This window comes from Rhodospirillales bacterium, assembly GCA_016699855.1.
Lineage (GTDB): Bacteria > Pseudomonadota > Alphaproteobacteria > Reyranellales > Reyranellaceae.
Map to the genome: position 1 here is coordinate 2528236 of CP064988.1, position 227080 is coordinate 2755315.

Genomic DNA, 227080 nt, shown 5'->3' on the forward strand with positions numbered 1-227080 from the left:
CCGGTCAGGCCGATGAAGCGCGGCCCGAAATTGCCGACATAGTCCTTCAGGACCGCCGGGGTGTCGCGCTCCGGATCGACCGTCACGAGGACGACGTTGACCTTCTCGTCGGCCCCCTTGCCCAGCTGCTCCAGCGCCGTCTGCATCAGGAGCAGCGAGGTCGGGCAGACATCTGGACAGTAGGTGAATCCGAAATAGATCAGGGTCGGCTTGCCCTTGAAATCCGCCTCGGTGACGCGTTTGCCGTCGTGGTCGGTCAGGGTGAACGGACCGCCGATGGCGACCTTGGCGCCGTCCGAGCGCGTCACGTCGACCACGATCCAGGCCGTGAAGGCGACGATCAGGACGACCCACAGTCCGAGGATGATTTTGGCGCCGCGCGACATGGCGGCGAACATGGCGAAGCCGCCGCCGGCGGGCAAGGGCGTCGGCGCCGCACATTCGCGCGAGCGGCGAGCTACGCGCGGCGCCGTCCACGACGCACCCACGCGTCATACTCCCGCCGCCACGACACGACGCTGCTGGGAAACGTCCGCGTCGCGTCGTCGTCGACGGTGTAGATCTTGCCCCATGGGCGGAACATGAAACCGCCGTAGAGGACGATGAATCCCGTCAGGTCGGCGATCTGGATCGTCGCCTGCATGCCGCGTTGCGCGACGCCGGCGGCGCTCCAGTCGCCCGGGGTCGGCGGCACGCTGCCGAGGATCAGCATCTGCGCCGTGCTGGTTCGTTCCATCGACCGCCAGACGCTGGGCGACGCGTCACCCCGGAGATAGCCGACGATCGTGTCGCGCGCCCCGCCGGGATAGAAGTCGGGAACCGCCGTCTTAAGGTCATCGAACCACGCCATCGACGCCTCCATTGGGACCGGCGAACCACGCCCGACCGGAAACGGAGCGCGCCGCCGCCCGCGAAGGCTAGGGAGGGGTGTCTGGAAACGCGAGCGCAAATGGATGGGCCGCACGGCCGCCCCGGCGCGGAGGCGCGAGACGGCGGCGCGCCGACGCGGTATTCAGGCGGGCCCGCCCAATCCGCGCCCCGGAGCCGCCCGATGTTCTACGATCCCGCCAAACGCGACCATGGGTTCCAGGTCGATCCGCTGAAGGCGCTGATCGTGCCGCGGCCGATCGGCTGGATCTCGACCGTCGACGCCAAGGGCAACGTCAATCTGGCGCCGTACAGCTTCTACAACGGCGTCAGCGAGTTCCCGCCGATGGTCTATTTCTCGGTCACCGGCACCTACGGCGACACCCCGACCAAGCATTCGCGCATGAACGCCGAGGCGACCGGCGAGTTCGTGGTCAACATCGTGACCGAGAAGCTCAAGGACGAGATGAACGTCACGACGACGATGTTCCCCTACGGCGTCGACGAGCTCGCCAAGGCCGGACTGACGCCGGCGCCATGCCGCTTCGTGAAGCCGCCGCGCGTCGCCGAATCGCCGGTGGCGCTGGAATGCAAGTACTGGCGCACCATCGAGCTGCCGCCGGAGCCGGGCCACGAGAGCAAGCGCGCGTCGATGGCGCTGGGCACGGTCGTCGGCATCCACATCGACGACTCGATCGTCAAGGCCGGCCGCATCGACGTCGCCTCGTTCCGGCCGATCGCCCGGCTGGGCTACAGCGAATATTCGACCACGGACAACGTCTGGCGCCTGGCGCGGCCGGACGATTCGCGGCACCAGTAGGCGCGCGGCGATGGCGGACGCGGCCACCACCGCGCCGGCGCGGAAGGCGCCGCGCTTCGCGATCATCGGCGCGGGCATGTCCGGCATCCTGGCGGCGATCAAGCTGCGCGAGCGCGGACTGACGGACTTCACCATCCACGAGAAGGCCGACCGGCTGGGCGGCACCTGGCGCGACAACACCTACCCCGGCCTGAGCTGCGACGTGCCCTCGCACGTCTATGCCTACGCCTTCGCGCTCAATCCGGACTGGAGCCACCGCTTCTCGCCCGGCGCCGAGATCCAGGCGTATTTCGAGGCCATGGCGCGGCGCCACGACGTCGTCCGGCACATGCGGTTCGACAGCGAGATCGTCTCGGCCGAATGGCGCGAGGGCCGCTGGCACCTCGAGGCCAAGGACGGCCACCGCGACGTGGTCGATTTCGTGATCTGCGCGACGGGCGTGCTGCACCATCCCGTCCATCCCGACATCGACGGACTCGCCAATTTCGCCGGCCCGCGCTTCCACAGCGCGCGCTGGGACCATTCGGCGACGCTGAAAGGCAGGCGCGTCGGGATCATCGGCACCGGCTCGACGGCGACGCAGATCGTGCCGGCGATCGTCGACGAGGTATCCAAGCTGGTCCTGTTCCAGCGCACGCCGCAATGGATCATGCCGATGGCCAACCCGGCCTACAGCGACGGCGAGCGCGCGATGTTCCGCGAGCGGCCGGACCTGCTGCGGCAATCCTACGAGCACTGGGCGCGCCGCTTCGTCGACACCTTCGCCAACGCCGTGATCGGCGACCGCGAGGAGCTGGCGAAGATCGAGGACCTCTGCCGCGCCAACCTCGAGGAGAACGTCGCCGATCCCGATCTGCGCCGCCGGCTGACGCCGGACTACACGGCGGCGTGCAAGCGGCTGATCATGTCCGACGCGTTCTATCCGGCGATGTGCCGCCCGAACGCGTCGCTGGTGACGGAGCGGATCGCGCGCGTCGAGTCCGAGGGCGTGCGCACGGCCGACGGCGTCCTGCACGGGCTCGACGTGCTGGTGACGGCGACCGGCTACGACGGCCACGCCTTCCTTCGGCCGATGCGCGTGACCGGCGAGGGCGGCCGCACCATCGAGCGGGCGTGGGCGCGGGCCAACGAGGCCTACCGCTCGGTGGCGGTGCCCGGCTTCCCCAATTTCTTCATGCTGGTCGGACCGAACAGCCCGATCGGCAATTTCTCCGTGATCATGATCTCGGAGGCCCAGATCGACTACGCGCTGCAGCTCGTCGATCTGGTGCGCGACGGGAAGTGCCGCGCCGTGGCGCCGAAGGCCGAAGCGGCGGCGCGCTTCAACGCCGCTATCCGCGAGGCGATGAAGGGCACGGTGTGGGTCACCGGATGCCGCAGCTGGTACCTCGACAAGAACGGCAATCCGGCGCTGTGGCCGTGGAGCTTCGACCGCTTCCGCGAGGAAATGAGGGCGCCGGACCTCCGCGACTTCGACCTGGTGCCGTGAGGCCGCCGCTCAATAGTGGTAGCGGCATTGGACGATCTCGATCACCAGGTCGGGCCTTTGCCCGGTGGCGCGATAGACGAGTCGATGCTCGCCGGTGATCCGCCGCGACCACCAGCCCGCGAGCCTTCCCCCCCAGGGGCTCGGGCTTGCCGATTCCCGCGAACGGCGACCGTGCCGCGTCCTTGATCAGCTCGTTGATCCGCGCGGCGATCCTCGGATCCGTGGTCTGCCGGTGGAGATAGTCGGACCAGGCGTCGGCGCTCCATAGGAGCTTCATCCGCGCCGGGCGCGTTTCGACCGGGCCGGCTTCGCTCCCGGCAGCGGCCGCGCGACGAGAGCGCCGCGATCCGCGGCGGCGACGCTTTTCAGAAGGCGGCGCGCGTTAGCGGGGCTACGGAGCAGATGCGCCGTCTCCGACATGCCCTCGTACTCCTCCAGCGACAGCATGGCCACGGAGCCACCTGAGCTCCGCGTCACGATCAGCGGCGCGCGCTGGTTGCTGACCTGGTCCATCATCCGCGCGAGGTTCTGCCGCAGGCGGCTGTAGGTTACGACGGACAGGGGACGACCTTTCGACTTGTACTGTGAATTGTACAAGCGTCGCCGGCAAGGCGCGCGAGGTCACTCCGCCTTGAGCCAGAGCGGGTCCTTGAGCTTGCCGAGGAACGCGGCATGCGCGGCGAGCTCGGCGGCGGACGCGACGTGCGGGCGCGGCGCGCGCGTGGCGGCGGACGCTGCGCCGGCGCCCGCGGGGTCCGACGCGGCCGGCGCGCCGGCGAGGTCGAAGCCGCGCTGCCGTCCGCCGGTGAGCTCGATGTAGACCTCGGCGAGGAGCTCGGCGTCGAGCAGCGCGCCGTGGCGGGTGCGGTGCGCGTTGTCGATGCCCAGCCGCTCGCACAGCGCGTCGAGGCTGGCGCGCTGGCCGGGGAATTTGCGCCGCGCCAGCGTCACCGTGTCGACGACATCGTTGCGCAGCGGCGGCCGGCCCAGCCGGTCGAGCTCGGCGTTGATGAAGCCCATGTCGAACTGGGCGTTGTGGATCACGAAGCGCGCGTCGGCCACGAACTCGAGGAACGCCTCGACCTTGTCGGCGAACAGCGGCTGGCCGAACAGGAACTCCTCCGACAGCCCGTGCACCTGGAACGCCTCGACCGGCATGTCGCGTTCGGGGTTGAGGTAGGTGTGGAACGTGGCGCCGCTCGGCGCGCCGTTCAGCATCTCGACGCAGCCGATCTCGACCAGCCGGTGCCCGGCGCGGGGGTCGAGACCGGTGGTCTCGGTGTCGAAGACGATCTCGCGCATGCCCGCTCCTCAACGCTTGCCGGCGCGCGCCAGCGCGGCCGTCCAGCGGTCGCGCCACGGCCGCGGCGGCCACGAATTGGCGCGCCGCGTCGACAGCGCCCGCAGCGCCGCGTCGATGGCGCGCGCCGTCACGGCGACGCCGCCGTTGCTCGGGAGCACGACGTCGGCCAGGCGGCGCTTGCGGGTGTCGTGGACCTGGCGTTTCCAGATGTCGATGAACTTGGCCTCGGTCATGCCGGGCCGGGCCAGCACGCGGCGCTTCTGCAGGAAGAACGGCGCGCTGACGACCATGGTGGCGTCGACCCGGCGGTGGCCGTTGCCCTCGAACAGCAGCGGAATGTCCAGCACCACCAGCTTGGTGCCGCGCGCCACGTGCCGTTTGATGAAGGCGCGCTGGCGGGCGTTGACCAGGGGATGCACGATCGCCTCGAGCCGGCGCAGCGCGGCGGGGTCGGCGAAGACCTTGGCGCCGAGCGCGGCGCGGTCGAGCGCGCCGTTCTTCACCGAGCCGGGGAACGCCGCCTCGATCGCCGGCAGCGCGACGCCGCCGGGACCCTGCACCGCGTGCACGGCGGCGTCGGCGTCGTAGACGGGGATGCGGCGGCGGCGCAGCAGTTTGGTCGCCATCGACTTGCCCATCCCGATGGAGCCCGTCAGTCCGACGATCAGCATGCCTATTCGTCCTCGCCCAGCGCCGCCCGCAGCGCCCGGCGCACGGCCTTGGCGTCCTTCTTCGCGAGGCTGCCCAATCGCGCGGCCGGCACGGCGTTGTCCAGCGTGAACAGCTTGAGGCGCACGACCGAGGCGGCCGGCAGGCCGGCGCTGACCAGGTCGCCAAGAGGGATGTCGCCCGGCCAAGGGGTCGTGGCGGCGCTGGTGATCATGGCGAACACGGTATGGCCCTGGCTCTGGTTGAGGCCGCGGACGGTCAGCGCCAAGGCCGGCCGGCGGCCGGTGGGCGCGGAGATGGGATGCGGGATCGCCACCACGTCGAAGCGGTCACAGATCACGGTAGGCCTCCGCGTCGGCGCCGCCGCCCCATTCGGCGAGCTGGGCGTCGAGCGCCTCGACATCGCCCGACACCGGTCGGGTCTGGACCCGTCGCATGGTGGCGGCGTTGTCGCCCAGCTCGAACGCCACGATGTCACCCTCGGCCAAGCGCAGGGCGGCGCGCACCGCTTTCGGTATCGTGATCTGGCCTTTGGTGGTCAGCCGGCTGATCGTCCGCATTCCTTACTTGTAGCTCATAAAAGTAAGGAAGTCTTTCCAGAGTTATTCGGCTCGGTGGATGGAATACATTCGCGCATCATTCCTCGCTGCAATGCACCAATGTTGATGCTGCAATCCAAACAACCCATAGAACTAGGCCGATGGCTGTACGATCGTTAGGATCATCGTCTGCTCGGACCAATAATAGCGATGTGACCGGATTGAATTTCTTAGATTGGCTTGACCTTGTTGCACTCGCCCTGAATATCGGGAGAGAATACCTGAGAAGATGATCAACCAGCAGGAATCAGGTGAACAAGGTCATAGAGCCCCGCCTCGATATCACCGTGAAGAGCATCGCGGATGCGATGCGGCTCGCGCGGCGAGACCCAAGCCAACTGGGTCGAACAGTATTCTTCATCGGCGCCGGTTGTTCGGTGACCGCAGGCATCCCAGGTGCCGCTGAAATTGCCAAACGAATGTGCCGTGATATGGCACAGGTTTTTGGTGCAACTCCTGGTCAGTATGGAAGTTCGACCGAAGCGTATTCGTTTCTCGTTGGGCGAAGGAATTTGCCACCGATGCTCATCGGGTCGACTCTAGGAGACGCAATTCCGACGGATGCCAATATCGACTGGTACCGCGTCTATGACGAGATGTTCAGAACATACTATCAAGCGCCAGATGCGGTTCGGGAGCTATTCGGGTCCATAGTTGACGAAGCCAATGGAAGTATAAACTGGGCGCATCTTTGTTTAGGTGAGTGCGTGGCGCGGAAGTATGTCGGAACTGTTTTGACAACCAATTTTGATCAACTCGTCCTCTCCGGACTTGTCCGTGCCGGTGTTCTTCCGGTTGTCAGCGACGGCATAGAGTCACTCAATCGAATCTCGACGCTTCCAAAACATCCACAACTCGTGGAACTCCATGGCTCGCGCCACACCTACCTACTGAGAAATCATCCGGAGGACGTTGCTGCAGTCGCGAGCAATCAATCCGCAATCGCAGCAATACAAGGTCTGATGCGCGAGGCGCGCGTATTTGTGGCCATAGGCTATGGCGGGCGCGAGGACGGCGTCATGGACCTGCTAGTCAACGCGGCGGAAAGCTTGCGCGACAAGCCATTGTTCTGGGTTGCGCACTCTACAGACCCAGCCCAGCTCTCAGGGAAAACGAGAGCGCTTCTGTCGGCGACGCGGATTGGGGGCGCACTCCTCGGTCAAGATGCGGATGCATTCTTCTTGAAGTTGTGCGCTGAACTGGAAATCGGATCGCCATCCGCTATCCGAGATCCATTGGCGCTGAGCACACGCCTGCTAGGTGACATTAAGCGTGCCGGGCATAAGTTAGAGGACATCAATCATGAGATTGGTCGAGCAGAGAGGCGCCTTGAAGCTCTCTTGAGGTGCGCAGGCGACTTTGAAGCAACTGTGTCTGTTGAGAGTACTGCGGCGTCAATCCGCGAAGCGCGGTTAGCGGGCCTCTACGGTGACGCGTCGTCCTTGGCCGATCGTGCAGTCCCTTCGTTGGAGCAACTGCAATCGACCGACACAACCGTGCTTCGTGAGGTCGCTTTGAGTTGGCTCGGAAGTGGCAGCACTAGTACAAGCAGGTTGGCGCTAGAACGAAGCATCGCGGCAATGGCCGAATTGGCCCGACGTATCTCCAAGGGCGACAACGCTCTCGAATGGGCCGAGACCCAGAACGATCTCGGCGCGGCGCTCTTGGCACTCGGATCGCGCGAAAGCGGGACGGAACGCCTAGAGGAGGCCGCCACTGCCCACCGCGCCGCACTCGAGGTGTATACACGCGAGCGCTTGCCGTTGGAATGGGCGGCGACCCAAAACCACCTCGCCAATGTGCTTTCAACTCTGGGCGAGCGCGAGAGCGGAACGCGGCGCCTCGAGGAAGCCGTCGCCGCCTACCGAGCCGCACTAGAAGAACGCACGCGCGAACGAGTGCCGCTGGGCTGGGCGGCTACTCAAAACAACCTGGCAACCGCTTTGTCTCGACTCGGAGGGCGCGAAAGTGACACCGCCCGTTTGGAGGAGGCCGTCACCGCCTACCGCGCCGCGCTTGAAGAGTATACGCGCGAGCGCGTGCCACTGGAATGGGCGATGACCCAGAGCAACCTCGCCAATTCCCTTTCGAAGCTCGGAGAGCGCGAGGGTGGCACGGAGCGCCTAGAGGAGGCGATCGCCGCGTACCGCGCCGCGCTTGAGGAACGGACGCGCGAACGCGTGCCACTGAACTGGGCAACAACGCAGAACAACATCGCAAATGCCCTTTCCACCCTTGGTGAGCGCGAGAGCGGTACCGGGCGCCTCGAAGAGGCCGTCGCTGCCTACCGCGCCGCGCTTGAGGAGCGCACGCGCGAACGTGTGCCGCTAGAGTGGGCAGCGACCCAGAACAACCTTGCCAACGCCCTTTCGACCCTCGGAGAACGGGAAGGCAGTACTGAGCGCCTAGAGGAGGCCGTCGCTGCCTACCGTTCCGCACTTGAAGAGTATACCCGCGAGCGCGTGCCGCTGGACTGGGCAATGACAAAGAACAACCTCGCCAATACGCTGTCCACTCTTGGCGAGCGCGAGAGTGGCATGGGGCGTCTGAAGGAAGCCGTCGCCGCATACCGCGCTGCGCTTGAGGAGCGCACGCGCGAACGTGTGCCGCTGGACTGGGCAACGACCCAGAGCAACCTCGCCACTGCGCTTTCGAAGCTCGGAGAGCGCGAGGGTGGCACGGAGCGCTTCGAGGAGGCAGTCGCCGCCTACCGCAACGCGTTGAAGATACTCACCCGAAAACGTGCGCCGCTTCTCTGGGAAATTGCACAAACTGGGTATCGCAACGCATCCGCTGAGCTCGCGGCGCATCGTCGAAAACAGAAACCGCTCCGTGCTCTCGCACGTCGGTAGTTGGTGGAGTAGCGTGAACGAGCAGTCTAGAGGAGGCTTCTCAGTCCGCGCTACTCCCTCCAACTAGGGCACAAGAACGGTCTGGCCAGTCGTCTTTCTGCTCTCCAGATCACGGTGCGCCTGCGCGGCGTTCTTGAGGTCGTAGCGCTGGTCGATCCGGATCTTCACCTTCTTGCTCTTGACCATGGCGAACAACGCTTTGGCGCTGCTCTCCAGATCGGCGCGCGTCGACGTGTAGGCGCCGAGCGACGGCCGCGTCAGGAACAGCGAGGCGTTGCCGCCGAGCACGGCCGGGGAGACCGGCGGCACCGGGCCCGAAGCGTTGCCGAAGCTGACCATCAGGCCGCGCGGCGCCAGACAGGCCAGCGAGGTGTCCCACGTGTCCTTGCCGACGCCGTCATAGACCACCGGCACGCCCTTACCCTTGGTCAGTTTCATGATCGTATCGACCACGGTCTTCTTGTCGTAGCCAACGATGACGTGGGCGTAGCCGTTCTTCTTGGCCAACGCCGCCTTGTCGGCGGTCGAGACCGTGCCGACCGCCTTGACGCCCAGCGCCTTGGCCCATTGACCGAACAGCAGCCCCACACCGCCGGCGGCGGCGTGGAACAGCACCACGTCGCCCTTCTTGCACTTGAAGGTGCGGCGGATCAGGTACTCCGTGGTCATGCCCTTGAGCATCATCGCCGCCGCCTCGGCGTCGCTGATGCCGGCCGGCACCTTGACCAGGATCGCGGCGGGCAGCACGCGCTCCTCGGCGTAGGCGCCCGGCGGGCTGCCGCAATAGGCGACGCGGTCGCCTTTCTTCAGGCCCTTCACGCCCTTGCCCACCGACACGACGACGCCGGCGCCCTCGCGGCCGATGGCGTTCGGCAGCGGCGTCGGATACAGGCCGCTGCGGGTGTACACGTCGATATAGTTGAGGCCGATGGCGGTGTGGCGGATGCGCGCCTCGCCCGGACCGGGATCGCCCACCTCGACGTCCTCGAAGACCATTTTCTCGGGCCCGCCGGCCTCGTGGATGCGTACGGCTTTGACCATGAATCCCCCTCTCGCGACGTTCCCGCCGACGGACGCGGCGCTCCCCATCGCGCGCGCCAGACTAATGCGCCGCGCGGAACGCCGCCACAGGCAAGCGGCCATCGGCGCGGCCTTGCCGCCGTCCGGCGGGTCCGCTACGCCATCACCATGACCGCGACGGGATGGCGAACCACCGGACCGACGCCGCGCGCAGCGCGGCCGGCGGCGCGGCTGCACGTCGTCGGATTGGTCCTGCTGGCGTTCGCCCTTCAGGCGCTGGCGCCGGCGCTGCATGCCCGCATCCTGGCGGCGCACGCCACGTCTTCCGGCACGCCGCTCGCGTCGCTGGCGTTCTGCCTGCCGAGCCAATCGGGCGTCGGGGCCGCGACGCCGGACGACGCACCGCGATCGCCGCGCGCCATCGATTGCGTCTGCTGCGCCGGCGCCATGGCGAGCGCCGCCGAACCGCCCGCGGCGCCCTCCGTCGCCGCGCCGGCCGACGGCGTCGCGGCACGGACAGTCTCGTCCAAGGCCTTGCCGACGCGCGTCGCGCCCCGGCACCGCCCGCAACAATCGCGCGCGCCGCCATCCCTCGTCTGAGCCTCCGATCTCCGCCGCGCCGACACCGGCGCGGCACCGACGCTCCACGACGTTGAGGATTCCGACATGATCACCCGTAGGACTATGGCGGCCACCGCCGCCGCGCTCGCCTTCATCGCCTCGACCGCGACCGCGCACGACTTCAAGCTCGGCGATCTCAAGATCGACCATCCGTGGGCGCGTGAGACCGCCAGCATGGCGCGCGCCGGCGCCGCCTTCATGGTCATCGAGAACGCCGGCGGCGGCGCCGACCGTCTGGTCAAGGCGTCCTCGCCGGTCGCCGCGCGCACCGAGATCCACACCATGATCAAGGACGGCGACGTCATGCGCATGCGCGAGGTGCCGGCCATCGACCTGGCGCCGCGCGCCAAGGTCGAGCTCAAGCCCGGCGGCTTCCACGTCATGCTGATGGAACTGAAGGCGCCGCTGAAGGCCGGCGACAAGGTGCCGGTGACGCTGACCTTCGAGAAGGCCGGCGCGATCACCATCGAGGTGCTGGTCGAGAAGATGTCGGGCCCGCCGGCGGTGCACAAGCACTGAGGGCACGGCGCGACCCGCCACGCGTTATACTGGCGGTCGGACCACGGCCGGGAGGCGGCGATGCGGCGGCGCGGCGTGATTGCGGGAGCCATGGCGGGTGTCGCGGCGCCGGTCGTCGCGCGGGCGCAGACGCGCGACTTCCGCGGCGCGCGCGCCGCCTACCGCCTCGTAAAGCTGCCGGGCGAGCTCGAGCAACCCTGGGGCATGGCCTTCCTGCCCGACGGACGGCTGCTGATCACCGAGCGGCCGGGGCGACTGCGGGTGTTCGCGAACGGCCGGCTGGACCCAAAACCATTGGACGGCGTGCCCAAGGTCCACGCCACCGGCCAGGGCGGCCTGCTCGACGTGGCGCTGCATCCCGACTTCACGCGCAACCGGCTGATCTATCTGTCGCTGGCCGCGCCGGCGGCGGGCGGCGCCGTCACCCGCGTGGTACGCGCCCGGCTCGAGGACGGCCGCATCGCCGACGTCACCACGATCCTCGACGCGACGCCGCCGACCGGCGGCGGCCTGCATTTCGGGTCACGCCTGGCGTTCGACCGCGCCGGCCTGCTGTTCGTCACCACCGGCGAGCGATACCAGATGCACCGCGCGCAGCGGCTGGACGATCTCGGCGGCAAGGTGATCCGGCTGCGCGACGACGGCACGGTGCCGCCGGACAATCCCTTCGTCGGCCGCGCCGGCGCGCGTCCGGAGATCTTCTCCTACGGCCACCGCAATCCGCAGGGACTGGCGACGCATCCCGGCACCGGGCGGATGTGGTCGGTCGAGCATGGTCCGCGCGGCGGCGACGAGTTGAACCTGCTGAAGGCCGGCGCCAACTACGGCTGGCCGCTGGCGACCCACGGCATCGACTACGGCGGCGGCAAGATCAGCGACCACAAGACGCTGCCCGGCATGGAGGACCCCGTGAGGTTCTGGGTGCCGTCGATCTCGCCCTGCGGGCTGATGTTCTACACCGGCGACGCCTTCCCCGGCTGGAAGGGCTCGCTGTTCACCGGCGCGTTGTCGGCCTTCGCGCTGTTCCGGATCGAGCTCGACGGCGAGCGTTTCGCGCGCGAGGAGCGGCTGCTGCCGGACGCGCTGCGCGCCTATGTCCGCGACGTGCGGCAGGGGCCGGACGGGACGATCTACCTCTGCACCCACGCCGACGACGGCGGCCTCTACCGGCTGGAACCGGCCTGACGCCCGCAATGCCGCCATTCGCCGGCGCAAGCCGCGGCGCGCTAGGCGGGCGGGCCGCCGCCCGATAAGGTCGACGCCGGAAACGAACCAAGCGGCGAGGGCGGAACCATGGACGCGATCACCACCGAAGACACCACGCAGACCGGCGCCGACAGCCTGGTCCGCACCCTCGTGAAGGGCGGCGTCTCCGTCTCCTTCGCCAACCCCGGCACGTCGGAGATGCACTACGTCGCCGCGCTCGACCGGGTGCAGGGCATGCGCTGCGTGCTCGGCCTGTTCGAGGGCGTGTGCTCCGGCGCCGCCGACGGCTACTACCGCATGGCCGACAAACCGGCCGCCACGCTGCTGCATCTCGGTCCCGGCCTCGCCAACGCGGCGGCCAATCTCCACAACGCGAAGAAGGCCGGCTCCGGCATCGTCAACATCGTCGGCGAGCACGCGCTGCACCACATCAAGTACGACACGCCGCTGACCGCCGACATCGAGGGCATCGCGAAGCCGTTCTCGCACTGGATCAAGACCTCGACCAGCGCCGCCGAGGTCGGCCGCGACGGCGGTCTCGCGATCCAGGCGGCGCGGCGCGCGCCCGGCCAGATCGCGACCTTGATCCTGCCGGCCGACACGGCGTGGAGCACCGGCGGCGTGGTCGGCGACGTGCCGGCGGCCGCGCCGCGCGCCAAGGTCTCGGCCGAGGCGGTGACGGCGGCGGCCAAGGCGCTGAGCAACGGCGAACTGGGCATGCTGCTGCTGGGCGGCGTGGCGCTGCGCGAGCGCGGGCTGGAGCTGGCCGGGAAGATCGCCGCCAAGACCGGCTGCAAGGTGCAGGGCTCGGGCGCCACGGCGCGTCTGCAGCGCGGCGCCGGCCGCGTGCAGATCACGCGCCTGCACTTCGTCATCGAGATGGCGCAGGCCGCGTTGAAGGGCGTCAAACAGATGGTGCTGGTCGGCACCAAGCCGCCGGCGGCGTTCTTCGCCTATCCCGGCAAGCCCAGCATCCTGACGCCGGACGACTGCACGGTGACGACGCTGGCCAACGTCGAGGACGATTGCGAGGCCGCGCTCGAGGCGCTGGCCGCCGAGCTCGGCGCCATCGCGCTGAAGCCCGCCGGCGTCGCGGAGGCGAAGCGGCCGGACCGGCCGACCGGCAAGTTCACGCTCGACACGCTGGGCATGGCGCTGGGCTACACGATGCCGGAGGGCGCGATCGTGGTCGACGAGTCGGTGACCACCGGCCGCGGCTTCTTCCCGTTCAGCGCCGGCGCGCCGCACCACGACTGGCTCAACAACATGGGCGGCTCGATCGGCTTCGGCACGCCGGTGGCGATCGGCGCCGCCGTCGCCTGCCCCGACCGCAAGGTCATCTGCATGGTCGGCGACGGCAGCTCGATGTACACGATCCAGTCGCTGTGGACGATGGCGCGCGAGAAGCTCGACATCTGCGTCATGATCTTCTCGAACCGCTCCTACCAGATCCTCTACAGCCAGCTGTCGGGCGTCGGCGCGCCGAACCCCGGCCCGCGCGCCATCGACATGCTCACGTTGGACCGGCCGACGCTGGATTTCGTCAAGCTGGCCAACGGCATGGGGGTCGAGGGCGCGCAGGCCACCGACGTCGACCAGCTCGTCAAGCAGCTGCAATACGCCATGGGCCGCAAGGGTCCGTACCTGATCGACGTGATCATGTAGCGGTCGACTCGACCGGGTCCGGGGGCGGTGTTAGAAGTCCGCCGATCCCAGCGCGGAGCGCCCGGCCGACGGCGCGCGCCGCGCCACCCCGCCGATCCGACGAGACGATGACCGACACCGCCGACCGGGCGCGCAAGACGCTGTTCATCCGCACCTACGGGTGCCAGATGAACGTCTACGATTCGGAGCGCATGGCCGACGTCCTGCGGCCGCTGGGCTACGCGCCGGCGGCGGCGCCGGACGACGCCGACATGGTGATCGTCAACACCTGCCACATCCGCGAGAAGGCCTCGGAGAAGGTGTTCTCCGAGCTCGGCCGGCTGCGCGAGGCCAAGCTGGCGCGGCGCGAGGCCGGCGGCGACATGGTGATCGCGGTCGCCGGCTGCGTCGCCCAGGCCGAGGGCGCCGAGATCCTGCGCCGCCAGCCCGCCGTCGACATCGTGGTCGGACCGCAGGCCTACCACCGTCTGCCGGAGCTCGTCGCGCGCGCCGCCCGGGCGTCCGGCCGCAAGGCCGGATCGACCAAGGGCGCGGGCGTGCTCGACACGGAGTTCCCGGTCGAGCCGAAATTCGACCATCTGCCGGCACCCGCCACGGTCACGGCCGGGTCGGCCTTCCTGTCGATCCAGGAAGGCTGCGACAAGTTCTGCACGTTCTGCGTCGTGCCCTACACGCGCGGCGCGGAGTACTCGCGCCCCGCCGCCGCGATCCTCGCGGAGGCGCGCGGCCTGGCCGCCGCCGGCGCGGTCGAGATCACGCTGCTGGGCCAGAACGTCAACGCCTGGCACGGCGAGGGCACGGACGGCGCGGCGTAGACGCTGCCGCGGCTGCTGCGCGCGCTGGCGGAGATCGAGGGTCTGGCGCGGCTGCGCTACACCACCTCGCATCCGCGCGACATGGACGACGCGCTGATCGCCGCGCACGCGGAGATCCCGGCGCTGATGCCCTACCTGCATCTGCCGGTGCAGTCCGGCTCGGACCGCGTGCTCGAGGCGATGAACCGCCAGCATGGCCGCGACCTCTATCTACGGCTGGTCGACAAGCTGCGCGCGGCGCGGCCCGATCTGGCGCTGTCGACCGATCTGATCGTCGGCTTCCCCGGCGAGACCGATTCCGATTTCGACGACACGATGCTGTTGGTGGGCGAAGCCGGCTTCGCCTCGGCGTTCTCGTTCAAGTACAGCGCCCGTCCCGGTACGCCGGCGGCGGCGATGCCGGGACAGGTTCCCGAGGCCGTGAAGGACGCGCGCCTGCACGCGTTGCAGGCGCTGCTGGCCGAGCGGCAGCGCGCGTTCAACGAAGCGACGGTGGGCAAGGTGGTGCCGGTGCTGTTCCAGCAGGCCGGCCGCAAGCCAGGCCAGGTGCTCGGCAAATCGCCGTGGCTGCAATCGGTGCACGCCGACGGCCCGGCGCGGCTGATCGGCCGGATCGTCGAGACGCGGATCACCGCCGGACACGGCGTGAGCCTGTCCGGCGCGGTCGTCGCGGCGGACGGCGCCGCGATCCAGGGAGTGGCGGCGTGACCGACGCCGGCCGCGCCATCGACGTCCGTCGCCTGACCTTCGACGACAACGCGCTGCTGCCGGCGCTGTACGGCGAGCACGACCGCCATCTCGTGCGCATCGAGCAGCTGATGGGCGTGCGCCTGACCTCGCGCGGCAACCAGGTCGCGATCAGCGGCGGCGCCGAGGACACCGCTCTGGCGCGCGCCGCGCTGCAGGCGCTGTACGAGCGGCTCAAGCGCGGCCAGATCGTCGACCAGGCCGAGGTCGACGCCGCCGTGCGCTTCGCCCGGGTCGGCGCCGACGTCAACACCGTCGACGCCTCGTCCATCCGCACGCGCAAGCGCGCCATCCAGCCGCGCTCGCCGACCCAGCGCGAGTACGTCGAGGCGATCCGCGAGCGCGATCTGGTGTTCGGGCTCGGTCCCGCCGGCACCGGCAAGACCTATCTCGCCGTCGCCATGGCGGTGTCGATGCTGACCAGCGGCGCCGTCGAGCGGATCATCCTGTCGCGGCCGGCGGTCGAGGCCGGCGAGCGGCTGGGCTTCCTGCCGGGCGATCTCAAGGAGAAGGTCGACCCCTACCTGCGGCCGCTCTATGACGCGCTGCACGACATGATGCCGGCCGACCAGGTGGCCGGCCGCATCGCCGGCGGGGAGATCGAGATCGCACCGCTGGCGTTCATGCGCGGCCGCACGCTGGCGCACGCGTTCGTCATCCTCGACGAGGCGCAGAACACCACCGCGATGCAGATGAAGATGTTCCTGACGCGGCTGGGCGAGGGATCGCGCATGGTCGTGACCGGCGACCTCACGCAGATCGACCTGCCGAACGGCGTGACGTCCGGTCTGCGCGACGCGATCGAGACGTTGAACGGCGTCGACGGCGTGCGCTTCGTGCATTTCGGCGACCGCGACGTCGTGCGTCACGACCTCGTCGCCCGCATCGTGCGCGCCTACGACGCGCGCGACACCCGGCGCGATCCGTCGAAGCCGCGCGCGTGAGCGCCCCGCGGCGTCCGCGGGCTGCGCGCGTCGAGATCGTCGTCGACATCCGCGACCGCCGCTGGCTGGCGGCGTCGCGCACCGTCAGAGCGCTGTGCCGCCGCGCCGCCACGGCCGCGCTGGACGGCTCCGGCCGCAAGCCGCGCGGCGCCGTGGCGCTGACCATCGCGCTGACCAGCGACGCCGCGGTGCGCCGGCTGAACCGCGACTTCCGCGGCAAGGACAGGCCGACCAACGTGCTGTCCTTCCCCGCCGATTCGTTCGCGTCGGCGCCGGGCGCGCCGCGGCATCTCGGCGACATCGCGCTGGCGCTGGAGACGGTCCGTCGCGAGGCGCGCGCGCAGGACAAGCGGGTGGCCGACCATCTCGCGCATCTCGTGGTCCACGGGACGCTGCATCTGCTGGGCCACGACCACGAGGACGATTCCGGCGCCGCCGTCATGGAGCGCCGCGAGATCCGCGTCCTCGCCGGCCTGGGCATCGCCGACCCCTACGCCTGAGCGGGCGGCGGCGGCCTTCGATGCGTCATCGCTTCTCCCTCGTCTTCGGGGGGGGGGGGGAGAAGGGAAGATCGAGTCGCCGCGATGCGCTCCGGCTGGATCAGGACATCGCCAGCGGCTGCTTGCGCCTGGGCGGCGGGAAGGCGTCGTCGAGCTCGGCGCGGTCGGCTTCGGTCAGCTTCACGTCGAGGGCGCCGAGATTCTCGGCGACGCGGGCGCGGTTCGACGATTTCGGGATCACGACGACGCCCGGCAGGCCGAGCAGCCACGCCAACGCGACCTGCGCCGGCGTCGCGCCGTGGCGGTCGGCGACGGCCTTCAGCGCGCGGTGCCGTAGCAACGGGCCCTGGTCGAGCGGCGAGTAGGCCATCACCGGCACGCCGCGCTCGCGCATCCACGGCAGCAGGTCGAACTCCACGCCGCGGCGCGCGAGGTTGAACATCACCTGGTTGGCGCCGCAGCGGCCGCCGTCGGCCCGCCACCACGCCGCCATGTCGTCGCGGTCGAAATTGCTGACGCCCCAGTCCGCGATCTTGCCGTCGCGCTTGAGCCGCTCGAACGCCGCGATGGTGTCCTCGAACGGCGTGCCGCCGATCCAGTGCAGCAGGTAGAGGTCGAGGCGCTCGACCCGCAGCCGCTTCAGGCTGCGCTCGCACGCCGCGACCGCGCCGGCGCGCGTGGCGTTGTGGGGATAGACCTTGCTGACGAGGTAGACCTTGTCGCGCCGGCCGGCCAGCGCGTCGGCGACCGCCTCCTCGGCGCCGCCCTCGCCGTACATCTCGGCGGTGTCGAGCAGCGGATAGCCGAGATCGAGCGCATGGCGGATCGCGTCGGTCTCCTCGGCGCGGCGGCGGCGGTCCTCGCCCATGCGCCAGGTGCCGAGGCCGAAGGCCGGCATCCTCGCGCCGGAGGGCAGGGAGAGCTCGGGAATCACGGGCATGGCTGGTCGACCTCGCCGGGCGGCGCGCCGGTCAGATATGGAACTCGAGGGTGTGCGTGATCTGCGGTTTGACGCCGCGGGCGCGCGCGTCGCGCACGAGATCGTCGATGCTGACGGCGTCGAGGCGCCCCATCATCTCGTCGCGCAACGCCGTCCAGGTCGGCCACACGACGAGGTGCGCGAGCGGCGAGCCGACCGATTCGTCGCTCGGTTCCGTCTCGGCCTCGAGCTGGCGCACGACGCGCACGATGTCGCCGAGGCTGATGCGCCGGCGCTCGCGGCCCAGCGTGTAGCCGCCGCGCGGGCCGCGCTTGCCGGCGAGGATGCCGTCGCGCACGAGCCGCTGCAGCACCTGCTCGAGGTAGCGCTTGGGGATGTTCTGTCGGCGCGTGATGTCGCCGCTGCGCACCGGCTGGTCGCCGGCGTTGAAGGCGACGTCGAGCACCGCCTCGATCGCGAACATGGTCTTCTTGCTGAGCCGGGGCATGGCGCGCCTCAGCCCTTCACGCCGGTCGAGCCGAAGCCGCCGGCGCCGCGCGCCGTGTCGGACAGGCTGGCGGCCTCGCGCCATTCCGCGCGCTCGTGGCGCGCCACCACCATCTGCGCGATGCGCATGCCGCGGCTGATGGTGAACGGCTCGGCGCCGAGATTGACCAGGATGACGCCGACCTCGCCGCGGTAGTCGGCGTCGATGGTGCCCGGCGCGTTGGCGACGGTGACGCCGTTCTTCGCCGCGAGCCCCGAACGCGGCCGCACCTGCGCCTCGTAGCCGGCGGGCAGCGCGATCGCCAGGCCGGTCGGCACGATGGCGCGCGCCAGCGGCGCCAGCACGAGATCGTCGGCGACCGCCGCGAGCAGATCCATGCCCGCCGCCTGGCCGGTGGCGTAGGCCGGCAGCGGCAGATCGGCCGCGTGCGGCAGGCGCTTGACCTCGATCGCGACGGTGGACACGGCGTGGCACCCGGTTGGATGGCGGGACTGGGGGAGACGCGGCGCATCCTCGCATCCGGCGCGCCGGGCCGCAAATGCCGCGGGCGGCGCCGCTAGAGCGACGCCGCCAGCTCCTCGAGCTGGCCGATCACCGCGCCCCAGCCGTCGAAGAACCCCATCTCCTCGTGCCGTCGGCGGTCGGCATCGTCGCGGTGCAGGCAGCGCGCGGTGTAGCGCGTACCCGCGCCCTCGTCGGCCATCGTGAAGATTCCCGTCATCGCGAGCCAAGGTTGGGCGGGCCGCCAGCCGGCCACCAGCATCGACGTCCACACGATCCGCTCCATCGGCGCGATCTCGAGGAACAGGCCGGGATTGTCGCTCTCGCCGCCGTCGGGACCGCTCATGTGGGTGTGGAAGCCGCCGCCCGGGCGGAAGTCGAAGGCGCGCACCTCGGTCGTCCACGGCCGCGGGCACCACCAGCGCTTGAGCAGCTCCGGCTCGCTCCACGCCCGCCACACCTTGGCGCGCGGCGCCGCCACGAAGCGCGTGATCTCCAGATCCCCGGGGGCGTCAGCCATCGTCGAGCTCCATCACCACGGCGTCCATGCGGTCGAGGCGCGCCGCGACGACGGCCGTCGCGCGTCACCCTCCGATCAGGCGCCGGCGAGCCGCGCGGCGATCCGCTCCGCCAGCCGCGCCGCGACCTCCTCCTTGGTCATGGTCGGCCAATCCTCGACGCCCTTGGCCATGACGAGATGCACGGTGTTGCGGTCGCCGCCGAAGGTGCCGCTGGCGGGCGACACGTCGTTGGCGACGATCCAGTCGCAGCCTTTGCGCGCGCGCTTGGCGACGGCGTTGGCGGCGACGTTCTCGGTCTCGGCGGCGAAGCCGACGACGAGGCGCGGGCGGTCCGGTCCGGCGGCCGACAGCGTCGCCAGGATGTCCGGATTGGGCGTGAGCTCGAGCGCCGGCGGCGGCGCGCCGGGGCTCTTCTTGAGCTTGGCCGGCGCCGCGGCGCGCACCTTCCAGTCGGCGACGGCGGCGGCGCAGACCGCGACGTCGAGCGGCAGCGCCGCGCGGCAGGCGTCCATCATCTGGTCGGCAGAGTCGACGCGCACGACACGCGCGCCCGGCGGATCGGGCACGGTCACGGGCCCGGTGACGAGCGTGACGTCGGCGCCGAGCGCCGCCAGCGCGGCGGCGATGGCGTGGCCCTGCTTGCCGGAGGAATGGTTCGAGATGTAGCGCACCGGATCGATCGCCTCTCGCGTCGGCCCGCTGGTGACCAATGCGCGCTTGCCGATCAACGGCCGGTTCGAGAGCGGAATCGCCGGCGATTCGCGCGGGAACGTCCCCATCGCCTGCGGCGCCGGCAGCACGGGCCGCGATTCCGGCGCTTCCAGGCGCTGGCGGAAAATCGCCTCGATCGCCTCGACGATCTCCATCGGCTCGGACATGCGGCCGGGCCCGAACTCGTTGCACGCCATGGCGCCCTCGTTGGGGCCGACGAACAGCGCGCCGCGCGCGCGCAGCGTGGCGACGTTCGCCTGCGTGGCGGCGTGGGTCCACATGCGGACGTTCATCGCCGGCGCCGCCAGCACCGGCTTGTCGGTGGCCAGCAGCACGGTCGAGGCGAGATCGTCGGCCAGGCCGGCCGCCATCTTGGCCAGCAGATCGGCCGTGGCCGGAGCGACGACCAGCAGGTCGGCGTCGCGCGACAGCTGGATGTGGCCCATCTCGCTCTCGTCGGTGAGCGAGAACATGTCGGCGTAGACCTTGTCCTCGGTCAGCGCCTGCAGCGACAGCGGCGTCACGAATTTGGCGCCGGCCCCGGTCAGCACGCAGCGCACGGCGGCGCCGCGCTCGCGCAGGCGGCGGATCAGGTCATGGCATTTGAAGGCGGCGATGCCGCCGGCGACGATCAACAGGACGCGCTTGCCCGACAGCATCTTCCCCCCGATTCCGCCCGCCCGCACCGGGGCCTCGCGGAGCCGCCGGAATGATGGCGGATCGCGCCCCGGCGGCGCAAGCGCCGCGGGGATCAGCCCAGCCGGTTGCGATGGAAGGCGCCGGCCTTCATCACCACCAGGATATGGGCGCCCTGGTCCTGGAACAGCTCCAGCCGCGCCAGCGGATCGCCGTCGACCACGATCAGATCGGCGAAGGCGCCGGGTTCGACGACGCCCAGCTTCCCGTCCATCCGCAGGATGCGGGCGCCGACCAGCGTCGCCTGGCGCACGATCTCGATCGGCCGCAGCGCCTCGGCGCGGAGCAGGAATTCGCGGCTCTGCTCGATCTGCAGCGGCCCCAGCAGGTCGCTGCCGAAGCCGACCTTCACCCCGGCGCGCTTGCAGATCTCCAGCGAACGTAGCGCGCCGTCGAGCACGATGTCGTTCTTGGCCAGCATGTCGGCGGTCATGCCGAACTGGGCGGCGCGCTCCTTCATCGTGGAATAGGTGACGAGGTTGGCCACCATGAAGCCGCCCTTGGACGCGAGCAGCGCCGCCGACGCGTCGTCGATCAGATTGCCGTGCTCGATCGTGCGCACGCCGTTGGACACGGCCCGGGTGATCGCGTCGGGCGTGTAGGCGTGCGCCATGACGTAGCGTCCGAAATTGGCGGCCTCGTCGGTCGCCGCCGCGATCTCGGCCGGCGAGTACTGGAGCGAGTCGAGCGGATCGTAGGGCGAGGCGACGCCGCCCGAGCACATGATCTTCACCTGGTCGGCGCCCTGGCGCATCTGCTCGCGCACGGCGCCGCGCACCGCGTCGGCGCCGTCGGCGACGGCCATGCTGTAGACCAGCGCGTTGCAGCAGCCGCAGGGCGCGCCGCCGTCGGTGCGCCGGCGCGAATCGCTGTGGCCGCCGGTCGGGCCGATGGCGCGGCCGGAGATGAACAGACGCGGTCCCGGCAGCAGACCGGTGTCGACCGCCATCTTGATCCCCCAGTCGGCGCCGCCGGTGTCCCGCACGGTGGTGAAGCCGCGATCGATCATGCCGCGCATCAGGTCGGCGGCGCGCGCCGTCATCAGGGTCAGCGGAATCGCTTCCAGCGCGCGGATGTTCACTTCGCTGAGGAACACGTGGACGTGGCAGTCGATCAGGCCGGGCATCAGCGTGCGGCCGCCGCAATCGACGACGCGCGCGCCGGCGGCGCGGATCGGACGGTCGGAGACCTCCCGGATCATCCCGCCCTCGACCAGCACCTCGTGGCCGCCGCGCGCCTCGTCCCAGCGCGGATCGAGCAGCTCGAGGTTCCGGAACAGGATGGCGGACACGGACGGCCTCCGGGCGGTGGATCGCGGGCGGATCTCAGGCTATCGCGCGCCGGCGCGCGCGACCACCGCCGGGAACGCGGTCTGCCGCCGCCGCCGGCGATGGTCTAGTCTGGCGCGATGACGCGACGTCCCCGGAGAACCCCATGACCGCCGACGCCCTTCCCATCGCGGTGATCGGCGCCGGCGTCGTCGGCATGGCGACCGCGCGCGCCATCCAACGCTCCGGCCGGCCGGTGGTCGTGTTCGACGGCATCGATCCCGGCCGCAAGACGTCGTTCGGCAACGCCGGCTTCATCGCCATCGACCACGTGCTGCCGCTGGCGCGCCCGTCGGTGCTGAAGGGCGTGCCGCGGATGTTGTTCGACCGCGACGGCCCGCTGACCGTCCACCTGCCCCGCCTCCCGCGGCTGCTCCCGTGGATGGTGCGCTTCGCCAGGCCGCGGCGCGCGAGAGCGAGGTGCGCAAGGGCGTCGACGCGTTCGGCGCGCTGATGGCGGTGGCCAACGAGGCGTGGAAGAGCGAGATCCAGGCGTCGGGGCTCGGCGACCTGTTCCGCGGCAAGGGCGCGCTCTACGTCTACGAGACCGAGGCGGGCTTCGCCGGCGGCGCGCGCGAGCGCGAGCTGCAGACCGCCAAGGGCACCGTCATGGAGATCGTCGACGGCGACCGCGCGCGCGAGATCGCGCCCGGCCTGTCGCCGCACATCGTGAGGGGCGTCTACTACCCGCACGGCATGCACACGGTCAGCCCGTACCACGTCGTCACCGGCCTGGCCGACCGCTTCACGGCCGAGGGCGGGCGGATCGAGGAATCGCCCGTCACCGGCTTCGAAAGCGACGGCGACCGCGTCACGGCGGTGCGCACGCCGTCGGGCGCGACGGCGGTGGCCGGGGTCGCGATCTGCGCCGGCCGCGCCTCGGGCGATCTGACGCGCCATCTCGGCTTCCGCGCGCCGCTGGTCGCGGAGCGCGGCTACCACGTGATGCTGGAGCCGACCAACGTGCGCTTCGATCTGCCCGTGAGTCCGGCCGAGCGCGGCTTCTTCGTCACGCCCATGCGCGAGGGGCTACGCGTCGCCGGCACGGTCGAACTGGGCGCGCCGGACCGGCCGGAATCATGGCACCGCGCCGACCTGCTGGTGAAGCATCTCGAGGCGATCTTCCCCGGTATCGGCGGCGCCGAGACCAGCCGATGGATGGGCGAACGCCCGTCGCTGCCGGATTTCCGGCCGGCGATCGGCCCGGCGCCGCGCCACCGCAACGTCTGGTGCGGCTACGGCCATCAACATGTCGGACTGACGCTGGCGACGGCCACCGGCCGGCTGATCGTGCGGATGCTCGACGGCGAGGCGCTGCCGCCGGCGCTGGCGGGCTGCGATCCCGGCCGCTTCGGCTGAGGCGCGGCCCGGCGGACGAACCGGTTTCATCGCGACCGCGGCGGTCTATACTCCGCCCGATGGCCGCCGCCGAGGCGGCCCCGCAGGAGACCGCGATGGACGACCCCGCCGAGGAAGGCTTGGGATTCGCCGCCGACCACGACCGGCCGATCCCGTACATGCAACGGATCCGCGACTACTACGTGACGCTCGGCTACGGCAAGCCCTACCGCTGGGCCCACTACGCCGACGTCCCGTTCGAGCCGCTACGCAAGAAGCTGGCCGACAGCACGGTGGCGTTGATCACCACTGCCGCGCCGTACGATCCGGCCAAGGGCGACCAGGGGCCGGGCGCCGCCTACAACTCCGCCGCCAAGTTCTACAAGGTCTACTCGGGCGACACGGCGCAGGACCACGATCTGCGCATCTCGCACATCGGCTACGACCGGCTGCACACGACGGCGGCCGACAGCGGCACGTGGTTCCCGCTGCCGGCGATGCGCCGCGCCGCGGCGGCCGGGCGGATCGGCACGCTCGCCCGGCGCTTCCACGGCGCGCCGACCAACCGCAGCCACCGCACGACGATCGACGTCGACTGCGCGGAGCTGCTCAAGCGATGTCGCGAGGACGGGGTCGACGCGGCGGTCATCGTCGCGAATTGACCCGTCTGCCACCAGACCGTGAGTCTGGCCGCCCGCCACCTGGAACAGAACGGCATTCCGACCGTCGTGTTGGGATGCGCCAAGGATATCGTCGAGTACGTCGGCGTGCCGCGCTTCCTGTTCAGCGATTTTCCGCTGGGCAACGCGGCGGGCCGCCCGCACGATGTCGAATCGCAGGACCTGACGCTGGAGCTGGCGCTGCGCGTGCTGGAGACGGCGCCGGGCCCGCGCACGACCATGCAGTCGCCGCTGAAATGGCCCAAGGATCCGGCGTGGAAGCTCGATTTCTCCAACGTCGAGACCATGTCGGCGGAGGAGATCGCGCGCCGCCGCGCCGAGTTCGACCGCCAAAAGGAGATCGCCAAGGGCCTCCGCGTCGGCGCGCCGGCGCAATAGGATAGGACACGACCGACGGGTAGAGGAGTTCGGGGGACCGTAGCTTCGCGCTCACCGACAGTATGCTTGGATCGTTGGACACACGACCACCGAACTGGAAGGCAAATGAAATCTCGCTCCAACAAGTATTGCAATTACAATGACCTCAACAATGAGGCCGCCGTTGAAGGTCTGTTCGTTGAACGCCTCATACGCGATCTTGGATATGCAGATCATCAGATTAAGAGAAAAACGTCGATTGACGAACTTGTTACTGCGGCTGGCACGACCAAACGCGCCTACAAGCCCGACTACGTTCTATTTTTTGACGGCAAGCCAAGGATCGTAGTCGACGCAAAGTCTCCAACAACTGCAATCGATGATCACATTATGCAAGCCGCCTCGTATGCATTTATGTTGAATCAAAAATATCCCGGTGGGAATCCCGTCGTATTCTATGTGCTCACCAACGCCACACGGACAAAAGTATATCCTTGGGATCAACGCGAACCAATTTTAGATTTGTCGTTCGATGATTTCATAGATAATAACACGAAATTTGCACAGCTTAGAGAAGCTCTTTCAATTTCAGCTGTCGGCAGATCAAGCAGCGAGGATCCTCCGCCAGCTGCTCACGAATTCTTCCGCCGCTCAATTGACGAAGTGAATAGCGTGTTCGCATGGTGCCATCAGCACATCTACAAGAAGGGAAACATCTCCCAAGCGGCCGGATTCGAGGAGTTTGTCAAGGTAGTGTTTCTGAAGCTTCTGTCTGATCGCCGTGTCCGGGAGAAGTATCCATCCTTGATAGAAAAGGACAAATTCTCGATTCCGACATCCGACGTTCGTTTCTCAAGTGAGTGGATTCGTGAGCGATCTGAAGATCATCCCAATCCGCTCAGCGCGACGCAGTTTCGTGACCTTTTGAACACTATCGAGACCGAGATTCAAACCGGGAAACGAAAGAGAATCTTCCGGAAGGATGATGAAATCAATCTCAATCCGGAGATCATAAAGGGCGTCGTTGAGAAGTTAGAGCACATCTATCTTTTTGGAGTCGACGCAGATCTGAATGGCCGACTCTTCGAGACATTCCTGTCGGCGACGATGCGCGGCAAAGATCTTGGACAGTTCTTTACCCCCAGGAGTATCGTCAAGCTTGGAACAAAGCTGGCTGATATCCAAGTTTCTCGGGCTCGCACAGAGGTGGTGATCGACGGATGCTGTGGAACTGGCGGATTCTTAATCGATGCCCTAGCTGACATGTGGGCGAAAGTGGACGCCAACGGAACTTTATCTCAGGCGGACAAGCATGCGCTAAAACAAGAAATAGCAGTTCAGAAAATTTATGGGGTCGATATTGGTCGGGAACCAAATATGGCACGGTTGACGCGGATGAACATGTATCTTCACGGTGACGGTGGAAGCAGTATTTTCGAAGCAGATATACTCGATAAAGCGCTTGAAACACTGCCGAACGATTCTCCGGAAGTTCGGGCAGAGAAGTTGCAACTATCCAATAAGATCGCACAAGGTCCGTTTGTGGATGTTGTTCTCACTAACCCTCCTTTCGCAAAAGCGTACGGCCGCAGCACCGAGTCCGAACGGAGAATCTTGGACGCCTATGACATGGCGTCGGATTCCTCAAAGGGATCGCAGAAACCCCGGAATAGCCTTCGATCTGCGCTAATGTTCTTCGAGCGCTACTCCGAGATCCTGCGGGGGGGGGGGCGTCTCGTCACTGTTGTCGATGACGGAGTCCTGAGCGGAAGCGACTATGTATGGTTCAGAGATTTCATCCGAGCGCGCTTTTTAGTGAAGGGTATAGTTTCCCTGCCTGGAGATGCATTTCAGAGATCTCAAGCAAGAGTAAAGACATCAATTCTCATTCTTGAACGAAGGATACTGAACGCTCCCACTCAGCAGCAAGGTCCAGTTTTTGTTTACGCGTGCCGACACGTAGGCGTCGACGATCCTCAGCGTCGTCGCTCATTGCCGATCGATGCAGAGAATCGTCAGCTAGCCGCAGAGGAGATAAGGCGTGTCGCGGACTTGTTCTCGAGCTTCTCTGCGGGAAGGAGCGTACCACAGGAATTCGTGATTCCCGCCGAGAAGATTACGGATAGAATGGATGCGAAGTATTGCTGGAAGCGGCCTGGCCGCCGAGTATCGGAGTGGATCTCTGCTGGCATCCATACATCGCCTGTTTCTGAGATAGTCGAGCCAGTTCAGTTTGCCCCAGAGGATATAATCGAGACCTCCGAATCCGACGAGATTGTCAGATACCTAGTTGTCGAATACAGTGGTTTTGCGCGTGGTGGCGCTGAGATGGCAGCAAGCGCAACACAGTACCCGCAACTTTTCCGCGTTCACGCTGGCAATATTGTCGTGAGCCATATTAGTGCCCACTACGGCGCTGTAGCAGTCGTCCCGAATGAGCTCGATGGATGCGTCGTAACTAAAGAGGTGAGCGTTCTGCGTGCGCTCGGTGATTTAGATCCGCGTATAGCGTGGATTGTTTTGCGCTCTCCCGAAGTTCGAGCTGACATGTTGCTATCAGCATCTGGAGCCAATCGAACGCGCATCAACTGGCCAGAAATGAAGGACCTTCGCGTTCCGCTCCCGTCTCCGGCGCTTCGCACTAGTATTGTTTCTCAGCTGCTGGCAGCTGAAGAGCGAGAGAGAACCGCCGCGGCGGACCGACAAGCAGTAACCGAGCTGGTGTATCGAGAACTCACCTTGGAGTCCGCAGAGGCAAGCGAGATTCTAGACGCGTTCAAGCCGCCTAAGTAGAGCCGCGCGCGGCGCGGCGCAGTATGCCCGCGTTCCCGACAGACGCGCCATGCCGCGCCGGCGTGGCCGCCATCCCCCGCGCGGTTGACGGCGCCGGCACGCGGCCGGAACATCGCCGCGGAAAAAATGCGGGGGAGGAAGCGATGTCCGCTCTGCTGTGCGTCGGCACGGCCGGCATGTCGGTGTGGTTCAGCCGCGATCTCGGCGAGACGTGGACGCGGCCCTACATCGAGTCCGGCCTCTATCTCGAGGCCCGCGTCTGGGCGCTGTCGGCGCATCCCCAAAGGCCGGGCGAGGTGCTGGCCGGCACCGACAGCGGCGTCTACCGCTGGCGCGAGCGCGACAAGCGCTGGACCCATCTGCCCTCGCCGCTCGACGACCTCGACGTCTGGGCGCTGGTCCAGGCGCCGGACGATCCCGACCTGCTGATCGCCGGCACCCAGCCGGCCGGCTTCTACCGCTCGACCGACGGCGGCGCGACCTGGACCAAGGCGCTGTCGACGACGGCCGAGAGCTGCATCTTCGTCGGCAAGCCGCGGGTGACGCAGATCCTGTTCGATCCGGTCGACCGCGACACGCTCTGGGCCGGCGTCGAGATCGACGGCGTCCACCGCTCCACCGACCGCGGCAAGACCTGGACCAAGGTCGGCAAGGGGCTGACCTCGGACGACATCCATGGCGTGGCCGTGGTGCGCGACGGCGGCAAGCTGGTCTACGCCACCACCAACAAGGGGCTCCACGTCAGCGCCGACAACGGCGCCAACTGGGAGTTCCAGCCGCTCGACTCGCCCTGGCAGTACACGCGCACCGTCGTGCCGCGCGCCGACGACGACGCCACCGTGTTCCTGACCAACGGCAACGGACCGCCGGGCTCGACCGGCCGCCTGCTGCGCAGCCGCGACCACGGAAAGCACTGGGACGACGCGGGGCTGCCGGGCGAGCTGAACTCGACGCCGTGGACCATCGCCACCCATCCCTCCGATCCGAAGCTAATGTTCGTGTGCAGCAATCTCGGACAGATCTTCCGCTCGACCGACGGCGGCGAGTCATGGACGCGGCTGAAGCGCGAGTTCGGCGAGGTGCGCTCGACCGTGTGGCAGCCGCTGGCATGAACGACGTATCCATCCCTCCCGCGCCCGAGCTACGGGTCGCCGCCGACACCGTCGGCGTCGACCGCGCCCGTCTCGCCGACGCGATCGACTTCGCGCTGGCGCACGGCTCGCGCTGGCCGACCGCGCTGATCATGCCCGACGGGCGCTTCGCGCTGCCCTACGACGCCGGCGAGCGACCGCCGGACGACGCCGTGCTGGGGCCCGTCACGCCGCGCGGCGGGCCCGCCGGAGTGATCCTGAAGGGCGGCCGCGAGATCGCGTGCTGGGGCGATCCCGACCGGCCCGACATGACCTTCAGCATCGCCAAGAGCTATCTGGCGCTGCTCGCGGGACTTGCCATCGGTGACGGTCTGATCCGCTCGCTCGACGACCGCGCCGGCGACTACGCGCTGGACGACGGATTCACCGCGCCGCAGAACCGCGACATCACGTGGCGCCATCTGCTGCAGCAGACCAGCGAGTGGGAAGGCACGCTGTTCGACAAGGCCGACATGGTCGACCGCCACCGCAAGGTCGGCCTCACGGATCCCGACACGCCGAAGGGAAGCTTCCGCGCGCTGCGGCCTCCGGGCACGTTCTGGGAATACAACGACGTGCGCGTGAACCGCCTGTCGTTGTCGCTGATGCAGGTGTTCCGCGAACCGCTGCCGGCGGTGCTCAAGCGCCGGATCATGGATCCGATCGGCGCGTCGTCGAACTGGCGTTGGGACGGCTACCGCAACTCCACCGTGACCGTCGACGGCAGGCCGATGCTGTCGGTGCCCGGCGGCGGACACTGGGGCGGCGGCATCGTCATCGGCGCGCGCGACCACGCGCGGATCGGCCTGCTGGTGGCGCGCGACGGCACGCATGACGGCCGGCGCATCCTGCCGGACGGCTGGTGCGCGGAGCTGCGCAAGCCGTGCGCCATCGCGCCGTTCTACGGTCTGATGTGGTGGCTGAACACCAACCGCGGGCAGTTCAAGGCGGCGCCGGAGAGCAGCTTCTTCGCGCTGGGCTGGGGCTCGCACATCCTCTGGATCGACCCGGAGCACGATCTCGTCGTCGTCACCCGCTGGATCGACAAGGCCTCGGCCGGTGGCTTCATCGAGCGCGTCGTCGCCAGCGTCGCGGCCTGAGCCGCGCGGCGGCCGCACCGGAGTCCCCATGCCCTTGTCCGCGTACCGCGTCGTCGAGATCGGCGATCTTCCGGCGGCGTCCTACGCCGCGCGCCTGTTCGCCGATTTCGGCGCCGAGGTGGTCCGCGTCGAACCGCCCGAGGGCGCCGCCACGCGGTCGTTCCCACCGATGATCGACACCGGCGGCGGGCGGCGCGCCAGCGGCTGGTTCGCGTGGCTGAACTACGGCAAGAAGAGCGTCGCGCTGGACGCGTCGTCGCCGGACGGCGTGGCCGGTCTACGCGCTCTGGTCGCCGGCGCCGACGTGTTCATCGACTCGCGCCCGCCGGCGGCGCGCGGCGACATCGCCGACGATCCCGCGCTGGTCCGCGTCGATCTCGACTGGTTCGGCGCTTCCGGCCCCTACAAGGATTTCCACGCCACCGATTCGGTGTGCCGCGCGCTGGCCGGCTTCGTGCAGCTGATCGGCCCCGTCGAGGGCCCGCCGCTGACCTTGCCGGACTACCAGTCGGCGGTGACCGGCGGCCTGTCGGCGTTCATCCCCGCGATGGCGGCGCTGCATCGGCGCGCCGCCGGCGGCGCCGGGGCGCGCATCGCCACCAGCGTGCACGAGGCCACCATCGCGCTGGCCGAGTACCAGGCGACGGAGGCGTGGGCTCTGGGCGCGGCGCAGAAGCGCTGGGGCTTCAACCGCTTCACGCCGACCTATCCGATGGGCGTGTACCGCTGCAAGGAAGGCTGGATCGGCATCACCATCGTGACGCCGGCGCAGTGGAAGGCGTTCTGCGAGCTGATGGGCATGGAGGATCTGGCGCGGCATCCCGATCTGGTGATGGGGCCGGAGCGGCTGGCGCGCGCCGACATGCTGGAGGCGCGGTTCGTGCCGCGCTTCCTCGACCGCACGGCGGCGGCGTGGTTCGCCAGCGCGCTCGAGCTGCGTCTGCCCTTCGCGATCGTGCCGGACATGGGCGAGATGCTGGAACTGCCGGTTTTCCGCGAGCGCGACGCCATCGTGCCGATCACGGTCGGCGGCCGCGTGGTCGAGGCGCCGGGATCGCCGCTCCACCTCACCGCGACGCCACCGCGCTTCGGCGGCGCCGTGCCGGAGATCGGCGCGCACACCGGCGCCATTGTGCCGCGCATGCGGGCCGCCCCCCTGTCGACGACGGCCGTGCCGGACGGCGCCGGCCCGCTGCATGGATTGCGGATCGTCGATCTGTCGATGGGCTGGGCCGGCCCGATCTGCACCCGCAACCTCGCCGACCTCGGCGCCGACGTGATCAAGGTCGAGGCCTGCGGCTATCCCGACTGGTGGCGCGGCGTCGACAACCGGCCGGCCGTGGTCGAGCAACGGCTCTACGAGAAGAGCGCGCGCTTCAACGTCATGAACCGCGGCAAGCGCGCGATCACGCTCGATCTCACGGTGCCGGAGGGCGCGCGCCTGCTGAAGGCGCTCGTGGCCGGCGCCGACGCGGTGATCGAGAACTATTCCAGCGAGGTCCTGCCGAAGATGGGCCTCGACTACGCGAGGCTGCGCGAGGTCAATCCCTCCGTCGTCATGGTGTCGATGGCGGCGTTCGGCGCGTCCGGCGCGTGGCGGGAGTGCCGCGCCTACGGCTCGACCTTGGAGCAGGGTTCGGGCCTGCCCAGCGTCGGCGGCCGCGACGGCGATCCGCCGATGATGAACCATCTCGCCTACGGCGACGCGGTCGGCGGGCTGAACGCGGCCTCGGCCATGCTGGTGGCGCTGATGCACCGCCGCCGGACTGGAATCGGCCAGCACATCGACCTGTCGCAGGTGCAGTGCATGCTGCCCTACACGGCGGCCTGGGCGATCGAGCGGTCCGCGAACGGCCGCCTGCCGCCGCGCCGCGGCAACCGCCACCCCGCCTTCGCGCCGCACGGCGTGTTCGCCTGCGCCGGCGACGACGAATGGGTGCTGGCGACGGCGGTCGACGACGCGATGTGGACGCGGCTCTGCGCCGTCATCGGCCGCACCGATCTCGCCGGCGATCCGGCGCTGCGCACCGCCGAGGGAAGGCGCGCGCAGGAGGATCGCATCGAGCGGGCCGTCGGCGAGTGGACGCGGACGCGCGCGCCCGACGAGGCGATGGACGCGTTGCAGCGCGGCGGCGTGGCGGCCGGCGCGGTGCGGACGCCGCTCGATCTGATCGACGATCCGCATCTGCGGGCGCGCGGCTTCTGGCAGTGGATCGACCGTGCCTATGTCGGCTCGCATCCTCAGCCGTCGGCGCCCTACCGCTTCGACGCCGGGCCCGTGCCCGTGCGCGCGCCGGCCGCGACCTTGGGGCAGCACAACGCCGAGATTCTCGGCGGCATCCTCGGCCTGTCGGCGGCGGAGCTCGAGCGGCTGGAGCGCGACGGCGTCATCGGCACGGCGGCGCTGCCGCCGGCCCAGCGCAAGGCGCGCGCGGCGGCGGTCTGAGCGGACGCCGCGTCCCTACTTCAGCGGAAAACCGAGGCGGTTGATGGTGCCGCGCAGCCGGTCGCGGCCGTTCAGCGCCTTGATCGGCCCGAGGCGGCCGAGCACGCGGCCGCTCCAGTCGCTGGCCGCCATCTCGTTGCGCCGCGAGAACGCGGTCAGCGTCGCGTCGTAGCCCGCGCGCATGGCGCGCTCGCCGTCGGTGGTGTAGCGGCCGCGGTGCAGGATCGCGGCCTGCGGCAGGCGCGGCTTGACCTCGCCCCTTGCCTTGGGATCGGCGTAGCCGACGCACAGCCCGAACACCGCGAACACGCCCGGCGGCAGGCCGAGCAGCTTGGCGACGCGCTCCGGATCGTTGCGCATGGCGCCGATATAGACGGTCGACAGTCCCAGCGACTCGGCCGCCGCGACCGCGTTCTGCGCCGCCAGCGTGGCGTCGACGGCGGCGACGAGGAACGTCTCGAAATAGTCGACGCCCTCCAACGTGGCGCCCTCCTGGCCGGCGATGCGGGCGGCGCGCGACAGGTCGGCGAGCCACACCAGATAGATCGGGCATTGCTCGATGTGCTTCTGGCCGCCGGCGATCTCGGCGAGGATCTTGCGGTCGGCCGGATCCTCGACCAGCACCGCCGACCACGCTTGGAGGTTGGCGCTGGTGGCGGCCGACTGCGCCGCCGCCATCATCGTCTCGACCGTTCCGGCCGGCGGCGCGTCGGGCAGATAGCCGCGCACGGAGCGGTGCGACAGCAGCGAGGCGATGGTTTCGTTCCACGGCCCCGCCGCCGGCAGGGCGTCGGCGCCGTAGCGCGCGGCGAGCGAGTCGGTCTTGGCCGGCGTGCGGTCGGCGATCGAGTCCATGCGGGCGTCTCCGGCGGAGGGGGCGTTCGGGGCGGCGCAGACTACGGGCGCGCCGCGGTCGTGTTCAAGAGGCCGTCAGACGGTCGATGGCGGCCGCCAGCTCGTCGACGGTCGCCACCTCGACGTCCGGCAGCTCGCTCCAGCCGCGCGGGTCCTGCATCGCGTGGCGGCCGCAGCGGAAACGGATCGTGCGCATGCCGAGGTGGCGCGCCGGCACGATGTCGGCGTCGACGCGGTCGCCGACCATCACGCAGTCTGCGGGCGCCACGCCCAGCCGCCCGCACACCGCGAGCAACAGCCGCGTGTCGGGCTTGCGCGCGCCCAGCGCCGTGGTGCCGAGATCGCAGTCGAACAAGCCGGACATGCCCAGCCGTTCGAGCTTGCCGGTCAACGGGCCGGGCTGGTCGGGGACGGCGCCTAGACGCAGCCCGGTGGCGCGCAGCGAGCCGAGCAGCGCCGCCATGCCGGGCCGCGGATCGGCGAAGGCGTATTTGGACATCGCCTCGGTGAACAACGCCCAGGCGCGGTGCGCCGCGAATCGATCGCCGTTGCAGAGCTGCCAGACGACGGATTCATGGAGATCCGGAGCGTAGATCTCGATCGCGTGGGCGCAGGCCGCGATGTAGTCGCCGGGGGTGAACTCGTAGCCGGCGTGGCGCGCGGCCTCCGGCAGCAGACGGTCGACCGCGTTCTCGTGGGATTCCTCGGTGTCCAGCGGCCCGCCGACGTCGAACAGGATCGCGGCGACGGGCATCGACGGGAAGGCGCTCCGGGCGCGCCCTACTCCGCCGCCTTGGCGACGGTCGCGGGCGTGAACGCCGCCTTCTTGGCGAACAGCGCGTCGATCTCGGCCGGCGCGTAGCCGAACTGCTTGAGAATCTCGGCGCCGTGCTCGCCGATATGCGGCGCGTGGTTGAGATGGGCCGGCAGGTCGCGGGTCGGCGGCAAGCCGGGGATGTTGGCGACGGGCAGCCGCTTGCCGGTGCCCGACGGCTCGATCCAGTCGACCGCGCCGACCGCCGCGACGTGCGGATGCTTGAGGTAGTCGGCGTAGTTGTTGACGCGCTCGCAGAACACCTCCTTGGGCTGGAGGATCGCGATCCACTCCTCGGTGGTCTTGGCCGGCATCGCCTCGTTGAGCGCCTTGGTGATGACGGCGCCGTTGCGGATGCGGCCCTCGTGCGTCTGCAGCCGGGGATCGGCGCTGATATCCGGCCGTCCCACGAGGTCGAACAGCGCCTTGAAATGGTGCGGACGCATGGCGCTGAGCACGATGTGGCCGTCGGCTGTCTTGAACGTGCCGGCCGGCATATAGAGGGCGGGCGGCGCGCCGTCGCTCCACACGTACTCCATCAGCTTGGCGCCCTGGTAGGCGGCGGCGGCGGCCATGAGCGAAAGATCCAGCCGGCAGCCCTCGCCGAAGCGGAACTGGCGCATGATCGCGGTGCTCAGCGCGTTGAAGACGTAGAGGCCGGTGGTGACGTCGACAGCGATCATGCCCTGGCGGTGCGGCCAGCCCTCGGCCGTGCGGTTCATCACCATCATGCCGCTGAAGGCCTGGATCAGGCCGTCGACGGTCGGACGCTTGGCGTTGGGGCCGCTCTGGCCGAAGCCCGACACCGAGCCGTAGATCACCTTCGGATTGACCGCCTTGACGGCGTCGTAGCCCAGCCCGAGGCGCTCGATCACGCCCGGCCGGAAGCTCTCCATCACGACGTTGGCGGTGGCCGCGATCTTGCGGACCACGGCCAGACCGTCCGGCGACTTCAGGTCGATGGCGATCGAGCGCTTGCCGCGGTTGAAGGCGATGGAGTGGGCGCAATGATCGCCGACCGTCTCACCGAGCCCGCGGCCCCAGTCACCCTCGGGCGGCTCGATCTTGATGACGTCGGCGCCGTGCTGCGCCAGCAGCATGGTCGAATGCGGGCCGGCGACGCCCTGCGTCAGGTCGAGGACCGTGACGCCCGAAAAAGCCTGGTTGCCGCTCATGTTCCGTCCGTCGTTGCCGCGGTGCGTTTCCCGGGCGGACGATTGGCGATCGGACGGCCGCGCGCAAGCGGAACGTGGCAGGCCACCGGCATGGCGGCCATGCCGGGCGCGGCGCGTGCGGGCGTTACTTGCGGGTGGCGACGACCCGCAGCGTGTCGACGCGGCAACGCGAGAAAATCGCCTCGGAGACGCCGGTCTCGGTGCGCTGCGACACGTAGAGCTGGCCGCTCAGCACCTTGACCGCGAGCGACGCGTTGGCCGAGCCGCCCGTCTTGTCGGTGCAGCTGATGTAGAGTTCCATCACCCCGCCGCCGCGGTCGTTACGGTTGACGACGGCGCAGGTGGCCTCCGGCGTCCGCACGTCGCTCGACGACAGACTCAGCAATCCCGCCCCACCTTTGGCGCAGCCCGTCGCTGTGTCGCGCGTCCACGCCCCGGCCCATTCCTGGGCGAAACCGGAGGGAGGAAGCAGCGCGACCGTGAGCAAAGCGACGGCGCCCGTACCAGCGGAGCGGAAATTCACGCGAATAATCCTCGCAAAATAATGAGGTGACAATAACACGCGTCTTTTCAATGAGCAAGCTGAGAGTTCTACACTTTGACATTAATATGACGCGCGCTTGGCGGATATGCGGCTTCGACGCCTTCGGATTAGTGGCGGAATCGCGCTTTCGCGGCCATTTTTTGACGCTCTGGAGGGCTAGGACGCCGGATGCGCCCTCTTCGCCTCCCCTTCCGTAGCCGCGATGGTGGTGTCATTCTTTGGTCGCCCCCCTCTGGTTGGACCCGGATGAAGAATTTGCTTCTCGTCATGGCGCAGGCCGGCGCCGCGTTGTTCGCCTTGGTCGGCGCGCTCTCCATCCTCAACTACGCCTTCGGATGGCGAATCGGATTCAAGGGGTCGGTGGTGCCGCCGGATCCGGCGATCGCCGCCGTCTTCTTCGTGATCGCCGCCGCGCTGGGTTTCATCGTCTATCGCGCCGGGCGATCGCGGCCCGGCTGACGGCGCGGCCCTAGACCCGGTCGAGCGCCGCGATCACCGCGTCGCCCATGCCCGACGTCGCCAGGCGCGGCGCGCCGGGCGCCGCGATGTCGGCGGTGCGCCCGCCGTCCGCCAGCACCCGGTCGACGGCCCGCTCCAGCCGGGCCGCCTCCTCCGGCATCTCCAGCGTCTCGCGCAGGCACATCGCGAAGCTCAGGACCGCCGCCAGCGGGTTCGCGAGGCCTTTGCCGGCGATGTCGGGGGCGCTGCCGTGGATCGGCTCGTAGAGCGCGCGGCGGCGGCCGTCGGCGCCGCGGGCCGACAGCGAGGCCGACGGCAGCATGCCCAGCGAGCCGGTGATCATGGCGCCGCAATCGCTCAGCAGGTCGCCGAACAGATTGTCGGTCACGATCACGTCGAACTGCTTCGGCCAGCGGATCAACTGCATGGCGCAGTTGTCGGCCAGCATGTGGCGCAGCTCGACGTCGGCGAACTCCGCGTCGTGGACGCGCTGCACCACGCGGCGCCACATCGCGCCGGCCTCCATGACGTTGCCCTTGTCGACGGAATGCACGAGTCCGCGACGCCGCCGCGCCAGCTCGAAGGCGAAGCGCGCCACGCGCTCGACCTCGCGCGAGGTGTAGACGTGCGTGTTCACGCCGCGCTCGGTGCCGTCGGGCAGGGTCTCGACGCCGCGCGGCTCGCCGAAATAGACGCCGCCGGTCAGCTCGCGCACGAACACCAGGTCGACGCCCTCGACCACCTCGCGCTTCAGCGTCGAGGCGTCGAGCAGCCCGGGGTTGGCTTTCACCGGCCGCAGATTGGCGAACACGTCCAGCGTCTTGCGCATGCGCAGCAGGCCGCCCTTGCGCCGCTCCTCGGCCGGCACCTTGGTCTGCTGGTCGAGCGTGTCCATGGCGCCGAACAGAACCGCGTCGGCGGCCTCGATCTCGGCCGCCGTCTCGTCCGGCAGCATCGAGCCGTAGTGCTCCCACGACGCCAGTCCGTAGTGTCGCTGGCGCAGCTCGATCGGCAGGCCGCGCTTGTCGCGAAACCACTCCGCGACCCGGCGCGTCTCGGCCATCACCTCCGGCCCGATCCCGTCGCCCGGAAGGATCAGCAGGCGGAAGCTGTTGGTCGCGCGGCCCATGGTCGAGATCCCTCCGGTTCGAAACGGCGCGGATGATGCACCGCGCCCCGGCCGCGGGCCAACCGGATTCCCGATCCTATGCGTCCGCGACCGCGATGGCGCCGACACCGAACTCCCTCTCCGCCGCGCCGCCGGGGAGAGGGCATTCACGCCGCCATCGTAGATGTGTGACTCCGTTAGCGCGCGGCCGGGACGGAGAAGGCGCCGCCAGCGATCACAGAGGCATCGTCTCTCCGACCTTGGGCGTCCAGACGTCCTCGTCGGCGTAGCCCGCCGACAGCGCGGCGGCGCGGAACCGCACCGGCGGCTCGAACGGCGGCTCGGCCGACAGCACGATGGCGCCGTAGTGCATGCCCAGCACGCGGCGCGCGCCGATCATGCGGCCGATCCGGACCGCCTCCTCGGGCGTGGCGTGGGCGGCGGCGAACAGGTCGCGCGGCTCGTACGCGCCGATGCCGAGCAGCGCCAGATCGATCGGCGCGTGGCGCCCGCCGATCTCCTCGAACACCGGCCCCAGCGCGCTGTCGCCGCCGAAGAACACGGAGCGCTCCGGCGTCTTCAGCACGGCGCCGCACCACAGCGACTGGTTGGCGTCGAACAAGCCGCGGCCGGAGAAATGCACGACCGGCTCGGCGATGACGCGCAGCGGCGCCTTGGAGCCGTCGCCGACGCGGACCTCATGCCGCCAATCGACCTCGACCACGTCGGTGAAGCCCATCTCGTGCATGGCGCGGCCCAGCCCCAGCGGCACGATCGCCTTGATCGAGGCGCGGTCGCGCAGCGCCAGCAGCGCCCGCGTGTCGAGGTGGTCGTAGTGGTTGTGCGACAGGACCAGCGCGTCGATCGGCGGCAGCTCGTCGGCGCGCAGCGCCGGCGGCGTGAAGCGCCGCGGCCCGAAGCCGTCGACCGGCGAGGCGTGGTCCGACAGGAACGGATCGGTCAGCACGGTCCGTCCGCCCAGGCGCAGCAGGAACGCGGCGTGGCCCAGCCAGGTGACGGAATCGCGATGGGCGTGGCGGTTGAGCCCGGCGCGGACCACGCTCCTGGACAGCACGAAGCCTTCGGGCGCGGGCGGGCGGCGGTCGACGTGGCGGGTGCGCCAGAGGTACCGCAGCACCAGACCGAAATGGCCGGGCTTGCGCGGGCTGCCCGGCGGATTGCGGAAGCCCTTGGCCGTGTGGTGGGCGGGACGATCGGGCGGCGGCCCGTCCGGCGGCGACATGACGCTGGATATGGGGTGCGCGGCGGCACGGCGCCAGCCACAATGCGGTCATCCCACGACATCGAGACGCCGGAGCCCCCCCCGAATGCCCACGCTGGAAGACGCCGTCGCGCTGGCGGCGCAGGCCCATCGCGGCCAGGTCGACAAGGCCGGACAGCCGTACATCCTGCATCCCCTGCGGGTGATGCTGCGGGTCGCGGGCGACGACGCCCGCATGGCGGCGGTGCTGCACGACGTGGTCGAGGACACCGAATGGACGCCCGCCAGGCTGCGCGCCGCCGGCTACCCCGAGGCCGTGGTGCGCGCCGTCGAGCACCTCACCCGCGGCGCCGGCGAGACCTATCCCGAGTTCATCGCGCGGGCCGCCACCGACGCGGTGGCGCGCGAGGTCAAGCTCGCCGACCTCGCCGACAACATGGACGTCCGCCGGCTGGGCGAGGTGACCGCCAAGGACGAGGAGCGTCTCGCCCGCTACCGCGCGGCCTGGCGGCAGCTCACCGACGCGCCGCTGCCGTGCACAAGGTAGCGCCGTGCGCTATTGCGTGCGCGGCAGCTTGGCGCGCAGGGCGTAGAGCAGGTCGAGCGCGTCGCGCGGCGTGAGCTCGTCGGGGTTGGCGGCGGCCAGCGTCTTCTCGATCTCCGACTCCGCCGCCGGCCCGTGGCCGCGGCCGGCCGGACGCGGCGGCGCGGCGGCGAATAGCGGCAGATCGTCGGCCAGCCGCGCGGCGGCGCCGGATTGTTCGCCGGTCTCCAGCGCCGACAGCACCTCCTCGGCGCGCGCCACCACGGCGGACGGCAGGCCCGCCAGCTTGGCGACGTGGATGCCGTAGGACCGGTCGGCGGCGCCGGCGGCGACCTCGTGCAGGAACACCACCTCGCCCTGCCATTCCTTGACGCGCATCGTGTAGGGCTTGAGCGCGGCGAGGCGGCCGGCGAGCGCGCCCAGCTCGTGGTAGTGCGTCGCGAACAGCGCGCGGCAGCCATTGACCTCGTGCAGGTGTTCCAGCGTCGCCCAGGCGATCGAGAGACCATCGAAGGTCGAGGTGCCGCGGCCGATCTCGTCGAGGATCACGAGGCTGCGCGACGTCGCCTGGTTGAGGATCGCCGCCGTCTCGACCATCTCGACCATGAAGGTCGATCGTCCGCGCGCCAGATCGTCGGCGGCGCCGACCCGGCTGAACAGCCGGTCGACCGCGCCGATGCGCGCGGAGTCGGCCGGCACGTAGGCGCCGCTCTGCGCCAGGATCGCGATCAGCGCGTTCTGGCGCAGGAAGGTCGATTTGCCGGCCATGTTGGGGCCGGTCAGCAGCCACACGCGGCGGTCGGCGCCGAGGTCGCAATCGTTGGCGACGAAGCCCGACGCGCCGGCCCGGCGCAGCGCCGCCTCGACCACGGGATGGCGGCCGCCCTTGATGTCGAGATCGACGTCGTCGACCACCACCGGCCGCGTCCAGCGCTCGGCCACGGCGAGCTCGGCCAGCGCCGCGGCGACGTCGAGCTCGGCCAGCGCGCGGGCGGCCTCGGCGATGCGCGCGGCCGCGTCGAGCGCCACCTTGGCGAGATCGTCGAACAGCTTCAGCTCGAGCCGCAGCGCGGCGTCGGCGGCGCGGCCGATGCGGCCCTCCAGCTCGCCCAGCTCGACGGTGGCGTAGCGCGTCGCGCCGGCCATCGCCTGCCGGTGGGTGAAGCCGTGCGCCGCCGGATCGAAACGCGCGAGGTTCGCCTGCGAGATCTCGATGTGGTAGCCGACCACGTTGTTGTGGCGGATCTTCAAGGTCGCGATGCCGGTGGCGGCGCGGTACTTCGCCTCCAGCCCGGCGATCGTCTTGCGGCTGTCGTCGCGCAGCCCGCGCAGCTCGTCGAGCTCCGCCAGATGGCCCGGCCGGATGAAGCCGCCGTCGCGCGTCAGAAGCGGCAGCTCGTCCGACAGCGCCGCCGCCAGACGCTCGACCACCGCCTCGTGGCCGGACATCGCCGCGATCAGCGCCGGCAGCCGCGACGGCGGCGCCAGTCGGGCGCGCCGCGCGCCAGCGCCGCGGCGATCGCGCCGGCCTGCGCCAGCCCGTCGCGCAGCCCCGCGAGATCGCGCGGGCCCCCGCGTCCGACCGACAGGCGTTGCAGCGCGCGTTCGAGGTCGGGCACGCGCCGCAGGCCGTCGCGCAGCGCCTCGCGCAACGCCGGCGCCTCGGCCGCGAAGCGCAGCAGGTCGAGCCGCGCGTCGATCGCGGCGGGATCGGTCAGCGGCGCCGCCAACCGTTCCGCCAGCAGCCGCGCGCCGGGACCGGTCAGCGTCCGGTCGATGGTCGCCAGCAGGCTGCCGTCGCGCCGCCCGTCGAGCGATCGTGTCAGCTCCAGATTGCGCCGCGTCGCGGGGTCGATCTCCATCACGCCGCGCGCGCTCTCGCGGCGTGGCGGCGACAGCGCCGGCAGGCGGCCGGCCTGGGTCAGCGCCACGTAGTCGACCAGCGCGCCGCAGGCCGCGATCTCCGCCCGGCCGAAGCTGCCGAAGCCATCCAGCGCGGCGACGCCGAAGGCGTCCTGCAGCCGCTTGCGGGCGTTGTCGCTGTCGAAGCGGGCCGAGGGCAGCGGCGTGAGCGCGGCCTTCCAGTCCGCCACCGCTTCGCCGATCCCGTCGCGCGCCAGCAGCCGGTCGGGCAGCAGGATCTCGCCCGGCTCCAGCCGCGCCAGCGCCGCCGCCAGGGCGCCAGGCTCGACCGGCTGCGCCGAGAAGGCGCCGGTCGACAGGTCGAGCCACGCCAGCCCCAGGGCGCCCTGCGCCTCCGACACCGCCACCAGATAGTTGTGGGTGCGCGCGTCGAGCAGCGAATCCTCGGTCAGCGTGCCGGGCGTGATCACCCGCACCACGTCGCGGTTGACCACGGCCTTGCCGCCGGCGCGCCTGCGGGCCTCGGCCGGATCCTCGGTCTGCTCGCAGATCGCGACCTTGAAGCCCTTGCGGATCAGGCGCGACAGGTACGCTTCGTGGCTATGCGCCGGCACGCCGCACATCGGGATGTCGGCGCCGGCGTGCTGGCCGCGCTTAGTGAGCGCGATGTCGAGCGCCGCCGACGCCTTGACCGCGTCGTCGAAGAACATCTCGAAGAAATCGCCCATCCGGTAGAACAGCAGATGGTCGGGATGCCGCCGCTTGATCGCCAGGTACTGCGTCATCATCGGCGTCGACGCGACGCCGTCGCCGGCCGGGCGGAGATCGTCGCGCGGCGCGCTGGCGTGGGCGGGAGGGGTCACGTCGGGCACCGCCGACATCTAGCACGGACGCCCAAGGGCGGCCGCCACGCGCGGTGGCGACCTATCCCCAAGCGACGGGCGAGCGGCGGTGGCGCCGCCCCGTCAGGGCTTCTTCGCCGCGTAGGCGCCGCCGCTGGAGGCGGCGCGGACCTCGGCGGCGGTGCGCGCCTTGCGCAGGGCGGCCAGACGCAACGCCTCGTCGTCGAGCATGGCGCGGGCGTTCTTGAGCACCGCCGGCGCGTGCTGGACGGGGAATTTGACGGCGCCGTTCTCGTCCATGTGGATCAGCTCGCCCGGCGCCACGTCCATGCCGCCGACCGAGACCGGCACGTTGACGGCCTGCACCGCCATCTCGCCATGGCCCGCCGTGACACCGCCGAGCAGCATCTGGAAGTCCAGCCGGCGGATGGCGTCGACGTCGCGCGACGGGCCGTTCGACAGCATGCCGACGCAGCCCACCGCCTGCATCGAGGTCACCATGATCTCGCCCGCGAGACCCGCCTTGGCCATCAGCTCGGGCGGCCATTTCTGCTGGATCACGAGGATCGTCGGCTTGCGCATGGCGTCGAGCGCGTCGATCACGTCCATGAACGTCAGCCGGCCCTGGTAGTTGGGATCCGGCAGGCCGTAGACGCAGGTCACGGCGTAGCCGATGCGCGGTCCCATCTCGGGATAGACGCAGCGGATCGAGGTGTCGGTGTACCAGTTCTCGGTCCACGGGTTGTAGAGCCCGAGGCAGAGCGGGTTCTTCGGATAGGTCGCGACCACGTTGGTGATGGTCGGGGTGTCGATCTTGCGGAGTTCCGCGAAAAGCGTGTCGTCGGTCATCGGCGTTCCGTCTCCCGCGCGCCCCTCGCGCGCCCGGCCCGACCCTAGCCGGTGGCGCGGCGGCGGGCCAGCGCGGCTCGCGACGGCGAGGTGTTGTTCCGGCGCGGGTGTTCCCCCGCGCGGCGCGCTCGGCTAGAACCGGTGCGCGGGCCGGCGGGGCGCAATCCGCCGGCCGAGGGAGAGACACCATGGCGGGCACGCGCGGCGGCGACGATTCGAAACTCAGCGAGATGAGCGATCTGGACGCCGACTCGCTGCGGATGCACGCCTCGGGACGGCCGGGCAAGCTCGAGATCGTCCCCAGCAAGCCGCTGGTCACCCAGCGCGACCTGTCGCTGGCCTATTCGCCCGGCGTCGCCGCGCCCTGCCTCGAGATCCAGCGCGACCCGTCGACCGCCTACGACTACACCTCGAAGGGCAACATCGTCGCCATCATCTCCAATGGCACGGCCGTGCTCGGCCTCGGCGACCTCGGGGCGCTGGCCAGCAAGCCGGTGATGGAGGGCAAGGCGGTCCTGTTCAAACGCTTCGCCGACGTCGACGGCATCGACCTCGAGGTCGACACCAAGGACGCCGACGCCTTCATCAACTGCGTCAAGCTGCTGGGCCCGAGCTTCGGCGGCATCAACCTCGAGGATATCAAGGCGCCGGAGTGCTTCATCATCGAGCAGCGCCTGCGCGAGCTGATGGACATCCCGGTCTTCCACGACGACCAGCACGGCACCGCCATCGTCTCGGCCGCCGGCCTGATCAACGCGCTGCACCTGACCGGCCGCGACCTCAAGGACGTGAAGATGGTGGTCAACGGCGCCGGCGCCGCCTCGATCGCCTGCATCGAGCTGGTCAAGGCGATGGGGCTGCCGCACGAGAACGCCATCCTGTGCGACACCAAGGGCGTCATCTACCAGGGCCGCCTCGAGGGCATGAACCAGTGGAAGTCGGCCCACGCGGTGCGCACCAAGGCGCGCACGCTGGAGGAGGCGATGAAGGGCGCCGACGTTTTCTTCGGCCTCTCGGCCAAGGGCGCCGTCACCGCCGACATGGTGCGCTCGATGGCGGCCAAGCCGATCATCTTCGCGATGGCCAACCCCGATCCCGAGATCACGCCGGAGGAGGTCAAGGCCACGCGCGGCGACGCCATCATCGCCACCGGCCGCAGCGACTACGCCAACCAGATCAACAACGTGCTGGGCTTCCCCTACATCTTCCGCGGCGCGCTCGACGTGCGCGCGCACCATCAACGAGCAGATGAAGATCGCCGCCGCCGAGGCGCTGGCCAAGCTGGCGCGCGAGGACGTGCCCGACGAGGTCGACCGCGCGTACTCCGGCCGCCGGCTGCGCTACGGGCCGGAGTACATCGTGCCGGTTCCGTTCGACCCGCGGCTGATCGTCGAGGTGTCGTCGGCGGTGGCCCAGGCGGCGATGGATTCCGGCGTCGCGCAGCGCCCGATCATCGACATGGCGGAGTACCACCGCCAGCTCTCGGGCCGGCTCGATCCGACCACCGGCTGGCTGCAGAGCCTGTTCGACGAGGTCATCGCCCATCCGCGGCGGATCGTGTTCGCCGAGGGCGAGGAGGAGCGCACCATCCGCGCCGCCATCGCGTTCCGCGACGCCGGCTACGGCACGCCGATCCTGATCGGCCGCGACGAGCTGGTGCAGGAGACGATGGCGTCGCTCGGCGTCACCGACACCTCGGGCCTCGAGATCCACAACGCCCGGCGCTCGACCAAGAACCAGCAGTACACCGACATGGTCTACGAGCGCCTGCAGCGGCAGGGCTTCCTGCGCCGCGACGTCCAGCGCATGGTCAACCAGGGCCGCAACGTGTTCGGCGCCTGCATGGTCGCGGCCGGCGACGCCGACGGCATGGTGACGGGCATCACGCGCCGCTTCCCGGAGTGCTACGCCGACGTCACCTGCGTGGTCGACGCCGAGCCGGACAAGGTGCCGATCGGCTACTCGATCGTGGTGTCGCGCGGCGGCACGGTGTTCCTCGCCGACACCTCGGTCAACGAGACCCCGACCTCGGCGCAGCTCGCGACGATCGCGCGCCAGATGGCGGCCAACGCCCGCAAGATGGGCCACGAGCCGCGCGTGGCGTTCCTGTCGTTCTCCAATTTCGGGTCGCGCGAGATCGACCGCACGGCGCGCATCCGCGAGGCCATCCACATCCTCGAGGGCCAGGCCGTCGATTTCGAGTTCGAGGGCGAGATGCAGGCCGACGTGGCGCTCGACTACGGGCTGATGAAGGGCACCTATCCGTTCAGCCGCCTGACCGGGCCGGCCAACATCCTGATCATGCCCGGCCTGCACTCGGCCCACATCTCCTCGCGCCTGATGCAGCGGCTGGGCGGCGTCACCGTGATCGGGCCGGTGATCGACGGGCTGCGCAAGCCGGTGCAGATCGTGCAGATGAGCGCCACGTCGAGCGATCTCGTCAGCCACGCGGCGCTGGCCGCGTACCATTCGCTGGGGCGCTGACGCGGGCCGGCGCCGGAAACCGGGAGCGGCGACACGCCGGCGTCGTGATCGCCCGGCATGGTGGGGTCCATGGCCGAACCGTCCTCGCTGCCGCTGCGCCGCCACCTCGTCGCCAACGCGATCGCGATCGCGCCGGCGATGGGCGCGCTCGTGGTCCTGGTCTGGACCGGCGCGCTGGCGCCGCGCCCGGCCATCATCGCCGGCGCGGCCATCGCCTTCGTCACCGCCGTCGTCGTGCGCCGCTACCTCCAGTCGTTCGTGCGTTTCGCGCGCTTCGTGGACGCGCTGGCCCGCGGCGACGCGCCGGATACACCGCGCTTCACGTTGTCGCCGGCGGCCGACGAGCTGGCGCGCGGCGTCGTCAGCCTCGACGCGATGTGGACCCGCCAGCGCGGCGCCATGGAATCGCTGTCGGCCTCGGCCCAGGCGATCATCGACGGCCTGCCCGATCCGCTGATCGGGGTCGACGGCCAGCGCCGCGTGGTGCGCGTCAACCGCGCCGCCGCCGACGTGCTGGGGCCGGTCGCGATCGACCGCGATCTGGCGGCGACCCTGCGCCAGCCGGCGCTGCTGGCGGCGGTCGACGCCGCGCGGACGGGATTGCCGGTCGACGGCGCGGTCGAGTTCGAGCTGCCGGGCCCGCCGGAGCGGTCGGTCGCCGCCCATGTCGCCCGGTTGGCGCGGCCGACGGCCGACGGCTCGCTGGTGCTCGTCGTGCTGCACGACATCACGGCGCTGCGCCGCGCCGAGCGCATGCGCGCGGATTTCGTCGCCAACGCCAGCCACGAGCTGCGCACACCGCTGGCCAGCCTGACGGGATTCATCGAGACGCTGCAGGGGCCGGCGCGCGGCGACGCCGACGCCCACGAGCGCTTCCTCGCCATCATGGCCGAGCAGGCAGGGCGCATGCGGCGGCTGGTCGAGGATCTGCTGTCGCTGTCGCGCATCGAGCAGCGCGAGCACCAGCCGCCGACCGGCCGGGTCGAGATCGGCCCGCTGCTGCGCGGGCTGGCGACGGCGCTGGAGATGCGCGCGACGGGCCGAGGTGTGGCCTTGGCGGTCGAGGTGGCCGACGATCTGCCCGCCGTCCCCGGAGACCGCGACGAATTGGCGATGGCGATCCAGAACTTGATCGACAACGCGGTCAAGTACGCCCGCGCCGGTACGACGGTGCGGATCGAGGCGCGACCGGCGGCCGGCGGTACACTGGCCGTGTCGGTGCGCGACGAAGGCGAGGGCATCGCGCCGGAGCACCTGTCGCGGTTGACGGAGCGGTTCTACCGGGTCGACTCGGCGCGGTCGCGCGAGATGGGCGGCACCGGTCTCGGCCTGGCGATCGTCAAACACATCGTCAGCAGGCACCGCGGCGCCTTGACGGTGGCGAGCGAGCCGGGTGAGGGCTCGGTTTTTACCATCACGCTGCCGATGACGCCATCCACCGGGCGCGCCGCGATCGTAACCTAATCGTAACTTTTCCGTCATAGACGAGTCTCGGCTGGAACCTACGAGTCGCGCCGCCGGCGGTCCCGAGGCCGCCGTCCGATCCCGAGCGGATCGCGATTTCCCTGGAGGTGACCATGTTGCTGACAAGACTCGTTTCCATCGCCGCGCTGGCGACGGCGGGGTCGGGCGCGGCGTTCGCGCAGACCACCATCAAGATCGACGGGTCGAGCACCGTCTTCCCGATCACCGAGGCAGTCGCCGAGGAGTTCCAGAAGAGCCAGAAAGGCAAGGTCCGGGTGACCGTCGGCATCTCCGGCACCGGCGGCGGCTTCAAGAAGTTCTGCCGCGGCGAGATCGACATCGCCGACGCCTCGCGCCCGATCCTGAAGTCCGAGATGGACGATTGCGGCAAGGCGGGGATCACCTACGTCGAGGTGCCGGTCGCGTTCGACGCGCTGACCGTCGCGGTCAACCCGAAGAACACCTGGGCGACCACGATCACCATGGCCGAGCTCAAGAAGATGTGGGAGCCGGCGGCCAAGGGCGTCGTGATGAAGTGGAAGGACGTCCGGGCGGACTGGCCGGACACGCCGCTGACGCTGTTCGGCGCCGGCGCCGACTCGGGCACGTTCGACTACTTCACCGAGGCGGTCACCGGCAAGGCGAAGTCGAGCCGGTCGGACTTCACCGCGTCCGAGGACGACAACGTCCTCGTGCAGGGCATCGAGAACGACCGCAACGCGCTGGGCTTCATCCCCTACGCCTACTACCAGCCGCACGCGACCAAGATGAAGGCGCTGGCGATCGACGAGGGCAAGGGCAAGGGCGGCGTGCTGCCGTCCGAGAAGACCGTGGTCGACGGCACCTACAGCCCGATGTCGCGCCCGCTGTTCCTCTACATCAACGTCAAGGCGCTCGGCCGCCCCGAGATGAAGGCGTTCCTCGATTTCTACCTGAAGTCGCAGAAGCTGATCACCGAGGTCAAGTACGTGCCGCTGCCCGAGCAGGCCTACGTCATCGCCCGCGAGCGCGTCGCCAAGGCGACGGCCGGAACCGCGTTCGGCGGCCATCCCGAAGTGGGTCTGCCGATCCTCGATCTGCTGAAGCGCGAACCCAAGAGCTGAACCGCGAGGGCGGCGGGGCGGGCACGCTCCGCCGCCACCCCCGTCCAGGACACGAGCGGCAAGAGGGCCCGATGACCGATGCCACGATGGCCACCGCGACGCGGCTCAACTCGCCGGCGGCGGCGGCGCGCAGACGGCGCCAGCGCGCGCGCGAGCGCGTGATCGAGGGCCTCCTGCTCGCCTGCGCCGCGGTCTCGGTCGTGACGACCGTGGCGATCGTCGGGGTCCTGCTGTTCGAATCGGTCCTGTTCTTCTCGCACGTCTCGATCGTCGAGTTCCTCACCAGCCGGACTTGGACGCCGCTGTTCGCCGACGCGCAGTACGGGATCCTGCCGCTGGTGCTGGGGACGCTGCTGTCGTCCACCGTCGCGCTGGTGGTCGCGCTGCCGCTGGGCCTCGTGATCGCGATCTACCTCAGCGAGTTCGCCGACGAGCGCGTGCGCGAGACGCTGAAGCCGTTCCTCGAGCTGCTGTCCGGCATCCCCACCGTGGTCTACGGCTACTTCGCGCTGCTGTTCATCACGCCGCTGCTGCAGAAGACGATCCTGCCGAACCTGCCGGGCTTCAACGTGCTGGGCGCCGGCATCGTGATGGGCATCATGATCATCCCCTACATCAGCTCGCTGAGCGAGGACGCGATGCGCGCGGTCCCCAACAGCCTGCGCGAGGGGTCGCTGGCGATGGGCGCGACGCGGCTGCAGACCTCGCTCAAGGTGGTCGTGCCGGCGGCCTTCTCCGGCCTCGCCGCCGCCGGCGTGCTGGCGATCTCGCGCGCCGTCGGCGAGACGATGATCGTCGCCATCGCCGCCGGCCAGCAGCCCAACTTCACCTTCGATCCGACCCAGCCCGCGGCGACCATCACCGCCTACATAGCCCAGGTGGCGCTCGGCGACCTCGCCCACGGATCGGTGGCCTACCAGTCGATCTTCGCCGCCGGCCTGACGCTGATGGCGATGACGCTGGTCTTCAACCTCGCGGGCTACGCGCTGCGCCGCAGGTTCCGGGAGGCGTACTGACCATGGCCGCCATCGAGCTCCAGGGCGCCGCCGCGCCCGATTCCGGAACCCTCTCGTCGTCCGCCCGCATCCGCGGCGCGCGGCGCGCCGAGGCGATCTTCGTCGGCCTGGGGATCATCGTCACGTCGATCGGCGTCGTCACCCTGCTGGCGCTGCTCGGCGGCCTCGCCTACGACGGATGGACCCGCCTGACCCCCGACTTCTTCACCAGCTTCCCGTCGCGCCGCGCAGGGCAGGCCGGGATCCTGTCGGCCTGGGTCGGCTCGCTGGTCGTGGTGCTGGTGTGCGCCGCCGTCGCCGTGCCGATCGGGGTCGCGGCCGGCGTCTATCTCGAGGAGTACGCGCCGCGCAACTGGCTGACCGACGTCATCGAGATCAACGTCAACAACCTCGCCGGCGTGCCGTCGATCGTCTACGGGCTGCTGGCGCTGGGCCTGTTCGTCTACGGCCTCGGACTCGGCCAGAGCGTCGCCACCGCGGGGCTGACGCTGGCGCTGCTCATCCTGCCGATCATCATCGTGGCCACGCGCGAGTCGGTGCGCGCCGTGCCGCAGGCGATCCGCGAGGCGGCCTACGGGATCGGCGCCACCAAGTGGCAGGTGACGTCGCACCACGTGCTGCCCTACGCCTCGCCCGGCGTCACCACCGGCGTGATCATCGGGCTGTCGCGCGCGATCGGCGAGACGGCGCCGCTGGTCATGATCGGCGCGCTGTCGTTCATCGCCTTCCTGCCGACGCCGCCGCTGGGGAGCGAGTTCCCGTTCGTGTCGTTCCAGTGGCTGCTCGATCCGTTCACGGTGCTGCCGATCCAGATGTTCAACTGGGTGTCGCGCCCCGACCCGGCCTTCCAGGCCAACGCGGCCGCCACCGGCCTCGTCCTTCTCGTGATGACGCTGCTGATGAACGGCTTCGCCATCTGGTTCCGCATCCGCATGCGGCGCGCGATCAAGTGGTAGACGCGCCGTCCGACCGCCATCGAGGACCGTCAATGACCGTCATGAATCTCGTCACGCCCGCCGACAAGCTGCCGCCGCCGAAGATGGAGGGCAGCAAGGTCAAGGTGTTCTACGGCGCCAAGCAGGCCCTGTTCGACGTCGACATCGCGGTGCGCGACCGGCACGTGACGGCGCTGATCGGGCCGTCGGGCTGCGGCAAGTCGACCTTCCTGCGCTGCCTCAACCGCATGAACGACGTGGTCAGCGGCGCCCGCGTCGAGGGCTCGATCACGCTCGATGGCCGCGACGTCTACGACCGTTCCGTCGACGTGGTGCAGCTGCGCGCCCGCGTCGGCATGGTGTTCCAGAAGCCGAACCCGTTCCCCAAGTCGATCTACGAGAACGTCGCCTACGGGCCGCGCATCCACGGCCTGGCCGCCAACAAGACGGAGCTCGACGAGATCGTCGAGAACAGCCTCAAGAAGGCCGGTCTGTGGAAGGAGGTCGCCGACCGCCTCGCCCAGTCGGGCACCGGCCTGTCGGGCGGCCAGCAGCAGCGCCTGTGCATCGCGCGCGCGATCGCCGTCAGCCCCGAGGTGATCCTGATGGACGAGCCGTGCTCGGCGCTCGATCCGATCGCCACCGCGATCATCGAGGAGCTGATCGACGAGCTGCGGCAGAACTTCACCATCGTGATCGTCACCCACTCCATGCAGCAGGCCGCGCGGGTGTCGCAGTTCACCGCCTTCTTCCACCTCGGCAACCTGGTCGAGTACGGCGAGACCCCGCAGATCTTCACCAACCCGAAGGCGGAGCGGACGCAGGCCTACATCACCGGCCGGTTCGGCTGAGCCCGCGCGCGACGCCCCCAACAGAAAAAACGGAGCAGCCCATGCCCGCCGACCATCTGGTCAAGAAGTTCGACGATGAGCTCGGCAAGCTCGACGCCGCCATCAGCGAGATGGGCGGCCTGGCCGAGGCCCAGCTCAGCCGCGCGCTTCAGGCCGTGCGCGACCGCGACACGGCGCTGGCCGAGGACGTCATCCGCGGCGACGCCCGCATCGACGACATCGAGCGCTCGGTGCAGGACCAGGTGATGCGCATGCTGGCGCTGCGCCAGCCCATGGCGGTCGACCTGCGCACCATCCTCTCGGCCATCAAGATCGCCGGCGCCATCGAGCGCATCGCGGACTACGCCAAGAACACCGCCAAGCGCTCGATCGTGCTGTCGCAGACCGCCGCGCCGGCGCGCGCCGTCACCGGCATCGACCGCATCGGCCGGCTGGTGCAGGGGCTGCTCAAGGACGTGCTGGACGCCTTCGCGCGCGGCGACGTCGAGAAGGCCAAGTCGGTGTGGCTGCGCGACGAGGAGATCGACGACGCCTACAACGGGCTGTTCCGCGAGCTGCTGACCTACATGATGGAGGACGCGCGCACCATCACCGCCGGCACCCACCTCATGTTCATGGCCAAGAACATCGAGCGCATCGGCGACCACGTCACCAACGTGGCCGAACTGGTGGCGTTCCGCGTCACCGGCGGGACCTTCGACGAGAGCCGGCCCAAGGGCGCGGCGAGCATCTACACGCCATGAGCATGACCGGTCCCGCAGCCACGCACGCCTCGCGGCCGCACGTCCTCGTCGTCGAGGACGAGGCGCCGCTGGTCGAGCTGCTGCGCTACAACCTCGACCGCGCCGGCTACCGGGTGTCGACCGCCGCCGACGGCGAGGCGGCGATGCGGGCGCTGGGCGAGGACATGCCCGACCTGGTGCTGCTGGACTGGATGCTGCCGCTGATGTCGGGCCTCGAGGTCTGCCGGCAGCTCAGGCGCCAGCCGACGACCTCGAACATCCCGATCATCATGCTGACGGCCCGCGGCGAGGAGCAGGACCGCGTGCGCGGGCTCGACGCCGGCGCCGACGACTACGTCACCAAGCCGTTCTCGCCGACCGAGCTGGTGGCGCGCGTGCGCGCCGTCCTGCGCCGCATCCGGCCGGCGCTGGCCGAGCAGGTGCTGGGCTACGCCGACCTGTCGATGGACCTGGTCCAGCACCGCGTCACGCGCGCCGGCCAGGCGATCCACCTCGGTCCGACCGAGTTCCGGCTGCTGCGCCATTTCATGGAGCACCCCGGCCGCGTGTTCAGCCGCGAGCAGCTGCTGGACGGCGTCTGGGGCCGCGACGTCTACATCGAGGCGCGCACGGTCGACGTGCACATCCGCCGGCTGCGCGTGGCCATCAACCTCGACGGCATGCCCGACCTCATCCGCACCGTGCGGGCGACCGGCTACGCGCTCGACACCCAGCCGCATTGACGCCCTCAGGCGTCCGCGGTCCCCGTCTTCCACACCACGTCACCCCGCCGACACGACGGCGTCACGGCCCGGCAACCGGCGCCGGCGATGGTGGTCGTGGACGGCCAGAGGGGCTTGTCTTCGACGCGGCACCGGTCGTTCCCCGACGCCGGCGCCGCCGCACTCGGACCCTTCCTACCCCACGAGGAAGGGTTCTTTTTTGACCGTCCGGCGTCACAAATACGCAACCTTTCTTTCACACGACCGTAACTTGAATCCTGCTACCGCTGCGTCCGTGGTCGTCGAGGGGGAGAAGATTTCGTGGCTGCGAAGAAACCGACCGGCGCCGCGCTGCTCGCGGCGCTCGATGCCGCCATCGCCGACGCCGAGAAGGCCTCGGCCCGCGAGGCGCTGAAGCTGGCGACCAAGCTGGCGCGCAGAGGCGCCAAGAAGCGCCGTGGCGCCGTCGACACCGCGGCGTACGTGGCGCGGCAGGCGACGCTGGAGGCGCTGCGGGCGGCCCGGCTGGAAATCGAAGGCGCCAACGTGCCGGCCGCGTGAGCGGTCTCAATCCAGTTTGAAGCCACGGGCGCGCACGAACGCGCCGAAATCGGCGCGCTCCGGATTGGCGTATTGCCGCGCCTTGTCGGCCGACCAGCCATAGGGCTCGACGCGGCCGAACCGCGCCTCGTCGCGCTGGCGGCGGTAGGGTTGCGCGGCGGCGCGGCGGGCATCGTACGCCGCCACCTTCTCGCGCACGCCCGTCTCGTCGAACCCGTCATGGTGCACGCGCACGTCGAGCGGCAGGCGCATCGCGACCTCGGCGGCGCGCGCCGGCCATCCGACCGCGAGTCCGGCGACCGGAAAGACGTGCGCCGGCAGGCCGCAGATGTCCGACACGGTGGCGGCGTGGTTGCGGATCTGGCTGATCGGGCAGCAGCCCAGGCCGACCGCCTCGGCCGCCGCGACGAACGTCCCCAGCACGATGCCGGCGTCGACCGCGGCGTTGAAGAACGGATCGAGATGGTCGTTGGGGAACGGCGTGCCGTGCCACGACGCGATCTGGCGCTGGCGCCGGTTGTTGCCGAGAAAGACCAGGGAACGCCGGCGCGGCCGCCAGCCACGGATGGTCGGGAATGGTCGCGAACAGAGCGGCGCGCTTGGCCGGATCGTCCAGAACCAGAATGTCGCCCTGCTGCAGGTCGCTCTTGGTCGGCGACGCCAGCGCCGCGGCGCAAAGCGTGCGCAGCAGCGCCGGGTCGACCGGCCGCGGCTCGAACGCCCGGCGCACGCCCCGCGCCAGCATGCGCTGGAGCGTGCCGGCGCCCTCGGCCGGGATGTCGGCCGCCACGCGCTCGCCGAAGCGCCGTTCGATCAGGTCCGGGATATCGGTCATGCGTGCATTCCTTCCGACGCGCTGGCGTCATGTCGCTGGTGTAGACTGCCACGAAATCTCCGGAGGGAGCATCCGCGATGACCGATTCCCTGCGCCACGACGACCCGGTCGACGACATCGGCCGCAACCCGACGACGGGCCCACGATTCGGCGACATCGTCGCCCGCCGCCTGTCGCGGCGCGGCGCCCTGGGCGCGATCGCGGCCGCCGCGGTGGCGCCGGTCACGCTGCGTCCATCGCTCGCCAAGGCGGTCTCGTCGCTCGGTTTCGCGGAACTGTCGGCCAAGCCGTCGCCGACCCACGCCGTCGCCAAGGGCTACCGCGCCGACATCCTCATCCGCTGGGGAGATCCGGTCGAGGCCGGCGCACCGGCCTTCGATCCGCGCGCGCTCACGGCGGCGGGACAGTCGAAGCAGTGGGGCTACAACAACGATTTCCTCGCCTTCATGCCGCTGCCGCCGGGCTCGACCGCGTCCGACCACGGGCTGCTGGTCGCCAACCACGAGTACACGAACACCGCCTTCATGTGGTCGGGCATCAAGAGCGACACGGTGATGGCGGCGATGACGCGGGAGCGCGTCGAGGTCGAGCTGGCGGCGCACGGCCTGTCGGTCGTCGAGGTCAAGCGCGCCGATGGACGCTGGTCGGTGGTCGCCGGCGGCCGCCACAACCGGCGCCTGCCGATGACGGCGCCGTTCCGCGTCGCCGGGCCGGCGGCGGGCCATCCCCGGCTGCGCACGTCGGCCGATCCCGCCGGAACGCGCGTTCTGGGAACGCTCAACAACTGCGCCGGCGGCAAGACCCCTTGGGGCACGACGCTGCACGGCGAAGAGAATTTCCACGCCTATTTCTCCGGAGCGGCGCCGGCGGATTCGGAAGCGGCGGCGCGCAAGCGCTACGGCGTCGGCACCAGCGCGCGCGGCTACCGCTGGTGGGGAGCGCGCGTCGACCGGTTCGATCTCGCCAAGGAGCCGAACGAACCCAACCGGTTCGGCTGGGTGGTCGAGCTCGATCCCTACGATCCGGCCTCGACGCCGGTGATACGCACCGCGCTGGGCCGCTGCAAGCACGAGGGCGCCACGACGGTCGTGAACCGCGACGGCCGCGTCGTCGTCTACAGCGGCGACGACGAGCGCAACGAGTACATCTACAAATTCGTCACGGCGGGAAGGTTCGATCCCGCGGACCGCGCCGCCAACATGGACCTGCTCGACGCCGGCACGCTGCACGCCGCGCGCTTCGACGCCGACGGCACGATGCGGTGGCTGCGGCTCGTCCACGGCGAGGGCCCGCTGACGGCGGCCAACGGCTTCGCGTCGCAGGCCGACGTTCTGATCGAGGCGCGCCGCGCCGCCGATCTGCTAGGCGCCACGCGGATGGACCGGCCGGAGGACGTCGAGACGAATCCGACGACGGGGATCGTCTACGCCGCGCTGACCAACAACGCCGAGCGCAAGGACGACCAGAAGGATCCGGCGAACCCGCGGGCCGACAACGTCGGCGGCCACATCGTGGCGATGATCCCGCCCGGCGCGCCGGGCAAGGACGTCGACCACGCCGCAGACACGTTCCGCTGGGAGATCCCGATCCTCGCCGGCGACCCGTCGAAGCCCGGCACGGGCGCGCGCTACCACGCCGACACCACGGCGGACGGCTGGTTCGCCTGTCCCGACAACGTCGCCTTCGACCCCAAGGGGCGGCTCTGGATCTCCACCGACACCGGCAGCAACTGGGTGAAGTTCGGCATCCCCGACGGGTTGTGGGCCTGCGATGTCGCCGGCGACGCCGCCTACCTGACGAAGCGTTTCTTCGCCTGCCCGCTCGGCGCGGAGATGTGCGGACCCGAGTTCACTCCGGACGGACGGACGCTGTTCCTCGCCGTGCAGCATCCCGGCACCGACGGGCTGCCCGGCTCCAGCTTCGATACCCCCGCGACGCGCTGGCCCGACTTCAAGGACGACACGCCGCCCCGCCCCAGCGTGGTGGTCGTCACGCGCGAGGACGGCGGCGAGATCGGAACTTGAGGGCGCGTCCGGCCGGATCCACGCATCTCGCGACGACATATTCTCCGCCGCGCAGCGGGGGAGAGGGCATTCGGCTGCCATCGAGCGGCGCGTCGCGCCGACGTCTACACCAGACCGGCGACGGGGACAGACGGCCGCCGGTCCGCGCGGGCCGCGACCATGCGGCGGGCGTCGGCGGCGCGGCCGTCCTTGAGGTAGGCAGCCAGCAGCGTGTTCTCGACCACGTCGCGCTGCGCGCGGCTGCCGCCGATGCGCACGGTCTCGGCCAGCGCCGGCTCGAGGAGCGCGATCGCAGCCGTCCAGTCGCCGCGGCCGTAGGCGGCGAGGCCCGCCGCCAGGCCGGCCACCACCGGGCTCGCGGGCGAACGTCCGGCGGCCGCGCGCTGCTCCAGTTCGGAGACGACGCGCCCGACGCCTTCGTGGTCGTCGGCGCCGACGCTGGCCAGGGCGCGGTGCACGTCGACGAAGGCGACGCCGGCCTTGGGAAACGCCTTGTGCGCGTGCTCGCGCACCTCGGTCCATAGCGCGGCGCGGCGCGGCTGGCCGGCGAGCTCGGCGCGCCACAGGAAGGCCGGCGCGTCGGTGGCGACGTTCAGCGCCGGTCCCCAGGCGCCGCCGGGATGCACCTGCGCCTCGTAGACCGACCACGCGCGCGCCGCGTCGCCGAGGATCAGCGCGAACAGCGCGACATGCCACGAGATGTGGCAGTGCATCAGCCCCTCGCGCGGATAGGCCTCGAGCCACGGGCCGAGATAGTCGAGCGCGGCGCGGTCCTCGCCCATCTCGTAGAGCACGTGCGCCTTGATGTGCGCGCCGTGGGCGTTGCGCGGATTGGCCGCCATGCTGCGCTCGATCAGCGCCAGCGCCTCGTCGAGCCGCCCCGCCTCCTCCAGCGCGAAGGCGAGGACGGACTGGAACCACCAGTCGTCGGCGAGGTGCGGGCGCAGCGCCTCGAGGAAGGCGACTTGCTCGGGCTCGCGGTCGAGCCGGCCGCTGAAACCGATGAGGCCGAACACGCCCGTCGCCGGCGCCGCCACCATCGCGTCGCGCGGATGCTCGGCGAGATGGGCGCGCGTCGCCGCCAGCGCCTCGACCGGCCTGCCCTCGATCGACAGGCACAGCGCGTCGACATGGGCGCGCTCGCGCGGCGTGGCGTTGGCGGCGAGTTCGCGGGCCTTCGCGGCCGCCGCCCGGGCGCCCGCGACGTCGGCCAGCAGGAAGCGGGCGCGGGCCAGCGCCGCGTGCGCGACGGCGAAGTCCGGATCGGCCTCGACCGCGCGGGTCAGCTCGGCGACGTCGCCGTGCTCGGCCGACAGCACCCGGTCGCAACCGGCGACATAGGCGTCGCGCGCGACCCCGGAAGATGTCGTGAGCGGCAGTCCGTAACGATCGGCGAGCATGCGTTTCGATCCCGTTCGCGAGGGCGGCGCTGGACGGCCGCGATGGTCGAGCATCGATTCAAGGGCGTCAAGTTCGCGCGATCCGTGGCGCCATTCTCCCTCTCTGCGAACTGGCGGAGACGGAGAAACGCGCGGCGCCCTCCCGAAACGGAACCGGCCCGCGCGATGCGCGGGCCGGTGGTCGTCGTCGGATGGTTGGCGGCGCCTACTTGTCGGCGTCGCGCTGCTGCTTCTTGAGGGCGGCGCCGAGGATGTCGCCGAGGCTGGCGCCCGAGTCGGACGAACCGTAGTCGGCCATCGCCTGCTTCTCCTCGTCGGCCTCGCGCGCCTTGACCGACAGCACGACGCGGCGCGAGGCGCGGTCGATGTTGGTGACCTTGGCGTCGATCTTGTCGCCGACCGCGTAGCGGTCGGGCCGCTGCTCGGAGCGGTCGCGGCTGAGCTCGGTCTTGCGGATGAAGCCCGGGATGCCGTCGGCAACCGTGACGTCGAGGCCGGTCTCCTGGACGCCGGCCACGACCGCCGTGACGATCTCGCCCTTCTTCAGGTTGCCGACCTTCTCGAACGGATCGTTCAGCAGCTGCTTGATGCCGAGCGAGATGCGCTCCTTCTCGGTGTCGACGTCGAGCACCTTCACCTTGACCACGTCGCCCTTCTTGTGGTCGCGGATCGCCTCCTCGCCGGTCTTGTCCCACGACAGGTCGCTGAGGTGGACCATGCCGTCGATGTCGCCGGGCAGGCCGACGAACAGGCCGAACTCGGTGATGTTGCGGACCTCGCCCTCGATCTCCGTGCCGGCGGGGTACTTGTCGCCGAACGTGTCCCACGGATTGTCGAGGCACTGCTTGAGGCCCAGCGAGATGCGGCGCTTGGTCATGTCGACGTCGAGCACCATCACCTCGACCTCCTGGGAGGTCGACACGATCTTGCCCGGATGGACGTTCTTCTTGGTCCAGCTCATCTCCGAGACGTGGACCAGTCCCTCGACGCCCGGCTCCAGCTCGACGAACGCGCCGTAGTCGGTGATGTTGGTGACGCGGCCCTTGACCCGCAGGTTGGCGGGGTACTTGGCGCCGGCGCCGTCCCACGGATCGCTCATCAGCTGCTTCATGCCGAGCGAGATGCGCTGCGTCTCCGGGTTGAAGCGGACGACCTGCACCTTGACCTGCTGGCCGATGCTGAGCGCCTCGGACGGATGGTTGATGCGCTTCCACGCGATGTCGGTGACGTGCAGCAGGCCGTCGACGCCGCCGAGGTCCACGAACGCGCCGTAGTCGGTGATGTTCTTGACCACGCCGTCGAGCACCTGGCCCTCGCTGAGCTGGCCCATCAGGCGGGTGCGGTCCTCGGCGCGGCTCTCCTCGAGCACGGCGCGGCGCGACACCACGATGTTGCCGCGGCGGCGGTCCATCTTGAGGATCTGGAACGGCTGCGGCGTGCCCATCAGCGGGGTGATGTCGCGCACCGGGCGGATGTCGACCTGGCTGCCCGGCAGGAACGCCACGGCGCCGTTGAGGTCGACCGTGAAGCCGCCCTTGACGCGGCCGAAGATGGTGCCGTCGACGCGGCGGTTGTCGGCGAACGACTTCTCGAGGACGGTCCACGACTCCTCGCGGCGCGCCTTGTCGCGCGACAGCATCGCCTCGCCTTCGCGGTTCTCCATCCGCTCGACGTAGACCTCGACGAAGTCGCCGATCTTGATCTCGCCGGACTGCCCGCCGTGCGCGAACTCCTTCAGCGGGATACGCCCCTCGGACTTGAGGCCGACGTCGACGACGGCGAAGTCGCCGACCACGTTGACGACGCAGCCGCGCACGACGGCGCCTTCGAAGCCCTGGGACTTGCCCAGCGAGTCGTCGAGCAGGGCCGCGAAATCGGCGGTCGACGGATCGCTCTCGCGCAGCGCGGAACGCTTTGCCATGAATCGTCTCTCCTCGCATCGATCCCGGGCGTGGGTGCTCCGCCCGTCGGCCAGCCGGTTCATCCGGCGGATCCAGTGCCTGGTGACGCCGCGGTCGCGCGCACGACCTCGTCCGCGCGGCCCAGCCGTCGGTACCCCTTCCGCGCGCGCCGCCGACGGCTTCAGGCCCGGCGCGCGTGGATCCTCGACTCGATGAACGCGACCGCCCGCGCGAACGCCGCGTCGGCGTCGAGGGCGCTCGTATCCAGGGTGAAGGCGTCGTCGGCCGGTTTGAGCGGGGCGCTGTCGCGCTCGCTGTCCCGCCGGTCCCGCGACGCCATCTCGTCGAGAATGGCGCGCTTTATAGGGGCCGCCCCGCGCTGTTGCAACTCAAGGAATCGCCTGTGCGCGCGCGCCTCAAGGCCGGCGGTGACGAAGATTTTCGCATCCGCGCGCGGACAGATGACCGTGCCGATGTCGCGGCCGTCGAGCACCGCGCCGGCCTTGCCGTCCGGCGGCCGGGCCGCGAAGGCGCGCTGCCAGTCCAGCAGGGCCGCCCGCACCTCGGGGATCGCGGCCACCACGGAGGCCGCCGCGCCGGTGGCCTCGCTGCGCAGCTCCGGATCTTCCAGATCAGCCGGTTGTATGGAGCGCGCCGCCGCCACCGCGGATGTGGGGTCGGACGGCTCCGCGCCGGTCCGCAACACCCGCATGCCGACCGCCCGGTACAAGCCGCCCGTATCCAGATGCGCGAGCCCGTAATGCGCCGCCAGCCGCCGCGCCAGCGTGCCTTTGCCGGCCGCCGCGGGGCCGTCGATGGCGATGATCATGGGGCGCCTTCCTGACGCCCCCTGCCGGCGGTTGTCAATCCGCCGCGGCAGCCATGCGGACGGGCGCGACCGGCGTCGAGCGGCGCTGGGAGCGGGAGAGGAGGTAGGCGGGGACCAGCGCCACCAGGGTGGTGCCCGCGACCAGCAAGAACGTGTCCTGGAACGCCATGGTCTGGCTCTGCGCTTGCAGCATGGCGCCGAGGTGCTCCAAGGCGACGCCATGGCGCACGTTGGCCGACAATCCCGCCGCCAGCAGCAGCGATTCGACCTTGGCGATCAGCAGGTCGCTGGTGTGGTTGGAGAAGCTCTGGGTGGCGGTCAGCGCCTCGGCGTGGAACCGGGCGCGGTTCTCGAGGAACGCCACGAACAGGATCGTGCCGAAGGCGCCGCCGAGCTGGCGCACGAAGTTCACCGCGCCCGCCCCCTGCCGCAGCCGCTCCGGCGGCAGCGCCTTGAGCGAGGAGGCGTTGAGGCTGGGGTTGATGAAGCCCAGCCCCAGCCGCGACACCAGGGTCACGACGGCCAGGGTCCAGAACGTGGTGTCGACGTCTGCGCCGGCCAGCGCCACGAAGCCGGCCGCGAAGGTCAGCAGCCCGCCCATGATCATCAGCGCCGGCGGCGTCGCGTCCGACAGCCGGCCCGCGACCGGAAAGATCACCGCCAGCATCAGGCCGGCCGGCATCATCATCAGCCCCGACACCAGCGGCGTGAACCCCTGCGTGGTCTGCACGAACACCGGCACCAGGTAGGTCGAGCCCAGCATGCAGGCGCCGAAGATGAAGGCCACGATGGCGGCCGACGCGAACTGCCGGTCGGCGAACATGCGCACGTCGAGCAGCGGCTTCTCGACCCGCAGATCCCAGGCGATGAACGCCACCGTGGCGGCGGCGCCGACCGCCAGCCGCAGCACGATGGCGCCGGAATCCCAGCCCTCGCGCTGGCCGTTGGCGAAGCCCGTCATCAGGCCGAGCAGGCCGACGCACATCAGGATGAACCCGGTCCAGTCGAACCGCGGCAGCGACCGCGGCCACGGCTGCGTCGGCATGAACAGCGCGCCGAGGATCGCGGCCGCGAGGCAGAACGGCAGGGCGATGAAGAACACGTAGCGCCAGTTGAAGAACTCGATCATCAGCCCGCCCAGCGTCGGGCCGATCGCCGGCGCGAACACCACGCCCAGCCCGAACACGCCCATCGCCATGCCGCGGCGGTCGGCCGGGAACACCGCGAAGATGATCGCCATCACCAGCGGCTGCGCCACGCCCGAGGAGAAACCCTGCAGCACGCGGGCCAGGATCAGCACGTCCTCGTTGGGCGCCGTGCCGCCGGTCACCGCGCCGCACGAGAACACCGCCAGCGCCGTGATGAAGGTGCGCCGCTCGCCCAGCACGCCGACCACCCAGGCGTTGAGCACCATGCCCACGGTCATGCTCGAGGTGTAGGCCGACGACATCCACTGCGCGGTGTCCTGGCCGATGCCGAAGGCGCCCATCACGTCGGGCACCGCGACGTTGACCGTCGTCATGCTCAGCACCATCGCGAGGACGCCGACCATGCCGGCGATCGTCACCCACCACCGGTACGCCGCCCCGTACCGCGCCGCCAGCGCCTCGGCGTTATCGTACGGCACGGGCGCGTCCGGTGGCCACGCTCGCGCTCTCCTTCCGGGAGCGACGGCGCGCGCGCCGCGCTCCATCCGTCATCCCGAGCGCGGCGAGGGATCTTTCAACGGCCGAAAGATCCCTCGCCGCGCTCGGGATGACGACGCGGTCGGCATGCGTCCGTCCGGAACGCTTGGCGATCGTATCTGGCCGCGCGAAGCGTCGTTCTCCTTCATCCTCCCTCCCCCCTTGTGGGAGAGGGTTGGGGTGGGGGGTCCGACGCCGACCACGAGCGGAATCGTCCACCGCCACGCACCTCAGGCGGTCACCACAAATCGCGGGCGCGGTGCGGTGGCCCCCTCCCCGACCCTCCCCCACAAGGGGGGAGGGAGCGTGAGGAGAGCGCCGGGAACTTCGCGCAAGTGGGCCGTGCCGGGAACGCGAGGCCCGGAGGTCCGATGATCGCGCGGTCGCCGCCGCCGCCGCGCTACCGCAGGTCAATGGCCACCTCGACCATCATGCCGGGAGCGAGCGGGCGGGGCATGGTGGTGAACTCGATCTTCACCGGCACGCGCTGCGTGATCTTGGTGAAATTGCCCGACGGGTTGGGCGTCGGCAGCAGCGCGAAGCGCGCCGTCGTGGCGCTGCCGACGCGCGCGACCTTGCCGCGGAAGCGGTCGTTGGGGAACGCGTCGACGGTGACGTCGACGATCTGCCCGAGCTTCAGGTCGCGCAGATGCGTCTCCTTGATGTTGGCCTCGACCCACACGGCGGCGGGGTTGTGCAGGGATCAGCAGCCGCTGGCCCGAGCCGACATACTCGCCGGGGATCACGAAGGTGCGGTCGATGATGGCCGGCACCGGCGCGCGCAGGGTGCGGTCCTCGACGTCGACCAGCTGCTGGCGGAGCTGGGCGCCGAGATCGGCCTCGACGTGCTCGAGCCGCGCCAGCTGGCCGTCGAGCACCGCCAGCCGGTCGCGCTCGCCATGCGCCTCGGCCAGCGCGCCCTCGGCCTGGGCGCGCTCGGCGTCCATGCGCCGTTTGGTGTTCTCCAGCCGCGTGACGGCGGCCTGCGCGGTCTCGAGCTGCTTCTCGGTGACGACCTTTCGCTCGTAGAGCAGGCGCGTGCGGTCGAGCTCCTGGCGGGCCAGCAGGATGTCGGAATCGAGCGCGTCGCGGGCGGCGCCGGTGACCTCGACGGCCGAGCCGCGGGTGCGCGACTTGGCGTCGATCTGGTTCTCGACCATCCGGCGCTCGGCCTGCAGGCGGACGCGGTCGGCCTGCACGCCCAGCAGCTGCGCCCGCAGCGCCTCGGCCCGCAGCTTGGCGACGCGGTCGTCGATGCGGGCGATGATCTGGCCGGCCGCCACCGTCTCGCCCTCGCGCACCGCCAGATCCATCACCCAGCCCTCGGCCCGGCTCGACATGGTGATCATGTCGGCGGTCACCCGGGCGTCGGATTCGTAGACATGGGTGGCGCGCAGATACACCTCGCGGGCGCCGAACACGGCGACGACCGCGAGCACCGTCACGATGATCAGGAGCCGCACGCGCTGGGCCGCGAACGCTGGCCTCGTCATTCCATCCCTCGTTGGCGCGGCGGGCCGAAATTTCCCGCACCGCGCCGCGGGATTGTCAGCCCGCTCCCCGCCTTGTCCAAGCCCCTCCGGCACAGGTCAGCCACGCGGCAGATGGTGACATTCGCGGACGGCCTGGAAATTGTCCCCCTCGGCATGCGCGGGACCGGTTTGAGATCCCGTCGCCACGGCATCGGATCGCTCCCGCCGACGCGCGCGCGGGCCGGTCCGGGCGTTTGTATATTGTATTTTGTATACAATATACAATTTGACCAGAAAGTAAGTAGGGCTTTGGGCTCAGGCCTGCAAAACGGCGGATTTTCCGGCGTCGGCGGCGCGAATTTGCCGTTTTGCAGGCCTGACCCCGAAGCTTCCCGACTCCGTGCTGTTACTCGGGAAACGGTGGGTTGGTCTAGCGCCGGCCGCTAGAAGCCACCGTTTCGCGGGCCTGACCGCGAACGCTTCCACCGTCATCCCGAGCGCAGCGAGGGATCTTTCAGCCGCCGAAAGATCCCTCGCTGCGCTCGGGATGACGGGTTCGGTTTGGGGTCAGGCCTGCAAAACGGCATATTCGGCGCGGGTGGCGGTCGGCAAATTTGCCGTTCTGCAGGCCTGACCCCGAAGCCCTGACCCCGAAGCCCCGGGCGACAAGCATGTTCGACCGCGGCGCCGCGCCCCTCGTCCGGCGCTGCGCGCCACCTTCTCCCCCGCAAACGGGGGAGAAGGGCTCTGGCGTCAGGCCTGACCCCGAAGCCCGGCGCGGCGCCTATTCGAGCAGGACCGGGTCGACGACGCGCAGGCGGTCGCCGGGGCGGCCCTCCAGGACTTTGACGCAGCGGCAGCGCTCGCGCACCGCGAGGTCGGCCGGGCCGAGGCGGGCGCGTACCGCGTCCTCGCAGGCGCGGAAGATGTCGCCGACGGCGGCGCTGGAATCGCCGTGGGTCCAGCCGATATGCGCCGGGCACGACGCCGCCGCCGGCGCCACGACCGTGAACCAGCGGCCGCGCCAGTTCGACACGCGCTCCCACGCCGGCAGCGCCGACGCGAGCTTGCCGCGCACGGCCGTCAGCTCGCCGAGCGGCACGACGCGCTTGTCCGGCAGCTCGAGCAGGATCTGGTCGGTCGATTGCGCGCGGGCGTCGGCGATGGACACCGCGCCCGTCGCCGCCAGCGCGACCGCGGCCACCGCCACGCGCCACCACGTCCTTCCGCCCCGCTTCGCCGACGCCACCCGCATGCCCGCTCCCCGCTTCACCCACGCCGCGACTGTCCCACGGGGGATGGCGCCGCGCATCATCACTGAACTCGGATCGCGGCCGACCGGGTCGTTTCTCCGTCATCCCGAGCGCAGCGAGGGATCTTTCGGCGATGGAAAGATCCCTCGCTGCGCTCGGGATGACAGTTTCATCGTCATGGCGATCATCATCCGGGCGCGGACCACGCCCAAGGCGTGTTTGTGCGGATCGGCCGCGGGACGTACAAGCGATGGTCCCATGGAAGGAACACCCCGCCGATGAAACGACTCCTCGCGATCGCGACCGCGTCCCTGCTCGCCGCGACGGCGCAGGCGGCCGACCCGAACGGGCGGTTCCATATCGTCGGCGCCGGCACGGTGACCTGCCAGCGTTTCCTGACGGCCGACGACCAGGAGAAGCGCTACGTCGAGACGTGGTGGGCCGGCTACATCACGGCGATCAACCGCACCACGCCGGAGACCTACAACATGACCGCCGGCGCCTCGGCCGATCAGGTCAACGCCATGCTGCGCGAGCATTGCGCCGCCAATCCCGAGGCGTTGCTGGCGGTGGCGGTGCACGCCGTGGCCGGCAAGCTCTATCCCAACCGCGCGCGCCAGGCGCCGAACTGATTCGGCTTGGGGTCAGGCCTGCAAAACGGCATTTTTCGGAGCGGGCGGTTCGGAAAATTTGCCGCTTTGCAGGCCTGACCCCGGAGTGACGGCATGGTCGATCCCGCGCCGGTTCCGACGCTGTATCTGATCTGCGGCAAGATCGCCGCCGGCAAGTCGACGCTGGCGGCGGCGCTGGCGCGGCGGCCCCGCACGCTCGCGCTGGCCGAGGACGACTGGCTGCCGCGGCTCTATCCCGGCGAGATCCAGACGCTGGCCGACTACGGAAGGTGCAGCGCGCGGCTGCGCTCGGTGCTGGGGCCGCACATCGTCGCGCTGCTGCGGTCCGGCCTGTCGGTCGTGCTCGACTTCCCGGCCAACACCGTGACCAGCCGGGCGTGGATGCGCGGCCTCGTCGCGGAGTCCGGCGCCGCGCACGAGCTGCATCTGCTGGACGTGCCGGACGACGTCTGCCGCGCGCGGCTGCATCAGCGCAACGCCGCCGGGACGCATCCCTACGTCGTCAGCGACGCGGAGTTTGCGGAGTTCACGTCGCACTTCGTGGCGCCGACGGCGGAGGAAGGGTTCAACGTCGTGGTGCATCCCCACCAGCGATAGGCCGCGACCGCCGGCGGCCGCCCGCGTTCCTCACCGGAAGGCCCCTTCGGGGTCAGGCCCCTTCGGGGTCAGGCCTGCAAAACGGCATTTTTCGGCGCGGCCGGTTTGGAGAATTTGCCGTTTTGCAGGCCTGACCCCGCTAGAAGCGCGCCGAAGGGATGCGAAAGCGGTCTCGCCATGACGGCCTCCTGCGTGGGCGTCCGACGAAGCCTGCGGAACCAGTCCAGCCCGCCGGACGGATGGTGAAGACGAAGGGTGGCGGGGCGGGCGCCCCGCGACCGACGAATTAGGTGGGGAACGCGCCGCTTCAAGGGTCGGGCGGCGAGATTTCCCGGCGGCCGGTCGCGGGATCCGGACGCCGGACGGCAGGGGCACTTTCGGAAGAGGTCGCCGACCCGACACCCCACCCCTTGATGCGCGCGGGACCGCTCCTATCTCGATTTGCGCCGGCGCGCGTCGCGCACGCCGCGCACCCCATCGGACGAGAGCGGACCCCGGCGACGGCCGGGGCGCGCCAGACACGAGGAGGAGCGTCATGCAGCGCTACGGTGACGGCCGCGGCGGCGAAGCCCGGATCATCTCGCCCGCTTCGCGCTATTCAACTCCCCAGGCGGTGGTCCACGATCCCGCCCTCTCCCTTCCGCAGAAGCGGTCCATCCTCAGCATGTGGGCGTCCGACGCCTGCGCGGTGGACTCCGATCCCACGTTGCGGCTGGCGCCGGGCGCCGCGCGGCCGGTCAAGGTCAGCGACATCTTCATCGCGCTCGCGGCGCTCGACGACCCGACGCCGCCCCGTCGCGGCGGCGCCGCGCTGCGCCCCGCCGCCACCCGGTCCGCGCCGCCGCCGTGGTGGGCGCCGCGTCCGGCGCTGCGCGCGGCCGGGGCCTGACGCCATGGACATCCCGATGCTGGTGCTGGCGCCGGTCGCGATCTTCCTGATCGCGCTGGCGCTGGCCGCCGACGCGCCGCGACGGGTGGCCGACGGTCTCGCGCGGGTGCGGTCCCGGCGCATGGCGTCGGCGCGCGGGCGGTAGCGGTCGATTCACCCTTTGGGGTCGGGCCTGCGAAAAGGCATTTTTCGGCGCGGGCGCCTCCGGAATTTTGCCGTTTTGCAGGCCTGACCCCGTCACATCGACCCATAGGTTCGCACCCATGCTTCGACGTTGGCTCTCTGTGCAAGCTCTTTAAAAGAATAGGTTACGCGGGAGAAATAGGCAGCCGACATGCCGTTCAAAGATATATCACGAATATCTTCTGGGCTAATTCGAAAGCGGCTCATTACTTTCTCCCGCCGAGGCAGTGCAATTCGCTAGTCACTTGCCAATGAGCTGTTTTAGCTCATTAAATATGTCGAAGGATTCTGATGCTTTAAGGCGTCGGAGATCACGTTGTAGCAATACGAGAGCATCATTATTTATCGCACGTGTATTGCCTTTGTTTGATATCACTCGATCCCAGAGAACAAAATGACCTGGTGTTGTGATTCCCGCTGCCGCGAGAAGAGTATTAATAATACATGATTGAGCAGTATTGCGTTTTTCGTTGAGGTCCACATAGACTGCAATGACATTGACCCCTTTCATTGTCGTGCCAAAGGAATAGCAGATTTCATTGGATTGTAGCTGGTGAATACGCCAACCAAACGATGAAAGAGCATTCTGCAGGGCGTTACTATGGATGGTAACTCGTGAAGTATCGAATGGCCGAGCCCAAACAATGGTTATTTGTACTTTCGTTGTCTCGCCGATTGGCGGCCTCTCAAAGGGGATGCCTTTGCTGTCAAATGGTGCGAGCACCGCGTTTATAAGCGGGAGCAGTTCCGCAGTTAGCGTCGAACCTTCGGCCTCGGCTTTATCAAGACCCTCCGGCGATGGATCGCGGAGGAGCGGCGCGGCGCCAACGCGAACAAGCGAACTCCAATTTTCAAGAGGCAAAGGCGCGGCAGCAACAGCGAACTTCCATGAGTGAGAAGTTGCTTCCTGCGCACGCGCATGCGAACCAACATTGTAAATATGAAATGATAGTAGTAGGGAAGCGCTCAAACAAAGTAGGCGCCTATTGGGGACTGTGCATCGACGTAGCATTGAAGTCTCCGGTTCTCGCATCATCGCGGGAGGGCAATTTGTATCGTACAGATTCTAAGCGCCGACGCTCGGTGAGCGACGATAATGACCGTCCGCCCCCTCACGATCTCCGCCATGTTGTCCTGCACGATCGCCTCCGTCTCGGCGTCGAGAGCGCTGGTCGCCTCGTCGAAGATCAGGATGCGCGGGTCCATCAGCAGCGCCCGCGCGATGGCGATGCGCTGCCGCTGTCCGCCGGAGAGGTTCATCCCCCGCTCCTCGATCTGCGTGTCGTAGCCCTCCGGCATCTGGAGGATGAAGTCGTGCGCGCCGGCCATGGTCGCGGCCTTGACGATCCGGTCCATCGACACCGTGCGGTCCGCCAACGCGATGTTGTCGCGGACCGAGCGGTTGAACAGCACCGGCTCCTGCGGCACCACGCCGACCTGACGCCGCAACCACGCCGGGTCGATCAACGCGCGGTCGAGACCGGCGCGCGGCGACTCGGCGGTGGGCGAACGGAACACAGGCGGCCTCCCCGGCCGTGGATCGGCGAACGCTATCGGCGGTTCGTCGGGCCGACAAGCGCGGCGGCCAAATTTGCCGTTTTGCAGGCCTGACCCCGGAGGGCTCTTCCGTCATCCCGAGCGTAGCGAGGGATCTTGGGGCGGCGGAAGGATCCCTCGCTGCGCTCGGGATGACGGTATCGGTGTCTGTGGCTTTCAGCTTCGAAGGGCGATGACTACACGACGACCACCTCACCCTTCCGCGCTACGCGCGGGCCTTCCCCTCTCCCCGCAAGCGGCGGAGAGGGAGAAACTCACCCCTCCGCGATGTTCGCGCCGAGCGCGTTCATCATCGCGGTGAAGCCGGGGAAGCTGGTGTCGATGGGGCGGGCGTCGTCGACGGCGACGGCCGCCCTGCTCGCCATGCCCAGCACCAGGAACGCCATGGCGATGCGGTGGTCGAGATGCGTCGCCACCAGTCCGCCGCCGGCCGGCGCGCCGCCGGCGCCGTGCACGTGCAGGAAATCGGCGCCGATGTCGTGGCGCACGCCGTTCGCCGCCAGCCCGGCCGCGACGCTGGCCAGCCGGTCGCTCTCCTTGGCGCGCAGCTCCGCCACGCCGAGCATGCGCGTGGTGCCCTCGGCCACGGCGGCGGCGACGGCGAGGATGGGATATTCGTCGATCATGCTGGGCGCGCGGTGCGGCGGCACGTCGACGCCTTTCAGGCGGCCGCCGCGCACGCGTATGTCGGCGACCCGCTCGCCGCCCATCACCCGCGGGTTCTCCTCCACTAGATCGGCGCCCATCTCGCGCAACGTGGCGTAGAGCCCGGCGCGGGTCGGGTTGAGGCCGACGTTCTCCACGGTCACGTCGCTGCCCGGCAGGATCGCCGCGGCGACCACGGCGAAGGCGGCCGAGGACGGATCGCCGGGCACGACGATGTGGCGGCCGCCGGTCAGCTCGGGCTGGCCGACGATGGTGACGGCGCGGGCGCCGTCGTCGAGGACGCGCACGCGGACGGTGGCGCCGAAGCCCTCCAGCATGCGCTCGGTGTGGTCGCGGGTCAGCTCGGGCTCGACCACGGTGGTCTCGCCCGGCGTGTTGAGCCCCGCCAGCAGGATGGCGCTCTTCACCTGGGCCGAGGCCACCGGCAGGCGGTACTCGATCGGCAGCGTGATCTCCGGCCCGGTGACGGCCATCGGCAGGCGGCCGCCGGCGCGGGCGGTGAAGCGCGCGCCCATGCGGGAGAGCGGCTCGATGACGCGCAGCATCGGGCGGCCGCGCAGCGAGGCATCGCCGGTCATGAAGCTGGTGAAGGCGTGGCTGGCCAGCAGGCCCGAGAGCAGGCGGGCGGAGGTGCCGGAATTGCCCATGTCGAGCACGTCGGCCGGCTCGCGGAAGCCGCCGACGCCGGTGCCCCGCGCGCGCCAGGCGCCGGGGCCGGTCGGCTCGACCTGCGCGCCGAGCTGGCGCAGGGCGGCGGCGGTCGACAGCACGTCCTCGCCCTCCAGCAGGCCCTCGATGGTGGTCTCGCCGACGGCGATGGCGCCGAACATCAGGGCCCGGTGCGAGATCGACTTGTCGCCCGGCGCCCGCGCGCGCCCCTCCAGCCGCGCCACCGGTCGCGACACGAGTTTCAACGGGGCGGCGGCATGCGGCATGGGACGGCTCGACGGGCGGGAGCGGATGGCGTGGGGCCATCGTCTAGCACGCCGGAAGGCGGCGGGGCGACGGGGTCAAAAGCGGTCCGCGACGTGTCTTCCCCTTCTCCCCGTCATCGGGGGAGAAGGTGGCGCGGAGCGCCGGATGAGGGGCGCGCTGGTCCGATCGGACGCGACCGCCGCGAAGAGAACGAAGACCCCTCATCCGCCCTTCGGGCACCTTCTCCCCCGATGACGGGGGAGAAGGGAGGATATCGAGGGGCGCGCCTCGAGCGCCGACCCGCTTTGACAAGCGGCCGCGGGCGTGGCACACGCCCGCCTCTCCGCGCGGGACGGCCGGCTGGGCCGGTCGTCGCCGCGCGCCCGGACTCCGGCCAGCGAGGATCAGAGATGGTGAAGGCCGCGTGGGGAACCAAGCGCACGTGCCAAGGCTGCGGCGCGCGGTTCTACGACCTGAACAACAACCCGATCGCGTGCCCGAAATGCGGCCACGCGCACGACCCCGAGGATTTCGTGAAGGCCCGGCGCTCGCGCGTCTCGGCCGCGGCGGCGGCCGCCAAGGCGGCGGCGGCGGCGCCGAAGAAGAAAGCCACGGTCGACGGCGTGCCGATCGGCGAGGCCGGCGACCTGCCCGAGGTCGAGGGCGACGGCGACGAGGCGGCGATCGAGACCACGGACGACCTCGAGGACGACGACGACATCGAGGTCGAGGTCGAGATCGAGGACAAGGTCGACAAGGACGACGAGACCTGAGGACGGAGCGACGCGGCGGCCGCTAAGGCGCGGTCGCGCGGGCATTTTCGTCCTTGTCAGGCGGCGGACGCGTCCATATGTTCCGCCGCGTCCGACGCGCCCCATCGCGCCGGGCACGATTTTCGGGGCCATAGCTCAGCTGGGAGAGCGCTACAATGGCATTGTAGAGGTCAGGGGTTCGATCCCCCTTGGCTCCACCAACAAAAACAAGGGCCCGACGGGAAACCGCCGGGCCCTTCGTTTGTCGCCGCCGTCGCGATCAGACGACCAGCCACGCCACCAGCAGCACCGCGCCGCAGACGACCGAGGAGATCGCCACGACGTCGGCGAATCCGGGATCCGAGGGATCGCGCATCGCGTTGCTCCGGCATTCCCGGGGATGGGACGCGGCGCCCGCCGGCCGGTCGATTCCGGCGGCGGGCGCCTGGCGGTCCGTCGGCGGGTCGGGTGGAGGCCGTTCCCGCGCCGGATCGCCGTCGATGCAACGCCGCGACGCGCCGGACGTTGCGCGGCGCGAGCGCGCCGAGCGCGCCGCTAGAGCAGATTCCCGTTAATCGCAGCCGTAGCCTGCATGGGCGAAGAAGTTTTGACAGTCCTGCGGCTTGAAGCTCCGTAGAGCGTCCGCGGTGGCGGCCTCGAGGGTGTCGATGGTCCTGGCCGCGAGCTTGCGGACGTGCGCCTTGAGCTTGGCGAAGGCGTTCTCGATGGGGTCGGGATCCGGGGAGTAGGGCGGCAGGTAGAGCGGCGTCGCGCCGCTGGCCTCGATGGCCTGCCTGACGCCGGAGACCTTGTGGGCGGCGAGGTTGTCCATCACGACGATGTCGCCCGGGCGCAGGGCCGGGGCCAGCATCCGCTCGCACCATGTCCGGAAGGCGTCGCCGTCCATCGGCCCGTCGAGGACCATCGGGGCGAGGAAGCCGGCCAGCGTCAGCCCGCCGACGAAGGTCACGGTCTTCCAGTGTCCGTGGGGGATGGCGGCGCGGCAGCGCCGGCCTCTGGGCGCCCAGCCGCGCAGGCGCGCCATCTTGGTCGACAGCCCGCTCTCGTCGATGAACACCAGCTTCGCGGCGGCGAGGCCGGGCTGGCCTTCCAGCCACGCCCGCCGGGCCTCCTTCACGTCCGGACGCTCCCGCTCGCTGGCGTGCGCGGTCTTTTTTTATACGTCTGGCCGCGGCGGTCGAGGAACTTCCAGACCGCCGTCCGCACCACCCTCAACCCGCGCTCCGCCGCGAGCCGCTCGACCATCTCGTCGAGCGTCGTGTCGGGCTTCTCCTCCAGCGACCCCAGGATGAAGTCCGCGTGCGCGTCCAGCACCGAACCCTTCGGCTTGCCCTGCCTGGCCGGCCGCACGTCGCCCTGCGCGCGCTTCAGCCGGCCCCACGCGCCCGCCGTCGCCTTCCCGATCGAGAACCGGACCGCCGCCTCACCCGTCGACAGCCCGGCCTCCAACGCGGCGACCACCCGTTCCCGCAGATCCTGACTGTACGCCTTGCCCATCGACCCCTCCGACATCCGTCGAGGAATCGAATCATCTCCACCTCGCCTTGGGAATCCCCCGCGACTCGCGTTTCAGGGAATTCGCTCTAGCGCGCGAAGACGATGGTGACGCTGCGATCCTTGACCGACGCGTCGAGGCGGCCGAAATCGAGACCGCCGGCGGCCTCGCCCTTGGGGTCGATCAGCAGGTTCTTCGCCGGGATGCCCCGGCGCGTGAGCTCGGCGGCGACGGCCTGGGCGCGCGCCTTGGACAGGCGCTCGTTGGCCGCCGGATCGCCGATCTTGTCGGCCCGGCCGAGCAGGCAGATCTGCGCCACCTGGCGGTCCTTGGCCTTCTGCGCCGCCTCGGCGACCACCGCCGCGGCGTCGGGCCGCAGCTTGGCGCTGCCGAGATCGAACAGCACGTTGAACGGGCCGGCCATCTGCGCGCCACCGGTGTTGCGCTGGCACGGGCCGTAGCTCTGCGCGAAGGCCGGCGCGGCGGCGAGGATCGCGGCCGCCGTCAGGGCGGCGGCGAGATATGGCTTCGGCATGGACGTGGTCCTCTTCATCGGAGTGCGCCACGCCGACAACGCGGGTGGCGACGGAACGTTGCGCGCGCCGGGCCCGCCGGCCGGCGCCTCAGATGCCGAGGCGGGCGAGATTGATGGAGTCGGGGCCGTTGATGGTGGCGTCCATCGGGCTCCACGGCGTCGTCTTGACCTCGAAATCCTGCGCCAGCCCCGCGTCCTTGACCGTCTTGGCGTGGGCGTGGCGGATGACCACGACCTCCTTGTCGGCGGCGATCGCCTTGGCGTCCTTGGAGCCGAAATCGGGGTTGGGGACCGGGAAGCCGAGATCGTAGTTCCAGTTGTAGGTGTCGAACGCCGTCGAGGTCCACGACACGAACTCGATCCGGTAGACGCCCGCGCCCGCCGGGCCGGCGCCGGGCCGGGCCGACACCACGACGTCGGACTTGATGCCGAATTTGTGGAACGAGGTGAAGACGTCGAGGTAGCGCTTCTCCTGCTCGGTGATCGTCTTGGTCTCGCTGTAGCGCTTCATGATCTCGGCGAACTTCATCTGCGTGATCGTGCCCACCGGCGGGCCCTCGTACATCATCGGATAGTTGCCGGCGGCGTCCTGCGGCGGCGTCTTGTCGAACGGCGGCGACCGCTTGAGACGCGGACCGATGCCGCCCCATCTGCCCGTCTTGTGGATCTGCTTCCTGGTGAGGAACACCGTCCGCACCTCGTTCGCGAGGTAGGCCTTGACCTCCGGCAGGTCGCTGATGACCGACGCGTCGGCGGTCAGCGGCGCTCCCTTGCCGTCGAGCCAGTGCAGCAGGAACCGCGACGAGGCCGAGTTGCCGGCGCCGACGACGCTCTCGATGAACACGCCGAGGCGGCGGTAGAACGCCGCGATCTCGGCCGCCGGCTTGCCTTGGAGCGGGTCGCCCCAGTAGGCGACCACGGCGTCCCACGGACCCGCCATCGCAACCCTCCATCGCGGCGCTGCCGGACGCGCCGGGCACCGGGCGAGCCTAGGCCGGATGGCGGCCGCGCGCGAGTCCGGCGCGCGGCTCCCTGACGCGGAGGCGCGCGGCGCGCCGACGTGGATGGAATGTGCTTTAGTGCGCCGCATCGGCCGCGCCCGGGCGCGGCGCCACGTGGAACGAAGGAGAACGACCATGGCCGACATCGGTAAGCTATCGGGACTGCAGCTGCGGTCGTTGATCCGCAAGAGCGGCGAGCTCGAGCTGTCGCTGGCGCGGGTCGACATCCCCGAGCCGGGGCCCGAGCAGGTCGTGGTCCGGGTCGAGGCGACGCCGATCAATCCGTCGGATCTCGGCCTGCTGCTGGGGCCGGCCGACATGTCGACGGCGACGTCGAGCGGCAAGGGCGCCGACATCAAGGTCGTGGCCAAGGTGCCGGCGGCGGCTCTGGCCGGGCTGGCGACGCGGCTCGACGAATCGATGCCGGTGGGCAACGAGGGCGCCGGCACGGTGGTCAAGGCGGGATCGTCCGACGCCGCGCAGGCGTTGAAGGGCAAAACGGTGTCGATGGTCGGCGGCGCGATGTACGCGCAGTACCGGCTGCTGAAGGCGTCGGACTGCCAACCGCTGCCGGCCGGCACGACGGCGGCCGAGGGCGCCTCGTGGTTCGTCAATCCGCTGACCGCGCTGGGCATGACCGAGACGATGAAGCGCGAGGGCCACAAGGCGCTGGTGCACACCGCGGCGGCGTCGAACCTGGGGCAGATGCTGAACAAGATCTGCCTCGAGGACGGCATCGGCCTGGTCAACGTCGTGCGCAGCGCCGCGCAGGCGAGGATCCTGCGCGACATCGGCGCGAAGCACGTCGTCGATTCGACCTCGGCGACGTTCATGGACGACCTGACGCAGGCGCTGGTCGAGACCGGCGCCACGATCGCGTTCGACGCCATCGGCGGCGGCCGGCTCGCCAACCAGATCCTCACCTGCATGGAGGCGGCGATCAACAAGACCGCCACCACCTACAACCGCTACGGCTCGAGCGTGCACAAGCAGGTCTACATCTACGGCGGCCTCAACACCGCGCCGATCGAGCTGACGCGGGCCTACGGCATGGCGTGGGGAGTCGGCGGCTGGCTGCTGACGCCGTTCCTGCAGAAGATCGGCCGGCCGGACCAGGCGCGGCTGCGCGAGCGCGTCGTGGCCAACCTGAAGACGACCTTCGCCAGCCGCTACACGCGCGTCGTCTCGCTTCCCGAGGTGCTGGATCCCGCGAACATCGCCATCTACAACAAGCGCGCCACCGGCGAGAAGTTCCTGATCGATCCCGGCAAGGCGTGACGCGGGCCGGCGTCAGGGCTTGAGCCCGCGGGCGAGCTGTTTCAAGCCCAGCGCGATCAAGCCCATCTGGCGCGCGCCGGTCTGCATCTCGGCCGCCTCGAAATTCACCGCCGCCGTCTCCAGTAGAAGCGCGCTCATGGCCGATCCCTCCCTCGCCGGAGATGTGGACTAACGGATGGCGCCGGCGGCGCGCAGCGCGCGGCGGCGGCGCAGCAGCGTGATGATCGCGATCAGCAGCGCCGCCGCGATGCCGGCGAAGGCGATGCCCATCGACAGCGCGATGGTCGCGAACAGCGCGCCGAGGAAGCCGCTGCCGACCGCCAGCACGGTCCTGGGCTCGCGCCGCCCGTCGTCGTAGCCGGCGGTGAGCTCGTACGCGCCGGGCTGGTCGACGTCGAAAGCCAGCACCGAACGGCCCGACCGGCCGCCGAAATTGTAGGTCGAGCTGCCGCTCGGCGAGCGCACGACGAGGCTCTTGCCGGTCGCGACCGAGCGCACCGCGACGCGCATGCCCGAGATGCCGGTCGATTCGTAGACCCGGCCGTCGACCTGGCTCGTGCGCTCGTGGAAGATCGTGTAGGTGCCGGGCGTCTTGAGCTCGAGCGTGGCGCCGCCGGGCACGACGATCTGCGTCAACCCGGCGGTCATGCCGCCGGTGCGCGCGATCGCGATCCAGACGGCGCCCGCGATCGACGCGACGAATATCGCCGCCGCCACGAAGTACCAGATACGACCGGGCATCGCGCAACTCCGTCACCGCGGTCGACCGCGGCGTCGCGCGCCCGGAGCGGAAGCGAGAACGACGCGCGGACCCGGACGCGGTGTCGCGGCGATGCTGCGGGTCGATGGCGGCGATGGCAAGCGATGGATGGCGGATCGGGCGCCGCCGCGCCGGACGGATCGGAGGCCGGCGGTCCCCACGCCGCCGGCCTCGTCACCATCGAACCGATCCGTCCCCCGTGGCGCGTTCAGCGCCGCGCGTGGCGGTCCGGCGCGACGATCGGTGGCAAGCCCTCCACCGTCGTCCTTGCGCGGACCGCGTCGCGGCGGCGCGTGCGCGCCCGGCGGACGGATCGGGCTTGCGTCAGACCAGCCGCGGCGCGACCAGCAGCAAGAGCGTCACCAGCAGCGGCAGTCCGGCGGCGACCGACCAGCCGGCCGACAGACCTTGATGCGTGGCGGTCCGCGCGACGGCGCGGGCGGGAGTCTTGGTGCTCGAGATACGGTCGACTGGCATATCGAAATTCCTCCATCCGGCGCCCGTGGCGCCGGACCGATCAACTACCGACGATAAACGGGAGAACGGCGCCGATCACGAAGCACGAGACGGCCAGAAGGGCCGCCGTCATCAGAAGCAGCGCGGCCGAGGCCCCGCCGTCGGCCCGCTGGCCGTGTGGAAGCGCTTTCATGGCCGGCGTTCCGCGTCGTGGTTCAGATGTGGGTGACGAGGAGGATGCAGCAGGTCAGCGCCGCCGCGGCGGCCGCCGATTCCCAGTGTCCTTCGACGTACTCGCGAAACCGCTCGGAAAACGGCGGTACCCAGTGTCCTTCGACGAATTCACGGAATCTCTCGGACATCATCGTCTCACCTTCCTGATATTTTTGGTGCGACGTCGTCCGACCGACTGAGGTGCCCTCCGATTCCAGCGCGGCTTTCTCCACCCATGGAAGCCACCTACAGGCGGCGGTCCACGTTCGAGCCTCGTCCGGCGACCCTGTTTTCCGTCCCCACGGCAAACCTGGTCGATGTCGGCGGTAACCATCTGGGAAGGCGGTGTGCTCACCGCCGAGGGCCAACTACGCGACCCACCCCTTCACCCGGCAAAATCGATGTCGTCCCACACCTTCGATCAAGTCTTGAGGACCGCAAACCGGTCCCATACACATTGCTTGCTTATGCCCCGTCACGACCCTGTTATGAGCCGCGTTCCGCCTCACGGCGGACCTCGCTTTATTGCGGCAAATTCGACCTTGGGGCAACCTGATTCCCCAAGCTGTTGATTTATAACAATTTATGGCATCGGTATACTATCGTTAAAGCAGCGTAAATAACCTTCGCTTGATGAAAAAACACTAATTATATCAATTAGTTAATTACCAGTTCTGCCGGCCAACTCAATTTTGCCGTCTACGGAGATCTAGCGCCCGGGAAGTGATGAATTTCGACCGATCATCGGAAAATTCGCGGTCGCGGCAGCCCTGAACGAAAAGACGGGAGATCCTCGCGGATCTCCCGTCCCCCCCCTCCCACGGGTCACGTCTCGCGTGTCCGCGCGCGGGATTTCCGTGCGTCCAGTCCAGCGCCGGCGGCGTCCGCCGTGCGTGTCCGTCGAGCTCAGGTCAGCGTCACGCCCGGCGTCAGAAGCGACGCGACGCACAACACGCCCAGCGTCGACGCCAGGACCAGAACGGTCGCGTGCAGCGCCATGCTCGTGATCCGGCGCCAGTCCAGCCCGCCCTCGAGATCGATGCCGAAAACCATGGCTGCCTCCTTGGCTGCGCGCCGTCCTGACGGGATGGCGCGGAATTCAGTCGTGCCGGCGTCGGATGACGCGCGGATCGCGTGGCGCGGATGAGGACCGTGACCGTCGTCGAACCCCTCGCAGTCGCATCTCGCCCGCCGTCGCGGGGCGCCGCCATCGATCGCCGTCGGAGAGAGAGACGAGACGAGCGGGTATCTGCCTGGCGGTAGTCACGCTCCCTGTCCCGTGTCGACAGCCGGCCCTTGGGGAGAGCCGGAACGGGCGAGAGTGCTCCAGTGAGGGATTTACGGCGCGACGCGTCGCGCCGAGGCGATCACTATCGATGTCCTTCCATGCTTTTGGTTTCAAAACATCCGGACCAGAAAATCGTCGGCCCGGTACGCTGAAAACGCCGAAAACACCCGAGACCATCGCTCCATCGCGGAGATGGAGGCATCGCGCCGGAAATTTCGGCCGACGCACCTTCCTATCAATTCGTTAGTAGAATGTCAAACAAATCTACTAACAGACTGTGATTATTGTGTATTAGTCTCGCCGTATTGCTGCGGCCATCAGCGCCCTCAGCCGATGTACCCGGCGAAGACGAAGCCGCCGAGACCTCCGCGCGCGGCGTCATCCCAGGTGAACAGCTCCTGCTGCCGGTCGAGGATCGAGGCGTCGCTGTTCCACATCGTGATATCGACCACGGTCCTGGGATCGAACACGATGGTGGCGCCGCCGACCGTGATCGTGACGCTGGTGGCGCTGGTGTAGGTGATGCTGACCTCGCCGCCGGCGCCGGCGCCGGTGTGCGCGCCGAGCAGATATCCGAGCGACAGACCCGTGGTGCCGCCAGTCTCGTTGACGCCGGATCCCGCGACCATGCCGCTGGAATCGTAGGTGCCCCACAGCACGATGTGGTTCACGCGGTCGGCCGCCGAGGCCCAGCTCTCGACCAGCGTCGTGTAGGCGTCGGAACTGCTGATGTAGTACCAGTCCTCGCCGGCGCCGCCGTTGAGGATATCCGGCGTGCCAGACGTGCCGCCGCTGCCGCCGTAGAGGTAGTCGTTGCCGGAGCCGGCGACGATCGTGTCGACGCCCGCGCCGCCCCAGATCGCGTCGTTGCCGCCGCCGGCGTCGATCGAGTCGTTGCCGGCGAATACCGAGATCACATCGTCGCCGATGCCGCCGAACACGCTGTCGATCCCGCTGCCGGCGACCAGGCTGTCGTAGGTGACGAAGTAGTCGTTGCCGCCGCCGAGATCGACGGTGACGGTGCCGTAGGTACCGGACAGGAACAGATCGTCGTTGCCGTCGGTGCCCGCGCCCGCGCCGTCGCCGTAGATGACGGCGTTGCCCGAGGTCATGTGGAAGCGCATGACGTCGTCGCCGGCGCCGCCATAGGCGAGGTCGATGTTGCCGTAGTCGCGCAGCGCGTCGTTGCCGTCGCCGCCGTAGAGGCGGTCGCGGCCGCCGTCGTCGGTGGCGTCGGCGTCGCCGCCGAACAACGTGTCGTTCCCGCCGGCGGCGTAGAGCGTGTCGGTGCCGTCGCCGCCGTACATCGTGTCGGCGCCGTCGCCGCTGCCGGCGACGCTGACGCCGTTCAGGTCGCCGTAGAGGACGTCGTTGCCGAGGCCGCCGAACAGCCGGTCGTCGGCGCCGCCGGAATTGCCGCCGCTCGACAGCTCGCCGCCGACGACCAGGTCGTTGCCCGAGCCCGACGCGATCACGTCGTTGCCGTCGCCGCCGACGATCGTGATGTTGGTCGCCAGCGAGGTGTAGGCGGACGTTCCCGTGACGTCGACCATCGAGACGACGTCGGCGCCGGCGCCGGCGAGAATCACCTCGATCTGGTTGACGCGCGCCGTCGCCGAGGTCTGCGCCACACCGCCGATGTAGAGATCGTCGGTGTTCATGACGATCAGGTCGGCGCCCGAGGTGGCGACGAGCGTGTCGCCCGTAGGCGACGCCACCGTGCCGCTGGTCAGGTCGCCCTCGAACCGGTCGTAGGACCAGTTGCGTCCGGCGGTGCTGTCGGTGGTGATCGTGAACGCCGCGCTCGAGCCGTCGCCCAGCCGCACCGTCGACGCGGTGCCGGCGGCGATGGTGCGGTCGGCGTCGAAGCCGAGGATGTCGGCGCCGTCGCCGCCGATCAGCGTGTCGTTGCCGGTGCCGCCGTAGAGGGAGTCCGCGCCCGCCTCGCCGTTGAGCGTGTCGTTGTCGGCACCGCCGAACAGCGTGTCGGCCACGCCGGATGCGTTGTTGTTGAAGTGATCGCCCCACAGCGTGTCGTCGCCGGCGTCGCCGTACATCGTGTCGGCGCCGGTCGTGCCCAGCACGGTGGTGTAGTCGATATCGCCGCCGAGGATGTCGTTGCCGACGCCGCCGTACACGAGGTCGGCGCTCGCGCCGCCATAGAGGGTGTCGTTGCCCACCTCGCCGTAGACCGTGTCGACCCAGCCGGCGGTGGTGTTGACGCCGCCGAACAGGAAGTCGTCGCCGTCGCCGCCGAACACCGTGTCCTGGCCGTCCGAGGCCGCCGCAGTGTCGCGCTCCGTCCCACCGTAGATGATGTCGTCGTCGCTGCCCGACAGCAACGTGTCGACACCGGCGTCGCCGAACAGGATATCGTCGCCGCTGGAGCCGCCGTGCGAGATGAGGTCGTTGCCGTCGCCGCCGTACGCCGTGTCGTTGCCGTCGCCATCGATGATGGTGTCGTTGCCTGTCCCGCCGTAGATCGTGTCGTTGCCGCCGCCCGCGTTAAGCGTGTCGCGGCCGCCGCCGCCATAGGCGGTCTCGTTGCCGGAACCACCAGTCCAGCTCTCGTTGCCTCCGCCACCGAAGAAATTGGCCATCACGGCGCTCCCGAAATCCGCGGGTCGCCGCCACGGCGCCAATCGCCCCGGCGGCGGGCCCGGCGGCGCGGACAGGTCCGCGCGTTCGAGCCCCTGAAAAATATCTCCCGGGCCAAAACGCCCGCCCGGCAGGTCGAAATAGATGGCGCCGCCCCCGGCGCCCGGAGCGGACGCGACAGGAGTGTCGCCACATGGAACTGCTATATTAGCTGAGAGTCTATGTCAACAAAATGTTGCATATATATGTAAACTAATGGTTTTTTCTATTTGATCCGCAATCTAGCGGCGTAGAACCCGTCCAGCCCTCCGCGTTCGGGCCAATGGCAGGGGAGCGTCCGGAGATCGCCCGCAGCGGTGATGGCTGTTTCCAGCCCCGGCAGTTCCTCGGGCCGGACGGGAATCCGGGTGACCGGCAGGCGCGCCAGCGCCGCCTCGATCCGCGCCGGACCTTCCTCCGGCTGCAGCGAACACACCGCGTAGACCAGTGTTCCGCCGGCCGGCAGCATCCCCACGGCGGCGGCCAGAAGGCGGTCCTGCGCCAGCGACAGCCGCGCCACGTCCTCGCGGTCCTTCAACCACGCGATGTCGGGATGGCGCCGCAAGGTGCCGGTGGCGGTGCAGGGCGCGTCGAGCAGGATGGCGTCGGGCGCCGCCGTCGGGCGCCACCTGGTCGCGTCGGCGGCGATCAGCTCGGCCGTCAGTCCGACGCGCTTGAGATTCTCCCCGACCCGCGTCAGGCGGCGTGGCGAGAGATCGACGGCGGTGACGCGGGCGCCGGCGGCACAGAGCTGCATCGTCTTGCCACCGGGCGCGGCGCAGAGGTCCAGCACCGACCGGCCGGCGACGTCGCCGAGCAGGCGCACCGGCAACGCCGCCGCCGCGTCCTGGACCCACCACGCGCCGTCGGCGAAACCCGGCAGATCCTCGATCCGGCCGCCGGCGGCGCGCCGCAACGTGCCGGTCGGCAGGAGCTCGGCCTCGAGCAGCGTCGCCCAGGTCTCGGCGCCGCCTTTGACGCTCAGATCGAGCGGCGCTTCGTGCAGATGCGCCGCGGCGATGGCGCGGGTGGTGGCCTCGCCATAGGCGGCGACCCACGATTCCCACAACCATGATGGCGTGTTGAGCCGCGCGGGATCGGCGCCGTCCGCGCCGTCGGGCGAGGCGCCGTCGCGGTCGCGCGCGACGCGCCGCAGCACGGCGTTGACCAGCCCCTTGAGGTGGCGCTGCCCGATCGACTCGACCAGCCGCACCGACGTGTCGACCGACGCGTGCGCGGGCGTGGCGAGGAACAACAGCTGGGCGACGCCCAGCCGCAGCGTGTCGAGCGTGGCCGCGGCCTTGGGCGGCAACGGCGTCTCGAGCCGCGACGCCAGCGTCGCGTCGATCTCGCCGAGACGGCGCAGGGTCGTGGCCAGCAGCAGGCGCACGAAGGCGCGGTCGCGCGGATCGAGCGCGGCGAAGCCGGCGTCGCGCGCCAGCGTGTCGTCCAAAGGCTGCTCGCGGCGCAGCACCGCGTCGAGCACGGACAACGCCACCCGGCGCCCGATGATCGGATCGGCGGCGGGTGGGGATGACGCTGATGGCGGCGGCGACGTCGGCATGTCGCGACGACAATACCCCGGGCGTCGCGCGAGGGCGACGGCCGCCATCCGGGCGGGCGCCGTGTTACGGCGTCAGAGCGTCTCCACCATCGCGCCCACGACGCCCAACGTCATGGCGACGCAAACGGCGAGCGCGAAAGCCGCGGCTACATACACGCCGATCTCCTCGCCTCGATTGAATTACCACTATAGCGCGTATTCCCATTGCGCGCAAGAATATCCTGGCAATCATCTGTAATAGAACGATTTGTTAGTCGATTCCGCATCCCTCGCGAAGACCGGGCAGGCGGGCGGCGCGACGGACGGGGGAACGCGGTATGGTCCGCGCGCCGCGCGCCAGGGGATGCGCGGCGACGCCCGAGCCGAGGACCGCCATGCCCGCCCGCCGCCGCTTCTTCCGCGATCTCGCGACGCTCGCGACGCCGTATTTCCGTTCCGAGGACCGCTGGCCGGCCTTGGCGCTGGGCGTGCTGGTGATCGGGCTGACGCTGGGAACCGTCGGCGCCGAGGTGCTGTTCAACGCCTGGTACGGCAAATTCTACAATTCGCTCGAGGCCAAGAACGAGGACGATTTCTGGTCGTCGATGTGGATGTTCGCGTGGCTGGCGCCCGTCTATGTCGGCGCTTTCCTCGCGCAGTACACGGTCAGCCAGACGCTGCAGCTGCGCTGGCGGCGCTGGATGACGGCGGCGTATCTCGAGCGCTGGCTGGCGGGCCGCGCCTACTACCATGTCGAGCTGACGCGCGGCGCCGACAACCCCGACCAGCGCATCGCCGAGGACGTCCGCAAATTCGTCGACTACACCGTCGAGCAGACGCTGGGCGTGCTGGGCGCCGTCGTCACCTTCATCTCCTTCGTGGCGCTGCTGTGGAATCTCGGCGGGCCGATCACGCTGGCGCTGGCCGGCGGCAGCGCGACGGTGCCCGGCTACATGGTCTGGGTCGCCATCGTCTACGCCGTGGTCGGCACCGCGCTGGCGCACCTGGTCGGCCGGCCGCTGATCGCGCTCAACTACCAGAAGGAGAAGCTGGAGGCCGATTTCCGCTTCGACCTCGTGCGCGTGCGCGAGAACGCCGAGGCTATCGCGCTCTACCGCGGCGAGCGCCACGAGCGGCCGGCGCTGGTCGCGCGCTTCGGCCGCGTCATCGACACCCTCTGGCGCATCATCGTGGCGCGGCTGCGCCTCAACACCTACTCGCTGACCTACACCCAGATCGCCATCATCTTCCCCTACATCGTCGCCGGTCCGCGGTTCTTCGCCGGCGCCATCACGCTGGGCGTGCTGATGCAGATCACGCAGGCCTTCGGACAGGTGCAGAGATCGCTGTCGTACTTCGTCGACAACTACCGCGAGATCGCGGAGTGGCGCGCGGTGATGGAGCGGCTGAGCGGCTTCGAGGACGCCATCGCCGCCGCCGCCGCCACGCCGGCGGGTCCGACCGTGCGCGAACACGACGGGCCGGATATCGCGGTCGAAGGCCTGACGCTGTCGTTGCCGGACGGCGGCGCGGCGCTGATCGAGGAGTCCGCGCTCGCGCTGCGGCCGGCGGAACGCGCGCTGGTGATGGGTCCGTCCGGCGGCGGCAAGAGCACGCTGCTGCGCGCGCTGGCCGGCATCTGGCCGTTCGGCCGCGGAACGGTGCGCGTGCCCAAGGGCGCGCGGGCGTTGTTCCTGCCGCAGAAGACCTATCTGCCGATCGCCTCGCTGCGCGAGGCCGTGCGCTATCCCGATCCCGCCACGCCGGCCGACGACGCCGCGATCCGCGACGCGCTGGCGGCGGTGCGCCTCGGCCATCTCGCCGGCAGGCTCGACGAGGTCGCGCACTGGGCCCGGGTGTTGTCGCCGGGCGAGCAGCAACGCCTGGCGGTGGCGCGCGCGCTGCTCTACCGGCCGGACTGGCTGTTCCTCGACGAGGCGACCGCGTCGGTCGACGAGGAGACGGAGCGGGCGCTCTACGACACGCTGCGCGAGCGCCTGCCCGACGCGGCCATCGTCTCGGTCGGCCACCGCTCGACGCTCAAGGCGTGGCACGACCGGCTGATCACGCTCGGCCCCGGCGCCGACGGCCGCGGCCGCCTGGTCGAGACGCCGGCATGATTGCCGGTAGCGCCTCTCCTCCCTTCTCCCCCGTCTTCGGAGGAGAAGGTGCCCGAAGGTACGCCGCGGCAGCCGCGGCGGGGATGAGGGGTCTTCGTCTTCAGCAATGCCGTGTTCGTGCGCGATGACGGCGATCCCGTGTGACCGCCGCGCAGCGCCTCTCATCCGGCGTTACGCGCCACCTTCTCCCCGCGAAGACGGGGGAGAAGGGAAGATATGCCGTGGCCGTCTGGTCGAGGCGACCGCCGCCCCGCTCAACCCCACGGACCGCGCGGACGCGGCGGCGGAGTGGCGCCCCACGGGCTAGCCGCCGCGGCGGACGGATACCGGCCGCGGCCCACCGGCGGCATGGCGGCGGCCATCGCGTGCAGCCGCGCGATGCGCTCGGCCATCGCGGGATGGGTCGAGAACAGGCTGGCGAGGCCCTCGCCCGACAGCGGATTGACGATGAACATGTGCGCCGTCGCCGGATTGCGCTCGGCCGGATAGTTCGGCACGCCGCCGCGGGCGATCGTCTCGAGCTTGCCCAGCGCCGAGGCCAGCCACAGCGGGTTGCCGCAGATCTCGGCGCCGCCGCGGTCGGCCTCGTACTCGCGCGAGCGGCTGATCGCCATCTGCACGAGGCTGGCGGCGATCGGCGCCAGGATCATCATCGCCATGCCGACGATCGGGTTCGGCCGGTCCTCGCCGTTGCGGTGGCCGCCGAACATCGACGAGAACGCGAAGATGCTGCCCAGCGCGCCGATCGCGCCGGAGATGGTCGCCGCCACGGTCATGGTCAGCGTGTCCCGGTTCTTCACGTGCGCCAGTTCGTGCGCCATGACGCCCGCGACCTCCTCGCGGCTCAGTCCGTTCAGCAGGCCGGTGGTCGCGGCGACGGCGCCATGGGCCGGCGAACGGCCGGTGGCGAAGGCGTTGGGCTGGTCGCTGTCGATGATGTAGACGCGCGGCATCGGCATGTCGGCGCGCGCCGCCAGGTCGCGCACGAGGTTGTAGTAGCCCGGCGCGTCGTCCGGTCCGACCTCGCGCGCGCCGTACATGCGCAGCACGATCGAATCGCTGAACCAGTACGACACGAAATTGCCGACCAGCGCGAAGCCGAGCGCCATCAGCATGCCGCCCTGGCCGCCCAGCGCGTAGCCGACGACGAGGAACAGCGCGGTGAGCGCGGCGAGCAGGAGACCGGTGCGCAGATGGTTCATCGAAATCCTCCAGACGCGGGGAAGATGGTCCTTCGCGGCGGCGGATCAAGGCTTGGCGGCGGGCGCCGGCGGGGCCATATCCATCCAATGAGCGACGAGACCTCCGGCGCCAAGCCGTCCGCCCCCGATCCGGAACCGGCCGCCGGCCGCCTCAAGACGCACGTCGTCGCGCCGAAGCCGGCGCCGGCGGCGGCGAAGCCCGCGGCGCCGGCCGCGCCCGCCGCCAAGGTCGAGGAGATCGGCGGCCCGCCCGGCCCCGAGCCGACCCGCTACGGCGACTGGCAATACGGCGGCAAGGTCACCGACTTCTAGAGCGTCCTGATCGACTGGAATAAACCCGTCCTCCCGAGCGCGGCGAGGGATCTTTCCACCGCTGAACAATCCCTCGCCGCGCTCGGGATGACGGCGGAGCGTGCCCGACGGCGCGCATCGAGCGAATCGGGCTGTGCTCCCGACGCCCGCCGCGCCTTCGCCACCGTTCAGACACGCGAATGCCGCCTGCCGAACCGGGGATGGCCCGGACGCGCCGCGCGTACGCATAGGACCGGAGAGGTGCCATGCGTCGTGTCGTGTTCGTGCTGTCGCTGGTCGCGCTCGCGGCCGGTGGAATCGTCACCGCCGGTGCCGATAGCGGACGGTCGCCGCTCAGCGGCCCGATCCCGGGCTTCGTCGAGCGCGTGGTCGACGGCGACACGCTGCGCGTGCGCGCCCGCATCTGGCTGCGCCAGGAGCTGGTGACCGACGTGCGGCTGCGCGGCGTCGACACGCCGGAGCTGCACGGCCGTTGCCCGGAGGAACGACAGCGCGCCCGCGACGCGCGCGATTTCGTGGTCGAGCGCGTCGGGGGCCGCGAGGTGTGGCTGCGCGATCTGTCGGAGGACAAGTACGGCGGCCGCATCGTGGCGCGGCTGTCGACGCGCGACGGCGCCGATCTCGGCGCCGCCTTGCTGGAGCGCGGCCTCGCGCACGTCTACGGCGGCGGCCGCAGGGACGGCTGGTGTCCGAAGTGACGCGGCGGATACAGGTCCTGAGACGGCGGATGATCCGCTGCGCTACCGCTGCCCGTCCCACAGCTTGATCTCGGCGGGCGTGAGGCCGCCGACGCGGGCGTGGGGGCGGCCGCCAATGGCCAGCGCCACGATGTAGACGATCTCGTCGGGACGCGGCCCGTCGGGCACACGGAACTCGATGGCGTCGAAATGGCTGCGCACATAGGCGGCGTTGGCGTGGTGCAGCGGGATGTCGATGGTGGCGCCGGCGGCGGCGACCTTCACCGTGGAGGGCACGATCGCCTTGGCGCCGCCCATCGCCTCGCGGATGCCGTAGCCCGAGGGCTGGTGCCACAGCGCGGCGTGCTCGAGCTCGCCGGCTGTCCCGACGATGGCACCCTTGCCGTAGGACTCGATCTCGGCGCCGCGGGCGCCCAGCGCCGCGATCAGGCGGCGCGTGATGTCGACGGCCAGCGGCTCCAGCGCCTTCATCATCGGCTGGATGTCGGGCTCGTAGGCGCCGGCGTAGGGGTTGCGGATCACCGCGCCGATGGCGCCCTTGCGCACCGGCTCGTCGAGCGGCGCGCCGCCGTCGTGCCACGTCTCCTCGACGGCGGTGACGATCTTGCGGATTTCGACGTCGGCCATGCTGGCGTTCCTCCCCCCGGAGAACAGGCGCGCGATCCTACGACATTTCCCCCGCCGCGTAGCGCGTGAACGCGTCCGCCGCGCGGCGGCCGGCGACCATGTCGGCGAAGGCCTCGCCGAGGCAGGCGGCGAATTTGAAGCCGTGGCCGGAGCAGTTCGACATCGCCCACGCGGCGCGGCCCAGCGGCAGCGAGCGGAACGTCTCATGCCCGTCGCGGATGTCGACGGTGTAGTAGCAGACCTTGCCCTCGGCGATGCGGTAGCGGTCGAGATCGCGCAGCCGGCCCCGCGCCTGCTCGACCACCTCCAGCGTCTCCTCGGCTGACGCGACGCGCGGATCGGCGGCGGGATCGCCGACTCGGCTGAACAGGTGGTCGCCGATCTTCAGCCGGGTGCGGGTGCCATCGGGCCGCGCCACCGGCGGCACGAGGTAGAAGCCGCTATCGGCGCCGACCGACAGCAGCGAAGGATGCTCGGCCCAGCCGCGCGCGAGATCGTCGGGCAGATCGATGTAGGCCACGACCTGGCGCGACGGCTCGACCAGTTTCCCCATCGACGGCGCGATCGCGCCCACCCAAGCGCCGGCCGCCACCAGCACCAGATCGGCCGCGAGGCGTTCGCCGCCCGCCAGCGTCGCCGCGGCGGCGTCCAGGTCGATGTCGACGACGCGCGTGTCGGCGCGCAAGGTCGCGCCGCGCTCGGCCAGCCAGCGCGCCAGCGCCACGACGATGCGGTCGGCCAGCAGAACGCCGCCCTCCGGCGACAGGAACGCCGTCTCGATGCCGGCGGGATCGATCATGGGATAGCGCTCGCCGAGCTGGCGGGCGCTGAACACCTCGACCGGATAGCCCTCGGCGCGCAGCAGCGCGAGCGACTCCGCCTGCCGGTCGTCGCCCCGCGCGCTCAGCGACAGCGAGCCGGTGTCGACGCACAGCTTGACGCCGAGATCGTCCCAGCAGCGGTTCCACGCCGCGTAGGCGTGCGTGATCATCCGCATGTAGCCGGTCTCGGTGCCGTAGGGCCGGCGGATCAGGCGGTGCGAATCGACCGACGTGCCCTGCGGATTCGGAATCGGCCCCTGCTCGACGACCGTGACGCGGTGCCCGTCGCGCAGCAGCGCCCGCGCGGCCGACAGGCCGATGATTCCGGCGCCGATGATGAGGACGTGCATCGTGCCCGCGCCTCCGCCGTCAGTTCCAGCCGGTCGCGAGCCAGCGCGCCCAGTCGTCGCGGCCGTTGGCGGCGGCCTGGCGAGCGGCGGCGTGCCAGTCGTAGTCCAGCTCGACATGCTCGACGCGCCAGCCGTGGCGGCGCTTCTCGATCACGGCGTAGCGGGCGTGCGGCGAGCCGATTTCGACGGCGTGCGGATTCGGTTCGACGTCGGTGTAGGCCTGCAATCCGACGCTGCCGGGATTCACCACGAGCCGCCCGTCCGCCAATCGCAGGCTGCGCGGCACATGGGTGTGGCCGCACAGAATCACCTCGGCGCGGCAGTCGCCGGCGCGCTGGGTGACGGTGTCCAGTGTCGCGCGCCGCGTGGTCGCCCCGTCGACGTCCTCCATGAAGTAGACCAGGTCGCTGCCAGGCGTGCCGTGGCACATGAACACCGCGTCCGACGGCCTCAGCGTCTCCGGCAGCGCGCGCAGCCAGCCGCGCTCGCGGTCGCCCAGCGCGCCACGCGTGAACGCGTCGGTCCTGCCGAGCCTCGCCGCGGGATCGTCGAGCACGTGCCGCTCGTGGTTGCCGCGGATGGTCGGCAGGTCGAGCGGGATCAGGATGCCGGCGGTGCCGACGGGATCGAGCGGCCCCGACAGGATGTCGCCGAGATTGACGGTCGCATCGACGCCGCGTCTGAGGATGTCGTCGAGCACGGCCTCCAGCGCGAGGCGGTTGCCGTGGATGTCGGAGATCGCCGCGATCCTCACGGGCGCTCGACCGCCAGCTCCGCCGCGGCGAGATCCTCGAGCGCGCAGCCGACCGATTTGAACAGCGTGATCCCGCTCCCGTCACGGGGCTCGCGGCCGCGGTGGCGGCCATGGGCGAGGTCGAACAGGTCGGCCAGCACGTCGTCCTCGTCGATCTCGCCGGCTTGCAACGGCTGCACGATGTCGCCGGCCTCCTTCAAGGCGCCGGCCTTGGTGTCGACGAACACCATCGCGGCCCGCACCGCGGCGTCGTCGCTCTCGCGCATCGCGGGCGTGTAGGCGCCGACCAGATCGACATGCGCGCCGGGCCTAAGCCAGGCGCCCTCGACCAGCGGCGTCTTCGAGAGCGTCGCGCACGAGACGATGTCGGCGCCGCGCACGCCGGCCTCTCGGTCGGCGGCGGCGCGGACGGTCACGGCGCGGCCCAGCGCCTTGGGCAACGACTCCGACAGCTCGCGCGCCAGAGATTCGGCGTGCGCCGCCGTGCGGCCCCAGATCGCGACGTCGCGGATCGACGGCCGCACCTTGCAGTGGACGCGCGCAAGATGGGGCGCCAGCGCGCCGGTGCCGATCACCAGCAGCGAGGCGGCGTCCGTCCGGGCCAGATAGCCGGCCGCCAGACCTGACGCGCACGCGGTGCGGCGCTTGGTCAGCATGGTGCCGTCGAGCAGCGCCAGCGACGCGCCGGTGGCGCCGTCGAGCAGCAGGTACTGGCCGTAGATCGCGGGCAGCGATTTCAGACCGTTGTCGGGGAACACCGTCACGATCTTCACGCCGATGCGGCCAGTGGCGCCGCCGCGATCCTTGGGCGGCGTCGCCCACGCGGGCATCAGCAGCAGCATGGCGTCGGCCGAGCCGGGACCGGTCGCCGCGGGGATGGGGTGATGGTGGCGCACCGGCATCTCGACGCCGGCGCGGAAGGTGTCGCGCAGGCGGTCGATCAGGGCGAGATCGTCGAGCGCGGCGTCGACCTCGTTGGCGTCCAGGATGCGCATCAGCGGACGACCTTGGCGGCGTCGGCCGCGTCGGGATCGACCAGGGCGGCCTGGCGCTCCAGCGCGCGGATCTCGGTGGTCGACGCGGCGGCCTTGCCCGCCGCCTTGGCGGTCTCGGCGTCGCGCTGCGCGAGTTCGGATTTGAGACGGGCGACCTCGCGGCCCAGCCGGTCGGCCTCCTCGCCGCGTTCGCGCCCGATCCGACGGTGCTTGCGGCCGGTGAACCAACCCATGCTCAGGCCGACCAGCACGCCGATCAGCAGCATCAGGACGATGACCAGGAACAGCGGCATCACCCAGATGTCGGGTAACGGCCAGAAGCGTAGCTCGACCAGCTCGCGGTTGCTGACGGCGAACACCGCGCCCATCAGCATGAACGCCGCGAGCAGGATGCGGGAGAGGGTTTTCATGACGCCAGCCTAGCCGGCCGGCGCGCCGCCGCAAAGGCTGGGGGCGGGACGTGTCGTCGCGAGATTGTCGGCGGCGAGGTCGCCGCGCCCGCGGTTCAGCGCAGTTTGGTCGCGTCGACGAAGATGCCCTGCGTCGCGAGCTGCGCCGCGAATTCCTTGTTGATGCGGTCGCGGAGATCCTTGCCGGTCTTGAAATACGGCACTTTCTTTTCCGAAACAGACACTTGCTCGCCCGTGCGCGGATTGCGGCCGGTGCGCGAATCGCGCTGCTTCACCGAGAACGCGCCGAAGCCCCGCAACTCGACCCGGTCGCCGCGCGCCAAAGCGCTGGCGATCTCGTCGAAGATCGTCGCCACGATGCGCTCGACGTCCCGCTGGTACAGGTGCGGATTGAGCGCCGCGAGCTTGGCGATCAGTTCCGATTTCGTCATGGCGAAGGAAAACCCCGCGGTCGGTCGGACGGACGATGGTCCGACGAAGGAACAATAACTTGCTGCATTATGCCGAAAACCACGCGAGGCGTCAATCCTATGTCATTGGAATATCGGTGTTTTTTGGCGGGCTGGAATCGCTCCGCCCGGCCGGCCGGAGACGGCGCCCCCTCTAGGCGCGTACCAGCGCCCGGTGCGCGGTGAAGCAGAGGACCCCGCCCAGCCCCATGAACGCGGCCATCGGCAGGATGGTGCCATCAAGAAGATGGCCGACCGCGACGCCGAAAACGGCGCCCAACCCGAACTGGGTCAATCCGAGCAGGGATGAGGCGGTTCCAGCCATGTGCGGGAAGCGTTGCATCGCGCTGGCGGTGGAATTGGGCGCCACGACGCTCATCGAACCGACCAGCGCCATGCACAAGGGAATGAAGGGCCACGGCCCGAGCATACCGGTCCGGGTCTCGACCACGCCGGCGACGATCAGCGCCGAACCGGCGATCAACGGCACCCAGACGACGCGGCGCAGGACCGGGCCGGCGCCGAACCGGCGCGCCATGCGGCTGTTGAGAGTGGCGCCGGAGATCATCGTGACGATGTTCAGGCCGAACAGCAGGCCGTACTCGCGCGGCGTGAAGCCGTAGCGGTCGATGAACACGAAGGACGAGCCGGAGATGTAGGAGAACATCGCCGCGAACAGGAAGCCGCCGGTCAGCCCGTAGCCGACGAAATCGCGCGTGGTCGCCAGAGCGACGTAGCGCCGTGCCAGCGGACCCGGCGTAAGCTTCTGAATATGCTCGGGCTTCAAGGTCTCGCGGGTGCCCAGACCACCGGCCAGCAGGCAGGTGATCCCGAAACCGGTGAGCAACCAGAAGATGGCGCGCCAGCCGAAGCGCTCCAGCAACTCGCTGCCGACGAGCGGCGCCAGCATCGGCGCCAGACCGACGCAAGCCATCATGATCGACATGACCTGCGCGGCGCGGTCGCGCTCGGCCAGATCGCGCACCATCGCGCGGGCCATCACCGAACCGGCGCAGGCGCCCAGTCCCTGGAGGAAGCGCAGCGCCACGAGGTAGCCGGAATCGGCGGCCAGCGCGCAAAGCGCGCTAGCGACGGTGTAGAGCGCCACCCCGCCCAGCAGGACCGGCTTACGGCCGAAGCGGTCGCCCAACGGCCCGTAGACGATCTGCCCGAAGCCGAAGGCGATCACGAAGGCGGTCAGCGTGAGCTGGATATCCGCCGGGGTGCCGCGGAAATCGCGCGCCAAGGTCGGCAGCGCCGGCAGATACATGTCGATCGACATCGGCCCGAACGCCGAGAGCAGCGCCAGCAGCGCGATCATGCCCGGCGTCATCGGGTCGCGGCGCGGCGTGGCGGCGGGAAGGGGAGCGGGCGGCATGGATCCGTCGGTACGACCGGGCGGGAGATCGGCGCCGCCGCGCGCGCCCGTGTAGCAGGCCGCATCGCCCGGCCCAACCCCGCCACGTCGAGCCGGCGATGGGTCCACCATGTCGCCGCACGGTGTCCACCAAGTCTCCGAACGTTCCGGGACGGGATGATCCGCGGGCGCATCGACGACGCCGCGCCGTGACCCTGGGCATTTGGGGTCAGGCCTGCAAAACGGCATTTTTCCCGACGCGCGCGACCAAATTTGCCGTTTTGCAGGCCTGACCCCACCGCGCACGCCTCCATCGCATGCCCGCGCTGTTACCCATCCGCCCGGACTTTTCCGTGAACCATCACCCCGATCCAGACACCTTCTCCCCCGAAGACGGGGGAGAAGGGAGGGTGAGGCGGCGCCGTGACCCCGCGGCGACCGCCCGCTAGAGTGCGCGCGCCATGACCGACTCCGCCCGCCACACCGCATGACCACCGACGCGCCCGCGCGCCTGGAACTGGTGCTGGTCGGTGGCGGCCATTCGCATGTCGAGGTGCTGCGCCAGGCGGCGATGACGCGGCCCGCGCATGTCCGGATCACCGTGATCGCGCGCGACCTCGAGACGCCGTACTCCGGCATGCTGCCGGGTCTGATCGCGGGCCACTACACGGCGGAGGAATGCCACATCGACCTGCGGCCGCTCTGCGTCGCGGCCGGCGCCCGGCTGTACCATGCCGAGGCGGTCGGGCTCGATCCGATGGGCCAGCGGGTGCTGTGCGCCGGCCGGCCGCCGGTGGCGTACGAGCGGCTGTCGCTGGATATCGGCTCGCGGCCGGACATGCGCGCCATCCCCGGCGCCGACCGCTTCGCGCTGCCGGTGAAGCCGGTCGACGTGTTCCGCGCGCGCTGGGCGGCGCTGGAGGGGCGGCTGCGCGCCCACGACGGCGCGCCGCTGGACATCGTCGTGGTCGGCGGCGGCGCCGGCGGCGTCGAACTCTGCCTCTCCTTGCAGGTGCGCCTGAAGAACGCCGGCTTTGGCGGCCGCGCGCGCTTCGCGCTGGTCTCGAAATCAGGCACGCCGCTCCCGACGCACCCGCCCGCCGTCCAGCGCGCCTTCGCGCGCACGCTGGCGGAACGCGGCGTCGCGGCGCGCTTCGGGCTCGGCGTGACCGAGGTGCGGGCCGACGCGGTGGTGTTGTCGGACGGCGCGACGCTGCCCTGCGATCTCGCGGTCTGGACGACGCACGCCGGCGCCCCGGGCTGGCTTGGCGCCGCCGGCCTGGCCGTGGACGGGTCCGGCTTCATGCGCGTCGACGCGTCCCTGCGCTCGATCTCGCACGCCGACATCTTCGGCGCCGGCGACATCGTCGCGTTCGAGCCCAGGCCGCTGGCCAAGGCCGGCGTGTTCGCGGTGCGCGAGGGGCCGGTGCTGGCGCGCAATCTGCTGGCGCGGCCCGACGCGCCGCTCGAACGCTACGCGCCGCAGCGGCATTTCCTGACCTTGATCTCGACCGGCGACAAGCACGCCATCGGCGCGCGCGGGCCGTGGTTGTGGTTCCGCGGCGACTGGGTGTGGCGCTGGAAGGACCGCATCGACCGGCGTTTCATGCGGATGTACCAGACGCTGCGTCCCGGCATGGCGGCGATGGGCGGCGGCGCGGCGATGGCCGCGCCGGGCGACGCCGCCCTGGTCGCGATGCGCTGCGCCGGTTGCGGCGCCAAGATCGGCGGCGACGTGCTGCGCCGCGCGCTGGACGGCGTCGACATCCCGAAGCGCGACGACATCCTGCTGGGCGTGCGCGACGCCGAGGATTCCAGCGCCATCGCCGTGCCGCCGGGCAAGGCGCTGGTGCAGAGCGTCGATTTCTTCCGCGCGCTGATCGACGATCCCTGGCTGTTCGGCCGCATCGCGGCGCTGCACTGCCTGTCCGATCTCCACGCCACCGGCGCCGCGGCGCACAGCGCGCTGATGACGGCCGTGCTGCCGCACGCGCCGGAGGCGCTGCAGGAGGCCGATCTCGGCGCGTTGCTGCGCGGCGTGACCGAGGAGCTGGCGCGCGACGGCGCCATCCTGATCGGCGGCCACACCGGCGAGGGTCCCGAGCTGGCGCTGGGTCTCACGGTCAACGGGCTGGCGGCGCCAGATCAACTCCTACGCAAAGGCGCGTTGAGGGTGGGCGACGCGCTGATCCTGACCAAACCGCTGGGCACCGGCGCGCTGTTCGCGGCCGACATGCGCGGCGAGGCGCGCGGACCGTGGATCGCGGCGGCCATCGAATCGATGCTGCGGTCGAACGCCGGCCCCGGCGCGCTGGCGCGCGGCCATGGCGTGGCGGCGTCCACCGACGTCACCGGCTTCGGGCTCGGCGGCCATCTGCTGGAGATGCTGCGCGCGTCCGGCCACGACGCGGCGCTGTCGCTGGGCGCGCTGCCGGCGCTGCCCGGCGCGCTGGACTGCCTGGCGCGTGGGTTCGCCAGCACCTTGGCGCCCAGCAACGCCCGGGCGGCGCGCGCCGCGACGCTGGACGGGCCGCGCGCCGACGATCCGCGCATCGGCCTGCTCCACGATCCGCAGACGTCGGGCGGCCTGCTGATCGGCGTCGGCGAGGACAAGGCCGGGACGCTGCTGGCGGCGCTGCGCATCGGCGGCGCGCCCGACGCGGCGCGGATCGGCGTCGTGGTCGCGCGCGCCGGCGACGCGGCGCGCTTCGCGATCCGCGATTGACAAGGCGCGGTGGGCAAACCGCGCGAACCCCCCTATACCGGCGGCATGAAACTTCTGGGCATCGTCGGCTGGAGCGGCAGCGGCAAGACCACGCTGATCGAACGCCTGATCCCGGCGCTGCGCGCCGCCGGAATCAGCGTGTCGACGATCAAGCGCTCGCACCACGGCTTCGACGTCGACAGCGAGGGCAAGGATTCGTGGCGCCACCGCCAGTCCGGCGCCCACGAGGTGATGGTCGCCTCCGACCTGCGCTGGGCGCTGATGCGCGAGAACCGCGACGGCGGCGCCATCGCGCTCGAGGATCTGGTGGCGCGGATGGAACCGGTCGACCTGATCCTGGTCGAGGGCTTCTCGACCCGGCCGCACGACAAGATCGAGGTGTGGCGCGCGGCCCACGGCCGCAAGCTGCGCGCCGCCGACGATCCCGGCCTGCTGGTGGTCGCGGCGCCCCGCGCCGACTGGCTGGCCGACGCCGCCGGCGGCTTCCTCGACCTCGACGACCCGCACGCCGTGGCGCGGTTCATCGTCGCGTGGCTGAAAACGTAGGCTGCCACTCGCGTCGGTCGCCCCGCGCTACCGCCCCATCATGCTGCGCGCGATGATGGTCTTCATCACCTCGATCGAGCCGCCGGCGATGCGGGCGTAGCGGGCGTCGACATAGGCGCGCGCGATCGGGAACTCGGCCATGTAGCCGTAGCCGCCGAAGAACTGCAGGCACTCGTCGACCACCTTGGCCTGCAGCTCCGTGGTCAGCATCTTGGCCATGGCGGCGTCGACCGAGTCGAACTTGCGCTCCAGATGCAGCTCGACGCAGCGGTCGACGAACACCCGCTGCGCGGTGATCTGCGCCTGCAGCTCGGCCAGCTTGAACTGCGTGTTCTGGAACGCGCCGATCGGCTTGCCGAAGGCCTTTCGCTCCTGCACGTACTCGAGCGTCCAGCGCATCGCCGCCTCGGACGCGACCACGGCGCGGATCGCCTGGGTCAGGCGCTCCTGCGCCAGCTCGTTCATCAGCAGCGTGAAGCCCTGGCCCTCGTCGCCCAGCAGGTTGGCCACCGGCACGCGCACGTCGTCGAAGAACAGCTCCGAGGTGTCCTGCGAGTGCATGCCCAGCTTCTTGAGCTTGCGGCCGCGGCGGAAGCCCGGCCGGTCGGTCTCGACCACGATCAGGCTGGTGCCCTTGGCGCCCAGCGCCGGATCGGTCTTGCAGGCGACGATCACCAGGTCGGCGGTCTGGCCGTTGGAGATGAACACCTTCTGGCCGCTGATCACGTAGCTGTCGCCGTCGCGCCGCGCCGTGGTGCGGATCGCCTGCAGATCCGAGCCGGCCGACGGCTCGGTCATGGCGATGGCGCCGATCGCGTCGCCGCTGGCCATGCGCGTCAGCCACGATTTCTTCTGCTGCTCCGATCCGTATTTCAGGATGTAGGGCGCGACGATGTCGGAGTGCAGGCCGAAGAACACGCCGGTCGCGCCGACCCGGCCGATCTCCTCCATGACGATGGTGCAATGGCGGAAATCGCCGCCCGGTCCGCCGTACTCCTCCGGCACCTCGCACAGCAGCATCCCCGCCGCGCCCGCCTTGCGCCAGACCTCGCGCGGCACCATCGCCTCGCTCTCCCAGCGCGCGTAGTGGGGCGCGATCTCCTCGTCGACGAAGCGGCGCACGGAATCGCGGAACATCTCGTGCTCTGGCGTGAACAGCGTGCGCGGGATCATCGGGGTCTCCGGAGCGGAATCTGGAACGACGTCTAGACTGTCATTCCGAGCGCAGCGAGGAATCTTTCGCCGGCGCCAAGATCCCTCGCTGCGCTCGGGATGACATGACTACGCCGCCGTCGTGCCATCACAGCGGCGGGAGATAGCGCAGGCGGCGCAGTTCGTCGAACCAATCCGCCAGCATGTCCTCGGTGTCGACGGCGTCGTGGAAGCCGGCGAGCAGCGCTTTGACGGTGCTGACGATGATCGGCGGACCCGGCCGCTCGCGGCCGTGGGCGAACTGGAAATCGGCGTAGATGAAGGAGTCGCCCACGAAATCGCGCAGCGTGGTCGGCCGCAGCCCGTGCGCCCTCGTGATCGCCGCCCATTCCGCCTCGCGGCCGGGCATGTCCTCGGCCAGCCGCAGCGGCCGCGCCTCGCCTTCGGCCATGCCGAACGCCGCCGCGATCGCCGGCCAGAGGTTGCGCCAGACGTAGACGTCGCCGTTGGCGATGTTGAACGTCTCGCCGGCCGCCGCCGGGCTGCCGCCGGCCCAGTCGATGGCGCGCGCCAGCAGCTTGGCGCAGGTCGCGGAGGCGACGTAGGGCGCGCCGCCGGGCCAATGCAGCGGCTCGCCGCGCGCCTTCAGCAGCGTCGCGTAGGCGCCGAGCGCCGAGAGCATGTTCATCGGACTGCCGGGGCCGTGGCCGAACACGACCTGTGGCCGCAGGACGGTGAAGGTCCAGTCCTTGCCGCGCTGGGCGGCGCGCAGCCAATCCTCCTGCAGCCAGTAGAAGTTGTCGTGGCCGTGGCGCGGCCAGCGTTCGCGCGCCGGCACCTTGAACGGCTTGAGATGCACGCCGTAGGCCTTGGTGCCCTGCAGCAGCGTGACGTGGCGCAAGCCTTTCGCGACCGTCTCCAGCGGCGCCATGACGTTGCGCAGCATCGCCAGATTGGTCTCCATCTGGTCGCGCTCGTGCCAGCCCTGGATCAGGCCGGGCTTCTCGAACAACGCGGCGTAGACCACGTGCGTGACGTCCGCGGCCGACTCCATCGCCGCCGCGCACGCTCCGGCGTCGGCGAGGTCGAGCGCGATATGGCGGTGCGGACCCTCGAGGTCCGGCGCGCGCCGCGACACCGCGATGGCGCGCGCGCCGGGCGCGGCGTTCTGGAGCGCGAGGACGGCGCGGCCGACGATGCCGGAGGCGCCGACGACGAGGACGGTCTTGGTCATGGACGGCCGCGTTGGCGTGGAGCGGCGGGGACGCTAGCATGCGCGCGGCGCCGTGGCGCGCCGGCACGGTGGAGGCGGGCATGCGTGGTGGTCATCGGCGGTGGATCGCGGTCGTCGGCGCGCTCGCGGCGGCGGCGCCGGCGGCGGGCAGCGCGCAGGGCGACGGCGAGGGCATCTCGTCGACCGCGATCTCGCGTTGCGCCGGCAAGGTCGGCATCGAGACACGCGAGAAGGACCAGGCGTTCGGCGCCATCGCGCTCGACGGCATGCCGTGGGTGCTGATCGAGCGCACCGAGGAGATGGTCGGCTCCCAGGCCATCGCGACGACGGTGAGCGGCACCGGCGTGTTCCGCCGGCGCGAGGGAACGACGGTGGCGTTCCGCTTCGTCTGCATGATCGCGCCGACAGGGGCGGCCGTGTCGTTCCACAGCGCCATGATCGACGTCACCCGCGGCGAGACGCTGCCGCCGTCGACGATGGTGCGAGGCGCCGCCGCGCTGGGGAAGCCCGGCCCGGTGCCGCGCGGCGCCGAGCTGCGGGTCCAGCTGCTCGACACCGCCGCGCGCAACGGCCCGGAGATCCTGGCCGAGCAGGTCGTGCGCTCGGGCTGGCAGGCGCCGATTCCGTTCGGACTGCGCGTTCCCGGCGCGACCAAGTTCGACGGCCGCACGCTGGTCGTGACCGCGCGCGTCGTCCTCGCGGGCAAGACGCTGGCGGCGTTGAAGGCGCCGCGGCCGGTGACCGCCGACGAGCTGAAACGGCCGCTGGAGCTGACGCTCGAGTGAGGCGGCGCCGTCAGCGGCCGCCGCAGGCCGGGTTCGGGAAGGCGTTCAGCTCCTTCGCGTAGGCCTGCCAGACGAAGCCCTCGCGCTTGAAGGTGAAGGCCGAGATCACGCCGCTCTGGTGCAGCGTGAACGTCGATTCGACCCACTCGCCGACGCCCTTCGACGTCATCTTGAGCGTCCAGCTCGGAGTCTTGAGCAACGGGGAATCGAGCTTCGGCGGCGGCGCGACGACGACGGCGCCACGCGGCGGTGGCGGCGGCGGTTTGGCCGGCACGGCGGCCGCCGGCACGAGCTCGAAGGTCGCGTCGATCGGCGTGTGGAAGCGGCCGATCTCGACGGTCGTCACCTTCCACGACGGCGCCGGCGCGCCTGGCGGCAACGGTTGCAGCGCGGCGAGCTGGTCGATGAGCGCGGCGCGCAGCGCGACCGGCGGCAGGGCGCCGGCCGGCACCGGCACCTTGCGTGCGATCTTGTCGGACTTCATGTCGAGCGTGCCCGGCGCGGTGGCGCCGCCGAACAGGATCGTGCCGCGGGTCTGCTCGCTGGCCGAGACGGCGCGGTAGCTCGCCTCGTAGGCCATGCTGAGGCCGTCGAGCGCCTCCGAGAACTTGATCCGCTCGTTGTAGATGTCGGAGCGGTCCGACATCGCCGCCTTGGGGTCGCGCTTGCCGCCCTTGGTGGTCCGGTCGATCGAATAGTACAGCGCCGCGCCGTAGCCCCAGCCCTCGCAGGTCTTGGTCAGGGTGGCGGAGACCTGCGCCTCGAAACCGAGATCGGCCGGTGGCTTCTCGACCGAGACAAGGTAGCCGATGGCGTGGCCCTGGATGTCCGCCGCCGACGCGGGGGCGGCGGCCGGCAGGGCGGCGACCAAGGCGAGGTACGCGTATTTCACATAACCAGACATGCTGTGAATATACAGCAACTTCCGCCGTCAGTCTATTGTCAGGATTGGATAAATTTCGAAGCCGGCCAAGCGCCTCGAGTCAGGCGAACGCCTCCTCCCAGCTGCCGCGGGTCGAGGCCTTGGAGTACTCGGTGGAGCGGTTCTCGAAGAAATTGGTGTGCTCGACGCCGTTGAGGATCGCGTCGATCCACGGCAGCGGGTTCTTCTCGAGCCGGTAGATCGGCTTGAGGTCGAGCTGGGTCAGGCGGCGGTCGGCGATGTAGCGGATGTACTTCTTAACGTCCTCGGCGGTCATGCCCTCGATCCCGCCCATCTCGAAGGCGAGGTCGATGAAGGCGTCCTCGTGGTCGACGATGGTCGAGCAGGCGATGTAGAGCTCGCGCCGCAGCTCCTCGGTCCAGATCTCGGGGTTCTCGGCCACGAAGGTGCGGAACAGCCGCACGATCGAGTTGCAGTGCAGGGTCTCGTCGCGCACCGACCACGAGACGATCTGGCCCATGCCCTTCATCTTGTTGAAGCGCGGGAAGTTCAGCAGCATCGCGAAGCTGGCGAACAGCTGCAGGCCCTCGGTGAAGGCGCCGAACACGGCCAGGGTCTTGGCGATGTCGGCCTTCGAATCGACGTTGAAGCCCTGCATGTAGTCGTACTTGTCCTTCATCTCCTTGTAGCGGAGGAAGGCGGAGTACTCGGACTCGGGGATGCCGATGGTGTCGAGCAGGTGGCTGTAGGCGGCGATGTGCACGGTCTCCATGGCGGAGAACGCGGCCAGCATCATCTGCACCTCGGTCGGTTTGAACACCCGCGCGTAGTGCCGCATGTAGCAGTTGTTCACCTCGACGTCGGCCTGGGTGAAGAAGCGGAAGATCTGCGTCAGCAGATGGCGCTCGGACTCGCTGAGCTTGTTGCGCCAGTCCTTGACGTCGTCGGCCAGCGGCACCTCCTCGGGCAGCCAGTGGATGCGCTGCTGCGTCAGCCACGCGTCGTAGGCCCAGGGATAGTGGAACGGCTTGTAGATCGGCTTGGCGTCGAGCAGGGACATGGGGCGGCTTCGCGGTCGGTCGGATGCGGGGACGCCCGCGACGGGCGCGGGCCGGAGAAGAAGCGGCCGGTCCGCCGCCGCCATCGGGCGCGCGGGACGGACCGGCCGGTACTCTGGACGACGCCCGTCCGCCGGGCGTCAGACTACTGGCACGCGAGGCACTCTTCGTAGTTGTTGGCCTCTCCCCCGCCCATGGCGGCGAGAGGCAGGTCGGCGGGGGCGCCGGGGTGGGTCGCCGTGAGCGTGTCGAGGATCGGCCCGGCGGTGTCGCCGGCCGCCGACTCGGCGCGCTGGATGCTGAGGGAGCGGCAGTAGTAGAGGCTCTTCACGCCGCGCTTCCACGCCATCATGTGGATCTGGTGCAGGTCGCGCTTGTGCACGTCGGCCGGCAGGAAGACGTTGAGCGACTGCGACTGGCAGATCGACGGCGTGCGGTCGGCGGCGTGCTCGATCAGCCAGCGCTGGTCGAGCTCGAACGCGGTCTTGAACACCGCCTTCTCGTCGTCGTCGAGGAAGTCGAGGCCGCGCACCGAGCCGCGGTCGAGCGTGATCGCCGTCCACGTGTCCTCGTCGTCGCGCCCCTTCGCGGCCAGCACCTTCTGGAGATGCGGGTTGCGCACGCTGAACGAGCCGCTGAGCGTCTTGTGCGTGAAGACGTTGGCGGCGATCGGCTCGATGCCGGGCGAGGTGCCGCCGCAGATGATCGAGATCGACGCCGTCGGCGCGATCGCCAGCTTGTTGGAGAACCGCTCCTTGATGCCGAAATCGGCCGCGTCGGGGCAGGCGCCGCGCTCGTCGGCGAGCTTAACGGAGGCGGCGTCGCAGCCCGACTTGATGTGCTTGAACATCTTCTTGTTCCAGACCTTCGCCATCACCGATTCGAGCGGGATGCCGTTGGCCTGGAGGAAGGAGTGGAAGCCCATGACGCCGAGCCCGACGCTGCGCTCGCGCATCGCGGCGTAGGCGGCGCGCTCGAAATCGGCGCCGCAGTTGTCGATGAAGCCCTGCAGCACGTTGTCGAGGAAGCGCATCACGTCCTCGATGAAGGTCGGATGCTCGTGCCACTCGAAATACGTCTCGAGGTTCAGCGACGACAGGCAGCACACGGCCGTGCGCTCGCGGCCGAAGCGGTCGATGCCGGTCGGCAGCGTGATCTCGCTGCACAGGTTCGAGGTCTTGACCGTCAGGCCCTGGAGCTTCTGGTGCTCGGGCAGGGCGCGGTTCACGTGGTCGATGAAGACGATGTAGGGCTCGCCGGTCTCGACGCGCGCCGTCAGGATGCGGATCCACAGCGCCCGCGCCGAGACCTTGCGCAGCGGCGCGCCGTCCTTGGGCGAGGTCAGCGCCCATTCCTCGTCGGCCTCGACCGCGCGCATGAAGGCGTCGGGAATGAGGATGCCGTGGTGCAGGTTCAGCGCCTTGCGGTTGGGATCGCCGCCGGTCGGGCGGCGGATCTCGATGAACTCCTCGATCTCGGGGTGGCTGATCGGCAGGTAGACCGCCGCCGAGCCGCGCCGCAGCGAGCCCCTGCGAGATCGCCAGCGTCAGCGAATCCATCACGCGGATGAAGGGGATGGCGCCCGAGGTCTTGCCGTTCAGCCCGACCTTCTCGCCGATCGAGCGCAAATTGCCCCAATAGGAGCCGATGCCGCCGCCGCGCGCCGCCAGCCAGACGTTCTCGTTCCACAGCTTGAGGATGCCCTCGAGCGAATCGTTGGCCTCGTTGAGGAAGCAGGAGATCGGCAGGCCGCGGGTCGTGCCGCCGTTCGACAGCACCGGCGTCGCCGGCATGAACCAGAGGTTGGAGATGTAGTCGTAGAGCCGCTGGGCGTGCGCGTCGTCGTCGGCGTAGGCCAGCGCCACGCGGGCGAATAGATCCTGGTAGGTCTCGCCGGGTAGCAGATAGCGGTCGGACAGTGTCGCCTTGCCGAAGGCCGTGAGCTTGTCGTCGCGACCGGGATCGGTCACAACCCGTCCACCGCTCTGAAGCTGAACTACATCAAACACTTGGCGCCCCCGTCTCACCTGTTATCCACCCCTGTGGAAAGGATGGCTTGTTGATACTCACTAGATGTTGGTGAGGTCCGTCACTTAGCTACTATATGTCGATCATATGACGTTCAAAGATCGAGTCACGGCCAAACTTATTCATTGGCCATGAATCTCAAGTAATCAGAGGCAATCATCTGAAAACAAAGGGATTTTGATTCCTCTTTATTGACCATACGCCTCAGTCGGAATTGATATTGCGGTGCGGTCGAAAAGAGAACAAAACGCGCATCTGCCTGATTTCCGCCGAGTCGGACCAGATTGTCAAGCGTTCGGCGCGGCGACACGCGACGGTGATCGAGAAACGCCGTCCGTAGCGGTACAATTCGCACTCAACACAACATATGGTCGGTCGTGGACCATGTTGTGCCGCACTCGACAGTGTCGCCACCAGTGAAAACGGGCGCGTTCTCCAGCCGGCCGGCGTATGTCGGCCGCCCGGCCGTCGATCAAGGTCCCCCGATCCCGTCGCATGCCCGGATTTCACCATGGGCGCTCACTTGCCAAACCATGGTGGCGGGGCGGACGATGCGCTAGCATTCCACAGCGGAGACCGGCGGCGGAAGCCGCCGACCAAGACGTCGCGAGCAGGGAGGACGCCATGACTCAGCGCGCATCCGACGGATCCGCGGACGCGCTCGACGCGGTCGTCGCCGCCGCGCGCGCGCGGGGCGGCGAGGACGCCGCGCGCTTCGCGCGGGCGCTGCACGAGGGGCTGGCGCCCGAGGACGTCGCCGCCGTCGCGCCGGAGACCCGCGCGGCGCAAAGCCTCGCGCTGTTCGGCTTCCTCGCGGCGCGCGACGCCGGCGCCGTCAAGTTGCGCGTCTACGACCCCGTGGCCGGGACGCACGGGTACGCCGCGCGCGGCAGCGTCGTGGAGATCGTCAACGACGACATGCCGTTCCTGGTCGACTCGGTCCGCATCGAGCTGGCGCGGCGCGACCTCGCGGTCGGCCTGATGGCGCATCCGGTGGTGCCGGTGGCCCGCGACGCCGCCGGCGCTTTGACGGGCTTCGGCGCCGGCGTCGCGGGCGCGCGGCGTGAATCGGTGATGCGGCTGGAGATCGACCGCGCCGGCGACGCCGGCGCGCGCGACGACCTCGCCGCCGCGCTGGCGCGCGCGCTCGACGAGGCCCGGCTGGCGGTGACCGACTGGAAGGCGATGCGCCAGGCGGCGCTCGACGCGGCGCGCGACCTGCCGGCGGACGATCCGGAATCGGCCGAGGCCGCGGCGTTCCTGCGCTGGCTGGAGGCCGACCACTACACCTTCCTCGGCTGCCGCCGCTTCACCTACCATCCCGGCGCCACCGGCGAGATCGCCTACGAAGTCGTGCCCGGCTCCGGCCTCGGCATCCTGCGCGGCGACGACGAGCGGCTGTTCGATCCGCATCCCGCCGGCCGCGCCGCGCTGGCGGCGTTCGCGAAGGGACCGGCGCCGCTGCTGGTGGTCAAGAGCGACCGGCCCTCGCGCGTGCACCGCGCCGGCGCGATGGACGTGGTCGCGGTCAAGCTGCGCGACGCCGACGGCAAGGCGACCGGCGAGTGGCGCTTCGCCGGCCTCTTCACGTCGACCGTCTACCACAGCTCGCCGCGCGACATCCCGCTGCTGCGCCACAAGGTCGCGCGCACGCTGGCGCGCGCCGGCTTCGAGCCCGCCAGCCACGACGGCAAGGCGCTGCTCAACATCCTCGACGCCTACCCGCGCGACGAGCTGTTCCAGTCCAACGACGACGACCTGTTCGAGACCGCCACGGGCGTGCTGCGGCTGCAGGAGCGCCAGCGCGTGGCGCTGTTCGCCCGGCCGGACGCCGCGCGGCGTTTCGTGTCGTGCCTCGTCTACGCGCCGCGCGACAGCTACGACAGCGATCTGCGCCGGCGGTTCGCGGCGATTCTCGGGCGCGCGTACGGCGGCGCCGTCGAGTCGTACTCGGTCAGCGTCGGCGACACCTCGGCGCTGGCGCGCGTGCTGTTCGTGCTGCGCCCGGCCGATCCGATGGCGGCGCTGCCGGACGCCGAGGCGGTCGAGGCCGAGCTGGCCGAGGCGGCGCGCACCTGGGGCGACCGGCTGAAGGACGCGCTGGTGGCGCGCCATGGCGAGGAGATCGGTCTGGCGCGCGCGCGCGCCGCCACCGACGCGTTCCCGGCCGCGTACCGCGAGGCGTTCGACGGCGCCACGGCGGCGCGCGATCTGGAGCTGGCGATCGCGGTGCGCGGGGGCACGCCCCTGGGCATCGACCTGTACCGCCGTCCGGACCAGGCGCCGCACCAGGTCGCCGTGAAGGTGGCGCGCGCCGACCAGCCGATCCCGCTCTCCGACGTGCTGCCGACGCTGGAGAACATGGGCCTCCGCACCCTGACCGAGACGCCGCACCGCCTGTCGCTGCCCGACGGCGCCGTGTGGCTGCACGAATTCTCGCTCGAATCATCGGACGGCCGCGCGATCGACGTCGGCGCCGAGGGTGGCGACTTCGCCGGCGCGCTGACCGGCGTCTGGCTGGGCACGTTCGAGAATGACGGCTTCAACCGGCTGGTGCTGGCGGCGGGGCTCGACACGCGCGACGTGGTCGTGCTGCGCGCCTACGCCAAGTATCTGCGGCAGGCCGGCATCCCGTTCAGCCAGGAGTACATGGAGCGGGCGCTGGCCACGCATCCCGGCATCGCCGCCGACCTCGCCGCGCTGTTTCGCGCGCGGCTCGATCCGGCGCTGGGCGCGCCCGATTCGGAGGCCCGGGTCGAGGCCGCCGCGCGCGCGCGCGACGCCGTGCTGGCCGCGCTCGACGGGGTCGCGAGCCTGGACGAGGACCGCATCCTGAGGCGCTTCCTCAACGCCATCGAGTGCACGCTGCGCACCAACCTGTGGCAGGCCGGCGCCGACGGCGCGCCAAAGCCCTATGTCTCGTTCAAGATCGACAGCCGCCGGATCGACGACCTGCCGGCGCCGCGGCCGCTGGTCGAGATCTTCGTCTACAGCTCGCGGGTCGAGGCCATCCATCTGCGCGGCGGGCGCGTCGCGCGCGGCGGCATCCGCTGGTCCGACCGGCGCGAGGATTTCCGCACCGAGATCCTCGGCCTGATGAAGGCGCAGATGGTGAAGAACGCCGTGATCGTGCCGGTCGGCTCGAAGGGCGGCTTCTTCGTCAAGCGACCGCCGCTCGGCGGCACGCGCGAGCAGGCCCAGGCCGAGGGGATCGAGTGCTACAAGACACTGATCCGCGGCATGCTCGACATCACCGACAACCTGTCGCCCGAGGGCGGCGTGGTGCCGCCGTGGAGCGTGCTGCGCCATGACGGCGACGATCCCTACCTCGTGGTCGCCGCCGACAAGGGCACCGCGACGTTCTCGGACATCGCCAACGGCGTGTCGGCCGAGTACGGCTTCTGGCTCGGCGACGCCTTCGCCTCTGGCGGCTCGGCCGGATACGACCACAAGCGCATGGCGATCACCGCGAGGGGCGCGTGGGAGAGCGTCAAGCGCCACTTCCGCGAGACCGGACACGACGTCCAGACGACGCCGTTCACGGCGGTCGGCGTCGGCGACATGTCGGGCGACGTGTTCGGCAACGGGCTGCTGCGCTCCGACCGGACGCGGCTGCTGGCCGCGTTCGACCACCGCCACATCTTCGTCGACCCGGCGCCCGATCCGGCCACGAGCTTCCAGGAGCGGACGCGGCTGTTCATGCTGCCGCGCTCGTCGTGGGCGGACTACGACCGCGCCCTGCTGTCGCCGGGCGGCTTCATCGTCGAGCGCTCGGCCAAGTCGGTCGAGGTGCCGGCGGCGGCGCGCGCCATGCTCGGCGTGGCCGAGGAGCGCGTGACGCCCGTCGAGCTGATGCGCGCGATCATCAAGGCGCCGGTCGACCTGCTGTTCTTCGGCGGCATCGGAAACTACGTTAAGGCCTCGACCGAGGCGCACGCCGACGCCGGCGACAAGGCCAATGACGCGCTGCGGATCGACGGCCGCGAGATCCGCGCCCGCGTGGTCGGCGAGGGCGCCAATCTCGGCTGCACGCAGCGCGGCCGCATCGAGGCGGCGCAGGCCGGCGTGCGTATCAACACCGACGCGATGGACAACTCCGCCGGCGTCGACACCTCGGACCACGAGGTCAACATCAAGATCGCCCTGGGCGACGCCGTGCGCCGCGGCCAGATCTCGGTGCAGGAGCGCGACCTGCTGCTGGCCTCGATGACCGACGAGGTCGGCCATCTGGTGCTGCGCGACAACTACCAGCAGACCCAGGCGATCACGCTGGCGGCCGCGCAGGCGATGCCGGCGCACGAACGCCACGCGCGCATGATGCGGGCGCTGGACCGCGCCGGCCGGCTCGACCGCGCCGTCGAGTTCCTGCCCGACAACGACGCGATGAAGCGGCGCGCCGCCGCCGGGCAGCCACTGACGCGGCCGGAGCTGTGCGTGCTGCTGGCCTACGGCAAGATCGCGGTCAACGAGGAGATCCTGGCGTCGGACCTGCCCGACGACCCGCTGCTCGAGGGCGAGCTGTCGCGCTACTTCCCCGGCGCGATGCGCGAGGCGTTCGGCGATTCCATCCGCCGCCACCGGCTGAAGCGCGAGATCGTGTCGCTGCAGATCACCAACTCGCTGGTCAACCGAGTCGGCAGCACCTTCGTGCACGACATCCGCGAGCGCACCGGCGCCACCACCGCCGACATCGCGCGCTGCTTCGCGATCGTGCGCGACAGCTTCCTGCTGCGCGAGGTGTGGACCGACATCGAGGCGCTCGACGGCGCGCTGGTCGCCGACGCGCAGACCGCGATGCTGATCGCCACGCAGCGCCTGGTCGAGCGGGCCACGCTGTGGGCGCTGCGCGGTCTGCCGCGGCCGGTCGACATGACGAAGGCGGTCGACGCGCTGCGTCCTTCGGTGGCGATCCTCGCCGAGGGGCTCGAGGATCTGCTGCCGCAGGGCGAGCGTGCCGCGATCATGCAGCGCGCCGAGACGTTCCGCCTGGCCGGCGCGCCCGAGCCGCTGGCCCGGCGCGTGGCCGCGCTCGACACGCTGGGCGCGGCCGGCGATGTCGCGGCGCTGGCGGCGGTCGCGCGGGTCGGCGTGCCCGACGCCGCGCGGCTCTATTTCGAGCTGGGCGCGCGGCTCGGCTTCGACTGGCTGCGCGCGGCCGCCGAGCGCCTGCCGCGCGAGACGCCGTGGCAGATGATGGCGTCCAACGCGCTGGTCGACGACCTCGCGGGCGTGCAGCGCTCGCTGGCGGCGTCGGCGCTGTCGGGCGCGCCGGTCGACGCGCAGACCGTCGAAGTCGGCGGTCTGATCGAGCGGTGGATGACGCCCAGGCTCGAGGCGCTGGAGCGCGCCGAGCGCCTGATGGTCGACCTCAAGACGCAGCCGCAGGTCGACCTCGCGATGCTCACCGTCGCGGTCACAGAACTGCGCGGCCTGGCGACCGCCTGACCGCCGGTGGCGCGTCGAGGCGCGGCCGCCACAACGGGTTGGGCGGCGCCGTCGAAAGACTCGCGCGCGTGCACATAGGCGCGTGCGCTCGATTCAATAAACACCGGAATTTTATGGGTTTCGGCGCTCACGGCGGCGTGACGCAAATGTCACGGTTTCGCCCCAATTGGGCCTAGCGAAGGCCACCGCCGGCTCCTACCTATACCTGCGTATCTCCCCCGAACGTGGTTCCCCCAAACCACGTTCCGCCTCGCAAGAGGCTTTTGGCCGCCGTTCCAATTCTCCCCCCGGAACGGCGGCCATTTTCTTTTGTGGAGATCGATCGCGCCGCGCGTCGCGTTCTTCGCAATCGCGATCAACCGCGAACGTGTAGCGTCGCCGGCGTGAACAAGCCCGCCACCCGCCTCTCCTACGCCGACCGCATCGCGCGCGTCGTCGACCACATCGCGGCGAATCTCGACGCGACGCTGACGACCGAGCGCCTCGCGGCGGTCGCGCATTTCAGCCCCTACCATTTCCATCGCATCTATCTCGGCGTCACCGGCGAGACGGCCGGCGACACGATCCGCCGCTACCGCCTCAACCGCGCCGCGACGGCGCTGACGCATGGCGACCGCGCCATACCGGCCATCGCGCGCGAGGCCGGCTACGGCGGCGCGGCGGCGTTCACGCGCGCCTTCGCCGCGGTCTATGGCGCGACGCCCGGCGCCTACCGCCGCGCGCATCGCGGGCGCGACCATCGAACGGCGAACCAGCAGCAGGAGTCCGCGATGAGCCACCCCACCGAGATCGTCACGCTGCCCGCGCGGCGGCTGTTCATGGCGACGCACATCGGCCACTACCACGAGATGGCGGCGGCGTTCGACCGCACGGCGGCGTGGCTGGGCAGCCGCGGCCTGCTGGCCGACGACCGCGCGGCCATCGCGATCTACCGCGACCTCGATCCCAGCGTCGTGCCGTCGGCCAGGCGCCGCACCGACGTCGGGTTCTCGGTGGCGCCCGGCGTCGCCGCCACGGACGGATTCAAGATCGTCGATCTTCCCGGCGGCCGGCACGCGGTGATGCACCACAAGGGCCCCTACGCCGAGCTGGAAGCCGCGTGCTCATGGCTGTTCGGCGTTTGGCTACCGGCGAGCGGCGAGGAGACCGCCGACCGGCCGTTCTTCGACCACTACCTGAACGACTGCAAAGCGCTGCCGCCGGCGGAGTGGCGCACCGACGTGTGCGTGCCGCTGGCCGACCGCTGACGCCGCGGCGCTCCGCGCCGTCTTCGCGACGCGCGCGGACGTGATATGAAAGGCCCGCTCCGGGGCCGGCGATCGGTCGCGGACTTCCGCCATCCGGACCGTCACGCCCCGCATGCCCCGCCTCGTCGCCATCGACCTCGCCTGCCGCCGCGGCGGACGGCTGGTGTTCGCGGGCCTGGGCCTCGACGTCGGCGCCGGTGGCGCGCTGCTGCTGACCGGACGCAACGGCTGCGGCAAGTCCACGCTGCTGCGCGTGTTGGCGCTGCTGACGCCGGCGCTGCGCGGCACGTTCGCGTGGGACGGCGTGCCGGCCGCCGACGACGCCGACGCGTGGCGCGGCCGGATCGCCTGGCTGGGCCACGCCGAGGCGGTCAAGGGCGACCTCAGCGTACGCGAGAACCTGGTCTCGGCGGAGACCTTGAGACGTGGGCGCGCGCCGGCAGCGGCGGAGATCGCGCGGGCGGCGGAGCGGTTCGATCTCGGCCCGCTGCTCGACCGGCCCGGCCGCCATCTCTCGGCCGGCCAGCGCCGGCGCGCGGCGCTCGCCCGCGTGGTCCTGTCGGACGCGCCGCTCTGGCTGCTCGACGAGCCGGCCAGCGGCCTCGACGCCGCGTCGCGCGTCGCCCTGCACGAGGCCTTGGCGGCGCACCGCGGCGGTGGCGGCATCGCGGTCGTCTCGTCGCACGGCGAACTCGATCCGCCGGACGCGACGGTCATCGACGTCGGCGCCTTCGCACCGTCGGCCGCGGCCGACGACGCGCGCTGGACCGGGGACGCCGCGTGAGCCGCTTCACCACGCTGCTGGCGCGCGACATCCGGCTGATCTGGCGGCGGCCGGGCGACGTGGCCGTCGTGCTGGCGTTCTTCGTCCTGGCGGCGGCGCTGTTCCCGCTCGGCGTCGGCCCCGAGCCGAACGCGTTGCGGCGGATCGCGCCGGGCGTGCTCTGGGTGTCGGCGCTGTTCGCCGCGATGCTGTCGCTCGACCGCCTGTTCGCCGACGACCAGGCCGACGGCACCCTCGACCATCTGATCCTGTGCGGCCTGCCGCTGGAGCTGGCGGCGCTCGCGAAATGCCTGGCCCATTGGCTGACGTCGGGCCTGCCGCTGGCGATCCTGTCGCCGGCGCTCGGCCTGCTGTTCGGCCTCGACCACCAGGCGGTCGCGGTGCTCGCGGGAACGCTGCTGCTGGGGACGCCCAGCCTGTCGCTGCTGGGCGGACTCGGGGCGGCGCTGACGCTCGGCGCCCGCCGTGGCGGGGCGCTTCTGGCGCTGCTGGTGTTGCCGCTGGCGGTGCCGATCCTCATCTTCGGGGTGGGCGCGGTGGAGTCGCTGGTAACCGGCGACGGAATCGTAACCCACTTCGCGTTGCTGGGCGCCTTCCTCGCCGGCGGCGTCGCGACGCTGCCCTGGGCGATGGCGGCGGCGCTGCGGCAGGCTGCGGAGTAGACACGCGCGCGGAAACCGGGTTTTAGGAGCGCCGGGAGAGGCCCGATGCCGTCGATCCACGTTCTCGCCAATCCAGCGCGGTTCCAGCGCTTCAGCGCCCGCGTCCAGCCGTGGCTCGCGGCGGCGACGGCGGCGCTGTGGCTGGCGGGGCTCTATCTCGCGCTGGTCGGATCGCCGGCGGACTACCAGCAGGGCGAGACGGTCCGCATCATGTTCGTGCACGTGCCGGCGGCGTGGCTGGCGATGGGCGGCTACGCCTTCCTCGCCGCGATGGGCGCCTCGCTGCTGGTCTGGCGCCATCCGCTGTCGGCGTTGCTGGCGCGCGCGACGGCGCCGGTCGGCGCCGCCTGCGCCCTGATCTGCCTGGTGAGCGGCTCGTTCTGGGGCCGACCGATGTGGGGCACGTGGTGGGTGTGGGACGCGCGGCTGACGTCGATGTTGCTGTTGTTCTTCCTCTATCTCGGCCACATGGCGCTGGCGCGCGCGTTCGAGGATTCCGAGCGCGGCGACAAGGCGTCGGCGGTGCTGGCGCTGGTCGGCCTGGTCAACCTGCCGGTGATCAAGTTCTCGGTCGACTGGTGGAACACGCTGCACCAGCCGGCCTCGGTGCTGAAGCTCGACGGACCCGCGATCCATCCGACGATCCTGACGCCGCTGCTGGTGATGGCCGCCGCCTATCTCGCGTTGTTCGCGCTGCTGACGCTGATCCGCACCGACGTCGAGCTGGCGCGCCGGCGGCTCGAGACCGCCGCGATGGCCGGCGCATGAGCGGTTTCCTCGCCATGGGCGGCTACGGCGCCTATGTCTGGCCATCCTACGCGGTCGCGGCGCTGGCGCTGGGCGGCCTGCTGGCGGTGTCGCTGGCGCAGCGCGCCGCGGCGCGGCGCGAGCTGGCCGCGCGCGGCCTCGACCGGCGCAAGCGCGGCGGGGGCGACGCATGACGCCGAAGCGCAAACGCCTGTGGCTGGTGCTGGGGTCGGTCGGCGCTTTGGGCGTGGCGGTCGGGCTGGTGCTGTCGGCGCTCGACGACAACCTCGTCTTCTTCAACTCGCCGACCCAGATCGCCGAGAAACGCCCGCCGCCGGACAAGCGGCTGCGGGTCGGCGGGCTGGTCGCGCCGGGCAGCGTCGAGAAGCAAGGCACGGTCGCGACGTTCGAGATCACCGACACGCGCACGGTCCTGAAGGTGACCTACACCGGCGTGCTGCCCGATCTGTTCCGCGAGGGCCAGGGCGCCGTGATCGAGGGCTCGGTGCGCGCCTACGGCGTGTTCGTCGCCCGCGAGGTCCTGGCCAAGCACGACGAGAACTACATGCCGCCGGAGGTCGCCAAGGCGTTGAAGGACGCCGGCCACTGGAAGGACGGCGCCAAGCCGGAGGCTCCGCGCAAATGAGCCGGCCATGACCCCCGAGATCGGCCACTACGCGCTGACGCTGGCGCTGTGCGTCGCCGCCGCGCAGGGAATCCTGCCGCTGGCCGGCGCCCGGCGCGGCGATCCCGGCATGATGGAGGTCGGCCGCTCGGCCGCGCTGGCGCAGTTCGCGTTCGTGGCGATCGCGTTCGCGGCGCTGATGCATGCCTACGTCGTGAGCGATTTCTCGATCGCCAACGTCGTGCGCAACAGCCACACGTCCAAGCCGCTGCTCTACAAGATCAGCGGCACGTGGGGGAACCACGAGGGCTCGATGCTGCTGTGGGCGCTGATCCTGGCGGCGTTCGGCGCCAGCGTCGCGGCGTTCGGCGGCAACCTGCCGCGCACGCTGCGGGCGCGCGTGCTGGCGATCCAGGGGCTGATCGGCGTCGGCTTCCTCGCCTTCATCCTGTTCACGTCCAATCCGTTCGACCGGCTCGATCCGGCGCCGCTCAACGGCGACGACCTCAACCCGCTGCTGCAGGATCCCGGCCTCGCCTTCCATCCGCCGCTGCTCTACCTCGGCTATGTCGGCTTCTCGATCACCTTCAGCTTCGCGATCGCCGCCCTGCTCGAGGGCCGGGTCGACGCGGCGTGGGCGCGCTGGGTGCGGCCGTGGACGCTGGCCTCGTGGTGCTTCCTGACGCTGGGCATCGCGCTGGGCTCGTGGTGGGCCTACTACGAGCTGGGCTGGGGCGGCTTCTGGTTCTGGGACCCGGTAGAGAACGCCTCGCTGATGCCGTGGCTGCTCGGCACGGCGCTGCTGCACTCGGCGATCGTCACCGAGAAGCGCGACGCGTTGAAGAGCTGGACGGTGCTGCTGGCGATCCTCGCCTTCTCGCTGTCGCTGCTGGGCACCTTCCTGGTGCGGTCGGGCGTGCTGACCTCGGTGCACGCCTTCGCGCAGGACCCGGCGCGCGGCATGTTCATCCTGATGTTCCTGGTGCTCGTCACCGGCGGCGGGCTGGCGCTCTACGCGTGGCGCGCGCCGTCGCTGGCGCCGGGCGGGCTGTTCGCGCCGGTCAGCCGCGAGGGCGGGTTGATCTTCAACAACCTGCTGCTGGCGACGCTGACGCTGACGGTGTTCCTCGGCACGCTCTATCCGCTGGCGCTCGACGCGCTGGGCGGCGCCAAGGTCTCGGTCGGTCCGCCGTTCTACGCCGCGACCTTCCTGCCGTTGTCGCTGCCGCTGCTGGCCGCCGTGGCGGTCGGCCCGTTCCTCGCGTGGAAGCGCGGCGATCTGGCGGCGGCGCTGCGGCAACTGCGCGCGGTCGGCGCGCTGGCGCTGCTGGCCGGCGTGGCGACGGCGTTCGTCGCGCACCGCTCGACCACGCTGGCGGCCTGCGGCGTGGCGGTCGCGGTATGGCTGATCCTCGGCGCGGCGCGCGAGCTGGCCGTGCGGATCAAACTGTTCGCCGCGCCGCCCGGCCAGTCCTGGGCGCGCTTCACCGGCCTGCCGCGGGCGGCGATCGGCATGTCCATCGCGCACGCCTCGCTCGGCGCCATGGTGCTGGGCATCGTCGGCGTGTCGGTGTGGCAGACCGAGACCATCGTCTCGGTGCGGGCCGGCGACGTCGTCAAGCACGCCGGCTACGAGGTGACGTTCGAGGGCGCCACCGGGTTCGACGGCCCCAACTACGCCGGCGAGCGCGGCCGCCTCGTCTACCGCCGGGGCGGCGCGATGGTCGCGACCCTGGAGCCGGAGCGGCGCCTCTACACGGTGCAACGCCGCGCCACGACCGAGGCGGCGATCCGCAGCGGGCCGCTGGGCGACATCTACGCGACGCTGGGCGAATCCGACGGCAAGGGCGCGTGGACCATCCGCCTCTACGACAACCCGCTGGCGCCGTGGATCTGGATCGGCGCGGCGCTGTGCGCGCTGGGCGGCTTCGTCTCGCTGACCGACCGGCGCCTGCGGGTCGGCGCGCCCACGCGCTCCCGCCACGCCGCCGCCGCGCAACCGGCCGAATAGCGCATGTCCGGACGCTGGCTCTTCGCCCTGCCGCTGGCGATGCTCGTCATCATGGCCGGCTTCTTCGGCTACGCGCTGACGCAGAACCGCAATCCCGCCGACATCGGCACGGCGCTGGTCGGCAAGCCGGCGCCGGTGGTCGATCTGGCGCCGTTGCGCGACGGCGCCCCGCGGCTGAGCTCGGCGGATTGGAAGGGCCACGTCACTGTCGTGAGTTTCTTCGCGTCGTGGTGCGCGCCCTGCCAGATCGAGCATCCCCTGCTGCTCCGCCTGGCGCGCGACGGCGTGCGCGTGCACGGAATCAACTACCGCAACAAGCCGGACGAGGCGAAGGCGTGGCTGGCCAAGCTCGGCGACCCCTACGAGCGGATCGGCGTCGACGCCGACGGGCGCGGCGGGGTCGAGTTCGGCATCAGCGGCATTCCCGAGACTTTGGTGATCGACAAGTCCGGCGTGATCCGCCTGCACCTGCGCCGGCCGCTGACGCCGGCCGACGTCACCGACGCGATCCTGCCGCTGCTGAAGGAGCTGGCGAAGTGACGACGCGTCGACTTCTCGCGGCGCTGGCGCTGGGCGGCGCGATGCTGGCCGCCGGCGCGTCGGCGCTCGATCCGTCGGAGATGCTGGCCGACCGCGCGCTCGAGGCGCGCGCGCGCGCGATCTCGGCGCAGGTCCGCTGCCTCGTCTGCCAGAACCAGTCGATCGACGATTCCAGCGCCGAGATCGCGCGCGACATGCGCCAGGCGATCCGCGAGCGCCTGACCAAGGGCGACGCCGACGACCAGGTCCTGACCTATCTGCGGTCGCGCTACGGCGACTACGTGCTGTTGAAACCGCCGTTCGACGGCCGCACGTGGCTGATGTGGCTGGGCGGGCCGCTGGCGCTGGCGTTGGCCGGCGGCTTGCTGTGGCATCGCGGCCGCCGGGGAGTTGGCGCGACCCCCGCCGCGCCGGCCGCGCTCTCCGCCGAGGAGCGCCAGCGGGTCGAGGCGCTGCTCAAGGACGGCGGCGGCGCGCCATGATGCTGCCCTTCGCGCTGGCGTTGATGACGGCCGCCGCGATCGCGGCGCTGCTGATGCCGCTGCTGCGCCGCCGGTTCGACGCGTCGCGCCGCGTCGACCACGACGTGGCGATCTACCGCGACCAGCTCGCCGAGGTCGAACGTGACCGCGCCAGCGGGACTCTCGACGAGGCGCGGGCCGACGCCGCCAAGGCCGAGATCGAACGCCGTCTGCTGGCCGCGGCCGACGCCGACGCGCGCGAGGCGCCGATCGAGGTGGCGCCGCGCCGCTTCCTGCCGACGGCGGTCGCGATCCTCGTGCCTCTCGTCGCGCTGGGCGTCTATTTCCAGATCGGCCACCCCGAACTGCCCGGCCAGCCCTTCGCCGAGCGCAGGATCCCCGCCACCCCGGCCGGACCCGGCGCCGAGCCGGCGATCATGAAGACCGTGCGCGATCTGCGCGAACGGGTGACACGCGACCCCAAGGACGCCGACGCATGGCTGGCGCTGGGCCGCCTGCAATTGCAGGTCGGGCGTTCGGCCGACGCCGCCGAATCGTTCCGCCAGGGCCGCGCCGCGGCGCCGGCCCGCGCGGACATCGTGTCGGCGCTGGGCGAGGCGCTGGTGTTCGAGGCCGACGGGGTGGTGACGCCGGCGGCCAAGGAAACGTTCACCGCCGCGCTCGGGATCGATCCAAAGACGGCCGGCGCCCGCTACTATCTCGGCCTCGGCGAGGCGCAGGCCGGCGATTCGCGGGCGGCGCTCACGCGCTGGCTGGCGCTGGAGGCCGAGTCGCCCGACGACGCGCCGTGGCTGGCGACGCTGCTGCGCGAGATCGACCGGGTCGCGAAGCAATCCGGCATCGATCCGAAATCGATCCGGCCGGACCGCAAGACGCGGACCCCGCGCGATCCCGGCATGCCGCAGCCCGGCGAGGACGACGTCAAGCGGATGGAGAAGCTCTCGCCGCAGGAGCGCGACGCGACGATCCGCGGCATGGTCGACGGCCTCGCCGAACGTTTGAAAAGCACGCCCGACGACGTCGAGGGCTGGCGCCGGCTGGCCCGCGCGCGGGCGGTGCTGGGCGAGCATGCGCAGGCCGCCGAGGCCTACGCCCGCGCCGACAAGTTGAAGCCCGACGATCCCGCGACCTTGTCCGCGTGGGTCGAGTCGCGGTTGCGGCTCGACCAGTCCGGGCAAGCTGACGCCCGGAGACGATCGCGCTGCTGCGCCGCCTCGAAGCCGCCTCACCGGACAGCGGCCTGGCCTGTTCTTCCTCGCCCAGGTCGCGGAAGAGGCGGGCGACAAGCCCGGCGCCATCGCGCGCCTGCGCCGGCTTCAGGCTATGATGCCCGAAGGAACGCCGACGCGCGGCGCCATCGACAAGAGGCTGCGCGCGCTCGAAGGCAAATGAACGGGGCGGGACGCATGTCCGACACGACCACCCTCGACGCGCCGTCGACGACGCCGGCCAAGGCGCCGGTCCGGACCTTGGAGCGCAGCCTGCGCCGCGCGGTGAAGGGCGAGGTGATGTTCGACGCCGCCTCGCGCGGCCGCTACGCCACCGACGCCTCGATCTACCAGATCGATCCGATCGGCGTGGTCGTGCCGCGCGACGAGGACGATCTACGCGCCGTGGTCGACGTGGCGCGCGATCTGCGGATCCCGCTGCTGCCGCGCGGCGCCGGCACCTCGCAGTGCGGGCAGACCGTCGGCGAGGCGCTGGTGGTCGATTGCACGAAGCATCTGCGCGAGGTGACGGCGTTCGACAAGGAGCGCGCCACGGTCACGGTGCAGCCCGGCCTCGTGCTCGACCACCTCAACGCGTTCCTAAAGCCGCACGGCCTCTGGTATCCGGTCGACGTCTCGACCTCGGCGCAGTGCACGCTGGGCGGCATGGCGGGCAACAACTCCTGCGGCAGCCGCTCGATCCGCTACGGCAACATGGTGCACAACGTCGCCGCCATCGACGCGATCCTGGCCGACGGCTCGGAGGCGCGTTTCGGTCCGCTGGGCGATGTCGAGGCCGATCCCGTGGTCCAGCGCATCGCCGACGCCGCCCGCGCGCTGGCGACGCGCGAGCGCGACGAGATCGAACGGATGTTCCCGAAGGTGCTGCGCCGGGTCGCCGGCTACAACCTCGACATCTTCCATCCGCAGAGCGAGCGGCCCTACACGACCGACAACTCCGTCAATCTCGCGCATCTGCTGGTCGGCAGCGAGGGCACCCTGGCGGTCACCCGGCGGCTGACGCTGAACCTGAGCCCGCTGCCCCGGCACAAGACGCTGGGCGTGGTGAACTTCCCGAGCTTCCGCAAAGCGATGGAGGCGGCGCAGCACATCGTCACGCTGCGGCCGGTCGCGGTCGAACTGGTCGACCGCACGATGATCGAGCTGGCGCGCGCCAATCCCGCCTTCCGGCCGGTGATCGAGGACGCGCTGGTCGGATCGCCCGACGCGATCCTGCTGGTCGAGTTCGCGGGCGAGGAGCGCGAGCCGCAGCTGCGCGATCTCAAGCGGCTGGTCGAACTGATGGCCGACCTCGGCCTGCCCGGCGGCGTGGTGGAGATGACCGACGCCGCGCGCCAGAGCGCGCTGTGGGAGGTGCGCAAGGCCGGTCTCAACATCATGATGTCGATGAAGGGCGACGGAAAGCCGGTCTCCTTCATCGAGGATTGCGCCGTCCCGCTGGAGCACCTCGCCGACTACACCTCGCGCCTGACCGACGTCTTCACGAAGCACGGCACGCGCGGCACGTGGTACGCGCACGCCTCGGTCGGCACCTTGCACGTGCGCCCGATCCTCGACATGCGGCGCGACGGCGCCGCCAAGATGCGCGCCATCGCCGAGGAGGCCTCGGCGATGGTGCGCGAGTACAAGGGCGCGTATTCCGGCGAGCACGGCGACGGGCTGGTGCGCAGCGAATGGGTGGGCTGGCAGTTCGGTCCGCGGCTGACGGCGGCGTTCGGCGGGATCAAGGATCTGTTCGATCCGCACGGCATCCTCAACCCCGGCAAGATCGTGCGGCCGTCCAGGATGGACGACCGCGCGCTGTTCCGCTTCAAGCCCGACTACAAGCCGGCGGAGATCCGCACCGCGTTGGACTGGTCGGCGTGGGACGTCCAGAACGATCCGCGCACCGAGGAATTGACCGCGCCCGGCAGCGGCGGCGATCCGGCCGGCGGCTTCGCCAAGGCCGTCGACATGTGCAACAATAACGGCACCTGCCGGAAGTTCGACGCCGGCACGATGTGCCCGAGCTTCCGCGTCACCCGGGACGAGAAGCACCTCACGCGGGGACGCGCCAACACGCTGCGGCTGGCGCTGTCGGGACAGCTCGGACCGGAGGCGCTCACCTCCGAGGCGATGCGCGAGACGATGGATTTGTGCGTCTCGTGCAAGGGCTGCAAGCGCGACTGCCCGACCGGCGTCGACATGGCGCGGATGAAGGTCGAGTTCCAGCACCACTACAAGGCACGCCACGGCCATACGCTGCGCGACCGGCTGGTGGCGCATCTGCCGCGCTACGCCCATTGGGGCGCGCGCCTGCCGTGGCTGTTCAATCTGCGCGACACGCTGCCTGGCGCGGCGGCCCTGTCTGAGAGGATCGCGGGCTTCTCGGCCAAGCGGTCGTTGCCGCGGTGGCGCGGCGACACGTTCCTCGGCGGCCTGAGTTTCGCGCGCGGCGCCGACGGCAAGGTGGCGCCGCAATGCGAGGGCGACGCCGGTGAGGTGGTGCTGTTCGCCGACACGTTCAACAACGCTTTCGAGGCCGAGACCGCCGATGACGCGCTCGCGGTGCTGAAGGCCGCTGGCTACACCGTGCATATCGCGCTGCCGGTCGAAGGCGACCGCCGGCCGTTGTGCTGCGGCCGCACCTATCTCGCGACCGGCATGGTCGACCAGGCCAAGGCCGAGGCGCGGCGCATGATCGACGCGGTGCTGCCGTTCGTCGAGCGCGGCGTGAAGGTGGTGGGGCTGGAGCCGTCCTGCCTGCTGTCGCTGCGCGACGAACACACCGCGATGGGCTTCGGCGACGCCGCGGAGCGCATCGCCGGGTCCAGCTTCCTGTTCGAGGAGTTCCTGGCGCGCGAGCGCAAGGCCGGCCGCGCCGCGCTGGCGCTCAAGCCGATCGCGCCGAAGACCGCGCTGCTGCACGGCCACTGCCACCAGAAGGCGTTCGGCGCGATGCCGGCGACGCAGGAGGTGCTGGGCTGGATCCCGGAGCTGACGGTCAAGACGATCGAGTCGAGCTGCTGCGGCATGGCCGGCAGCTTCGGTTACGAGGCGGCGCACCACGAGACGTCGATGGCGATGGCCGAGCTCTCGCTGCTGCCGGCCGTGCGCGCGGCCGGGGCCGACGCGTTGATCGTCGCCGACGGCACGTCGTGCCGCCACCAGATCCAAGACGGCGCCGGCCGGGACGCCGTCCACGTGGCGCGCGTGCTGGCGATGGCGCTGGCGTAGGCGCGGCGCGCACGACGCGCTTCACTTCTGGCGGTGCAGCCGCACCTGCCAGCGGTCCATGCCGTTCGGGCCCTGCGCCTCGCCGCGGCAGACCGCGACGTCGTCGGCGCCGCGCGTGCAGTCCAGCCGGTCCTGCGACCAGGCGGCGCCGTCCGAGCAGGTCGTGTCGCCGTCCTTGATGCGCAAGGTGCCGCCCTCGAACCGGGCGGTCGCCGGCGTGCGGCAGGTGCGCGCGCCGCGGCGGAAGGTCAGCGTGCCGCGGCCCTTGTCGTCGAAGCAGTAGGTCGAGACACCGGACTCCGTCTGCTCCGGCCGGTGCTTGAACGGATCGGTGCGCCAGCAGCCCTTGAGGAACGAATAGTCGTCGGTCGGCTTGGTCGGCATGCGCATGCGGTCGTCCGGCGGCTTCGGCGGCGCCGGCTGTTTCGCGGCCACCTGCGGTTCCGGCGGTTTCGGCGGCTTCGGGGGTTCCGGCGGTTTGCATAGGGCCAGGCGCGTGGCGGCGTCCTCGCGCAACGACGCGAGCGTCGCGCGCAGGCGCGGCTCCTGCGCCTGCGCCGCCGCGATGGCGGCCTCGAGCGCGGCGCTCGGATCGGGCGCTGCCGGTAGCGGTGGCGGCGGTGGCGCCGGCAGGGCCGCGATCTCCAATCCCGGCGGCACCGGCAGAACGTGCCGCAGCGCCCACGAGGCGCCGAGCAGCAGGGCGATGGTCAGCAATCCCAGCGGCAACCATAGCGCCCAAGCGAACGGCGCGGCGCGCGCCGCCGCCGCCGGACCCGCGAACGCTGGAGCCGCAGGAGCGGCCGCGAACGACCCCGGCAGTCCGGCGGGCGACGTCGGCTCCGCCGGCGGTCCACCGATCCGCGTCGCCGGCAGGAAGGCGCCGGGCAGCACGGCGCCGGCGCCGCCGGCCTCGTAACCCCAACACGCCACGACCGGCTGGTCGCCGACGCGGAACAGATATTCGTCGGCCGGCGGCGTGGCCGCCAGACGCAGCGACGCGCCGGCGAGGCGGCCATCGTCTGTCGGGCCGTCCTCGAGCTCACCACCGACACGCGCGATGTCGGCCAGCAGCGCGTCGACATCGCGGCGCAGCGCGGCGGCCTCGTCCGGCGGCAGATCGGCCATCCGCCGCACGGGACCGACGGCGTCGCTGTACCAGTCGATGCGGCCGGCGCCGGCGTGCGGCTGAGGTTCGGTCAGGAGGGTGGCGTGGCGCCCGCCCAGACGCCGGCGCACCACCGCGCGGATCTGCGCCTGCGACTGGTGCAGCGGCGCGCCGCGCACGCCCAGCGGCCGCGCGCCGGCGGAGGTCGTGCAGACGAGGGTGGGGCCGGTCATGTCGCCGCGGTTGGATCGCCGGCGCAGCGAACCACCGGCGCGCGACCGGTGTCAACCGAACGCCGGCCCGGCCGCGACCGCGGGCGATGAAAGCCGGCGGCCGGCGCTACTGGTTCATCGACGAGAAGAAGTCCTGGTTGTTCTTGCTGGTGCGCAGCTTGTCGAGCAGGAACTCGATGGCGTCGACCGGGCCCATCGGGCTGAGGATGCGGCGCAGCACCCACATCTTCGACAGCGTCGCGCGGTCGACCAGCAGCTCCTCCTTGCGGGTGCCGGAGCGCGTGATGTCGATCGCCGGGAAGGTGCGTTTGTCGGCCACCTTGCGGTCGAGGATGATCTCGGAGTTGCCGGTGCCCTTGAACTCCTCGAAGATCACCTCGTCCATGCGGCTGCCGGTGTCGATCAGCGCCGTGGCGACGATGGTCAGCGAACCGCCCTCCTCGATGTTGCGGGCCGCGCCGAAGAAGCGCTTCGGCCGCTGCAGGGCGTTGGCGTCGACGCCGCCCGACAGCACCTTGCCGCTGGTCGGCACGATGGTGTTGTAGGCACGGGCGAGGCGCGTGATCGAGTCGAGCAGGATGACGACGTCCTTCTTGTGCTCGACCAGCCGTTTGGCCTTCTCGATCACCATCTCGGCGACCGCGACGTGGCGCGTGGCGGGCTCGTCGAAGGTCGAGGACACGACCTCGCCCTTGACCGAGCGGGCCATGTCGGTGACCTCCTCCGGCCGCTCGTCGATCAGCAGCACGATCAGCACGCATTCCGGATTGTTGTCGGTGATCGCGTGGGCGATGTTCTGCAGCAGCACCGTCTTGCCGGTGCGCGGCGGCGCCACGATCAGGGCGCGCTGGCCCTTGCCGATCGGCGCGATCAGGTCGATCACGCGGGTGCTGATGTCCTGCTGCTGCATGGTCGGCGCGGCGGCGGCCTTCTTGGCGGCGGCGGCGGCGGTCAGGGTGCCGGCGCGGCGCGTGGCGGCGGCGGACGCGGTGAGCGACGTGCCCGAGCCGGCGGTCGGCGCGCTGCTGACGCGGCCGGCGGTCGAGACCTTGGCGGCGCCGGCCTCCTCGAGGACCTTGTCGGCCGGGGTGTAGCCGATCGTCTCCTTCTCGAGGTTCAGCTTCTCGTCGGGATAGAGCGGCGTCAGGTTGTCGAAATTGACGCGGTGGCGGACCTTCTCGGGATCCTCGCCGTTGACGCCGTTGATCTTGCTGAGCGCGAAGTAGCGCTCGCCGTCCTTCGGGGCGCGGATCTCGCCGTCGACGGTGTCGCCGGTGCGCAGGCCGAGGCGCCGGATCTGGGCCGGGCCGAGGTAGATGTCGTCGGGACCCGGCAGGTAGTTGGACTCGATCGAGCGCAGGAAGCCGAACCCGTCGGGCAGCACCTCCAGGGTGCCGAGGCCGAAGATCGCCTGGTCGGCGTCGGCCATCCGCTTGAGGATGGCGTACATCAGCTCCTGCTTGCGCAGGTTCGGCGCGTTCTCGATCTGGAACTCCTCGCCCATGGCGAGCAGTTCGGCCGGAGTCTTTTTCTTCAGTTCGCTGAGATGCATGTGTGATTTCGCGGAATCGACGTCGGGCGGCCCGGAACGGGCAAATCGGCACGCGTTGCTGACCGGCGGGGCCGGTGGTCGCGACGAACGTCTGGTTTATCGCCGCGGCGCCGACCGTCTGGGAAACGGCCTGAAAGTCGATATGGCGCAACGGCTGGCGGAGGGACCCGGTGACGCGCCGCGCGCGGCGGCGGCTCCGGTATCGGCTGGCTAGATAGCGCCGGCCGGTGGAAAAGTCAAAGGCGCCGGCCGCGGATCAGACCACCGCCGTCGCCTCGATCTCGACCATCAGGCCCGAGACGGCGAGCTGGGAGACGCCGATCAGGGCCGAGGCGCAGCGCGATTTCTTGAACCAGCGCGCGATCTCGGCGGCGATGGCGCCGCCGTCGCGCATATCGGTGCAGTAGATCGTCAGGCGGGTGACGTCGTCCATCCGGGCGCCGGCGCCTTTCAGCGCCTTGGCGATCTTGCCCATCGTGATCCGGGTCTGCGCCGCGGCGTCCTTGCCGCGCGGTCTGCCCTTGGCGTCGAGCGAGGTGGTGCCGGCGACGAACACGAACGGCCCCGCGCGCACGGCGCGGACGTACCAGCCGGCGATCTCGGTGCCGTCGGGGAATTCGGTGCGGGTGGTGGCCATGTCGTGTCCTCCGTCTAGGCGCCGCCGAGGTGGCGGAAGATCGCGGTATGGTCGGCGGCGGGACCCTGCGTCTCGACGGCGGCGGTCCACATCTCGACCATCGCCTTCAAGGTCGGCGCGTCGACGCCGACCTGGCCGGCGAGATCGCCGGCGGTGCGCAGGTCCTTGGCCATCAGCGCCATCGCGAATCCGCCGGCGAAGTTGCGCGGGATCACGAACGGCTTGGCCTTGACCTGGGTGCTGTTGCTCATGCCGCTGGAGCTGTTGAACACGTCGGCCATGACGTTGGGATCGAGACCGAACTTCTCACCGACCATCAGCGCCTCGCACATCGTCACGAGGCTGCTGGCCGAGAGGTAGTTGTTGAGCGCCTTCAGCGCGTGGCCGGAGCCGACGGCACCGGTGTGGAACACGGTCTTGCCCATGGCCAGCAGCAGCGGCTTGGCGCGCTCGACGTCGCCCCCGTCGCCGCCGGCGATGATCGCCAGCGAGCCGTCGATGGCGCGCCGCACGCCGCCGGAGACCGGCGCGTCGATCATCGCCAGGCCGCGGGCCGCCAGCGCCTTGCCCAGCTCCGCCGTGCCCATCGGCGCGCTCGACGACATGTCGACCAGCAGCGCCCCGGCGCCCATGCCGTCGGCGATCGGATCGGGCCCGTCGAGCGCGGCGCGGCGCACGATCTTGCCGTCCGGCAGCATGGTGACGATGGCGTCGGCGCCTTGCGCCGCGGCCTTGGGCGAGGCGGTCGCCAGCGCGCCGGGATGGGCGCCGACGAATTCCGACATCGCCTGCTGCGACAGATCGTAGACGCGCAGCCTGAAGCCGGCGGCGGCGAGGCGCGACGCCATCGGCTTGCCCATCATGCCCAGCCCGATGAAGGCGATGGTGGCGGGCGGTTCGAGCGATCTGGTCATAGGTCGGTATCCCTGTGCGGCGCGTCAGCCGCCGCGCTTGAGCTCTATGGTGCAGGGCCGCGTGGCGCCCTGCTGCGTGCCGCCGGTCGACCAGGTCTGCGTGCCGGCGAGCGTCACCGTGCCGCCGACGATGGCGCCGCTGTAGCTCATGACGCCGCGAGACGCCTGGCCGTCGGCGCGACCCGTCAGCGAGATGGCGCCAGCCGGCGTCACGGTGCCGGAGCCGCGCTCCATCAGCCCGGTCGGCGCGTTGGTCTTCACGTCGAGGACCTCGCGCTCGTACGTCGCGATCCCGCCCGTCACGGTCATACGGAACGGTGTGCGCAGCTGGCGCGCGGTGACGCCGGGCATGGTGGCGCAGCCGATCGTGCCGGCGTAGACGCCGTCGAGGCCTTGGGCGGAGGCTTCACGCGGCGGCACGAACGACAGTCCGGCGGCCGAGAGGACGGCGATGCGGACGATCCCGGTAAGGTTCATGGCGGCCCTCCCACGTCGAACACATACAACGGCAGCTCGCGGCCGGGAATGGAGTCGGACGGCGCCATGCGCTGGAACCGCGCGCCCATGCGCTCGTAGAACGGCGCGGCGTTCGGGTCGGCGAGAACCGTCATGACACGGCGTCCGCCGCGACCGGCCTCCGCGGCGACGAAGCGCAGCAACGCCGCGCCGACGCCGGCGCCCATCGCCCCGGGATCGACGAACAGCTTGTCGAGATCGGCCGTCGCCGTGTCGACCACCGCCAGCTCGGCGACGCCCAGCGGCGCGTCGCCGCCATCGACGGCGACCCAGACCACGCCCGCCTCGATATCCGCCGCCGACACGGCGAGCGCACGCGCCGACATTTCCATGAAGGCGGCGTCGTAGCCCCAATGGCCCTTGGCGCGGACGCAGAGCGCGGTCAGCGCCGCCGCCTCGTCGGCGCGCGCCGGACGGATCGTGAAGGGCGTCCGCGCCATGGCGTCAGACGCCGCGCTCCTTGAAGACCTCCTTCGCGGTCTTGAAGGCGTCGAGCGAGGCCGGGATGCCGCAATAGATCGCGACCTGGAGGAAGATCTCCTTCATCTCGTCCTTGGTGACGCCGTTGGTCAGCGCGCCGTTGATGTGCAGGCGCAGCTCGGGGCCGCGGTTCAGCGCCGCCAGCATCGCGAGGTTCAGCATCGAGCGCTGCTTCTTGCTGATGCCCGGCCGGCTCCACGCGTAGCCCCAGCAATACTCCGTGGTGATCTCCTGGAACGCCATCATGAACTCGTCGGCGTTGGCCAGCGAGTTGTCGACGTAGGCCTTGCCCAGCACCTGGCGGCGGATCGCCAGCCCCTTGTTGAACATCCGCGGGTTGCTCGGATTCGGCTTCACTTTCTTCGCCGCCTTCGCCTTGGCCTTCGCGCGCGCCATCGCTTCCTCCCTCGATCAATTTCCGTCGTCGCGGCCGCGCATGAGGCGACGGCCGACGAGCAGCAGCAGAATATCGTAGACCGCCTTCAATCCGCCGCCTACCACCGCGAACCAGCCGAACGGCGACGCCGCCAACAGCCACCCCGCCACGATCGGCGCGCCGGCCGAGGCAAGCGCGCGCGGCACCGCGGTGACGCTGGTCGCCGCGGCGCGCTCCTCCGGCGGCACCAGCGACATGATCAACGCCGCGCGCGGCGCGACGTCCATCGACGACAGGCTGGCGCGCACGAACAGCAGCGCCAGCGCGATCCCGAGCGTCGGCGCGAACGGCGCCAGGGCGAGACAGAGATTGGCCGGCAGGTGCGTGAACACCATCGTGTTCACCAGCCCCAGCCGGCGCGCGACCCACGGCGCGGCGAGATGCGACAAGCCGCCGAGCACGTTCATGGTGAACAACGCCTGCGTCGCGGCCTCGACCGACATGCCGAAGCGGTCGAACAGCCACAACGCCATCAGCGACTGGAGCACGAAGCCGCCGCCGAACGCGTCGACGCAGAACAGACCGGACAGGATCAGGATCGGCTTGCGCGTCGCCGGCGACAATCCACCGGACGGCGGCGCGGCGGTTTCCGGCGCGGCCGCCGGCAGCGGAAGGCGCGCGTAGATCGCCGCCAGAACAAGACCGACCACGACGTAGCCCATGAAGCCCCAGCGCGCGTCGATGCCACGCATCGCCGGCCACCCGGCCGCCAGCGTGCCGAGCGCGCCGGCCATCGCCGCCACGAGGCTATAGCGGGCGTAGACCGAGGTCCGCTTGTCCGCCGGCACGAGATCTGCCAGCCGCGCCTGTTCCAGCGGCAGGAACAAGCTCACGTCGCCGGTCGACGGATTGAGCGTGCCGATCACGGCGATGACGAGCATCGCCCACAGCGCGTCGATGGCGAAGAACGCCAATCCGGTCGCGACCATCAAGGCGCAGCCCGCCAGCAGCACGGCGCGCAGCGGGAGGCGCCGCGCCCACAGCCCGACCGACAGGGTCACCGCCGCGGAACCCAGCAGGGTCGCCGTCGCGACGGCGCCGACCGCCACCGCGTCGTAGCCCAGCGCCAGCAGATGGATCGGCAGCAGCACGCTCACCAGTCCGTCCGCGAACGCGCGCAGCGCGCGGGCCGTGATGATCGCGGCGATCGAGGCGCGGGGCGACATCCGCGATCCTGCGCGCCGCTCGCCGACGCCGTCAGCGCCGGCGCGTCAAACGCTGGACGACGTCGTCGAGCTGGTCGAAGTCACGGATGAACAGCGTCAGCGTCGTGGCCTCGCGCGGCCCGGTCTGCCGGATGTCGGCCTTGAGGCCGAGCGCCTCCTCCAAGGATTTCTCGAGAGCGCGCGTATCGGCGGATTTCTGGCCGGAGGGCACTTCGCCCGCGGCCGGCTTTGGCGTAACGCCGGACGGGCGGGCGCCCTCGCCCCAGGACGGCGGCATACCCCGGCCATCCCAGCCGGCTTTCCTGTCGGTCTTGGCGGCGGCCGCGAGCGCCTCGGCACGGCGCGCCGTCAGCTTCTTCGCGATCACGATTCCGGCGAGGAACGCCGGATCGGGCGTGCCGATCAGGGCGCGGGCGTGGCCCATCTCCAGATCGCCGCGCTCGATCTGCGTCTGCACGGGATCCGGCAGGTCGAGGAGCCGCAGCGTGTTGGCGACGTGGCTGCGGCTCTTGCCGATGACCTCCGCCAGCTTCTCCTGCGTGTGGTGGAACTCGTCCATCAGGCGGCGGTAGGCGCGCGCCTCCTCGATCGGCGACAGATCGGCGCGCTGGAGGTTCTCGATCAGCGCGATCTCGAGCGTCTCGCGGTCGTCCAGCGCCCGGACGACCACCGGCACGTCGTGCAGCGGCGCCAGCTGCGCCGCCCGCCAGCGCCGTTCGCCGGCCACGATCTCGTACCGGTTCGGCGTGTCGGCGACCGGCCGGACGAGGATCGGCTGCACCAGCCCGTGGGCGCGGATGCTCTCGGCGAGCTGGCCGATGCGCTCGGAATCAAACGCCGTGCGGGGCTGGTATTTGCCCGGTCGCAGCCAGTCGATCGGCAATTGGGTCGGCCCCGATGGCGAGCCAGCGCTTTGGTCAGATAGACTCTCGACCTTTACGGGTATGACCTCGGGCGTGGGTGCCGCGACCGGATCATCGCCGAGCAACGCCGCGAGGCCGCGCCGAGACCGCGCGTCTTGTGCAGATCCTTGGTCATCGCCGCCGCTCCATTCGGGTCCGGCCACACCGCTCCCGCGCGGGCCTCAATCGCACGGCGCTCACGCCGCCACCGGGCGCGGTGGCACGTTGTTACGCCGCCGCAGCAACATTTCGCTCGCCAGCATGATGTAGGCCTGCGAGCCGGCGCAGGCGTGGTCGTAGAGCAGAACCGGCAGCCCGTGCGACGGCGCCTCCGACACGCGGACGTTGCGCGGGATCGTGGTGCCGAAGACGACGTCGCCGAAATGCCCGCGCACGTCTCGGTCGACCTGCTGCGCCAGCGTGTTGCGCCGATCCATCATCGTCAGAATGATACCAGCGTTATACAAGCGTGGGTTGAGCGACTTGCGGACCCGCTCGATTGTGCGCGTCAGATGCCCCAGACCTTCGAGAGCGAAAAACTCGCATTGCAGCGGGACCAGTATCGCGTCGGCCGCCGCCAATGCGTTGACCGTGAGCAGCCCCAGCGACGGCGGGCAGTCGATCAGGATGACGTCCCAGCGCGCCTCCTGCCCCGCCAGGGCATCGCGCAGGCGGAACTCGCGGCGCTCCAGATCGATCAGCTCCAGCTCGGCGCCGGCCAGGTTCACGTTCGCCGGCAGCACGTCGAGGTTGGGGATCGGCGAGGTCGCGACGCAGCGGTCGAGCGGCGCGAGGCCGCACAACAGCTCGTAGCTTCCCGTGCCGCGATCGGCGCCGGCCACACCGACGCCGGTCGATGCGTTGCCCTGGGGATCGAGATCGACCAGCAGAACCCTCTGGCCGACCGCCGCCAGCGCCGTGGCGAGGTTGATCGCGGTCGTGGTCTTGCCCACCCCGCCCTTCTGGTTGGCGATCGCGTAGATGCGCGGGGGCGCCACGACGGAGACGGGGGCGTCGGACATGGCGACGGCGGGCTTTCACTGTTGCCGGCGCCTTCGCGGCGCCGTGTCGAGCGCCTAGGCGCGACGTTGCAGATGTCGAATTCTGAGGATGGCGGCGGCGGGCTCCGTCACGCTGCCCACCCGGTCGACGTCCATCATCCAGTTCCCCGCCACGGCGGTCAATTCTTCGTCCAGACGGGCGCCCTTGTGGAAAAGGCAAATCGTGTGGAGATCCGTCGCGGGGAACGCCCATTCGAGAAGTTTAGGGAGCGGCGCCAGCGCACGCGCTGTGACAAGGTCGACGGTCCCGGGCCTGATCGCCTCGATCCGCTCCGACCGGACGATGATGCCGGGCGCCGCGACGCGCGCGACTTCGGCGAGGAACGTCGCTTTGCGGGTATCGGATTCCACCAAGGTCGTCCGGATGTCTGGACGGGCGATCGACACCGGCACGCCGGGGAACCCGGCGCCGGAGCCGAGGTCCAGAGACGTGCTCACGTTGGCGGGGATCAAAGGCACGATTTGGAGACTATCGAGCACGTGCCGCGTCCAGAGCGTCGACAGGGTACTTGGCGCGACGAGATTGATCGCCCGCTGCCATTTGATGAGGAGCGCTACGTAGCGCTCAAGGGCGGACCACTGATCCGCGCTCAGCTGTACGCCAAGGCGTTCGAGCCGGGCCGCGCATTCCCTCCGATCCTCGGCCGCCCCAGCGGTAAGTTTGATCTCGGGCGGCACCATGACTCCAGCCGGTTCTGTCGTGGTGTTCCACGTGGAACAACGTCTTGGCGCGATCCCTAGCGGAATTGTTCCACGTGGAACAGTGACGATCACATCTCCCATGTTCCACGTGGAACACCACGGCCGAAGGGCGTGCGCGCCTAGGCGGCCCGCCGACGCCGTACAAACTTCAGCAACGCGACCAGCGCCGCCGGCGTGACGCCGGCGATCCGGGCCGCTTGGCCGAGTGTGGCCGGCTTCTGAGCATCGAGCTTCTGGCGGATCTCGGAGGAAAGCGATCCGATGGCGCCATAGTCGAGATCGGCCGGAAGCGTCAGCGCCTCGTCTCGACGATAGGCGTCGACGTCGATCTGCTGGCGCTCGAGATATCCCGCGTACTTGGCGTCGATTTCCAACTGCTCGGCGATCTTCGGCGCGACACCGCCGAGTTCCGGCCAGATCGCCGCCAACGAGGCGAAGGTCTGGCCCGGATAGGCGAGCACATCGAGCGCCGAACGAATCACGCCGTCTTGGTTGATGCTGATGCCGCGCTTCGCCAGCGCCGACGGGCTGAGAGAGAGCGAGCCCGCGAGGTCACGCGCCGCCGCAAGCGCAACAGACTTGGCCGTGAAGGCGGCCTCCCGGCGTGACGCGACGCACCCCACGTCGATCCCCCGGGCGGTCAGCCGTTGATCCGCGTTGTCCGCCCGCAGCCGCAAGCGATACTCCGCCCGGGACGTGAACATCCGATAGGGCTCCGGCGCGCCCTGGGTCACGAGATCGTCGATCATCACACCGATATAGGCGTCCGCCCGATCAAGGATGAAACCGTCCGCCGGCCCCTCGTCGCGAACTCGCACGGACGCGCCGCCCGCCAACCGCGCCGCGTTCACGCCGGCCATCAACCCTTGGGCGGCCGCCTCCTCGTAACCGGTCGTCCCGTTGATCTGGCCGGCCAGGAACAGCCCACCGATCCGGCGCGTCTCCAAGGTCGGCCACAACTCGCGCGGGTCGACATAGTCGTACTCGATCGCGTAGCCCGGCCGTAGGATGACGGCCCGCTCAAGGCCGGGGATCGTCCGCAGCAGCGCAGCCTGGACCTCGCGCGGCAGCGACGTCGAAATCCCGTTCGGATAGACCGTGATGTCGTCGAGGCCCTCCGGCTCGAGAAAGATCTGGTGCCGCTCACGCTGGCCAAACCGGACGACCTTGTCCTCGATCGACGGGCAGTACCGTGGGCCGGTCGATTCGATCTGGCCGGAGTACATCGGCGCACGGTGCAGATTCGCGCGGATGATCTCATGGGTAGCGACTGTCGTTTCGGTAAGGAAACAAGAAATCTGCGGAACCGTGACTTCGCGGGTCAGGTAGGAGAACGGTTCTGGCGGCGTGTCGCCCTTCTGCTCCACAAGCGCGGACCAGTCGATGGTGCGTCCGTCGAGCCGAGGCGGCGTACCGGTCTTCAGCCGCCCGAGCCGGAACCCGAATCGCGCCAGCGTCGCGGCCAGGCCGTGCGCCGCGGGCTCGATGGCATTTTCGTCACCACCCGCCGCGGCCGAGGTCGGCAGATCCGCCGGCCCGCCGGCGTCGCGCTGGCCGCGCGCCCGGCCTGCCGGAATCTTCACCTCGCCGATATGGATCAGGCCGCGCAGGAAGGTTCCCGTCGTCACGACCACGGCCGCCGCCGCGATGCGCGCGCCGGCGGCGGTGACCACGGCCGTCACCCTACCGGTTGCATCAACGACTATATCCTCTACCGATGCGGCGTGGATATCGAGCCCAGGCTGCTCCGTCAGGATCGCTTGGACGGCGCGCCGATACAGCGCCCGGTCGGCTTGGGCGCGCGGCCCGCGCACCGCCGGACCCCGGCTCGCGTTCAAGGTCCGGAACTGGATGCCGGCGCGATCGATCGCGCGCGCCATGACGCCGTCCAGCGCGTCGATCTCGCGCACGAGATGGCCCTTGCCCAGCCCCCCGATCGCGGGATTGCAGGACATCTCGCCGATCGTCGCCACGTCGTTGGTCAACAACGCCACCCGCGCGCCCATGCGCGCGGCGGCGGCGGCGGCCTCGGTGCCCGCGTGCCCGCCGCCGATCACGATCACGTCGTATCGAGGCAGAAGATCAGGCGTCGTCATGCCGCGCACATGCGCGACACATGGACTGGAGTCAAGCAGCCAGCGCCGGAGCGGCTACTTGCCGATGCAGAAGTCCCGGAAGATCACGTCGAGCAAATCCTCAACGCCGACGCGGCCAGTGATACGGCCGATCTCGCGCGCCGCGAGCCGTACATCCTCGGCGACCAATTCCCCTTCGTCACGGGCGCCGGCCGCGGCGCGCACAAGGGCGCGGTCCAGCGCCGCGACGCAGCGGGTCAACGCCTCGCGATGGCGGGCGCGGGTCAATGGCGGCGCCTCGGCGATGTCGCCAGCCGGCGCGCCGACATCGCCCATCAGCTGGCCAACGGATTCGCCGAGGCGGTCCAGCAGCGCCGCCATCCCCTCGCCGGTGAGCGCCGACACGCCGACCCATCCCGGCCGGCCGCCGTCGCGCGGTCCGATCAATGTCGCCCCGTCCGAAAGCAGGTCGATCTTGTTGACGACGACGAGATCGACGCCCGGCGTCCATCCGCCAGCAGCGTCGCGCAGATCGTCGGCGACCTGGCGCCAGCCCGCACCAGGGCCGGCGGAATCCGTGGCCTCCACGACCAGCAACCGAATATCCGCCTCGCCGGCGCGGGCGCGGGCGCGACGCACGCCCTCGAGCTCGACGGGATCGGCGGAGTCACGCAGGCCGGCGGTGTCGGCGAGGATGACGGGGTAGCCGTCGAGATCGAGATGCGTTTCGACCACGTCGCGCGTCGTGCCGGCGACCGCCGACACGATCGCCGCGTCGCGCCGCGCGATCGCGTTCAACAACGACGATTTGCCGGCGTTGGGCGGGCCGATGATCGCGATCGACACGCCGTCCCGCAGCCGCTCGCCGCGCCGGTCGCCGAGATGCGCGGCGATCGCCGCGCGCACGCGCCCGAGCTCCGGCCGCACGGCCGCCGCCACACCGGCCGGCAGATCCTCGTCGGGGAAATCGATATCGGCCTCGAGATGCGCCAGCGCCCGCAGCAGATGCGTGCGCCAGCCCTCGTAGAGCTCCCCCAGCGCGCCCTCGACCTGTCGCAGCGCAAGCCGCCGCTGCGCGGCCGTGTCCGCCGCCACGAGATCGGCGACGCCCTCCGCCGATGTCAGGTCGAGCTTGCCGCGCTCGAAGGCGCGGCGCGTGAACTCGCCCGGTTCGGCGAGCCGGCAGAACGGCAGCGCGGCGATGGCGTCGAGCACGCCGGCGATCGTCGCGCGGCCACCATGGATGTGGAACTCGACGACGTCCTCGCCGGTGTACGACCTGGGCGCGGCGAACCACACCGCCAGCCCGTGGTCGACCACCTCGCCGGTCGCGGGATCGTAGAACGACCGGCGGACCGGCAGCCGCGGTTGGGGGATCGACGGATCGCGCACGGAATGGCCGCGCGCCCAGGCGCCGCGTTCCGTCAGGAACACGAACGCGTCGGTCGCGCGCGGCCCGGAGACGCGGATCACGGCGATCCCGGCGCCGGCGCGCCGCGTCGGCGCCGCCGAAGCCAGCGCGTAGATCGTCTCGATGCGGCCGCCGTCGTCCATGCGGCGGCGACCTTACGCGAGGCCGCGGCCGGACGCACGCGTGCCGGAACGCAAAGGGCCGGGGAACAAGTCCCCGGCCCTTCCGTCGCGAGGTGCGCGCCGGCGCTACGTCCCGGCGCGTCCGCGGTCGTCGATGGTCACTTCTTCGCGGGAGCGCCAGCCGGCGTGGCGGGCGCCGCGGCCGGCGTCGCCGGCTTCGCCGCGACCTGGCGGGCGATGATCTTGTCCTTGATCTTCTCGTACACCGCCTCGGGGATGATCTTGCGGTCGGCGAGCTCGTTCTTCGCCTTGTACGGACGGCCCTTGATGATGGCGTCGCTGCGGGCGTCCGCGATGCCCTCCAACGTCATCAGCTGCTCCTTGGTCGCCGTGTTGATGTCCATCAATTCGGCGGCCGGCTTGGCCTCGGCGCCGGGCTTCGCGGCCGGCGCGGGCGCCGCGGCGGGCGGCTTGGCGGCGGGCGCCGGCTGCGTCGACTGCGCGAAGGCGAACGACGGCAGGGCGGAGAGCGCGCCGATCACGGCGGCGGCGATCAGACGCGAACGCATGGTCATTTCGAAGTCTCCCTAAAGACATGCCCCTCTTGGAGGCGGGCGGACTCAACGACTCAACTGCGGCGGCGACATGACCACCCCGTGTCGACGCCGCGATGTTACGCGCCGTCGGCTCAGGTCGACGCCGGCGGCGCCACGATACACGCCTTGATTCTGTCGAACACCTGCTTCTTCAGGACCTTGCGCTTGAGGATGTCCTCGGGCGCCGCGTAGGGCCGCGCCTTGATGATGGCGTTGGCGCGTTGCGGGCCGATCTGCGGCAGCTTGCGCAGCTCGTCCAGCGTGGCCGTGTTGACGTTGACCTTGGCGTCCGGGCAGGCCGTCGCCTTCGGCGCGGGCTTTCCCGGCGTCGGCTTCGGCGCCGTGCCGGCCTTGGGAATCGGCATCGTCGGCGCGGGCGGCTCCGTGGCGGGCGCGGCGGGCGGCGCGGCGGTCCCGGCGGATGGCGCCGACGGCGGGACGGTGGCCGCGGGCGGGGTCGCGGCGGGCGGAGTCGAGGCCGGTGGCGGCGCGGCGGGCGGTGTCGCGACGGTCCCCGGCGGAGGCGGCAGCGGCTGCGACGTCACCTGCGACGACACCGGAAGGACCAGCCCGACGCACGCGACAAGGAACAGGGCCGGTACGAGACGACGGAACATCGACGGAGACCTCCTCAAGGAAAACCCGGCGGGCGCGGACCCGGGCGGCGACGCCACGGCCGGAGCCGCGCGCCGGCAGGATACCCGCGCGTCGACCCGCCGGACAGACGCGCCGCGATCATGGCGAATCGGCGGCGCCGGCAGCCTGTCGCGCGCGACGACGACCGGGTATGATCGCGCAGGAGACCGCATCATGGCCGCAGGCCTCTACGACCACATCGTCCGGCCACGCTTGATCGTGGACCGGCGCGCGCTGTCGACGACGCTCGCGGCCGCTGTCGACGACGCCGAGAGCGTCGATTCGGCGCGCGGGCCCGTGTTGACCGCGTTCAAGGACGCTCTGGCGCGCGGCCGGCAGGAGATCCGGCGCCGCTTCGAGGGCGAGGGGGCCGACGCGACGCCCGCCGCCCGCCGCGTCGGCGCGACCGACGGCGCCAACGATGGACCGGCCGTGCTGGCGGCGACGTCGTACCTGATGGACCAGCTGGTCCGCACGCTGTTCGACTTCGCGAACGAGCATGTCTATCCCGCCGCCAATCCCAGCATGGCCGAGCAGATCGCGATGGTCGCGACCGGCGGCTACGGCCGGGCGGAGCTGGCGCCGCAATCCGACATCGATCTGCTGTTCCTGCTGCCCTACAAGCAGACGCCCAGGGGCGAGCAGATCGTCGAGTACATGCTGTACTTCCTGTGGGATCTCGGTCTCAAGGTCGGACACGCCACGCGCTCGGTCGAGGAGTGCCTGCGCCAGGCCGACAAGGACCAGACGATCCGCACGGCGCTGCTGGAGATGCGCTACCTGTGGGGCGAGCGCGACCTGTACGACCGCCTGAAGCGCGAGTTCACGCAGAAATTCCTGACGACCGACGGCCGCGACTTCCTCGAGGCCAAGCTGGCGGAGCGCGACGCGCGCCACCAGCGCATGGGCGATTCGCGCTACGTCGTCGAACCCAACGTCAAGGACGGCAAGGGCGGCCTGCGCGACCTGCACACGCTGTTCTGGATCGCCAAGTATCTCTACCGCGTCGACAGCGTCGCCGGCCTGGTCGAGAAGGAGGTCCTGACGCGGGGCGAGGCGCGGCAGTTCCAGCGGGCCGAGCGGCTGTTCGTCACGGTGCGCTGCCATATCCACTTCCTCACCGGGCGGCCGGACGACCGGCTGTCGTTCGACCTCCAGCGCGAGATCGCGACGCGCCTCGGCTACCAGGACCGGCCGGGCTCGCGCGGCGTCGAGCGCTTCATGAAACACTACTATCTGCACGCGAAGACGGTCGGCGACCTGACGCGGATCTTCGTCGCCGCGCTGGAGGCGGGTCGCCGCCGCAAGCCGCGGCTGCGGCTGTTGTGGGAGTCGCTGCGCCCGCGCCAGCTCGAGGGGTTCAAGCTCGACGGCGAGCGTCTCGCGGTCGGCGGCGCCGACGACTTCATCCGGGATCCGGTGCGGTTCCTGAGCCTGTTCCGGGTCGCGCAGGAGAACGACGTCGACATCCATCCCGCGACGCTGCGGCTGGTGACCCAGAACATCAAGCTGGTCGACGCGCGGCTGCGTGAGAACCCCGACGCCAACCGCCTGTTCCTCGAGCTGCTGACGTCGCGCAAGGACCCCGAGACGTCGCTCCGGCGCCTCAACGAGGCCGGCGTGTTCGGCCGTTTCGTGCCTGATTTCGGCCGCGTCGTGGCGCAGACGCAGCACGACATGTACCACACGTACACTGTCGACGAGCACACCATCCGGGCGATCGGGATCCTCTCGCGCATCGAGGCCGGCGCGCTCAAGGAGGACCACCCCGTCGCCTCGGACGTCGTGCACAAGGTGCTGTCGCGCGAGGTCCTCTATCTCGCCGTGCTGCTGCACGACATCGCCAAGGGCCGCAACGGCGACCACTCGGTCCTGGGCGCCGAGATCGCGAACCAGCTCTGTCCCCGCCTCGGCCTCGACGCGGCGTCGACCGAGACCGTGGCGTGGCTGGTGCGCCACCACCTGGCGATGTCCGCGACGGCGTTCCAGCGCGACCTGCAGGACGGCAAGACCATCTCCGACTTCGCCAAGCTGGTGCAGTCCCCGGAGCGCCTCCGCCTGCTGCTGGTCCTGACGGTCTGCGACATCCGCGCCGTCGGCCCCTCGGTGTGGAACGGCTGGAAGGCGGCGCTGCTGCGCCAGCTCTACTTCGCGACCGAGGAGGTTCTCTCGGGCGGCACGCTCCAGGGCGGCCGCGCCGAGCGGGTGAAGGCCGTCCAGGTCGAGATGGCCAGACGCCTCGCCGGCTGGACGCAGGCCGACATGGACGCGCACCTTGCGCTCGGCAACCCGGCCTACTGGCTCTCGTTCGACCCCGGCACGCTGGCGCGCCACGCCGAGCTGGTGCGCAAGGCCGGCGGCGATTCGCCGCTGCGCATCGAGCACCGCGTCGATCCCGAGCGCGCCGCCACGGAGTTGATCGTCTACACCCTCGACACCCACGGGCTGTTCGCCCGGCTGGCCGGCGCGATGGCGGTCTCCGGCGCCACCATCGTCGACGCCAAGATCTTCACGCTGAGCAACGGGATGGCGCTGGACACGTTCTGGATCCAGGACCTCGACGGAAAGCCGTTCGACCGCGCCGACCGCCTGGCGCGTCTGCGCGGCCGCATCGAGCTGGCCCTCACCAACCGCCTCGACGTCGCCGGCGAGCTCGCCAAGGCGCGGCCAAACTACCCGACCCGCGACCGCGTCTTCACCGTCGAGCCGCGCGTCCTCGTCGACAACAACGCCTCGCGCGCCCACACCGTCATCGAGGTCAACGGCCGCGACCGGCCGGGTTTCCTCCACGTGGTCACGCGCGCGCTGGCCGGGCAACACCTCCAGATCGCTTCCGCCCATGTGACGACCTACGGCGAACGCGCGGTCGACGTGTTCTACGTCAAGGACCTGTTCGGCTTGAAAGTCGTCAATCCGCAGAAGCTCACGGACATCGAGACCGGCGTGACGGCCGCGATCCGGGCATTCGAACGCGGCGATCCCGCCAGTCCGTCGAGCGCCGCGCGGGCGGCCTGAGCGCCGCCATATGGCGGCGCGACATTCCAAGGGCGACTAAATCTAGAGTATCCATTGGAAATTATTGTTTAATAACACTCTGTTACGTGTTATATTTCAATCTAAATATTGACATTCATTCCACTCACCTGGTGGTGCGGCGATGACGTTCGCACGTAGCGAATTCGGTTCCTTCATCCACGGCAACGCGATGTTCATCGCCGTCGGAGCCATTCTGTTCTGCATCGCCCTCGTCTTCCTGCACGCCCGCGGCGGCAGCGCGGTGAGGATGGTGATGATGGTGCTGCTCATGATCGTCGCCCCGACCGCCGTCATTGGCGTCGGCGGCTGGTTGTGGTTCGGTGACGACCATTCCTCGGCGCGGGCCGCCGAGTCCGCGCCGATGAGCCAATGGGGAGATTCGGACAAGGGCGCGAAGCTCGTCGCGCGCGCCGACGCGCATCTCCGCAAGGGCGAGATCGAACCGGCGCGGCAGGCGCTCCTCCAGGCGCTCGAGACCTTCCACCGCGCGCGCAACACGCTCGGCGAGGGAAAGGCGTATGTCGAACTCGGCGACCTCGCCCGCCGCGGCGGCGACACGGCGCGGACGGCGGAGATGTACAAGGCCGCGGTCGACCTGTTCCGCCGCGACGAGAACCGCCCCGGCCTCGCCAGCGCCCTGCGCGCGCGCGGCGAGCTCGAGCGGCTGACCGGCCGCTTCGACGAGGCGCGCAAGAGCTACGAGGAGTCGCGCGACCTCTATCGGCGGATCGACGACCGCCTGGGCGAGGCGGACACGCTCCTTAGCCTCGGCGAGCTGGCGCGCAATCGGGGCGACCGCAATGGCGCAGTCGACGCCTACACCGCAGCCACGGCGTTGTACCGAGCCGACCGATTCCGGGTCGGCGAGGCACGCGCAATGATCGGCTTCGGCGACCTCCACCTCGACGATGGCGACGTCAAGACGGCGACGGCGTTCTACGAGGAGGCCGTGGTCGCGTTCCGCGGCGGCGGCAAGGGCGGCAGCGAAGGGCAGGCCCTCGTGGCGATGGCCGACGCCGCGCTGGCCGCGAAGCGCCTTCCCGAAGCGCGGCGCGACTACGAGACCGCCAGGGCGCTATTCAAACGCGGCGGATACCTGTCTGGCGAGGCACAGGCGTTGATCGGCCTAGGTCTGGCCGAGCGCACCGGCGGCACCCCGGCACGGGCGACCGAGTTCCTGAACGCAGCCCTGGCCACGGCACGGCGCGCCGGCGACGCCGCCGCCGAGGCGGTGGCCGCGGATGCGCTACGCGATCCGGCGTTCGCGCTGCGCAGCCGGCATCGGACGCGCTTCTTCAGCCAGCGCTGACGCGCGGATCGCCCGGCCCTCCTACCGGTCGGGCGACATATCGATCGTCGCGGCGCATGAAGCGCCGCCGGTCTGGCATGTCATCCGGACGACGCGCAGGGAGACGATGTCGGCGCAGCCGGCGCCAAGCGGCCGGGATTCGTCCCCATGCACGACCAGCCGCGCCGAGGCGCCCGGCGCGATCGGGCGTTCGACTCCGTGCAGATAGCGCGACTTGAACTCGAGTTCCCGCGTCTCGCCCGACTTGAGGACGAAGGCGACGTCGACCTGCATGTAGTCGACCGGCGCCACCGTGCCGTTGCGCGCGACGAAAGACGGCACGCAGGACCCGAACACCGTCGCGTCCGAGTCGCGCCGCACCTCGATCCGGTCGGCCGCGCCGGCGGTCCCCAGCCATGAGAACCCCGCCAGGAACGCACCGACGGCACCGAACATCGCTCGACAACCCATGTCCGCCTCCTTCGACTGGTCAGGTCGTCTCCATCCGCACCGGGCCGGTCGCCTCGCGCCGCCGGTCGATCATCTGGAGGATCGCCGCGGCCGTCTCCTCGATCGAGCGCCGCGTGACATCGATGCTGGCCCAGTTGTGCCGCGCATAGAGCTGCCGGGCCGCGCGCATCTCGCCTTGGACCACCTCCAGATCGGTGTAGGCCGTGTCTGCGTCCTCCCGCAGCAATTGGAGACGATTGCGGCGGATCTGCACCAGGCGCTCGGCGTCCGTGACCAGTCCGACGACCAGCGGACGGCGGGCCGTCTCCAGCTCCCGCGGCACCGGCACGTCCGGAACCAACGGCACGTTCGCGGCCTTGATACCCCGGTTCGCGAGATACACGCAGGTCGGCGTCTTCGATGTCCGCGACGGTCCCACCAGAACGACATCGGCCTCGTCGAGATCGTGCGTCGATTGTCCGTCGTCATGCGCCAGGGTGTAGTGCATGGCGTCGATGCGGCCGAAATAGCCGTCGTCCATCGCGTGCTGCCGCCCCGGCCACATCGCGGTCTTGCTGTGGAAGTGGACCCCCAGCGTGCTGATCGCCTGGTCGAGGATACCGATGCATGGAAGCTGCAGACGCCGGCAATGCTCGCGCAGGCAGTCCCGCAATTCCGGATCGACCAAGGTGTACAGCACGGGCCCGCGGTTGAGCTCGATGGCGCCCGCGACCTTGTCCATCTGCACCGTCGTGCGGACGAGCGACCACACGTGTTCCGTGGCGAACACGCCTTCGAACTGGGCCAGGCACGCCCGCGCCACGCCGGCGACCGTCTCCCCGGTGGAATCCGACACCAGATGCAGGTGGAAATTGCGACCGCGCGAGACCATGGAACCACCGCCTTCCGGGGTGACTCTACTCCACTGCGGCGCCGGGAAAAGCCGTATCGATCCGGGTCCCCGAGCGCTCCCCCATCCCCCGCCGGCGCCGGATCGACGACAGACGTGTGGACGGCGCGTGAAATCGCGCATGACCCTCCCTTCGGCACCAAACCGCCCACCTCGACGTATACGGGCCCGATGAACCGCGCTGCGCACATCCTTCCACGTGACTCACGCTACCCCGGGACCCGGAATCACCCGTGATTCCTCATTGAATCCGCACATGACGCCGATCCTTCCCGATTCAATCCCCGTTAATCCGCCGGGCGGTCACGATCCCCCGGCATGACGGGAAAAAACCCGCGAAGATTTGATCCCCGACGTCCACACGCCCTACTGCTTCTTCGACTCCATAAGATTCATGAATCAGTTAAAGAAGGGTGGAGCCAAAAAGGGAATGTGTCCGTGGATCGATTGTTGACGCGGGTCCTGCGCGGCGAGCGAACGCCGGGCCCGCCAGTATGGTTGATGCGCCAGGCTGGACGGTACCTGCCTGAGTACCGGGCGAGCCGCGCGCGCGCCGGTTCGTTCCTCGATCTTTGCTACTCGCTGGATTTCGCCACCGAGGTGACGCTCCAACCGATCCGCCGTTTCGGATTCGACGCCTCGATCATCTTCTCGGACATCCTCGTCGGGCCGCAGGCGATGGGCCGCAAGCTCTGGTTCGAGGAAGGCGAGGGACCGAAGCTCGACCCGATGGAAGGTCCGGCCGACGTCGCGCGGTTGTCCTCGGCGGGTCTTGAGGACCGTCTGCAACCCGTCTACGAGGCGATCCGCCGCACCCGCGCGGCGTTGCCGGAGTCGACCGATCTGATCGGATTCTGCGGCGCGCCTTTCACGCTCGCCTGCTACATGATCGAGGGTGGTGGCAGCCGGGACTGGTTCAAGGTCAAGCAATGGGCCTATGGCCATCCCGAAAGCTTCCGGCGGCTGATCGAGGCGTTGGTGGACGCCTGCGCCGCGCATCTCGCCCGTCAGGTCGAGGCGGGCTGCGACGTGGTGCAGATATTCGATAGCTGGGCGGGCGTCCTGCCGGAGGAGCAGCTCTTCCACTGGTCGGTGCAGCCGACCCAGGCGATCGCGCGCAAGCTGCGGGAGCGCCATCCTGGAACGCCGGTGATCGTGTTTCCGCGCGGCGTCGGGCCCGCCGCGATGATGTACCGGCGGCTGCCGGAATTCGCCGCGATCTCCATCGACACCGGCATCGGCGCGCACTGGGCGGCGCAGGAGCTGCAACCGCACCTCTGCGTCCAGGGGAATCTCGATCCCGCGATGCTGGTGGTCGGCGGCGAGGCGATGGCGCACGAGACGAAGCGCATCCTCGGCAAATTGTCGGGCGGGCGGCACGTCTTCAATCTCGGTCATGGCGTCGTGCCGCAAACGCCGCCCGACAACGTCGCGCGGCTTGTCGATATCGTGCGGGACTGGTCGAGCCGATGAGCCGCGTCGCGGTGGTCCTGTTCAATCTCGGCGGACCGGATTCGCCGGAGGCGGTCGAGCCGTTCCTGCGCAACCTCTTCGCCGATCCCGCGATCCTGCGCGTGCCGGCGTTCATCCGGGGTCCGCTCGGCCGCTTCATCGCCCGGCGGCGCGGACCGACGGCGCGCGCGATCTATGCCCAGATCGGCGGTCGCTCGCCGATCCTGCCGCAGACCGAGGCGCAGGCGCGGGCGCTGGAGGCGGTGTTGACGACGCGGCGCGGAGACACCGATTTCCGCGTGTTCGTCGCGATGCGCTACTGGCGGCCGTTCGCGCGCGATGTGATCGTCGATGTGAAGGCGTTCGCGCCGGACCGCGTCGTGCTGCTGCCGCTGTATCCGCAGATGTCGACCACGACGACGGAATCCTCGGTCCGGGAATGGCGGGACGTGGCGCGCGCGGTGGGGCTCTCCGCGTCGACATCGACGGTGTGCTGCTATCCCGCGCAGCGTGGATTCGTCGAGGCCGCCGCGGCGTTGATCCGTCGCGATCTCGACGCGGTCGGCCAGCGGCCGGTACGTCTGCTGTTCTCCGCGCACGGCCTGCCCGAGAAGGTGATCCGCGCCGGCGATCCCTACCAGGCGCAGGTCGAACGCAGCGCGCGGGCCATCGTCGAGCGCCTGTCGATCGACGGCCTCGACCATGCGGTCTGCTACCAGAGCCGGGTCGGCCCGCTGAAATGGATCGGTCCCTCCACCGATTCGGAGATCGCGCGCGCCGGCCGCGACGGGCGCGCCGTCGTGCTGTTTCCGGTGGCGTTCGTGTCGGAGCATTCCGAGACGCTGGTCGAACTCGATATCGAATACCGGCACTTGGCGGAGCGCGCCGGCGTGCCGGCCTACAGGCGCGTGCCGACGGTCGGCGTCGAAGCCGCGTTCATCGACGGCTTGGCGACCCTCGCGTTGACGGCCGCCGGGTCGTCGCGCGCGGTGGTGAACGACGATGGCGACGCGAGCTGCCCGGCGGCGTGCGAGGCCTGCCTATGGCGGTCGCCGATGTTCGCCGCGGCCGCGGGCTGACGGAGGCGCGCGTGGTCTTCCTCGTCGTCAAGGGGCTCCATATCGTCGCCGTCATCTCGTGGATGGCGGGGCTCCTCTATTTGCCGCGCCTGTTCGTCTACCATTGCGACGCGGCACCGGGATCGACCCAGTCGGAGACGTTCAAGGTGATGGAGCGACGCCTGCTGCGGGCCATCATGAACCCCGCGATGTTCGCGGTATGGGGTCTCGGCCTCTACATGGCTTAAGACGCCGGCCACTGGCTGGCGGGCTGGTTCATCGCGAAGATGGTCCTCGTCGTCGCGCTGACGGTCGTGCACCACCTCTACGCCGCGTGGCGCAAGGATTTCGAGCGCGACGCGAACGTCCGGCCGGCGCGGTTCTTCCGGATATGGAACGAGGCGCCGACGCTGCTGATGATCGGGATCGTCTTTCTCGTGGTCCTGAAGCCGTTCTAGCGCCGCCGCGTCCTATGAGACGTCCGGCGGCCCTGGATGGCGCGAGACGTGGCCGGGGATCAACGAGCCGTCGGCCGCGAAATCCGTCGTGAGGTTCATCGTCAGCGGTTTCACCGCCTCGATATTCGCCAGCAGCGCCGTGTAGTCCTCGACCACCTTCGCCCGGCGCGCGTCGCCCTCGGCGCCCGGCGTGGCGACGCCGTAGGCGACGAAGGGTGGCAGCACGTCGAAGCCGACGAAACGCAGCGTGCCCCACAGCAGCGGCCACAGCATCATGTTCATGTCGCCGTTGCGGCTGCCGTCGACGAAGCTGCTCCGGGGCGCGCCGGTGGTCATGGCGATCATCGCCTTCTTGCCGGCGAAGGCGCCCTTCTCGTACCAGCGCGCGCCGCCATAGGCGTAGCGGTAGGCGAACACCCGGTCGATCCAGCCCTTCAGTACGGCGGGCACCGAGAACCAGTAGATCGGGAACTGCCAGACCATCAGGTCGCAGGCGTCGAGTTTGTCCATCTCGGCCTTGACCTGCGGAGCGAAGGTGCCCGAGCGGAAGGCGTGGCTCTGCTCCCTTCGGCGCGTCGAAACGCGCCGGCTCGGCCGCCTCGAGGAAGTCGTGCCTGTCGAGCGTGGCGGCGAATCCTGCGCGGTAGAGGTCGGAGACGACGACGGTATGCCCGGCCGCCTCCAACGCGCGCACGGCGGCGTCGCGCATGGTGGCGTTGAAGCTGCCGGCCGGCTCGGGATGGGCGTAGACGATCAGGATGTTCATTCGGGCTCCGGGGTCGCGGACATCGTGGTGGCGCGATTGTGCCCTGCGCGGCGCGCCGCTTCCACGCCGCCGTCCGCGCCGCTAGGATCGCGCCCGACCGGGAAGCAGGAGACCGTCGGGCATGAGCACCGCCACCGCCGCCGATTGGCGCGACCAGATATTCGAGACGCTGGAGGCGCACGAGATCAAGCAGGTCTACTACGTGCCCGACGCCGGGCACTCCAAGCTGATCGAGAAGTGCCAGACCTCCAACGCCATGCGCGCCATCGTCATGACGACCGAGGAGGAGGCGATGGGCGGCGCGCTCGGCGCCTGGCTCGGCGGCGAGAAGAGCGTGGCGTTGATGCAGTCCTCCGGCGTGGGCAACTGCATCAACATGCTCGGGCTGAGCAAGACGCTGCGCTATCCCATGCTGATGATCGTCACGATGCGCGGCGACTACGGCGAGTTCAATCCGTGGCAGTACTCGATGGGCCAGGCGACGCCCAAGGTGCTGGAGGCCGTGGGCTGCATCGTGATGTCGGTCGACAGGGCCGAGGACGTCGCCGCCACCGTCAACGCCGCCGCCAACATGGCCTTCGAGGGCCAGCAGGCGGTGGCCGTCCTGCTGCGCCAGAAGCTGATCGGCGCCAAGAGCTTCGGGAAGAAATGACGATGGCCGACGCGACGATCCACCGCCGCCCGCTCGTGGCCGCGCTGATGAAGGACGCGACCGCCGACCTGCTGGTGATCGGCGGCCTGGGCCAATGCGCCTGGGACATCACGGCGGCGGGCGACCGCGCCACCAACCTGCCGCTGTGGGGCGGCATGGGCGGCACCGTCATGATGGGGCTGGGCCTCGCCCTGGCGCAGCCCAAGAAGCGCGTGCTGGTGATCACCGGCGACGGCGACATGCTGATGGGACTGGGTTCTCTGGCCACCGTGGCGACGCAGCAGCCGCCCAACCTCGCCATCGTCGTGCTCGACAACGGCAAGTTCGGCGAGACCGGCAACCAGGCGACCCATACCGCGTCGCCGACGCTGGGCGCGCTGGACCGGGGCGCCGGCACGGACCTCACGGCGATCGCGCGGGGCTGCGGCATCGCCGATTGCGCGACCGTGACCGATGAAGGCGCGATCCCGCAGCTCGTGAAGGACGCGCGCACCAAGCCCGGCCCGGTCTACCGCACCGTCAAGATCATGGTCGAGACGCTGCCGTTGATCATGCCGGCCAAGGACGGCGCCTACCTCAAGGACCGTTTCCGTCTGGCCGTGGTCGGCGCCACCGGCTGACGGACGGGAGGAGACCGCGATGGCCGCCGGCAAGCCGCATCGACGCGAGGTCGCGGCCGCCCTGCTCAAGGACGCGACCGACGACCTGCTGGTCGTCGCGGGTCTCGGCGGTTCGGCCGGAGATGTGACCGCGGTCGAGGACCGGGCGCTCAACCTGCCACTGCTCGGCGGCATGGGCGGCGCCGTGATGACCGGCCTCGGGCTGGCATTGGCGCAGCCGCGCAAGCGCGTGCTGGTCGTCACCGGCGACGGCGATCTGCTGATGGGCCTCGGATCGCTGGCGACGGTGGCGGCGCAACGCCCCGCCAACCTCGCCATCGTCGTCATGGACAACGAGAAATTCGCCGAGACCGGCAACCAGGCGACGCACACCGCGCCGCCGCATCTGGGTCCGACCGAGCGTGGCGCCGGCGCGGACCTCACCGCCATCGCCCTGGGCGCGGGCATCGCCGACAGCGCGACGATCGACGATCCCGGTCAGATCGCCCAGCTCGTGCGTGACGCGCTCGCCAAGGCGGGCCCGGTGTTCCGCAACGTCAAGGTGCTGGCGGAGCCGCTGCCGCTGGTCCTGCCGCCGATGGAAGGCTCGGTCCTGAAGGACCGCTTCCGACGGGCGCTGCTCGGGCGCCCGTAGACGGGTTCAACCGCCGTCGGCGTCGACCGCGGCGTTGGCCGGCTCGGCGGGCGCGGCGGCGGGGCCGCCCTTGGCGACCACCACCATCGCCGCGCGCAGCAGCCGATCGTTCAGCGTGTAGCCGTCCATGAACACCTGCGCGACGCTGTTGTTGGGCAGCGTCGCGTCGGGGATCTCGCTGACGGCCTGGTGCAGATGGGGATCGAACGCCGCGCCCTGCGCCTCGATGCGCTTCACGCCGTGGCGCGCCAGGATGTTGCCGAGCTCGCGTCCGGTCGCCTCGACGCCGGCGACGACGCCCTTCAGCTTGTCGTCGAGACCCGCGCCGCCCGGCGGCAGCGCCGCCAGCGCGCGCGATAGGTTGTCGGCGACCGAGAGCAGGTCGCGGGCGAATTTCTCGACCGCGAATTTGTGCGCCGCCTCGACGTCGAGCGCGGCGCGTCGGCGGGCGTTCTGCGTCTCCGCCGCGGCGCGGATCCAGTTGTCCTTGGCCTCGGCCAGCTCGGTCTCGAGCGCCGCGATCCTGGCGTCGGCCGCCTCCTTGATCACGCGCGCGGGGTCGAGCGGACGGGGCGCCTCGGGGATGTCGAGCCCCGGATCGGCGCCGGTCGCGCGCGTGGGCTCGTCGGTGAACGGATTCTGGACGGATTCGGCGGACATGATCTGACTCGGCGCGGCCCTGGGCCGGAACGGGGCGCGGCGAGCCCTGGGGCCCCGCCGCTGGACGTCCCGGACTTAGGGTGCCGACCGCGCCCGGTCAAGGCGGCGCGGCGTCGCCCCGCTCCGTCGGCTCAGCCGATCAGGCGGCCGACGACCTTCGACGTGTAGTCGACCAGCGGCACGATGCGCGCGTAGTTGATGCGCGTCGGACCGATCACGCCGATGGCGCCGACGATGCGCTCGCGCGCGTCGCGGAACGGCGCCACGATCACCGAGCAGCCGGCGTGGCCGAACAGCGGGTTCTCGGCGCCGATGAAGATCTTCACGCCCTCGGCGCTGGCCGACAGATCGAGCAGGCGGGCGAACGACTCGCCGCGCTCCAGCGCGTCGAACAGCCGCTTGATGTTGTCGAGGTCCTCGAGCGCGGTGACGTCCTCGAGCAGGCGGGCCTGGCCGCGAACGATCAGCGCCGAGCCCGGCTCGCCCGCCCAGGTCGCCAGCCCGGCTTCGACCACGCGCCGCGTCAGCGCGTCGAGCGCGGCGCGCTGCTGGCCGAGCTCCTCCTCGATGGCGCGGCGTGCCTCCTCGAAGCCGCGTCCGACCAGGCGCCGCGACAGGTAGTTCGAGGCCTCGATCAGCGCCGAGGGCGGCAGGCCGAGCGGGATGTCGATGACGCGGTTCTCGACCGTGCCGTTCTCGGCGACGGTGACGACCAGCGCCCGGCCGGGGCCGAGATTGACGAACTCGATGTGCTTCAGCGTCGAGTCGACCCGCGGCGCGATGACGACGCCGGCGCAGCGCGACAGGCCGGACAGCAGGCTCGACGCCTCGCTCAGCGCGTCCTGGACCGACCGGCCGACGGCGGCGCAGCGGCCGTCGATGTTCTCCCGTTCCTCCTGCGAGATGTTGCCGACCTCGAGCAGCCCGTCCACGAACAGGCGCAGCCCGGCGTCGGTCGGCACGCGGCCGGCGGAGGTGTGCGGCGCGTAGAGCAGGCCCGAATCCTGGAGGTCGGCCATCACGTTGCGGATCGTCGCCGGCGAGAGATGCTCGGCCAGGCGGCGGGTCAACGCCCGCGACCCCACCGGTTCGCCGGTCTCGACGTAGGATTCGACGATGCGCCGGAACACCTCGCGGGCGCGGTCGTTGAGCTCGGCGATCGACGCGACGCCGCCGGCCGCCGGTCGCGGCGCGGCGACGGATTCGCGAAGCGTCGTGGCGCCAGGCGCGAAACGGGGTATCGAACGGTTCATGGCGGCGCGGGTGGCTGGTCTCCGTGAACGCGGCGTTCCCGGTGAATCTAGGTTCGCGCACCCCCGAGGTCAACGCGCGGCGCGAAATGAGCCGGCCGGCCCCCCACCACCGGACGCGGGGCTTGCGCGACCGGGCCGGCGCGTGGCACGCCCTCGACCGGCTCCGCCGCGTCGGCGGGGCCGATCCGGGGAACGACCATGTCCATCCGCCCGTCCGGCCGCGCGCCCGACCAGCTCCGTTTGATCGAGCTCACGCCGGGCTTCTCCCGCCACGCCGAGGGCTCGTGCCTGACCAAGTTCGGCGACACGCACGTGCTGTGCACCGCCAGCGTCGAGGAGCGCGTGCCGCCGTGGATGCGCGGCAAGGGCCGCGGCTGGGTCACCGCCGAGTACGGCATGCTGCCGCGCTCGACCCACACCCGCTCCGACCGCGAGGCGGCCCGCGGCAAGCAATCCGGCCGCACCCAGGAGATCCAGCGGCTGATCGGCCGGGCGCTGCGCGCCGTGGTCGATCTCGACGCGCTCGGCGAGGTGCAGATCACCATCGACTGCGACGTCATCCAGGCCGATGGCGGCACCCGCACGGCGGGCGTCACCGGCGCCTGGGTGGCGCTGCGGCAGGCGATCGACGGGCTGCGCAGCAAGGGCAAGCTCGCCAAGGATCCGATCACCGGCCAGGTCGCGGCGGTGTCGTGCGGGATCCACCAGGGCGTGCCGGTCCTCGATCTCGACTACCCCGAGGATTCGGCGGCGCAGGCCGACGCGAATTTCGTGCTCACCGGCGCCGGCGGCCTGGTCGAGATCCAGGGCACGGCCGAGAAGGATCCGTTCAGCGAGGCCGAGTTCCTCGCGCTGCTGGCGCTCGCGAAGAAGGGCGTCGGCGATCTGTGCGCCGCCCAGCGCGCCGCGCTCGGGCTGTCCTGATCGGGCGGCGCCTTCCGCGTCGCGCGACGTCGGCCGGATGACCGCCGTGCCCCGCCGCTTCACCGGTCCGACCCTCGTCGTCGCGACCCACAACGCCGGGAAGGCGGGCGAGATCGGCGTCATGCTGCGGCCGTTCGGCGTCCGCGTGGTGTCGGCCGGCGAGCTCGGCCTGCCCGCGCCCGCCGAGACGGCGACGACGTTCATCGGCAACGCCGAGCTCAAAGCGCGCGCCGCCGCGACCGCCAGCGGGCTGCCGGCGCTGGCCGACGACTCGGGGCTTTCCGTGCACGCGCTCGACGGCCAGCCGGGCCTGTACACCGCCGATTGGGAGGGACCGACGCGCGACGCGATGGTCGGCATGACCCGCATCCAGGACGCGCTGGCGGCCCGTGGCGTGCCCGGCACGGCCGACGCGCGGCGCGCGACGTTCAACTGCGCGCTGGCGCTGGCGTGGCCCGACGGGCACTGCGAGAGCGTCCTGGGCCGCATGGAGGGCGCCATCGTCTGGCCGCCGCGTGGGACCCTCGGACACGGCTACGATCCGACCTTCCAGCCCGACGGCCACGCGCTGACCTGCGGCGAGATGGACCCCGCGGTGAAGAACGCGATCAGCCACCGCGCCGACGCGTTCCGCCAGCTCGTCGCGGCGTGCTTCGCGACGGACCCGCCGTGAGCGAACCGGGGCCCCGGCGCGGCGACGAACGGTTGTTCGGCGTCTACGTCCACTGGCCCTTCTGCCTGTCGAAGTGCCCCTACTGCGACTTCAACAGCCACGTGCGCGAGGGCGTCGACCAGCGGCGCTGGCGCGACGCGCTGCGCGCCGAGCTCCGCCACTACGCCGCGTCGACCGCGGGCCGCGAGGTGACCAGCGTGTTCTTCGGCGGCGGCACGCCGTCGTTGATGCCGCCGGACACGGTCGCCGCCGTGATCGCGGAGATCCGCGCGCTGTGGCCGGTGTCGGCCGGGGCCGAGATCACGCTCGAGGCCAATCCGACCTCCGTCGAGGCCGCGCGCTTCGCCGCGCTGGGCGACGCCGGCGTCAACCGCGTGTCGCTGGGCGTGCAGGCGCTGGACGACGCGGCGCTGCGCTTCCTCGGCCGCGGCCACTCCGCCGCCGAGGCGCGCCGCGCCATCGACGTCGCGCGGCGCCATTTCGGGCGGTACTCGTTCGATCTGATCTACGGGCGGCCGGACCACACGGTGCCCGTGTGGCTGGGTGAACTGGACGCGGCGCTGGAACTGGCGGGCGACCACCTGTCGGTCTACCAACTGACGATCGAGCGCGGCACCCGCTTCTGGCAGGACCACGCCCGGGGCGCTTTCGCGATGCCCGACGACGACACCCAGGCGGCTTTGTACGAGGCGACCACCGAACGTCTCGCCGCCGCCGGCCTTCCCGCCTACGAGATCTCGAACCACGCCCGCGACGGCGGCGCGTGCCGGCACAACCTGACGTACTGGCGCTACGAGGACTACGTCGGCGTCGGACCCGGCGCGCACGGGCGGTTGACGACCCCCTCGGATGGCGCCGTCGCGAAGCGCGCGACGCGCCAGACCAGCGGGCCGGAGGCCTGGCTGGAACGCGTCGAGGCGCAAGGGCACGCGACCGACGAGGATTCGGCGATCTCCGGTCCCGGGCTCGTGGTCGAGGCGTTGATGATGGGTCTGCGTCTAGCCGAGGGCGTCGACCGGCTCCGCTTCCGGCGCGTGACCGGGCGCGATCCGGTCGAGGCGTGCGGCGCCGATGGCCTGCGGTCGATGGTCGAGGGCGGCTTCGTGGCGGTCGACGCGGCGTCGTTGCGCGCCACGCCGGCCGGGCTGCAGCGGCTCAACGCGGTCTTGACGCGGCTTCTGCCGGATTGATCCGGTCTCCGCGCGGCGCGCAAAAAAAGAGAGCGGGCCGAAGCCCGCTCTCCTGTTCCACTCCGGATGGACCGGATTAGAAGGTCAGAGCCGTACCGAACACGATGGCCCAGCTGTCGGCCTTCTCGGACTTCGACTGGCCGGAGCCCATGTACATCAGCGCGCCGCCGGTCAGCTTGATGCCCGGCGAGAGGGCGTAGTTGGCGCCCAGCTCGAAGTAGTCGAGCTTGTCCTTGCCCGCGGCGTTCTGCGCGCCGGCCACGCCGTTGCCGTCCTTGTTACGACCGCCCCACCAGCCGGCCGAGAGCTGCCACGGACCCGTCTCGTACATCAGCGAGGCCGTGTACCAGTTGGTCGCGTTGCTGCCGCGGAGGCCCTGGTTGTCGCGGCCGAGACCGCCGCCCAGCGTGAAGCCGGAGAAGCCGATCTGCGCGCCCGCCGCCCAGGTCTTGTAGCGGCCGAAGATCGACGGAGCCGCGGCACCGCCGGTGCCCGCCGCGCCGCGGTCGAAACCGGCCGTGGCGTACGCGCCGTACAGCGCCACCGACACGTCGCCGAACTTGTTCAGGTAGTTCGCCGAGACGTCGATGCCGTTGTGCCAGAGGTTCTGGTTACGCGGGCAGTTCGGGTGGTTGGCACCGCCCGCGCGCGAGTTGCAGCTCACGATCGCGCCGACGCCGAACGACGGGGTGTAGCCGAGGCCGAACTGGAAGCCCGCGAAGCGCGGGGTGTAGTAGTTCAGCTTGTTGGCGTCGCCCGAGAAGCCGGCGTTCTGCGCCGCGCCGGTGCCGAGGATGTTGCCACCGCGGCCGGCGTTGTTCGCCGCCGCGAAGCCGGCGCCGAAGTGGTTGAAGTTGTGGTCGTTGAAACCCCAACCCAGCAGCGCCGACGGCGACGAGTACTGCATGTTGTACGACACCGAGTCGTTGCCGCCGAACTCGATGCGGCCCCAGTCGCCGAACGCGAAGATGTACTCGTGGTCCAGCTGATCGGCGGTGCCGGTCGGGTTCGCGGCGCTGACGCCCGGGTTCTGCGACCAGCCCTCGAGCTCGACACGGATGCCGATCGAGGTGCCGTTGTCGAGCTTCGTGGTGCCGGTGAACCAGATTTCGCCCTCGTACCGGAAGTTCTCCGGACGATAGCTCTGGCCGGTGGTGCCGCCGACGACATCGCGATCGACGTGGCCGACCGTGATCATCGACTGCATGTAGCCACGCAGTTCGAGCTTGATGGGGTCGGCCGCGAACGCCGACGGCGCGGCCATCAGCCCACCGGCGACCAGCGCGGTCGTTCCGAGTAGTGCTTTTTTCATGTTCTCCCTCTCTCGTGGGTCTGTCTAACGCTACGCCTCTATCGAGACCGTCACTGGCCGGTTTTCGAGGGTTTAGCCTAAACCGGCCTATAACCGCCCCCGCCACGAACGGACGACAATGCCATTAACCACCGTGTCGCGGTGGGGGTCAAGAAACCAAAGGCGTCCGGCGCAATTCTGTCGCCAAGTGTGGCAATGAAGACACAGCCGCTAACCGCCCGTAAACGCTTATGGTCTTCGCCGCGGCAGCGAAGCGGAAATGAAGGAAAACTCACTTGTCCGGCGGATGGTTACGTCATGTAGATGTAGCGGGTCGAGTGGCGATCCGGACACCAATTATATGATGTTTCGCAGGTCGGACTCATCGACCGCCGGCCGCTTCAATCGCGCAATAACATTTTACATGTGTGAAACCTACGGCTGGCGTGCGGCGCTTCCGTTCCGCCGCGTTTCGCATCCCGGCGCTGTCGGGGCCGGGCAAGGTTGCCCGCGCCCCTCAGCCGTCACTTGTGGTACGTTCCGGTCTCCCCCTATAAGGCGCAGCGGCGCCGCGTGGACCGGCGCGGACGACCGCATCGGCCGGCGACCTCTGATAGGGAGGGGCGCGGTCCGCCCGGGAGCGAGAAAGCGATGATCCGAATGGACGGAACGGCATTGCGCGCCAGCGCGTTTCTGATCGCCGCCACCGTGGCCGTCGCGGCCTGCGGCCAGAACCAGGGCGCGGACATCGGCACGGTCGACCGCCGGAACAGCGACATCCAGCGCGGCATCGCCGGGCGCACGCAGCAATCCGGCGGCAGCGTTTTCGGCCCCGGCGGCATCTTCGGCAGCAAGGACGAGAAGCGGAAGGGCATCGACGAGCCCGGCGTCGCGGTCAACGCCTATCTGTGGCGCGCCTCGCTCGACACGCTTTCGTTCATGCCGCTGGCGTCGGCCGATCCGTTCGGCGGCACCATCATCACCGACTGGTATTCGCCGCCCGAGACGCCGAACGAGCGCGTCAAGGTGCAGGTGACGATCCTCGATCGCGAGTTGCGCGCCGACGGCGTGCGCGCGGCGGTGTTCCGGCAGACGCTGGCCGGCCGCGGCTGGATCGACGCCGTCGTGGAGCCACGCACCGGCTTCGAGCTCGAGAACCAGATCCTCACGCGGGCGCGCCAGCTGCGTATCTCGCAGGGCGGCGGCTGAGGGCCGGCGCCGACCGGATGCCCCGAGCCGGCGCGACCCGCTGGCGCGAATCAAAAGAGCCGCCCCGAGGGGCGGCTCTTCGATTTCGAAGTCGCCGGCGGAAGCCGGCGCGTCGTTAGTTCAGGACGATCTCGACCCGGCGGTTCTGCGGCTCGCGCACGCCGTCGGCGGTCTGCACCAGCGGCATCGACTCGCCGCGGCCGACCACCGCGATCTGGTTCGCCGGGATGCCCTCGCGGACGAGCTGGTCCTTGACCGCGTTCGCCCGGCGCAGCGACAGCGCCATGTTGTAGGCGTCGCCGCCCGACTTGTCGGCGTGACCCGTCACGTCGAGACGCGTGCTCTTGCCCGCCTTGGCGTCGGCCGCCGCCTGCTTGATCGTCGTCGCCGCCGTCGGCGTGATCAGCGCCCGGTCGAAGTCGAAGAACACGATGTAGCTCTTCTTGCCGGCCACCTTCGGCGGCTGGACCGGCGCCGGACCGGACGGCGGCGCGCCCCAGTTGTACGCCAGGCGCACGAACGGACCGTGGATCAACTCGCCGGCGCGACCCCGTGCGGTCCCCGTCGTGCCGTCGGAGGGCGTCAGGAAGTGGAGACCGTCGAACCACTCCGCCTTATAGCCGGCGGCGATGTGGAACAGCGGCGCGACCTCCCAGTCGACGCCGATCTTGCCGCCGACGCTCCAGAACATGCGGCTGTCGCTGCGGTTGATCGCGTAGTTCGTCGAGCTCTTCGCCTTGCCGTACAGGAACGCGGTGTCGACCGCGCCGAACAGGCTGATCGACTCGGCGATGCGCAGCGAGCCGTCCATGCCGAGGCGCGGCCCGACCGCCCAGGACTTCTGGCGCGCCGTGAACAGCGGCACGCCAACCTGGTCGGTGAACTCGGCCTTCCAGTTCTGATAGCGCACGCCGATCAAGGGACGCACGCCCCAGCCCGGGCCGGACATCGTGTAACCGGCCTCGAGATCGACGTTCCAGTACTTGCCGTCGGTGTTCCGCCACTGAAACGTGTCGCCCTCGGCCTTGCCCGCGCTCTGGTCAAGGTAGCGGCCGCCCAGCGCGATGTCCCACGGCGTGCCGTCGAAGCGGTAGCCGAGCTTGCCGTCGACGCCCCAGCCGTCGCCCGAATGCGCGACCGCGAAGCCCGGCGTCGAGATCTCCTTGTTGTTGGTCGTCGTCTTCAACGAGTACATGCCGTCGATGTACCCGTAGAAACCGAACGTCTGAACCTGCGCCTGCGCGGAACCGGCGACCAGCGCGCCCATCGCTGCGCCCGCCATCAACAGCTTCTTCATGTCAACTCTCCCTCGAACGACGACCGGACGCGCCCCAACGCGACCGGCACATGACCTCGCCTGTGAAAATACCGGGGCGCGAGGCGACCGGCCATTGGAATCACGGCGAAAATTATGAGCGGACGCCTAATTTAGCGCAGTGTTGCAGTCTTGCCACAATTGATGTCCGCGGTTGTCGGCCCGAACGGAAGGCGCAGCCCCGAGGAGGGCCGCCGGTCCATCCGATGTCAGGATTTGGTCAGTTTTCGACGGCCTCGACCCGGCGGTCCCGCGAGTCGGACACGCCGTGACATCGGATGGCGATGCGGCTTGACGCAGGACGGAACGCGGGGCATGCCCCGCGCTTCGGCTTTTTCGTTCCGGATCGCCGTCAGCGGCAGCGCGCGCGGCGAAATCCGGGCCTTCGGGAGTGGGAATCGTGTCGCAGCCGCCGAGCGCCGCCAGCCGTGCCGAACCGGCGCGCTACAATTTCCGCGAGACGGAGGCGCGTTGGCGCAAGGTCTGGGAGGACCGCCAGACCTTCCGCGCCACCGCCGATCCCTCGCGGCCGAAATACTACGTGCTGGAGATGTTCCCCTATCCGTCGGGGCGCATCCACATGGGCCACGTCCGCAACTACACCCAGGGCGACGTGGTGGCGCGCTACCGCCGCGCCAAGGGCTTCAACGTGCTGCACCCGATGGGCTGGGACGCCTTCGGCCTGCCGGCCGAGAACGCGGCGATGGAGAAGAAGGTCCACCCCAAGAAGTGGACCTACGAGAACATCGCCACGATGAAGGCGCAGCTCAAGTCGATGGGCCTGTCGCTGGACTGGAGCCGCGAGGTCGCGACCTGCGACGCCAGCTACTACCGCCACCAGCAGAAGATGTTCCTCGATTTCTGGAAAGCCGGGCTGGCGTACCGCAAGGAGGCCTGGGTCAACTGGGATCCGGTCGACAACACCGTGCTGGCCAACGAGCAGGTGATCGACGGCAAGGGCTGGCGCACCAACGCGCCGGTCGAGCGCCGCAAGCTGTCGCAGTGGAACCTCAAGATCACGCATTTCGCCGACGAGCTGCTGGCGCGTCTCGACACGATGCCGCGCTGGCCCGAGAAGGTGCGGCTGATGCAGGCCAACTGGATCGGCAAGAGCGAGGGCGCGCGCGTCCACTTCGATCTCGTCGGTCCCGGCGTCGAGCCCGGCGAGAGGCTGGAGATCTTCACCACCCGGCCCGACACGCTGTTCGGCGCCTCGTTCATGGCGATCTCGCCCGACCATCCGCTCGCGGCGCGGCTGGCCAAGGGCGATCCGGCGCTGGCCGATTTCATCGCGGAGTGCCGCAAGACCGGCACCAGCGCGGCCGAGATCGAGACCGCCAAGAAGAAAGGCTACCGCACCGCGCTGACCGTACGCCACGTCGTCAAGGACGGTGAGACCCTGCCGGTCTACGTCGCCAATTTCGTGCTGATGGAATACGGCGCCGGCGCCATCTTCGGCTGTCCGGCGCACGACCAGCGCGACCTGGAGTTCGCCCGCAAGTACGGGCTGAAAGTGATCCCGGTCGTGCTGCCGCCGGGCGCCGACCCGCGCGATTTCACCATCGGCTCGGAGCCCTATGTCGGCGACGGCGCGATCTACAATTCGGGGTTCCTCGACGGCCTCGACGTGCCCGCCGCGAAGAGCGCGATCATCCGCCATCTCGAGGGACGCGGTCTGGGCAAAGGCACGGTGCAGTACCGCCTGCGCGACTGGCTGGTGTCGCGCCAGCGCTACTGGGGCTGTCCGATCCCGGCGATCCATTGCGACGATTGCGGCGTCGTGCCGGTGCCGGACGAGGATCTGCCGGTGACGTTGCCGGACGACGTCGAGTTCGACGCGCCCGGCAATCCGCTCGACCGGCATCCGACCTGGCGGCACGTCGCCTGCCCGTCCTGCGGCAAGGCGGCGCGGCGCGAGACCGACACGTTCGACACCTTCATCGATTCGAGCTGGTACTTCGACCGTTTCACCTCGCCCGGCTCGACGGCCGAGCCCTACGCGCGCGTCGAGCACGAGTACTGGATGCCGGTCGACCAGTACATCGGCGGCGTCGAGCACGCGATCCTGCATCTGCTCTACTCGCGCTTCTGGACCCGGGCGATGCGGGAGGTCGGCATGGCCGGCCGCGACGAGCCGTTCGACGGGCTGTTCACGCAGGGCATGGTCTGCCACGAGACCTACCGCGCGCCCGACGGCGCCTGGCTGTTCCCGGACGAGATCCGGCGCGACGGCGAGCGCGTGACGCGTCTGTCGGACGGCGCGCCGGTGACGGTCGGCCGCTCCGAGAAGATGTCGAAGTCGAAGAAGAACGTCGTCGACCCCGACCAGATCATCCACGACTACGGCGCCGACACCGCGCGCTGGTTCATGCTCAGCGACTCGCCGCCGGAGCGCGATCTCGAGTGGACGGAGGCCGGCGTGGCCGGCGCCTGGCGCTTCCAGCAGCGCCTGCACCGCATGCTCTCGGGCGCGATCGACGGTCTGCCGGCGCGCGGCGCGGCGAAGCCGGCGGCGCTGTCGGACGGCGCCACCGCGCTGCGGCGCGCGGCGCACAAGGCCGCGGCCGGCGTCGGCGAGGACATCGAGCGGTTCCATTTCAACAAGGGCGTGGCCCGGCTCTACGAGCTGGCCAACGCCATCGAGGCGTTCAAGCCGGCCTCGGCCGACGACCGCTGGGCGCTGCGCGAGACGCTGGAGATCTTCGTCCGCCTGATCGGCCCGATGACGCCGCATCTCGGCGAGGAGCTATGGACGCTGCTCGGTGGCGACGGTCTGCTCGCGGACGCGTCGTGGCCGGTCCCCGACCCGGCGCTGCTGGCCGACGACGAGGTCACGGTCGCGGTGCAGGTCAACGGCAAGCTGCGCGCCACGCTCCGGCTGCCCAAGGACTGCGCCAAGGACGCCGCCGAGGCGGCCGCCCTGGACCATGTCGACGTGCGCCGGGCGATGGACGGGAAGTCGCCGCGGAAGGTCGTCGTGGTGCCGAACCGCATCGTCAACGTCGTGCTGTGAGCCGCCCGGCCTACAGACACACGAAGTTAATGTTCAACATCAACACTATATCGTAACCTGACGACAGTCTGACGGAATCTTTGATTTTTTGGCGATCTCATGTAGGATTGTCGGATCGGGCAATTTGAGCCCGCCGACGAATAGTCCACGTGGATTTCCAATGACCGTCTTCACGTACGGATCCGGGTCGGCCACGACCGCGAGCTTCACCGTCGATGTCACGCGCTACGACGAGTCCGGCGCCGCCACCGCGGACACCGTCGCCGGGCGCACCTTCACGAGCCTGTCCGGGCGACTGGGCAACGGCAACAGCACGACGGCCGACACGCTGGTGATGTCCGGCGGCGACGACCTGTTCGCATGGGACGACTACACGACCAGCGCCCCCGGCGGCGCGCTCAACGGAAACGGCGAGTACTACGCGTTCCAGAACAGTTCGCGCACCCGCGCGGTCGAGACGATCCTCGCCGGCAATGGCAACGATCTCGTCAACCTGACCTACGAGGCGTCCGGCCAGACCTACTGGCAATGGGATTCCGCCAATGGCGGCGTCAACGCCAGCATGTACGTCGATGGCGGCGCCGGCGACGACATCATCTGGGGCCACAATCCGGGAGAGCGGCTGTTCGGCGGCGCGGGCGACGACTGGATCGACGGCGGCACGGGCAACGACAGCCTCTACGGCGGCGACGACGACGACTCGCTGGTCGGCGGTGGCGGCAACGACACGCTGTCGGGCGACGCCGGGGCCGACGTCCTGCGCGACACCGCCAACAACAACCTCTTTTATGGCGGCACCGGCGACGATTCGATGTATGGCGGCGCCGGAAACGACACGATGTACGGCGGCGCCGACGACGATTTTCTGACAGTCACCGGCGGCGTGAACACCTTGTTCGGCGACGACGGCAACGATCTCATCATCGGCGGAACCGGCGTCGATTCCGCGTTTGGCGGCGTCGGCACGGACTACCTCTCGGGCGCCGGCGGCGCCGACTACCTCGACGGCGGCGACGACAGCGACGGAATCTGGGGCGGGGCCGCCGCCGACACGGTCTACGGCGGCGCCGGGACGGACTACCTCTACGGCGGCGCCGGCGATGGCGACACGCTCCACGGCGGCGCCGACGCGGATTTCTACTATTTCTCGCGCGACGACGGCCTCGGCGACGTGATCGTCGAGACCTCGGGAACTGGCGACACCATCGTGGCCTTCGGCAGCTTCGCGACGTCGGGCGCCGACTGGTGGGTCGACGGCACGGGCGTGACCGACGGCAATGGCGGCCTGCTCGGCGACGCGCTCGGAGGCGCCGGCGCCAACGTCTCCATCACCTACGGCGCCGGCAACACGTTCACCTTCAGCATCCTCGATTCGGTCGGCGGATCGACCGTGCTGGCGTCGATCTCCGGCGACGCCGATTTCGTGACGCGGATCGTCCTGTGGAACTCCGATAACGTGATACCCGGCCAAACGCAGGAGCTGTTCACCTGGGACGGATCTGCGTTCGTGTTCGCCGGCTACGAGGGCTGACCGCGAAGGGTATCCGCGTACGGATCGATTGCCCGCCGCGCATCCCGGCGTGCTAGGTTCCGGCGGGCGGTCGCGTCGGCGGCGCGCCGGGCGACGGGGACGGGACGACGTTTCGTGCGGTCGAGCAAAGTTGATTCGGGCGATGCCACGCGCTCCAGCTACCGGCGCGTCGCGGCGCGTCTGGTGGCCGCCGGCGTCATGATGGCCGGGCTGGCGGCCTGCGGCTTCGAACCGCTCTATGGCGAGCGCGCCGGAACGCCTCCCGCCGGGCCGTACGCGCAGCCCGAGGGCGTGCGCGGCGATCTCGCCGGGACGCGCGTGGCGATGATCCCGGACCGCCGCGGGCAGTATCTCCGGAACGCGCTCGTCGACCGCCTGAACCCGAACGGCGAGCCGGAGCGGCCGAGCTACTACCTGATGATCCGCCTGCACGAGGAGCAGGAGGCGGTGCTGGTCAAAAGCGACGAGACGTCGACCGCGACGAATCTGCGCCTGGTCGCCGATTTCGAGATCCGCGATCCGCAGGGCGCGGCGCTCACGACCGGCTACAGCCGCGCGATCACGCGGTTCAACACGGTGCAGTCGCAGTACGCCAACATCGAGGGCGAGCGCAACGCGCGCGAGCGCGCGTCGCGCGAGCTGGCCGAGGACATCCGCGCCAAGCTGGCGGTGTTCTACACCCGCCGCCGCGGCCTCTAGCTGCGGCCCCGGCGGCGCGAGGGGGATACCGACACGTGGAGATCAAGGGCGGACAGGCACAGGCGTTCGTGGCCGGCTACGCCCGCAAGCCGGATCCGAAGCTGCGCGTCGCGCTGGTCTACGGCAACGACGAGGGCCTGGTAGCGGAGCGCGCCCGGGCGCTGGCGCAGGCCGTCTGCCCCGACCTGAGCGACGCGTTCCAGGTCGTCGAGCTCGCCGGCGACCGCGTCGAGGACGATCCCGCCCGCCTGCTCGACGAGTTCCAGTCGATCTCGATGCTGGGCGGCCGCCGCGTCGTGCGCGTGCGTCCGGCCGGCGACGGGGTCGCCGATGCCGTCGCGGCGGTGCTCGAGGCGTCGGCCGGCGACGCGCTGGTCGTGGTCGAGGCCGGCAACCTGGCGAAGACCTCGACGTTGCGGCGGCTGGTCGAGGCCGCGCCCGCCGGGGCGGCGATCCCGTGTTTCGAGGACGCCGACGAGGCCATCGCCAAGCTGGTCGATTCCGCGCTCGCCGAGCTCGGCCTGCGGATCGAGCCCGACGCGCGGGAGTACGTCGTCGACAATCTCGGCGGCGACAGGGGCGTCTCGCGCAGCGAGCTCGAGAAACTCGTCCTCTACAAGGGGATTCCGGTCGCCGGCGCGCCGGCCGACGCACGGCTGGTGACGCTTGACGACGCCATGTCCGTGATCGGCGACACCGCCGCGATCCGTCTCGACGACGCCGTCTACGCCGCGTTCTCGGGCGATCCCGGCGCGCTCGACCGGTCGCTGGACCGCGTGCTCGGCGAGGGCGTGGCGCCGGTCGCGGCCGTCCGCGCGTTGCAGCGCCACGCCGACATCCTGCATCGAATCACAGGGCTGGTCGAAGGCGGCGCGCGGGCGGACGACGCTGTCGCCCGGCTGCGGCCGCCGATCCACTACAGCCGCAAGACGCCGCTGCTGGCGCAGTTGCGGTTCTGGTCGCCGCGCTCGGCCGCCGCCGCGCTCGCCTTCATCATGGAGGCGGAGATCGACTGCAAGACGACGGGCATGCCCGACGACGCGATCGCGCGCCGGGTCGCGATGCGCGTCGCCACCGGCGCCCGCGCGATGCGGGCGCGGGCGCGCTGACCCGCGCCGGCGTCAGCAGCCGAGCTTGGCGGCGAGGTCGGTGAAGCTGGCCGCCGGCACGTCGACGCAGGTCGCGTCGGCGGCGAGATCGGTCGTCTGGCCCGGCCCGTGCTCGGTCGGCCGCGGCACGAAGGCGGTCGACAGCCCCTGCGCCTTGGCGGCCTTCAGGTCGCCGTTGTGGGCCGCCACCATCATCACGCGGGCCGGCGCCAGGTCGAGCGAGCGGCAGGCCGCCAGGTAGGCCTCGGGCTGCGGCTTGTAGGCGCGCGCCGTCTCGGCGCCGAGCACGCAATCCCACGGCAGGCCGGCGCGTTTGGCCATGTTCACGATCAGCGCGATGTTGCCGTTCGAGCACGGCGCGATGATGTGCTTGGTCTTCAGCCGCGTCAGGCCCGGTACCGCGTCGGGCCACGGATCGAGCCGGTGCCAGGCGCGGTTCATGTGGTCGATGTCGGCGTCGGACAGACCCTTGAGGCCGTAGCGCCCGACCAGGGTGACGAGGCTCTCGCGGTGCAGGATGTCGAGCGCCGTCCAGCCGCGCCGGCCGCTGCGGCACTCCTCCATCGACGGCTGGTAGAGCTTGCGCCACGCGACCGCGAACGCGACCCAGTCGACCCCGTCGATGCCGCGGGTGCGCGCGAACGCCGCCAGATCGGCGCTGACGCTGCTGCGCCAGTCCACCACCGTGCCGAACACGTCGAAGATGCAGGCTTTGATGTCGAGGGCCATGGAACGCTCCGCCGCGCCGGAAGGATGGGCCGGCATCGTAACGGGGCGCGGCCGCGCGGCAAGGCGCGGCCGGCGCGGGCCGGCCATGCCGGAAGCGCCCCGCCGTCGCGAGGGCCTTCGACCGGCGCCGGCTCAGAGCGTGTCGGAGGCCGGATCGAGCGCCGCGCGCCGCGCCGCCGCGCGGTCGCGGTCGCGCACGGCGTAGCAGTAGACGCAGCCCATCGGGCAGGTGTCGTAGGCGCCGATGTCGCGGCTCTCGGCGCACAGGCAGCCCGGCCTGTTGCCCTTCCGTCGGGCGCCGATCTCGCGGCCGGCGACGTCCGACAGACGCCGGGCGTCGACGCAGCGCGCCGCCGCGAGGCCGTCGACCAGCAGTTCCGGCTGCGCGCACAACGTCGCGGAAAGGCCGTGGTCGCGGGCGATTTCGACGAGCCCGGCGAGCAGCGCCGTCTTCTCGTCGGCGGGCGGGTCGCGCCACGCGAAACCGTGCGCCGCCGCGGCCGCGTCGAGGTTGCGCGTCGTCTTCCGGTAGGGCTGCACGAAGCTCAGCGTCACCTCGTCGACCGACCCCGCGAGAGCCGCCGCCAGCCGGGCGAACGCGGCCCGGTGGGCCTCGGCCGGCATCAGGTCGGTGATCACGATCGGATCGTAGCGCCACACCGCCGCGCGGCGGCCGAACCGCCGTGCGACGGCGCGGATATCGGCCACGGCTTTGTCCGGCGCCGGCGCCTACCGCTCCAGCGCCCGGGGCGCCGACGTGACGGAATGCTGGACCACGAAGGGATGGCCACGCGCCGCCACGGCGTCGAGGCCATCGAGGAACGGGCCGATATTCTTCGTCCAGAACACGAAGCCGTCGACCGCGCCCCGGTCCAGCGCCACGCGCGAGACGCCGCCGCCATAGGGGTTGCGCACCGCCGCCCAGCCGGCCGCCAGCCGGTTCAGGAACCACGCGCCGTGGAAGGCCGGGATGTCGGTGCGGTAGGAGGCAGAGACGATCATGGCGCGGGCGAGTCTACCCCGGTGGCGGGCGGCCGCCACGCGCCGCCGCGGTCCCCGGAAGGCTGCCGCGCAAAAATGCGGTCCTTTTCATTGGCGCGCCGGTTGCGGGGGCGCCACGCCCCCCTATATAGCCCTTGTCGCGCACGGGTTTATCTCCGTGCATTGATACATCCAACTCCAGGGGACCGCCCCGGTGCCGACAGGGCCGGACGGGTCCGCCGAAGAAGAGAGAGGCAAGACATGTCCAAAGTCATTGGCATCGATCTCGGCACCACCAACTCCTGCGTCGCCATCATGGAAGGCGGCGACCCGCGGGTGATCGAGAATTCCGAGGGCGCCCGCACCACGCCGTCGATGGTCGCGTTCGCCGATTCCGGCGAGCGTCTGGTCGGCCAGGCTGCCAAGCGCCAGGCCGTCACCAACCCGACGAAGACGCTCTACGCGGTCAAGCGCCTGATCGGCCGCCGCTTCGACGACCCGATGGTCCAGAAGGAGATCGGGCTGGCCCCGTTCAAGATCGTCAAGGGCCCGAGCGGCGACGCCTGGGTCGAGATCGAGGGCAAGCAGTACAGCCCGAGCCAGATGTCGGCCTTCATCCTGATGAAGATGAAGGAGACGGCCGAGTCGTATCTCGGCGAGCCCGTCACGCAGGCCGTCATCACCGTGCCGGCGTACTTCAACGACGCCCAGCGCCAGGCCACCAAGGACGCCGGCAAGATCGCCGGCCTCGACGTGCTGCGCATCATCAACGAGCCGACGGCGGCGGCGCTGGCCTACGGCATGGACAAGAAGAAGTCCGGCCTGATCGCGGTCTACGACCTCGGCGGCGGCACGTTCGACGTGTCGGTGCTGGAGATCGGCGACGGCGTGTTCGAGGTCAAGTCCACCAACGGCGACACCTTCCTCGGCGGCGAGGACTTCGACGTCCGCGTCATCGGCTACCTCGCCGACGAGTTCAAGAAGGACAACGGCATCGACCTGCGCAAGGACAAGCTGGCGCTGCAGCGGCTGAAGGAGGCCGCCGAGAAGGCGAAGATCGAGCTGTCGTCCAGCAAGGAGACCGAGATCAACCTGCCGTTCATCACCGCCGACGCGGCGGGGCCGAAGCACCTCGTCATCAAGCTCTCGCGCGCCAAGCTCGAGGCCCTGGTCGACGATCTCGTGCAGCGCACGCTCGAGCCCTGCAAAGCGGCGCTCAAGGACGCCGGCGTGAAGGCCAGCGAGATCGACGAGATCATCCTGGTCGGCGGCATGACGCGGATGCCGAAGGTCGTCGAGACGGTGAAGCAGTTCTTCGGCAAGGAGCCGGCGCGCAACGTGAACCCCGACGAGGTCGTGGCGATCGGCGCCGGCGTGCAGGGCGCCGTGCTCAAGGGTGAGGTCAAGGACGTCCTGCTGCTCGACGTGACGCCGCTGTCGCTCGGCATCGAGACGCTGGGCGGCGTGTTCACGCGCCTGATCGACCGCAACACCACGATCCCGACCAAGAAGAGCCAGGTGTTCTCGACCGCGGACGACAGCCAGACGGCGGTGACCATCCGGGTCTTCCAGGGCGAGCGCGAGATGGCGCAGGACAACAAGCTGCTGGGCCAGTTCGACCTGGTCGGCATCCCGCCGGCGCCGCGCGGCGTGCCGCAGATCGAGGTCACGTTCGACATCGACGCCAACGGCATCGTCCACGTCACCGCCAAGGACAAGGCCACCGGCAAGGAGCAGCAGATCCGCATCCAGGCCTCGGGCGGCCTGAGCGAGGCCGAGATCCAGAAGATGGTGAAGGAGGCCGAGGCCAACGCCGCCGAGGACAAGAAGAAGCGCGACCTGGTCGACACGCGCAATCAGGCCGAGAGCCTGGTGCACGCGACCCAGAAGAACCTCGAGGAGCACGGCGAGAAGGTGCCGGCCGCCGACAAGGCGGCGATCGAGGGCGCGATGGAGGCGTTGAAGGCGGTGATGGCCGGCGACGACGCCGAGGACATCAAGTCCAAGACCAACGCGCTGGCGCAGGCGGCGATGAAGCTGGGCGAGGCCATGTACAAGGCCCAGCAGACCGACGCGGCGGCGGCGGGCGCGGCCACGGCGGAAGCGCCGGCTGGCGGCGCCGCCAACAAGGACGGTAAGGTGGTCGACGCCGATTTCGAGGACGTCACCGACAAGAACCGCAAGAGCGGCGCCGCCTGACCGGCGCCCGGAGATAGCCCCCGTCCCTCCGCCGTGACGCGCTGGAGGGACGGGGGTTCGACGCGTTTGAGGACCAGCCGCGGCGGCGCCTGAGGGGCCGCCCGGCCAACGGGGCGCTGGCATGGCCCAGGATTTTTACGAGCTGCTCGGCGTCGCGCGCACCGCCAGCGCCGACGACATCAAGAAGTCGTACCGCAAGCTGGCGATGAAGTTCCATCCCGACCGGAATCCGGGGGACAAGGAAGCCGAGAAGAAATTCAAGGAGATCAGCCACGCCTACGACGTCCTGAAGGACGAGCAGAAGCGCGCCGCCTACGACCGCTTCGGGGCCGCCGCCTTCGAGGGCGGCGCCGGCCCCAACGGCCCCGGCGGCGGTCCGTTCGGCGGCGGTGGCGCGGGCTTCGATTTCAGCGACATCTTCGAGGAGATGTTCGGTCGCGGCGGCGGCGGCCGCGGCGGCGCCAGCGGTCCGGCGCGCGGCGCCGACCTGCGCTACAACCTCGAGATCTCGCTCGAGGACGCCTACGCCGGCTGCGACACCAACATCCGCGTGCCCAGCTCGGTGCAGTGCGACACCTGCCACGGCAGCGGCGCCGAGGCCGGATCGAAGCCGGTCACCTGCGGCACCTGCCAGGGCCGCGGCAAGGTCCGCATGCAGCAGGGTTTCTTCACCATCGAGCGCACCTGCCCGACCTGCCACGGCGCCGGCCAGAAGATCGAGAAGCCGTGCCGCGCCTGCGCCGGCCAGGGCCGCGTACGGCGAGACAAGACGTTGAACGTCAAGATCCCGCCCGGCGTCGAGGACGGCACCCGCATCCGGCTCGGCGCCGAGGGCGAGGCCGGCGCCCGCGGCGGCCCGCCCGGCGACCTCTACGTGTTCCTGTCGCTGCGCAAGCACCGCTTCTACGAGCGCGATGGCGCCGACCTGACCTGCCGCGTGCCGATCAGCATGGTGCAGGCCGCGCTGGGCGGCTCGATCGAGGTGCCGACGCTCGACGGCAAGGCGGCGCGCATCACGGTGCCGGCCGGCACCCAGTCCGGCCACCAGTTCCGGCTGCGCGGCAAGGGCATGACGGTGCTGCGCTCGACCCAGAAGGGCGACCTCTACATCGAGACCGTGATCGAGACGCCGGTGAACCTGACGTCGAAGCAGAAGGAGCTGTTGAAGGAGTTCGAGGCCGCCGGCGCGGGCAAGGACACCTCGCCGCAATCCGAGGGCTTCTTCAACAAGGTCAAGGAGATGTTCGGCGGCGACTGATCGCCGGGCCGTTTCCCGCGCCGCCGCCGGTTGACCGGCCGCCGGCGCCGCGCCACCGTCGCGCATGGTCTGGAAACACGATCTCGTCCACCACGGCGACGGCCGGCCGCGCTGCGGCTGGCTCTCCGACGATCCGCTTTACACCGCCTACCACGATGAGGAGTGGGGCCGGCCGCACCGCGATGCCAACGCCCTGTTCGAGCTGCTGATCCTCGAGGGTTGCCAGGCCGGGCTGTCGTGGATCACGGTGCTGCGCAAACGCGAGCGCTACCGCAAGGTCTACGCCGGCTTCGATCCCGCCAAGGTCGCGCGCTTCACGCCGGCCAAGCTGGAGAAGCTGGTGGCCGATCCTGGCATCGTGCGCCACCGCGGCAAGATCGACGCCAGCGTGTCGAACGCGCGCGCCTGGCTGAAGCTCGCGGAGCGCGAGGATCCCGTCGATTTCCTGTGGTCGTTCACCGGCGGCGCGTCGCTGGTGCGCCGACCGAAGACGCTGCGTGACGTGCCGGCGGTGACGCCCGAGAGCGCGGCGATGTCGAAGGCGCTGGCCAAACTCGGCTTCCGCTTCGTCGGCCCGACGATCTGCTACGCCTTCATGCAGGCCACCGGCATGGTCGACGACCATGTGGTGGGGTGCCATCGCCACGTCGCGCGCTGAGAAGCCGACCGGGAAGCGGGCGCGGCCACGCTGTGGTTTTCCGGCAACATCGGTGATTCGCGTTTCGCCCTCAACGGGTTGAGCGGCGTCGCGGTTCATCGCGCGACGCTGTCAACGCCGGTGCGACTGTAGGATAGTTTCCGCGTCACGCTCGCGAAGTGACCGCGCCGACGCCGCCCCGACCGGGCGGCGTTTTTCGTTTCCGACATCGATGGACCATCCATGACCCAGCCTCGCGACCGCGGGCGCGGCCCGTTCGCGCCCGCCGATTCGTCCGATCCGACCACCGGCCAGCGCGATCCGTGGTTCTTCGATCCGCCGGCGGCCGCGTCGCGCGAGAGCGCGGGCGTCGAGACAGGCGGCCCGCCCTACGACGGCGGCGTTCCCATCGCGCCGGTGGGTGCCGCCGATCCAGACGACGGCATGACGCCGAGCGAGCGCTTCTACGTCCGCGCCCAGAACCTGCGCCGCGAGGCCCGCGAGATTGACCGCGCGATGCAGTCGGTGGCGAGGATGGGACGGGCGTTGAACGGCCAGTCCGCTGGTCACTTCCGAAGGGAGAGAGACCGCCTGGAAGCGGAAGCGTCGGCGGCGGAAGAGCGGTCGCGCGTTTTCGGGCCGTCGCAGACAGACGACTCAGCGTTCGATCCGGATCGCTCGATCCATCTGGCGGGTAAGAAGGAGATTCTTGAAAAAGCGGCCAAATGGGTTTGGCGTGCGATCAACGGACGAACCACAGCGGCAGAGCCACTTCCGCCCTTGCCGCCAACGCCGATTCCCACACCTACGAAGCCGGTTCCGCCGCCTCACATCCCACCTCCGCCATTCAAGCTGCCGCCGTTCCCTGCGGACCAGCCGCGCTGGCCGACCTCGCCGGTGCCGTTCCCCGCGGAGCAAGCGAAGCCGACGATTCTCGACAACACGCCTCCCAGAATCGAACCAAATGCGGGGCTGGGCTCGTCGTTCGAGATCGACATCTCGCGACTACCGCGCGTTGTGGAGTTGGACTCGCCGGCGGCGTTCGAGAGTCTCGTCGCTCATGCAACGTCGGTCTACTCTGGGATGCTCGCCGCGAGCGTCAGCGGCCGCGTTACCAATCCGGGAGGTCGACGCGGATCACGAGCTGTCAGATGGTACAATGAGACCATTCTCGCGGCCTGTGAGCAGGTCGCCATGGAACTTGGCGTTGCCGGCTCGTTCCGAGCGCTAACAAAAGTGCTGGCCGAGCAGCGCGGGCGGGACGAAACCCACGAGGCAAACGCGCCCGGGCCGACCGGAACTATGAAGGACGGTAGCTACGTAGACGGTGCATTCGAGATCGACGGACGATGGTACGTGTACAGCACGTCGAGCCTGACCAAAGCCCGGTTGCAGATCACGAAGGACGAGATCGATAAGTTCAAGCGGGCGATCAGGAACTTCGGAAGGCTCAACCCAAACATTCGCGGCGTCCATATTCCCAAGCCCGAGGATTTCGATCCGGATAGTGAGGTGGATCAAAGGAGGTTGTACCGCCTCGCCGTAGCGGCGTGCCGGAGGCTCATCGGGCAGACCGAGGAGGAATTGAGGGAGGAAATGGAGAACCGATCGCCGAATCGATAGTCTCACTTCTCATTCTCCTTCGTAATCTGGCGAGGATGACGGGCTCGGCCCCGTGTCGTAGAACCCTCCCGAACCGGGAGACCTCGTCATGGACATCGCGATCACGGGCGCCGGCGGGCGCATGGGGCAGATGCTGGTGCGCCAGGTGGCGAAGACGCCGGGCGCCCGGTTGGTGGCGGCCACCGAGGCGCCGGGCGGCAACCTGCTGGGCCGCGACGCGGGCGAGAACGCCGGCGTCGATCGGCTCGGCGTCGCGCTGTCCTCGGACGCGTCGGCGGCCATCGGTCTGGCGAAGGCCGTGATCGACTTCACCGTGCCGGCCGCCACGGTGGCGCACGCCGCGGTCGCGGCGTCGAAGGGCGTCGCCATGGTGATCGGCACCACCGGCCTGTCGCCCGATCAGGCCAAGGCGATCGAGGCGGCGGCGGCCAAGGTGCCGGTCGTGTGGTCGGCCAACATGTCGCTGGGCGTCAACATCCTGCTGGCGCTGGTCGAGCGCACCGCGGCGCTGCTCGACGCCGACTACGACATCGACATCCTCGAGATGCACCACCGCCACAAGATCGACGCGCCCTCCGGCACGGCGCTGGCGCTGGGCCGCGCGGCGGCGTCGGGCCGCGCCGTGGCGCTGGAGAAGGTCTGGCGCAAGTCGCGCGACGGGCACACCGGCGCGCGGCCATTGGGCGAGATCGGCTTCGCCACCTTGCGCGGCGGCGACGAGGTCGGCTTCCACACCGTGATGTACGCCGGAGTCGGCGAGCGTCTGGAGCTGACCCACCGCGCCTTCAGCCGCGAGATCTACGCCAACGGCGCCGTCCGCGCGGCGCGCTGGACCGAGGGCCGCGCGCCCGGGCTCTACACCATGAAGGACGTGCTGGGACTGGCGGGCTGAGGCGGCGGACGACGACGGGCCACGCGGGCGCCATGACCACTCTGACGACCGGGCGGCTGATCCTGCGGCCGCTGATCGACGCCGACGCGCCGGCCTACGCCGCCATGCGCTACCACCCCGACGTCGCACGCTGGCTGGCGCCGGCGACGGGCGACGCGGGCGACGCCGCCCTGGCGATGATCGCGTATTTCGCGGAATGCCGCGCCAAGGACGGCCATGCGCCTTGGGGTATGTTCCTCAAGACCGCCGATGGCCGCGAGGGGCGGTTGATCGGGCAGGGCGGTCTGCGCGTGATCCCGGAGTTCGACGGCCGCACCGAGCTGCTCTACGCCGTGCATCCCGACGTTCATGGCAAAGGCTACGCCAGCGAGATGGGCCGCGCCACGCTGCGCCACGGGTTCGAGGACCGCGGCCTCGATCTGGTCTTCGCCATCACCAGGCCGGACAACGCCGCCTCGCGCGCCGTCATGGCGCGGCTGGGCATGCGCCATACGCGCGCGGTCGTCTACAAGGGCATCGACGCGGTCTGGTACGAGATCGACGCAGCGACGTGGCGCGCCGGCGTATCGCCATGAGCGCCGATCCGCGACCCTCCCTGCGCACGGCGCGATTGCTGCTGCGGCCCTTCGTCGAGAGCGACGCCGGGGACTACGCTGCGCTGCGCTACCACCCCGCCGTCGACGCCTGGCTGATGCCGGCGCCGGCCGACCACGCCGTGGCGGCGCAGCGCGCGCAGATCGCCGAGTACGACCAGCGCTGGACCGCGCATGGCTGCGCGCCGTGGGCCGTGGTCGAGATCGCGGGCGGCCGGCTGGTCGGGCATTGCGGCCTGCGCCGCCTCGACGAGCTCGATCTCGTCGACATGATCTGGACCATGCACCCCGACACCCAGGGCAAGGGCTACGCCAAGGAGGCGGCCGCGGCGGCGCTGGTGTGGGGCTTCGCCAACCTGCCGGTGCCGCGGCTCGGCGCGTTGATCCGCCCCGACAACGCCCGTTCGCAATCGGTGGCGCGCTCGCTCGGCATGACCGTCGAGCGCCGCGTCGAGCGCCGCCCCGGCCAATGGCGCGACATCTGGGTCGTGGCGCGACCCGGCGGCGTCATCTGAATCGCATCCCGCGCCGCCGGGACGCGACCGCCATTACGAGCGCCGCGAGGCGCCCTACGTGTTCGACCAGAGGCGGGTCGTGTAGGCGCCGTCGATGCCGGAATCGATCTGGGCCGCGAGGGCGTCGTCGCCGCCGATCTTCGGCGCGATGATCCTGCCGAACGACACGCGGCCCGGCGCCGGCCACGCCGCCGGATCCCACAGCTTGGCGCGCAGGATCGAGCGGGCGCAGTGGAAGTAGCTGTGCTTGATCCGTATCCGCGTGGCCAGCAGCGCCGGCTTGCCCAGCGAACTCAGCGACGCGACGAGATCGGCGTCGTCGTAGACCTCCGCCGTGCCGGAGACGCGCAGCGTCTCGCCGGTCGCCGGCACCAGCGCGATCAGGCCGATCCGGCCGTTGGCGATGATGTTGGTCAGGCCGAAGGCAGGTTGTTGCCGGCGCGCTCCGGGATCAGCAGGGTGCGCGGATCCTCGACGCGGATGAAGCCCGGTTCGTCGCCCTTGGGCGAGACCTCGATGGTGCCGTCGGCGTTCGTGGTGGCCACCAGCGCGAAGGGGCAGCGCCCCAGGAACGCGATGGACTGCTCGTCCAGCTCGGGCAGGATCTTGGTGAAGGTCCGCTCGTTCGGCGGCTTCACGACCTTGCGGAGATCGTCGACGGTGTCGAGGCGGGCCATGGAGCGCTCCCGGATTCGCGATGCGCCACCATCGGCGAGGTCGCGGCGCGATTCAACCGCGTCGCGCGGCGGGTCTTGCCGGACCGTCGGCGGCGAGCCCGTCCATGTTGACGTAGAGCCGGCGCAGCAGGCGTTTGAGCGTCGCGACGTCGCGGTCCGACAGGCCGGCCACGGCGACGCGTTCGTAGCGCTCGGCGATCGGGATCACGCGCCGCGTCAGCGTCCGGCCGGCACTGGTCAGACTGAGGGTCACGACGCGGCCGTCGCCGCCGGTTCGGCTGCGCTCGACAAGCTTGCGGCGCTGCAGCCCGTCGAGCGCCCGCGACAGGGTCGACACCTCGATGCTGGTGCGCGCCGCCAGCTCGCCCACGGTCTGGCCGTCGCGGTCGGTCAGCGCCGCCAGCGCGCGCCACATCTGCAGCGTGATGCCGAAGCCGCGGACGTCCGCGCTGAACGCCGCGGCGATGCGCGCGCCGGCGCGGTTCAGCAGGTAGGGGACGTAGTCGTCGAGCGGCAGCACGTCAGGCGGCCGTCTCGAGCGTCAGCTTCGTGTGCGAGCCTTCGAAGGCAGGCGCGACCTCCTGCATGAAGCGCTGCATCTGCTCCTTCACCAGCGCGTGCGGCTTGGCGCCGTAGTTGAAGTACAGGATCACCTCGGCGATGCCGGCGGCCTCGACCGCCTTGAGGTCCTCCACGATCTTGGCCGGCGGACCGACCAGGATCGACTTGCTGGTGAGCTTCTCCGGGCGCATGTCGCGCAACAGCTCGACGATCTCGACGAAGTACTTGTAGGTCGGCGGCACCTTCTCGCCCGACGACGAGGGGAACGCCGCGATCAGCGCGTCGTGGAAGTAGCGGATCAGCGCCTCGCGGCCGTAGGCCTCCTCGGCCGGCGTCGAGGCGATGTGCACGAAGTAGGAGCACATCGCGCGCCGCGCCGGGCGCTTGTGCGCCCTCTCGCAGGTCTCGCGGTAGGCGCGCGTCGCGTCGGCCAGCGAGCCGTAGACCATCGCCGCGGCGAAGGGGGCGTAGATCACGTTCCAGTCGTTACGCGCCGCCAACTCCATCGACGGGCGCGAGAAGCAGGCGACGTAGGGCCGCAGCGGCCTTTGCGCCGGGCGCGGCCGGATCTCGACGTCGTCGAAGCTGTAGAACCTGCCCTTGTGCGACCACTTCCCCGGCTCGGTCCAGGCGCGCCACAGGATCTCCAGCCCCTCCGCGAACAGCTCGGCGGACTCCTCGAACGGCGCCTGGAACGGCTCGTACTCCTTGCGGTCGTAGCCGCGGCCGGCGGCGAAATCAACCCGTCCGCCCGACAGCAGGTCGAGCGTCGCCCATTCCTCCGCCACGTGCAGAGGATGGTGCACCGGCAGCAGCGTCACGGCCGGGGCCAGCCGGATGCGCTTCGTCGCGCCGGCGATCATCGACAGGATGGTCAGCGGTGAGGCGTTGACGCCCAGCAGGTTGAAATGGTGTTCCCCGATCCACGCCGAGTTCATGCCGATCCGCTCGGCCCATAGCGCCTCGGCGTAGATATCGCGCACGAACGTCTCGGCGTCGCGCGGGTTGGCCGGGTAGCGGTTATCGCTGAGCGTGAAGTATCCGAAATCCAGCGCCATGGCGTCCTCCCTCGTCCTTCCCGCCGATCCTGCGCCGCCGTCCATATATTTGCAAATGCAAATAGATTGTCGACCCGGAACGTGGACCCGCCATTCCGTCAGCCCGAGCGTGGCGAGGGGTCCGCACCTCGCTGCGGGGATCCCTCGCCACGCTCGGGCTGACGGATGCGGATGGCGCCTCCACGCCGCCGGGATATGCTCCAGGCTGGCCTGTCATCGGAAACTTGGAGACCCACCCATGGCCCGCATCCGCTACGTCGCGCCCGAGGAGCTGGCGCCGGCCGACAAGGACGTGATCTGGCGCGACCGGCCGATCTACCGGGCGCTGGCGAACAGCCTCGACGGCGCCCGCGCCTTCAACGGCATCGCCCGCTGGATCCGGTTCAAGAGCAAGCTCGACGGCCGGCTGCGCGAGCTGGTGATCCTGCAGATCGGCTACGTCGCCAAGTCGGCCTACGAATGGGCGCACCACATCGAGATCGGCCGCGAGTTCGGGGTCGGCGACGCCGACATCGACGCGCTGATCCAGGAATCGAAGGGCGGCACGAGCGCGCTGCCGCCGTTCGAGCGCGCCCTGCTGCGCGCGGCGCGCGAGATCGAGCTGGACCGCCGCGTGTCCGACGAGGCGTTCGCGGCGTTGCGGGAGCGGCTCGACGACGAGCTGATCGTCGAGTTCACGCTGTTCGCGACGTTCTACTGCGCCGTCGTTCGCACGCTGCTGACGCTCGAGATCGACCTGGAACCGGAGCTGCTGCCGCTGCTGCGGCGCTTCCCGCTGGAGTGACCGTCAGCTCGAGCCGGCCTCGCGCACGACGGTGTCGCGCAGCCAGCCGACGAACGCCTTGATCTTGGGCCGGCGCAGCCGCTCGGCCGGCGCGACCACGTAGTAGGCGCTGTCGCTCGGCAGCTTGACGTCGAACGGCGCCACCAGCCTGCCGGCCTTGATGTCGTTCTCGACCAGCGGACGGTGGCCGATCAGCACGCCGAGCCCGTCGGTCGCCGCCTGGATCGCCGCCAGCGCGAGGTCGAAGCGCAGGCCGCGGGAGGGATCGACGCCTTTGACGCCGGCGGCGGTGAGCCACACCTGCCAGTCGTCGCGGAACTGCTGCACGTGCAGCAGGGTGCGGCTCTTGAGGTCGGACGGCTTGCGGATGGCGTTCGGCCCCTTGAGCAGCGCCGGGCTGCACACCGGGAAGATGTCCTCCGCGACAAGACGCTCGGCGTGCAGCCCGGCCCAGTGGCCGTGGCCGTAGCGGATGCCGAGATCGATGTCGTCGCGCGAGAAATCGACCAGCGAGGTGTTGGTCGAGATGCGCACGTCGATGTCGGGATGCTCCTGCTGGAACGCGCCCAGCCGCGGCACCAGCCACTTGGTCGCGAACGACGCGGTCGTCGTGACGGTGAGCGGCCTGCTGGCGTCCTTCTTCAGCAGCTTCTCGGTGGCGTCGTGCAGCAGGTCGAAGGCCTGGCGGATGCCCGGCAGATAGGACTGCCCCGCCTCGCTGAGCAGGATCTCGCGGTTACGGCGCACGAACAGCTTGAGGCCCAGCCGGCTCTCGAGGCCGCGGATCTGGTGGCTGACGGCGGCCTGGGTGACGGCCAGCTCCTCCGCCGCGCTGGTGAACGACAGGTGCCGCGCGGCGGCCTCGAAGGCCCGCAGACCGTTGAGGGAGGGCAGGGAACGGCGCATTCCGGGACTCCGGCTGGATGAGATTTCCTTATCTTGGCTCGACGCAACGTCGTTTGTAAAAGCACCCATCCGGACGCAGATTGGCCGCACCAAATGACGAAAGGAGACTCAAATGACCAGAACGACGGCAGGGTCTTTCAGCCGATTTCGGACAGATAATCTCATCCGATTCGATGATCGCCTGGCGCTCGAGGCGGCCGCCCGCCGCGAACGCGCCCGCCAGATCGCGGCGCTGGTCGCCGCCGGCACGGCCGGACTGCGCCGCCGGATGGCGGCGCTCCGCCGGCACCCCGCGCAGTCGGTCGGCCATCCGGCCTGACCACGGCGAATCCACACCTCTCCAAGGAGACGACCATGACCACGACCCATTTCACCGCCGCCGACGTCCGCGACCACTCGACGGAGTCGATCCTCTCGCGGGTGCCCGGCACCCTGGCCCTGTGGCGGCGCCGCGCCGTCGAACGGGCGCAGCTCGCCACGCTGGGCGAGCGCGACGCCCGCGACCTGGGCATCGACCCCGGCCAGATCGCGTACGAGGCCAACAAGCCGTTCTGGAAGGCCTGACCGCGGCCGCTCACTCGGCGCGGTCGACCAGAGCCTCCCTGAGCGCCGCCGCGGCCATCGAGATGCCGCGGCGGGCGCCATGGAGCAGGGCGGCCGAGCCGAAGAAGCCGTGGATCATGCCTCCGAACTCGACGTAGTCCACGGTGGCGCCGTCGTCCCGCATCCGGGCGGCGTAGGCGCGGCCCTCGTCGCGCAGCGGATCGAAGCCGGCGGTGATCACCAGCGCCGGGCAGACGCCCGCAAGGGACGCCGCGCGTAGCGGCGCCGCCCGCCAGTCCCAGCGGTCGGCGGGATTCGGCACGTAGAGATCGATGAACCATTGCATCGCCGCACGGCTCAGCCCGTAGCCCTCGGCGAAGCGCGCGTAGGACGCGCTGGTGGTGACGCACTCCGTCACGGGATACGTCAGAAGCTGGAACCGGAGGTTCGACATGTCGCGGTCGCGCGCCCACAGCGCCGCCGCCGCCGCCAGATTGGCGCCGGCGCTGTCGCCGCCGATCGCCAGCAGATGCGGATCGACGCCGAGCTCCTCGCCATGCTCGCCGATCCACGCCAGCGCCGCGACCGAATCGTCGAACCCTGCCGGGAAGGGATGCTCCGGCGCCAGCCGGTAGTCGACCGAGACCACCCCGATGCCGGCCTCCAACGACAGACGCGCCGCCGTGCTGTCGTGGGTGTCGAGGTCGCCGATCACCCAGCCGCCGCCATGCAGGTAGATCAGAGCCGGCAGCAGCGCCTTGGGCGACTCGGCCGCCGGCCGGTAGAGGCGCACCGCCATCGGGCCTCCCGGTCCCGGGATCGACGTGTCGCGCGTCACGACTCCTTCCGGCCGCGGCCCGCCGGTGACGATCCGCGTCTCGCGGAACTCCTTGCGCGCCGCGACGGGACCGACGTTCTGCCACGGCGGCCTACCGGCTGCGGCCGCCATTTCGAGCATCCGTTGGACCTCTGGATCGAGCGCCATCGTGGTCTCCGTCGTCGGATGGATCGTCAGCCGCCGGTCAGCGCCTCGCGCACCGCGCGGCCGGCCATCGCCAGCGCGCGGCGCGCCTGCGGCAGCGGCCCGGGCATGCCGAAGAAGCCGTGGATCAGGGAGCTGAAATCGATCTGCTCGACCACGACGCCGTCATGCGCGAGGCGCCGGGCGTAGGCGACGCCCTCGTCGCGCAGCGGATCGAACCCGGCCGTGAACACCATCGCCGGCGGCAGGTTCGCGAGGGTGCGCGCCCGCAGCGGCGAGACGCGCCAGTCGTCGCGGTCGGCGGCGTTGGGCACGTAGTGGTCGTAGAACCACCGCATCGCCTCGGTGGTCAGCAGATAGCCCTTGGCGTTCCGCGCCATCGAGCCGGTGTCGGCCAGGGCGTCGACGGCGGGATAGATCAGGAGCTGGAAACCGACCGTGACGCCGCCCCGGTCGCGGGCCATCAGCGCCACCACGGCGGCGAGATTGCCGCCGGCGCTGTCGCCGCCGACCGCGACCTTCGATCCGTCGACGCCGATCGCGCCGGCGTTGCGCGCCACCCAGCACGTCGCCGCCCAGCAATCGTCGACCGCCGCCGGGAAAGCGTGCTCCGGCGCCAGCCGGTAGTCGACCGACACCACGACGATGTCGCCCTCGGCCGCGAGCCGCTGGCAGACGGTGTGGTGGGTCTCGATGTCGCCGATCACCCAGCCGCCGCCGTGGAAGTAGACGAGCGCCGGCAGGGCGGCGTCGGCGGCGGCCGATTTCGGCCGGTAGATCCGCACGGGTATCTCGCCCGCCGGCCCGGGGATCGTCCGGTCGGTCGAGGCGACGGTGTCGAGGACCGGGCCCTGCACCGGCGCGCGGGTGTCGCGCATCATCTTGCGCGCGTCCACCGGCGCCATCGTGTGCAGTTCCGGCCGGCCGGCGGCCGCGGCGGCGTCGAGCAGTTTGCGGACGATCGGGTCCAGCGCCATGTCGTCTCTCTCCCCGGAGGTCTTCGGTTTCCCGATCATGGCCGCGCCGATGGACGTGGCGCAACGCCCCGATGCTCCCCATATGCGGGAACGTGCTACGCTGCCCGACGATACGTCGCCGCGAGGACGCATGACTTTCGATCCCGATCCGCCCCTGCCGCCCGCAGCCAGACAGCCGTGGTGGCGTCGCGCGCTGGCGTGGCGCCCGAGCCTCGGCGGTCTGCGCGCCGTGACGTCGCTGCGGTGGCTGCCTGGCCGCTGGGCGGTGGTCGTCCTGGTCGCGATACCGCTGCTGTATTTCGGCGGCGGCGCGCTCTACTACCACAAGATCGACGCCAATCCCGACTACACCGGCCCGACGACGGCGGCCGGCGAGAGCCGGGCCGTCGCGATGGTCGCCAACCTGATCACGCGCGAGGTCGACGTCCACCGTTGGACGCCGAGCGATCCGTTCTTCATGCCGACAGCGCTGCTCGACAACATGCCGAACTTCCAGCGCGGCATGGTCACGGCGCTGGCGCGCCTCACCGTGGAGATGCGCGACCAGCTCAGCCGCACCCGCGGCTCGAGCCCGGTCGATCCCGACCTCGAGAAGGCCGCCAGCCTCCTGAACTACCAGCCGAACGTCTTCATCTGGAACCCCAGCGTCTCGATCTGGCCGAGCGCGACCTCGGCGCAGCAGTACCGCGGCGCGCGCACCGCGCTGATCGCGTTCAACAAGCGGCTGGCTGCGGGGGAGGCGACGTTCGACCGCCGCTCGGACAATCTGCGCGCCCTGCTCGAGCGCATGGCCAACGACATCGGCGGCACCTCGGCGCTGATCGACCGGCAGATCACCGAGCACGGCGGCGACATCCTCGATTTCCACGCCGACGACGTGTTCTACACGGCCAAAGGGCAGATCTACGTCTACTACATGGTCCTGCGCGAGATCGGCGTCGACTTCCAGAACGTGCAGCGCGAGCGCGATCTGGCGACCGCGTGGCAGCGCCTGCTGGCGACGTTCCGGACCGCGGCCACGCTTCAACCGTGGATCGTGTCCAACGGCGCGCCCGACTCGCAGCTCCTGCCCAGCCACCTCGCGGCCCAGGGTTTCTACCTGCTGCGCGCGCGCACCCAGCTGCGCGAGATGGTCGACATCCTGCAGAAATAGCCCGGCGACGGCGCGCCGCTCATGGGACCGTCAGCCGCACGCGCTGCTTGCCCTTCGGCCGGCGCGCCACCGTCTTGAAGCCGGCGCGCGCGAACAGCGACTCGACGCCGGTGAACACGAAGGCCGGTGGCGCCTTGTGGCCGGCCGGCACCTTCGACGGATAACCCTCGATGACGACGGCGCCGCGCCTGCGCAGCGTCGCGACCGCGAACTCCAGCAGCGCGCCGGCGACGCCCTTCTCGCGCCATTCCGGCTTGATGAAGAAGCAGGGGATGGACCACACGTCGGCGGCGTCGTCGCACGCCATCGACGGCGAGCGGTCGAGCTTGATGAAATCGCGGCGGCGGTCGAACGACACCCAGCCGACCGGCTCGGCGCCGGCGTAGGCCAGCGCGCCGTGCGCCTTGCCGTCGAGCACCAGCTTGCGGAAGCGCCGCTTGTTCGGCGGGCCCTTCACGTCGGGCCATCTCTCGCCCTTCTCCAGCCGCCACGCCATGCACCAGCAGCCGGCGCAGGCGCCCTTCGGCCCGAACAACGCCTCGAGGTCCGGCCACAGCGCGGGCGTCAGCTCGCGGCAGACGATGTTCATCTCCGGCCTCCGGTCGCGGTTCGATCACACCGGCGCCATGATAAGCTGGCCGGCGCGTGATCGCACGGCGCGGATGGACGCGTCCGGAGGAGGACATCGATGATCGATCTCTACGGCATGGGCAGCCCGAACGTGGTCAAGATCTACGTCGCGCTGGAGGAGATGGGCCTCGCCTACAAGGCGATCCCCGTCGACGTCTTCGCCGGCGCCCAGTTCGGTGCCGAGTTCACGAAGCTCAATCCCAGCGCCAAGGTGCCGGTGATCGTCGACCACGCGGGGCCGGGCGGCGGGCCGTACACGGTGTTCGAGTCCGGCGCGATCCTGATCTACCTGGCGGAGAAAGCCGGGAACTTCCTGCCGAAGGACGGCGCGGCGCGCTACGACGTCCTGCAATGGATGATGGTGCAGATGACCGCGGTGGGGCCGATGTTCGGCCAGTACGTGCACTTCATGCGGTTCGCGCCGAAGGGGAACGAGTATTCGCTCGAGCGCTATCGCACGCAGGTCCGGCGCACGCTCGACATCCTCGAGGGCCGGCTGGCGACGGCGCCGTATCTCGGCGGCGCGGCCTACTCCATCGCCGACATCGCCACCTTTCCGTGGGCGCGCAACGTCGGGCCGTTGCTCGGCAAGGCCGTCGAGGCCGAGTATCCGAAGCTGATGGCCTGGGTCGCCGGCATCGCCGCGCGCCCGGCCGTGGTGAAGGCGCTGGCCGCCGTCGAGGACGTCCGCGCCCGGACAACGGCGTTCGACAAGGCGGCGCCCGAGACACTGGACAAGGTGTTCGGCCGCGGCGCCTTCGCGCGGGCCTGACGCCGGGCCGGCGGGCGGAAAGAATCCTGGGCGGCCGTCTTGAAGCCGACACAATCCGTCGCCATATTGGCATCGTGGTGAACCGGCGATGTAACGGCCGGCGCGAGCGACGATGTAACGGTCGGATGCGATTGCCACGGAACGGACCGCGCCCCTAAACCGGCGCGGTTTTGTTTTTTGGGCCCTATCGAGGTCCCGCGGCCGTCCGCGGACGCGTCAGCCACCACGTGCCGCCAGCCAAGACGATCGCGCCGAGCCACGGCGCCATCGACACCGCCAGCGCGACAATGATCGTCCCGTAGGGACGCGACTGCATCACCCATTGCAACACCGTCCCGGCCAGCCAGCCGGCCACGGCCGCGCCGATCACCGGCAAGAGCCGGGAGCCGGTCCCTTGCGAGGCACCCCCGGCCGGTACCGCCGCCACGCCCGCCGCGGCTGCGCGGCGGCCAGAGGCGATGCCGTACCAGACGCCCGCGATCACGGCGCAGAGGATGGCCACCGGCGGGCCGATCACGAACATCAGCACCATCCCCGCGCCGCCGTCCCGCTGCGGCACGTCGAAAATCTCGAACGCCGCCACGCCGATGACGACTGCGGCGATGTAGCCGAGCACGAGCGCTAGCAGCGCCACCAGCGTGATCTTCAGGATTCTCAGGCCCATGTCGTCATCCCATCAGCCGGATCGAACCGCGCGTCAGGGCGCCTAACTTGACCGCGGACGCGTCACGAACCATGTCGTGCCACCGAGGACGGCCGCTCCGATCCAGTCGGCCATCCACATCGCGAGAGCGGGGAGAGAACTGTCGAACGAGCCGCCGCCCGCCAGCCATTGCACCGCCTTTCCGATCAACCAGCCGAGGAGCGCCATGGCGACGATGAGGCCGATCCGGCGGCCGTTGCCGCGGGGCGCCTCCGACGTCGGGTCCGCCGGGGCCCGGCCGGACGCGATCAGATACCAGACCGCCGCGACGATGGCGCAGATCACCGCGACCAGCGGCGCGATGATGAACGCCAGTCCCATGGCGTTGGCGCCCTCGCGCTGCGACACGGCGAAGACCTCGAACGCCACCAATCCGATCGCGAACGCGGCGGCGTAGCCGAGCACCAGCGCCAGCAGCGCGATCAGCGCCGCTTTCAGGAGTCTCAAACCCATATCCCCGCTTCTCCTTCCGTGTCCCGCCCGCTCAACTTCCCGCCCGCCGCCACAGCGCGGTGGCGGCGCCGGCGCCGACCAGCAGGGTGCCGCCGGTGCGGTTCACCGCCCGCCGCACCGCCGGCTTGCGGATCGCATGGCGCGCGGCGCCGGCGACCAGCGCGTAGAGCGTCGCGTTCAGGGTCGCGAGGACCAGGAACGTGGTCTCGAAGATCGCCATCTGGGTCAACAGCGGCCTGCCGGGGTCGAGGAACTGCGGCAGGAACGCCACGAAGAACACGATGCTCTTGGGGTTCAGCGCGGTCACGGCGAAGGTGTGCGCGAACATGCGGAATGGCGGCGCGTCCTCTGTGGCTGCGGCCCCGCCGGGAGCGCCGACCGGCGCCCGCCACAGCTTGACGCCCAGCCACACGAGATAGGCCGCGCCGGCCCATTTCAGCGCCGTGAACAGGGTCGCCGAGGTCGCCAGCAGGGCGCCGAGTCCGACCATCGAGGCGGTCATCGCCGTGAAATCGCCCAGCGCCACCCCGGCGACGATCGCCGACGTGGCGCGCCTTCCGTGGCCCAGCGAATAGGCGATCACCAGCAGGATCGTCGGCCCGGGGATGGCCAGAAGCACGCTCGAGGCGGCGGTGAAGGCCAGCCAGCTCTCCACGACATGACGCGCTCCCGGCGGTGGATCCGGCGCGATAGAGCCACCCGCCGCGTGGCGATGCAAGCGCCGCCGTCGCGGCAATGCGATCAGCCGAAGCTGGAGCGGGCCTGCAGGCCCCATTTCCCGTCGACGCGCGTCAGGATGTACATCGAATGGTGGACGCTGATCACCGAGTCGTCGCCGCGCAGGCGCGTGAACCAGACGTCGAGGTGCAGCTTGTCGGGCGCCGCCATCAGCACGCGGTGGCCGTCGAAGGTGCTGCGCACCCACCCTTGCGACAGCACGCGGGAATAGAACGACTCGAAGGAGAGCTCGGGCGCCGTCGGATAGACCTCCACCCCGCCGGCCGCGAGCATCACGTGCGGGAAGTGGAAGGCGGCGCGCACGCCGTCGAGGTCGCCGCGGTTGAGGGCGTCGATGTAGCGGTCGATGACGGCGATGGCGGCGGGGTCGACGGCGGCTTGCGTGTCGGTCATGCGGGGCTCCGGTCTCGCGGCGCGGCATGGTACACGGACCGGGAGCCGCGCGTCGCGGCTTCGACGCCGGAGGAGCCATGACGGACGAGCCGCGGATCGACGCCTTCCTGTCCACCCCGCCGGGGCTGCGTTTCGCCTTCATGGTCAAGGTGCGCGTGGCGCCGATCCAGGATCTCGGCGTCACCTCGTCGGGCCATCGCCGCATCGTCGACATCCTCGGCGGCGACGTCACCGGCCCCCGTCTGACCGGGCAGATCCTGCCGGGCGGCGCCGACTGGCAGATCGTGCGGCCCGACGGCTCGATCTTCGTCGAGGCGCGCTACACCATCCGCGCGTCCGACGGCGGGCTGATCTACGTGCGCAACGAGGGCGTGCGGGTCGCCGCGCCGGCGGTCGCCGCCGCGATGGCGCGGGGCGAGGCGGTCGATCCCGGCGCCTACTACTTCCGCACCACGCCGCGCTTCGAGACCTCGGCGCCGGCGCTGCGCTGGATCGAGAACGCGGTGTTCGTCGGCGTCGCCACCCGCGCCGCCGCCGGCGTCGCGATCGGCTTCCACGAGGTGGTGTAGGGGGCGGCGCGGGTCAGATGAACTCCGCGCCGGTCCAGTTGTAGCCGTTGTTGGCGCTGAGGGTGAACGTCGTCACGCCGCCGTCGGCCGAGAGGATGGCGACATCCGCCGTCGCGCCGTTGCCGATGTAGACGATGTCCGTCAGATCGACGCGGTCGCCCTCGGCGAAGCTGAAGTCGACGATGATGTCGTCGCCGTCGCCAAGCGAATACGCGAACGTGTCCGCCCCGCCACCGCCGATCAGGATGTCGCGGCCGGCGCCGCCAGCGAGCACGTCCGCCCCGTCGTAGGCGATCAGCGTGTCGTTGCCGCCCGCGCCGGACAACGTGTTCAGGGCATCGTTTCCCTGGATCAGGTTGTCCAGACCGTTGCCGGTGAGATTGAGGGCGGTGCCGATGTTCGCGGCGAGGTTCTCGATCCCGTCCGGGGCGACGTAGTCGACGGTGACGGAGACCCACACGGTGTCGATGCCGGAGCCGCCGGTTTCGCTGACCACGTCGCCGGCGGCGTCCACCCTGAACAAATCGTCGCCGATCCCGCCGAAATAGGTGTTGCCCGCGCCACCGCCGCCGATGAAGGCGTCGTTGCCGGCCCCGCCATAGAGCGTGTCGGCGTCGAGCCCGCCCTGGAGCACGTCGTCGCCGTCCTCGCCGTGCAACACGTCGATGCCGGCGTAGCCCAGCAGATTGTCGTTGCCGCCGCCGCCCATCAGCGTGTTGACGCCGTCGGTGCCATACAGCGTGTTATCGATGTCGTTGCCCGTCAGGTCGCCCGCCGTGTCGAAGTTCAGCACGCCCCATTCGACGTTGGCGTGCATGGTGTGGCCGGAGAAGTTGACCCAGACCTGGTCGACGCCCTCGCCAACGGCTTCGACGATGGTGTCCGCCCCGCCGTCGTCGAGGCGGTAGTAGTCGTTGTCCTCGCCACCGACCAGCGTGTCGTTGCCCGATCCGCCGTAGAGGAAGTCGGGACCGAGGCCGCCGTAGAGCGTGTCGTCGCCGGCGAAGCCGTAGAGGTAGTCCGAGCCGCCCAGTCCGAACAGCGTGTCCTGCGAGGCCTCGCCGAACAGCGTGTTGCGGTCGCCCTCACCGGTGAGGATCGCGGGGCCGGCGAAGTTCACGGCGCCGACCTCGGTGCCGGTGGTCAGCGTGTAGTCGGTGAACGACACCCAGACGGTGTCGAGCCCGGCGGTGCCCGGCGAGTTCTCGTCGACGATCTCGCCGGCCTCGCGCAGGATGTAGAAATCGTCGCCATAGCCGCCGCTCATGGTGTCGGCGGCGCCGTCGGCCGCCTCGTCGAAGCGGTCGTTGCCCTCGCCGCCGTAGAGAGAGTCGCCGCCGAGGCCGCCGACCAGCGTGTCGTTGTCGCCGGCGCCGTCGAGGACGTCGACACCCGCGCCGCCGGTGAGGATGTTGGCCGCGCCGTTGCCGGTCAGCGCCGCGCCCGTGCCCAAGGCGACCGCGCCGTTCTCGACGCCGGTCGTCAGCGTGTAGCTGGCCAGCATCGAGCGCACGAGATCGTTGCCCGAGCCGCTGGTCTCGTCGACCACGTCGCCGGCGCTGTCGACGACGTAGGTGTCGTTTCCAGCGCCGCCCGCGAGGGTGTCGTTTCCGGAGCCGCCGTCGAGGGTGTCGTTGGCGCCCTGCCCGGTGATCGTGTCGTCGCCCGCCCCGCCGTCGACCGTGTAGGGTGCGCCGGCCGGACCGATCCCGAAGGTCGGGCCCCCGAACACCACGTAGGCCTGGCTCGAGCCCTGGACGCCCACCATCAGGTCGTCGAAGCCGTCGCCGTTCACGTCGCCCGCCGACGACACGTCCATGCCGCTCGACGCGGCGCTTAGCCGGAACCCCGTGCCGCCGTCCAGCGACGACAGCGACAGACTAGACGACCATCCGCCGGCGCGTCCGAACACCACGTAGCTCGAGCCGGCGCTGTTGGTGCCCACGATCAGGTCGTCGTAGCCGTCGCCGTTGAGGTCGCCGGCGTCCGACACCCGGACCCCCGCCTGGCCGCCCGATCCCAGCAGGGCGAACCCCGTCGCGCCGTCCAGCGTCCCCAGCGGCACCTCCGCCGACCAGCCGCCGGCATGGCCGAACACCACGTACGCCGTGCCCGCCAGACCCGACGTGTTCGGCGCGCCGACGATCAGGTCGCCGATGCCGTCGCCGTTGACGTCGCCCGCGGACGACACCGCGTAGCCGCTGTACTCGGCGTTCGCGGGACCCGTCAGACGGAACCCCGTCGTCCCGTCCAGCGCCGCCAGCGACAACGACGACGACCACGCCCCGGCGTGGCCGAACACCACGTAGCTGGTGTTGCCGAAACCCGTGTTCCCCGGCGCGCCGACGATCAAATCGTCGACGCCGTCGCCGTTGACGTCGCCCGCCGACGACACCGAGAAGCCGGTCCAGCTCAGCACACCGTCGAGGCGCACGCCGGTCGCGCCGTTCAGACCCGCCAGCGACAGCGACGACGACCACGCCCCGCCGTGTCCGAACACCAGGTACGCCCTGCTCTGGTTGACCGCGCCGATAATCAGGTCGTCGTATCCGTCGTCGTTGACGTCGCCCGCCGACGACACCGAGTAGCCGGCGTTGTCCGCCGTGCCGCCGGGCAGGCTGAACCCCGTCGCGCCGTCCAGCGCCGCCAGCGACAGCGACGCCGCCCAGCCGCCTGCGTGGCCGAACACCACGTACGCCGCGCCCGGCTGGCCCGTCGCGCCCGGCGCGCCGACGATCAGGTCGTCGATCCCGTCGCCGTTGACGTCGCCCGCCGACGACACGTCGAAGCCGCTATACGCCGACCCGTTGACGACGAACCCCGTCGCGCCGTCCAGCGCCGCCAGCGACACGTCCGATGGCCAGCCGCCGGCGTGGCCGAACACCACGTAGGTCGCGCCGGCGTTCGCGTTGGCGTTCGGCGCCCCGATCAGGATGTCCCCGAAGCCGTCGCCGTTGACGTCGCCCGCGTCGGAAGCCGACCAGCCCGCCAGGCCGCCGCCCGGACCCGACAGCCGGAACCCCGTCGTGCCGTCCACCGACGTCAGCCCCAACACCGTCCCCTGGCCGGCCGGCGCCACCGGCGCGAACACGTCGTTGCCGCCGCCCAGCGCCACCAGCTCCGCCGCGATCAGCCGCGAGCCCGTCACCACGTCGGCGCCGTCGCCGTAGAGCACCGTGTCCACGCCGACGCCGCCCACCAGCGTCACGTCCGAACCGTCCGCCAAAAGCGTGTCGTCCCCCAGGCCGCCGAACAGACCGTCCACCCCGGACCCGCCCTCCAGCGCGTCCGAGCCCTCGCCGCCCCACAATCCGTCGTTCCCGGAGCCGCCGTACAAACTGTCCGAACCCGCGCCGCCGGTGAGCGAGTTGTCTCCGCCGTTGCCGGTCAACGCGATTCCCGTCGCGGATATGACCGCGCCGTTCTCGACGCCGGTCGCCAGCGTGTGGCTGGCGGACGCAAGCACCAGGTCGACGCCCGAGCCGCCGCTCTCGTCGACCAGGTCGCTGACGCTGTCGACCACGTAGGTGTCGTTGCCCGCGCCGCCGACAAGCGTGTCGTCGCCCGCGCCGCCGTCGAGAATGTCGGCGCCGGTGTTGCCGGTCAGGACGTTCGTCGCCGCGTTGCCGGTCAACCGACGGCCGGAGGGCGAGGTGTTCGTCGCGTTCTCGACGCCGGTCGGCAACGTGTAGTCGATCGACGACAGGATCAGATCGATGCCCGACGATCCCGCCGACGTCTCGTTCACCACGTCGCCGGCCTCGGTCACGAGGTAGGTGTCGTTGCCCGCGCCGCCCGACAGCGTGTCGTTCCCAGCGGCGCCGGTGAGGGTGTCGTTACCGGTGCCGCCGTCGAGTGTGTCGTCGGCGGCCTGCCCTGTGATGGTGTCGTCGCCCGCCCCGCCATCGACCGTGTAGGCGACGCCGGCCGGGCCGATCCCGAAGGTCGGCCCCCCGAACACCACGTAGGCCAGGCTCGAGCCCTGCGCGCCGACCATCAGGTCGTCGTAGCCGTCGCCGTTCACGTCGCCCGCCGACGACACCCCGTAGCCGCTCCCCGCCGCGCTCAGCCGGAACCCCGCGCCCCCGTCCAGCGACGCCAGCGACAGCGACGACGACCAGCCCCCGGCCCGCCCGAACACCACGTAGCTCGAGCCCGCGCTGTTGGTCCCCACGACCAGATCGTCGTACCCGTCGCCGTTGAAGTCGCCGGCCCCCGAAACCCAGATTCCCGACTGTCCGCCGGAGCCCAGCAGGGCGAACCCGGTCGTCCCGTCCAGCGTCCCCAGCGGCACCTCCGACGGCCACCCGCCGGCGTGCCCGAACACCACGTAGCTCGAGTTGCTGCCGCCGTCGCCCGGCGCGCCCACGATCAGGTCGTCGACGCCGTCGCCGTTGACGTCGCCCGCCGACGACACCGAGTAGCCGCTGTACAGCGCCCCCGGCGGGCCCGTCAGGCGGAACCCCGTCGTGCCGTCCAGCGCCCCCAGCGCCAGCGTCGCCGACCACGCCCCGGCGTGGCCGAACACCACGTAGCTGGTGTTGACGCCGCCGGTGTTCCCCGGCGCGCCCACGACCAGGTCGTCGATCCCGTCGCCGTTGACGTCGCCCGCCGACGACACCGAGAACCCCGCCCACGACGCGCCGTCCAGACGCACGCCCGTCGCGCCGTCCAGCGACGACAACGCCGTCGACGCCGACCACGCCCCGCCGTGCCCGAACACCAGGTACGCCGCGTTCAGCTGGAACGCCCCCACCAGAACGTCGTCGAACCCGTCGCCGTTGACGTCGCCCGCCGACGACACCGAGTAGCCGGCGTTGCCGCCCGCGCCGCCCAGCGCGAACCCCGCCGTCCCGTCCAGCGTGCCCAGCGACAGCGACGCCGGCCAGCCGCCGGCGTGGCCGAACACCACGTACGCCGCGCCCGTCGTCCCGCCGAGGTTCGGCGCGCCGACGATCAGGTCGTCGAAGCCGTCGCCGTTGACGTCGCCCGCCGACGACGCCGACCAGCCCGCGTTGCCGCCCGCGCCGTTCACCACGAAGCCGGTCGTCCCGTCGAGCGACGCCAGCGTCACGTCCGACGGCCAGCCGCCGGCGTGGCCGAACACCACGTACGCCGCCCCCGACGGCGCGCCCGCGTTCGGCGCCCCCACCAGCAGGTCGGCGTAGCCGTCGCCGTTGATGTCGCCCGCGTCGGACACCGCCCAGCCCGCCGAGCTGCCCCCCGGTCCCAGCAGCCGGAACCCCGTCGTGCCGTTGACCCCGGTCAGCGTGAACACCGCCCCCGGCCCCGCCGGCGCAACCGGCGCGAACACGTCGTTGCCGCCGCTCAGCGACACCAGCTCCGCCAGGATCAAACGCGATCCCGTCACCGCGTCCGTCCCGTCGCCGTAGACCACCGTGTCGACGCCGCCGCCGCCCAGCAGCGTCACGTCCGAGCCGTCCGCCAGCAGCGTGTCGTTCCCCGACCCGCCGTACAGCCCGTCCACCCCCGCGCCGCCCTCGAGCACGTCCGAACCCTCGCCGCCCCAAAGACCGTCGTTCCCAAGACCCCCGTACAACAGGTCCAAGCCAACGCCGCCCTCGAGCGCGTCGTCGCCGCCGTTGCCGGTCAGCGTGTCGTCGCCGTCGTCGCCGGAGATCGAATCGTTGCCGTCGCCGCCGTCGACCACGTCGGCGCCGTCGAAGCCGAGGAACGTATCGGCCAGCTCCGCGCCGGTGATGGTGTCGGCGCCGTCGAACAGGTCGGCGAGGAACGACGCCTCGTCGCTCGCGGCGTAGTAGGCGACGAAATCCGACATCTGCATCGAGACGCCGGTCAGGGCGAAGATCTGCGCGTCGGTCGCCGAGAACAGCGTCGCGCCGGTCATCTCGCCCGTGCCCAGCGGCAGGCCGTCGATGTCGTAGGTGAAGCCGGTGCCGGGGATGACGAGGTAGGTGCCGTCCGCCTGGTCGATGCGGAAGGATGTCGCCGTCAGGTTCTGGGTACCGACCCAGTCGTCGAAATCGAGGAGCGGATCGAAAGCGTTGCCCGCGGCGATCGTCAGCGTGCCCATGGAGTCCCCCCGGACCGGACTGGGTTCGTGCTACGCGACTCCTGCTTCACCCCATGCGGTCGGGCGGATTCCTTGGCGGAACCTCGTGACTACCGAAAACCGCGACGCAAATAGCGCGCTGGGCAGCGCCGTTTGTCAATCGCCGCCGTGTTTCCCCGGGCGGCGCGGGCGTGTCGTCCGCCGTCAGGAGGTCCACCCCAGCCACTCGCGCACACCGCGGCCCATGATCCAGTCGAGGTCGTCGGCCGAGAGGAACGCCATCTCCTCGGTCCACATCGTCACCCCCTGCCGCCATGTGCACGGTAGGCGCGACCAGTCCGTCCCCCAGAACATGCGCCGCGGGCCGAACGCGTCGTGGACGCGCCGGATGTAGGGGTGCAGACGGCGGAACGGATAGGAATCGGCAGTGTAGCTGGGCAGCGCCGTCACCTTCACCGCGACGTTGGGACGCTTCGCCAGCGCCAGCAGACGGTCGAGATCGGCGAACGCGGCCTCGTCCTTCTGGTCGTTGCGCAGGCCGAGATGGTCCATCACCAGCCGCAGGCCGGGGTGGCGTTCGGCGACGCCGTCGATCAGGTGGGCGTGGCGGTGGTGCGCCAGCACCATCAACGGCACGCCCTCGCGTTCGGCGGCGGCCCACAGCCAGTCCATCCGCCCGTCGACCAGCGGCGGCAGCAGCGCCGGCGTATGGAACGTGAAGCGCATGCCCAGCATGCCCGGCTGCTTCCGCCAGCCGGCGACCTGCTCGCGCGCGCCGGGCGCGTCGGGATCGAAGCGGCCCATGACCGCGAAGCGGCGGGGATGGGCGCGGGCGGCCTCGAGCGCGAGGTCGTTTCGGTCGCCCTCCCACGACGGCGGCACCAGCACGACGCCGTCGACGCCGCCTTCGTCCATATGGCCCAGCAGCTCGTCGGCGCCCAGCGCGACGGCGCGGTGCGGCGGATGGCGGTCGGTCGGCCACGGACGCTCCGGCGTGTTGGCACCCCAGATATGGACCTGCGCGTCGACGATCCCCATGGCCGCTTCCTCCGGTTCGGCGCGACTATAGCCGGCCGCCGGCGGCTTTCGACGCTATTCGCGCGCGCCGCGCGAGGTCTTCGTTGCATCGCTGGAATCCTTGGCGCACAAAGACCGGAGGCCGTGCGCGCGGTCGCGGCGGGACCGGGCCCGCACGGCGCGCGCCGCCCGGAGCCGGCCGCGTGGACGTCTACCTGCCGATCGCCGAGATTTCGCTGAGCGTCTTCCTGCTGCTCGGGCTGGGGGCGATCGCCGGCGTGCTCGCGGGGTTGTTCGGCGTGGGCGGCGGATTCCTGCTGACGCCGCTGCTGATCTTCGTCGGCGTGCCCCCGACCGTGGCGGTCGCCAGCCAGGCCAACCAGGTCATCGCGACGTCGATCTCCGGCCTCGCCACCCAGTGGAAGCGCGGCACCGTCGACCTGCGCATGGGCATGGTGATGCTGATCGGCGGGCTGGCGGGTTCGACCGCCGGCGTGTGGTTGTTCGGCGCGCTGACGCGGCTGGGCCAGATCGACCTGACCATCCAGATCGGCTACGTGCTGCTGCTCGGATCGATCGGCACGATGATGCTGGTCGAGTCCTACCGCGCGTGGCGGCGGCGGCGCGCCAACGAGCCGGTGCGGCGCAAGCTGCACCAGCATTTCCTGGTCCACCGCCTGCCGTTCAAGCTGCGCTTCTACAAGTCCAAGCTCTACGTCAGCGCCCTGCTGCCGCTGGGGCTGGGCTTCCTGATCGGCGTCCTGTCGGCGCTGCTCGGCATCGGCGGCGGCTTCGTGCTGGTGCCGGCGATGATCTACCTGATCGGCATGCCGACGCTGGTGGCGATCGGCACCTCGTCGTTCCAGATCCTGTTCGTCGCCATCAACGTCACCTTCCTCCAGGCCGTCCAGAACCAGACCGTCGACGTCGTGCTGGCCCTCATGCTGATCCTCGGCGGCGCGGTCGGCGCCCCGATCGGCGCTAGGCTTGCCGTCAAGCTGCCGGGCTTCCAGCTGCGCGGCATGCTGTCGATCCTCATCCTCGGGATGGCGCTGGAGCTGCTGTTCGAGCTGCTGGCCCAGCCGGCGGCGCTGCACACGCTGGGCGGTTCGGTGGCGACGCCATGATTGCGACGCGTCTCCGCCGGTGGATGGCGCCGCTCATCTGCGCGCTGGCGTCCGTTCTGGGCCTGGCCGGCGCGGCCGGCGCGGCCGACCAGCCTTTGCTGGTCGACCTGTCGCGGCCCCGCGTGTCGATCACGTCGGCCTTCCGCGGCGCAGACGTGCTCGTGTTCGGCGCCATCGACGGCCCCGGCGACGTCATCCTCACGGTCACCGGCGCGACCACGCGGCAGACGGTCCTGCGCAAGGAGCGGATCCTCGGCCTCTGGATCAACGCCGGACGGCAGGCCTTCGAGGAGGTTCCGTCCTACTACGCCGTCGCCGCGACGCGCAGCCTCGACGTCATTCTCCCGCCGGGGGGCCTGCCCGGCGTGCCGGTCACGCTCGACGAGCGCCTGGCCGGGCTACGGCCCCCGCGCGACGCGCCACGCCGCACGCCGCTGGACCTGACGGATTTCCGGCAGGGACTGATCGACGCCAAGCGCCGCGCCGGGCTCTTCCCGACCGAGACGCAACGGGTCACACTGGTCGGAGGGCGGCTGTTCCGGGCCGAGATGCGGTTCCCGTCGCGGCTGCCGATCGGCTCCTACGAGGTCCGCGCCTACGTCGTGCGGGACGGCGTCGCGGTGTCGGCGGTGTCGCGGACGCTCGAGGTCAGCAAGGCGGGCTTCAGCGCCCGGGTGTCGGAATGGTCGAAGGGGCAGGCGCCGCTCTACGGTGTCGCCGCCATCGTCGGCGCCCTGCTCATCGGCTGGGTGGCCGGGGCCGTGGCGCGGCGCTTGTAGGCGCGGCATCGCGTATTCGACCGGTTGGAGGGGGTATGGCGCAGGACACGGGCGACGCGGCAGCGACGCGGCCGCCGGAACGGGTGTTCCTCGTGGTGGTCGACGAGACGCCGGAGTTGCGGGTGGCGCTGCGCTACGCCTGCCGCCGCGCCAAGCGGACCGGCGGCCGGGTGGCGATGCTCTACGTCCTCGATCCGCCCGAGCCGCAACAATGGGCGTCGATCGGCGACCTGATGCGCGAGGAGGCCCGCCAGCAAGCCGAGCAGACCGTGTCCGGACTGGTCGACCGGTGGCCGCCCTCACCGGGTCGCCACCGATCCTGCATTTCCGGGAGGGACAGCGGCGCGACGAGCTTCTGAAGTTGATCGCCGAGGATCCATCGATCTCCGTGCTCGTGCTCGCGGCCGGCGCCGGCGCCGACGGACCCGGGCCCTTGGTGTCCGCACTCGCGGGCAAATATGCCGGCGCGCTGCGTCTACCGCTGACGATCGTGCCGGGAAGCCTCGGCGACGCCGAGATCGACGCGATCTCATGAAGACCCATGTTGATTGCGGCAATACGCTCCCAGTTTTCCACAGATTCATTTATTGACATCGTTGAAATCAAAAATACACCGATGGCGCATGGTGTTTTTCACTCACAGATAAACCATCCTGAATCGTCTATATTACATAACACATGAGTGTTTGGTCTTTTATTAGGCCTTGAAGGGGGGGTGCCGGCTGCTTAACTGCCGACCGATCACGACGCGTGGCGACCGATCCGCGACCGGGATTTGGCGTGCGGCGCGAGACAACGTGAAGGTCAGGTATAGCCCAATGTTCATTCAGACCGAGCAGACGCCGAATCCGTCGACTCTGAAGTTCCTTCCGGGCCGGATCGTCCTCGAGCAAGGCACCGCCGATTTCCCGACGCGCGAATCCTCGACGCGCTCGCCGCTCGCCCGCCGGCTTTTCGACGTCGACGGCGTGGAGCGCGTGTTTCTGGGCTCCGATTTCGTCACCGTGACCAAGATCGACGGCCAGGACTGGCAGGTCATGAAGCCCGCGGTCCTTGGCGGCATCATGGAGCACTACACCTCCGGGGAGCCCGCGATGGCCGCCGCCGAGGTGTCCGAAGCCGCCGGCGCGGCCGAGGACGAGGACGAGATCGTCACGCAGATCAAGGAGTTGCTCGATACCCGCATCCGTCCGGCGGTCGCGCAGGACGGCGGCGATATCGTGTTCCACTCCTTCGAGGACGGCGTCGTTTACCTGCATATGCAGGGGTCCTGCTCGGGCTGCCCGAGTTCGACCGCGACGCTGAAAATGGGCATCGAGAACCTGCTGCGGCACTACGTGCCCGAGGTCGTCGAGGTCCGTCCAGTAGCGTAGTCAGCCCAGCTTCAGTTCACGTACCGGCGGTACGTCGCCGGCGGTCTCCTGACGTGGAGGCCGCCCCGGATGGCGTCGTGCGTCCGTCGGCCCGGGGATACCTTTTCGAAAGGTCATCAATGAGCGCGCGCGCACATCGGACGACCGGTCGCGGTCGCGACTACGCGTTCTTCGTAGCCATCGGAGCCTGCCTTCTGTCCGCTTGGGCGATCGGCCCCGGCGCGAACGACCATGTCTCGGCCAACGCCGCGAGCGCGCCCGTGGCGCCGCCCCACATCGAGGAGGTGCACGCTCCCGCCGAGCGCGCGACCACGGCCCCGATGGCCATTCCCGGCGGCGCCGGGTCGGTGCGCGTCTCGCTCGACGCCCCGGCGGCGATGGAGCCGTTCCCGCCCGGTCCCAGCTTCGCGCTGGTCGATGGTGCGGCGCCCGTCGCGGCCGGCGGCTTCGCGCCGCAGCCCTTCGGGTTCATCGCGGGTCCGCGGGAGATGCGGTCGGCGACGCTCGCCGACGCCCGTCCGATGCACGGCCGGTGGTCGCACGCCATCGGGCCGATGCGCCGCGAGGTTAAGTCCATGCAGGTCAGCAACACGACCGAGCTGGCCGAGATGTTCCGCGCCCACGACTACACGTTGGATGGCGCCCGCCGCGGCGGCGCCGTGCCGTCGCTGCACATCGAGAAGGTGCCGGCCGATCTCGGCGCGTTGAAGGACGGCAACGAGCGCAAGGCGCTGTTCATCAAGGCCCTGCTGCCGATCGTTCTGGAGGCCAACGAGCGCATCCTCGCCGACCGCGAGGAGCTGCTGCGCCTTCGCGCGGTCGACGCCGCCGGGGGCGCTTTCGACCTCGCGGAGCGGATGTGGCTGGCGGAGCTCGCGGACCGCTACAATCTCGAACCCACCCAGCTTGACGAACTGATCACGCGCGTCGACGCGGTGCCGCCGTCGATGGCGATCGCCCAGGCGGGCGTCGAAAGCGGCTGGGGCACGTCCTACGCCGCGCGCGTCGGCAACGCCCTGTTCGGCCAGATCCAGCCCACCGGCCGGCACGCCGTGCAGGTGCCGTGGCGGCCCGGCCCGGCGATGCCGCAGCCCTTCGCCAGCGTGGTCGAGTCCTGCGAGGCCTACTTCCTGAACCTCAACACGCATCCGGCCTACGCCGCCTTCCGCGTGGAGCGCGCGATGGCGCGTGGCGCCGGCAAGAGCCCCGACGGCTATCGCCTGATCGGGAACCTGATGCGCTACTCGGAGCTCGGGCAGGGCTACATCAACTTCGTGCGCGGCATCATGCGCGAGAACAAGCTCTCGGATTTCGACGAGGCGCGGCTGTCGCCGATCTAGCTGGACGTCAAGGAACGGTCGACGCGGGCCTCGGCCCGCGTTTCTCGCTTCAGGCCGGTGTCACATCATCGGTTCAGGCAGGTCGGCGTCGGCGACCAGCGGGAAACGGCGCGCGTCGAACAGCTGATAGTGCCACCATTCATTGCGGTAGAAATCCCAGCCGGCCGCAGTCATCAGCCCCATCAGCAGGAACCGGTTGCGCTGCGCGTCTACCGGAACGTCGCGGTTGGCGTGGTGCGACAGCGGCGTGAAGGCGTCGAACGCCGTGCCCATGTCCAGCGCGCGGCCGTCACGGTCGATCAGCGTCAAGTCGACCGCCGCGCCGCGGGAATGCGGAGAGCCGCGCCGCGGATCGGCGAGGAACTCCGGATCGGGGTTGGCGTTCCATAGCGCCCATTGCGCCTCGGTCGGACGCAGCGCGTCGAACACCAGAAACCGCAAGCCCAGCGGCGCCGCCAGCTCGACGGCGCGCGCGAGATGGTCGGCGGCGACGCGGTTGAGCCAGCAGCGCGGCCGCCGGTAGACCGGCCGGCCGGTGACGTTGGCGGCCGTGGCGTAGGCGAGTTCGATGTCGACGTCGAACTCCGGGCGCTTGATCTCCACGATCTCCATGGACGTCATCCCGGCGCCGCCGCGCTCTGCCGATCCACCAGCGCGCGCAGCAGCCGCAGTTGCTCTTCCTGTTGGCCGATCAAGGCCGCGAGCTGACGGGTGCGGAACTCGTCGAGTTTGTCGTGCAGCGCCATGATGTCGAGCTCGGCCTTCAGGTTGACCTCGTAGTCGTGCCGCGCCGCGAGCCGGTCGCGCTGCGACTGGCGGTTCTGCGACATCATGATGATCGGCGCCTGCAGCGCCGCCAGCATCGACAAGATGAGGTTGAGAAAGATGTAGGGGTAGGCGTCGAAGACGAGGCGCCCCGACAGCAGCAGGCTGTTCAAGGCGACCCAGGCCGCGAGCGCCGCCCCGAACAGGCAGATGAACGTCCACGAGCCGCCGAACGCCGCGACGGCGTCGGCCAGGCGCTGGCCGAACGTCAGGTCGTCGTCGACATCCTCGTCGGGATGCCGGCTGATATGCGCGTCGCGGGCGATGTGCGACAGCACGCGGCGCTCGAGCTCGCCGAGATCGTCGACCCGCGCCTTCATGAGCCGGGTGGCCAGCGAGCCTAGGTTTTCGTCGGTCATGATCGCCTCGCGTCGTGCGGGACCGCGCGGCCCGGCGCGCCGGCCGGCGGTCAGGGCTTCCAGCGCAGGAAGTTAGCGAGCAGCCGCAATCCCGTCGCCTGGCTTTTCTCCGGGTGGAACTGCGTGCCGAACAGGTTGTCGCGACCGATCGCGGCGGTGACCGGCCCGCCGTAGTCGACCCAGGCCAGCCGCTGCGCCGGCGCCGCGACCACGAACTGGTATGAATGGACGAAATAGGCGTGGTCGCCCGGCGCGATGCCGGCGAGGAGCGGATGGGCGGCGACATCGCGCAATTCGTTCCAGCCCATGTGCGGGATCTTCAGCGCGGGGTCGGCGGGCGCGATGCGCACGACGTCGCCGGCGATCCAGTCCAAGCCGGCATGGACGCCGTATTCGACACCGCGCGTCGCCATGAGCTGCATGCCGACGCAGATACCGAGGAACGGTTTGCCGCCGTCGATCACTTCGCGCCGCAGGGCGTCGACCATGCCCGGCACGGCGAACAGCCCGGCCCGGCAATCGGCGAAGGCGCCGACGCCCGGCAGCACGACACGCTCCGCCGCCGCGACATCGGCGGGATCGCTCGTGACGACGATCCGGTGGTCGGTGGCGGCCTCGCGCGCGGCGCGCTCCAGCGCCTTGGCGGCGGAGCGCAGATTGCCGGAGCCGTAATCGACGATGGCGACGCTGGGCATGGAAGGCGGGGTCTCCGGCCGGCGCCGGATCGGGCGCCGCTGACGGGTCGGGAGGCGGCGTCTAGAGGACGCCCTTGGTCGAGGGCAGGGCGCCGGCGGCGCGCGGGTCGATCTCGACCGCTTGCCGCAGCGCCCGCGCGAGGCCCTTGTAGGCGCTCTCGACGATGTGGTGGTTGTTCTCGCCGTACTGGTTCCAGACATGCAGGGTGAGGCCGCCCATCTGCGCGAAGGCCTGGAACCACTCCTTGAACAGCTCGGTATCCATCTCGCCCAGCTTGGGACGGCTGAACGCGACTTTCCAGACCAGGTAGGGTCGGTTCGAGGCGTCGAGCGCGATCTCCGTCAGGGTCTCGTCCATCGGGATGGTCGCGGCGCCGTACCGGCGGATGCCCTTGCGGTCGCCCAGCGCCTTGCTCAGGCACTCGCCGAGCGCCAGCCCCGTGTCCTCGGTGGTGTGGTGGAAGTCGATGTGCAGATCGCCCTTGGCGCGCACGCGGATGTCGATCAGGGAGTGCTTCGAGAGCTGCTCCAGCATGTGGTCGAGGAAGCCGATCCCGGTCGACACGTCGTACGCGCCGGTGCCGTCGAGGTCGATCCACGCCTCGATCTCGGTCTCCTTGGTCTTGCGCGTCACCGTGGCGGCGCGCCCTTTGGCTCCTGAGGCCATCGCGGGGCTCCTTGAATGCGGGCCCTTGTAACAGAGGCTTCGGCGCGGGGCCACCGGGGCGCCGGCGGGCGTTTGACTCCGGCCGCGCGGCCCCTATCTATGACCCCATGAGCGAACAATCCCCGGCGTCGCCGGTGTGGCACGGCACCACCATCCTCTCGGTGCGCAAGAATGGCGAGCTGGTGATGGCCGGCGACGGCCAGGTCAGCCTCGGCGCCACGATCATCAAATCGAACGCGCGCAAGGTCCGCCGGCTGGGCGACGGCTCGATCGTCGGCGGCTTCGCCGGCGCCACGGCCGACGCCTTCACCCTGTTCGAGCGGCTGGAGGCCAAGCTCGAGCAGTATCCCGGCCAATTGACGCGGGCCTGCGTCGAGCTGGCCAAGGACTGGCGCACCGACCGCTACCTGCGCCGGCTCGAGGCGATGATGGCGGTGGCCGACCGCTCCGTGTCGCTGGTCCTGACCGGCACCGGCGACGTGCTGGAGCCGGAGGACGGACTGATCGGCATCGGCTCGGGCGGCAATTTCGCGCTCGCCGCCGCCCGCGCCCTGATCGACATCGACGGGCTCGACGCGGAGACCGTCGCCCGAAAGGCGATGAAGGTCGCGGCCGAGATCTGCGTCTACACCAACACCAGCGTGGTGCTGGAGAAGCTCTAGCGCGCCGGGCCGCGCGGCGCCCCGGCCGCCGCCCGCGACGCACCCGACTCGATCCGAACGGAACACATGACCGATTTTTCCCCCCGCGAGATCGTCTCCGAGCTCGACCGCCACATCGTCGGCCAGGCCGACGCCAAGCGCGCCGTCGCGGTCGCGCTGCGCAACCGCTGGCGCCGCCAGCAGCTTCCGGCCGCGCTGCGCGAGGAGGTCCTGCCCAAGAACATCCTGATGATCGGGCCGACGGGCTGCGGCAAGACCGAGATCGCGCGGCGGCTGGCGAAGCTGGCGGGCGCGCCGTTCCTGAAGGTCGAGGCCACCAAGTTCACCGAGGTCGGCTACGTCGGCCGCGACGTCGAGCAGATCGTGCGCGACCTGATCGAGGTCGGCATCGACCTGGCGCGCGAACGCCTGCGCCGCGAGGTCCAGGCCAAGGCCGAGATGGCGGCCGAGGACCGCGTGCTCGACGCGCTGTGCGGGCCGACGGCGACCGCCGACACGCGCCTGCGCTTCCGCCAGAAGCTGCGCGACGGCGAGCTGGCGAGCCGCGAGATCGAGCTCGAGGTCGCCGACACCGGCGGCGCGCCGACCTTCGAGGTGCCGGGCATGCCCGGCGCGTCGGTCGGCATGATCGACATCGGCCAGATGCTGGGCAAGGCGTTCGGCGGACGCACGCGCAAGCGCAGGATGACGGTCGCGGAATCCTACACCGTTCTGCTGCGCGAGGAGAGCGACAAGCTGCTCGACCAGGAGCGCGTCGTGCGCGAGGCGCGCGAGGCGGTCGAGCAGAACGGCATCGTCTTCATCGACGAGGTCGACAAGATCTGCGCCCGCGGTTCGGAATACCGCGGCGGCGACGTCAGCCGCGAGGGCGTGCAGCGCGACCTGCTGCCGCTGATCGAGGGCACGACGGTCAACACCAAGCACGGGCCGGTGAAGACCGACCACGTGCTGTTCATCTGCTCCGGCGCCTTCCACCAGGCCAAGCCGGCCGACCTGCTGCCGGAGCTTCAGGGCCGGCTGCCGATCCGCGTCACGCTGAAGGGCCTGACGGGAGAGGATTTCCGCCGCATCCTGGTCGAGCCGGAGGCCAGCCTGCTGAAGCAGTACGTGGCGCTGCTGGCGACCGAGAAGGTGGCGCTGTCGTTCACCGACGACGCCATCGACGAGCTGGCGCGCCTGGCGGCGGAGATCAACGGCACGGTCGAGAACATCGGCGCGCGCCGGCTGCACACCGTGCTGGAGAAGCTGCTGGAGGAGATCAGCTTCACGGCGTCGGACCGCGGCGGCGAGACGATCGCGGTCGACGCCGCCTATGTGCGCGAGAAGGTCAGCGCGCTGGCCAAGAACGCGGACCTGAGCAAGTTCATCCTCTGATCCGGCGCCCGCCGGCCGGGCGCCGGCGGTGTGATCTTCGCCACAGACGCGCGCGCGTGCCGGGCCGATACTGCCGGTCGACCTTGGCGCGACGACCGCTCCGGCGGGCGCCGCGGCGTCAACCGGGAGGAGACCATGAGTTTCGGCGTCGCGATCGAAGTGGGGATCGGGCTGATCCTCATGTACCTGCTGCTCGGCCTGTTCGTGACGGCCATCAACGAATTCGTCGCGCAGTTCGCGAGCATCCGGGCCAGACATCTCAAGAGCGCGCTGCGGCACATGCTCGGGCTGCGGATGACGGGCGATGACACCGCGAACCTGGCGCTGTTCACCGCCCTCACGTCGAGTCCGGTGTTCCAGATCGCCGGCGAGATCTCGAAGACGACGGGCAGTGGAACCGCGCCTTCTCCGTCCTACATGAACCGTGACTCGTTCCTCGCGGCGCTGCGCGAGGCGATTCCGAAGCTCCAGCTCAAGGACGCGCAAGGCGCCACGCTGTCGGCGGAGAGCCTGCGCCAGCTCGACATCAAGGGCCTGATCGAAGCGCTGCCGAAGGAAAGCGGATTGCGGGCCTCGCTTCTGGCGGTGATCGGCGATGCCGGCGCCACCGCCAAGGAGGCCGAGAAGCGTGTCGGCGACTGGTTCGATTCGATGATGGAGCGGGGAACCGGCGCCTATAAGCGCTGGATGAGCGTGTTCTCTCTCGTTCTCGGTCTGGCGCTCGCCATCGGCTTCAACTGCGACACGATCCGCGTCGCTCAGGAGCTCGGAACCAACGCGACGCTCAGGGAGGCGGTGGTCAAGACGGCGGAGGACATCAAACAGCGCTGCCAACCGGCGGCGGCGCCGGCGGACGTCGCGAAGCCCGCCGAGGCCGAGAAGGCCGCGGCGGCCAAGGCGAAGGCGGCGTGCGAGGACGTGCGGAAGAACCTCGACGCGCTCCAGACGCTGCCCGTGGGCTGGAAAGCCGGCGACGGTACGGTGCTGGCGTGGGGTTCGCTGTCGATCATCGGGTGGGTGGTCACCGCGCTGGCGGTGTCGCTCGGCGCGCCGTTCTGGTTCGATGTGCTCTCGAAGTTCATGAACGTGCGCGGCGCGTTGAAGACGCCCGCGAAATAGCCGTCATCCGGCTCAGAAGCAGAACACGCGCTCGATATCGAGCAGGATCGCCTCGCCGCGGGCGATCCACAGCCAGCCGGCGCCGACCACGGCCAGCGCCGCGGCGCCGCCCAGCGAGATCCAGAACGCGGGCGACGGACCGTCGGGCGGACGCGCGGTCGCGCCGGCGGCTTGCGCAGCCGGCGTCGGGCCGGGGTTCGCGGTGGCGTCCATGACTCCAGTATCGGCCTAGGCGGGCCGCGCGACAAGGCGGGCGACGGGGCGCTCCAGGATCATCCAGTGGATCGCCGCCGCGAACAGCGCCAGCGCGACCGCCGCCCACCACATGGCGTCGTAGCCGCCGGTTCGGTCGAACAGGAAGCCGCCGCCCCAGGCGCCGAGGAAGCCGCCGATCTGGTGGCTGAAGAAGGCGATGCCGTAGAGCGTGCCCATGTGCTGGGGCCCGAACAGGTAGCCGACCAGCCCGCTCGTCAGCGGCACGGTGCTGAGATAGAGCAGCCCGAACAGCGTCGAGAAGATCATCACGTTGATCCCCGTCGGCGGCGCCAGCATCAGGAACATGAACAGCGCGCCGCGCATGAGGTAGTTCAGCGCCAGCACGTTCTTGCGCTGGTAGCGGGTGCCGAGCACGCCGGCCGCCAGGGTGCCGATGATGTTGAAGAAGCCGATCACCGCCACCGACAGCGCGCCGACGCTGGCCGGCGTCAGCGCCTTGCCGAACCAGTCCAGCCCGGTGTTGGTCGAGATCAGGTAGTTCGGCATATGGGTGCTGACGAAGGCGACGTGGAAGCCGCACACGAAGAACCCGATGGTCAGGAGCACGAAGCCGCGGTCGCCGAACGCCTCGGCGACCGCCTCGCGCGTGGTCTGCCTCGGGGCGGCGCCGGTGGCCGGCGGCGCGTTGCCGGCCCAGCGGCCGAGCCCGAAGGCCAGCGGGATCATCAGCGCGGCCAGCGCCGCCAGGATCAGCATGGCGCCGCGCCAGCCGAACAGCTCCATCATCACGTGTCCGAACGGCACGACCGAGAACTGCCCCAGCGAGCCGCCGGCCGTCGTGATGGCAAGCGCCATGGTGCGCTTCTCCGGCGGCGCCGCCTGTCCGACCGCGCCGAACACGGCGCTGAAGCCGGCGATGCCGATGGCCGCCCCGGCCAGCGCGTTGCCCAGCGTCAGCATGCCGCCGTCCTGCGAGACCGCGACGAGGATCAGGCTCAGCACGTAGATGACGCCGCCGGCGGCGCAGGTGCGCACCACGCCGAAACGCGTCGCCAGCGCCCCGCCGACCGGCGACAGCACGCCGAACAGGAACTGCGCCAGTCCGGCGCCGAACCCGAACAGCCCGTAGCTGATCTGCAGATCGCTCACGATCGGCTTCTGGAAGATGCCGAAATTCATCCGCACGCCGGTCGCCAGCAGCAGGACTCCGGCGCCGCAGGCCACGACGATCCACCACGCGCGTTGCATCGGACATCTCCAAGTACCCGGCCCCGGCCGGACCGGCGCCTTTCTTTGCGGCCGGTTCCGGCGCGGCGCAAGACAAGCCTGTTCGCGGGGGTATGACGGGGGCTCATGCGAGGTCCGGGCGGCGTTCGCCGCGGTCCCGCGCTATAAGGGGCGGCGTCCGCGAATTCCTGGAGACGGCCGATGAACCGCGTCCTCGCCCATACCGGGGCGACCTACCCGATCCTGCAGGCGCCGATGGGCTGGATCGCCCGCAGCCAGCTCGCCAGCGCCGTGTCGATCGCCGGCGCGATGGGGATCATCGAGACCTCCAGCGGCGAGACCGAGGCCTGCGCCGCCGAGATACGCCGGATGCGCGAGCTCACCGACAGGCCGTTCGGCGTCAACCTGCCGCTGCTGTTCCTGCGCGATCCGAAGATGGTCGACATGGTGTGCGGGAGCGGCGTGAGGTTCGTCACCACCTCGGCCGGCTCGCCGGTCAAGCTGCTGCCGACGCTCAAAGCCGCCGGGCTGACCGTCTACCACGTCGTGCCGACCCTCGCGGCGGCGGTGAAGGCCGTCGACGCCGGGGTCGACGGCCTGGTCGTCGAGGGCGGCGAGGGCGGCGGCTTCAAGAACCCCGACGACGTCTCGACCCTGGTGCTGCTGCAGGCGATCCGCGAGGCGGTCGACGTGCCGCTGATCGCCGCCGGCGGCATCTGCGACGGCCGCGGCATGGCGGCCGCCTTCGCGCTGGGCGCCGAGGGCGTGCAGATGGGCACGCGCTTCGTCAGCTCGGCCGAGAGCCCCGTGCACGCCAACTACAAGCAGGCGATCCTTGACGCCACCGACACCGGCACGGTGATGCTCAACCGCGCCGGCACGCCCTGCGTGCGCGCACTGAAGACCGAGACGTCGAAGGCGATCCACAAAGCCGGCGTGATGGACCGCGCGACGCTGGGCTCGGTGAAGGACCTCTATTTCGGCGGCGACATGGAGTGCTCGATCGCGCTGGCGGGCCAGACCTCGGGCCTGATCCACGACATCCTGCCCGTGGCCGAGATCGTGCGACGCACCGTCGAGGGCTTCCACGCCATCCGCAAGGCGCAGTGGGAGCGGTCGGCGGTCGGCGCGTTCTGAGCGCGGCGCCGGCGTCACGCCGGCGGGACGCGGTAGTGGTAGCGGTAGGCCTCGGCGAAGCCGAGCGCGTCGTAGAGCGTGATCGCCCGCGCGTTGGTGGCGGCGACCTGGAGATAGGCGTGGGTCGCGCCCCGTGAACGGCCCCAGGTCATAAGGCCCTCGACGACGCGCCGGCCGTGCCCCGCCCGTCTCTTGGCGGGATCGCTGACGATGTCGAACAGCCCGACATGGCGGGCCTCGACCACGCCCAGCCCGAAGGCCGCCGTTGCGCCGGCCGCGTCCATGGCGGTGGCGAAGCCGGCCTCCGGCACGATGGCGCCGAGCATGCGGTCGTGGACCGTCTGGAGCGCCGGCGGGACGCCGTTGAACGCCATGTAGCCTCGGGACCACGCCGACGACCGGGCGGCGGCGATCTCGACGCCGCCGGGCGCCGGCGCTCCGGACAACGCCGCCCGCATCACGATCGTCTCGTCGATCCGCGTGAATCCGCGTCCCGCCAGCGCCGCGTCGACGCCCGGATCCATCAGCGGCGACAACCGGAACACGCAGGGGACGTCCTGCCGCGCGTAGAGCGCGGCCGCGTCGTCGATGCGCCGCTCCAGCGCGCCGGCCTGCCCGCCGGTCTCGTGGCGCAGCGCGTTCACCGAGTTCGCCCGCTTGGTGTAGCCGTCGGCGAAGCGCAGGATCCAGCCTCCCTGGACCACGACGCGCAACGCCGGCCACGCGTTGAACGCGAGATGCTCGAGGATTTCGACGTCGCCCGGCGTCACGTCCCCGGCCCCATCCGCCTAGACGTCGAGGTTCGCGACCTTGAGCGCGTTCTGCTGGATGAACTCGCGCCGCGGCTCGACGACGTCGCCCATCAGCGTCGTGAAGATCTCCTCGGCCTCGTCGGCGTGGTTGACGCGCACCTGCAGCAGGGTGCGCGCCGACGGATCTAGCGTGGTCTCCCAGAGCTGGTCGGGGTTCATTTCGCCGAGGCCCTTGTAGCGCTGCGTCGCCACGCCCTTGCGGCCCGCCTCGTAGACGGCGGCGATCAGCTCGGTCGGGGCGAACAGCCGCGTCTCGCGGTCCTTGAGGGCGTAGGTCGCGGGCGTCTCGTAGGTGTCCTGCAGCTCGGTGGCCAGCGAGTCGAGACGGCGCGCCTCGGCGGAGCGGATCAACGCGCTGTCGATGACGTGGCGCTCCGCCACGCCGCGGCGCGTGCGCTCGAACGCGAGCCCGCCGTCGCGGGTCACGGCGCCGGTCCAGCCGCGCTCAAGCTCGGGGCTGACGATGTCGAGGCGGCGGGCGATGTAGTTCGCCGCCTCCGTCGCGTCGGTCGCGTTCGAGAGGATGTCCGGGTTCAGCGCGCCGGCGATCGCGGCCTGCTCGATGACGGGCTGGCTGGTGACGCGCCGGCTCAGCGCCAGCGGCCGCAGCAGGTTGGCCACCGACCGGGCGATGTCGACGACGCGGCGCAGATCGGCGCCCGCGATCTGGGCGCCCTTGCCGGTCGTCAGCACGGCGCCCTCGGTGCCGCCCTCGATGAGGTAGTCCTCCAGCGCGCGCTCGTTCTTGAGGTACGCCGAGGATTTGCCGCGGACGGCGCGGTAGAGCGGCGGCTGGGCGATGAACAGGTGGCCGCGCTCGATCAGCTCCGGCATCTGCCGGTAGAAGAACGTCAGCAGCAGCGTGCGGATGTGGCTGCCGTCGACGTCGGCGTCGGTCATGACGATGATCTTGTGGTAGCGGAGCTTGCCGATGTCGAAATCGTCGCGCCCGATGCCCGTGCCCAGCGCCGTGATCAGCGTGCCGATCTCGGCCGAGGACAGCATCTTGTCGAAGCGCGCGCGCTCGACGTTGAGGATCTTGCCGCGCAGCGGCAGGATCGCCTGGAAGGCGCGGTTGCGGCCCTGCTTGGCGGAGCCGCCGGCCGAGTCACCCTCGACCAGGAACAGCTCGCTCAGCGCCGGATCGCGCTCCTGGCAGTCGGCCAGCTTGCCCGGCAGCGACGACACGTCGAGCGCGCCCTTGCGCCGCGTCAGCTCGCGCGCCTTGCGCGCGGCCTCGCGCGCGGCGGCGGCTTCGACCACCTTGGCGACGATCTTGCGCGCGTCGCCGGGATGCTCCTCGAACCAGCGCGACAGCTTCTCGCCGATCACCGCCTCGACCACCGGGCGGACCTCCGACGACACCAGCTTGTCCTTGGTCTGCGACGAGAATTTCGGATCGGGCACCTTCACCGAAAGCACGCAGGTCAGGCCCTCGCGCATGTCGTCGCCCGACAGCGAGACCTTCTCCTTCCGCGCGATGCCGCTCTCCTCGGCGTACTTGTTGACCGTGCGCGTCAAGGCGGCGCGGAATCCGGCGAGGTGGGTGCCGCCGTCGCGCTGCGGGATGTTGTTCGTGAAGCAGAGCATGGTCTCGTGGTAGGAGTCGTTCCACTCCATCGCCGCCTCGACGCCGATGCCGTCCTTCTCGCCGCGGATCGACACCGGCGGCGTCAGCGCCTGTTTGTTTCGGTCGAGATAGCGCGCGAAGGCCTCGACGCCGCCCTCGTAGAACAGCTCGACCGAGACCGGCTCGACGCCGCGGGCGTCGGTCAGCACGACGCGGACGCCCGAGTTGAGGAACGCCAGTTCGCGCAGGCGGTGCTCGAGCGTGGCGAAATCGAACTCCGTGCGCGTGAACGTCCGCGGTGACGGCAGGAACGTCACCTCGGTGCCGCGCCTCCCCTCCGGCGCGTCGCCCACCACGACGAGATCCGCCTCCGCGTCGCCGTCGCGGAAGCGCATGAAGTGCTCCTTGCCGTTGCGCCAGATGCGCAGGTCGAGATGGGTCGACAGCGCGTTGACGACCGCGGCGCCGACGCCGTGCAGGCCGCCGGAGACCTTGTACGTGTTCTTGTCGAACTTCCCGCCGGCGTGGAGCTGCGTGAAGATCACCTGCGCCGCCGACACGCCCTCCTCGCGGTGGATGTCGGTCGGCACCCCGCGGCCGTTGTCGCGCACGGTCACCGAGCCGTCGCCGTGGAGCGTGACGTCGACGCGGTCGCAGTAACCCGCAAGAGACTCGTCGATGGCGTTGTCGACGATCTCGTACACCATGTGGTGCAGGCCGGTGCCGTCGTCGGTGTCGCCGATGTACATGCCCGGCCGCTTGCGCACGGCGTCGAGGCCGCGCAGCACCTTGATCAGATCGGCGTCGTACTCCTCGCCGTCGCCCATCGCGGCGCGCGCGGCGGCGTTGGCGCGGGCGCGCTCGTCGGCGTTGGCCGAGGCGTCGGGGGCGTCCGGTGTCTCGTCGGTTCCGTCGGTCATATCCACATCCGTCGCGTCAGAGCGGCCGCGTCGCGCCGTCGCCGACGTCCAGAAACTGCGCCCGCCCGGCGAGCGCGGAGAAGTCGCCGGCGTCGGTGCCGGTCATCCAGGCCTGCGAGCCCAGCGCCTCGATCTCGGCGAACAGGGCGTCGCGCTTGCGGCCGTCGAGATGGGCCGCGATCTCGTCGAGCAGCAGCAGCGGCGGCCGGCCGCGCGCCAGCGACACCAGCCGCGCGTGCGCCAGCGCGATCGCGATCAGCACCGCCTTCTGCTCGCCGGTCGAGCCCTGCGCGGCGGCCACGCCGCGGTCGAGGTGGCGCACCGCCAGATCACCGCGGTGAGGTCCGCAGGTCGTGGCGCCGGCGGCGGCGTCGAGCGGACGGTTGGCGGCCAACGTGGCGCGCAGCCGGTCCTCGGCGTCCAGCGCAGGCGTCCCCTGGACCCAGGCCTCGACCTCGCCGGTCATCGCCAGCGAGGCGCGCGGGAACGGACCGACGCCGAGGCGCGCCGCCTGGTCGAGACGGGCGACGAGGTCGAGCCGCGCGGCGCACACCGCCACGCCGTGCCGCGCCATGGTGTCCTCCAGCGCCGCCAGCCAGCGCGCGTCCTGCCGGCCCTCGACCAGAAGACGCGCGCGCTGGCGCATCGCCTGCTCGTAGGCGGCGACAGCGCCGGCGTGCTCCGGATCGAACGCCGCCACCATGCGGTCGAGGAAGCGGCGCCGCTCGCCCGGACCGTCGACCCAGAGGCGGTCCTGCTGCGGCGTCAGCCAGATGGCCGCGACGTGGGCGCCCAGCGCGAGCTGGCTGGCGACGGACTTGCCGTCGATGCGCACCACCCGGCGCGCCGCCGCGTCGCCGCCGCCGCTCGCCGCGACGGTCTCGACGCCGGTGCCGATCGCCAACCGCCCCCGTGGGGTGTCGAGCGTGGCCGCGACCGCCCAGGCCGGCGACGCTGCGTCGCGGCGGGCGATCTCGTCGAGCCGGGCGCGGCGCAGGCGCGGCCGGGGCGAGGAACGACACGGCCTCGAGCAGGTTGGTCTTGCCGGCGCCGTTGTCGCCGACCAGCACGACGGGTGTCGCGTCGAGGTCCAGGCGCAGCCGGGAGTAGTTCCGGAAATCCGTCACGCGCAGCTGGCGGACGGCCAGCCTTCCGTGGCCGGGCGCGAACGGCAGACCCGGCGGGGCGATGTCGGCTGTCGGCGCGGCGCGGGCGGAAAGCGCGCCGCCGCTCATACGCGCATCGGCATCAACACGTAGAGCGCGCCCGGATCGGCGGTGTCGCGCACCACGGTCGGCGATCCCGAATCGGCCATCAGGAACCGGGCGTCGCCGCCGGTGATCTGCGCCGTGATATCGAGAAGGTAGCGGGAGTTGAATCCGATCTCGATCGGCGGACCGGCGTAGCCGATCTCGATCTCCTCGGTGGCGCTGCCGGCGTCTGGGCTGGTCGCGGACAGGGTGAGGTTGTTCTTCGACGCCGACAGCTTGATGGCGCGCGACTTCTCGGTCGAGATCGTGGCCACGCGGTCGACCGCGGCCGCGAACTCGGCCCGCGGCACCACCAGCTCCTTGTCGTTGCCCGAAGGGATCACGCGCTCGTAGTCGGGGAACGTGCCGTCGATCAGCTTCGAGGTCAGCGTCACGCCGCCCAGCGTGAAGCGGATCTTGGTCTCCGACAGCTCGACGTCGACGGCGCCGTCGGCCTCGTCGATCAGCTTGCGCAGCTCGTTGACGGTCTTGCGCGGCACGATGACGCCGGGCATGTCGGCGGCGCCCGCCGGCAGCGGCAGCTCGACGCGCGCCAGCCGGTGGCCGTCGGTGGCGACGCCACGCATCACGTCGACGCCGTCGCTCTTGGTCGCGTGCACGTAGATTCCGTTGAGGTAGTAGCGCGTCTCCTCGGTCGAGATCGCGAACCGCGTGCGGTCGATCAGCCCCTTCATCTCGGCGGCCGACAGCTGGAAACGGTGCGGCAGATCGCCGTCGTTCATCTGCGGGAAGTCGCCGACCGGCAGGCACTGCAGCGTGAAGCGCGAGCGGCCGGCGCGGATCGTCAGGTTCGAGTCGGTGCCGGTCTCGATCTCGACCTGCGCGCCGTCGGGCAGCTTGCGCACGATCTCGTACATCGTGTGCGCCGGCGCCGTGGTCGACCCGGGCTTGGACGCGACCGCCTCGACGTTCTCGACGATGGCGAGATCCATGTCCGTCGCGGCCAGGCCGAGGCGCGATTTCTGCGCCGTCAGCATCACGTTCGACAGGATCGGGATCGTGTTGCGGCGCTCGACGACGCTCTGCACGTGCGCGAGGGCCTTGAGGAGAGCGGCCCGTTCGATGGTCAGTTTCATGGCCGGATCGATTGCCCGAGGCGGTGGTGGATCTGACCGGGAGGAGGGTTCCCGGGCCCGTCCGCGGAGGCGCCCGAAACGCCCGCCGGCGCGGGCATGACGACCCGTCCGGCGAAGGCTCGCCACGTCTCCGCAGGCTGCGGTCGAAAACTATACCACGTCGCCTGCGGTTGAATAGGTTTTTATAAGCTATTTCCGGCCCTTAGCGGGGCCGTTTCGGCCTTCGGGCGGCCTTCCCAGCGGTTTCGGGGCGAGCCCGGAAACGACGACGCCGGCGCGTCGCGCCGGCGTCCTGGAATGCCGCCGGCCGGCCGGCCTGGATCAGCCCTGCAGCATCTTGCGCAGCAACTCGACGTCCTCGTTGATCGTGGCGTCGCTGGCGCGCAGCTCCTCGATCTTGCGCACCGCGTGCATCACCGTGGTGTGGTCGCGGTTGCCGAATTTGCGGCCGATCTGCGGCAGGCTGCACTGGGTCAGCTGCTTGGCGAGGTACATGGCCACCTGGCGCGGCCGGGCGACCGAGCGCGAGCGGCGCGGCGAGCCCATCTCGGCGATCTTGATGCTGTAGTGCTGCGACACACGCAGCTGGATCTCCTCGATCGAGATGCGCCGGTCGGCGGCCCGCAGGACGTCGTGCAGCACCTCCTGGGCGGCGTCGAGGGTGATCTCGCGGTTCACGAGCGTGGCGTGGGCGATCACCCGGTTCAACGCGCCCTCGAGCTCGCGGACGTTCGAGGTGATCTTGTGCGCGAGGAACTCCAGCACCCGCTCCGGCACCTGGACCTTGGTCTGCTCGGCCTTGCTCTGCAGAATGCCCAGCCGCAATTCGTAGGTGGTCGCGTGGATGTCGGCGACCAGGCCGTGCGAGAGCCGCGAGCGCATCCGGTCCTCGATGCCGTCGAGCTCCTGCGGGGCCTTGTCGGACGACAGCACGATCTGCTTGTTCTGGTCGACCAGCGCGTTGAAGGTGTGGAAGAACTCCTCCTGGCTGGTGTCCTTCCCGCAGATGAACTGCACGTCGTCGACCATCAGCACGTCGACACCGCGGAACTGCTCCTTGAACGAGATCGTGTTCTTGGACCGCAGCGCCTGGATGAACTTGTTCACGAAGGTCTCGGCCGACAGGTACAGCACGCGGCGCTGGGCGTTGCGCTCGCGGATGGCCTGCCAGATGGCGTGCATCAGATGCGTCTTGCCGAGGCCGACGCCGCCGTAGAGGAACAGCGGATTGAACGCCGGGCTGTCGGTCTCCGCGATGCGGCGCGCGGCGGCGTAGGCGAACTCGTTGGGTTTGCCGACGACGAAATTGTCGAACGTGAACCGCGCGTCCGGACCGCCGAGCAGGTCGTCGTAGGCGCGGTCGGGCGAGCGCGACACCGACGGTCCGACGCGCGGCATCGAGGCCGGCAGCGCGCCGCTGGACGGCGCGGCGTCGATCGACGGCGCGTCGGCGATCTCCGGACCCTTGCGCACCGGCGCCACGGTCGGTTGCACGACGATCTCGATCGACCGCACGGCGGTGTTCTCGCGCTGCCACAGCGCGCGCAGACGGTCGACGTAGTGGCTGCTGACCCAGTCGCGCATGAACCGGGTCGGAAGGGCCAGGCGCAGCCGGCCCTCGCGGAAATCCCCCAGCGTCAACGGCGCCAGCCACGTGCTGTACGCCTTCTCGCTGATCTCGTGGCGGAGAAGCTCCTGGACCTTGGTCCATTGGCTCTCCAGCATCCCCCGACCGGACCTATCGGTCATGCCCATCCCCGCCATCGCAACGGTTTCATTTTGGTTTTCCGTCCGCGCCGTCGACGCCGTCAAAACGTTAGCCACCGCGTTCTCCTCCGTCGACTTATTTTTGCTTCCACGGTAAGCCCTCCACCTTCCACCCGGCGGTCCGGCCACGTCTGCCGTCGCCGTCGAGCGGACCTTCGAATCCATCGGCGACGTTGAAGCACGCCGCGTAGCCCGCCGCCGTCAGCGCCCTCGCCGCCGAGGCGGAGCGCGCGCCGCTGCGGCAGAGGAGGAGCACCGGCGCGCCGCGGTCGTCGCCGAGAAGCGCCGCGGCCTTGCGCGCGAACTCCGGGTCCGCGCGCATCGAGGGAAAGCTCTGCCACTCGATCTCGATCGCGTTCTTGCCGAGGGGGCGGAGATCGGGTCCGCCGACGAACGCCCATTCGGCGGCGGTACGGACGTCGACGAGGCGGGCCGCGGCGACTTCGCCCAGCATCCGCCACGCGACGCCCGGCTTGACGTCGCCGGCGTAGCCTTCCGCCGCCGCGATGTCGTATCCGCCCGACGTTCGCACCGCCTCGCTCATCGCTCCCCCTGGGTCGGTTCAACGTTCGGGGTCGGCGGCCGGAGCGGTCTATGTCGCTGTCGCGATGGGGACGCGGACGCCGGACGCGCCTCGGACACGGGGGACGAACCCTCCGAACCGAAACGCCGAGACGACGCTCTCCCTGACGAACAACGATTTTAATTTTCGATGGCGTTGCCATCGTGACCAGTCCGCGAGGTCAACCCCACGCATCACCCGCGGACAGACGGACCTTACTCACGCGCATCGCGGGTCGCAACGATTCGAGTCGCGGAGTCGCGCGGAAAATTTTGCCGCGGGCGTGACGTGCCGCGTTGACAATCGCGCGGCGGAGGAAGTCGCGCGCGTCGAGTCCGAGCGCGCCGCCGCGCGCGCTTCAACATGTGGCATCGCGCGGGCGCCGCGGGCGCAACGCGCTCGATTCGCATGCGCGTCCGCGTTCGCCGCCGCCGCGGCGCGTGCGATTCGAGCGGCGCGTGTGAAATTGTGGATTGTGTGAGTTACCTTGATCGCGGGGACAACTCGGGCGCGGCGCGTGCCGTCTCCCGCCGCGACGTCGTCGCGCGCGTCGCCGATCCCCGTCGCGCCGCGCGCCCGCCGTTCCGCGGCGAGGATGCCGGCGCGGCGGCGAGGGCAAAAGAAAAACGCCGGTCTCTCGACCGGCGTTCCGACTTCGATCGTCCGCGCGGCGCCCCGCGCGACGGGATCAGGTCATCGCGTTGAGACGCGCGGCCAGGCGCGACGTCTTGCGCGCGGTGGTGTTGCGGTGCATCACGCCCTTGCCGGCGCCACGCGCCAGCTCGCTCTCGGCCTCGCGGACCGCCACCTGCGCCGCCGCCTTGTCGCCGCTCTTCAGCGCTTCCTCGGCCTTGCGCACGAAGGTGCGGACCCGCGACCGGCGCGACTGGTTGACGGCCGTGCGGCGCTCGGTCTGGCGGGCGCGCTTCTCGGCGGATTTGTGATTGGCCATGTCGATCCATCCGGCGGGGACGAAAATCCCCGTAATCCTTGAGGTTGCTCGGGAAAGCGCGGCTTATAACGGCGCCCCCGGAGGGCGTCAAGGCGAGTCCGCGGCCGTCTCAGCGGTGTTTCCAGACGGGTTTGCGCTTGTCGGCGAAGGCGTTCATGCCCTCGACCCGGTCCTCGAAGGCGAAACTGGCGTGGAAAGTGCGCCGTTCGAACTTCACGCCCTCGGCGAGGCCGGTCTCGAACGCCTGGTTGACCGCCTCCTTGGCGACCATCGTGGCCGGCAGCGACATCGAGGCGATCTTCGCGGCCGCCGCCAGCGCCTCCTCCATCAGCTTGTCGAGCGGCACCACCCGGCTCACCAGGCCGCAGCGCTCGGCCTCGACCGCGTCCATCATGCGGCCGGTCAGGACCAGATCCATGGCCTTCGACTTGCCCACGAACCGCGGCAGGCGCTGGGTGCCGCCGGCGCCCGGAATCGTGCCCAGCGTGATCTCCGGTTGGCCGAACTTGGCGTTGTCGGCGGCGATGATGAAGTCGCACATCATCGCCATCTCGCAGCCGCCGCCCAGCGCGAAACCCGCGACCGCGGCGATCACCGGCTTGCGGATCTGCGACACGCGCTCCCAGCCGACGGTGATGAAATCCTGCAGGAACACATCCTGGTAGGTCTTTTCCTTCATTTCCTTGATGTCGGCGCCGGCCGCGAAGGCGCGCTCGCCGCCGGTCACCACGACGCAGCCGATGCCGGGATCCGCCTCGAAAGCGTCCAGCGCCTGGCCCATCTCGCGCACGAGCTGCGCGCAAAGCGCGTTCAACGCCTTCGGCCGGTTCAGCCGCACGATACCGACGCGGTCGCGGGTCTCGACCTCGATCATTTCGTACGCCGCCATCGGAGACTCCTTTTCGTGCGCGTAGGCGCCGTTGGTATCGGGATTCGGGCGGGACGACAACGCTGTCAACGCTGCCGCGCCGGACAGAAGAAGGTCGACCGCCCGGCCTGGGTGAAGCGTTTGACCCCCTTGCCGCAGTCGCAGCCCGGGCACGGCCGGCCCTCGCGGTCGTAGACGGCGAAGCGCGTCTGGAAATAGCCCAGCTCGCCATCGGGCTGGACGTGGTCGCGCAAGGTCGAGCCGCCATCGAGGATCGACCGTTCCAGCACCGCCCGGATCGCCGCCGCGAGCCGGTCGGCGCGCTCGCCGCGGACCGTGCGCGCCAGCCGTTTCGGCGAGATCCCGGAATCGAACAGCGCCTCGCAGGCGTAGATGTTGCCGACTCCGACCAGCACGCGTTGGTCCAGCAGGGCGCTCTTGATCGGCGTCTTCTTCCCGGCCAGCCGCGCCGCCAGCGCCGGCCCGTCGAACTCGGGCTCCAAGGGCTCCGGCCCCAAACCTTTGAACAGTTTGTGCTTTCCGATCTCGTGGTCGGGTACCAGCAGCATCAGGCCGAACCGCCGCGCGTCGTTGAAACGGATCTGCCAGCCATCGTCTGTGTCGAACACGACGTGGTCGTGGGTCTCGAACGGGCGCTCGTTCGCCATCCCCGTGGGCATCACGGTCATCCGGCCGGACATGCCGAGATGCACCACCAGCGTGTCGCCGCCCTCGAACCGCCACAGCATGTATTTGGCGCGCCGTTCCAGAGCGGCGATCATCCGCCCTTCGAGCCGCTGAGCGAAACGCGCGGGCAGCGGTAGACGCAAATCCTTGCGGCGCTGCGTGAGGCGAAGGATGCGGCGTCCGACCAGCCGCGGGACGAGACCGCGGCGCACGGTTTCCACTTCGGGGAGCTCGGGCATCTGAATCCGGACGTTCGCGCGCGGCTGCGCGGGCGACCTACATGCTACGCTCGGCGCCGTGCCGCAATCATCCTCTACACCTCGACCGTCAACGTCGGGTCGATCGCTGCTGCGCCCGCTGGTCGTGATCGGCTGCTATCTCGCGACCGGCCTGGCGCTGCTGGCGCAGGCCGGCCGTCACTGGCGTCCATTGGAGCTTTACGCCGAACTGAGCGCGCAGATCGCGACGGCGTGCGTCGTGGCCGCGCTCGTCGCGGTTTTGTTCCGCGTCCGCCACGCGACGGTCGTGGCCTCGATCGGCGCGGCCGCCTTGGCGGTCGTGGTCGTCCCGGCGTTCCTGCCGCCGCCGGTCGCGCCTCCCGGCGCGGCGCCGAAAACGCGCATCGTCTGGGCGAATCTGCAGAATTGGACCACCGGCGCGCCGGCGCTGGCGCGTCTGCTCGACGAGGAGCGGCCGGACATCGCCGTCCTGACCGAGCTCTCTGCCCATCACGAGCGCGCCGCAAGCGACCGTCGCGCGGCGTATCCCTTCCAGTCGTCGTTTCCGCAACGCAGCGCCTTCGATCTGCTGCTCGTGAGCCGGCGCGCGCCGACGACATTCCGCATGGACCGTCGGCATGGGGCCGATTTCCCGGTCATGGAGGCGCGGTTCTGCGGCGACGGCGTGGACGCGCCGTGCCTCGCAATCATCGGCCTGCACGCGCCCCGCCCGGAGCTTCCCGGCGGCCTCCTCGGCGTGCCGCCGGACCGCCGCGACGCCTCGCTCGCTTTGGCGGCGGAGTTCGCCGGCGCGCGGATCGCGGCCGGCGACCGAGTGATCTTGCTGGGCGATCTCAACACGACTCCATTCTCGATCGCCTTCCGTCGGATGCTGGCGGCGGGCGGCCTCGTGGATTCCGCGATGGTGCCGGCCGAGTCGCCGCGCCGGCCGCTGCCGACGTGGTTCTCCGCCCTGCCGGCGGCGGGATTGGCGATCGACCACGCGCTGATCGGCCCCGGAATCGCTGTGGTCGATCGGCGGTTGGGGCCGGATATCGGCTCCGACCATCGGCCACTGGTCATCGACGTCAGGTTGCCGGATGGCCGCTGATCGCCAGCCTGGGCGGAGCGCAAACGCCGCGGCCGCGGTCCATGGCGCGCCGGCCGGCGGGCCTTTATATCTGGGCCCCATGACGCCCGAACCCACTCTCCCGAGCGACGCCGCCGCGTCGGAAACGGCGTCCTTCGGATTCCGCGAGGTTCCGGCCGAGGCCAAGGCCGGAATGGTGCGCCAGGTCTTCGATAGCGTCGCCGCGCGATACGACGTCATGAACGACCTGATGTCGCTGGGCGTGCACCGCCTCTGGAAGAGCGCGATGGTCGACGCCTTGGCGCCGCGCCCCGGCATGGCGCTGGTCGACGTCGCCGGCGGCACCGGCGACATTGCGTTCCGGCTCCACGCCCGCACTGGCGGCGCCGCGCCGGTCACCGTCTGCGATATCAACCACGCCATGCTCTCGGTCGGGCGCGACCGGGCGACGGATCGCGGCATCCTGAGCGGACTGTCCTGGGTCGCGGGCGACGCCGAGACGCTGCCGTTCGCGGACCGCCGGTTCGACGCCTACACCATCGCGTTCGGTCTGCGGAACGTGACCCGTATCGACCGCGCGCTTGCCGAGGCGCGCCGCGTGCTGCGGCCGGGCGGCCGGTTCCTGTGCCTCGAGTTCAGCCGCGTCGTGGTGCCCGTGCTCGACCGGATCTACGATGGCTACTCGGCGACGATGCTGCCGACCCTTGGCGGGCTGGTCGCGGGCGACAAGGAATCATACCGCTATCTGCATGAGAGCATCCGGCGGCATCCGCCACAGCAGAAGCTGGCGGACATGATGACGGCGGCGGGCTTCGCGCGCGCGTCGTGGCGCAATTTCTCGGGCGGCATCGTCGCGCTCCACAGCGGCTGGCGCGTGTGATGGACCGCCACCGCCGCCAGTTCAGGTATCGCGCGAAACCGCGTCCGGTGGCGGCGTAGATGTTCCGCTCGCTCCGCAATGGCGTCCGTCTGGCGCGGCTGGCCTTCACGCTCGCCCGCCACGACGCGCTGTTTCCGCTGGAGACGCTCGGCGTCGCGCCGGGGCTGGTCGCCGTCGCGCGGCTCGCGAGGCGGCGCGACGATCCGCGGCGCCCCGGAGAGAGGCTCGCGGCGGCGTTCACCGACATGGGGCCGAGCTTCATCAAGTTCGGCCAGGCGATGTCGACCCGCGCCGACCTGCTCAACGAGGAGGTCGCGCTCGACCTCGGCCAGCTCGCCGACCATCTGGCGCCGTTTCCCGGCGCCGAGGCGCGGCGCATCGTCGAGTCGGAGCTGGGCGCGCCGATAGCGGCGCTGTTCGCGTCGTTCGACGACGTCCCGGTGGCGGCGGCGTCGATCGCGCAGGTCCACTACGCGACCACGACCGACGGGCGCGAGGTCGCCGTCAAGGTGCTGCGCCCCGGCATCGAGGCGGCGTTCGCCCGCGATCTCGACCTGTTCTACTGGCTGGCGGGGCTGGTCGAGCGCGCCCAGCCGCGGTTCCGCCGGCTGCGGCCGGTGGAGTCCGTGCGCGCCTTCGCCGACGTCGTGCGCATCGAGATGGACCTGCGCATGGAGGCGGCGGCGGCGCAGGAGCTCGGCGACAATTTCGCCGGCGATCCGGGCTACCGCACGCCGGCGATCGACTGGGACCGCACGGCGCGACGCGTGCTGACGATGGAGCGCGTGCGCGGCATCCCGATCGGCGACCGCGACCGGCTGCTGGCCGCGGGGCACGATCTCGACGCGGTGCTGCGCAAGAGCGCCGAGGCGTTCTTCTTCCAGGTGTTCCGCGACGGCTTCTTCCACGGCGACATGCACGGCGGCAACGCCTTCGTCGACGAGGGCGGCGGCATCGTGCCGGTCGATTTCGGCATCATGGGCCGCGTCGACACCGCCACGCGGGGCTATCTCGCCGAGCTGCTCGTCGCCTTCCTGCGGCGCGACTACGCCGCCGTCGCCGAGGTGCAGTTCCGCGCCGGCTACGTGCCGCCCGACAAATCCGTGGAGTTGTTCGCGCAGGCCTGCCGCTCGATCGGCGAGCCGATCTTCGGCAAGCCGTCGAACCAGATCTCGATCGCCCGCCTGCTGGCGCAGCTTCTGCGCGTCACCGAGCAGTTCGAGATGCAGGCGCAGCCGCAGCTGCTGCTGCTCCAGAAGACGATGCTTATGGCCGAGGGCATGGGCACCAAGCTCAATCCCGACGTCAACATCTGGGAGCTGTCGCGGCCGCTGATCGAGGACTGGATGCGCACGCATTTCGGCCCGCGTGCGCGGCTGGAACGCGCCGCCGGCGAGACGCTGGACGGCATCCGCAAGCTGCCGCGCCTGGTCGACGCGCTGGAGCAGGTCGCCGAGCGGGAACGCCGCCGCGCCGAGCGCGAGCTGGCGGCGGCCGGGCCCGACCGTCCAAACCGCCGCCGTCTCGCCGATTTCTCGTGGATCGCGGCCTTCATCGCCGCGGCCGCCGCCGTCGCGGCGTGGTGGCGGTGACGCGGGGATGAGCTGGTCGCTCGCCGCGCTGGGCGTCGCGGTCTTCCTTGTCGCCGGCGGCGTGAAGGGACTGGTCGGCCTCGGCCTGCCCACGGTGTCGATCGCGCTGCTGGCCGTCGTCATGCCGGTGCCGGAGGCGATGGCGCTGCTGACGCTGCCGACCATCGTGACGAACGTCTGGCAGGCCGCGGTCGGCGGGCGCTTCATGCCGCTGGTTCGGCGGCTGTGGCCGTTGATCCTCACGGTCTGCGTCGTCGTCTGGCTGACGGTGTCGTTCGTGGGCCGCAAGGCGCCGACCTGGGCGATGCCCGTGCTCGGCGCGGTGCTGATCGTCTACGGCGCTATGGGGCTGGGGAAGCTTCGCTTCCATGTCGCCGAGCGCTGGGAGCGCTGGGCGTCGGTGCCGGTCGGCGCCGCCAGCGGGTTCGTCGCCGGCATCGTCGGCGTGCCGATCATCCCGCTGATGCCCTATCTCCAGGCTCTGGAGATGAAACCGGCGGAGCTCGTGCAGGCGCTGGGCATCGTGCTGTGCGCGGTGATGATCACGATCACCGCGACGCTGGCCGGCTACGGCGTCCTCGACGCTCCCCGCGCGGCGGTGTCGGCGGCCGCGGTGGTGCCGGCGATGGCCGGCATGTGGTGCGGCCAGCGGGTCCGGCGCCGCCTGTCGGTCGACCAGTTCCGGGTGGTGGTGTTCGTCGCGCTCCTGCTGCTCGGCGTGCACGCGGTGCTGAAGTCGCTCTATTGAGGCGTCCCCGCCGCGATGGACAGCGACCGCGGCGCGGCGCTAGCCTCGACGCCTCTCGTTTCCATAGCCGGCGGGGAGCCGCGCCATGCCGCTGACCAAAGTCACCGATCTCGCCTACGTGCGCCTCGGCGCGCCCGATCTCGACGCCATGGAGACGTTCCTCGTCGATTTCGGGCTGATCCGCGCCGCGCGCACCGAGAACGCGCTGTACATGCGCGGCACCGACTCGCCGCACCACGTCCACATCGCGGAGAAGGGCCCGCCCCGGTTCCTCGCCATCGGTTACCACGCCGGCTCGATGGCCGATCTCGAGCGCCTCGCCGCGGCGCCGGGCGCCTCCGCCGTCGAGGCGGTCGACGATCCCGGCGGTGGCCACCGCGTGCGGCTGCGCGAGCCCAACGGCTACGCCATCGAGGTGGTGCACGGCATGCTGCGCCTCGACCCGATCGCGGCTCCGCGCCAGTTGCTGAACTCCGGCGACGAGCCGCTGCGGCGCGCCGGGCGTCTGATGCGTCTGCCGCCGTCGCCCGCGCCCGTGAAGCGCATCGGCCACGCCGTGCTAAGCACGCCGATCGTCGCGGAGACGGTCAAATGGTTCCGCGACACGCTCGGATTCATCGGCTCGGACGATGTCTACGCCGGCGCCAAGGAGAATGTCATCGGGTCGTTCAACCGCCTCGACCGCGGCGACGAATACGTCGATCACCACGTGTTCTTCGCCGTGCACAACGACCGCGCCGGGCTCAACCACGTGTCCTACGAGGTCCCCGACGTCGACGCCGTGCTCAAGGACCACGCGCATCTGAAGTCGCTCGGCAGATACGAGCACATGTGGGGCGTGGGACGCCATCTGCTCGGCAGCCAGGTGTACGATTACTGGTCCGACCCGTGGGGCCGCGTGCACGAGCGCTGGGCCGACACCGACCGGCTGAACGCCTCCGACGGTTCGAACCTCCTGAGTGTCGAGGACGGCTTCCAGTCGCAATGGGGTGAACCGCCGCCTGAGAAGTTTTTGCGCAACGTGAGCCAATAGTCCCGTCGGCACGCCACGGGTCCTTGCCCTCGCGGCGCCCTGATCCTTCGGCTAGAGTGGCCGCCCGCCGGCGATGGTCGCCGGCCGCGCGATTGACCATGACAGACCGCAAGAAGCCCGACCCTCCGTCCGTGATCCCCCGCGACGCCGTACCGCGCCGCGCCGGGCAGTCGAGCGTGCGCTTGGAGCCGGTGCCGCCGTCGCCCGTCGCGGCGAAGGAGCCGGTCGCCGAGGTGCCGTCGCTCGACGAGATTTTCGCGGATTCCGGGACGGAGGCCGCGCCGATTGGCACGGCGGGAAAGGTGCTTGAAGGCGGTCCGGCGACGGAGGCGACGCCCGCGTCCGCGCCGTCCGGGGCGGCGACCGGCGACACGCCGTTGCTTCTGACCGAGGAACACGCCGCCCCCGCGCCGGCCAAGGCGGCGCCTGCGGCCGCTGAAGGCGCCGCCGCTGTGTCGCCCGACCCGGCGGCCGCGGAGGATAAACCGACGGAATCCGGCGCTGATCCGGCCGTCTCGGCTGAATCCGCCCCGCCGCCGGCCGAAGCCACGCCCTCGCCGGCATCGGAGTCCGCGGCGATCGCGAAACCAGTTGGAGCCTCCAGCGGTCCGGCCGACGATGCCGCCGTCGGTGCCAAAGCGACCGCCGCCGACGCCGTGTCGGCCGAATCGATGAACCGGATTCTCGCGCGCGGGCGGACGACGGCCACCGCCGAGGGGCCGTCTGAATCCGCCGCCAAGACGCCGGAGGGCGGCGCCACGCCGCTCGATGTCGAGGCGATCGAGCGCCGCGCCCGCATCCTGACGGCCGGCCGGACCGCGGCGGCGGAGCAGGAGCGCCCGCGCTCTATGATGCCGCGCGTCCTCGCCGGCGTCGTGGTGGTGGCGATCGCGGCCGGCGGCGCCTGGTGGTACTTCAAGCCCAAGAAGGTCAAGGCGCCGCGCCAGCCGACGCAGGCCGAACAGTCCACGGGTGAACCCGCCAAGACCGGCGCCGCGCCTTCCGCGACCAAGCCGGAGGCGACGGCGGCGACCACGCCGCCAGCGCCGAAGCCACCGGCGCCAGCGGCGCCAGCGGAACCGCCGCCGCCGGCCGCGTCCACCGCCGCGCCCGCGGCGCCGGCCGCGGCATCCCCCCCGGAGGCGCCACCGCAGCCCAAGATTCCGCGCGCCGAACTCCCGGCCGTGTCGATCGACGCTTTGCGGCGCATGGCCGAGGCCGGCGATCTCGACGCGATCGAGGAGCTGGCGTTCCGCTACATCCGCGGCACCGGCGTGCCGGCCGACCCGGTCGAAGGCGGCCGCTGGCTGCGGCGCGCCGCCGACAGCGGCGTGGTGTCGGCGATCTTCAATGTCGGCGTCATGCTCGAGCGCGGCGTCGGCGTCCCGGCCGATCCCGCCGGGGCGCGCGAGTGGTACGCGCGCGCCGGCGCGGCGGGCGAGCCGCGCGGCTGGAACAATCTCGGCATGATGCTGCGCGACGGCATCGGCGGACCGGCCGATCCGCAGCGCGCGCACGACACGCTGCTGTTGGCCGCCCGTCTCGGCCTGACGCGCGCGATGTTCATGCTCGGGGAGATGCACGAGCGCGGCAATTCCGCGATCCGCGTGGATCCGACAACCGCGGTCGTGTGGTACGCGATGACCGGCCATTTCGACCGGGCGCGGCCGGAGCCGGAGAACGCCGCCATCGTCGTGGCGGCCGACGCCAAGGTCGTCGAGCTGCAGCGGACGCTGCCGGCGGCCGATCTCCAGCGCGCCCAGCGCATCGGCGAGGCGGAGTACCGCATCATCGTCGACACGATGCGCAACGCCGCGCGCGCGCGCGCCGCCGGCGCCATCGGCTTCGGTCCGCCCGCCGGCGCGTCGGGTCCGTCCTCGCCCGGCGCGTCGACGCCCGCCACCGGCGGCTTCGGACCGCCTCCGACCGGCCCCGCCGCCGCCACGCCGGCACCCCCGTCGGCCGTGCCGCCGCCCGCGGCCGCGAAGCCGGCGGCCCCCGCCGATCCGCGCGTCCGTCTGGTCGAGATCCAACGCATGCTCGCCTCGCTGAGCTTCTACAGCGGCGAGCCCGATGGCGTGATCGGACCGGCCACGCGCGCCGCGATCCGCGAGTTCGAGAAACTCGCCGGCATGCCGGAGACGGGCGAGCCGACCGCGGCGCTGCACGACGCCCTGCGCGAGCAGGTCGAGCTGACCGGCCGGCCGCGCTGACGGGTGGCGACGGAGGGCGGGACATGGCGCGACGTTGCGCGACCTACGCCGAGTTCTGGCCGTTCTATCTGCGGGAGCACGCCAAGCCGGCGACGCGCGCGGTCCACTACGTCGGCACCATCGCGTCGGCGGCGCTGCTGGTCGGCGCGATCGCCAGCCGTCAATGGTGGCTGCTGATCCTGGTGCCGCTGTTCGGCTACGGTCCGGCGTGGTTCGGACACTACGTCATCGAGCGGAACCGGCCGGCCACCTTCACGCACCCCTACTGGTCGCTGATCAGCGACTACCGCATGTGCGGCCTGTTCCTGACCGGCCGCCTCGGCGACGAGCTGGAACGCCACCAGATCCGCGGCTGAGCGTCCGTCGTCACTCCAGCGGCGTCGTGTCGCGCGGGTCGGGCGGCAGGGTGCGGTCGCGGCGCAGCAGGCCGCGGATCTCGACCGGCCGGATGACGCCAAGCGCCGCGCCGAAGGCGACGAACGCCGCGCCGCCGCCGCCGCACAGGATCAGCAGGGCCAGCCAGCGTCCGGCGCCGCCGGCGTCGAAGGCGCCGCCGAGCGGCGTCCACGCCATCGCCGCCCATAGCGTGGCGCCCATCAGCGCCGCCGCCAGCGCGATGCGCGGTCCGCGCGCCGCCAACCGCGCGTCGACATGGAAGTGGCCTCGGCGGCGCAGCACCAGCCACATCAGGACGGCGTTGAACCAGCCGGCGACCGACGACGCCAGCGCAACGCCGACATGCTCCAGCCGCGGCATCAACCCGCGCTCGGGCAGCGTGATGAACAGCAGGTTCAGCGCGATGTTGAGGGAGATGCAGAACACCGCGATCTTGAGCGGCGTGGCGGTGTCCTCGCGCGCGAAGAAGCCCGGCGCCAGCGTCTTGGTCAGGATGAAAGCCGGCAGCCCCAGCGCGAACACCGTCAGCGCCTCGGCCGTGCGGCGCGCGTCCTCGGCTGTGAACTGGCCGCGTAGGAACAGCGTGGCGATCACCGGCCACGCCACCACGGCCAGCGCGACGGCCGCCGGCAGCGAGAACAGCAGGCCGAACTCGACGGCGCGGTTCTGGCTGTGCATGGCGCCGGCGGCCTGGTCGTCGCGGATCAGCCGCGCCAGCCGCGGCAGAAGCGCCGTGCCGATCGCGACGCCGACCACGCCCAGCGGCAGCTGGTTGATGCGGTCGGCGTAGTACAGCACCGAGATCGCGCCGGTCGGCAGCAGCGACGCCCACACGATCTCGAGCACGAGGTTGATCTGCTGGACGCCGGCGCCGACGGCGGCGGGCAGCGCCAGAGTCAGCAGGCGCCGCACGCGGGCGGTCAGGCGCGGGAAGGCGAGCGGCAGCGCCACGCCGGCCTGCCGGCACGCCACCAGAAGCCACAGCCATTGCGCCACGCCGGCGAGGCAGAGCCCCCACGACAGCGCGTAGCCGGCGTTCGGTAGGAACGGCGTCAGCGCGAACAACGCGCCGATCAATGACAGGTTGAACAGCACCTGCGAGGCCGCCGCGTGGCCGTAGCGGTCGAGCGAGTTGAGGATCCCGGCGTAGAGCGACGCCAGCGAGATGAACAACAGGTAGGGGAACGCGATCCGGCTGAACTCGATGGCGAAGCTCAGCGTCTCCGGCGGCTTCGACGCCAGTCCCGGCGCAACCAGCGGCACGATCCACGCCATGGCGGCGATGCCGGCCACCACGAACGGCGCCAGCACGGCCAGCAGCGCGCCCTGCGCCTCGCGCGCGAACGCCGCGGCCTCCGCGTCGCCGCCCTCGCGGCGGGCGCGCGCGAACAGCGGCACGAAGGCCGAGGCGAAGGCGCCTTCGGCGAAAAGCCGGCGGAACAGGTTCGGCAGCTTGAGCGCGATGAAGAACGCGTCGGCGACCGGTCCGGCGCCGGCCAGCGCCGCGATCGCCACGTCGCGCGCGAAGCCCAGCAGGCGGCTGAGCATCGTCCAGCCGCCGATCAACGCGATGGCGCGTCCGAAGCTCATGCGCGCGCCCCGCCGCTACGGGCGGGCCTCGCTCGAAAGTGCGCGATGTGCGGCATGTCCTGGGGGATGTCCACGATCCGGCGCCGGTGCGCCGCACTATGCCATCGCCGGCCGGACCGCGTCATATTTCCGACATCGCCCGCCCGTACAGTCGCGTCAGGTGGCGCCTGGCGACGTGGTGGCCGGGAGCACCGCCACCGACAGTTCCACCGCGCGGCGTCAACCCGCCCGCTTGCCGGCCAGGGCGCGCAGCGTGTCGCGGTCCATGGCGACGATGCGCTTGTACTCCCCGACGATGGACTCCAGCTCGGCCGCCGGCAGCACCGACTCCAGATCCGTGAAACCGTCCGGCGCGCGCTCCTCGACGATGTCGAGGACGCGGTCCGGGCCGCGCGCGCGGTTGGTCTCGACGATGCGCGCGGTGGCCGGCAGGCGCCGCGCCTCGTAGGCCCGCAGCGCGTCGCCGGGGTCGGCGTGCTCGGCCAGCGCGGCCGCCAGGGCCTCGCCGTCGAGGATCGCCTGCGTCGCGCCGTTGGAGCCGATCGGATACATCGGATGCGCCGCGTCGCCGAGCAGCGTCACGCGGCCGTGCGTCCAGCGCGGCAGCGGATCGCGGTCGACCATCGGGAACTCGTAGATGGCGCCGGCGCCCTTGATGATCGCCGGCACGTCGAGCCAGCCGAAATTCCAGCCGGCGAATTTCGGCAGGATGTCCTCGACGCGGCCCAGCCGGTTCCAGTCCTCGCGCCGGCGGCTCTCACCGCCGAGATACAGGTCGGCGATCCAGTTGATCAGCACGCGGCCTTCGCCGGCCAGCCGCCGCGAGATCGGGTAGCAGACGAATTTCTGCGCCTGGTGGCCGGCCTGCACCATCGAGGCGCCGGTGAGGAACGGCGCGCCCTCGGTGGTGCCGCGCCACATCATGACGCCGTTCCATTTCGGCGGGCCTTCGTCCGGAAAGAACGCGGCGCGGACGGTGGAGTGGATGCCGTCGGCGCCGACCAGGACGTCGCATCTCTCCTCGCCGGCCGGCGCGCCGTCCTTGTCGGCGAAGCGCGCTGTCACGCGCCCGTCGGGCGCGGTCTCGAACGTGGTCAGCCGGTGGCCGGTGCGGACGTTCGCGGCGCCGAGGCGCCTCACGGCGGCCTCGAACAGGATCATCTGCAGTTCGCCGCGGTGGATCGAGAATTGCGGCCACGGGTAGCCGCCGGAGAGTCCGCGCGGATCGCGCCAGATCGGCTGGCCGTGTCGGTTCGCGAACACGAATTCCTGCGTGCGGATGGCGACCGCGTCGAGCGCGTCGAGCAGCCCCAGCGCCGTCAGGATCCGCACGCCGCTGGACTGCACGTTGATGCCGACGCCCAGCGGCCGCACCTCGGGCACCGATTCGAACACGCGCACGTCGTGGCCGGCGTCGCGCAGGCACATCGCGGCCGTGAGTCCGCCGATCCCGGCGCCGACGACGACGATCCTCATGCGCGTCCTCCCTCGCCTCGCGGCCTAGCCGGCCTTGAACGGATTGTCCGGGCCGTCCCAATGGCGGCGCAGCAGCGGCGTCTGGGCGACGGCGAACACCAGCGTCAGCGGCAGGCTCACGACCATCTTCGACGCGATCCAAGTGTCGGTCGAGAAGTTGCGCCACACGATCTCGTTGATGATGGCCAGCGCGAAGAAGAACAGCGCCCAGCGCCGCGTCAGGAGGTTCCAGCCGATGTCGGTCAACCGGAAGGCGGCCCGGAACAGCGGCTTCAGCAGCGAGCGGCCGAAGAACAGGCCGCCCATCAGGATGACGCCGAACAGGCAGTTCACGATCGTCGGCTTCATCTTGATGAAGAGCTCGTCCTGCAGCCAGATCGTCAGGCCGCCGAACACCAGCACGAACACGCCGCTGACCATCGGCATGATCGGCCACCTTCCCTCGAGGAGGCGGTAAAGGGGCAGCGCCACGCAGGTCGCGGCGACGAACACCGCCGTGCCGGTGTAGACGCCCCACCGGCCGCTGGCGGCGAAGAATATCAGCAGCGGCCCGATCTCCAGCAGCGGCCCGACCAGCTTGCGCCAGCCCGGCGGTTCCGCGCCCTCGCGTTGCTCGCTCACGCCTTGATCTCCAGTCCCATGAGGCTGCGCGCGAAATGCGTCGCGTCGAACGGCCGCAGATCGTCGATCCCCTCGCCGACGCCGACCGCGACGACCGGCACTTTGAAGCGCTCCGCCAGCGCCACCAGCACGCCGCCCTTCGCCGTGCCGTCGAGCTTCGTGACCACCAGCCCGTCGACCTGGACCATGGCCCGGAACGTCTCGACCTGGCTATGGGCGTTCTGCCCGACCGTCGCGTCGAGCACCAGCACGCAGGAATGCGGCGCCGCGTCGTCGAGCTTGCGGATCACGCGCACGATCTTCGCCAGCTCCTCCATCAGCCCGGTCTTGTTCTGCAGCCGGCCGGCGGTGTCGATCAGCAGCACGTCGGTGCCCGCCGCCCGCGCCTCGGCCAGCGCGTCGTAGGCAAGTCCGGCGGCGTCGCCGCCCTGCGCCTTGGCGAACACCGGCACGCCGGCGCGCTCGCCCCAGATCTTGAGCTGCTCGACCGCGGCGGCGCGGAACGTGTCGCCGGCGGCGATGCTGACCTTGCGGCCGTCCTCGACCAGCCGCTTGGCCAGCTTGCCGATGGTCGTGGTCTTGCCGCTGCCGTTGACGCCGACCACGAGCACGACGTGCGGCCGCTTCGAGGCGTCGATGGACAGCGGCACCGCGACCGGCGCCAGGATGCCGGCGATGTCCTCGGCGAAGGCGGCGCGCACCTCCTCGTCGGTGACCTCCTTGTCGAAGCGCGTCCGCTTGAGGTTGGCGACCAGCCGGCCGGCCACGGCGACGCCGAGATCGGCGCGGATCAGCACCTCCTCGAGGTCGTCCAGCGTCGCCTGGTCGAGCTTCTTGCGCGTGAAGACGGCGGTGATGCTCTCCGTGATCCGCTGCGTCGACTTCGTCAGGCCGTCCTTGAGCCGGGCGAACCATGATTTCCTGGGCTCGGTCATGCCGCGACGCGCTCCACGGGCCGGCCGGTCAGCACGCCGTCGGCCAGACCCTCGATGTCGATTTCGACCAGCGCCCGCGGCGGCGCGGGGAACGCCGGCCGGACGCGCGCGAAATGCTCGCTGTGGCCGGTGCCGTCGCGCTCCATCACGACGCGCGCGCGCGTGCCGATCCGGCCGCGCAGGAACGCCTCCGCGCGCCGCGCGCCGGCCGCCCGCAGAAGCGACGCGCGTGCGCGGCGCACGTCGCCGGGCACCTGCGGCATGCGCGCCGCCGGCGTGCCGACGCGGGCCGAGTAGGGGAAGACGTGCAGCCAGGTCAGCGACGCCTCGTCGACGAGCCGCAGCGTGTTGTCGAACATGCCGTCCGTCTCGGTCGGGAAGCCGGCGATGAGATCGGCGCCGAACGCGACGCCGGGGCGGACCCGCCGGACGCGGTCGACGAGACGCAGGACGTCGCCGCGCGCGTGCCGGCGCCTCATCCGTTTGAGCACCATGTCGTCGCCCGCCTGGGCGCTGAGATGCAGGTGCGGCATCAACCGCGGCTCGTCGCCCAGCAGGGCGATCAACGTGTCGTCGATCTCGACCGGGTCGAGAGACGACAGGCGCAGCCGCGGCAAAGCGGGCACGAGCCGCAGGAGACGGCGGCACGCCTCGCCGAGCGTCGGCCGCCCCGGAAGATCGGCCCCGAACGCCGTCAGGTCGACGCCCGTCAGCACGATCTCCGAATGGCCGGCCGCGACCGCGAGACGGGCGAGGCGCGCGATCTCGCCCAGAGGCGCCGAGCGGCTTGGTCCGCGCCCGAACGGGATGACGCAGAACGTGCAGCGATGGTCGCAACCGGTCTGGACCTGCAGAAAAGCGCGGCTCTGGCCGGAGACGCTGGCGATCGCCCGTTCGTCCGCCGGCGCGGTCATGATGTCGGCCACGCGCACCCGGCCACCGCCGTCCGTGTAGCCCTCGGTCGTCAGCTTCTCCATGTTGCCCAGGACGGAGTCGACCTCGGGCATCGCGGCCCATTTCGCCGGCGCGATCTGCGCGGCGCAGCCCGTGACGACGATGCGGGCTCCCGGCCGGTCGCGGCGCAGCCGGCGGATCGTCTGCGCCGCCTGCCGCTCCGCCTCGGCCGTGACGGCGCAGGTGTTGACGATCACCGCGCCGGACAGGCCGGCGCCGGTCGCGCGCGCCCGGATCGCGTCCGATTCGACGGCGTTCAACCGGCAGCCGAACGTGACCACCTCGACGTCGCCGCGCGTCGATGCCGCGCCGTGTGCCATCGTCGCGTTCACGGCAGCAACGACGGATCGAGCGTGCCGGTGAACGACACCGCGACGCCGCCGGTCATCAGCGCGTGGCCGTCCGGCAGCCACTCGATCATCAGCGCGCCACCATCGAGGACGATCTCGACCTTGCGTCCGGTCAACCCGCGCCGCGCCGCCGCGACCGCCGCGGCGCAGGCGCCCGAGCCGCAGGCCAGGGTCTGGCCGGCGCCGCGCTCCCACATGCGCAGACGTAGCCTGTCGGGCCCGACGAGGCGCGCGAAGCCGATATTGGCGCGCTCGGGGAACAGCGGATCGCGCTCCAGCCGAGGGCCGTGCTCGGCGACGACGGCGGCGTCCTGGAGCGCCGGATCGTCGACGAAGAACGTGGCGTGCGGGTTGCCCATAGAACAGGCGACGGGGTCGGAGAACGGTCCGAGCGACAGCGGCACGTGCAACGTGTCGCACGCGCGCGCCAGCGGTACGTCGCGCCAGTCCAGCCGCGCCGGCCCCATGTCGACGCTGACGATCGGCAGCCCGTTGGCGCCGGTGCCGGTCCGCTCCGATTCCAGCAACCCGGCGATGGTCTGGACGACGACGTCGTCGACGCCGCGCTCGTCCATCAGCACGGACGCCACGCAGCGCGTGGCGTTGCCGCACGCGCCGGCCTCGCTGCCGTCGGGATTGAAGATGCGCATGAAGACATCGGCGTGCCGGTCGGTCGGCGGCTCCAGCACGATCAGCTGGTCGCAGCCGACGCCGGTGGCGCGGTGCGCGATGGCGACGCGTCGGGGCGGCGGCAGGTCGAGCGGCCGCGCACGTGCGTCGAGCACGACGAAGTCGTTGCCCAGCCCGTGCATCTTCCGGAACGGCACCCCTGCGGTCATGCGGGGGTATATGGCGCGCCGGGGGCGCCGAGTCCATCGCGGGCCGGCGCCCCGCGGCGTCAGGGATTGAACGCGTCCGGCGCCGCCGCGCGCCACCGTTCCGCGCCGGGCGGGACGTAGCGGACGGTCATCCCGCGCCTGCGGCCGTCGTCAGGCCCGCCGATCTGCATCACGTCGAACGCCTCCACCCGCTTCGTGTAGATCGTCAGGTGGAGGATCCCGAGCGGGTCGTGCGGCAGCGACGGCTCGACGAACATGCCGCGAGCGGCGTCCCAGGCGGGCAGGGCGTGGTGGACCGGCCAGTTGCACAGGCTGGGCAGCGCCTCCTCCGAGAGGCCGCGCTCGTAGACCGCGACGTTCAACGCGATCTGGTCGGTCATGTCGGTCGATCGTTGCAAGGCGTCGCCGAGCGTCTCGGCCCAGACGCCCCAGGCCCGCGACCCGGCGCGGATGGCGAAGACGCCGGCATTGATCAGCGGATAGCGCACCAGCTTGGCGGCCGTCTCCGGGCCGAACGCCTTGGCGAAGGCGGCGCCGTTGACGCCGCTGAATTCGGCCCAGGCGTGGCGGTAGTGCCGGAAGGCGCGGTGGATCTCCGGCGCGACGGCGAGATCGCGCCGCGCCGCGCCGCGCAGGAGCAGGTCGATCGCGAACCAGCCCTGGACCCAGCAATCGGCGTCGATCCAGAGGTAGGTCTCGAAGCCCGGGAAGTAGCGCGCGAGGAACGGCCGCGCCGTCAGCGCCTTGAAAGCGTCGGAACAGCCGGCGCGGCCGGGAAACGCGAAATCCCAATCGGGGACGACGATCTCGGCGCCTTGGTCGCGGCACCACCGGAGTTGCGCGTCGGTCAGGCCGCAATCGAGCACGCCCAGCGCCGCGTCGCGCCCTTCAGGTTTGTCGCGGATCGACGACACGCAGCCGCGCATCAGGTCGAAATAGGCGGCGTCGCCGCCGGTGATCGCGATCCATCGGGAGGTCATCTCGGTAGTCTGGCGCGCGCGGCCCCCGGCAGTCGAGGGGCGATGTCGCTATTGTCGCGCCGCGCCGGATCGCGCACCTTGCCGCGCCGCCGAAACCGCGAAGGACCGACGCCATGGCCAAGCATATCGACTACTACGTCTCGCTGATGTCGCCGTGGACGCATCTCGGCGCCGCCCGCATCGAGGCGCTGGCGCGTCAGCATGGCGCGACGATCAGGATCTGGCCGGTGGCGTTCGGCGAGATCTTCGCGGTGTCCGGCGGCGTGCCGCTGCCCAAGCGCGCGCCGCAGCGGCAGGCCTACCGGATGATGGAGCTGAAGCGCTGGCGCGCGCATCTCGGCGTGCCGATCAATCTGGAGCCGAAATTCTTCCCCGGTGACGAGCTGCCGGCCGTCAAAAGCGTGATCGCGGTGCGCGAGCGGATCGACGGCGGCAAGGCGATGACCTTGGCCCACGCCGTGCTCAAGGGCGTCTGGGAGCAGGACAAGAACGTGGCCGATCCGGATACGCTGGCCGGCATCATCGCCTCGGTGGGGCTCGACCCGAAGGCGGTGGCC

The 227080-nt window shown here is 70.5% G+C and carries 203 protein-coding genes, 1 tRNA gene and 12 pseudogenes (2 of these 216 running past the window's edge); 100 read left to right on the forward strand and 116 right to left on the reverse strand.

Features of this window, described 5'->3' with window-relative positions:
- Positions 1-398 carry the 5' portion of an SCO family protein gene (locus IPK81_11910; protein QQS14788.1) on the reverse strand. Its footprint begins 199 nt before the window's first position, so only the first 398 of its 597 coding nucleotides appear in the window; the start codon lies at positions 396-398; the stop codon falls past the left edge of the window.
- Positions 399-457: 59 nt separating this feature from the next.
- Entirely contained in the window at positions 458-850 is a 393-nt protein-coding gene (locus IPK81_11915; GenBank protein ID QQS14789.1) for a hypothetical protein, read from the reverse strand.
- 201 nt (positions 851-1051) lie between these two features.
- On the opposite strand from IPK81_11915, the gene IPK81_11920 reads away from it, so the two are divergent.
- Both IPK81_11920 and IPK81_11925 read left to right on the forward strand, forming a co-directional pair.
- Positions 1052-1687, forward strand: a complete 636-nt coding sequence (locus IPK81_11920; GenBank protein QQS14790.1) for a flavin reductase family protein — start codon at positions 1052-1054, stop codon at positions 1685-1687.
- A 10-nt stretch (positions 1688-1697) separates the two neighbouring features.
- The gene (locus IPK81_11925) at positions 1698-3176 is read left to right on the forward strand and encodes an NAD(P)/FAD-dependent oxidoreductase (protein ID QQS14791.1); all 1479 of its coding nucleotides are present in this window, start codon (positions 1698-1700) and stop codon (positions 3174-3176) included.
- Positions 3177-3185: 9 nt separating this feature from the next.
- Here the strand turns inward: IPK81_11925 and IPK81_11930 are convergent.
- The 6 genes and pseudogenes from IPK81_11930 to IPK81_11955 form a co-directional block, all read right to left on the reverse strand.
- Positions 3186-3453: pseudogene (locus tag IPK81_11930) on the reverse strand (Txe/YoeB family addiction module toxin).
- Positions 3450-3737, reverse strand: coding sequence for a type II toxin-antitoxin system prevent-host-death family antitoxin (locus tag IPK81_11935; protein ID QQS15075.1), 288 nt, complete (start codon positions 3735-3737; stop codon positions 3450-3452). Before IPK81_11935 ends, IPK81_11930 begins: the two are co-directional and overlap by 4 nt.
- 60 nt (positions 3738-3797) lie before the next feature.
- A complete protein-coding gene (dnaQ, locus tag IPK81_11940) occupies positions 3798-4478 on the reverse strand; it encodes a DNA polymerase III subunit epsilon (protein ID QQS14792.1) in 681 nt (226 codons plus the stop codon).
- A gap of 9 nt (positions 4479-4487) precedes the next feature.
- A complete protein-coding gene (locus IPK81_11945) occupies positions 4488-5150 on the reverse strand; it encodes a dephospho-CoA kinase (protein QQS14793.1) in 663 nt (220 codons plus the stop codon).
- Between the two features lie 2 nt (positions 5151-5152).
- Positions 5153-5488: a type II toxin-antitoxin system PemK/MazF family toxin gene (locus IPK81_11950; GenBank protein ID QQS14794.1), complete on the reverse strand. Its 336-nt coding sequence runs from the start codon at positions 5486-5488 to the stop codon at positions 5153-5155.
- Positions 5478-5708, reverse strand: a complete 231-nt coding sequence (locus tag IPK81_11955) for an AbrB/MazE/SpoVT family DNA-binding domain-containing protein (GenBank protein QQS14795.1) — start codon at positions 5706-5708, stop codon at positions 5478-5480. Before IPK81_11955 ends, IPK81_11950 begins: the two co-directional genes overlap by 11 nt.
- 1058 nt (positions 5709-6766) lie before the next feature.
- Between IPK81_11955 and IPK81_11960 the strand changes: the two genes are divergently transcribed.
- Complete coding sequence (locus IPK81_11960) at positions 6767-8599, forward strand: tetratricopeptide repeat protein (protein QQS15076.1); 1833 nt, start codon at positions 6767-6769, stop codon at positions 8597-8599.
- 63 nt (positions 8600-8662) lie between these two features.
- On the opposite strand, the gene IPK81_11965 is transcribed toward IPK81_11960, so the two are convergent.
- The gene (locus IPK81_11965; GenBank protein ID QQS14796.1) at positions 8663-9640 is read right to left on the reverse strand and encodes a quinone oxidoreductase; all 978 of its coding nucleotides are present in this window, start codon (positions 9638-9640) and stop codon (positions 8663-8665) included.
- On the opposite strand from IPK81_11965, the gene IPK81_11970 reads away from it, so the two are divergent.
- The 7 genes and pseudogenes from IPK81_11970 to ybeY all read left to right on the forward strand — a co-directional run bounded on the left by IPK81_11970 (position 9536) and on the right by ybeY (position 16636).
- Positions 9536-10219: a hypothetical protein gene (locus IPK81_11970; GenBank protein QQS15269.1), complete on the forward strand. Its 684-nt coding sequence runs from the start codon at positions 9536-9538 to the stop codon at positions 10217-10219. The genes IPK81_11965 and IPK81_11970 overlap by 105 nt on opposite strands.
- A 66-nt stretch (positions 10220-10285) precedes the next feature.
- Positions 10286-10759, forward strand: a complete 474-nt coding sequence (locus IPK81_11975; protein QQS14797.1) for a copper chaperone PCu(A)C — start codon at positions 10286-10288, stop codon at positions 10757-10759.
- A gap of 60 nt (positions 10760-10819) precedes the next feature.
- Positions 10820-11944, forward strand: coding sequence for a PQQ-dependent sugar dehydrogenase (locus IPK81_11980; GenBank protein QQS14798.1), 1125 nt, complete (start codon positions 10820-10822; stop codon positions 11942-11944).
- A 108-nt stretch (positions 11945-12052) separates the two neighbouring features.
- On the forward strand, positions 12053-13630 hold the full coding sequence (locus IPK81_11985) for an acetolactate synthase large subunit (protein QQS14799.1): 1578 nt from the start codon (positions 12053-12055) through the stop codon (positions 13628-13630).
- 107 nt (positions 13631-13737) lie between these two features.
- Positions 13738-15153, forward strand: a pseudogene (miaB, locus tag IPK81_11990) (tRNA (N6-isopentenyl adenosine(37)-C2)-methylthiotransferase MiaB).
- A gap of 110 nt (positions 15154-15263) precedes the next feature.
- Positions 15264-16136: a PhoH family protein gene (locus IPK81_11995; GenBank protein QQS15077.1), complete on the forward strand. Its 873-nt coding sequence runs from the start codon at positions 15264-15266 to the stop codon at positions 16134-16136.
- Positions 16133-16636 carry an rRNA maturation RNase YbeY gene (gene ybeY, locus IPK81_12000; protein ID QQS14800.1) on the forward strand — a complete coding sequence of 168 codons (504 nt, stop codon included), beginning with the start codon at positions 16133-16135 and terminating at the stop codon, positions 16634-16636. Before IPK81_11995 ends, ybeY begins: the two co-directional genes overlap by 4 nt.
- A gap of 100 nt (positions 16637-16736) precedes the next feature.
- Here ybeY and IPK81_12005 read toward each other — a convergent pair whose 3' ends face one another.
- From IPK81_12005 to IPK81_12030, 6 genes are all read right to left on the reverse strand, one after another.
- Positions 16737-17576 carry an aldo/keto reductase gene (locus tag IPK81_12005; protein ID QQS14801.1) on the reverse strand — a complete coding sequence of 280 codons (840 nt, stop codon included), beginning with the start codon at positions 17574-17576 and terminating at the stop codon, positions 16737-16739.
- A 31-nt stretch (positions 17577-17607) separates the two neighbouring features.
- The gene (locus tag IPK81_12010; protein ID QQS14802.1) at positions 17608-18063 is read right to left on the reverse strand and encodes an Rrf2 family transcriptional regulator; all 456 of its coding nucleotides are present in this window, start codon (positions 18061-18063) and stop codon (positions 17608-17610) included.
- A gap of 8 nt (positions 18064-18071) precedes the next feature.
- Positions 18072-18527: a dUTP diphosphatase gene (gene dut, locus IPK81_12015; protein ID QQS14803.1), complete on the reverse strand. Its 456-nt coding sequence runs from the start codon at positions 18525-18527 to the stop codon at positions 18072-18074.
- Between the two features lie 92 nt (positions 18528-18619).
- Entirely contained in the window at positions 18620-19084 is a 465-nt protein-coding gene (locus IPK81_12020; GenBank protein QQS14804.1) for an SRPBCC family protein, read from the reverse strand.
- Between the two features lie 75 nt (positions 19085-19159).
- Positions 19160-20455, reverse strand: coding sequence for a bifunctional phosphopantothenoylcysteine decarboxylase/phosphopantothenate synthase (locus tag IPK81_12025; protein ID QQS14805.1), 1296 nt, complete (start codon positions 20453-20455; stop codon positions 19160-19162).
- Between the two features lie 92 nt (positions 20456-20547).
- Complete coding sequence (locus IPK81_12030; protein QQS14806.1) at positions 20548-21783, reverse strand: amidohydrolase family protein; 1236 nt, start codon at positions 21781-21783, stop codon at positions 20548-20550.
- Between the two features lie 143 nt (positions 21784-21926).
- Between IPK81_12030 and IPK81_12035 the strand changes: the two genes are divergently transcribed.
- The 7 genes from IPK81_12035 (at position 21927) to IPK81_12065 (ending at position 31664) form a co-directional block, all read left to right on the forward strand.
- Complete coding sequence (locus IPK81_12035; protein QQS14807.1) at positions 21927-22274, forward strand: FAD-dependent oxidoreductase; 348 nt, start codon at positions 21927-21929, stop codon at positions 22272-22274.
- Complete coding sequence (locus IPK81_12040) at positions 22241-23179, forward strand: FAD-binding oxidoreductase (GenBank protein ID QQS14808.1); 939 nt, start codon at positions 22241-22243, stop codon at positions 23177-23179. The genes IPK81_12035 and IPK81_12040 overlap by 34 nt, the downstream gene beginning before the upstream one ends.
- A 95-nt stretch (positions 23180-23274) precedes the next feature.
- The gene (locus IPK81_12045) at positions 23275-24216 is read left to right on the forward strand and encodes a glycine reductase (GenBank protein ID QQS14809.1); all 942 of its coding nucleotides are present in this window, start codon (positions 23275-23277) and stop codon (positions 24214-24216) included.
- Between the two features lie 105 nt (positions 24217-24321).
- Positions 24322-26988, forward strand: a complete 2667-nt coding sequence (locus tag IPK81_12050; GenBank protein ID QQS14810.1) for an N-6 DNA methylase — start codon at positions 24322-24324, stop codon at positions 26986-26988.
- Between the two features lie 143 nt (positions 26989-27131).
- On the forward strand, positions 27132-28100 hold the full coding sequence (locus IPK81_12055) for a hypothetical protein (protein QQS14811.1): 969 nt from the start codon (positions 27132-27134) through the stop codon (positions 28098-28100).
- On the forward strand, positions 28097-29218 hold the full coding sequence (locus IPK81_12060) for a serine hydrolase (GenBank protein ID QQS14812.1): 1122 nt from the start codon (positions 28097-28099) through the stop codon (positions 29216-29218). Before IPK81_12055 ends, IPK81_12060 begins: the two co-directional genes overlap by 4 nt.
- A 28-nt stretch (positions 29219-29246) precedes the next feature.
- A complete protein-coding gene (locus IPK81_12065) occupies positions 29247-31664 on the forward strand; it encodes a CoA transferase (GenBank protein ID QQS14813.1) in 2418 nt (805 codons plus the stop codon).
- Positions 31665-31679: 15 nt separating this feature from the next.
- Here IPK81_12065 and IPK81_12070 read toward each other — a convergent pair whose 3' ends face one another.
- The 4 genes from IPK81_12070 to IPK81_12085 form a co-directional block, all read right to left on the reverse strand.
- Positions 31680-32519: a nitroreductase family protein gene (locus IPK81_12070; protein ID QQS14814.1), complete on the reverse strand. Its 840-nt coding sequence runs from the start codon at positions 32517-32519 to the stop codon at positions 31680-31682.
- Positions 32520-32583: 64 nt separating this feature from the next.
- A complete protein-coding gene (locus IPK81_12075) occupies positions 32584-33273 on the reverse strand; it encodes an HAD-IA family hydrolase (GenBank protein ID QQS14815.1) in 690 nt (229 codons plus the stop codon).
- A 26-nt stretch (positions 33274-33299) separates the two neighbouring features.
- Entirely contained in the window at positions 33300-34508 is a 1209-nt protein-coding gene (locus IPK81_12080; protein QQS14816.1) for a CoA transferase, read from the reverse strand.
- A gap of 124 nt (positions 34509-34632) precedes the next feature.
- Positions 34633-35031, reverse strand: coding sequence for a hypothetical protein (locus tag IPK81_12085; protein ID QQS14817.1), 399 nt, complete (start codon positions 35029-35031; stop codon positions 34633-34635).
- Between the two features lie 267 nt (positions 35032-35298).
- Between IPK81_12085 and IPK81_12090 the strand changes: the two genes are divergently transcribed.
- Positions 35299-35511, forward strand: a complete 213-nt coding sequence (locus IPK81_12090; protein ID QQS14818.1) for a hypothetical protein — start codon at positions 35299-35301, stop codon at positions 35509-35511.
- Between the two features lie 10 nt (positions 35512-35521).
- Here IPK81_12090 and leuB read toward each other — a convergent pair whose 3' ends face one another.
- Both leuB and IPK81_12100 read right to left on the reverse strand, forming a co-directional pair.
- A complete protein-coding gene (leuB, locus tag IPK81_12095; GenBank protein ID QQS14819.1) occupies positions 35522-36640 on the reverse strand; it encodes a 3-isopropylmalate dehydrogenase in 1119 nt (372 codons plus the stop codon).
- A gap of 214 nt (positions 36641-36854) precedes the next feature.
- The gene (locus tag IPK81_12100; GenBank protein QQS14820.1) at positions 36855-37862 is read right to left on the reverse strand and encodes an MBL fold metallo-hydrolase; all 1008 of its coding nucleotides are present in this window, start codon (positions 37860-37862) and stop codon (positions 36855-36857) included.
- Positions 37863-37947: 85 nt separating this feature from the next.
- Between IPK81_12100 and IPK81_12105 the strand changes: the two genes are divergently transcribed.
- Positions 37948-38388 (forward strand): HD domain-containing protein, encoded by a 441-nt coding sequence (locus IPK81_12105; GenBank protein ID QQS14821.1) that lies wholly within the window; start codon positions 37948-37950, stop codon positions 38386-38388.
- A 9-nt stretch (positions 38389-38397) separates the two neighbouring features.
- Here the strand turns inward: IPK81_12105 and mutS are convergent.
- A pseudogene (mutS, locus tag IPK81_12110) lies at positions 38398-41036 on the reverse strand (DNA mismatch repair protein MutS).
- 177 nt (positions 41037-41213) lie between these two features.
- Complete coding sequence (locus IPK81_12115) at positions 41214-41939, reverse strand: RraA family protein (protein QQS14822.1); 726 nt, start codon at positions 41937-41939, stop codon at positions 41214-41216.
- 230 nt (positions 41940-42169) lie between these two features.
- On the opposite strand from IPK81_12115, the pseudogene IPK81_12120 reads away from it, so the two are divergent.
- The 9 genes and pseudogenes from IPK81_12120 (at position 42170) to IPK81_12160 (ending at position 51797) form a co-directional block, all read left to right on the forward strand.
- Positions 42170-44423 (forward strand): annotated as a pseudogene (locus IPK81_12120) (NADP-dependent malic enzyme).
- A gap of 69 nt (positions 44424-44492) precedes the next feature.
- Entirely contained in the window at positions 44493-45887 is a 1395-nt protein-coding gene (locus tag IPK81_12125) for a PAS domain-containing protein (protein QQS14823.1), read from the forward strand.
- A gap of 113 nt (positions 45888-46000) precedes the next feature.
- A complete protein-coding gene (locus IPK81_12130) occupies positions 46001-46990 on the forward strand; it encodes a PstS family phosphate ABC transporter substrate-binding protein (GenBank protein QQS14824.1) in 990 nt (329 codons plus the stop codon).
- 86 nt (positions 46991-47076) lie between these two features.
- Entirely contained in the window at positions 47077-48006 is a 930-nt protein-coding gene (gene pstC / locus IPK81_12135; GenBank protein QQS15078.1) for a phosphate ABC transporter permease subunit PstC, read from the forward strand.
- A gap of 2 nt (positions 48007-48008) precedes the next feature.
- A complete protein-coding gene (pstA, locus tag IPK81_12140) occupies positions 48009-48962 on the forward strand; it encodes a phosphate ABC transporter permease PstA (protein QQS14825.1) in 954 nt (317 codons plus the stop codon).
- 32 nt (positions 48963-48994) lie between these two features.
- Entirely contained in the window at positions 48995-49792 is a 798-nt protein-coding gene (locus IPK81_12145) for a phosphate ABC transporter ATP-binding protein (GenBank protein ID QQS14826.1), read from the forward strand.
- A gap of 41 nt (positions 49793-49833) precedes the next feature.
- On the forward strand, positions 49834-50535 hold the full coding sequence (gene phoU / locus IPK81_12150; GenBank protein ID QQS14827.1) for a phosphate signaling complex protein PhoU: 702 nt from the start codon (positions 49834-49836) through the stop codon (positions 50533-50535).
- A 2-nt stretch (positions 50536-50537) separates the two neighbouring features.
- Complete coding sequence (gene phoB, locus IPK81_12155; protein QQS15079.1) at positions 50538-51257, forward strand: phosphate regulon transcriptional regulator PhoB; 720 nt, start codon at positions 50538-50540, stop codon at positions 51255-51257.
- A 300-nt stretch (positions 51258-51557) separates the two neighbouring features.
- Positions 51558-51797, forward strand: a complete 240-nt coding sequence (locus IPK81_12160; protein QQS14828.1) for a hypothetical protein — start codon at positions 51558-51560, stop codon at positions 51795-51797.
- 6 nt (positions 51798-51803) lie between these two features.
- On the opposite strand, the pseudogene IPK81_12165 reads toward IPK81_12160, so the two are convergent.
- Positions 51804-52632, reverse strand: a pseudogene (locus IPK81_12165) (nitroreductase family protein).
- Between the two features lie 77 nt (positions 52633-52709).
- Between IPK81_12165 and IPK81_12170 the strand changes: the two are divergent.
- On the forward strand, positions 52710-54656 hold the full coding sequence (locus IPK81_12170) for a PhoX family phosphatase (GenBank protein ID QQS14829.1): 1947 nt from the start codon (positions 52710-52712) through the stop codon (positions 54654-54656).
- Positions 54657-54760: 104 nt separating this feature from the next.
- Here IPK81_12170 and IPK81_12175 read toward each other — a convergent pair whose 3' ends face one another.
- The 6 genes from IPK81_12175 to IPK81_12200 form a co-directional block, all read right to left on the reverse strand.
- On the reverse strand, positions 54761-56056 hold the full coding sequence (locus tag IPK81_12175) for a tetratricopeptide repeat protein (GenBank protein QQS14830.1): 1296 nt from the start codon (positions 56054-56056) through the stop codon (positions 54761-54763).
- Positions 56057-56261: 205 nt separating this feature from the next.
- A complete protein-coding gene (rpsA, locus tag IPK81_12180) occupies positions 56262-57977 on the reverse strand; it encodes a 30S ribosomal protein S1 (GenBank protein ID QQS14831.1) in 1716 nt (571 codons plus the stop codon).
- A 161-nt stretch (positions 57978-58138) separates the two neighbouring features.
- The gene (locus tag IPK81_12185; protein ID QQS14832.1) at positions 58139-58786 is read right to left on the reverse strand and encodes a (d)CMP kinase; all 648 of its coding nucleotides are present in this window, start codon (positions 58784-58786) and stop codon (positions 58139-58141) included.
- A 34-nt stretch (positions 58787-58820) separates the two neighbouring features.
- Positions 58821-60413, reverse strand: coding sequence for a DHA2 family efflux MFS transporter permease subunit (locus IPK81_12190; GenBank protein ID QQS14833.1), 1593 nt, complete (start codon positions 60411-60413; stop codon positions 58821-58823).
- A gap of 468 nt (positions 60414-60881) precedes the next feature.
- Positions 60882-61964, reverse strand: a complete 1083-nt coding sequence (locus IPK81_12195) for a biotin/lipoyl-binding protein (GenBank protein QQS14834.1) — start codon at positions 61962-61964, stop codon at positions 60882-60884.
- Between the two features lie 763 nt (positions 61965-62727).
- Positions 62728-63153 carry a hypothetical protein gene (locus IPK81_12200; protein ID QQS14835.1) on the reverse strand — a complete coding sequence of 142 codons (426 nt, stop codon included), beginning with the start codon at positions 63151-63153 and terminating at the stop codon, positions 62728-62730.
- A gap of 321 nt (positions 63154-63474) precedes the next feature.
- Here IPK81_12200 and IPK81_12205 point away from each other — a divergent pair, with 321 nt between their 5' ends.
- From IPK81_12205 to IPK81_12220, 4 genes are all read left to right on the forward strand, one after another.
- Positions 63475-63828: a hypothetical protein gene (locus IPK81_12205; protein QQS14836.1), complete on the forward strand. Its 354-nt coding sequence runs from the start codon at positions 63475-63477 to the stop codon at positions 63826-63828.
- Positions 63829-63921: 93 nt separating this feature from the next.
- The gene (locus tag IPK81_12210; GenBank protein ID QQS14837.1) at positions 63922-64425 is read left to right on the forward strand and encodes an ATP-binding protein; all 504 of its coding nucleotides are present in this window, start codon (positions 63922-63924) and stop codon (positions 64423-64425) included.
- Between the two features lie 535 nt (positions 64426-64960).
- Positions 64961-65314 carry a hypothetical protein gene (locus tag IPK81_12215; GenBank protein QQS14838.1) on the forward strand — a complete coding sequence of 118 codons (354 nt, stop codon included), beginning with the start codon at positions 64961-64963 and terminating at the stop codon, positions 65312-65314.
- A gap of 4 nt (positions 65315-65318) precedes the next feature.
- Positions 65319-65459: a hypothetical protein gene (locus IPK81_12220; GenBank protein QQS14839.1), complete on the forward strand. Its 141-nt coding sequence runs from the start codon at positions 65319-65321 to the stop codon at positions 65457-65459.
- Between the two features lie 279 nt (positions 65460-65738).
- On the opposite strand, the gene IPK81_12225 is transcribed toward IPK81_12220, so the two are convergent.
- The 3 genes from IPK81_12225 to aroA all read right to left on the reverse strand — a co-directional run bounded on the left by IPK81_12225 (position 65739) and on the right by aroA (position 68655).
- Positions 65739-66467, reverse strand: coding sequence for a hypothetical protein (locus IPK81_12225; protein QQS14840.1), 729 nt, complete (start codon positions 66465-66467; stop codon positions 65739-65741).
- 62 nt (positions 66468-66529) lie between these two features.
- Entirely contained in the window at positions 66530-67102 is a 573-nt protein-coding gene (locus IPK81_12230) for an ATP-binding cassette domain-containing protein (GenBank protein QQS15080.1), read from the reverse strand.
- Between the two features lie 206 nt (positions 67103-67308).
- On the reverse strand, positions 67309-68655 hold the full coding sequence (aroA, locus tag IPK81_12235) for a 3-phosphoshikimate 1-carboxyvinyltransferase (protein ID QQS14841.1): 1347 nt from the start codon (positions 68653-68655) through the stop codon (positions 67309-67311).
- 390 nt (positions 68656-69045) lie between these two features.
- Here aroA and IPK81_12240 point away from each other — a divergent pair, with 390 nt between their 5' ends.
- Together IPK81_12240 and IPK81_12245 are read left to right on the forward strand one after the other, a co-directional pair.
- Positions 69046-69408, forward strand: a complete 363-nt coding sequence (locus IPK81_12240) for a TIGR02300 family protein (GenBank protein ID QQS14842.1) — start codon at positions 69046-69048, stop codon at positions 69406-69408.
- A gap of 124 nt (positions 69409-69532) precedes the next feature.
- Positions 69533-69608 (forward strand) — tRNA-Ala (locus IPK81_12245).
- 350 nt (positions 69609-69958) lie between these two features.
- Here IPK81_12245 and IPK81_12250 read toward each other — a convergent pair.
- The 3 genes and pseudogenes from IPK81_12250 to IPK81_12260 form a co-directional block, all read right to left on the reverse strand.
- Positions 69959-70905 (reverse strand): annotated as a pseudogene (locus tag IPK81_12250) (IS630 family transposase).
- A gap of 86 nt (positions 70906-70991) precedes the next feature.
- Positions 70992-71438 carry an OmpA family protein gene (locus IPK81_12255; protein QQS14843.1) on the reverse strand — a complete coding sequence of 149 codons (447 nt, stop codon included), beginning with the start codon at positions 71436-71438 and terminating at the stop codon, positions 70992-70994.
- A gap of 88 nt (positions 71439-71526) precedes the next feature.
- Positions 71527-72378, reverse strand: coding sequence for a hypothetical protein (locus IPK81_12260; GenBank protein QQS14844.1), 852 nt, complete (start codon positions 72376-72378; stop codon positions 71527-71529).
- 196 nt (positions 72379-72574) lie between these two features.
- Here IPK81_12260 and IPK81_12265 point away from each other — a divergent pair, with 196 nt between their 5' ends.
- Complete coding sequence (locus IPK81_12265; protein QQS14845.1) at positions 72575-73717, forward strand: zinc-binding dehydrogenase; 1143 nt, start codon at positions 72575-72577, stop codon at positions 73715-73717.
- A gap of 168 nt (positions 73718-73885) precedes the next feature.
- On the opposite strand, the gene IPK81_12270 is transcribed toward IPK81_12265, so the two are convergent.
- The 6 genes from IPK81_12270 to IPK81_12295 form a co-directional block, all read right to left on the reverse strand.
- Positions 73886-74458: a hypothetical protein gene (locus IPK81_12270; protein QQS14846.1), complete on the reverse strand. Its 573-nt coding sequence runs from the start codon at positions 74456-74458 to the stop codon at positions 73886-73888.
- 343 nt (positions 74459-74801) lie between these two features.
- Entirely contained in the window at positions 74802-74954 is a 153-nt protein-coding gene (locus IPK81_12275) for a hypothetical protein (GenBank protein QQS14847.1), read from the reverse strand.
- Positions 74955-75148: 194 nt separating this feature from the next.
- Positions 75149-75379, reverse strand: a complete 231-nt coding sequence (locus IPK81_12280; protein QQS14848.1) for a hypothetical protein — start codon at positions 75377-75379, stop codon at positions 75149-75151.
- 673 nt (positions 75380-76052) lie between these two features.
- Entirely contained in the window at positions 76053-76199 is a 147-nt protein-coding gene (locus tag IPK81_12285; GenBank protein QQS14849.1) for a hypothetical protein, read from the reverse strand.
- A gap of 561 nt (positions 76200-76760) precedes the next feature.
- Positions 76761-79034 carry a hypothetical protein gene (locus IPK81_12290; protein ID QQS14850.1) on the reverse strand — a complete coding sequence of 758 codons (2274 nt, stop codon included), beginning with the start codon at positions 79032-79034 and terminating at the stop codon, positions 76761-76763.
- A 263-nt stretch (positions 79035-79297) separates the two neighbouring features.
- Positions 79298-80635, reverse strand: a complete 1338-nt coding sequence (locus IPK81_12295; protein QQS14851.1) for an MFS transporter — start codon at positions 80633-80635, stop codon at positions 79298-79300.
- Between the two features lie 374 nt (positions 80636-81009).
- Here IPK81_12295 and IPK81_12300 point away from each other — a divergent pair, with 374 nt between their 5' ends.
- The gene (locus tag IPK81_12300) at positions 81010-82734 is read left to right on the forward strand and encodes an ABC transporter ATP-binding protein/permease (GenBank protein QQS14852.1); all 1725 of its coding nucleotides are present in this window, start codon (positions 81010-81012) and stop codon (positions 82732-82734) included.
- A 254-nt stretch (positions 82735-82988) separates the two neighbouring features.
- On the opposite strand, the gene htpX is transcribed toward IPK81_12300, so the two are convergent.
- Positions 82989-83936 carry a zinc metalloprotease HtpX gene (gene htpX, locus IPK81_12305; GenBank protein QQS14853.1) on the reverse strand — a complete coding sequence of 316 codons (948 nt, stop codon included), beginning with the start codon at positions 83934-83936 and terminating at the stop codon, positions 82989-82991.
- An 87-nt stretch (positions 83937-84023) separates the two neighbouring features.
- Here htpX and IPK81_12310 point away from each other — a divergent pair, with 87 nt between their 5' ends.
- Both IPK81_12310 and IPK81_12315 read left to right on the forward strand, forming a co-directional pair.
- Positions 84024-84248, forward strand: a complete 225-nt coding sequence (locus IPK81_12310) for a DUF1674 domain-containing protein (GenBank protein QQS14854.1) — start codon at positions 84024-84026, stop codon at positions 84246-84248.
- A gap of 245 nt (positions 84249-84493) precedes the next feature.
- Positions 84494-84946, forward strand: coding sequence for a thermonuclease family protein (locus tag IPK81_12315; GenBank protein ID QQS14855.1), 453 nt, complete (start codon positions 84494-84496; stop codon positions 84944-84946).
- 42 nt (positions 84947-84988) lie between these two features.
- On the opposite strand, the gene IPK81_12320 is transcribed toward IPK81_12315, so the two are convergent.
- The 7 genes from IPK81_12320 to IPK81_12350 all read right to left on the reverse strand — a co-directional run bounded on the left by IPK81_12320 (position 84989) and on the right by IPK81_12350 (position 90730).
- Entirely contained in the window at positions 84989-85573 is a 585-nt protein-coding gene (locus IPK81_12320) for an amino acid synthesis family protein (GenBank protein ID QQS14856.1), read from the reverse strand.
- Positions 85574-85610: 37 nt separating this feature from the next.
- On the reverse strand, positions 85611-86744 hold the full coding sequence (locus IPK81_12325) for an FAD-dependent oxidoreductase (GenBank protein ID QQS14857.1): 1134 nt from the start codon (positions 86742-86744) through the stop codon (positions 85611-85613).
- A 19-nt stretch (positions 86745-86763) separates the two neighbouring features.
- Positions 86764-87498, reverse strand: coding sequence for a metallophosphoesterase family protein (locus IPK81_12330; protein QQS14858.1), 735 nt, complete (start codon positions 87496-87498; stop codon positions 86764-86766).
- Positions 87495-88493: an ornithine cyclodeaminase family protein gene (locus IPK81_12335; protein QQS14859.1), complete on the reverse strand. Its 999-nt coding sequence runs from the start codon at positions 88491-88493 to the stop codon at positions 87495-87497. The genes IPK81_12330 and IPK81_12335 overlap by 4 nt, the downstream gene beginning before the upstream one ends.
- Positions 88493-88903, reverse strand: coding sequence for a LapA family protein (locus IPK81_12340; protein QQS14860.1), 411 nt, complete (start codon positions 88901-88903; stop codon positions 88493-88495). The genes IPK81_12335 and IPK81_12340 overlap by 1 nt, the downstream gene beginning before the upstream one ends.
- A 95-nt stretch (positions 88904-88998) precedes the next feature.
- A complete protein-coding gene (gene ihfB / locus IPK81_12345) occupies positions 88999-89334 on the reverse strand; it encodes an integration host factor subunit beta (protein QQS14861.1) in 336 nt (111 codons plus the stop codon).
- A 172-nt stretch (positions 89335-89506) separates the two neighbouring features.
- A complete protein-coding gene (locus IPK81_12350) occupies positions 89507-90730 on the reverse strand; it encodes a Bcr/CflA family multidrug efflux MFS transporter (GenBank protein QQS14862.1) in 1224 nt (407 codons plus the stop codon).
- Between the two features lie 466 nt (positions 90731-91196).
- On the opposite strand from IPK81_12350, the gene selD reads away from it, so the two are divergent.
- Together selD and mobB are read left to right on the forward strand one after the other, a co-directional pair.
- Positions 91197-93434, forward strand: coding sequence for a selenide, water dikinase SelD (gene selD / locus IPK81_12355; protein ID QQS14863.1), 2238 nt, complete (start codon positions 91197-91199; stop codon positions 93432-93434).
- Positions 93435-93479: 45 nt separating this feature from the next.
- Positions 93480-93980 carry a molybdopterin-guanine dinucleotide biosynthesis protein B gene (mobB, locus tag IPK81_12360; GenBank protein ID QQS14864.1) on the forward strand — a complete coding sequence of 167 codons (501 nt, stop codon included), beginning with the start codon at positions 93480-93482 and terminating at the stop codon, positions 93978-93980.
- 27 nt (positions 93981-94007) lie between these two features.
- On the opposite strand, the gene IPK81_12365 is transcribed toward mobB, so the two are convergent.
- Entirely contained in the window at positions 94008-95153 is a 1146-nt protein-coding gene (locus IPK81_12365; GenBank protein QQS14865.1) for an acyl-CoA dehydrogenase family protein, read from the reverse strand.
- A gap of 127 nt (positions 95154-95280) precedes the next feature.
- Positions 95281-96366 carry an SDR family oxidoreductase gene (locus IPK81_12370; GenBank protein ID QQS14866.1) on the reverse strand — a complete coding sequence of 362 codons (1086 nt, stop codon included), beginning with the start codon at positions 96364-96366 and terminating at the stop codon, positions 95281-95283.
- A gap of 38 nt (positions 96367-96404) precedes the next feature.
- Here IPK81_12370 and IPK81_12375 point away from each other — a divergent pair, with 38 nt between their 5' ends.
- On the forward strand, positions 96405-97151 hold the full coding sequence (locus tag IPK81_12375) for a YbaY family lipoprotein (protein ID QQS14867.1): 747 nt from the start codon (positions 96405-96407) through the stop codon (positions 97149-97151).
- Positions 97152-97161: 10 nt separating this feature from the next.
- Here IPK81_12375 and IPK81_12380 read toward each other — a convergent pair whose 3' ends face one another.
- The 3 genes and pseudogenes from IPK81_12380 to IPK81_12390 all read right to left on the reverse strand — a co-directional run bounded on the left by IPK81_12380 (position 97162) and on the right by IPK81_12390 (position 101101).
- Positions 97162-98055, reverse strand: coding sequence for a hypothetical protein (locus IPK81_12380; GenBank protein QQS14868.1), 894 nt, complete (start codon positions 98053-98055; stop codon positions 97162-97164).
- 79 nt (positions 98056-98134) lie between these two features.
- Positions 98135-99094, reverse strand: coding sequence for a ribonucleotide-diphosphate reductase subunit beta (locus tag IPK81_12385; GenBank protein QQS14869.1), 960 nt, complete (start codon positions 99092-99094; stop codon positions 98135-98137).
- A 143-nt stretch (positions 99095-99237) separates the two neighbouring features.
- Positions 99238-101101: pseudogene (locus tag IPK81_12390) on the reverse strand (ribonucleoside-diphosphate reductase subunit alpha).
- Positions 101102-101744: 643 nt separating this feature from the next.
- Between IPK81_12390 and IPK81_12395 the strand changes: the two are divergent.
- The 11 genes from IPK81_12395 to ccmI all read left to right on the forward strand — a co-directional run bounded on the left by IPK81_12395 (position 101745) and on the right by ccmI (position 118108).
- Positions 101745-106565, forward strand: coding sequence for an NAD-glutamate dehydrogenase (locus tag IPK81_12395; GenBank protein ID QQS14870.1), 4821 nt, complete (start codon positions 101745-101747; stop codon positions 106563-106565).
- Positions 106566-106948: 383 nt separating this feature from the next.
- Positions 106949-107812, forward strand: coding sequence for an AraC family transcriptional regulator (locus tag IPK81_12400; protein ID QQS14871.1), 864 nt, complete (start codon positions 106949-106951; stop codon positions 107810-107812).
- 112 nt (positions 107813-107924) lie between these two features.
- Entirely contained in the window at positions 107925-108596 is a 672-nt protein-coding gene (gene ccmA, locus IPK81_12405; protein ID QQS14872.1) for a heme ABC exporter ATP-binding protein CcmA, read from the forward strand.
- The gene (ccmB, locus tag IPK81_12410) at positions 108593-109258 is read left to right on the forward strand and encodes a heme exporter protein CcmB (GenBank protein QQS14873.1); all 666 of its coding nucleotides are present in this window, start codon (positions 108593-108595) and stop codon (positions 109256-109258) included. Before ccmA ends, ccmB begins: the two co-directional genes overlap by 4 nt.
- Before the next feature lie 54 nt (positions 109259-109312).
- The gene (locus IPK81_12415) at positions 109313-110026 is read left to right on the forward strand and encodes a heme ABC transporter permease (protein ID QQS15081.1); all 714 of its coding nucleotides are present in this window, start codon (positions 109313-109315) and stop codon (positions 110024-110026) included.
- Positions 110023-110199 (forward strand): heme exporter protein CcmD, encoded by a 177-nt coding sequence (ccmD, locus tag IPK81_12420; protein QQS14874.1) that lies wholly within the window; start codon positions 110023-110025, stop codon positions 110197-110199. The genes IPK81_12415 and ccmD overlap by 4 nt, the downstream gene beginning before the upstream one ends.
- Complete coding sequence (ccmE, locus tag IPK81_12425; GenBank protein ID QQS14875.1) at positions 110196-110651, forward strand: cytochrome c maturation protein CcmE; 456 nt, start codon at positions 110196-110198, stop codon at positions 110649-110651. The genes ccmD and ccmE overlap by 4 nt, the downstream gene beginning before the upstream one ends.
- 7 nt (positions 110652-110658) lie before the next feature.
- Entirely contained in the window at positions 110659-112641 is a 1983-nt protein-coding gene (locus IPK81_12430; protein ID QQS14876.1) for a heme lyase CcmF/NrfE family subunit, read from the forward strand.
- Positions 112642-112644: 3 nt separating this feature from the next.
- The gene (locus IPK81_12435; GenBank protein ID QQS14877.1) at positions 112645-113181 is read left to right on the forward strand and encodes a DsbE family thiol:disulfide interchange protein; all 537 of its coding nucleotides are present in this window, start codon (positions 112645-112647) and stop codon (positions 113179-113181) included.
- Between the two features lie 41 nt (positions 113182-113222).
- Positions 113223-113663, forward strand: coding sequence for a cytochrome c-type biogenesis protein CcmH (locus IPK81_12440; protein QQS15082.1), 441 nt, complete (start codon positions 113223-113225; stop codon positions 113661-113663).
- Positions 113660-118108 (forward strand): c-type cytochrome biogenesis protein CcmI, encoded by a 4449-nt coding sequence (gene ccmI, locus IPK81_12445; protein ID QQS14878.1) that lies wholly within the window; start codon positions 113660-113662, stop codon positions 118106-118108. The genes IPK81_12440 and ccmI overlap by 4 nt, the downstream gene beginning before the upstream one ends.
- A 21-nt stretch (positions 118109-118129) precedes the next feature.
- Here ccmI and IPK81_12450 read toward each other — a convergent pair whose 3' ends face one another.
- Both IPK81_12450 and rho read right to left on the reverse strand, forming a co-directional pair.
- Positions 118130-119449 (reverse strand): hypothetical protein, encoded by a 1320-nt coding sequence (locus IPK81_12450; GenBank protein ID QQS14879.1) that lies wholly within the window; start codon positions 119447-119449, stop codon positions 118130-118132.
- A gap of 106 nt (positions 119450-119555) precedes the next feature.
- The gene (gene rho / locus IPK81_12455) at positions 119556-121001 is read right to left on the reverse strand and encodes a transcription termination factor Rho (GenBank protein ID QQS14880.1); all 1446 of its coding nucleotides are present in this window, start codon (positions 120999-121001) and stop codon (positions 119556-119558) included.
- Between rho and IPK81_12460 the strand changes: the two genes are divergently transcribed.
- Positions 121000-121215 (forward strand): hypothetical protein, encoded by a 216-nt coding sequence (locus tag IPK81_12460; GenBank protein QQS14881.1) that lies wholly within the window; start codon positions 121000-121002, stop codon positions 121213-121215. The genes rho and IPK81_12460 overlap by 2 nt on opposite strands.
- A gap of 42 nt (positions 121216-121257) precedes the next feature.
- Here IPK81_12460 and IPK81_12465 read toward each other — a convergent pair whose 3' ends face one another.
- The 13 genes from IPK81_12465 to IPK81_12525 form a co-directional block, all read right to left on the reverse strand.
- The gene (locus tag IPK81_12465) at positions 121258-121638 is read right to left on the reverse strand and encodes a RidA family protein (protein ID QQS14882.1); all 381 of its coding nucleotides are present in this window, start codon (positions 121636-121638) and stop codon (positions 121258-121260) included.
- 14 nt (positions 121639-121652) lie between these two features.
- Positions 121653-122552, reverse strand: a complete 900-nt coding sequence (locus tag IPK81_12470; protein ID QQS14883.1) for an NAD(P)-dependent oxidoreductase — start codon at positions 122550-122552, stop codon at positions 121653-121655.
- Positions 122553-122576: 24 nt separating this feature from the next.
- Complete coding sequence (locus tag IPK81_12475) at positions 122577-123029, reverse strand: hypothetical protein (protein ID QQS14884.1); 453 nt, start codon at positions 123027-123029, stop codon at positions 122577-122579.
- Positions 123026-123508: a GNAT family N-acetyltransferase gene (locus IPK81_12480; protein QQS14885.1), complete on the reverse strand. Its 483-nt coding sequence runs from the start codon at positions 123506-123508 to the stop codon at positions 123026-123028. The genes IPK81_12475 and IPK81_12480 overlap by 4 nt, the downstream gene beginning before the upstream one ends.
- A 4-nt stretch (positions 123509-123512) precedes the next feature.
- Positions 123513-123878, reverse strand: coding sequence for a carboxymuconolactone decarboxylase family protein (locus IPK81_12485; GenBank protein QQS15083.1), 366 nt, complete (start codon positions 123876-123878; stop codon positions 123513-123515).
- An 81-nt stretch (positions 123879-123959) separates the two neighbouring features.
- Positions 123960-125150 (reverse strand): MFS transporter, encoded by a 1191-nt coding sequence (locus IPK81_12490; protein QQS14886.1) that lies wholly within the window; start codon positions 125148-125150, stop codon positions 123960-123962.
- A gap of 31 nt (positions 125151-125181) precedes the next feature.
- Complete coding sequence (locus tag IPK81_12495; protein QQS14887.1) at positions 125182-126216, reverse strand: ParB/RepB/Spo0J family partition protein; 1035 nt, start codon at positions 126214-126216, stop codon at positions 125182-125184.
- Between the two features lie 33 nt (positions 126217-126249).
- Complete coding sequence (locus IPK81_12500; protein ID QQS14888.1) at positions 126250-127074, reverse strand: ParA family protein; 825 nt, start codon at positions 127072-127074, stop codon at positions 126250-126252.
- Between the two features lie 54 nt (positions 127075-127128).
- Positions 127129-127794, reverse strand: a complete 666-nt coding sequence (gene rsmG, locus IPK81_12505; protein QQS14889.1) for a 16S rRNA (guanine(527)-N(7))-methyltransferase RsmG — start codon at positions 127792-127794, stop codon at positions 127129-127131.
- A gap of 140 nt (positions 127795-127934) precedes the next feature.
- Entirely contained in the window at positions 127935-129911 is a 1977-nt protein-coding gene (mnmG, locus tag IPK81_12510; protein QQS14890.1) for a tRNA uridine-5-carboxymethylaminomethyl(34) synthesis enzyme MnmG, read from the reverse strand.
- 54 nt (positions 129912-129965) lie between these two features.
- Complete coding sequence (gene mnmE, locus IPK81_12515; GenBank protein QQS14891.1) at positions 129966-131444, reverse strand: tRNA uridine-5-carboxymethylaminomethyl(34) synthesis GTPase MnmE; 1479 nt, start codon at positions 131442-131444, stop codon at positions 129966-129968.
- 137 nt (positions 131445-131581) lie between these two features.
- Positions 131582-131992: a helix-hairpin-helix domain-containing protein gene (locus IPK81_12520; protein ID QQS15084.1), complete on the reverse strand. Its 411-nt coding sequence runs from the start codon at positions 131990-131992 to the stop codon at positions 131582-131584.
- A 119-nt stretch (positions 131993-132111) separates the two neighbouring features.
- Positions 132112-132384, reverse strand: coding sequence for a helix-hairpin-helix domain-containing protein (locus IPK81_12525; GenBank protein ID QQS14892.1), 273 nt, complete (start codon positions 132382-132384; stop codon positions 132112-132114).
- Positions 132385-132829: 445 nt separating this feature from the next.
- On the opposite strand from IPK81_12525, the gene IPK81_12530 reads away from it, so the two are divergent.
- Both IPK81_12530 and IPK81_12535 read left to right on the forward strand, forming a co-directional pair.
- Positions 132830-135670: a [protein-PII] uridylyltransferase gene (locus tag IPK81_12530; GenBank protein ID QQS14893.1), complete on the forward strand. Its 2841-nt coding sequence runs from the start codon at positions 132830-132832 to the stop codon at positions 135668-135670.
- A 142-nt stretch (positions 135671-135812) separates the two neighbouring features.
- On the forward strand, positions 135813-137000 hold the full coding sequence (locus IPK81_12535) for a tetratricopeptide repeat protein (protein QQS14894.1): 1188 nt from the start codon (positions 135813-135815) through the stop codon (positions 136998-137000).
- A 21-nt stretch (positions 137001-137021) separates the two neighbouring features.
- On the opposite strand, the gene IPK81_12540 is transcribed toward IPK81_12535, so the two are convergent.
- Positions 137022-137450 (reverse strand): hypothetical protein, encoded by a 429-nt coding sequence (locus IPK81_12540; GenBank protein ID QQS14895.1) that lies wholly within the window; start codon positions 137448-137450, stop codon positions 137022-137024.
- Between the two features lie 19 nt (positions 137451-137469).
- Positions 137470-138321, reverse strand: coding sequence for a kinase/pyrophosphorylase (locus IPK81_12545; protein ID QQS14896.1), 852 nt, complete (start codon positions 138319-138321; stop codon positions 137470-137472).
- Positions 138322-138657: 336 nt separating this feature from the next.
- Between IPK81_12545 and IPK81_12550 the strand changes: the two genes are divergently transcribed.
- The 3 genes and pseudogenes from IPK81_12550 to hemJ all read left to right on the forward strand — a co-directional run bounded on the left by IPK81_12550 (position 138658) and on the right by hemJ (position 141307).
- Complete coding sequence (locus IPK81_12550; protein QQS14897.1) at positions 138658-139812, forward strand: uroporphyrinogen decarboxylase; 1155 nt, start codon at positions 138658-138660, stop codon at positions 139810-139812.
- The gene (gene hemH / locus IPK81_12555) at positions 139809-140870 is read left to right on the forward strand and encodes a ferrochelatase (GenBank protein QQS14898.1); all 1062 of its coding nucleotides are present in this window, start codon (positions 139809-139811) and stop codon (positions 140868-140870) included. Before IPK81_12550 ends, hemH begins: the two co-directional genes overlap by 4 nt.
- Positions 140834-141307: pseudogene (gene hemJ / locus IPK81_12560) on the forward strand (protoporphyrinogen oxidase HemJ). Before hemH ends, hemJ begins: the two are co-directional and overlap by 37 nt.
- A gap of 12 nt (positions 141308-141319) precedes the next feature.
- Here hemJ and IPK81_12565 read toward each other — a convergent pair.
- Both IPK81_12565 and IPK81_12570 read right to left on the reverse strand, forming a co-directional pair.
- The gene (locus IPK81_12565) at positions 141320-141817 is read right to left on the reverse strand and encodes an NAD(P)H-dependent oxidoreductase (GenBank protein ID QQS14899.1); all 498 of its coding nucleotides are present in this window, start codon (positions 141815-141817) and stop codon (positions 141320-141322) included.
- A gap of 85 nt (positions 141818-141902) precedes the next feature.
- A pseudogene (locus IPK81_12570) lies at positions 141903-142073 on the reverse strand (NAD(P)H-dependent oxidoreductase).
- Positions 142074-142194: 121 nt separating this feature from the next.
- Here IPK81_12570 and IPK81_12575 point away from each other — a divergent pair.
- Genes IPK81_12575 through IPK81_12585 form a run of 3 tightly spaced genes read left to right on the forward strand, consistent with a single transcriptional unit; the run spans position 142195 to position 143979 of the window.
- Positions 142195-142725 carry a phosphonopyruvate decarboxylase gene (locus IPK81_12575; GenBank protein QQS10508.1) on the forward strand — a complete coding sequence of 177 codons (531 nt, stop codon included), beginning with the start codon at positions 142195-142197 and terminating at the stop codon, positions 142723-142725.
- Positions 142722-143345: an aldehyde dehydrogenase gene (locus IPK81_12580; GenBank protein QQS10509.1), complete on the forward strand. Its 624-nt coding sequence runs from the start codon at positions 142722-142724 to the stop codon at positions 143343-143345. The genes IPK81_12575 and IPK81_12580 overlap by 4 nt, the downstream gene beginning before the upstream one ends.
- A gap of 19 nt (positions 143346-143364) precedes the next feature.
- Positions 143365-143979 carry an aldehyde dehydrogenase gene (locus IPK81_12585; GenBank protein ID QQS10510.1) on the forward strand — a complete coding sequence of 205 codons (615 nt, stop codon included), beginning with the start codon at positions 143365-143367 and terminating at the stop codon, positions 143977-143979.
- Positions 143980-143985: 6 nt separating this feature from the next.
- On the opposite strand, the gene grpE is transcribed toward IPK81_12585, so the two are convergent.
- Both grpE and hrcA read right to left on the reverse strand, forming a co-directional pair.
- Positions 143986-144639, reverse strand: a complete 654-nt coding sequence (gene grpE / locus IPK81_12590; protein QQS10511.1) for a nucleotide exchange factor GrpE — start codon at positions 144637-144639, stop codon at positions 143986-143988.
- 131 nt (positions 144640-144770) lie between these two features.
- On the reverse strand, positions 144771-145892 hold the full coding sequence (gene hrcA / locus IPK81_12595; GenBank protein QQS10512.1) for a heat-inducible transcriptional repressor HrcA: 1122 nt from the start codon (positions 145890-145892) through the stop codon (positions 144771-144773).
- A gap of 204 nt (positions 145893-146096) precedes the next feature.
- Here hrcA and rph point away from each other — a divergent pair, with 204 nt between their 5' ends.
- Genes rph through IPK81_12610 form a run of 3 tightly spaced genes read left to right on the forward strand, consistent with a single transcriptional unit; the run spans position 146097 to position 148679 of the window.
- Positions 146097-146816 (forward strand): ribonuclease PH, encoded by a 720-nt coding sequence (rph, locus tag IPK81_12600; protein QQS15085.1) that lies wholly within the window; start codon positions 146097-146099, stop codon positions 146814-146816.
- Between the two features lie 37 nt (positions 146817-146853).
- Complete coding sequence (locus tag IPK81_12605; GenBank protein ID QQS10513.1) at positions 146854-147489, forward strand: non-canonical purine NTP pyrophosphatase; 636 nt, start codon at positions 146854-146856, stop codon at positions 147487-147489.
- Positions 147486-148679 (forward strand): coproporphyrinogen III oxidase, encoded by a 1194-nt coding sequence (locus IPK81_12610; protein ID QQS10514.1) that lies wholly within the window; start codon positions 147486-147488, stop codon positions 148677-148679. Before IPK81_12605 ends, IPK81_12610 begins: the two co-directional genes overlap by 4 nt.
- Positions 148680-148755: 76 nt before the next feature.
- On the opposite strand, the gene IPK81_12615 is transcribed toward IPK81_12610, so the two are convergent.
- On the reverse strand, positions 148756-149991 hold the full coding sequence (locus IPK81_12615) for a porin (protein QQS10515.1): 1236 nt from the start codon (positions 149989-149991) through the stop codon (positions 148756-148758).
- Between the two features lie 630 nt (positions 149992-150621).
- Here IPK81_12615 and IPK81_12620 point away from each other — a divergent pair.
- Positions 150622-151179 (forward strand): DUF3576 domain-containing protein, encoded by a 558-nt coding sequence (locus tag IPK81_12620; protein ID QQS10516.1) that lies wholly within the window; start codon positions 150622-150624, stop codon positions 151177-151179.
- A gap of 115 nt (positions 151180-151294) precedes the next feature.
- On the opposite strand, the gene IPK81_12625 is transcribed toward IPK81_12620, so the two are convergent.
- Positions 151295-151765, reverse strand: coding sequence for an OmpA family protein (locus IPK81_12625; protein ID QQS15086.1), 471 nt, complete (start codon positions 151763-151765; stop codon positions 151295-151297).
- Positions 151766-152894: 1129 nt separating this feature from the next.
- Here IPK81_12625 and IPK81_12630 point away from each other — a divergent pair.
- The 4 genes from IPK81_12630 (at position 152895) to IPK81_12645 (ending at position 158846) form a co-directional block, all read left to right on the forward strand.
- Positions 152895-155507: a leucine--tRNA ligase gene (locus IPK81_12630; GenBank protein ID QQS10517.1), complete on the forward strand. Its 2613-nt coding sequence runs from the start codon at positions 152895-152897 to the stop codon at positions 155505-155507.
- Positions 155508-155667: 160 nt separating this feature from the next.
- Complete coding sequence (locus IPK81_12635) at positions 155668-157038, forward strand: hypothetical protein (GenBank protein ID QQS10518.1); 1371 nt, start codon at positions 155668-155670, stop codon at positions 157036-157038.
- A gap of 114 nt (positions 157039-157152) precedes the next feature.
- A complete protein-coding gene (locus tag IPK81_12640; protein QQS10519.1) occupies positions 157153-157737 on the forward strand; it encodes a hypothetical protein in 585 nt (194 codons plus the stop codon).
- Positions 157738-157772: 35 nt separating this feature from the next.
- Positions 157773-158846 carry a DNA polymerase III subunit delta gene (locus IPK81_12645; protein ID QQS10520.1) on the forward strand — a complete coding sequence of 358 codons (1074 nt, stop codon included), beginning with the start codon at positions 157773-157775 and terminating at the stop codon, positions 158844-158846.
- Between the two features lie 12 nt (positions 158847-158858).
- On the opposite strand, the gene IPK81_12650 is transcribed toward IPK81_12645, so the two are convergent.
- Together IPK81_12650 and IPK81_12655 are read right to left on the reverse strand one after the other, a co-directional pair.
- The gene (locus tag IPK81_12650; GenBank protein ID QQS10521.1) at positions 158859-159575 is read right to left on the reverse strand and encodes a haloacid dehalogenase type II; all 717 of its coding nucleotides are present in this window, start codon (positions 159573-159575) and stop codon (positions 158859-158861) included.
- Between the two features lie 132 nt (positions 159576-159707).
- A pseudogene (locus IPK81_12655) lies at positions 159708-160577 on the reverse strand (DUF1848 domain-containing protein).
- A 240-nt stretch (positions 160578-160817) separates the two neighbouring features.
- On the opposite strand from IPK81_12655, the gene dnaK reads away from it, so the two are divergent.
- The 7 genes from dnaK (at position 160818) to IPK81_12690 (ending at position 168273) form a co-directional block, all read left to right on the forward strand.
- The gene (gene dnaK / locus IPK81_12660; protein ID QQS10522.1) at positions 160818-162755 is read left to right on the forward strand and encodes a molecular chaperone DnaK; all 1938 of its coding nucleotides are present in this window, start codon (positions 160818-160820) and stop codon (positions 162753-162755) included.
- A gap of 121 nt (positions 162756-162876) precedes the next feature.
- A complete protein-coding gene (gene dnaJ / locus IPK81_12665; protein ID QQS10523.1) occupies positions 162877-164013 on the forward strand; it encodes a molecular chaperone DnaJ in 1137 nt (378 codons plus the stop codon).
- Positions 164014-164077: 64 nt separating this feature from the next.
- On the forward strand, positions 164078-164671 hold the full coding sequence (locus IPK81_12670) for a DNA-3-methyladenine glycosylase I (GenBank protein ID QQS10524.1): 594 nt from the start codon (positions 164078-164080) through the stop codon (positions 164669-164671).
- A gap of 222 nt (positions 164672-164893) precedes the next feature.
- A complete protein-coding gene (locus IPK81_12675) occupies positions 164894-166273 on the forward strand; it encodes a hypothetical protein (protein ID QQS10525.1) in 1380 nt (459 codons plus the stop codon).
- An 88-nt stretch (positions 166274-166361) separates the two neighbouring features.
- Complete coding sequence (locus IPK81_12680) at positions 166362-167165, forward strand: 4-hydroxy-tetrahydrodipicolinate reductase (GenBank protein QQS10526.1); 804 nt, start codon at positions 166362-166364, stop codon at positions 167163-167165.
- A 32-nt stretch (positions 167166-167197) separates the two neighbouring features.
- Positions 167198-167740 (forward strand): GNAT family N-acetyltransferase, encoded by a 543-nt coding sequence (locus IPK81_12685; GenBank protein ID QQS10527.1) that lies wholly within the window; start codon positions 167198-167200, stop codon positions 167738-167740.
- Positions 167737-168273 carry a GNAT family N-acetyltransferase gene (locus tag IPK81_12690; GenBank protein ID QQS10528.1) on the forward strand — a complete coding sequence of 179 codons (537 nt, stop codon included), beginning with the start codon at positions 167737-167739 and terminating at the stop codon, positions 168271-168273. The genes IPK81_12685 and IPK81_12690 overlap by 4 nt, the downstream gene beginning before the upstream one ends.
- Before the next feature lie 54 nt (positions 168274-168327).
- Here the strand turns inward: IPK81_12690 and IPK81_12695 are convergent, their stop codons facing one another.
- Genes IPK81_12695 through IPK81_12710 form a run of 4 tightly spaced genes read right to left on the reverse strand, consistent with a single transcriptional unit; the run spans position 168328 to position 170569 of the window.
- A complete protein-coding gene (locus tag IPK81_12695; protein ID QQS10529.1) occupies positions 168328-168645 on the reverse strand; it encodes a hypothetical protein in 318 nt (105 codons plus the stop codon).
- Positions 168646-168686: 41 nt separating this feature from the next.
- Positions 168687-168950 (reverse strand): hypothetical protein, encoded by a 264-nt coding sequence (locus IPK81_12700; GenBank protein QQS10530.1) that lies wholly within the window; start codon positions 168948-168950, stop codon positions 168687-168689.
- 52 nt (positions 168951-169002) lie between these two features.
- Positions 169003-169470 carry a winged helix-turn-helix transcriptional regulator gene (locus IPK81_12705; protein QQS10531.1) on the reverse strand — a complete coding sequence of 156 codons (468 nt, stop codon included), beginning with the start codon at positions 169468-169470 and terminating at the stop codon, positions 169003-169005.
- A gap of 1 nt (position 169471) precedes the next feature.
- The gene (locus IPK81_12710) at positions 169472-170569 is read right to left on the reverse strand and encodes an LLM class flavin-dependent oxidoreductase (GenBank protein ID QQS10532.1); all 1098 of its coding nucleotides are present in this window, start codon (positions 170567-170569) and stop codon (positions 169472-169474) included.
- 238 nt (positions 170570-170807) lie between these two features.
- Between IPK81_12710 and IPK81_12715 the strand changes: the two genes are divergently transcribed.
- Positions 170808-171353, forward strand: coding sequence for a carboxymuconolactone decarboxylase family protein (locus tag IPK81_12715; protein QQS10533.1), 546 nt, complete (start codon positions 170808-170810; stop codon positions 171351-171353).
- Between the two features lie 3 nt (positions 171354-171356).
- On the opposite strand, the gene IPK81_12720 is transcribed toward IPK81_12715, so the two are convergent.
- Positions 171357-172259: a transcriptional regulator GcvA gene (locus IPK81_12720; protein ID QQS10534.1), complete on the reverse strand. Its 903-nt coding sequence runs from the start codon at positions 172257-172259 to the stop codon at positions 171357-171359.
- A gap of 112 nt (positions 172260-172371) precedes the next feature.
- Between IPK81_12720 and IPK81_12725 the strand changes: the two genes are divergently transcribed.
- The gene (locus IPK81_12725) at positions 172372-172578 is read left to right on the forward strand and encodes a hypothetical protein (protein QQS10535.1); all 207 of its coding nucleotides are present in this window, start codon (positions 172372-172374) and stop codon (positions 172576-172578) included.
- A gap of 35 nt (positions 172579-172613) precedes the next feature.
- A complete protein-coding gene (locus IPK81_12730; GenBank protein QQS10536.1) occupies positions 172614-172823 on the forward strand; it encodes a DUF1127 domain-containing protein in 210 nt (69 codons plus the stop codon).
- A gap of 10 nt (positions 172824-172833) precedes the next feature.
- On the opposite strand, the gene IPK81_12735 is transcribed toward IPK81_12730, so the two are convergent.
- Together IPK81_12735 and IPK81_12740 are read right to left on the reverse strand one after the other, a co-directional pair.
- Complete coding sequence (locus IPK81_12735; GenBank protein QQS10537.1) at positions 172834-173787, reverse strand: alpha/beta hydrolase; 954 nt, start codon at positions 173785-173787, stop codon at positions 172834-172836.
- A 26-nt stretch (positions 173788-173813) separates the two neighbouring features.
- Positions 173814-174761: an alpha/beta hydrolase gene (locus IPK81_12740; protein QQS10538.1), complete on the reverse strand. Its 948-nt coding sequence runs from the start codon at positions 174759-174761 to the stop codon at positions 173814-173816.
- 130 nt (positions 174762-174891) lie between these two features.
- Here IPK81_12740 and IPK81_12745 point away from each other — a divergent pair, with 130 nt between their 5' ends.
- Complete coding sequence (locus tag IPK81_12745; protein ID QQS10539.1) at positions 174892-175914, forward strand: DUF2333 family protein; 1023 nt, start codon at positions 174892-174894, stop codon at positions 175912-175914.
- A gap of 19 nt (positions 175915-175933) precedes the next feature.
- Here the strand turns inward: IPK81_12745 and IPK81_12750 are convergent, their stop codons facing one another.
- A complete protein-coding gene (locus tag IPK81_12750) occupies positions 175934-176503 on the reverse strand; it encodes a GNAT family N-acetyltransferase (GenBank protein ID QQS10540.1) in 570 nt (189 codons plus the stop codon).
- Positions 176504-176602: 99 nt separating this feature from the next.
- Here IPK81_12750 and IPK81_12755 point away from each other — a divergent pair, with 99 nt between their 5' ends.
- A complete protein-coding gene (locus IPK81_12755; protein ID QQS10541.1) occupies positions 176603-177316 on the forward strand; it encodes a glutathione S-transferase C-terminal domain-containing protein in 714 nt (237 codons plus the stop codon).
- Positions 177317-177500: 184 nt separating this feature from the next.
- Here IPK81_12755 and IPK81_12760 read toward each other — a convergent pair whose 3' ends face one another.
- Genes IPK81_12760 through IPK81_12775 form a run of 4 tightly spaced genes read right to left on the reverse strand, consistent with a single transcriptional unit; the run spans position 177501 to position 179603 of the window.
- A complete protein-coding gene (locus IPK81_12760) occupies positions 177501-177980 on the reverse strand; it encodes a hypothetical protein (protein QQS10542.1) in 480 nt (159 codons plus the stop codon).
- A 42-nt stretch (positions 177981-178022) separates the two neighbouring features.
- Entirely contained in the window at positions 178023-178472 is a 450-nt protein-coding gene (locus tag IPK81_12765) for a hypothetical protein (protein QQS10543.1), read from the reverse strand.
- 31 nt (positions 178473-178503) lie between these two features.
- The gene (locus IPK81_12770) at positions 178504-179247 is read right to left on the reverse strand and encodes a LysE family translocator (GenBank protein ID QQS10544.1); all 744 of its coding nucleotides are present in this window, start codon (positions 179245-179247) and stop codon (positions 178504-178506) included.
- Positions 179214-179603 carry a hypothetical protein gene (locus IPK81_12775; GenBank protein QQS10545.1) on the reverse strand — a complete coding sequence of 130 codons (390 nt, stop codon included), beginning with the start codon at positions 179601-179603 and terminating at the stop codon, positions 179214-179216. Before IPK81_12775 ends, IPK81_12770 begins: the two co-directional genes overlap by 34 nt.
- Before the next feature lie 77 nt (positions 179604-179680).
- Here IPK81_12775 and IPK81_12780 point away from each other — a divergent pair, with 77 nt between their 5' ends.
- Positions 179681-180172 carry a DUF3237 domain-containing protein gene (locus tag IPK81_12780; protein ID QQS10546.1) on the forward strand — a complete coding sequence of 164 codons (492 nt, stop codon included), beginning with the start codon at positions 179681-179683 and terminating at the stop codon, positions 180170-180172.
- Between the two features lie 13 nt (positions 180173-180185).
- Here IPK81_12780 and IPK81_12785 read toward each other — a convergent pair whose 3' ends face one another.
- Entirely contained in the window at positions 180186-186227 is a 6042-nt protein-coding gene (locus IPK81_12785; GenBank protein QQS10547.1) for an FG-GAP repeat protein, read from the reverse strand.
- Positions 186228-186410: 183 nt separating this feature from the next.
- A complete protein-coding gene (locus IPK81_12790) occupies positions 186411-187244 on the reverse strand; it encodes an amidohydrolase (protein QQS10548.1) in 834 nt (277 codons plus the stop codon).
- A 182-nt stretch (positions 187245-187426) separates the two neighbouring features.
- On the opposite strand from IPK81_12790, the gene IPK81_12795 reads away from it, so the two are divergent.
- The 5 genes and pseudogenes from IPK81_12795 to IPK81_12815 all read left to right on the forward strand — a co-directional run bounded on the left by IPK81_12795 (position 187427) and on the right by IPK81_12815 (position 191842).
- Positions 187427-188350, forward strand: coding sequence for a sulfite exporter TauE/SafE family protein (locus IPK81_12795; protein QQS10549.1), 924 nt, complete (start codon positions 187427-187429; stop codon positions 188348-188350).
- 23 nt (positions 188351-188373) lie between these two features.
- On the forward strand, positions 188374-189129 hold the full coding sequence (locus tag IPK81_12800) for a TIGR02186 family protein (protein ID QQS10550.1): 756 nt from the start codon (positions 188374-188376) through the stop codon (positions 189127-189129).
- 35 nt (positions 189130-189164) lie between these two features.
- Positions 189165-189664: pseudogene (locus tag IPK81_12805) on the forward strand (universal stress protein).
- Positions 189665-189947: 283 nt separating this feature from the next.
- Positions 189948-190502 carry a NifU family protein gene (locus IPK81_12810; GenBank protein QQS10551.1) on the forward strand — a complete coding sequence of 185 codons (555 nt, stop codon included), beginning with the start codon at positions 189948-189950 and terminating at the stop codon, positions 190500-190502.
- Between the two features lie 260 nt (positions 190503-190762).
- The gene (locus IPK81_12815) at positions 190763-191842 is read left to right on the forward strand and encodes a glucosaminidase domain-containing protein (GenBank protein ID QQS10552.1); all 1080 of its coding nucleotides are present in this window, start codon (positions 190763-190765) and stop codon (positions 191840-191842) included.
- A 60-nt stretch (positions 191843-191902) separates the two neighbouring features.
- Here the strand turns inward: IPK81_12815 and ddpX are convergent, their stop codons facing one another.
- From ddpX to hisB, 4 genes are all read right to left on the reverse strand, one after another.
- Entirely contained in the window at positions 191903-192454 is a 552-nt protein-coding gene (gene ddpX, locus IPK81_12820) for a D-alanyl-D-alanine dipeptidase (GenBank protein ID QQS10553.1), read from the reverse strand.
- Between the two features lie 5 nt (positions 192455-192459).
- The gene (locus tag IPK81_12825; GenBank protein ID QQS15087.1) at positions 192460-192987 is read right to left on the reverse strand and encodes a DUF1003 domain-containing protein; all 528 of its coding nucleotides are present in this window, start codon (positions 192985-192987) and stop codon (positions 192460-192462) included.
- An 89-nt stretch (positions 192988-193076) separates the two neighbouring features.
- Positions 193077-193721 (reverse strand): imidazole glycerol phosphate synthase subunit HisH, encoded by a 645-nt coding sequence (hisH, locus tag IPK81_12830; GenBank protein QQS10554.1) that lies wholly within the window; start codon positions 193719-193721, stop codon positions 193077-193079.
- A 61-nt stretch (positions 193722-193782) separates the two neighbouring features.
- Positions 193783-194388 (reverse strand): imidazoleglycerol-phosphate dehydratase HisB, encoded by a 606-nt coding sequence (gene hisB, locus IPK81_12835; GenBank protein QQS10555.1) that lies wholly within the window; start codon positions 194386-194388, stop codon positions 193783-193785.
- A gap of 107 nt (positions 194389-194495) precedes the next feature.
- Here hisB and hslV point away from each other — a divergent pair, with 107 nt between their 5' ends.
- The 3 genes from hslV (at position 194496) to IPK81_12850 (ending at position 197543) form a co-directional block, all read left to right on the forward strand.
- The gene (gene hslV / locus IPK81_12840; protein ID QQS10556.1) at positions 194496-195050 is read left to right on the forward strand and encodes an ATP-dependent protease subunit HslV; all 555 of its coding nucleotides are present in this window, start codon (positions 194496-194498) and stop codon (positions 195048-195050) included.
- A gap of 66 nt (positions 195051-195116) precedes the next feature.
- The gene (gene hslU, locus IPK81_12845) at positions 195117-196424 is read left to right on the forward strand and encodes an ATP-dependent protease ATPase subunit HslU (protein ID QQS10557.1); all 1308 of its coding nucleotides are present in this window, start codon (positions 195117-195119) and stop codon (positions 196422-196424) included.
- A gap of 135 nt (positions 196425-196559) precedes the next feature.
- Complete coding sequence (locus IPK81_12850) at positions 196560-197543, forward strand: hypothetical protein (protein ID QQS10558.1); 984 nt, start codon at positions 196560-196562, stop codon at positions 197541-197543.
- A gap of 12 nt (positions 197544-197555) precedes the next feature.
- On the opposite strand, the gene IPK81_12855 is transcribed toward IPK81_12850, so the two are convergent.
- Together IPK81_12855 and IPK81_12860 are read right to left on the reverse strand one after the other, a co-directional pair.
- On the reverse strand, positions 197556-197756 hold the full coding sequence (locus tag IPK81_12855; GenBank protein ID QQS10559.1) for a hypothetical protein: 201 nt from the start codon (positions 197754-197756) through the stop codon (positions 197556-197558).
- Between the two features lie 15 nt (positions 197757-197771).
- The gene (locus tag IPK81_12860) at positions 197772-199007 is read right to left on the reverse strand and encodes an MFS transporter (GenBank protein ID QQS10560.1); all 1236 of its coding nucleotides are present in this window, start codon (positions 199005-199007) and stop codon (positions 197772-197774) included.
- 180 nt (positions 199008-199187) lie between these two features.
- On the opposite strand from IPK81_12860, the gene IPK81_12865 reads away from it, so the two are divergent.
- The gene (locus IPK81_12865) at positions 199188-200123 is read left to right on the forward strand and encodes a nitronate monooxygenase (protein QQS10561.1); all 936 of its coding nucleotides are present in this window, start codon (positions 199188-199190) and stop codon (positions 200121-200123) included.
- Between the two features lie 14 nt (positions 200124-200137).
- On the opposite strand, the gene IPK81_12870 is transcribed toward IPK81_12865, so the two are convergent.
- The 9 genes and pseudogenes from IPK81_12870 to mutM all read right to left on the reverse strand — a co-directional run bounded on the left by IPK81_12870 (position 200138) and on the right by mutM (position 210847).
- Positions 200138-200893 carry a GNAT family N-acetyltransferase gene (locus IPK81_12870; GenBank protein ID QQS10562.1) on the reverse strand — a complete coding sequence of 252 codons (756 nt, stop codon included), beginning with the start codon at positions 200891-200893 and terminating at the stop codon, positions 200138-200140.
- Positions 200894-200911: 18 nt separating this feature from the next.
- Complete coding sequence (gene gyrB / locus IPK81_12875) at positions 200912-203332, reverse strand: DNA topoisomerase (ATP-hydrolyzing) subunit B (GenBank protein ID QQS15088.1); 2421 nt, start codon at positions 203330-203332, stop codon at positions 200912-200914.
- Between the two features lie 109 nt (positions 203333-203441).
- Positions 203442-204660: pseudogene (gene recF / locus IPK81_12880) on the reverse strand (DNA replication/repair protein RecF).
- Positions 204657-205772: a DNA polymerase III subunit beta gene (locus tag IPK81_12885; protein ID QQS10563.1), complete on the reverse strand. Its 1116-nt coding sequence runs from the start codon at positions 205770-205772 to the stop codon at positions 204657-204659. Before IPK81_12885 ends, recF begins: the two are co-directional and overlap by 4 nt.
- 321 nt (positions 205773-206093) lie before the next feature.
- The gene (gene dnaA, locus IPK81_12890) at positions 206094-207527 is read right to left on the reverse strand and encodes a chromosomal replication initiator protein DnaA (protein QQS10564.1); all 1434 of its coding nucleotides are present in this window, start codon (positions 207525-207527) and stop codon (positions 206094-206096) included.
- A gap of 88 nt (positions 207528-207615) precedes the next feature.
- The gene (locus IPK81_12895) at positions 207616-208083 is read right to left on the reverse strand and encodes a rhodanese-like domain-containing protein (protein QQS10565.1); all 468 of its coding nucleotides are present in this window, start codon (positions 208081-208083) and stop codon (positions 207616-207618) included.
- A 706-nt stretch (positions 208084-208789) separates the two neighbouring features.
- Positions 208790-209053 (reverse strand): 30S ribosomal protein S20, encoded by a 264-nt coding sequence (rpsT, locus tag IPK81_12900; GenBank protein QQS10566.1) that lies wholly within the window; start codon positions 209051-209053, stop codon positions 208790-208792.
- 109 nt (positions 209054-209162) lie between these two features.
- Positions 209163-209942, reverse strand: a complete 780-nt coding sequence (locus IPK81_12905; GenBank protein ID QQS10567.1) for an enoyl-CoA hydratase — start codon at positions 209940-209942, stop codon at positions 209163-209165.
- Positions 209943-210007: 65 nt separating this feature from the next.
- A complete protein-coding gene (mutM, locus tag IPK81_12910; protein ID QQS10568.1) occupies positions 210008-210847 on the reverse strand; it encodes a bifunctional DNA-formamidopyrimidine glycosylase/DNA-(apurinic or apyrimidinic site) lyase in 840 nt (279 codons plus the stop codon).
- Positions 210848-210905: 58 nt separating this feature from the next.
- Here mutM and IPK81_12915 point away from each other — a divergent pair, with 58 nt between their 5' ends.
- The 7 genes from IPK81_12915 to IPK81_12945 all read left to right on the forward strand — a co-directional run bounded on the left by IPK81_12915 (position 210906) and on the right by IPK81_12945 (position 218738).
- The gene (locus IPK81_12915; protein ID QQS10569.1) at positions 210906-211937 is read left to right on the forward strand and encodes an endonuclease/exonuclease/phosphatase family protein; all 1032 of its coding nucleotides are present in this window, start codon (positions 210906-210908) and stop codon (positions 211935-211937) included.
- Positions 211938-212016: 79 nt separating this feature from the next.
- Positions 212017-212796, forward strand: coding sequence for a bifunctional demethylmenaquinone methyltransferase/2-methoxy-6-polyprenyl-1,4-benzoquinol methylase UbiE (ubiE, locus tag IPK81_12920; GenBank protein ID QQS15089.1), 780 nt, complete (start codon positions 212017-212019; stop codon positions 212794-212796).
- A 59-nt stretch (positions 212797-212855) separates the two neighbouring features.
- Positions 212856-214388, forward strand: a complete 1533-nt coding sequence (gene ubiB / locus IPK81_12925; GenBank protein QQS10570.1) for a 2-polyprenylphenol 6-hydroxylase — start codon at positions 212856-212858, stop codon at positions 214386-214388.
- A 7-nt stretch (positions 214389-214395) separates the two neighbouring features.
- Positions 214396-215136: a sulfite exporter TauE/SafE family protein gene (locus IPK81_12930; protein QQS10571.1), complete on the forward strand. Its 741-nt coding sequence runs from the start codon at positions 214396-214398 to the stop codon at positions 215134-215136.
- Positions 215137-215221: 85 nt separating this feature from the next.
- Positions 215222-216169: a VOC family protein gene (locus IPK81_12935; GenBank protein QQS10572.1), complete on the forward strand. Its 948-nt coding sequence runs from the start codon at positions 215222-215224 to the stop codon at positions 216167-216169.
- A gap of 671 nt (positions 216170-216840) precedes the next feature.
- Positions 216841-218382 carry an SEL1-like repeat protein gene (locus IPK81_12940; protein QQS10573.1) on the forward strand — a complete coding sequence of 514 codons (1542 nt, stop codon included), beginning with the start codon at positions 216841-216843 and terminating at the stop codon, positions 218380-218382.
- Between the two features lie 23 nt (positions 218383-218405).
- Complete coding sequence (locus IPK81_12945; GenBank protein ID QQS10574.1) at positions 218406-218738, forward strand: DUF962 domain-containing protein; 333 nt, start codon at positions 218406-218408, stop codon at positions 218736-218738.
- A gap of 10 nt (positions 218739-218748) precedes the next feature.
- Here the strand turns inward: IPK81_12945 and murJ are convergent, their stop codons facing one another.
- The 7 genes from murJ to IPK81_12980 all read right to left on the reverse strand — a co-directional run bounded on the left by murJ (position 218749) and on the right by IPK81_12980 (position 226523).
- Complete coding sequence (murJ, locus tag IPK81_12950; protein ID QQS10575.1) at positions 218749-220368, reverse strand: murein biosynthesis integral membrane protein MurJ; 1620 nt, start codon at positions 220366-220368, stop codon at positions 218749-218751.
- A gap of 219 nt (positions 220369-220587) precedes the next feature.
- Positions 220588-221844: a flavin-dependent oxidoreductase gene (locus IPK81_12955; GenBank protein QQS10576.1), complete on the reverse strand. Its 1257-nt coding sequence runs from the start codon at positions 221842-221844 to the stop codon at positions 220588-220590.
- Positions 221845-221868: 24 nt separating this feature from the next.
- Complete coding sequence (locus IPK81_12960; protein QQS10577.1) at positions 221869-222465, reverse strand: septation protein A; 597 nt, start codon at positions 222463-222465, stop codon at positions 221869-221871.
- Positions 222462-223400: a signal recognition particle-docking protein FtsY gene (ftsY, locus tag IPK81_12965; protein QQS10578.1), complete on the reverse strand. Its 939-nt coding sequence runs from the start codon at positions 223398-223400 to the stop codon at positions 222462-222464. The genes IPK81_12960 and ftsY overlap by 4 nt, the downstream gene beginning before the upstream one ends.
- Complete coding sequence (mtaB, locus tag IPK81_12970) at positions 223397-224674, reverse strand: tRNA (N(6)-L-threonylcarbamoyladenosine(37)-C(2))-methylthiotransferase MtaB (protein ID QQS10579.1); 1278 nt, start codon at positions 224672-224674, stop codon at positions 223397-223399. Before mtaB ends, ftsY begins: the two co-directional genes overlap by 4 nt.
- 8 nt (positions 224675-224682) lie before the next feature.
- The gene (locus IPK81_12975; GenBank protein ID QQS10580.1) at positions 224683-225543 is read right to left on the reverse strand and encodes a diaminopimelate epimerase; all 861 of its coding nucleotides are present in this window, start codon (positions 225541-225543) and stop codon (positions 224683-224685) included.
- Positions 225544-225602: 59 nt separating this feature from the next.
- Positions 225603-226523: a hypothetical protein gene (locus IPK81_12980; GenBank protein ID QQS10581.1), complete on the reverse strand. Its 921-nt coding sequence runs from the start codon at positions 226521-226523 to the stop codon at positions 225603-225605.
- Between the two features lie 113 nt (positions 226524-226636).
- Between IPK81_12980 and IPK81_12985 the strand changes: the two genes are divergently transcribed.
- Positions 226637-227080 carry the 5' portion of a 2-hydroxychromene-2-carboxylate isomerase gene (locus IPK81_12985; protein ID QQS10582.1) on the forward strand. 162 nt of this gene lie beyond the right edge of the window, so only the first 444 of its 606 coding nucleotides appear in the window; its start codon is at positions 226637-226639; the stop codon falls past the right edge of the window.

Excerpts from the sequence above, each read along its gene's own strand:
- IPK81_12325 (QQS14857.1), bottom strand. The coding sequence starts at position 86,744 with ATGCACGTCCTCATCATCGGCGCCGGAATCATCGGCCTGTCGGCCGCG.
- IPK81_12745 (QQS10539.1), top strand. The coding sequence starts at position 174,892 with ATGACTTTCGATCCCGATCCGCCCCTGCCGCCCGCAGCCAGACAGCCG.
- IPK81_12605 (QQS10513.1), top strand. The coding sequence starts at position 146,854 with ATGACCGCCGTGCCCCGCCGCTTCACCGGTCCGACCCTCGTCGTCGCG.
- IPK81_12690 (QQS10528.1), top strand. The coding sequence starts at position 167,737 with ATGAGCGCCGATCCGCGACCCTCCCTGCGCACGGCGCGATTGCTGCTG.
- IPK81_11965 (QQS14796.1), bottom strand. The coding sequence starts at position 9,640 with ATGGTCAAAGCCGTACGCATCCACGAGGCCGGCGGGCCCGAGAAAATG.
- IPK81_12020 (QQS14804.1), bottom strand. The coding sequence starts at position 19,084 with ATGGCTGACGCCCCCGGGGATCTGGAGATCACGCGCTTCGTGGCGGCG.
- IPK81_12070 (QQS14814.1), bottom strand. The coding sequence starts at position 32,519 with ATGGACTCGATCGCCGACCGCACGCCGGCCAAGACCGACTCGCTCGCC.
- IPK81_12170 (QQS14829.1), top strand. The coding sequence starts at position 52,710 with ATGACCGATTCCCTGCGCCACGACGACCCGGTCGACGACATCGGCCGC.
- IPK81_12480 (QQS14885.1), bottom strand. The coding sequence starts at position 123,508 with ATGGCGCGGACGCCCTTCACGATCCGTCCGGCGCGCGCCGACGAGGCG.
- IPK81_12575 (QQS10508.1), top strand. The coding sequence starts at position 142,195 with ATGAGCACCGCCACCGCCGCCGATTGGCGCGACCAGATATTCGAGACG.
- IPK81_12765 (QQS10543.1), bottom strand. The coding sequence starts at position 178,472 with ATGGGTTTGAGACTCCTGAAAGCGGCGCTGATCGCGCTGCTGGCGCTG.
- grpE (QQS10511.1), bottom strand. The coding sequence starts at position 144,639 with ATGTCCGCCGAATCCGTCCAGAATCCGTTCACCGACGAGCCCACGCGC.
- IPK81_12790 (QQS10548.1), bottom strand. The coding sequence starts at position 187,244 with ATGGGGATCGTCGACGCGCAGGTCCATATCTGGGGTGCCAACACGCCG.
- IPK81_12430 (QQS14876.1), top strand. The coding sequence starts at position 110,659 with ATGACCCCCGAGATCGGCCACTACGCGCTGACGCTGGCGCTGTGCGTC.
- IPK81_12810 (QQS10551.1), top strand. The coding sequence starts at position 189,948 with ATGTTCATTCAGACCGAGCAGACGCCGAATCCGTCGACTCTGAAGTTC.
- IPK81_12220 (QQS14839.1), top strand. The coding sequence starts at position 65,319 with ATGGACATCCCGATGCTGGTGCTGGCGCCGGTCGCGATCTTCCTGATC.
- IPK81_12865 (QQS10561.1), top strand. The coding sequence starts at position 199,188 with ATGAACCGCGTCCTCGCCCATACCGGGGCGACCTACCCGATCCTGCAG.
- IPK81_11920 (QQS14790.1), top strand. The coding sequence starts at position 1,052 with ATGTTCTACGATCCCGCCAAACGCGACCATGGGTTCCAGGTCGATCCG.
- IPK81_12945 (QQS10574.1), top strand. The coding sequence starts at position 218,406 with ATGGCGCGACGTTGCGCGACCTACGCCGAGTTCTGGCCGTTCTATCTG.
- IPK81_12635 (QQS10518.1), top strand. The coding sequence starts at position 155,668 with ATGACCGTCTTCACGTACGGATCCGGGTCGGCCACGACCGCGAGCTTC.
- IPK81_12055 (QQS14811.1), top strand. The coding sequence starts at position 27,132 with ATGTCCGCTCTGCTGTGCGTCGGCACGGCCGGCATGTCGGTGTGGTTC.
- IPK81_12255 (QQS14843.1), bottom strand. The coding sequence starts at position 71,438 with ATGCCGAAGCCATATCTCGCCGCCGCCCTGACGGCGGCCGCGATCCTC.
- IPK81_12955 (QQS10576.1), bottom strand. The coding sequence starts at position 221,844 with ATGAGGATCGTCGTCGTCGGCGCCGGGATCGGCGGACTCACGGCCGCG.
- IPK81_12440 (QQS15082.1), top strand. The coding sequence starts at position 113,223 with ATGCTGGCCGCCGGCGCGTCGGCGCTCGATCCGTCGGAGATGCTGGCC.
- IPK81_11980 (QQS14798.1), top strand. The coding sequence starts at position 10,820 with ATGCGGCGGCGCGGCGTGATTGCGGGAGCCATGGCGGGTGTCGCGGCG.
- IPK81_11955 (QQS14795.1), bottom strand. The coding sequence starts at position 5,708 with ATGCGGACGATCAGCCGGCTGACCACCAAAGGCCAGATCACGATACCG.
- IPK81_12145 (QQS14826.1), top strand. The coding sequence starts at position 48,995 with ATGACCGTCATGAATCTCGTCACGCCCGCCGACAAGCTGCCGCCGCCG.
- IPK81_12125 (QQS14823.1), top strand. The coding sequence starts at position 44,493 with ATGGCCGAACCGTCCTCGCTGCCGCTGCGCCGCCACCTCGTCGCCAAC.
- mutM (QQS10568.1), bottom strand. The coding sequence starts at position 210,847 with ATGCCCGAGCTCCCCGAAGTGGAAACCGTGCGCCGCGGTCTCGTCCCG.
- IPK81_12785 (QQS10547.1), bottom strand. The coding sequence starts at position 186,227 with ATGGGCACGCTGACGATCGCCGCGGGCAACGCTTTCGATCCGCTCCTC.
- IPK81_12340 (QQS14860.1), bottom strand. The coding sequence starts at position 88,903 with ATGAAAACCCTCTCCCGCATCCTGCTCGCGGCGTTCATGCTGATGGGC.
- IPK81_12475 (QQS14884.1), bottom strand. The coding sequence starts at position 123,029 with ATGAACCTTACCGGGATCGTCCGCATCGCCGTCCTCTCGGCCGCCGGA.
- dnaQ (QQS14792.1), bottom strand. The coding sequence starts at position 4,478 with ATGCGCGAGATCGTCTTCGACACCGAGACCACCGGTCTCGACCCCCGC.
- IPK81_12275 (QQS14847.1), bottom strand. The coding sequence starts at position 74,954 with ATGCCAGTCGACCGTATCTCGAGCACCAAGACTCCCGCCCGCGCCGTC.
- IPK81_12350 (QQS14862.1), bottom strand. The coding sequence starts at position 90,730 with ATGCCGCCCGCTCCCCTTCCCGCCGCCACGCCGCGCCGCGACCCGATG.
- IPK81_12885 (QQS10563.1), bottom strand. The coding sequence starts at position 205,772 with ATGAAACTGACCATCGAACGGGCCGCTCTCCTCAAGGCCCTCGCGCAC.
- IPK81_12670 (QQS10524.1), top strand. The coding sequence starts at position 164,078 with ATGGTCTGGAAACACGATCTCGTCCACCACGGCGACGGCCGGCCGCGC.
- IPK81_12760 (QQS10542.1), bottom strand. The coding sequence starts at position 177,980 with ATGGGCCTGAGAATCCTGAAGATCACGCTGGTGGCGCTGCTAGCGCTC.
- IPK81_12855 (QQS10559.1), bottom strand. The coding sequence starts at position 197,756 with ATGGACGCCACCGCGAACCCCGGCCCGACGCCGGCTGCGCAAGCCGCC.
- pstC (QQS15078.1), top strand. The coding sequence starts at position 47,077 with ATGGCCACCGCGACGCGGCTCAACTCGCCGGCGGCGGCGGCGCGCAGA.
- dnaA (QQS10564.1), bottom strand. The coding sequence starts at position 207,527 with ATGGGCATGACCGATAGGTCCGGTCGGGGGATGCTGGAGAGCCAATGG.
- phoU (QQS14827.1), top strand. The coding sequence starts at position 49,834 with ATGCCCGCCGACCATCTGGTCAAGAAGTTCGACGATGAGCTCGGCAAG.
- IPK81_12580 (QQS10509.1), top strand. The coding sequence starts at position 142,722 with ATGACGATGGCCGACGCGACGATCCACCGCCGCCCGCTCGTGGCCGCG.
- IPK81_12780 (QQS10546.1), top strand. The coding sequence starts at position 179,681 with ATGACGGACGAGCCGCGGATCGACGCCTTCCTGTCCACCCCGCCGGGG.
- IPK81_12260 (QQS14844.1), bottom strand. The coding sequence starts at position 72,378 with ATGGCGGGTCCGTGGGACGCCGTGGTCGCCTACTGGGGCGACCCGCTC.
- mtaB (QQS10579.1), bottom strand. The coding sequence starts at position 224,674 with ATGGCACACGGCGCGGCATCGACGCGCGGCGACGTCGAGGTGGTCACG.
- ihfB (QQS14861.1), bottom strand. The coding sequence starts at position 89,334 with ATGACGAAATCGGAACTGATCGCCAAGCTCGCGGCGCTCAATCCGCAC.
- dnaJ (QQS10523.1), top strand. The coding sequence starts at position 162,877 with ATGGCCCAGGATTTTTACGAGCTGCTCGGCGTCGCGCGCACCGCCAGC.
- IPK81_12185 (QQS14832.1), bottom strand. The coding sequence starts at position 58,786 with ATGATCATCGCCATCGACGGCCCCGCGGCGGCCGGCAAAGGCACGCTG.
- IPK81_12395 (QQS14870.1), top strand. The coding sequence starts at position 101,745 with ATGACTCAGCGCGCATCCGACGGATCCGCGGACGCGCTCGACGCGGTC.
- IPK81_12525 (QQS14892.1), bottom strand. The coding sequence starts at position 132,384 with ATGCCGATTCCCAAGGCCGGCACGGCGCCGAAGCCGACGCCGGGAAAG.
- IPK81_12285 (QQS14849.1), bottom strand. The coding sequence starts at position 76,199 with ATGGTTTTCGGCATCGATCTCGAGGGCGGGCTGGACTGGCGCCGGATC.
- IPK81_12065 (QQS14813.1), top strand. The coding sequence starts at position 29,247 with ATGCCCTTGTCCGCGTACCGCGTCGTCGAGATCGGCGATCTTCCGGCG.
- IPK81_12715 (QQS10533.1), top strand. The coding sequence starts at position 170,808 with ATGGCCCGCATCCGCTACGTCGCGCCCGAGGAGCTGGCGCCGGCCGAC.
- IPK81_12850 (QQS10558.1), top strand. The coding sequence starts at position 196,560 with ATGAGTTTCGGCGTCGCGATCGAAGTGGGGATCGGGCTGATCCTCATG.
- IPK81_12485 (QQS15083.1), bottom strand. The coding sequence starts at position 123,878 with ATGTTCAACAAGGGGCTGGCGATCCGCCGCCAGGTGCTGGGCAAGGCC.
- IPK81_12725 (QQS10535.1), top strand. The coding sequence starts at position 172,372 with ATGACCAGAACGACGGCAGGGTCTTTCAGCCGATTTCGGACAGATAAT.
- IPK81_12740 (QQS10538.1), bottom strand. The coding sequence starts at position 174,761 with ATGGCGCTGGACCCGATCGTCCGCAAACTGCTCGACGCCGCCGCGGCC.
- ubiE (QQS15089.1), top strand. The coding sequence starts at position 212,017 with ATGACGCCCGAACCCACTCTCCCGAGCGACGCCGCCGCGTCGGAAACG.
- hisB (QQS10555.1), bottom strand. The coding sequence starts at position 194,388 with ATGGCCTCAGGAGCCAAAGGGCGCGCCGCCACGGTGACGCGCAAGACC.
- htpX (QQS14853.1), bottom strand. The coding sequence starts at position 83,936 with ATGAACCATCTGCGCACCGGTCTCCTGCTCGCCGCGCTCACCGCGCTG.
- IPK81_12775 (QQS10545.1), bottom strand. The coding sequence starts at position 179,603 with ATGACCGACACGCAAGCCGCCGTCGACCCCGCCGCCATCGCCGTCATC.
- IPK81_12650 (QQS10521.1), bottom strand. The coding sequence starts at position 159,575 with ATGGCCCTCGACATCAAAGCCTGCATCTTCGACGTGTTCGGCACGGTG.
- IPK81_12550 (QQS14897.1), top strand. The coding sequence starts at position 138,658 with ATGACGGGAAAAAACCCGCGAAGATTTGATCCCCGACGTCCACACGCC.
- IPK81_12825 (QQS15087.1), bottom strand. The coding sequence starts at position 192,987 with ATGAAGGCGCGGGTCGACGATCTCGGCGAGCTCGAGCGCCGCGTGCTG.
- IPK81_12175 (QQS14830.1), bottom strand. The coding sequence starts at position 56,056 with ATGCTCGCCGATCGTTACGGACTGCCGCTCACGACATCTTCCGGGGTC.
- ccmE (QQS14875.1), top strand. The coding sequence starts at position 110,196 with ATGACGCCGAAGCGCAAACGCCTGTGGCTGGTGCTGGGGTCGGTCGGC.
- IPK81_12240 (QQS14842.1), top strand. The coding sequence starts at position 69,046 with ATGGTGAAGGCCGCGTGGGGAACCAAGCGCACGTGCCAAGGCTGCGGC.
- ftsY (QQS10578.1), bottom strand. The coding sequence starts at position 223,400 with ATGACCGAGCCCAGGAAATCATGGTTCGCCCGGCTCAAGGACGGCCTG.
- IPK81_12375 (QQS14867.1), top strand. The coding sequence starts at position 96,405 with ATGCGCGCGGCGCCGTGGCGCGCCGGCACGGTGGAGGCGGGCATGCGT.
- ccmD (QQS14874.1), top strand. The coding sequence starts at position 110,023 with ATGAGCGGTTTCCTCGCCATGGGCGGCTACGGCGCCTATGTCTGGCCA.
- IPK81_12735 (QQS10537.1), bottom strand. The coding sequence starts at position 173,787 with ATGGCGCTCGATCCAGAGGTCCAACGGATGCTCGAAATGGCGGCCGCA.
- IPK81_12335 (QQS14859.1), bottom strand. The coding sequence starts at position 88,493 with ATGCGCATCCTGGACGCCAACGAGGTCGACGCCGCGCTCGACGATCTC.
- IPK81_12385 (QQS14869.1), bottom strand. The coding sequence starts at position 99,094 with ATGTCCCTGCTCGACGCCAAGCCGATCTACAAGCCGTTCCACTATCCC.
- rpsT (QQS10566.1), bottom strand. The coding sequence starts at position 209,053 with ATGGCCAATCACAAATCCGCCGAGAAGCGCGCCCGCCAGACCGAGCGC.
- IPK81_12710 (QQS10532.1), bottom strand. The coding sequence starts at position 170,569 with ATGGCGCTGGATTTCGGATACTTCACGCTCAGCGATAACCGCTACCCG.
- IPK81_12700 (QQS10530.1), bottom strand. The coding sequence starts at position 168,950 with ATGGCCCGCCTCGACACCGTCGACGATCTCCGCAAGGTCGTGAAGCCG.
- IPK81_12975 (QQS10580.1), bottom strand. The coding sequence starts at position 225,543 with ATGACCGCAGGGGTGCCGTTCCGGAAGATGCACGGGCTGGGCAACGAC.
- IPK81_12860 (QQS10560.1), bottom strand. The coding sequence starts at position 199,007 with ATGCAACGCGCGTGGTGGATCGTCGTGGCCTGCGGCGCCGGAGTCCTG.
- leuB (QQS14819.1), bottom strand. The coding sequence starts at position 36,640 with ATGGGCCGCGCGACCAACAGCTTCCGCCTGCTGATCCTTCCGGGCGAC.
- IPK81_12210 (QQS14837.1), top strand. The coding sequence starts at position 63,922 with ATGGTCGATCCCGCGCCGGTTCCGACGCTGTATCTGATCTGCGGCAAG.
- IPK81_12050 (QQS14810.1), top strand. The coding sequence starts at position 24,322 with ATGAAATCTCGCTCCAACAAGTATTGCAATTACAATGACCTCAACAAT.
- IPK81_12540 (QQS14895.1), bottom strand. The coding sequence starts at position 137,450 with ATGGGTTGTCGAGCGATGTTCGGTGCCGTCGGTGCGTTCCTGGCGGGG.
- IPK81_12205 (QQS14836.1), top strand. The coding sequence starts at position 63,475 with ATGAAACGACTCCTCGCGATCGCGACCGCGTCCCTGCTCGCCGCGACG.
- rsmG (QQS14889.1), bottom strand. The coding sequence starts at position 127,794 with ATGGTGCCGCCCGAGATCAAACTTACCGCTGGGGCGGCCGAGGATCGG.
- hslV (QQS10556.1), top strand. The coding sequence starts at position 194,496 with ATGAGCGAACAATCCCCGGCGTCGCCGGTGTGGCACGGCACCACCATC.
- IPK81_12010 (QQS14802.1), bottom strand. The coding sequence starts at position 18,063 with ATGCCCCGGCTCAGCAAGAAGACCATGTTCGCGATCGAGGCGGTGCTC.
- IPK81_12770 (QQS10544.1), bottom strand. The coding sequence starts at position 179,247 with ATGGGGCCTGCAGGCCCGCTCCAGCTTCGGCTGATCGCATTGCCGCGA.
- IPK81_12800 (QQS10550.1), top strand. The coding sequence starts at position 188,374 with ATGGCGCCGCTCATCTGCGCGCTGGCGTCCGTTCTGGGCCTGGCCGGC.
- hslU (QQS10557.1), top strand. The coding sequence starts at position 195,117 with ATGACCGATTTTTCCCCCCGCGAGATCGTCTCCGAGCTCGACCGCCAC.
- IPK81_12075 (QQS14815.1), bottom strand. The coding sequence starts at position 33,273 with ATGCCCGTCGCCGCGATCCTGTTCGACGTCGGCGGGCCGCTGGACACC.
- IPK81_12720 (QQS10534.1), bottom strand. The coding sequence starts at position 172,259 with ATGCGCCGTTCCCTGCCCTCCCTCAACGGTCTGCGGGCCTTCGAGGCC.
- IPK81_11960 (QQS15076.1), top strand. The coding sequence starts at position 6,767 with ATGGACCTGCTAGTCAACGCGGCGGAAAGCTTGCGCGACAAGCCATTG.
- selD (QQS14863.1), top strand. The coding sequence starts at position 91,197 with ATGACCACCGACGCGCCCGCGCGCCTGGAACTGGTGCTGGTCGGTGGC.
- IPK81_12490 (QQS14886.1), bottom strand. The coding sequence starts at position 125,150 with ATGTCGCCCCGCGCCTCGATCGCCGCGATCATCACGGCCCGCGCGCTG.
- IPK81_12080 (QQS14816.1), bottom strand. The coding sequence starts at position 34,508 with ATGAGCGGCAACCAGGCTTTTTCGGGCGTCACGGTCCTCGACCTGACG.
- IPK81_12620 (QQS10516.1), top strand. The coding sequence starts at position 150,622 with ATGATCCGAATGGACGGAACGGCATTGCGCGCCAGCGCGTTTCTGATC.
- IPK81_12500 (QQS14888.1), bottom strand. The coding sequence starts at position 127,074 with ATGTCCGACGCCCCCGTCTCCGTCGTGGCGCCCCCGCGCATCTACGCG.
- IPK81_11985 (QQS14799.1), top strand. The coding sequence starts at position 12,053 with ATGGACGCGATCACCACCGAAGACACCACGCAGACCGGCGCCGACAGC.
- IPK81_12585 (QQS10510.1), top strand. The coding sequence starts at position 143,365 with ATGGCCGCCGGCAAGCCGCATCGACGCGAGGTCGCGGCCGCCCTGCTC.
- IPK81_12290 (QQS14850.1), bottom strand. The coding sequence starts at position 79,034 with ATGGCCAATTTCTTCGGTGGCGGAGGCAACGAGAGCTGGACTGGTGGT.
- IPK81_12315 (QQS14855.1), top strand. The coding sequence starts at position 84,494 with ATGCGTCGTGTCGTGTTCGTGCTGTCGCTGGTCGCGCTCGCGGCCGGT.
- IPK81_12530 (QQS14893.1), top strand. The coding sequence starts at position 132,830 with ATGGCCGCAGGCCTCTACGACCACATCGTCCGGCCACGCTTGATCGTG.
- IPK81_12270 (QQS14846.1), bottom strand. The coding sequence starts at position 74,458 with ATGCCCGGTCGTATCTGGTACTTCGTGGCGGCGGCGATATTCGTCGCG.
- IPK81_12090 (QQS14818.1), top strand. The coding sequence starts at position 35,299 with ATGAAGAATTTGCTTCTCGTCATGGCGCAGGCCGGCGCCGCGTTGTTC.
- IPK81_12675 (QQS10525.1), top strand. The coding sequence starts at position 164,894 with ATGACCCAGCCTCGCGACCGCGGGCGCGGCCCGTTCGCGCCCGCCGAT.
- mobB (QQS14864.1), top strand. The coding sequence starts at position 93,480 with ATGAAACTTCTGGGCATCGTCGGCTGGAGCGGCAGCGGCAAGACCACG.
- phoB (QQS15079.1), top strand. The coding sequence starts at position 50,538 with ATGACCGGTCCCGCAGCCACGCACGCCTCGCGGCCGCACGTCCTCGTC.
- IPK81_12905 (QQS10567.1), bottom strand. The coding sequence starts at position 209,942 with ATGGCGGCGTACGAAATGATCGAGGTCGAGACCCGCGACCGCGTCGGT.
- IPK81_12680 (QQS10526.1), top strand. The coding sequence starts at position 166,362 with ATGGACATCGCGATCACGGGCGCCGGCGGGCGCATGGGGCAGATGCTG.
- pstA (QQS14825.1), top strand. The coding sequence starts at position 48,009 with ATGGCCGCCATCGAGCTCCAGGGCGCCGCCGCGCCCGATTCCGGAACC.
- IPK81_12130 (QQS14824.1), top strand. The coding sequence starts at position 46,001 with ATGTTGCTGACAAGACTCGTTTCCATCGCCGCGCTGGCGACGGCGGGG.
- murJ (QQS10575.1), bottom strand. The coding sequence starts at position 220,368 with ATGAGCTTCGGACGCGCCATCGCGTTGATCGGCGGCTGGACGATGCTC.
- IPK81_12115 (QQS14822.1), bottom strand. The coding sequence starts at position 41,939 with ATGACCGACGACACGCTTTTCGCGGAACTCCGCAAGATCGACACCCCG.
- hisH (QQS10554.1), bottom strand. The coding sequence starts at position 193,721 with ATGCCCAGCGTCGCCATCGTCGATTACGGCTCCGGCAATCTGCGCTCC.
- IPK81_12105 (QQS14821.1), top strand. The coding sequence starts at position 37,948 with ATGCCCACGCTGGAAGACGCCGTCGCGCTGGCGGCGCAGGCCCATCGC.
- ubiB (QQS10570.1), top strand. The coding sequence starts at position 212,856 with ATGTTCCGCTCGCTCCGCAATGGCGTCCGTCTGGCGCGGCTGGCCTTC.
- hemH (QQS14898.1), top strand. The coding sequence starts at position 139,809 with ATGAGCCGCGTCGCGGTGGTCCTGTTCAATCTCGGCGGACCGGATTCG.
- IPK81_12520 (QQS15084.1), bottom strand. The coding sequence starts at position 131,992 with ATGCGTTCGCGTCTGATCGCCGCCGCCGTGATCGGCGCGCTCTCCGCC.
- IPK81_12450 (QQS14879.1), bottom strand. The coding sequence starts at position 119,449 with ATGACCGGCCCCACCCTCGTCTGCACGACCTCCGCCGGCGCGCGGCCG.
- IPK81_12005 (QQS14801.1), bottom strand. The coding sequence starts at position 17,576 with ATGCCCGTGATTCCCGAGCTCTCCCTGCCCTCCGGCGCGAGGATGCCG.
- dnaK (QQS10522.1), top strand. The coding sequence starts at position 160,818 with ATGTCCAAAGTCATTGGCATCGATCTCGGCACCACCAACTCCTGCGTC.
- IPK81_12465 (QQS14882.1), bottom strand. The coding sequence starts at position 121,638 with ATGGCCACCACCCGCACCGAATTCCCCGACGGCACCGAGATCGCCGGC.
- IPK81_12930 (QQS10571.1), top strand. The coding sequence starts at position 214,396 with ATGAGCTGGTCGCTCGCCGCGCTGGGCGTCGCGGTCTTCCTTGTCGCC.
- ccmA (QQS14872.1), top strand. The coding sequence starts at position 107,925 with ATGCCCCGCCTCGTCGCCATCGACCTCGCCTGCCGCCGCGGCGGACGG.
- IPK81_12935 (QQS10572.1), top strand. The coding sequence starts at position 215,222 with ATGCCGCTGACCAAAGTCACCGATCTCGCCTACGTGCGCCTCGGCGCG.
- IPK81_12380 (QQS14868.1), bottom strand. The coding sequence starts at position 98,055 with ATGTCTGGTTATGTGAAATACGCGTACCTCGCCTTGGTCGCCGCCCTG.
- mnmG (QQS14890.1), bottom strand. The coding sequence starts at position 129,911 with ATGACGACGCCTGATCTTCTGCCTCGATACGACGTGATCGTGATCGGC.
- IPK81_12940 (QQS10573.1), top strand. The coding sequence starts at position 216,841 with ATGAACCGGATTCTCGCGCGCGGGCGGACGACGGCCACCGCCGAGGGG.
- ddpX (QQS10553.1), bottom strand. The coding sequence starts at position 192,454 with ATGGAGATCGTGGAGATCAAGCGCCCGGAGTTCGACGTCGACATCGAA.
- aroA (QQS14841.1), bottom strand. The coding sequence starts at position 68,655 with ATGCCGCATGCCGCCGCCCCGTTGAAACTCGTGTCGCGACCGGTGGCG.
- IPK81_12035 (QQS14807.1), top strand. The coding sequence starts at position 21,927 with ATGACCGCCGACGCCCTTCCCATCGCGGTGATCGGCGCCGGCGTCGTC.
- IPK81_12755 (QQS10541.1), top strand. The coding sequence starts at position 176,603 with ATGATCGATCTCTACGGCATGGGCAGCCCGAACGTGGTCAAGATCTAC.
- IPK81_11975 (QQS14797.1), top strand. The coding sequence starts at position 10,286 with ATGATCACCCGTAGGACTATGGCGGCCACCGCCGCCGCGCTCGCCTTC.
- IPK81_12310 (QQS14854.1), top strand. The coding sequence starts at position 84,024 with ATGAGCGACGAGACCTCCGGCGCCAAGCCGTCCGCCCCCGATCCGGAA.
- IPK81_12460 (QQS14881.1), top strand. The coding sequence starts at position 121,000 with ATGTGTGATTTCGCGGAATCGACGTCGGGCGGCCCGGAACGGGCAAAT.
- mnmE (QQS14891.1), bottom strand. The coding sequence starts at position 131,444 with ATGGACGACGGCGGCCGCATCGAGACGATCTACGCGCTGGCTTCGGCG.
- IPK81_12365 (QQS14865.1), bottom strand. The coding sequence starts at position 95,153 with ATGATCCCGCGCACGCTGTTCACGCCAGAGCACGAGATGTTCCGCGAT.
- IPK81_11925 (QQS14791.1), top strand. The coding sequence starts at position 1,698 with ATGGCGGACGCGGCCACCACCGCGCCGGCGCGGAAGGCGCCGCGCTTC.
- IPK81_12295 (QQS14851.1), bottom strand. The coding sequence starts at position 80,635 with ATGCCGACGTCGCCGCCGCCATCAGCGTCATCCCCACCCGCCGCCGAT.
- gyrB (QQS15088.1), bottom strand. The coding sequence starts at position 203,332 with ATGGGCGACGGCGAGGAGTACGACGCCGATCTGATCAAGGTGCTGCGC.
- IPK81_12895 (QQS10565.1), bottom strand. The coding sequence starts at position 208,083 with ATGAGCGAGGCGGTGCGAACGTCGGGCGGATACGACATCGCGGCGGCG.
- rho (QQS14880.1), bottom strand. The coding sequence starts at position 121,001 with ATGCATCTCAGCGAACTGAAGAAAAAGACTCCGGCCGAACTGCTCGCC.
- IPK81_12615 (QQS10515.1), bottom strand. The coding sequence starts at position 149,991 with ATGAAAAAAGCACTACTCGGAACGACCGCGCTGGTCGCCGGTGGGCTG.
- IPK81_12370 (QQS14866.1), bottom strand. The coding sequence starts at position 96,366 with ATGACCAAGACCGTCCTCGTCGTCGGCGCCTCCGGCATCGTCGGCCGC.
- IPK81_12545 (QQS14896.1), bottom strand. The coding sequence starts at position 138,321 with ATGGTCTCGCGCGGTCGCAATTTCCACCTGCATCTGGTGTCGGATTCC.
- IPK81_12980 (QQS10581.1), bottom strand. The coding sequence starts at position 226,523 with ATGACCTCCCGATGGATCGCGATCACCGGCGGCGACGCCGCCTATTTC.
- IPK81_12320 (QQS14856.1), bottom strand. The coding sequence starts at position 85,573 with ATGGCCGACGTCGAAATCCGCAAGATCGTCACCGCCGTCGAGGAGACG.
- hrcA (QQS10512.1), bottom strand. The coding sequence starts at position 145,892 with ATGAACCGTTCGATACCCCGTTTCGCGCCTGGCGCCACGACGCTTCGC.
- IPK81_12195 (QQS14834.1), bottom strand. The coding sequence starts at position 61,964 with ATGACGAGGCCAGCGTTCGCGGCCCAGCGCGTGCGGCTCCTGATCATC.
- rpsA (QQS14831.1), bottom strand. The coding sequence starts at position 57,977 with ATGGCAAAGCGTTCCGCGCTGCGCGAGAGCGATCCGTCGACCGCCGAT.
- IPK81_11945 (QQS14793.1), bottom strand. The coding sequence starts at position 5,150 with ATGCTGATCGTCGGACTGACGGGCTCCATCGGGATGGGCAAGTCGATG.
- IPK81_12565 (QQS14899.1), bottom strand. The coding sequence starts at position 141,817 with ATGGACAAACTCGACGCCTGCGACCTGATGGTCTGGCAGTTCCCGATC.
- IPK81_12750 (QQS10540.1), bottom strand. The coding sequence starts at position 176,503 with ATGAACATCGTCTGCCGCGAGCTGACGCCCGCGCTGTGGCCGGACCTC.
- IPK81_12470 (QQS14883.1), bottom strand. The coding sequence starts at position 122,552 with ATGACCAGATCGCTCGAACCGCCCGCCACCATCGCCTTCATCGGGCTG.
- IPK81_12730 (QQS10536.1), top strand. The coding sequence starts at position 172,614 with ATGACCACGACCCATTTCACCGCCGCCGACGTCCGCGACCACTCGACG.
- IPK81_12435 (QQS14877.1), top strand. The coding sequence starts at position 112,645 with ATGTCCGGACGCTGGCTCTTCGCCCTGCCGCTGGCGATGCTCGTCATC.
- IPK81_11915 (QQS14789.1), bottom strand. The coding sequence starts at position 850 with ATGGCGTGGTTCGATGACCTTAAGACGGCGGTTCCCGACTTCTATCCC.
- IPK81_12685 (QQS10527.1), top strand. The coding sequence starts at position 167,198 with ATGACCACTCTGACGACCGGGCGGCTGATCCTGCGGCCGCTGATCGAC.
- IPK81_12100 (QQS14820.1), bottom strand. The coding sequence starts at position 37,862 with ATGTCGCCGCCGGACGGGCCGCCGCCCGATCGTCCCGCCCACCACACG.
- IPK81_12215 (QQS14838.1), top strand. The coding sequence starts at position 64,961 with ATGCAGCGCTACGGTGACGGCCGCGGCGGCGAAGCCCGGATCATCTCG.
- IPK81_12025 (QQS14805.1), bottom strand. The coding sequence starts at position 20,455 with ATGCTGTCGGGCAAGCGCGTCCTGTTGATCGTCGCCGGCGGCATCGCC.
- IPK81_11995 (QQS15077.1), top strand. The coding sequence starts at position 15,264 with ATGGGCGTGCGCCTGACCTCGCGCGGCAACCAGGTCGCGATCAGCGGC.
- IPK81_12060 (QQS14812.1), top strand. The coding sequence starts at position 28,097 with ATGAACGACGTATCCATCCCTCCCGCGCCCGAGCTACGGGTCGCCGCC.
- ccmI (QQS14878.1), top strand. The coding sequence starts at position 113,660 with ATGATGCTGCCCTTCGCGCTGGCGTTGATGACGGCCGCCGCGATCGCG.
- IPK81_12535 (QQS14894.1), top strand. The coding sequence starts at position 135,813 with ATGACGTTCGCACGTAGCGAATTCGGTTCCTTCATCCACGGCAACGCG.
- IPK81_12265 (QQS14845.1), top strand. The coding sequence starts at position 72,575 with ATGGCCGACATCGGTAAGCTATCGGGACTGCAGCTGCGGTCGTTGATC.
- IPK81_12300 (QQS14852.1), top strand. The coding sequence starts at position 81,010 with ATGCCCGCCCGCCGCCGCTTCTTCCGCGATCTCGCGACGCTCGCGACG.